This is a genomic window from Mangrovimonas spongiae (assembly GCF_003944795.1).
GTDB classification, from domain to species: domain Bacteria; phylum Bacteroidota; class Bacteroidia; order Flavobacteriales; family Flavobacteriaceae; genus Mangrovimonas; species Mangrovimonas spongiae.
The window spans coordinates 230687-461372 of sequence record NZ_RWBG01000002.1; the positions used below are offsets into that span (position 1 = coordinate 230687).

204 protein-coding genes and 2 tRNA genes (2 of these 206 cut by a window edge) are annotated in these 230686 nt (G+C 34.3%); 60 read left to right on the forward strand and 146 right to left on the reverse strand.

All coding sequences use genetic code 11. The annotated features are described in order from the left end of the window. Positions 1-578, reverse strand: partial view of a zinc-dependent metalloprotease gene (locus tag EJA19_RS05385; protein ID WP_158611356.1) — the start only. Its footprint begins 2293 nt before the window's first position; the window shows 578 of its 2871 coding nt (coding positions 1-578); its start codon is at positions 576-578; the stop codon falls past the left edge of the window. A gap of 430 nt (positions 579-1008) precedes the next feature. Then, complete coding sequence (locus EJA19_RS05390) at positions 1009-1392, reverse strand: hypothetical protein (RefSeq protein WP_125467329.1); 384 nt, start codon at positions 1390-1392, stop codon at positions 1009-1011. Positions 1393-1655: 263 nt separating this feature from the next. On the opposite strand from EJA19_RS05390, the gene EJA19_RS05395 reads away from it, so the two are divergent. After that, entirely contained in the window at positions 1656-2861 is a 1206-nt protein-coding gene (locus tag EJA19_RS05395; RefSeq protein ID WP_125467330.1) for a serine hydrolase domain-containing protein, read from the forward strand. Positions 2862-3032: 171 nt separating this feature from the next. Here EJA19_RS05395 and EJA19_RS05400 read toward each other — a convergent pair whose 3' ends face one another. The 11 genes from EJA19_RS05400 to EJA19_RS05450 all read right to left on the reverse strand — a co-directional run bounded on the left by EJA19_RS05400 (position 3033) and on the right by EJA19_RS05450 (position 12736). Continuing rightward, positions 3033-3476: a hypothetical protein gene (locus tag EJA19_RS05400; protein WP_125467331.1), complete on the reverse strand. Its 444-nt coding sequence runs from the start codon at positions 3474-3476 to the stop codon at positions 3033-3035. A gap of 66 nt (positions 3477-3542) precedes the next feature. Next, a complete protein-coding gene (locus EJA19_RS05405; protein WP_125467332.1) occupies positions 3543-3995 on the reverse strand; it encodes an Hsp20/alpha crystallin family protein in 453 nt (150 codons plus the stop codon). Between the two features lie 116 nt (positions 3996-4111). After that, positions 4112-4528, reverse strand: a complete 417-nt coding sequence (locus EJA19_RS05410) for a hypothetical protein (RefSeq protein WP_125467333.1) — start codon at positions 4526-4528, stop codon at positions 4112-4114. A 10-nt stretch (positions 4529-4538) separates the two neighbouring features. Then, positions 4539-5912: an MBL fold metallo-hydrolase RNA specificity domain-containing protein gene (locus EJA19_RS05415; protein ID WP_125467334.1), complete on the reverse strand. Its 1374-nt coding sequence runs from the start codon at positions 5910-5912 to the stop codon at positions 4539-4541. A gap of 11 nt (positions 5913-5923) precedes the next feature. After that, the gene (locus EJA19_RS05420; protein ID WP_125467335.1) at positions 5924-6766 is read right to left on the reverse strand and encodes a restriction endonuclease; all 843 of its coding nucleotides are present in this window, start codon (positions 6764-6766) and stop codon (positions 5924-5926) included. A 54-nt stretch (positions 6767-6820) separates the two neighbouring features. Next, positions 6821-7228 carry a hypothetical protein gene (locus tag EJA19_RS05425; RefSeq protein WP_125467336.1) on the reverse strand — a complete coding sequence of 136 codons (408 nt, stop codon included), beginning with the start codon at positions 7226-7228 and terminating at the stop codon, positions 6821-6823. Between the two features lie 50 nt (positions 7229-7278). After that, entirely contained in the window at positions 7279-8121 is an 843-nt protein-coding gene (locus tag EJA19_RS05430) for a universal stress protein (protein WP_125467337.1), read from the reverse strand. A 15-nt stretch (positions 8122-8136) separates the two neighbouring features. Next, positions 8137-8985 (reverse strand): universal stress protein, encoded by an 849-nt coding sequence (locus EJA19_RS05435; RefSeq protein ID WP_125467338.1) that lies wholly within the window; start codon positions 8983-8985, stop codon positions 8137-8139. A 552-nt stretch (positions 8986-9537) separates the two neighbouring features. Then, positions 9538-10383 (reverse strand): universal stress protein, encoded by an 846-nt coding sequence (locus tag EJA19_RS05440; RefSeq protein WP_125467339.1) that lies wholly within the window; start codon positions 10381-10383, stop codon positions 9538-9540. A gap of 89 nt (positions 10384-10472) precedes the next feature. Beyond that, a complete protein-coding gene (locus EJA19_RS05445; protein WP_125467340.1) occupies positions 10473-11516 on the reverse strand; it encodes a response regulator in 1044 nt (347 codons plus the stop codon). Further along, positions 11513-12736 carry a PAS domain-containing sensor histidine kinase gene (locus EJA19_RS05450; protein ID WP_125467341.1) on the reverse strand — a complete coding sequence of 408 codons (1224 nt, stop codon included), beginning with the start codon at positions 12734-12736 and terminating at the stop codon, positions 11513-11515. Before EJA19_RS05450 ends, EJA19_RS05445 begins: the two co-directional genes overlap by 4 nt. Before the next feature lie 154 nt (positions 12737-12890). Between EJA19_RS05450 and EJA19_RS05455 the strand changes: the two genes are divergently transcribed. The 6 genes from EJA19_RS05455 to EJA19_RS05480 all read left to right on the forward strand — a co-directional run bounded on the left by EJA19_RS05455 (position 12891) and on the right by EJA19_RS05480 (position 15917). Next, on the forward strand, positions 12891-13307 hold the full coding sequence (locus tag EJA19_RS05455) for a hypothetical protein (protein ID WP_125467342.1): 417 nt from the start codon (positions 12891-12893) through the stop codon (positions 13305-13307). Next, positions 13304-13699, forward strand: a complete 396-nt coding sequence (locus EJA19_RS05460) for a DUF302 domain-containing protein (protein ID WP_125467343.1) — start codon at positions 13304-13306, stop codon at positions 13697-13699. Before EJA19_RS05455 ends, EJA19_RS05460 begins: the two co-directional genes overlap by 4 nt. 60 nt (positions 13700-13759) lie before the next feature. Next, a complete protein-coding gene (locus EJA19_RS05465; protein WP_240640219.1) occupies positions 13760-14389 on the forward strand; it encodes a WG repeat-containing protein in 630 nt (209 codons plus the stop codon). 133 nt (positions 14390-14522) lie between these two features. Continuing rightward, a complete protein-coding gene (locus EJA19_RS05470; protein ID WP_125467344.1) occupies positions 14523-14735 on the forward strand; it encodes a hypothetical protein in 213 nt (70 codons plus the stop codon). Next, on the forward strand, positions 14735-15631 hold the full coding sequence (locus EJA19_RS05475; protein ID WP_125467345.1) for a DnaJ C-terminal domain-containing protein: 897 nt from the start codon (positions 14735-14737) through the stop codon (positions 15629-15631). The genes EJA19_RS05470 and EJA19_RS05475 overlap by 1 nt, the downstream gene beginning before the upstream one ends. After that, positions 15624-15917 carry a chaperone modulator CbpM gene (locus EJA19_RS05480; RefSeq protein WP_125467346.1) on the forward strand — a complete coding sequence of 98 codons (294 nt, stop codon included), beginning with the start codon at positions 15624-15626 and terminating at the stop codon, positions 15915-15917. The genes EJA19_RS05475 and EJA19_RS05480 overlap by 8 nt, the downstream gene beginning before the upstream one ends. Before the next feature lie 9 nt (positions 15918-15926). On the opposite strand, the gene EJA19_RS05485 is transcribed toward EJA19_RS05480, so the two are convergent. Genes EJA19_RS05485 through EJA19_RS05495 form a run of 3 tightly spaced genes read right to left on the reverse strand, consistent with a single transcriptional unit; the run spans position 15927 to position 18496 of the window. Beyond that, the gene (locus EJA19_RS05485) at positions 15927-16916 is read right to left on the reverse strand and encodes an MlaD family protein (protein ID WP_125467347.1); all 990 of its coding nucleotides are present in this window, start codon (positions 16914-16916) and stop codon (positions 15927-15929) included. 39 nt (positions 16917-16955) lie between these two features. Continuing rightward, on the reverse strand, positions 16956-17717 hold the full coding sequence (locus EJA19_RS05490; protein WP_206075162.1) for an ABC transporter ATP-binding protein: 762 nt from the start codon (positions 17715-17717) through the stop codon (positions 16956-16958). Then, the gene (locus EJA19_RS05495; RefSeq protein WP_125467348.1) at positions 17714-18496 is read right to left on the reverse strand and encodes an MlaE family ABC transporter permease; all 783 of its coding nucleotides are present in this window, start codon (positions 18494-18496) and stop codon (positions 17714-17716) included. Before EJA19_RS05495 ends, EJA19_RS05490 begins: the two co-directional genes overlap by 4 nt. A 155-nt stretch (positions 18497-18651) precedes the next feature. Here EJA19_RS05495 and EJA19_RS05500 point away from each other — a divergent pair, with 155 nt between their 5' ends. The 5 genes from EJA19_RS05500 (at position 18652) to EJA19_RS05520 (ending at position 35281) form a co-directional block, all read left to right on the forward strand. After that, complete coding sequence (locus EJA19_RS05500; RefSeq protein ID WP_125467349.1) at positions 18652-19107, forward strand: pyridoxamine 5'-phosphate oxidase family protein; 456 nt, start codon at positions 18652-18654, stop codon at positions 19105-19107. A gap of 396 nt (positions 19108-19503) precedes the next feature. Then, positions 19504-26586, forward strand: a complete 7083-nt coding sequence (locus EJA19_RS05505; protein ID WP_125467350.1) for a LamG-like jellyroll fold domain-containing protein — start codon at positions 19504-19506, stop codon at positions 26584-26586. 161 nt (positions 26587-26747) lie between these two features. Further along, a complete protein-coding gene (locus tag EJA19_RS05510) occupies positions 26748-27566 on the forward strand; it encodes a hypothetical protein (RefSeq protein WP_125467351.1) in 819 nt (272 codons plus the stop codon). Positions 27567-27688: 122 nt separating this feature from the next. Continuing rightward, a complete protein-coding gene (locus EJA19_RS05515; protein ID WP_125467352.1) occupies positions 27689-30187 on the forward strand; it encodes a M14 family zinc carboxypeptidase in 2499 nt (832 codons plus the stop codon). Positions 30188-30373: 186 nt separating this feature from the next. Continuing rightward, positions 30374-35281: a LamG-like jellyroll fold domain-containing protein gene (locus tag EJA19_RS05520; RefSeq protein WP_125467353.1), complete on the forward strand. Its 4908-nt coding sequence runs from the start codon at positions 30374-30376 to the stop codon at positions 35279-35281. 59 nt (positions 35282-35340) lie between these two features. Here EJA19_RS05520 and hisS read toward each other — a convergent pair whose 3' ends face one another. The 5 genes from hisS to rpsF form a co-directional block, all read right to left on the reverse strand. Beyond that, a complete protein-coding gene (hisS, locus tag EJA19_RS05525) occupies positions 35341-36711 on the reverse strand; it encodes a histidine--tRNA ligase (protein ID WP_125467354.1) in 1371 nt (456 codons plus the stop codon). 143 nt (positions 36712-36854) lie between these two features. Beyond that, complete coding sequence (locus EJA19_RS05530) at positions 36855-37322, reverse strand: DUF6495 family protein (RefSeq protein ID WP_125467355.1); 468 nt, start codon at positions 37320-37322, stop codon at positions 36855-36857. Positions 37323-37400: 78 nt separating this feature from the next. Then, complete coding sequence (gene rplI / locus EJA19_RS05535; RefSeq protein WP_125467356.1) at positions 37401-37862, reverse strand: 50S ribosomal protein L9; 462 nt, start codon at positions 37860-37862, stop codon at positions 37401-37403. Between the two features lie 12 nt (positions 37863-37874). Continuing rightward, positions 37875-38174, reverse strand: a complete 300-nt coding sequence (rpsR, locus tag EJA19_RS05540; RefSeq protein ID WP_125467357.1) for a 30S ribosomal protein S18 — start codon at positions 38172-38174, stop codon at positions 37875-37877. Positions 38175-38176: 2 nt separating this feature from the next. After that, a complete protein-coding gene (gene rpsF, locus EJA19_RS05545) occupies positions 38177-38515 on the reverse strand; it encodes a 30S ribosomal protein S6 (protein ID WP_125467358.1) in 339 nt (112 codons plus the stop codon). A gap of 197 nt (positions 38516-38712) precedes the next feature. Here rpsF and EJA19_RS05550 point away from each other — a divergent pair, with 197 nt between their 5' ends. Beyond that, the gene (locus EJA19_RS05550) at positions 38713-39408 is read left to right on the forward strand and encodes a LytR/AlgR family response regulator transcription factor (RefSeq protein WP_125467359.1); all 696 of its coding nucleotides are present in this window, start codon (positions 38713-38715) and stop codon (positions 39406-39408) included. Here EJA19_RS05550 and priA read toward each other — a convergent pair whose 3' ends face one another. Genes priA through nadC form a run of 3 tightly spaced genes read right to left on the reverse strand, consistent with a single transcriptional unit; the run spans position 39409 to position 43663 of the window. Continuing rightward, positions 39409-41862, reverse strand: a complete 2454-nt coding sequence (priA, locus tag EJA19_RS05555; RefSeq protein ID WP_125467360.1) for a replication restart helicase PriA — start codon at positions 41860-41862, stop codon at positions 39409-39411. It lies immediately after the preceding gene. 1 nt (position 41863) lies between these two features. After that, entirely contained in the window at positions 41864-42802 is a 939-nt protein-coding gene (locus EJA19_RS05560) for a YihY/virulence factor BrkB family protein (protein ID WP_125467361.1), read from the reverse strand. Positions 42803-42805: 3 nt separating this feature from the next. Next, on the reverse strand, positions 42806-43663 hold the full coding sequence (gene nadC, locus EJA19_RS05565; protein ID WP_125467362.1) for a carboxylating nicotinate-nucleotide diphosphorylase: 858 nt from the start codon (positions 43661-43663) through the stop codon (positions 42806-42808). A gap of 150 nt (positions 43664-43813) precedes the next feature. Here nadC and rlmH point away from each other — a divergent pair, with 150 nt between their 5' ends. Beyond that, positions 43814-44287 carry a 23S rRNA (pseudouridine(1915)-N(3))-methyltransferase RlmH gene (gene rlmH / locus EJA19_RS05570; RefSeq protein ID WP_125467363.1) on the forward strand — a complete coding sequence of 158 codons (474 nt, stop codon included), beginning with the start codon at positions 43814-43816 and terminating at the stop codon, positions 44285-44287. Here rlmH and EJA19_RS05575 read toward each other — a convergent pair whose 3' ends face one another. Together EJA19_RS05575 and hpf are read right to left on the reverse strand one after the other, a co-directional pair. Further along, positions 44288-46357 carry a M3 family metallopeptidase gene (locus tag EJA19_RS05575; protein ID WP_125467364.1) on the reverse strand — a complete coding sequence of 690 codons (2070 nt, stop codon included), beginning with the start codon at positions 46355-46357 and terminating at the stop codon, positions 44288-44290. A 122-nt stretch (positions 46358-46479) separates the two neighbouring features. Then, positions 46480-46779: a ribosome hibernation-promoting factor, HPF/YfiA family gene (gene hpf / locus EJA19_RS05580; RefSeq protein ID WP_125467365.1), complete on the reverse strand. Its 300-nt coding sequence runs from the start codon at positions 46777-46779 to the stop codon at positions 46480-46482. 152 nt (positions 46780-46931) lie between these two features. Here hpf and EJA19_RS05585 point away from each other — a divergent pair, with 152 nt between their 5' ends. Continuing rightward, the gene (locus tag EJA19_RS05585; RefSeq protein ID WP_125467366.1) at positions 46932-47507 is read left to right on the forward strand and encodes a non-canonical purine NTP diphosphatase; all 576 of its coding nucleotides are present in this window, start codon (positions 46932-46934) and stop codon (positions 47505-47507) included. 7 nt (positions 47508-47514) lie between these two features. Here the strand turns inward: EJA19_RS05585 and EJA19_RS05590 are convergent, their stop codons facing one another. Then, the gene (locus tag EJA19_RS05590; protein ID WP_240640221.1) at positions 47515-48525 is read right to left on the reverse strand and encodes a DUF4421 family protein; all 1011 of its coding nucleotides are present in this window, start codon (positions 48523-48525) and stop codon (positions 47515-47517) included. A 212-nt stretch (positions 48526-48737) separates the two neighbouring features. Between EJA19_RS05590 and EJA19_RS05595 the strand changes: the two genes are divergently transcribed. Continuing rightward, positions 48738-50483, forward strand: coding sequence for a DEAD/DEAH box helicase (locus EJA19_RS05595; RefSeq protein WP_125467367.1), 1746 nt, complete (start codon positions 48738-48740; stop codon positions 50481-50483). Here the strand turns inward: EJA19_RS05595 and EJA19_RS05600 are convergent, their stop codons facing one another. Then, a complete protein-coding gene (locus tag EJA19_RS05600; protein ID WP_125467368.1) occupies positions 50484-53426 on the reverse strand; it encodes a T9SS type B sorting domain-containing protein in 2943 nt (980 codons plus the stop codon). A 166-nt stretch (positions 53427-53592) separates the two neighbouring features. Here EJA19_RS05600 and EJA19_RS05605 point away from each other — a divergent pair, with 166 nt between their 5' ends. Further along, a complete protein-coding gene (locus tag EJA19_RS05605; RefSeq protein ID WP_125467369.1) occupies positions 53593-54375 on the forward strand; it encodes a carboxypeptidase-like regulatory domain-containing protein in 783 nt (260 codons plus the stop codon). 23 nt (positions 54376-54398) lie between these two features. Here EJA19_RS05605 and EJA19_RS05610 read toward each other — a convergent pair whose 3' ends face one another. Further along, positions 54399-55055 (reverse strand): TrmH family RNA methyltransferase, encoded by a 657-nt coding sequence (locus tag EJA19_RS05610; RefSeq protein WP_125467370.1) that lies wholly within the window; start codon positions 55053-55055, stop codon positions 54399-54401. 55 nt (positions 55056-55110) lie between these two features. Between EJA19_RS05610 and EJA19_RS05615 the strand changes: the two genes are divergently transcribed. Further along, a complete protein-coding gene (locus EJA19_RS05615; RefSeq protein WP_125467371.1) occupies positions 55111-55785 on the forward strand; it encodes an SIR2 family NAD-dependent protein deacylase in 675 nt (224 codons plus the stop codon). Between the two features lie 16 nt (positions 55786-55801). Here EJA19_RS05615 and EJA19_RS05620 read toward each other — a convergent pair whose 3' ends face one another. The 7 genes from EJA19_RS05620 to EJA19_RS05650 form a co-directional block, all read right to left on the reverse strand. Continuing rightward, the gene (locus tag EJA19_RS05620; RefSeq protein ID WP_125467372.1) at positions 55802-56443 is read right to left on the reverse strand and encodes a sterol desaturase family protein; all 642 of its coding nucleotides are present in this window, start codon (positions 56441-56443) and stop codon (positions 55802-55804) included. Between the two features lie 76 nt (positions 56444-56519). After that, on the reverse strand, positions 56520-57992 hold the full coding sequence (gene guaB / locus EJA19_RS05625; protein WP_125467373.1) for an IMP dehydrogenase: 1473 nt from the start codon (positions 57990-57992) through the stop codon (positions 56520-56522). Between the two features lie 72 nt (positions 57993-58064). Next, positions 58065-58781 carry an Insecticidal toxin complex protein gene (locus EJA19_RS05630; protein WP_240640222.1) on the reverse strand — a complete coding sequence of 239 codons (717 nt, stop codon included), beginning with the start codon at positions 58779-58781 and terminating at the stop codon, positions 58065-58067. A 5-nt stretch (positions 58782-58786) separates the two neighbouring features. After that, entirely contained in the window at positions 58787-60076 is a 1290-nt protein-coding gene (locus EJA19_RS05635) for a DUF3570 domain-containing protein (protein ID WP_125467374.1), read from the reverse strand. A 2-nt stretch (positions 60077-60078) separates the two neighbouring features. After that, on the reverse strand, positions 60079-60288 hold the full coding sequence (locus EJA19_RS05640; RefSeq protein ID WP_125467375.1) for a DUF4266 domain-containing protein: 210 nt from the start codon (positions 60286-60288) through the stop codon (positions 60079-60081). After that, positions 60285-61265, reverse strand: coding sequence for an FAD:protein FMN transferase (locus tag EJA19_RS05645; protein ID WP_125467376.1), 981 nt, complete (start codon positions 61263-61265; stop codon positions 60285-60287). Before EJA19_RS05645 ends, EJA19_RS05640 begins: the two co-directional genes overlap by 4 nt. Next, entirely contained in the window at positions 61266-61703 is a 438-nt protein-coding gene (locus tag EJA19_RS05650; protein WP_125467377.1) for a thioredoxin family protein, read from the reverse strand. It lies immediately after the preceding gene. Positions 61704-62085: 382 nt separating this feature from the next. Between EJA19_RS05650 and EJA19_RS05655 the strand changes: the two genes are divergently transcribed. Further along, complete coding sequence (locus tag EJA19_RS05655) at positions 62086-64305, forward strand: TonB-dependent receptor family protein (RefSeq protein ID WP_125467378.1); 2220 nt, start codon at positions 62086-62088, stop codon at positions 64303-64305. 47 nt (positions 64306-64352) lie between these two features. Here EJA19_RS05655 and EJA19_RS05660 read toward each other — a convergent pair whose 3' ends face one another. From EJA19_RS05660 to EJA19_RS05675, 4 genes are read right to left on the reverse strand one after another with little or no spacing between them, the layout of a single operon-like run. After that, entirely contained in the window at positions 64353-65216 is an 864-nt protein-coding gene (locus EJA19_RS05660; RefSeq protein WP_125467379.1) for a hydroxymethylglutaryl-CoA lyase, read from the reverse strand. Positions 65217-65272: 56 nt separating this feature from the next. Further along, positions 65273-66016 carry a hypothetical protein gene (locus EJA19_RS05665; protein ID WP_125467380.1) on the reverse strand — a complete coding sequence of 248 codons (744 nt, stop codon included), beginning with the start codon at positions 66014-66016 and terminating at the stop codon, positions 65273-65275. Positions 66017-66020: 4 nt separating this feature from the next. Continuing rightward, the gene (locus EJA19_RS05670; RefSeq protein ID WP_125467381.1) at positions 66021-66641 is read right to left on the reverse strand and encodes a LysE family translocator; all 621 of its coding nucleotides are present in this window, start codon (positions 66639-66641) and stop codon (positions 66021-66023) included. Continuing rightward, positions 66642-67661 (reverse strand): quinone-dependent dihydroorotate dehydrogenase, encoded by a 1020-nt coding sequence (locus tag EJA19_RS05675; protein WP_125467382.1) that lies wholly within the window; start codon positions 67659-67661, stop codon positions 66642-66644. A 75-nt stretch (positions 67662-67736) separates the two neighbouring features. Here EJA19_RS05675 and pepT point away from each other — a divergent pair, with 75 nt between their 5' ends. Continuing rightward, complete coding sequence (pepT, locus tag EJA19_RS05680) at positions 67737-68981, forward strand: peptidase T (protein ID WP_125467383.1); 1245 nt, start codon at positions 67737-67739, stop codon at positions 68979-68981. A 77-nt stretch (positions 68982-69058) separates the two neighbouring features. Here the strand turns inward: pepT and EJA19_RS05685 are convergent, their stop codons facing one another. Next, positions 69059-71395, reverse strand: coding sequence for a TonB-dependent receptor (locus tag EJA19_RS05685; protein WP_240640223.1), 2337 nt, complete (start codon positions 71393-71395; stop codon positions 69059-69061). A 203-nt stretch (positions 71396-71598) separates the two neighbouring features. On the opposite strand from EJA19_RS05685, the gene EJA19_RS05690 reads away from it, so the two are divergent. Further along, on the forward strand, positions 71599-72195 hold the full coding sequence (locus EJA19_RS05690) for a YdeI/OmpD-associated family protein (protein WP_125467385.1): 597 nt from the start codon (positions 71599-71601) through the stop codon (positions 72193-72195). Positions 72196-72250: 55 nt separating this feature from the next. Here EJA19_RS05690 and yajC read toward each other — a convergent pair whose 3' ends face one another. From yajC to EJA19_RS05710, 4 genes are all read right to left on the reverse strand, one after another. Then, on the reverse strand, positions 72251-72544 hold the full coding sequence (yajC, locus tag EJA19_RS05695) for a preprotein translocase subunit YajC (protein ID WP_125467386.1): 294 nt from the start codon (positions 72542-72544) through the stop codon (positions 72251-72253). 1 nt (position 72545) lies between these two features. Beyond that, positions 72546-73037: a DUF1573 domain-containing protein gene (locus EJA19_RS05700; RefSeq protein ID WP_125467387.1), complete on the reverse strand. Its 492-nt coding sequence runs from the start codon at positions 73035-73037 to the stop codon at positions 72546-72548. Between the two features lie 68 nt (positions 73038-73105). Beyond that, positions 73106-74050, reverse strand: a complete 945-nt coding sequence (gene nusB / locus EJA19_RS05705) for a transcription antitermination factor NusB (RefSeq protein ID WP_240640226.1) — start codon at positions 74048-74050, stop codon at positions 73106-73108. A gap of 79 nt (positions 74051-74129) precedes the next feature. Continuing rightward, on the reverse strand, positions 74130-75230 hold the full coding sequence (locus EJA19_RS05710; protein WP_125467388.1) for a Glu/Leu/Phe/Val family dehydrogenase: 1101 nt from the start codon (positions 75228-75230) through the stop codon (positions 74130-74132). A 148-nt stretch (positions 75231-75378) separates the two neighbouring features. On the opposite strand from EJA19_RS05710, the gene EJA19_RS05715 reads away from it, so the two are divergent. Next, complete coding sequence (locus EJA19_RS05715; protein ID WP_125467389.1) at positions 75379-77133, forward strand: ABC transporter ATP-binding protein; 1755 nt, start codon at positions 75379-75381, stop codon at positions 77131-77133. 117 nt (positions 77134-77250) lie between these two features. Further along, on the forward strand, positions 77251-77628 hold the full coding sequence (locus EJA19_RS05720; RefSeq protein ID WP_125467390.1) for a PUR family DNA/RNA-binding protein: 378 nt from the start codon (positions 77251-77253) through the stop codon (positions 77626-77628). Between the two features lie 56 nt (positions 77629-77684). On the opposite strand, the gene EJA19_RS05725 is transcribed toward EJA19_RS05720, so the two are convergent. Genes EJA19_RS05725 through EJA19_RS05735 form a run of 3 tightly spaced genes read right to left on the reverse strand, consistent with a single transcriptional unit; the run spans position 77685 to position 79980 of the window. Next, positions 77685-78725: a lysophospholipid acyltransferase family protein gene (locus EJA19_RS05725; protein ID WP_240640228.1), complete on the reverse strand. Its 1041-nt coding sequence runs from the start codon at positions 78723-78725 to the stop codon at positions 77685-77687. After that, positions 78722-79639 carry a bile acid:sodium symporter family protein gene (locus EJA19_RS05730; protein ID WP_125467391.1) on the reverse strand — a complete coding sequence of 306 codons (918 nt, stop codon included), beginning with the start codon at positions 79637-79639 and terminating at the stop codon, positions 78722-78724. Before EJA19_RS05730 ends, EJA19_RS05725 begins: the two co-directional genes overlap by 4 nt. 5 nt (positions 79640-79644) lie before the next feature. After that, positions 79645-79980 carry a tRNA-binding protein gene (locus EJA19_RS05735; protein WP_125467392.1) on the reverse strand — a complete coding sequence of 112 codons (336 nt, stop codon included), beginning with the start codon at positions 79978-79980 and terminating at the stop codon, positions 79645-79647. A gap of 48 nt (positions 79981-80028) precedes the next feature. Between EJA19_RS05735 and EJA19_RS05740 the strand changes: the two genes are divergently transcribed. Beyond that, positions 80029-80589, forward strand: a complete 561-nt coding sequence (locus tag EJA19_RS05740; protein WP_125467393.1) for a thioredoxin family protein — start codon at positions 80029-80031, stop codon at positions 80587-80589. Between the two features lie 47 nt (positions 80590-80636). Here the strand turns inward: EJA19_RS05740 and EJA19_RS05745 are convergent, their stop codons facing one another. Together EJA19_RS05745 and recQ are read right to left on the reverse strand one after the other, a co-directional pair. Next, positions 80637-81569, reverse strand: a complete 933-nt coding sequence (locus EJA19_RS05745; protein ID WP_125467394.1) for a peptidylprolyl isomerase — start codon at positions 81567-81569, stop codon at positions 80637-80639. A 75-nt stretch (positions 81570-81644) separates the two neighbouring features. Continuing rightward, on the reverse strand, positions 81645-83846 hold the full coding sequence (gene recQ, locus EJA19_RS05750) for a DNA helicase RecQ (protein WP_125467395.1): 2202 nt from the start codon (positions 83844-83846) through the stop codon (positions 81645-81647). 197 nt (positions 83847-84043) lie between these two features. Between recQ and EJA19_RS05755 the strand changes: the two genes are divergently transcribed. From EJA19_RS05755 to lptB, 4 genes are all read left to right on the forward strand, one after another. Continuing rightward, a complete protein-coding gene (locus tag EJA19_RS05755; RefSeq protein ID WP_125467396.1) occupies positions 84044-85012 on the forward strand; it encodes a KpsF/GutQ family sugar-phosphate isomerase in 969 nt (322 codons plus the stop codon). Next, complete coding sequence (tatC, locus tag EJA19_RS05760) at positions 85012-85827, forward strand: twin-arginine translocase subunit TatC (RefSeq protein WP_125467397.1); 816 nt, start codon at positions 85012-85014, stop codon at positions 85825-85827. The genes EJA19_RS05755 and tatC overlap by 1 nt, the downstream gene beginning before the upstream one ends. Position 85828: 1 nt before the next feature. Continuing rightward, on the forward strand, positions 85829-86176 hold the full coding sequence (locus EJA19_RS05765; RefSeq protein WP_125467398.1) for a carboxymuconolactone decarboxylase family protein: 348 nt from the start codon (positions 85829-85831) through the stop codon (positions 86174-86176). Positions 86177-86252: 76 nt separating this feature from the next. Beyond that, entirely contained in the window at positions 86253-86996 is a 744-nt protein-coding gene (gene lptB / locus EJA19_RS05770; RefSeq protein WP_125467399.1) for an LPS export ABC transporter ATP-binding protein, read from the forward strand. Between the two features lies 1 nt (position 86997). On the opposite strand, the gene EJA19_RS05775 is transcribed toward lptB, so the two are convergent. Together EJA19_RS05775 and EJA19_RS05780 are read right to left on the reverse strand one after the other, a co-directional pair. Continuing rightward, the gene (locus EJA19_RS05775) at positions 86998-87867 is read right to left on the reverse strand and encodes a DUF808 domain-containing protein (RefSeq protein ID WP_125467400.1); all 870 of its coding nucleotides are present in this window, start codon (positions 87865-87867) and stop codon (positions 86998-87000) included. A 24-nt stretch (positions 87868-87891) separates the two neighbouring features. Next, positions 87892-88644: a CDP-alcohol phosphatidyltransferase family protein gene (locus tag EJA19_RS05780; protein ID WP_125467401.1), complete on the reverse strand. Its 753-nt coding sequence runs from the start codon at positions 88642-88644 to the stop codon at positions 87892-87894. 129 nt (positions 88645-88773) lie between these two features. Between EJA19_RS05780 and EJA19_RS05785 the strand changes: the two genes are divergently transcribed. After that, positions 88774-89847, forward strand: coding sequence for a putative type IX sorting system protein PorV2 (locus EJA19_RS05785; RefSeq protein ID WP_449405344.1), 1074 nt, complete (start codon positions 88774-88776; stop codon positions 89845-89847). Between the two features lie 14 nt (positions 89848-89861). After that, positions 89862-91037: a lipoprotein N-acyltransferase Lnb domain-containing protein gene (locus EJA19_RS05790; protein ID WP_125467403.1), complete on the forward strand. Its 1176-nt coding sequence runs from the start codon at positions 89862-89864 to the stop codon at positions 91035-91037. Between the two features lie 4 nt (positions 91038-91041). Here the strand turns inward: EJA19_RS05790 and EJA19_RS05795 are convergent, their stop codons facing one another. The 16 genes from EJA19_RS05795 to EJA19_RS05870 all read right to left on the reverse strand — a co-directional run bounded on the left by EJA19_RS05795 (position 91042) and on the right by EJA19_RS05870 (position 109071). Beyond that, positions 91042-92430, reverse strand: a complete 1389-nt coding sequence (locus tag EJA19_RS05795) for a sugar transferase (protein ID WP_125467404.1) — start codon at positions 92428-92430, stop codon at positions 91042-91044. A gap of 55 nt (positions 92431-92485) precedes the next feature. Then, positions 92486-93502: a glycosyltransferase family 4 protein gene (locus EJA19_RS05800; RefSeq protein ID WP_170160051.1), complete on the reverse strand. Its 1017-nt coding sequence runs from the start codon at positions 93500-93502 to the stop codon at positions 92486-92488. Further along, complete coding sequence (locus tag EJA19_RS05805; RefSeq protein ID WP_240640229.1) at positions 93462-94835, reverse strand: O-antigen ligase family protein; 1374 nt, start codon at positions 94833-94835, stop codon at positions 93462-93464. Before EJA19_RS05805 ends, EJA19_RS05800 begins: the two co-directional genes overlap by 41 nt. Continuing rightward, on the reverse strand, positions 94825-95964 hold the full coding sequence (locus tag EJA19_RS05810) for a glycosyltransferase (RefSeq protein WP_125467405.1): 1140 nt from the start codon (positions 95962-95964) through the stop codon (positions 94825-94827). Before EJA19_RS05810 ends, EJA19_RS05805 begins: the two co-directional genes overlap by 11 nt. 142 nt (positions 95965-96106) lie before the next feature. Further along, on the reverse strand, positions 96107-97219 hold the full coding sequence (locus tag EJA19_RS05815) for a glycosyltransferase family 4 protein (RefSeq protein ID WP_125467406.1): 1113 nt from the start codon (positions 97217-97219) through the stop codon (positions 96107-96109). Continuing rightward, positions 97216-98490 (reverse strand): glycosyltransferase family 2 protein, encoded by a 1275-nt coding sequence (locus EJA19_RS05820; protein WP_240640230.1) that lies wholly within the window; start codon positions 98488-98490, stop codon positions 97216-97218. The genes EJA19_RS05815 and EJA19_RS05820 overlap by 4 nt, the downstream gene beginning before the upstream one ends. 44 nt (positions 98491-98534) lie before the next feature. Beyond that, complete coding sequence (locus EJA19_RS05825) at positions 98535-99275, reverse strand: class I SAM-dependent methyltransferase (protein ID WP_125467408.1); 741 nt, start codon at positions 99273-99275, stop codon at positions 98535-98537. Next, a complete protein-coding gene (locus EJA19_RS05830; protein WP_125467409.1) occupies positions 99272-100333 on the reverse strand; it encodes an exostosin domain-containing protein in 1062 nt (353 codons plus the stop codon). The genes EJA19_RS05825 and EJA19_RS05830 overlap by 4 nt, the downstream gene beginning before the upstream one ends. Continuing rightward, complete coding sequence (locus EJA19_RS05835) at positions 100333-101493, reverse strand: glycosyltransferase family 4 protein (protein ID WP_125467410.1); 1161 nt, start codon at positions 101491-101493, stop codon at positions 100333-100335. Before EJA19_RS05835 ends, EJA19_RS05830 begins: the two co-directional genes overlap by 1 nt. A 4-nt stretch (positions 101494-101497) precedes the next feature. Beyond that, the gene (locus tag EJA19_RS05840) at positions 101498-102601 is read right to left on the reverse strand and encodes a glycosyltransferase (protein WP_158611358.1); all 1104 of its coding nucleotides are present in this window, start codon (positions 102599-102601) and stop codon (positions 101498-101500) included. Beyond that, on the reverse strand, positions 102589-104424 hold the full coding sequence (gene asnB / locus EJA19_RS05845) for an asparagine synthase (glutamine-hydrolyzing) (protein WP_125467412.1): 1836 nt from the start codon (positions 104422-104424) through the stop codon (positions 102589-102591). Before asnB ends, EJA19_RS05840 begins: the two co-directional genes overlap by 13 nt. A gap of 6 nt (positions 104425-104430) precedes the next feature. Then, positions 104431-105192, reverse strand: a complete 762-nt coding sequence (locus EJA19_RS05850) for a hypothetical protein (RefSeq protein WP_125467413.1) — start codon at positions 105190-105192, stop codon at positions 104431-104433. Further along, on the reverse strand, positions 105182-106192 hold the full coding sequence (locus EJA19_RS05855; RefSeq protein ID WP_125467414.1) for a glycosyltransferase family 2 protein: 1011 nt from the start codon (positions 106190-106192) through the stop codon (positions 105182-105184). Before EJA19_RS05855 ends, EJA19_RS05850 begins: the two co-directional genes overlap by 11 nt. Position 106193: 1 nt before the next feature. Continuing rightward, on the reverse strand, positions 106194-107579 hold the full coding sequence (locus EJA19_RS05860) for an asparagine synthase-related protein (protein ID WP_125467415.1): 1386 nt from the start codon (positions 107577-107579) through the stop codon (positions 106194-106196). A gap of 228 nt (positions 107580-107807) precedes the next feature. Continuing rightward, complete coding sequence (locus EJA19_RS05865) at positions 107808-108032, reverse strand: hypothetical protein (RefSeq protein ID WP_125467416.1); 225 nt, start codon at positions 108030-108032, stop codon at positions 107808-107810. Positions 108033-108321: 289 nt separating this feature from the next. After that, positions 108322-109071 carry a hypothetical protein gene (locus EJA19_RS05870; RefSeq protein ID WP_125467417.1) on the reverse strand — a complete coding sequence of 250 codons (750 nt, stop codon included), beginning with the start codon at positions 109069-109071 and terminating at the stop codon, positions 108322-108324. A 1004-nt stretch (positions 109072-110075) separates the two neighbouring features. Here EJA19_RS05870 and EJA19_RS05875 point away from each other — a divergent pair. Continuing rightward, positions 110076-110315: a ribbon-helix-helix domain-containing protein gene (locus EJA19_RS05875; RefSeq protein WP_125467418.1), complete on the forward strand. Its 240-nt coding sequence runs from the start codon at positions 110076-110078 to the stop codon at positions 110313-110315. Then, positions 110308-110595 (forward strand): type II toxin-antitoxin system RelE/ParE family toxin, encoded by a 288-nt coding sequence (locus EJA19_RS05880; protein ID WP_125467419.1) that lies wholly within the window; start codon positions 110308-110310, stop codon positions 110593-110595. The genes EJA19_RS05875 and EJA19_RS05880 overlap by 8 nt, the downstream gene beginning before the upstream one ends. Before the next feature lie 528 nt (positions 110596-111123). On the opposite strand, the gene EJA19_RS05885 is transcribed toward EJA19_RS05880, so the two are convergent. The 19 genes from EJA19_RS05885 to EJA19_RS05975 all read right to left on the reverse strand — a co-directional run bounded on the left by EJA19_RS05885 (position 111124) and on the right by EJA19_RS05975 (position 131194). Beyond that, on the reverse strand, positions 111124-112326 hold the full coding sequence (locus tag EJA19_RS05885; RefSeq protein ID WP_125467420.1) for a glycosyltransferase family 4 protein: 1203 nt from the start codon (positions 112324-112326) through the stop codon (positions 111124-111126). Next, positions 112316-113446 (reverse strand): glycosyltransferase family 4 protein, encoded by a 1131-nt coding sequence (locus tag EJA19_RS05890; protein WP_125467421.1) that lies wholly within the window; start codon positions 113444-113446, stop codon positions 112316-112318. The genes EJA19_RS05885 and EJA19_RS05890 overlap by 11 nt, the downstream gene beginning before the upstream one ends. Before the next feature lie 12 nt (positions 113447-113458). Beyond that, positions 113459-114412, reverse strand: coding sequence for a glycosyltransferase family 2 protein (locus EJA19_RS05895; protein WP_125467422.1), 954 nt, complete (start codon positions 114410-114412; stop codon positions 113459-113461). A 226-nt stretch (positions 114413-114638) separates the two neighbouring features. After that, a complete protein-coding gene (locus EJA19_RS05900) occupies positions 114639-115550 on the reverse strand; it encodes a sulfotransferase (protein ID WP_158611360.1) in 912 nt (303 codons plus the stop codon). A 64-nt stretch (positions 115551-115614) separates the two neighbouring features. Further along, positions 115615-116547 carry a glycosyltransferase family 2 protein gene (locus tag EJA19_RS05905; protein ID WP_125467424.1) on the reverse strand — a complete coding sequence of 311 codons (933 nt, stop codon included), beginning with the start codon at positions 116545-116547 and terminating at the stop codon, positions 115615-115617. A 3-nt stretch (positions 116548-116550) separates the two neighbouring features. Next, complete coding sequence (locus EJA19_RS05910; protein ID WP_125467425.1) at positions 116551-117360, reverse strand: glycosyltransferase; 810 nt, start codon at positions 117358-117360, stop codon at positions 116551-116553. Positions 117361-117362: 2 nt separating this feature from the next. Then, positions 117363-118493, reverse strand: a complete 1131-nt coding sequence (locus EJA19_RS05915; protein ID WP_125467426.1) for a glycosyltransferase — start codon at positions 118491-118493, stop codon at positions 117363-117365. Then, positions 118490-119530 (reverse strand): glycosyltransferase family 2 protein, encoded by a 1041-nt coding sequence (locus EJA19_RS05920; protein ID WP_125467427.1) that lies wholly within the window; start codon positions 119528-119530, stop codon positions 118490-118492. The genes EJA19_RS05915 and EJA19_RS05920 overlap by 4 nt, the downstream gene beginning before the upstream one ends. Next, entirely contained in the window at positions 119523-120659 is a 1137-nt protein-coding gene (locus EJA19_RS05925; protein ID WP_125467428.1) for an acyltransferase family protein, read from the reverse strand. Before EJA19_RS05925 ends, EJA19_RS05920 begins: the two co-directional genes overlap by 8 nt. A 73-nt stretch (positions 120660-120732) precedes the next feature. Then, on the reverse strand, positions 120733-121836 hold the full coding sequence (locus tag EJA19_RS05930; RefSeq protein ID WP_125467429.1) for a glycosyltransferase: 1104 nt from the start codon (positions 121834-121836) through the stop codon (positions 120733-120735). After that, positions 121833-122561, reverse strand: coding sequence for a class I SAM-dependent methyltransferase (locus EJA19_RS05935; protein WP_125467430.1), 729 nt, complete (start codon positions 122559-122561; stop codon positions 121833-121835). Before EJA19_RS05935 ends, EJA19_RS05930 begins: the two co-directional genes overlap by 4 nt. After that, complete coding sequence (locus EJA19_RS05940; RefSeq protein WP_125467431.1) at positions 122562-123407, reverse strand: hypothetical protein; 846 nt, start codon at positions 123405-123407, stop codon at positions 122562-122564. Between the two features lie 2 nt (positions 123408-123409). Next, complete coding sequence (locus EJA19_RS05945) at positions 123410-124357, reverse strand: glycosyltransferase family 2 protein (protein ID WP_125467432.1); 948 nt, start codon at positions 124355-124357, stop codon at positions 123410-123412. After that, positions 124350-125165 carry a sulfotransferase domain-containing protein gene (locus EJA19_RS05950; protein ID WP_125467433.1) on the reverse strand — a complete coding sequence of 272 codons (816 nt, stop codon included), beginning with the start codon at positions 125163-125165 and terminating at the stop codon, positions 124350-124352. The genes EJA19_RS05945 and EJA19_RS05950 overlap by 8 nt, the downstream gene beginning before the upstream one ends. Beyond that, on the reverse strand, positions 125152-125877 hold the full coding sequence (locus EJA19_RS05955) for a class I SAM-dependent methyltransferase (protein WP_125467434.1): 726 nt from the start codon (positions 125875-125877) through the stop codon (positions 125152-125154). The genes EJA19_RS05950 and EJA19_RS05955 overlap by 14 nt, the downstream gene beginning before the upstream one ends. A gap of 9 nt (positions 125878-125886) precedes the next feature. After that, positions 125887-126597, reverse strand: coding sequence for a WbqC family protein (locus tag EJA19_RS05960; protein ID WP_125467435.1), 711 nt, complete (start codon positions 126595-126597; stop codon positions 125887-125889). After that, positions 126594-127664 carry a DegT/DnrJ/EryC1/StrS family aminotransferase gene (locus tag EJA19_RS05965; RefSeq protein ID WP_125467436.1) on the reverse strand — a complete coding sequence of 357 codons (1071 nt, stop codon included), beginning with the start codon at positions 127662-127664 and terminating at the stop codon, positions 126594-126596. The genes EJA19_RS05960 and EJA19_RS05965 overlap by 4 nt, the downstream gene beginning before the upstream one ends. Position 127665: 1 nt before the next feature. Continuing rightward, positions 127666-128886, reverse strand: coding sequence for an ABC transporter ATP-binding protein (locus EJA19_RS05970; RefSeq protein WP_125467437.1), 1221 nt, complete (start codon positions 128884-128886; stop codon positions 127666-127668). Positions 128887-130348: 1462 nt separating this feature from the next. Beyond that, entirely contained in the window at positions 130349-131194 is an 846-nt protein-coding gene (locus tag EJA19_RS05975; RefSeq protein WP_125467438.1) for an ABC transporter permease, read from the reverse strand. 359 nt (positions 131195-131553) lie between these two features. Here EJA19_RS05975 and EJA19_RS05980 point away from each other — a divergent pair, with 359 nt between their 5' ends. Then, on the forward strand, positions 131554-131859 hold the full coding sequence (locus EJA19_RS05980; RefSeq protein ID WP_125467439.1) for a GIY-YIG nuclease family protein: 306 nt from the start codon (positions 131554-131556) through the stop codon (positions 131857-131859). Between the two features lie 496 nt (positions 131860-132355). On the opposite strand, the gene EJA19_RS05985 is transcribed toward EJA19_RS05980, so the two are convergent. The 4 genes from EJA19_RS05985 to EJA19_RS06000 form a co-directional block, all read right to left on the reverse strand. Next, positions 132356-133339, reverse strand: a complete 984-nt coding sequence (locus EJA19_RS05985; RefSeq protein ID WP_125467440.1) for an SDR family oxidoreductase — start codon at positions 133337-133339, stop codon at positions 132356-132358. A 453-nt stretch (positions 133340-133792) separates the two neighbouring features. Continuing rightward, on the reverse strand, positions 133793-135082 hold the full coding sequence (locus EJA19_RS05990; RefSeq protein WP_125467441.1) for a nucleotide sugar dehydrogenase: 1290 nt from the start codon (positions 135080-135082) through the stop codon (positions 133793-133795). Positions 135083-135128: 46 nt separating this feature from the next. After that, complete coding sequence (locus EJA19_RS05995; protein WP_125467442.1) at positions 135129-137606, reverse strand: exopolysaccharide transport family protein; 2478 nt, start codon at positions 137604-137606, stop codon at positions 135129-135131. A 1-nt stretch (position 137607) separates the two neighbouring features. Then, positions 137608-138402: a polysaccharide biosynthesis/export family protein gene (locus EJA19_RS06000; RefSeq protein WP_125467443.1), complete on the reverse strand. Its 795-nt coding sequence runs from the start codon at positions 138400-138402 to the stop codon at positions 137608-137610. A gap of 108 nt (positions 138403-138510) precedes the next feature. On the opposite strand from EJA19_RS06000, the gene EJA19_RS06005 reads away from it, so the two are divergent. The 5 genes from EJA19_RS06005 (at position 138511) to secA (ending at position 145646) form a co-directional block, all read left to right on the forward strand. Further along, positions 138511-140373, forward strand: coding sequence for an ABC-F family ATP-binding cassette domain-containing protein (locus tag EJA19_RS06005; protein WP_125467444.1), 1863 nt, complete (start codon positions 138511-138513; stop codon positions 140371-140373). After that, the gene (locus tag EJA19_RS06010; protein ID WP_125467445.1) at positions 140373-141143 is read left to right on the forward strand and encodes an O-methyltransferase; all 771 of its coding nucleotides are present in this window, start codon (positions 140373-140375) and stop codon (positions 141141-141143) included. The genes EJA19_RS06005 and EJA19_RS06010 overlap by 1 nt, the downstream gene beginning before the upstream one ends. Before the next feature lie 66 nt (positions 141144-141209). Then, the gene (locus tag EJA19_RS06015; protein WP_125467446.1) at positions 141210-141782 is read left to right on the forward strand and encodes a cob(I)yrinic acid a,c-diamide adenosyltransferase; all 573 of its coding nucleotides are present in this window, start codon (positions 141210-141212) and stop codon (positions 141780-141782) included. A gap of 137 nt (positions 141783-141919) precedes the next feature. Continuing rightward, a complete protein-coding gene (locus tag EJA19_RS06020) occupies positions 141920-142141 on the forward strand; it encodes a DUF2795 domain-containing protein (RefSeq protein WP_007648604.1) in 222 nt (73 codons plus the stop codon). A 148-nt stretch (positions 142142-142289) separates the two neighbouring features. Next, the gene (secA, locus tag EJA19_RS06025) at positions 142290-145646 is read left to right on the forward strand and encodes a preprotein translocase subunit SecA (protein WP_125467447.1); all 3357 of its coding nucleotides are present in this window, start codon (positions 142290-142292) and stop codon (positions 145644-145646) included. A 7-nt stretch (positions 145647-145653) separates the two neighbouring features. Here secA and EJA19_RS06030 read toward each other — a convergent pair whose 3' ends face one another. Genes EJA19_RS06030 through EJA19_RS06045 form a run of 4 tightly spaced genes read right to left on the reverse strand, consistent with a single transcriptional unit; the run spans position 145654 to position 148993 of the window. After that, positions 145654-146343 (reverse strand): peptidoglycan DD-metalloendopeptidase family protein, encoded by a 690-nt coding sequence (locus EJA19_RS06030; protein WP_125467448.1) that lies wholly within the window; start codon positions 146341-146343, stop codon positions 145654-145656. Between the two features lie 20 nt (positions 146344-146363). Further along, a complete protein-coding gene (locus EJA19_RS06035) occupies positions 146364-147881 on the reverse strand; it encodes a cell envelope integrity protein TolA (protein WP_125467449.1) in 1518 nt (505 codons plus the stop codon). A gap of 4 nt (positions 147882-147885) precedes the next feature. Beyond that, a complete protein-coding gene (locus EJA19_RS06040; protein ID WP_125467450.1) occupies positions 147886-148458 on the reverse strand; it encodes a hypothetical protein in 573 nt (190 codons plus the stop codon). Continuing rightward, the gene (locus EJA19_RS06045) at positions 148442-148993 is read right to left on the reverse strand and encodes an RNA polymerase sigma factor (RefSeq protein ID WP_125467451.1); all 552 of its coding nucleotides are present in this window, start codon (positions 148991-148993) and stop codon (positions 148442-148444) included. The genes EJA19_RS06040 and EJA19_RS06045 overlap by 17 nt, the downstream gene beginning before the upstream one ends. Before the next feature lie 176 nt (positions 148994-149169). On the opposite strand from EJA19_RS06045, the gene EJA19_RS06050 reads away from it, so the two are divergent. Further along, positions 149170-149745, forward strand: a complete 576-nt coding sequence (locus EJA19_RS06050; RefSeq protein WP_125467452.1) for a DUF2911 domain-containing protein — start codon at positions 149170-149172, stop codon at positions 149743-149745. Next, a complete protein-coding gene (gene meaB / locus EJA19_RS06055; RefSeq protein WP_125467453.1) occupies positions 149729-150817 on the forward strand; it encodes a methylmalonyl Co-A mutase-associated GTPase MeaB in 1089 nt (362 codons plus the stop codon). The genes EJA19_RS06050 and meaB overlap by 17 nt, the downstream gene beginning before the upstream one ends. Here meaB and EJA19_RS06060 read toward each other — a convergent pair. From EJA19_RS06060 to bshC, 16 genes are all read right to left on the reverse strand, one after another. Further along, the gene (locus tag EJA19_RS06060) at positions 150812-151753 is read right to left on the reverse strand and encodes an NAD-dependent epimerase/dehydratase family protein (RefSeq protein WP_125467454.1); all 942 of its coding nucleotides are present in this window, start codon (positions 151751-151753) and stop codon (positions 150812-150814) included. The genes meaB and EJA19_RS06060 overlap by 6 nt on opposite strands. 39 nt (positions 151754-151792) lie before the next feature. Next, on the reverse strand, positions 151793-152365 hold the full coding sequence (locus tag EJA19_RS06065; protein ID WP_125467455.1) for a phosphatase PAP2 family protein: 573 nt from the start codon (positions 152363-152365) through the stop codon (positions 151793-151795). 3 nt (positions 152366-152368) lie between these two features. Continuing rightward, entirely contained in the window at positions 152369-152599 is a 231-nt protein-coding gene (locus tag EJA19_RS06070; RefSeq protein WP_125467456.1) for a hypothetical protein, read from the reverse strand. Next, a complete protein-coding gene (locus EJA19_RS06075) occupies positions 152586-153971 on the reverse strand; it encodes an MATE family efflux transporter (protein WP_125467457.1) in 1386 nt (461 codons plus the stop codon). Before EJA19_RS06075 ends, EJA19_RS06070 begins: the two co-directional genes overlap by 14 nt. A 44-nt stretch (positions 153972-154015) precedes the next feature. After that, positions 154016-154960 carry an NAD(P)H-dependent flavin oxidoreductase gene (locus EJA19_RS06080; RefSeq protein ID WP_125467458.1) on the reverse strand — a complete coding sequence of 315 codons (945 nt, stop codon included), beginning with the start codon at positions 154958-154960 and terminating at the stop codon, positions 154016-154018. A 36-nt stretch (positions 154961-154996) separates the two neighbouring features. After that, positions 154997-156193 (reverse strand): tRNA 2-thiouridine(34) synthase MnmA, encoded by a 1197-nt coding sequence (gene mnmA, locus EJA19_RS06085; protein WP_125467459.1) that lies wholly within the window; start codon positions 156191-156193, stop codon positions 154997-154999. Between the two features lie 289 nt (positions 156194-156482). Next, a complete protein-coding gene (locus EJA19_RS06090) occupies positions 156483-157196 on the reverse strand; it encodes a toxin-antitoxin system YwqK family antitoxin (RefSeq protein ID WP_125467460.1) in 714 nt (237 codons plus the stop codon). Positions 157197-157272: 76 nt separating this feature from the next. Next, positions 157273-159180 (reverse strand): membrane protein insertase YidC, encoded by a 1908-nt coding sequence (gene yidC, locus EJA19_RS06095; protein WP_125467461.1) that lies wholly within the window; start codon positions 159178-159180, stop codon positions 157273-157275. A gap of 76 nt (positions 159181-159256) precedes the next feature. Next, the gene (locus EJA19_RS06100) at positions 159257-160870 is read right to left on the reverse strand and encodes a CTP synthase (protein ID WP_125467462.1); all 1614 of its coding nucleotides are present in this window, start codon (positions 160868-160870) and stop codon (positions 159257-159259) included. 173 nt (positions 160871-161043) lie between these two features. Further along, the gene (locus EJA19_RS06105) at positions 161044-161274 is read right to left on the reverse strand and encodes a DUF3820 family protein (protein WP_125467463.1); all 231 of its coding nucleotides are present in this window, start codon (positions 161272-161274) and stop codon (positions 161044-161046) included. Positions 161275-161281: 7 nt separating this feature from the next. Further along, positions 161282-161788: a DUF922 domain-containing protein gene (locus EJA19_RS06110; RefSeq protein WP_240640232.1), complete on the reverse strand. Its 507-nt coding sequence runs from the start codon at positions 161786-161788 to the stop codon at positions 161282-161284. A 36-nt stretch (positions 161789-161824) separates the two neighbouring features. Continuing rightward, on the reverse strand, positions 161825-162223 hold the full coding sequence (locus EJA19_RS06115; RefSeq protein ID WP_125467465.1) for an OsmC family protein: 399 nt from the start codon (positions 162221-162223) through the stop codon (positions 161825-161827). Positions 162224-162225: 2 nt separating this feature from the next. Beyond that, complete coding sequence (locus EJA19_RS06120; protein WP_125467466.1) at positions 162226-164169, reverse strand: PBP1 and LysM peptidoglycan-binding domain-containing protein; 1944 nt, start codon at positions 164167-164169, stop codon at positions 162226-162228. Positions 164170-164188: 19 nt separating this feature from the next. Next, the gene (gene guaA / locus EJA19_RS06125; RefSeq protein ID WP_125467467.1) at positions 164189-165721 is read right to left on the reverse strand and encodes a glutamine-hydrolyzing GMP synthase; all 1533 of its coding nucleotides are present in this window, start codon (positions 165719-165721) and stop codon (positions 164189-164191) included. 47 nt (positions 165722-165768) lie between these two features. Beyond that, the gene (locus EJA19_RS06130; protein ID WP_125467468.1) at positions 165769-167139 is read right to left on the reverse strand and encodes a pyridoxal phosphate-dependent decarboxylase family protein; all 1371 of its coding nucleotides are present in this window, start codon (positions 167137-167139) and stop codon (positions 165769-165771) included. Between the two features lie 3 nt (positions 167140-167142). Further along, positions 167143-168747: a bacillithiol biosynthesis cysteine-adding enzyme BshC gene (bshC, locus tag EJA19_RS06135; protein WP_125467469.1), complete on the reverse strand. Its 1605-nt coding sequence runs from the start codon at positions 168745-168747 to the stop codon at positions 167143-167145. A 194-nt stretch (positions 168748-168941) separates the two neighbouring features. On the opposite strand from bshC, the gene EJA19_RS06140 reads away from it, so the two are divergent. Then, positions 168942-170219 carry a carboxypeptidase-like regulatory domain-containing protein gene (locus EJA19_RS06140; RefSeq protein ID WP_125467470.1) on the forward strand — a complete coding sequence of 426 codons (1278 nt, stop codon included), beginning with the start codon at positions 168942-168944 and terminating at the stop codon, positions 170217-170219. Positions 170220-170288: 69 nt separating this feature from the next. Here the strand turns inward: EJA19_RS06140 and katG are convergent, their stop codons facing one another. From katG to recR, 13 genes are all read right to left on the reverse strand, one after another. Then, positions 170289-172526: a catalase/peroxidase HPI gene (gene katG / locus EJA19_RS06145; protein ID WP_394342047.1), complete on the reverse strand. Its 2238-nt coding sequence runs from the start codon at positions 172524-172526 to the stop codon at positions 170289-170291. A gap of 188 nt (positions 172527-172714) precedes the next feature. Next, entirely contained in the window at positions 172715-174022 is a 1308-nt protein-coding gene (rimO, locus tag EJA19_RS06150; RefSeq protein WP_125467471.1) for a 30S ribosomal protein S12 methylthiotransferase RimO, read from the reverse strand. Between the two features lie 114 nt (positions 174023-174136). Continuing rightward, complete coding sequence (gene ftsY, locus EJA19_RS06155; protein ID WP_125467472.1) at positions 174137-175090, reverse strand: signal recognition particle-docking protein FtsY; 954 nt, start codon at positions 175088-175090, stop codon at positions 174137-174139. 157 nt (positions 175091-175247) lie between these two features. Further along, the gene (locus EJA19_RS06160) at positions 175248-175403 is read right to left on the reverse strand and encodes a DUF4295 domain-containing protein (protein WP_125467473.1); all 156 of its coding nucleotides are present in this window, start codon (positions 175401-175403) and stop codon (positions 175248-175250) included. 10 nt (positions 175404-175413) lie between these two features. Beyond that, positions 175414-175596, reverse strand: a complete 183-nt coding sequence (gene rpmG, locus EJA19_RS06165; RefSeq protein ID WP_125467474.1) for a 50S ribosomal protein L33 — start codon at positions 175594-175596, stop codon at positions 175414-175416. Between the two features lie 27 nt (positions 175597-175623). Continuing rightward, positions 175624-175860 (reverse strand): 50S ribosomal protein L28, encoded by a 237-nt coding sequence (gene rpmB / locus EJA19_RS06170; protein ID WP_125467475.1) that lies wholly within the window; start codon positions 175858-175860, stop codon positions 175624-175626. A gap of 80 nt (positions 175861-175940) precedes the next feature. Then, complete coding sequence (locus EJA19_RS06175) at positions 175941-177188, reverse strand: competence/damage-inducible protein A (RefSeq protein ID WP_125467476.1); 1248 nt, start codon at positions 177186-177188, stop codon at positions 175941-175943. Then, positions 177188-177529, reverse strand: coding sequence for an Hpt domain-containing protein (locus EJA19_RS06180; protein ID WP_125467477.1), 342 nt, complete (start codon positions 177527-177529; stop codon positions 177188-177190). The genes EJA19_RS06175 and EJA19_RS06180 overlap by 1 nt, the downstream gene beginning before the upstream one ends. Beyond that, positions 177529-178140, reverse strand: a complete 612-nt coding sequence (locus tag EJA19_RS06185; RefSeq protein WP_125467478.1) for a fumarylacetoacetate hydrolase family protein — start codon at positions 178138-178140, stop codon at positions 177529-177531. Before EJA19_RS06185 ends, EJA19_RS06180 begins: the two co-directional genes overlap by 1 nt. A 5-nt stretch (positions 178141-178145) precedes the next feature. After that, positions 178146-178922, reverse strand: a complete 777-nt coding sequence (locus EJA19_RS06190; RefSeq protein ID WP_125467479.1) for a 3'-5' exonuclease — start codon at positions 178920-178922, stop codon at positions 178146-178148. 131 nt (positions 178923-179053) lie between these two features. After that, the gene (locus EJA19_RS06195; protein WP_125467480.1) at positions 179054-180364 is read right to left on the reverse strand and encodes a dihydrolipoamide acetyltransferase family protein; all 1311 of its coding nucleotides are present in this window, start codon (positions 180362-180364) and stop codon (positions 179054-179056) included. An 80-nt stretch (positions 180365-180444) separates the two neighbouring features. Then, positions 180445-181554: a glycosyltransferase family 2 protein gene (locus tag EJA19_RS06200; protein ID WP_125467481.1), complete on the reverse strand. Its 1110-nt coding sequence runs from the start codon at positions 181552-181554 to the stop codon at positions 180445-180447. Positions 181555-181560: 6 nt separating this feature from the next. After that, on the reverse strand, positions 181561-182178 hold the full coding sequence (gene recR, locus EJA19_RS06205; RefSeq protein ID WP_125467482.1) for a recombination mediator RecR: 618 nt from the start codon (positions 182176-182178) through the stop codon (positions 181561-181563). 70 nt (positions 182179-182248) lie between these two features. Here recR and EJA19_RS06210 point away from each other — a divergent pair, with 70 nt between their 5' ends. Further along, a complete protein-coding gene (locus EJA19_RS06210) occupies positions 182249-183697 on the forward strand; it encodes a sodium:solute symporter (RefSeq protein ID WP_125467483.1) in 1449 nt (482 codons plus the stop codon). Here EJA19_RS06210 and EJA19_RS06215 read toward each other — a convergent pair. Continuing rightward, positions 183668-184030, reverse strand: a complete 363-nt coding sequence (locus EJA19_RS06215) for a CoA-binding protein (protein WP_125467484.1) — start codon at positions 184028-184030, stop codon at positions 183668-183670. The two genes, EJA19_RS06210 and EJA19_RS06215, sit on opposite strands and share 30 nt — an antisense overlap. Before the next feature lie 115 nt (positions 184031-184145). On the opposite strand from EJA19_RS06215, the gene EJA19_RS06220 reads away from it, so the two are divergent. Continuing rightward, positions 184146-186620 carry a TonB-dependent receptor domain-containing protein gene (locus tag EJA19_RS06220; protein WP_125467485.1) on the forward strand — a complete coding sequence of 825 codons (2475 nt, stop codon included), beginning with the start codon at positions 184146-184148 and terminating at the stop codon, positions 186618-186620. Positions 186621-186918: 298 nt separating this feature from the next. On the opposite strand, the gene EJA19_RS06225 is transcribed toward EJA19_RS06220, so the two are convergent. Beyond that, positions 186919-187929 carry a 3-oxoacyl-ACP synthase III family protein gene (locus EJA19_RS06225; protein WP_125467486.1) on the reverse strand — a complete coding sequence of 337 codons (1011 nt, stop codon included), beginning with the start codon at positions 187927-187929 and terminating at the stop codon, positions 186919-186921. Positions 187930-188218: 289 nt separating this feature from the next. Between EJA19_RS06225 and htpG the strand changes: the two genes are divergently transcribed. The 4 genes from htpG (at position 188219) to EJA19_RS06245 (ending at position 192444) form a co-directional block, all read left to right on the forward strand. Continuing rightward, the gene (gene htpG / locus EJA19_RS06230; protein ID WP_125467487.1) at positions 188219-190105 is read left to right on the forward strand and encodes a molecular chaperone HtpG; all 1887 of its coding nucleotides are present in this window, start codon (positions 188219-188221) and stop codon (positions 190103-190105) included. 188 nt (positions 190106-190293) lie between these two features. Continuing rightward, positions 190294-190959, forward strand: a complete 666-nt coding sequence (locus EJA19_RS06235; RefSeq protein WP_125467488.1) for a carboxypeptidase-like regulatory domain-containing protein — start codon at positions 190294-190296, stop codon at positions 190957-190959. Between the two features lie 7 nt (positions 190960-190966). After that, positions 190967-191962, forward strand: a complete 996-nt coding sequence (locus EJA19_RS06240; RefSeq protein ID WP_125467489.1) for a transglutaminase domain-containing protein — start codon at positions 190967-190969, stop codon at positions 191960-191962. Positions 191963-192039: 77 nt separating this feature from the next. Next, positions 192040-192444 (forward strand): hypothetical protein, encoded by a 405-nt coding sequence (locus EJA19_RS06245; RefSeq protein WP_125467490.1) that lies wholly within the window; start codon positions 192040-192042, stop codon positions 192442-192444. 23 nt (positions 192445-192467) lie between these two features. Here the strand turns inward: EJA19_RS06245 and EJA19_RS06250 are convergent, their stop codons facing one another. Further along, entirely contained in the window at positions 192468-194420 is a 1953-nt protein-coding gene (locus tag EJA19_RS06250; RefSeq protein ID WP_125467491.1) for an endonuclease, read from the reverse strand. Positions 194421-194969: 549 nt separating this feature from the next. Here EJA19_RS06250 and EJA19_RS06255 point away from each other — a divergent pair. Further along, the gene (locus EJA19_RS06255) at positions 194970-195122 is read left to right on the forward strand and encodes an SsrA-binding protein (protein ID WP_125467492.1); all 153 of its coding nucleotides are present in this window, start codon (positions 194970-194972) and stop codon (positions 195120-195122) included. A gap of 45 nt (positions 195123-195167) precedes the next feature. Here EJA19_RS06255 and EJA19_RS06260 read toward each other — a convergent pair. The 3 genes from EJA19_RS06260 to prmA all read right to left on the reverse strand — a co-directional run bounded on the left by EJA19_RS06260 (position 195168) and on the right by prmA (position 196425). Then, a tRNA-Arg gene (locus tag EJA19_RS06260) sits at positions 195168-195241 on the reverse strand. Between the two features lie 69 nt (positions 195242-195310). After that, positions 195311-195586 carry an ATP-dependent Clp protease adaptor ClpS gene (locus EJA19_RS06265; RefSeq protein WP_125467493.1) on the reverse strand — a complete coding sequence of 92 codons (276 nt, stop codon included), beginning with the start codon at positions 195584-195586 and terminating at the stop codon, positions 195311-195313. 2 nt (positions 195587-195588) lie between these two features. Continuing rightward, positions 195589-196425, reverse strand: coding sequence for a 50S ribosomal protein L11 methyltransferase (prmA, locus tag EJA19_RS06270; protein ID WP_125467494.1), 837 nt, complete (start codon positions 196423-196425; stop codon positions 195589-195591). Positions 196426-196491: 66 nt separating this feature from the next. Between prmA and EJA19_RS06275 the strand changes: the two genes are divergently transcribed. After that, the gene (locus EJA19_RS06275) at positions 196492-197694 is read left to right on the forward strand and encodes a porin (RefSeq protein ID WP_125467495.1); all 1203 of its coding nucleotides are present in this window, start codon (positions 196492-196494) and stop codon (positions 197692-197694) included. A gap of 49 nt (positions 197695-197743) precedes the next feature. Here the strand turns inward: EJA19_RS06275 and tpiA are convergent, their stop codons facing one another. The 5 genes from tpiA to EJA19_RS06300 all read right to left on the reverse strand — a co-directional run bounded on the left by tpiA (position 197744) and on the right by EJA19_RS06300 (position 201806). Beyond that, positions 197744-198493: a triose-phosphate isomerase gene (tpiA, locus tag EJA19_RS06280; protein WP_125467496.1), complete on the reverse strand. Its 750-nt coding sequence runs from the start codon at positions 198491-198493 to the stop codon at positions 197744-197746. Beyond that, positions 198490-198984: a TlpA family protein disulfide reductase gene (locus EJA19_RS06285; RefSeq protein ID WP_125467497.1), complete on the reverse strand. Its 495-nt coding sequence runs from the start codon at positions 198982-198984 to the stop codon at positions 198490-198492. The genes tpiA and EJA19_RS06285 overlap by 4 nt, the downstream gene beginning before the upstream one ends. Positions 198985-198998: 14 nt before the next feature. Next, positions 198999-200075, reverse strand: coding sequence for an ABC transporter permease (locus tag EJA19_RS06290; protein ID WP_125467498.1), 1077 nt, complete (start codon positions 200073-200075; stop codon positions 198999-199001). A gap of 3 nt (positions 200076-200078) precedes the next feature. Next, complete coding sequence (locus tag EJA19_RS06295; RefSeq protein WP_125467499.1) at positions 200079-201173, reverse strand: BT_3928 family protein; 1095 nt, start codon at positions 201171-201173, stop codon at positions 200079-200081. 93 nt (positions 201174-201266) lie between these two features. Then, the gene (locus tag EJA19_RS06300) at positions 201267-201806 is read right to left on the reverse strand and encodes a DUF1599 domain-containing protein (RefSeq protein ID WP_125467500.1); all 540 of its coding nucleotides are present in this window, start codon (positions 201804-201806) and stop codon (positions 201267-201269) included. 89 nt (positions 201807-201895) lie between these two features. On the opposite strand from EJA19_RS06300, the gene folP reads away from it, so the two are divergent. Together folP and cdaA are read left to right on the forward strand one after the other, a co-directional pair. Next, a complete protein-coding gene (gene folP / locus EJA19_RS06305) occupies positions 201896-202723 on the forward strand; it encodes a dihydropteroate synthase (protein ID WP_125467501.1) in 828 nt (275 codons plus the stop codon). 36 nt (positions 202724-202759) lie between these two features. Next, positions 202760-203545 (forward strand): diadenylate cyclase CdaA, encoded by a 786-nt coding sequence (gene cdaA / locus EJA19_RS06310; RefSeq protein ID WP_125467502.1) that lies wholly within the window; start codon positions 202760-202762, stop codon positions 203543-203545. Here cdaA and EJA19_RS06315 read toward each other — a convergent pair whose 3' ends face one another. Beyond that, positions 203546-205309, reverse strand: a complete 1764-nt coding sequence (locus EJA19_RS06315) for an ABC transporter ATP-binding protein (protein WP_125467503.1) — start codon at positions 205307-205309, stop codon at positions 203546-203548. Next, complete coding sequence (gene truA / locus EJA19_RS06320; protein WP_125467504.1) at positions 205302-206051, reverse strand: tRNA pseudouridine(38-40) synthase TruA; 750 nt, start codon at positions 206049-206051, stop codon at positions 205302-205304. Before truA ends, EJA19_RS06315 begins: the two co-directional genes overlap by 8 nt. Before the next feature lie 103 nt (positions 206052-206154). Between truA and EJA19_RS06325 the strand changes: the two genes are divergently transcribed. Next, positions 206155-206646: a metallophosphoesterase family protein gene (locus tag EJA19_RS06325; RefSeq protein WP_125467505.1), complete on the forward strand. Its 492-nt coding sequence runs from the start codon at positions 206155-206157 to the stop codon at positions 206644-206646. A gap of 312 nt (positions 206647-206958) precedes the next feature. Here EJA19_RS06325 and EJA19_RS06330 read toward each other — a convergent pair whose 3' ends face one another. Further along, entirely contained in the window at positions 206959-207369 is a 411-nt protein-coding gene (locus EJA19_RS06330; RefSeq protein ID WP_125467506.1) for a DUF4293 domain-containing protein, read from the reverse strand. Positions 207370-207565: 196 nt separating this feature from the next. Between EJA19_RS06330 and rho the strand changes: the two genes are divergently transcribed. Further along, positions 207566-209167, forward strand: coding sequence for a transcription termination factor Rho (gene rho / locus EJA19_RS06335; RefSeq protein WP_125467507.1), 1602 nt, complete (start codon positions 207566-207568; stop codon positions 209165-209167). 137 nt (positions 209168-209304) lie between these two features. Here rho and rpsT read toward each other — a convergent pair whose 3' ends face one another. The 3 genes from rpsT to proS all read right to left on the reverse strand — a co-directional run bounded on the left by rpsT (position 209305) and on the right by proS (position 211281). Continuing rightward, positions 209305-209556, reverse strand: a complete 252-nt coding sequence (gene rpsT, locus EJA19_RS06340; protein WP_125467508.1) for a 30S ribosomal protein S20 — start codon at positions 209554-209556, stop codon at positions 209305-209307. A 29-nt stretch (positions 209557-209585) separates the two neighbouring features. Next, positions 209586-209657 (reverse strand) — tRNA-Glu (locus tag EJA19_RS06345). A 145-nt stretch (positions 209658-209802) separates the two neighbouring features. After that, positions 209803-211281 (reverse strand): proline--tRNA ligase, encoded by a 1479-nt coding sequence (gene proS / locus EJA19_RS06350; protein ID WP_125467509.1) that lies wholly within the window; start codon positions 211279-211281, stop codon positions 209803-209805. A gap of 101 nt (positions 211282-211382) precedes the next feature. On the opposite strand from proS, the gene EJA19_RS06355 reads away from it, so the two are divergent. Both EJA19_RS06355 and EJA19_RS06360 read left to right on the forward strand, forming a co-directional pair. Continuing rightward, a complete protein-coding gene (locus tag EJA19_RS06355) occupies positions 211383-212345 on the forward strand; it encodes a hypothetical protein (protein ID WP_125467510.1) in 963 nt (320 codons plus the stop codon). Positions 212346-212392: 47 nt separating this feature from the next. Beyond that, a complete protein-coding gene (locus EJA19_RS06360) occupies positions 212393-213931 on the forward strand; it encodes an OmpP1/FadL family transporter (protein WP_125467511.1) in 1539 nt (512 codons plus the stop codon). Between the two features lie 83 nt (positions 213932-214014). On the opposite strand, the gene EJA19_RS06365 is transcribed toward EJA19_RS06360, so the two are convergent. Continuing rightward, positions 214015-221496 (reverse strand): T9SS type B sorting domain-containing protein, encoded by a 7482-nt coding sequence (locus EJA19_RS06365; RefSeq protein ID WP_158611362.1) that lies wholly within the window; start codon positions 221494-221496, stop codon positions 214015-214017. A gap of 201 nt (positions 221497-221697) precedes the next feature. Between EJA19_RS06365 and folE the strand changes: the two genes are divergently transcribed. From folE to EJA19_RS06390, 5 genes are all read left to right on the forward strand, one after another. Beyond that, a complete protein-coding gene (folE, locus tag EJA19_RS06370) occupies positions 221698-222375 on the forward strand; it encodes a GTP cyclohydrolase I FolE (RefSeq protein WP_125467513.1) in 678 nt (225 codons plus the stop codon). Positions 222376-222398: 23 nt separating this feature from the next. Then, a complete protein-coding gene (gene cysS, locus EJA19_RS06375; RefSeq protein WP_125467514.1) occupies positions 222399-223892 on the forward strand; it encodes a cysteine--tRNA ligase in 1494 nt (497 codons plus the stop codon). Between the two features lie 9 nt (positions 223893-223901). After that, positions 223902-224141, forward strand: a complete 240-nt coding sequence (gene yidD, locus EJA19_RS06380; RefSeq protein ID WP_125467515.1) for a membrane protein insertion efficiency factor YidD — start codon at positions 223902-223904, stop codon at positions 224139-224141. A 71-nt stretch (positions 224142-224212) separates the two neighbouring features. Continuing rightward, complete coding sequence (gene lgt, locus EJA19_RS06385) at positions 224213-225142, forward strand: prolipoprotein diacylglyceryl transferase (RefSeq protein WP_125467516.1); 930 nt, start codon at positions 224213-224215, stop codon at positions 225140-225142. An 8-nt stretch (positions 225143-225150) separates the two neighbouring features. Beyond that, positions 225151-225642: a DUF192 domain-containing protein gene (locus tag EJA19_RS06390; protein WP_125467517.1), complete on the forward strand. Its 492-nt coding sequence runs from the start codon at positions 225151-225153 to the stop codon at positions 225640-225642. An 82-nt stretch (positions 225643-225724) separates the two neighbouring features. Here the strand turns inward: EJA19_RS06390 and secDF are convergent, their stop codons facing one another. From secDF to EJA19_RS06410, 4 genes are all read right to left on the reverse strand, one after another. After that, entirely contained in the window at positions 225725-228724 is a 3000-nt protein-coding gene (gene secDF / locus EJA19_RS06395) for a protein translocase subunit SecDF (RefSeq protein WP_125467518.1), read from the reverse strand. Positions 228725-228885: 161 nt separating this feature from the next. After that, complete coding sequence (locus EJA19_RS06400) at positions 228886-229551, reverse strand: hypothetical protein (protein ID WP_125467519.1); 666 nt, start codon at positions 229549-229551, stop codon at positions 228886-228888. A 13-nt stretch (positions 229552-229564) separates the two neighbouring features. Beyond that, positions 229565-230491, reverse strand: coding sequence for a malate dehydrogenase (gene mdh, locus EJA19_RS06405; RefSeq protein ID WP_125467520.1), 927 nt, complete (start codon positions 230489-230491; stop codon positions 229565-229567). Between the two features lie 131 nt (positions 230492-230622). Continuing rightward, positions 230623-230686 carry the 3' end of a DUF6588 family protein gene (locus EJA19_RS06410; protein ID WP_125467521.1) on the reverse strand. The gene runs 947 nt beyond the window's last position, so the window shows 64 of its 1011 coding nt (coding positions 948-1011); its start codon lies beyond the right edge, outside the window; it ends in the stop codon at positions 230623-230625.

Consider the following 230686-nt stretch of genomic DNA (forward strand, 5'->3'; position numbering starts at 1 on the left):
TTTGCATTATATAACTGAGATTCTGTGTACTCTGGCATTTCTTTACCATCTGCACCAGTATAACACTTAAATTTAAAGAGATCATCTTTTATGTGTTGCTGCAGATTTGCAGTTTTGTAAAAAATATAACGACTATCGTTGTTTTCCAATTTAACTAGTTCATAATCATAATCACTGTCGCTGAACAACCCAACAACTTCATCTTTATACACACTCAAGGATACAAATGATTTGGACTGACCAACAATAGAGCCTTTGTAGTGTATCCCGAGATCAACATTTTGCATATTTTTTCCAGTGCTTGTTTCAACCTTAAAGCCTTTTGCAAACACCTGGATCTTTTCAAGTTTCAAGTCCATATGCTGTTCATTACTCAGTGGAATTTTTAATTGGAATTGATTAGGTTCCGCCTCACGTAACTCAGAAAGTTTTTTAAGATCAATAGTGAGGAGTTTCCCTTCTGTAACTTGTGCGTATTCTTTTTCCGCTGCCATAACCGTAGATTCAAGGAATAAATTAAACTCCGGTTGCTGTCGAGGCTGTTTTCCTTGGCCAAAAGATGTGATTGTGACCAGCATAATAGCCAGCCGTAAAATAATTGTTTTCATAATAAAAAGTGTTTTAATTGATTAAACATTTAAACTTTTAAAAAACTCATAACTATCTGATTGAGAGAACTAGTATGAAGTTTTTGTCACTTCCAAAGCTACATGACCTCAAAAAAAAAGACTTCTACATATGTTCCAAACAATACAACAAATGTCACATTTATCTGATTTTTAGAAATTTAAAACAAAAAGTTAATGAAAAAGCAAAGTAAGCATATACCTAATTTCAGGAGTATTTCTGACCTATTTCGGCCTGAAAGATGATGGTTTTGTCATTTTGTATAATGAAGTAGCGTTAATTTCAGTAATTACAGCTACAGGAGCTGATTTTACTTACATAGAATATAAAACAATAAAAAACTGTCTATAACAATGGCTATAAGTAATCACTCGCTCTCCCCTACTTCTGAAGGTGATAAATTACATACGGAGATATAGTAATCCATATTAAAAACAGAGGCCAAACACGGCCTTTTAAAATGTTATAGTCTAACAGTAACTTGTTCCAAGGGTGACCTACAACATAATGGCCAAACAAAAACTCGAAAATCACGGTCAATACCAACCAAAGCAAGCCAATTAATAGTGTTTGATTTGTAGATTCAGGCTTGAAAATTTTGAATAATACCCAAACATATATTCCGAAGAAAATAATCATGCTTAATGTTGATAACTGATGTGCTTGAAGCTCGTTAAGTTTATTAGCAATAACTTTTTCTCGGAACAAACCATTTATTATGGCTATAAGAACCATTGGAAACCATGCAAAAAAATACTTCCACATGTCTAATCTAAGTTTAGGATGACTTATCTATTAAAATTAAACAAAAAATCAATATGAAATTAACCTTTACACTAATAGTGTATAATAATGTATTGCCAACAACATTTAACGCTAAGAGTTTTCCTAACATAAATCAAAAAGCTAGCCGTACACGTATGCTGTTATTATTAAAGCAACACATACACAAATCATTAGTGTTAGCCATAATATTGCAACACTAAACAAAAGCTATCGTCTTTCAGATGCTAATGAACAAGCATATTATGAAAAACACAAAATTTAGTTTACTTGCAATTATAGTCGTTGTATTATCTTCTTGTCTTTCAAACAAAAAAGACAATAAAAACCATACAACAGCTAGAGAAATCAATTTTCAGCAAAGAGTTGAAAATAATATCTATAAGATAAATAAAAATGGGGAAGATGACTCTACAGCCACCACCATTGAGTCCAGAATGAAAGCTCTAAATGTGGCTGGGGTTAGCATTTCTGTCTTTAACAACAATAAAATCCTTTGGTCAAAAGGTTATGGTAAAAAAAATAAGGAAACTGGAGAAGATGTTAACAAGCATACGCTTTTTCAAGCAGCATCAATTTCTAAACCAATCGCAAGTGTTGCTGCATTTAAATTAATAGAGGAAAATAAACTTTCTCTAAACGAAAATGTTAACTCGAAATTAATTAGATGGCAAATTCCAGATAATGAATTCACCAAAACAGAAAAAGTGACACTACGTAGGATCATGAGTCATACTTCTGGTTTGGGCACATCAGGTTTTCAAGGCTATAACAAAAAGGATTCAATTCCAACATTATTAGAAATATTACAAGGTAGCGAAATAACAAATTCAGAGCCTGTACGTGTGGTTCAAAAACCAGGAGAGTCTGAATTATATTCTGGTGGAGGAATGCAAGTATTACAAATGTTAATAGAAGATGTTACCAAAAAGGAATTCCCGAAATTTCTAAACACTATAATACTTAAACCAACTAAAATGAATAACAGCTCTTTTGTTTACCCATTGTCTAAAAAATTGGAACGTTTGACAGCCAATGGTTACAATAAAAATAGTAACGTTATAGATGGTGGTTATCATATTTATCCTGAAAAAGCAGCAGCAGGGCTTTGGACCACCCCAACAGATTTAGCTCTTTTTATGATAGCATTAGGAAAATCATATCGTGGTGAAGATAATAATTTATTAAGTCAAGAATCTGCAAAAACAATGATGACAAGAGTGCCAAATGCTGGTGGAATAGGAATAGGCTTAGACGGAAAAGGAGAAGCTTTTCGTTTTAGACATACAGGAGGAAATGCAGGGTTTGTTTGCTATGCAGTATCTTTTGCTGACACGGGTCGAGGAGCTGTAGTTATGACCAACTCAGACAACGGGTTTCCTTTAATTCACGAAATAATAAGAGCCATTTCAAGAGCATATAATTGGCCTGCCATGTGGATGCATGAATAAATAAGAATTTGAAAATAATAAATACTTACATAAAGTGTCTTTTTGGAGTCTCACAAGCCAAAAACTTATAAAGGATAGTGACTTCATTTATAGTCAAATGGTTAAGTCGTATTATAATAAAAAAACGCTGTACAAAACAGCGTTTTTCAATCTTCTTAACTAAACCTAATACTAACTTAGTAACCTCTTCTGGTTTTGTTCTTTAATAACACGTTTTACAAGCTCGAATAAACGAGACTTTAGTTCTTTATTTTTTCTCAAAAAGTCGTGTACTTTTATAATAAGTTGTCTGTGTTCGTCTTTGTACCTCTCTTCCTCTTTAAGTTGATCTACTTTATCTACTATTATTTCAAGTTTATTACTATGCGTGTGTACTAACGTAATTAGGTTAGTCGTTTCGTCGCACATTGTGTCTAGTTTTGTTACTAGGTCTTTGCTTTCGTTAAAGTATTTAGAAGCGGTAAGTTGCAGGGTATAGTCTTTAATTAAGTTTTTAAAAAACTGTTGTTCTTCTTGTACAAATTTCAACTCTGAAAGCCACTCATTTGTATTTTTATGAATTTCTTCTGGACTTAACCACTCTACATACTTAACGTGTGTATGTGTTGCATTCATGTTTTCTTATTTTTTAATGGTGAAGCAAAAAGTAGTTTTGCTATACTACTTTTTGCTTTGCCTTTCTTAAAGTACTTCAATAACTTTTTTAGGAGGCGTTTTGGCTTCCTCTTTCTTTTGAAGGTTTAATTTTAAAATACCATCTTTATAAATGGCTTTAATGTCTTGGTCTGTATTAACAGAGTTAGGTAAACTTAAAGATCTTTTAAACGAGTTGTAACTAAACTCTTTCCTAGTATACGCTTCGTCTTGCTCTTCTTTCTCGTGCTGTTTTTCACCACATACATTAAGTACGCCTTCGTCGATAGTGACTTCAAAATCTTTTTTTGTAAAACCTGGAGCTGCAAACTCTATTTCAAAGTCGCTATCATGCTCTTTTACATTCATGGCAGGCATTAAACTATCTTCTTCAAAGAAATCGTTATTAAAAAAATCATCGCTACTTAAAAAGCTTTTTAAACCATCGTTAGTCCATGAAGGTAACAATGGACGTCTGTTGTTAAATTTAATAAGTGACATAATTATAATATTTTGGTTAAACTTATTTTACAACATTAAATTAAGTAATATGTATGTTTTTTAAAATGACCTTTATCATTTACAGTGCTGAAAAACAAATATTTAACACAAATTAATCAGACTTTTATGACACTTTTTAAATAATCAAACATAGCGCTTTTAAGAATGCTTAATTCGGTAAAAAAATCATGCGTTTTTCGTTCTAAATTGTCTTGATGTTGTAGAAAGTAATTATCACACATCACATCTTCACATTCGTTTTTTTTCGCTATTTGATTTACATGTACATTTATATCTTCTATAAGCTGTAATACTTGTCTTTCTAGTTCTTGTAGTTTTGTTTTAAACTGTTGAAGTGTTTCAAATAAATTAATAATTGAGTTTTTATACATGGGAGCGCTTAAAATAAACTCATAAAACACAATTTCTTCTTTGGTATTCTCTAGTCGTATTTTATGTTTATTTATATTGTACTGTAATTCCTCTAAGGTTTTATCAGTATTGTAACTTCTGTAAGTAATATTAGTTGTCATAATTATGGTATTAAATGATAACTTTGTCAACATCGGTTAATTTAGGAATAGTAACATGCCATTGATAGACAGTTTCTATTTTTACTCTAAAAGCATCTAATGCTGTTGGTTCGCCGTGTATGAGGTAAACATTTTCTGGAATATTTTTTATGTGACTCATCCAGTTAAGTAAATCGTCTTGGTCGGCGTGTGCTGATAAGCTTTCTATACTTTTTATCGTGGCTTTTACAGGATAATATTTTCCAAATAAGCGTATTTCGTGAGCGCCTTCTAAAAGTTGCCTGCCGCGAGTGCCTTCTGCTTGGTACCCCACAAGCAAGACGGTTGTTGTAGGAACATCTATTAATTGTTGTAAATACGTAAGTACGCGTCCTCCTGTAACCATTCCGCTTCCAGCAATGACTATTTTTGCTCTAGGGTCATCGATGGTGTCCCAGGTTTCTTTATAGGTTTGTACAATATTAATGTGATCACACATCATATTATAGGCTTCTGGTGATAGTTTATGCCATTTTGGAAAGCGCTTAAATACATCTAACACATTATTTCCCATAGGGCTGTCTACAAAAATAGGTATGTTTGGAATCTTATTTTTTTTATATAACTGCCATAAAATATACATAAGCGTTTGTAAGCGTTCTACAGCAAAACTTGGAATAACGAGCGTGCCTTTTTTGTAAAGCGTATCTGTAATTATAGTTGATAGCATATCTTCTACATCTTCTTCTGGATGTAGTTTATTACCATAAGTACTCTCTATAAATAAAAAATCTGCCCATTGGGGTGTTTTAGGATCATTTAATAAATAATCGTCACGTCTACCTATATCGCCTGAGAATACAAAACGCTTTCCATTAATATCCAATTCGATAAATGTGGCGCCAATAATATGCCCGTTATACTGAAAACGGTATAAAATATGTTCTGAAAGACTTATCCATTTACTGTCTATTTCTACTTGAAATAAAGCAATAGTTTTTTCAACATCTTCTACTGTATAAAAGGGTAATGCAGGCTGGTGTTTTGAGTAATGTTCTTTGTTTGCTTTTTTGGCTTCTTCTTCTTGAATTTTCGCACTATCTTTTAGTATAATTTCGGCTATAGCTAAGGTTGGTGCTGTTCCTATAATTTTTCCTTGAAATCCTTGTTTAACCAGTCGTGGCAAATACCCAACATGATCTAAATGACCATGTGTAAGCAAGACAACATCTATAGATGCGACATGAATAGGCAGGTTTTCCCAATTAAGTTCTCTAAGTGCTTTTAGGCCTTGAAACATACCGCAATCTATCATAATGTTTTGCTCCGATGTTTCTATAAAAAACTTAGAGCCTGTAACAACGCCAGAGGCGCCTAAAAAGTTAATTCTTGCAAAGTTTTCCATAACTAATTATTTTAAACATCACATAGTTGCATTATTTCATTTAAGATTTTGTCTTTCCTTACCTCCGAAACACCCAAATGATCTAAATAAAACTTATCGTTTATTAACTCTCTACAAAGCACTACATCGCGACTTAATAAAAATTGCTTCTCTCTATTAGTAAGCAATGTTGATACCGTTATAGGGTAAAGCCCTAAACGATCTATCCTATCTTTTAAGCTATCGTTTTTGGGGTAACTCCAACTCATTAATTGCAATCCACAACACTTGCCATACTGTAACGCATCTTCTGTAAATCGTGTGTTAGTTACCACCCAACCTTTTGTTAGCTGCGTTGTTTTTTTGGTATTCTTTTGCCAGTTTAATTTTACATCTTGATAACGAGAATTTATATATAAAGGAACTTTAACATTACAGTTTAAGCCGCGATCGCTATGAAATTTACACTCTATAATGGTTGTTTTATTGTTTTTGTAAGCAACAACATCTATTTCATGCTTTACACATTGGCCTTGTATTATTTTACCAACTTGAGTTTTATAGCCAGAATACTTTAAAATAGCACTAACAAACCGTTCAAAAGGAAATCCGGTTGGCCCTAACTCGTAAATAGCTTTCTTTAATTTGTACTTGGAAGCAAAGTGACTTTTCTCTTTTTTTAAAAGCGCAAAGGCTGTATTATAAATTTCTTTTGTTGAAATCCCTTGGTATAACTCCTCGCCTACTTTATTTAAAATATGATTTATAGTATGCGCATCGGCTCCTGTTGGCTTAAGTGAAGCTCGTAATTTATCTAATGAAAATCTAACTTTTTCACCCGATGATTTTATAATATCAAAATTTTCTAATCCCATATTGCATTAAAAAAAGAGGTTAAAACAAATAGGGGCAACGACACCTAATTTAACTTAATTAGACATAAAGTAATCTCTAACCAAAGCTTTTAACTGATTATCTGTCATGCTATCGGTCTTTTTCACCTCTTTTATTTTGGCTGTAAGAGGTTTATAGTTTTGTTGAACTTCTTTAATAAATTTATCTTTTGTTTCGGCTGGCCCAAAAACAACCAAAGCATCAGCACTATTTACATGATTAACAATAGTTTTAAAATACTGCTTTAGTTGGTGTTTCTCGCGTTCTAAATACTTACTGTCTTGCACTACATCTTGCGGACCTCCTTTAAAACGTGACCCTGACCCGCCATGAACATGAAAGTTCTCGATATTTGAAGGTACCGATTGTAAGGTTTCTTTGTCTCCCTTAACCGTTACAATAAGGGCTTTTTCTTTATCTAACCAAATGCCTACATTTTTCATAATGTCGTGTTTTTAATAATTATACAATAAACTTTCATGCTCTTATTTTGCTATACTTTTGATGGAATAACCAAAAAAGGAATGTTTAAGTGAAAGCCTATTTGATTAATTTTTGATTTAAAAAATATGTTTTCAAAAAAAGAATGTTTGTTGTTTAACATGACTAGTAAATTTATACGTGATTTTAATTGAAAATCTGAAATAGCGCTAGCCACACTTTTGTTTTTAACCTCATGAAAAAGATGGGCTACAGATGTAAAAAACGCTTCCAACTTCTTTCGATTTTGTTCCTGATACTCGGTTAAATCTTCCCCATAGCTTACGTGCAAAATATTAACTCTAGCACCATACATAGTTGCGATATCGATTATAGATTTTATATGGCTTTCTTTAAAAGCAACATCGTAATCTGATGGAAATAATATTTCATGAGGCTCTTCATAAGAAAAATCGCTTGGTATAGCCAATACGGGGCATTTTGCATTGTTTAAAACATGTACGGTATTAGAGCCAAACAAAACGCCTTTAACACCAGATGCGCCTTTTGTTCCCATAGCAACCATATCTATAGCGTTGCCCTTGTATAGCGATTCGATTTCTAGAGTTAATGTATTAAAAGCTGAAGATGTTAAAAATGTATGTTTAGGATTGTTAAACTTACCTTTTATTCTTTCAACCAAAGCTTTTAGCTGCATTTCTGAAGTGTTTTTCATGGCATCGGCTAAACCAAATTGCGCAGCACCAACACTCTCGTAATCATATTGCAAAATAACTGGTGTATACGTATGCAATAAATGAAATGTGCATGTATCGTTCTTGAAAAGCTGTAGTGTATATACTATGGCATTCCATGAGTTCTCCGAAAAATCTGTTGGTAAGAGTATTGTTTTCATGGCTTTATTTTTTAATCAATAACGTCGAATGTTTTGTAATGCTAAAAAAGGAATTTTTATTTGTAGACTTATTTCATCTATAGTAGATTTAAAGAGTATCTTTTCTAGAAACGAATGCCTTGTATTAACCATAACTAACATATCTATAGCTTCGTTTTCTACATAGTCGTATATAGCTTTTATGATATTTTTGCTTTCAATCGTTTTAAAGTTAATAGGGCTTCGACATAATTCTTCTTTTATAAAATTTTGATTGTCTTCTTGCCTAATGGAAAGTTTACGTGTTTTTGATATGTATAACATATCTATTATAGAGCGATATGGAGATGCTAATTCGCATAATAATTTTAATTCTCTTCTTTTGTATGGAATTAAATAATTGGTGGGAAATAAAATATGTTTGGGTTGCGTGTAGGTATAATTTTCGGGTATAGCTAGTACAGGACACTGTACATATTTTAACACCTGTAAAGTATGACTTCCAAAGGTTAAACGCCTATCATTAGTCTCTCCTCGTGTTCCCATTACAATAACATCTATATTTTCTTTATCTACAATAGCATCCACCTCATCTACAAGCATACCATTAACCGAAATGATATGATAAGAATGCCTAGGATTTGGCGATACATCATGAAGCTGCTTTAAGGTATCTTCCAATTTGGCTTGAGACTCGTTACTTACCATGTTTGTTATTTCGTCTAACACGTTTCTATTTACTAGAGAACTACTGTTATAAATGTCGTCTTGATATGCATGCATAATAAACACTTTACTTATATCGTATTTAAACAACTCTACAGCATATTTTATAGCATTCATGGCGTTGCTGGAAAAATCTGTTGGAATCAATATTTTTCTCATTAGAATTACCTTTTAATAGTTTGATTAACAGTTTAAAAATACAACCTAAAAAGAAGGAAAACCATGACATATATCAGATTATAACGTTTAGTTAGTTCTACACAAATACGTGTTACATCTTCTTGTTTTTAAAACAAAAAAAAACGGGAAGCTTTAACTTCCCGTTCCAGAAGATTTTAAATTGTTAAAGAACCGTAGTGCTATAACATTTAAACATCTTCATGACCTCCCTAATTACCGCAATTGGCAACTAAGGCTTGTTTTTTTTAAAAGAAACAGGAAGTTTTAACTTCCTGTTTCTCAACAAAAGTTTAATGTTGTTATCTAAATCGCTTTTTAAAACAGCTTTATAACTAAAACTATTAATAAAAAAATAGCAAAGTAAATAACAAGTTTAAACTCTAAATACGACCTATAAATTTTACAAGTTATAAATCTATATTTGTTTAAGTTTATCTGTAATTCAAGGAACGTTTTAACAGTTACTAAAGTACGATAATTAATTTACTTACAACATGATATATATCAGTTAAGGTATTTTTTGCTCTATAATTATTCGTGTATTACATAAAAAGGTAATTTGGTATGATAGCTTATTTTTGTTGTATTATTATGAAATAATATTTGTTGAAAGTAATTTAGGTTTTTAGCGACCATAACCATCATATCTATCTGTTTTGTTTCAATAAAAGATTGTATCTCGTCTTCTATATTATTACTAGTGTTTAAAAAGTGGTAACTTCGATTAACAGTGTCGAAATAATCTTCTAAAAGATCTTTACATGCTTTTTGACCAATATTTAATTGTGCTTCGTTTTGCCCAATATGAAGCAGTCTTAAATTGGCATTTTTAGTTTTTAAAATCTCAGCTATAGGTTGCAATATTCTTATATCACTAGATAAAGCAAAATCTGTGGGAAATGCTAATTCCTTTATGTTTAAATAAGTAGCTTTTTCTGGCACCACCAAGGTAGTACATTGTACTTTAGTTATAATACTGCCTGTATGACTCCCCACAATATAGTCTCGTAAATTAGAGACGCCTTGTGTACCCATAAGTATGAGGTCTATATTTTTTTCAGAAACATGTTGTCGTACAGAGGCTACAAAAAAGCCATAATCGGCAAGGGTATAAAATTTATGTTTGGTATTCTGTGGCCTTTCTTTTGCTATTCGTTTTAAAACGTTTCTTAACTGCTTTTTTACTGGTTTAATATAGAAACTTTCTATTGTCTCGTTATGAGGCTTAGTATTTGTTTCACCTTGGTTTGAAGTGTTTACGGTAGTAACATGAAGTAAGTAAAAATTACATTCGTTATTTACAAAAAAGTCTAACCCAAACGTCAAGGCATTCCATGAGTTCTCTGAAAAATCTGTTAGAAATAGAATATTTTTCATGTAAAAATTCTCTTTACACAAACAAATCTACATCTAACTAAAGTTTCAGAACATGATATTAGTCATACCCTCTTTATCAATAAGAAAAATTAGTACATATATTGCAGTTTTTGAAGATCTAGAATTTTAATATTTCTACCTTCTATTTCTATAATGCCTTCTTTTTTAAATTTTGACATAGTTCTAATTAATGTTTCGGTTGCAATACCTGCTACACTTGCTAAATCGCTTCGCGAAATACTTATAGGATCTTCTGGTTTAGCATTTAGTTTTTCAGCAAATTTTAAAATGGTGGTTGCTGTTTTTTTATGTACAGAACTGTAGGCCATTTGTAACAATTGTTCTTTTACACCTTTTAAATCGTCTGTTAATAATTGGATAAGCGCTAAGGTAACTTCATGGTTTTGTGTTAAAACATTTTTAAGGTCGTTTATAGAAATGCCTACCATTTCTAGATCTTTAACTGCTGTTGCTGTTTCTTGATAAGGTATGTTTTGGGTAAAAGATGTATAACCAAATAAATCGTCTTCTTTATATAAGGCCGTCGTTAGCTCTTTACCTTGTATATCTATTTTATGGCATTTTACAACGTCTTTTGTTATAAGGTATATAAAGTTAGAGTGATTTCCTTCTCTGTAAACAACATCGTCTTTTTTATACTTAAAAATGGTTCCGTTATCGTCTAAGAAGTTTTTTAAATCGTTTAAATCCCTTATGTCATCTGTATTAGCTTGTTTATGTATTTCATGCTCTTCTTTTAGGATAGCAGATTTAGCTATACGACTTTTAATGGTATTAATAAGCTCGTTCTCTTCAAAAGGTTTTGTTAGGTAGTCGTCGGCTCCTATATTCATGCCTTTTCTTACATCTTGCCGTTCTGTTTTTGCCGACAGAAAGATAAATGGTATATATTTCGTTGTGTTATGTTTTGTTAGTTCTTGTAATACATCATAACCATCCATTTCTGGCATAAGAATATCACAAACAATAACATCTGGCAGATGTGTTATGGCTTTTTCTAAACCTATTTTCCCATTGGGCGCTACAATTACGTTATAGTTTGAAAGCTCTAATAATTCTGATGTATTTTCTCTTAAAATTGCATCGTCTTCTATTAACAATACCGTTTTCATAACTGTATATTATTTGGCAATTCAATGGTAAAAACAGTTCCTTTGTGCTCTACACTATCAAAGTATATTTTACCTTTTAAATTTTTCATATGATCTTTAACAATATTAAGTCCAATGCCTGTTCCTTGTGTTAACAAAGCGTTTTCAGCTCTAAAATAACGGTTAAATATATTCTTCTGATCTTTTTCTGGAATGCCAATGCCATTGTCTTTTACTTTAAATACTGTTTTTTGCTTATCTTGTGTGATAGCAATATCTATTTCTGTATGTTCTGAAGAATACTTTATGGCATTATGTACCAAATTAGACAAGGCCAGTTCTAGTATTTTTTCATCTTGATGTAAAGAAAAAGTATCTATAGCTTCTGGGTAATTAATTTTTTGCCCTTCTTTTAATAACATATTGGCATTATAAACCACCTCGTTTACAACTTTACTTAATTTAAAAGTGGTTGGCGTGTATTTAAGTTTACCTTTTTCTAACTTTTCTAACGTTAAAAAGTCGTTTAAGATATTATTGAGATAATGTACTTTATCTGATATGGTTTTGATATGCTTATTGCGCTTTTCTTGTTGATCGGTTAGTTGGTATTTACTTAATAACATGGTAGAGGTTAAGATACCTGTTAAAGGGGTTTTGAACTCATGCGACACCAAAGATAAAAATTTGGTTTTCAAGTCATTAAGCTCCTTTTCTTTTTTAAGCGCTAACTTAGCTTTAGCCTCAGCTTTAATACGTTTTTCATTCTCTGCCTGCAGTTCAAGAATCATATTATTTAACTCCTGCGTTCTTTTTAAAACCTTGTCCTCTAAGTTTTCATTTAAGGTTTTAATTTTTTGTTCTTGCTCTTTACGCATCGAAATATCGATAACCAAAGCCATAACATATTTTTTTCCATAAATGGTAAAAGGATTTAACCCCGCTTCCATAGGAAATATATCACCGTTTTTACAAGCGCCATAAATATCTCTTCCCTGCCCCATTTGACGGCGTTCTTGCTGTTTCATAAAACCATCAAAATGAGATTTGTGGTCTTTATGATATTGATTAGGAATTAAAATATTAAGGGGTTGTTTTAGCAGCTCTTCTTTACTGTAGCCAAACATTTTTTCTGTGGCATCGTTAACTTCAACTATATGTTGACGGTCATCAACGATGATAACACCTTCTGAAATAGATTCCAAAAGGATTTTAAAGATGTCTTGATCTTTTTGAAGCATGTTGGGTTAATAAATATGCGTTTTTAAATTTACTTAAAATCCTTAAGAAAAGCAACCGCATAAAAACAAAGCACTAAACATTTATGCTTTGTAAATGATTTTTATCATACTCTACATCTCTTTTAAGTAGTAAATTCGTATAAACGCCTAAAACATGAAATCAGAAAAAACAATGAGTCTACGGTTTTACCAAAATTTAGGAAAACTATTTTATGCCGTTGCTGCAGTAGATAAAACTGTTCGTGAACAGGAAATTAATGAACTTAAAAAGCTTGTAAAAAAAGAATGGCTTTCTGTTGATGATTTAGAAGATGAATTTGGCACCGATGCCGCTTACCAAATTGCCATAGTTTTTGATTGGCTGATTAATAATGAACATCCAAATAGTGCAACATATTACAACGATTTTATTTCCTATAAACAAGAACAAGAACACCTTTTTACTAAAAAAGTAAAACAATTAATCTTTAAAACAGCACAGGCAATAGCCGAGAGTTTTTCGGGTAAAAACAAATCGGAATTAATGCTACTAGCAAAACTGAGTATGGATTTAAATATTAAAAAATCATGAGTTATTATTTTAACACTATTGTAAAGGGCGATTTTAATGCTGTAATCGATAAAACAACAGCTTTACTACAAGAACAAGGGTTTGGTGTTCTTACAGAAATTGATATCCAACAAACATTAAAGAAAAAGTTAGACGTCAATTTTAACAAATACAAAATTCTTGGTGCTTGTAACCCAACTTTTGCTTACAAAGCTCTCCAAGCAGAAAGCAAAATTGGCACCCTACTACCCTGCAATGTTATTATTCAGGAACTTGACAACAATTCTATTGAAGTTGCTGCTGTTAACCCTATAGTATCTATGCAATCTGTTAAAAACAAAGCTCTTGAACTTATTGCCGAAAGTGTTTCTAATAAACTACAAGCTGTTATAAAAGGATTGGAAAGTGACTAGTTTGCGCCTTAAAAGAAATCGGGCAAAACTAATTTTATATAATAATCTATAAAATAAATAATGATGAAAAATACTGTCATCCTACTTTTAACTACAATACTAAGTACTGCCCCAATATATTCACAATCTATCGAAAATATAGATTACATCTCACCTGTTCATGAAAACATGATTGCCATTAAAAAAAATAACCAATGGGCTTTTATAAATACAAAAGGCGATTTAGTTATTAATTTTAGAACAGATTTGGTTAAAACTAATACAGAGCATGGTAATTATCCTATGTTTAATAGTGAAAGGTGTTTAATTAAAAGTGCTAAAAATGGCATTACTTATTTTGGCTATATAGACAAATTGGGAAATACCATTATCGAGCCTCAGTTTTTAAATGCGACAACTTTTAAAGACGGGAAAGCCATTGTTTTAAAACTACAAAAAGAAATCGTAGGACGAAATGATATTTTAGAAAAAAATGTGGTTTATCATAAATATTTTGAAGTTGTAATTACTCCTAACGGCAAAGACATACATTATATAAACCCAGACGGTACAAATGTATCTTTAGACAAAGAGTTTTTAAGAAAACCACCCGAAATTAATTCAAAACGCATTTCTAACACCTTATATGCTATTAAAGGAGAAAACAACAAATGGATTATAACACAAATTGAAAATCAAACAAAAAATTAGTATTTTTAACTATGTAAGACATTACTAGTAAATGTGTTAACAACAAGTAAATAATTTTAATCCTTTTCAAAATTCGAGTTTACAATTATTTTTTAATGCATCTCACGCATTTACAACTATAAAATTTAGTGTCATGAAAACATTACAAAACATACAAAATCAAATTGTAAAACTTACTACAAACATAGAAACCAACTATCCAGAACTTTATAGTGTTTTAGATGAAACACCAGTATCCATTAACTACACCACACAACCAAGAATTAGTATTAAAGCTCTAGAAGATTACCTAGAGAGTTTAAAACAAATATTAAAACAGTATATAAAAACACATCATAAAAAATAATGGCTTTTATAGACTATTATAAAGTTTTAGGAATCTCTAAAAACGCTACCGAAAAAGACATTAAAAATGCCTATCGGAAATTAGCTCGTAAATATCATCCAGATTTAAACCCTAACGACAAAGATGCCGAAAAACGTTTTAAAGAAATTAACGAAGCCAATGAAGTTTTAGGCAATCCTGAAAATCGTAAAAAGTACGATGACTATGGCGAACACTGGAAACATGCAGACGATATAGAGAACGCTAAACAGCAACAACAGTACACACAACAAAACGCTTATTCGGATTTTGACAGTCGTACGCAAGGCGATTTTTCAGATTTTTTTGAATCTATGTTTGGTGGGCGTGCTTCTGGAACAAGTGGTAGACAAGTAAAATTTAGAGGACAAGATTACAATGCCGAATTGCAACTTCAACTAAAAGATGTATTTACTACACATAAACGCACCTTAACCGTTAATAACAAAAATATTCGTATTACTATTCCAGCTGGTATTGAAAATGGACAAGTTATAAAAATTAAAGGTCACGGCGGCAAAGGTATAAACGGCGGTCCTAATGGCGATTTATATATCCGTTTTACGATTATAAATAATACGCGTTTTAAGCGCGACGGCGACAATTTACACGCAACAGTAGATTTAGACTTATACAAAGCTATTTTAGGAGGCGATATAACCATAAACACTTTTGATGGGAAAGCAAAACTTAAAATAAAACCCGAAACCCAAAATGGCACAACGGTAAAACTAAAAGGAAAAGGATTCCCAAAATATAAAAAAGAAGGTGTTTTTGGTAATTTATATGTGACTTACAATATTGTAACACCAAAAAATCTTACCGATAAAGAAAAAGCCTTATTTAAAGAACTTGAAAAAATAAGACATCATGGATAAAGCAAACTTAATTTCTGTTAAGAGGTTCTGTACACTTCACCAAGTTCCCGTTACATTTATACATGAATTACATGATTATGAACTCATTGAAGTTATAAGTACTAATAACAACACCTATTTAAAAACTACGCAATTATACCATGTAGAAAAAATGATTAGGCTACATTACGATTTAGAAATAAACTTTCAAGGTATTGATGCTATTCACAACCTTTTAAAACAAATTGAAGTGTTACAAGATGAAGTACAAACTCTTAAAAACAAACTACATCGCTTTGAGGATTAGTTATGCTAATTAATTGTCTTTTTTTGCATCCCGTTTCGCCTCTCTTTCTAATTTTCTAAAATACCCACGCGTTAAAAAGTTGTGCTTTAAAGCTTCCATGTTTTGGTTAAATTTATCGGTACCTTCATTAATATTTTTTAGTGTAGACTGTAAACTATTAACCAAACTAGTATCTTTTACAATGTAATTATAGGCACCTTCACTGGTATTAAATTCGTTAACCACAGCATTTATATTTCCTAGAATAGTATCGATTTCTACACTTGAAGATTCTAAATTATAGACAATAGATTTCAATTTTTCTCCAGAAATAGAATCGTTTATAAGCATTCCTAAAACCGTATTCTCATCAGTTTTTAATGATGTAATAATAGCGTTAAGCTCATTTATAGATTTGGTAGCACCATAGCTAGCTGTTTTTAAATTCGTAATGGATTGTTTTAACTCTTGAGCCATAATGGTATCGTTTAACAAAACTCCTAAAGTGCCTTTACCTTGCGTGATGGCATCGGTAATTTTTAATAAATCGGCTGTAAGTATCGCAGCATTTTCCGAACCAACACTTAAGGTATTTAAAATATCATCGGCTCCTATTTTACTGTAAGATTCTATGATATCTCCATTATTAATGGTTGTTTCATTTCCTTTTCCTGGTACTATATTAACAATCATATTTCCCACTAACCCATCGGAACCTATAGTTGCTATAGCATCTTTTTTTATGTGCTTTATTATCTTTTCATCTATAGTCATTTCTACTTTTATGGTAGAATCGTTTATCATAACAATATCTTTTACAGTACCTATATCTATGCCAGAATACCGTACATTGTTACCTTTTTGTAAGCCATTTACATTTTGAAAATAAGCACTAACAGCAAATGTTTTTTTAAACATATCTTGCTTTTGGCCAACTAAATACACTGCGGCAATAAATAGTATAGTACCAATAATAACAAACCCGCCTAACCGTAATTTTTGTGAACTTGTATTTTTCATGGCATTAGTTTTTACTGTATCTTATTTTTATTTAGATAACTATTGTTTAAAAAAGGCTTTTATTTTAGGGTCGTTAGCGGTTGAGAGCTCTTTAAAGGTTCCTTTGGCATAATCTACCCCATCTATTAATAAAATCATTCTATCCGAAATTACTCTTGCACAATCTACATCGTGCGTTATAATAAGCGACGATGTACCATAGGTTTTTTGAATATCCTGCATTAAGATAATAATTTCTTTGGCTGTAATAGGATCTAATCCACTTGTTGGCTCATCGTATAAAATAATTTTAGGTTGTAAAATAAGTGTTCTTGCTAGTGCTACACGACGTTTCATACCTCCAGACAACTCGGCTGGCATTAAATCTATAGTGTGTTCTAGCCCAACATTTTTTAAAGCTTCGATAACGAGCTCTTCGGTATTATTATGATTTTTAAACTTTCTTTTGTGTCGTCGTAAAGGAAACTCTAAATTTTCTCTTACCGTCATAGAGTCGTAAAGAGCACTGCCTTGAAATAAAAATCCTATATCGGCTCGTAATATATCTAGCGATTTTTGATCTAGTTTTGTAATATCATTGTCCATAACAGTAATGGTGCCTTTATCGACTTCCATTAAACCCACTAAACATTTTATCATAACCGATTTTCCAGATCCCGATTTTCCCATAATCACCAAGTTTTCACCTTGATAAAGTTGCATATTAAACCCATTAAGCACATGGTTATCGCCAAAGCTTTTGTGTAAGTTTTTTATTTCAAGAACCATATTCTTGGGAGTTATGTTTGCGTTGTCATTCATAAATCGTAAAAAATATCGGTTACAAAAACAGCAATAAAATCAATAATAAATAGTAATAATGACGTAAAAACAACAGCTGAATTTGCTGCTTTTCCTACACCAGCAGTCCCTTTGGTAGAAAAATAGCCTTTAAAACACCCAACAAGACCTATGGCTAATCCAAAAAAGAACGATTTTATCGTGGCAGGAATAATGTCGCCAAACTCTAGAGCATTAAACACTTGATTAAAATATAGCGTAAAAGAAACGTTTCCTTTTACATTTTCGACTAAAAACGAGCCAAATAACGCTATAGCATCTCCAAAAATAACTAATAATGGCAACATAAATGTTACAGCCAAAACACGTGTAACAACCAAGTATTTAAAAGGGTTTGTACCCGAAACCTCCATGGCATCAATTTGTTCGGTAACCCGCATAGAACCTAACTCGGCACCAATACCAGAACTTATTTTTCCTGCACAAACCAAAGCTGTAATAATAGGCCCTATTTCTCTTACTATAGAAATACCAACCATTGACGGCATCCAAGAAACGGCTCCAAAATCCATTAATGTGGGGCGCGTTTGCAATGTTAATACTAATCCTATTATAAATCCCGTTACGCCTACTAATAACAAAGACCGATTTCCAATATTATAACATTGGTATAAAAACTCTTTAAACTCGAATGGACGTTTAAATGCTTCCTTAAAAAACCGTGTAGCAAAGTAAGACAACTCGCCTATTTCTATCAAAAAGGCGTTTAATTTTGCTCTTGAAGTGTTGAATCCTGACATATGCTTTATAACATCCAATATCAAAGTTATTGCAATAATCTAGTGGGTAAAATGATATATATCATAAAGCTATTCCAATAATTACCATTTTAAATGGCTTTATTAGAAGTAATTATTATCTTTAGTAATTCATCTTTTGTTCTAATTAAAACATAATGATTACAACATTACATAACAAAGAGCGACATATTATTCTTGAGAGAAACTGTATTGGCCATTTAGCCTACATCCATGAAAACAGGCCGTTTATTGCGCCTATAACTTATTTCTATAATAAAGAAGATAATATTATTATAGGGTACTCTAATGTAGGCCATAAAATAATGGCTATGAGGAGGCATAGCAAAGTAGCTATGGAGGTTTCAGAGATAAATGCAATTAATCACTGGAAATCTATTGTAGTCCATGGTGTTTATAATGAAATTGACCGTAGTGAAGCCAAAGCCTATCTTCATGATTTTTCATTAGGTGTTAAAAATTTAATTTCTGTAAAAGAACACAGAACATTAGACTTTATAAGTCAGTTTTCAAGCAAAGCCACACAAGAAAGCTTACCCGTTGTTTTTTTTATTAAAGTTGAAAATATTACAGGTAAAATGAGAACCGAATAGTAAACTACTCTAAACAATCTCCTTTTCCTCGTTAATACATTTTAAGTTTTCACTACAAACTCCACTATATTCCCAATTAAATTTAAGTGTTATTCGTTAACGTAAAATAGCACCAAACCTATCTAACAACTGTAATTCCCTAGTGAAATCCTTTAAATTCAAGTTAATTATATCAACTTAATATTAAACAATTATCATCAATCTTATTAACGTATTAACAACTGAAATACAAATAGTTAAAACAAGTATTTATTCACATTTAAAAGAGTAATTATACGCTTTATCGATTTTTTTATTTATCTCATTCAAGCAGTCTTATATTTGAGCACTCCCTCACAGTTAGATTAATAGCACTAAACTAATTGAAAATCTACTTATGCTTTAAAACTATTTTATATGAAAAAGTTTTACTTATACCTAATTGTGTTATTTTTTGTATCCTTTAACTTTTATGGACAATCTGGGATATTTGAAAGTTACATTGTTTTAAACTCCGGTACAGGAAATACGTATTACGATTTACAAGCTACTACTGGAAATCCAGACTTTAATAGCAATAACTTAGGTACTTTAACCCAAGGACAACAATTATTATTAAACGGCGGAGAAAATAAAACGTATAAATGTGGTACAGATAACATTTTAAACGGATGGCTAAATTATCGTGTTTACCCCATAGCCTCAGTACCTCCTGCATTTTCTTCAACTGAAATATTTTATAATTCAGATATCTCTGGAGCTGGTCCTGGTTGCCAAAATCAATTATGGCAATCAACAGCAGCTAATATAGATTTGAGAAATGGGTTACCCTCAGGTTATTATTATATTGAAGTATATACACATGCTGATATTGATTCTAATAATGATAATATTACAGACTCCACCCTTTACTCCAATAACGGTGGTGGAAATTATACAGCTACCTTTAGAGCAGATAACCCACCTGTTGCTAATTGCATTAGTACCTTAACTGTATATTTAGATGCTTCTGGAAATGCCTCAATTACAACTAGTGATATTAATAATGGCTCAAATGATGATTTTGATACACCTACGCTAAGTCTAGATATCGATACCTTTGATTGCTCCAATATTGGAACACCAGTCACAGTCACCCTAAATGCTGAAGATAGCCTTGGACAAACCGATTCTTGCACCACTATTGTAACAGTACTTGATACCACTGCGCCAACACCTGATGTAGCTTCTTTAAGCAATATCACTGCGCAATGTGAAGTTACCACGTTAACTCCGCCATCAGCTACCGATAACTGTACTGCTGTAGCGGTAACTCATAATGCATCTTTACCCATTACAACACAAGGAACTACTGTTGTAACATGGACGTATGAAGATGGTAATGGAAATACTTCAACACAGAATCAGAATGTAGTCATTACTGATACCACTGCGCCAACACCTGATGCAGCTTCTTTAAGCGATATCACTGCGCAATGTGAAGCCACCGCGTTAACTCCTCCATCAGCTACCGATAACTGTACTGCTGTAACAGTAACTCACAATGCCACTTTACCGATTACAACACAAGGAACTACTGTTGTAACATGGACGTATGAAGATGGTAATGGAAATACTTCAACACAGAATCAGAATGTAGTCATTACTGATACCACTGCGCCAACACCTGATGTAGCTTCTTTAAGCGATATCACTGCGCAATGTGAAGTCACCGCGTTAACTCCACCATCTGCTACCGATAACTGTACTGCTGTAACAATAACTCATAACGCCACTTTACCGATTACAACACAAGGAACTACTCTTGTAACATGGACGTATGAGGATGGTAATGGAAATACTTCAACGCAGAATCAGAATATAGTCATTTCAGATATTACAAATCCTACTATAACTTGTCCTAGTGATATTACGACAACTAATGATATAGGACTATGTTCTGCGGTTGTTACTTACACTACGCCTTCAGGTAATGATAATTGTGGAATTCAAAGTATTACACAAATTGCTGGTTTAGCTTCTGGCAGTACTTTTCCTGTAGGAACAACTACAAATACATTCCAAATAACCGATGTTGGAGGAAACTCCACAACATGTTCGTTTACAGTAACGGTTGATGATAATGAAAATCCTAGTATTACTTGCCCTAGTGATATTACAATAAATTCAAGTCAAGATGGTACAGGTAACTGTAGCACAACAGCTTTTATTGGGTCACTAACAGCAAATGATAATTGCAGTATTGATGATATTTATGCCGAAATTAATGGTGTTGAAATTAACCCTAACACCTATATCTATCCAGTTGGTAATACAACAATAACATGGTACGCTACTGATGTAGCTGGAAACACATCGCAGTGTGATCAAATTGTAACGGTAATTGATAATGAAGACCCTATCATAAACTGTATAGGAGACCAAAATGTATCTTATGGTGCTAATTGTAATTTTACACTACAAGATTATACAGGTTTAGTGAGTGCTTATGATAATTGCGATAATGATGTTACCATTACGCAAACACCATCTGCAGGCGATGTTATTTATGGAGCTGTTACAGTTACCATTACAGCCGTTGATGATTCTAATAGAACAAGTACTTGTACTTTTGATGTTATCCCTTCAGATAATCAAGCCCCTACAGCAGTTTGCCAAGATTATACTGCCGTGTTAAGCTCTAATGGTTCTATAACAGTTGCAGCCACTAATTTAAATAATGGCTCAACAGATAATTGTAGTATTGCTAATATGACTGTTACTCCAAACTCATTTAGTTGCGATGATGTAGGACCAAACACTGTAACATTTACTGTTTACGACAACGCAGGAAATAGTGATAGTTGTACCGCTACTATTACAGTTGTTGACGACACAGCTCCAACAATGCTGTGCAACGATTATGTAGTTGTTATTGATGCTATTACTAGAGAAGCTACTATTCAAGCTTCAGATATCGACAATGGTTCATTCGATGCCTGTGGATTAGCATCATTAACAGTGTCTCCAAGTGTTTTCCCAGAAGCTGCTAACGGCTTACTATATGTTACTACAACAACTTTAACAGCTGTTGATGTTAATGGAAATTCCAATACTTGTACAGCAAATGTAACGGTAGAACCTCCTAAAAATCTATTTACTCATTTAACAGGAGAAATTGTCAATCCAGTACCAGACAATCCGCAACCACCTAGCTCTCTAATTGAGGTAACGGCTTGTCCAGGAGACTTAAGTGATCCAAGAGATATCGAACTAACACTTCATCCTGTAGGTACTTACAATTTACAAGCATCAGATGTTTTATGGTGGGAATACTCAACCGATAACGGTGAAACATGGACACAAATTGCTAATACTGCAGGACTACTAACTTATACGTTGCAAGATGTTACTTTGGACACCTTTGTCAGACTAGTCTTGCAAGACCCTGATAACCCATCGGTTACTCAAACTTCATCAGAAGCTTATATTCGATTTTTACCACCTGATGAACCGCCTGTAATTGTAGATCATACTGAACTTAATATTTGTTTAAATGACTTTGTGGCTATTAACGCCGAAAGTTTTTTTGACCAACCAAATGGTCAATTTGGAGAAGGTGGTGAATTTAATTATGCTCAACCAGATGGATGGCGTGTAGATGGTGTAGATGGCGAATTCCCTGCAAGTGGAAACAACACTAACCAGCCTACATGGAAAGAAACCAATTCAAATGATAATAGAGCTTTTAGTGGAATAAATTACAACACAACAGATGGTACAAAATTTGCCATGGCCAATGGTGTTGGAAACTACACAACGTTAGAGACTCCTGTGTTTAGTACGATAGGGATGACTTCTAGTGAAGCTATTTTAAACTTTGATACTAGCTTTTACTTCTGTAATGATGGTCGTGGGGAAATCTGGTTATCTTTTGATTCTGGAGCTACTTATACTGTTCAATTATCGACTGTTGAAAATTATGATTTCGATTCAACTTCTGGTGGGACAACAACCTCTGGAGTAATTTTAGCTACTGGACAAGGTAATAGATGTATAGGACAAACGTCTCCAAGAATGTTACCAGCCACCATAGATTTGGGGCCTTACGCAGGACTTTCTGGTTTAAGAGTTATGTTTAAATTTTATGGTAGCAATACTGATTGTGGTACTATTACAGAATCAACTTTTCCAAACCCTAATAACGAAAACTGTAATAGTGGAAACACACTTGCTAGTGGTTGGGCTATAGATGGAGTTGGATTTGCGTATGCTCAAGTTGATGATGAATTAGAGTGGACCGATGAAGACAATAATGTAATCGCCGTAGGAACCTCTGCAACAGTAACTCCTATTACGCCAGGTATTAGAACTTTTGGTGTAACAACCTTAGTAAATGGTTGTAGAACAAATAATACTGATGGTACTAATTTTATAGACATTCATACAAGCTTAGCTTATGCTGGTCAAGATTACACACCATTAAATAGCGAGTGTGGTGAAAACGCTTTACAACTAAATGCCTACGACAATACCAAAACAGCTGTCGAGAACTATAATAAAGGGGCTTGGGTTAATAATCTTTATACAGTACCAGATATTGCTGCTGGAGACACAGACTACCCAGGGACAGGAGTAACTGGACAATGGACTGTTGAAAGTTCTAGTTTTGAATCTTGTGGTACTACAGCTTTATTTTCAAGTGCTTCCGATCCTGATGCTATTTTCACTGCTGATCCAGGTACTTATACATTAAGATGGACATTAGCAAATGGCTGTTTTGATGATATTACGGTTACCATAAAAGATTGTCCTAGAATTAATTTTGATGGAAATGATGACTTTGTCTCTTTCAAAAATAATTACAATTTAAATAATACATTTAGTATAGAAGCCTGGGTTAAACCAAACTCTATAGACAATACAAAAACTGTGTTTTCTAGAAAAGATGCTAGCAATAACAACAACGGCTACACTTTAAACATTGTTAATGGCGTTGTTGAATTTAAATGGTATAATTTGGTTGATTCTGGTCTAGTAACATCTGGAAGTCATACTATAAATACAGATAGATGGTATCATCTTGCTGTTACTTTTAACGGGGCAATTTATACATTATATGTAGACGGAATACCTCTTGATTCTACTAACGGCTCTGCACCAGAGCTGACAGATAACAGCATTAATGCTATTTTAGGAGCCACGGATGAAACCTCAGCAAGTACACCTGTAAACTACTTTCATGGTTGGATTGATGAATTAAGAATTTGGAATAAAGCCCTATCCGTAGAACATATACGTCAAATGATGAACCAAGAAATTGTTGCATTAGGTAACGATGTTGGCGGTACTGTTATACCAACTAAAATTTATGGACCAGATTTAAATAATGATGGTATTGAAGATAACCCTTTATTATGGAGTAACTTGGTTGGATATTATCGTATGAATTTACTATGTGGTGACTTATCACCTTACAAAGGTGTTAGTGGACGATTAAGAAATATTACAACTAGTCAACAACAAACCGCACCACTACCCTACACCACAAGAGTAGCTAACCAATCTTGGAGTACCGATAATACATGGACTCATTATGAGGTTTGGGACACACCAAACAGTACTGGAATTAATGGAGAACCAATAGACTGGAATATTGTAAGCGTTTCTCACAACATATCAACTCATAATCAAGACATTACATTATTAGGGTTACTCGTTAATAATGGTGAAGTAACTGTATCTAATCCAGGGTCGCCGCAAGACGAAACAAACACAGGGCAAATGTTATGGGTTACCCATTATTTGGATTTAGATGGTAAAATAGATTTAGTTGGTGAATCCCAATTAATTCAAAAACGATATTACAGTTATTATGATCATGACAATGATAACACAACGTCAGATGTTTATACAACCTACCAATTTAATGAGAGTATCTTTAACAATAGTAGTTTAGGATATTTAGAACGTGATCAACAAGGTACAACTAATCCTTTCAACTATAATTATTGGGGATCTCCTGTGGCACCTAACAATGCTACTCTAGACAGCAATAACAATACTATAAACACCTTTAGTATAGGTGATGTTTTAAGAGATGGAACTACGACTGTTGATAATCCAATAAGCAGATATATTAATTGGACAGGCAACTATACCGCTTCAGCTAGCAATCCTGCTCAAGTGAGTAGACGATGGTTATATGCTTACATTAATAATCCTGCCAGTTCGTATGCCGATTGGGAATATAAAAGTAACACAGGAAACATCCCTATTGGTTTAGGATTTACAATGAAAGGTAGTGGTAACACAGGTAATACCGAACAAAATTATGTTTTTGTAGGAAAGCCAAATAACGGTACTATTGCTTCGGGAATTACAGCTTCTCAACAATCTTTAGTTGGGAACCCTTACCCTTCTGCTATTGATAGTAGAGCATTTATATTAGATAACCAAAACAGTATTACAGGTACATTATATTTTTGGGAACATTACACATCAAACGCTACTCATGTTACAGAGCTTTACGAAGGTGGTTATGCGGCTCTTAACTTTACTGGTGGTGTAGGCGCTGTGCAGCACCCAGACCTTATTGCGAGCAATAATGGCACAAAAATCCCTGAAAGATATATTCCTGTAGCACAAGGGTTTTATGTTGAAGCAGGCGCTAATAATGGCGAAGTTGTCTTTAAAAATAGTCAACGCGTTTTTAAAACAGAAGCTCATACGACAGATTCTTACGATGGCTCTATTTTTATTAGACAAGCAAATAATAATAACACAAGTAGCACAACATCAAACATGATGTTTACCGATGATCCGGTAAAACGTGTGCGTTTAAACTTTATAAGTCCAGAAAACGGAAAAAGACCTTTATTGCTAGGCTTTGTTCCTCATAATCTTGCAACGTACAATGTAGATTATGCTTTTGATGGAAGGAATACAGACGAGTCCACTAATAGTGATATGTCTTGGTTAATTGAAAACGAAAAATATACCATTCAAGGTGTTGGCGATTTCGATGCCTCTCATCAGTTCCCAGTTTCAATATTTGTTGAACAAACGGGATTAATAAAAGTTGAATTAGAATCACTTGAAAACTTTAATCAAGAGGTTAATGTCTTTGTATATGATATTTTAACAGGCACTTATAGCAATATAAACAACATGCCTTTTGAAATACATCTAGATGCTGGAGAATATTCCAATAGATTTTACATTACATTTGAAAGTGACGCTACATTAAGCCTTATTGATGAAGCTCACCAAAATATTATGGTTAATTATTTACAATCTACCAACGAAATTTATGTAAAAACACCACAAGGTATTTTAGCAAAACAGGTGCAATTAATTAACATGCTTGGACAAACAGTTTTTACTTGGAATGCAACAAATAAAACTATTTCACAAGAACTAAAAATTCCTGTAAGAAATATATCTGAAGGTAGTTATATTATTAAAGTTTTAAGCAGCAATAATCATTCAATAAACAAAAAGGTTATTATAAAACAATAGTCATTTAATATATTCCTCAAAGAGCAGACTTAACAGGTCTGCTTTTTTTATGCTCTTGATCCTAACAATGCATTTCATCTATTTTTTATGCATTTTATAGATGTTTTGATAATATCTGCGTATATTAGCTAAAGATATTAATTCATTTATCCCCAAATAAAATGATTAAAACTACCTACTTATACGTTGTGGCGTTGTATTTATTTGCCATATTTCCTTTAGAAACATCTGCTAGAAACACCTCTTTTTCAGAATACAATCAAATTCAAAGAGTTAGAATAAATTTTACTACACCACAAGGTTATGTAAGACAATTACTACTAGGTTTTACAACCGATAATGCTGCTAGTGATGGTGTAGATTATGGTTATGATGCCTTAAATATAGATAGTTTTCCTGATGATGTAAGTTGGATGATTAATAATGAACAATATGTTATTCAAGGTGTAGGCGCTTTTGATGTTAGTAAACAATATGCATTAGGCATGTTTTTCTCTAATTCTGGATTAGTAACTATTTCACTAGATTCTTTAGAAAACTTCAACCAAACAATTAATGTTTATATATTCGATGCTCAAGAACATACATTTACACATATTAATGATTATAATTACGAAAACATCTTAGAGGAAGGAGAATATATAAATAGATTCTTTGTCACCTTTACCAATGATTTATCACAAATTAATTTTAGCAATTTAGAAGAGCTAAATGCTTTATCCATAGAAGATAGTAACCAATCTTTAGAGCAAACTCAAATAAAGTATTTAGGAAACACTAAAGAGCTTTATGTAAAATCACCTAACCGCTTAAAAAACATAACGTTATTTAGCTTACAAGGTCAACAACTTTTAAAAATTACTCCAACTCAAAATATAACAAGATTTCCTTTAAAAAGGAAATTCCACAGTGGTCCTATAGTTGTTATAGCTACAGATTTAAAATCTCATTCAACAAATAAAACAATATACTCGTATTAAAAAACCATGTGATTTTCTGACAGCATTTTTTTACAAAAATGCATTTTATCGATATTTTTTGCTTTTTATAGATTATTTTGTGTAGTTTAGCGATCTGATTTAATTAATAAACCTAACTACTCATGAAAAAAGTTACTCTAGTAATTATACTTTTGGTATCTACTTTTAGTACGTTCTCTCAAAACCTTCAACTAGAAAAAGCCAATGAATATTTACAAAACAGACATGAATTAAACTTTACATTCCAAGTTAATTCACATCAAGAGATAGATACTTATACAAAACATTTATCTATACTTAATTTTGACCCAACAACTAATACAGTTTATGCCTGGGCAAATACAGAACAGTTTAGTGCATTTCTAGATAGAAATATTCCTTTTCAAGTTTTAGACTCTGAAAACGAGCCAGGACAAGGTATAATTATGTCTAATGAAATTTCTAATGCTAATCGAGGTGTATACCCACTAACCTTTCCACTTACTGCATATCCTACTTACGCTGATTATGCATCACAAATGCAAGAGTTTGCCAATAATCATTCAGACATTTGCGAACTAGTTGATATAGGTGGAACAACAGAAGGTGCCTCTGGTGGTAACAAACGCTTGTTATTTATAAAAATATCTGATAACATTACCACCCAAGAAGCCGAGCCTAAATTAATGTACACCTCTTCCATGCATGGCGATGAAATTACAGGGTACCCATTAATGCTTGACCTAATAGACTATTTAATAACAGCATACAAAGATGTGGCACATCCAGATCATACCAGAATTAGTAACTTAATTAATAACTCTGAAGTTTGGATAAACCCCATGGCAAATCCAGATGGCACGTATTATCAAAGTGCTTCAAATACATCTGTGGCTAACTCAAGACGCGCAAATGCTAACGGCATAGATTTAAATAGAAATTATCCAGATAATGTTGCTGGGCCACATGCTAATGGGCATACTTCTTACGAATTAGAGACTCAACATTTTATGACATTAGCCGATAACAATCATTTTGTGCTATCTGCCAATTTTCATGGCGGTACAGAGGTTGTTAATTATCCTTGGGACAATACATACACAGATCATGCAGATTCCGATTGGTACTTCTTAATAAGTAAAGAATATGCCGTTAATTGTCAAGACAATAGCCCAAGCGGATATATGGACGCTACATATAACAATTATCAATGGCCTGGCGTAACAGAAGGCGCCGATTGGTATCAAGTATATGGTGGCAGACAAGATTATATGAATTTTTATCACCAATGTAAAGAAACAACCATAGAGCTGTCAAATACTAAAGTAATACCTGCCAATCAATTAGAAAACCACTGGAATTATAATAAAGAAGCTTTAATCGAATACTTAATTCAAGGTACTTATGGATTTCAAGGTTATGTAAAAGATGCTAATACAAATAATCCTATAGAAGCGACTATTACACTAGTAGGACACGATGCCTTAAACTCACATACAGTAAGCTCATTACCTCATGGCGATTTTTACCGTCCAGTGTTTGCTGGCACATACGATATTTTAATCGAAGCCGAATGCTACCAACCTATAACCTTAAGTAATCAATCTATTGCAAATTATCAAAAAATTGAATTAGGCGATATCTTTCTATCACCTATAGCATCGATAGCTCCAACAGCTTTATCGGCCTCTGGAATTACGTCCAACTCAGCTGCAATAAACTGGGATAATATGAATACGTCTTACGATATAAGGTATAGAGAGCAAGGAACATCTACATGGATTGAAATAACCGATATTGGTTCTAACACAACAAACTTAGCTAGTTTATCGGCAAATACAACTTACGAAGTTCAAATACGAAGTGTATGTGGCAACAATACTTCAGCCTATAGCTCAACTATGAGTTTTACCACAACAAACTTCACTTATTGCAGTTCTAATGGTAACGATACAAGTGATGAATATATAGGAAATGTTACGGTTAATACATTTAGTAATAATTCTGGTGCAGGAACCACAGCAACAGGATACTCAGACTTTACAAGTTTATCTATTGATATAGACAAATTACAATCGCATACCATATCTGTTACAAAATTTTGGACAGGAAATTCGCAACGAGATGGTGTTGCAGCATGGATAGACTTTAATCAAGACGGAGACTTTGATGATGTAGGTGAAAACATTTTTAATAGTGCAAGATCTCGTGTTGAAATTGTTAACACAAGCTTTACAGTCCCTACCAACGCTGTTTTAGGAGCTACTAGGCTTCGTGTGTCACTTATGTGGAACAATACGCCAACTTCGTGCGAAGTATTTAGCAATGGAGAAGTAGAAGACTACACTGTAAATATTGTAGATAATACATTAAATATAGTTGATACAGATGTTTCGAATATATCGGTATTCCCTAACCCATTCTCTAATGAGTTACAGGTTAAACTAAACAACAACAATCATGTTTCTATTTCTATTTACGACTTAAGTGGTAGGCTAATTAAAAAAATGAATAATATTAAACCTCAGCAACAAACTTTAACTATACCAGACCTATCAAACTTATCTTCAGGATCTTACTTCTTAAAACTTAAAGATACTGATAGCAACCAAATACATATAAAACAAATCATAAAAAAGTAGCTATTTACAACAGTTTAAAAAAGGCGTAAACACTCCTTTTACGTCTTTTTTAAATAAATGATTTATAGAATTTTACTACAAACAAATACATTTTATCGGATTTTTTTGCGTTTCATGGATTTTTATCTATATTTGCTAAGCTATTAATCTTTAATTAATTAGTTCCAAACTAAAATTTAACCACTTATGAAAACAATCACGTTTTTAATTAAAAGAGTATGTTTTATTCTTGCAGTTTTGTGTGTTACTTTAACTTATTCACAACAAATTGGTGTTAGTCATGTAACAAATCAAGTAACTATTAGCGATAACTCAAGTAACTCCCCTTCAACTGCAAATAATACAGATTTTGGTAATGCTAACTCAATGACGTTTTATATTGGAAACATCCAAAATGGAAATCCTCCAATACTTACAATTAGCAGTATTGATTTATCAAACCCTGATTTTATAATTAGCTCAGGATTAAATGATAATACTATAGATAAAAATCAAACTGAACCTTTCACTATTACTTATATTGGTGGGTGTGGTACAGCGACATCAACAGTAACTATAACTCACGATGGTACAAACGATAGTGATGCACCAACAAATCAATGGGTATTTACTATTTCCGCAAACAGTTCTCCAGAAATAAACATTTTAGGTAATGCAACAACCATTACAAGTGGAGATACAACACCTAGTACTATAGACAACACTATTTTTCCAACAACAGATGCAGGGTTTAGTTCAACACCTTTTATATATACCATAGAAAATAACGGGAGTTGTAACCTAGACATATCTTCAATTACTTTATCAAACACAACAAATTTCACATTAACAGACTCAACTCCAGAGACATTAACTCCTGGAAGTTCAACAACATTTTCAATTATTTTTAATCCTACAGCTAACGGCACAACAACATCTGTGGTTACTGTTAATAACACCGACTCTAATGAAACCCCATATACTTTTACAGTACAAGGAGAAGGTATTGCACCCTTAACCGAAGGACCTGGTGGTGTTGTAAACAACTTACAGCTTTGGTTAAAAGGAAATGCAGGATTAAGCTATACTGATGGGCAGCCTGTATCACTTTGGGCAGACCAAGGTCGTGGAGCAGATGCTTCAGCCCCCGTTTCCTCTGTTAGACCCACCTACAGAGACAACCCTAGCAGAAATGTCAATTTCAATCCCGTTGTAGAATTTGATAATGTATATGAATCTTTCTCTAAAGATACGGATTTTTCTTATGATGATCCTGACACAGAATTTTTATATGGTTCTAGCGGCTTATACACGCAAGATATGTTTGTGGTATTAATACCAGATGACACAGAAGTAAACAGTTCATTTGGATTTATGGATACCTTTTGTGGAGATGCCGACGTGGGCACTAACGAAACTGATGCTACTGGTATTGGCATGGGGGACTTTACAGGTCGTGTTGATGGAGAAAGCATTTGTTTTGCTTTGGGCACTTATAATGAAAGTGAATCTGGAGATGGTTATGCCGTATATGATCAAAACACAAGCTATGATAATGTAGGGATTATTAATGCTAGAAACAATATAGCTGTAACACAGCAAGAACTATATTATAATGCTAATAATATTGAATATGGTCAAAATGATATTGCAGAGTTTCTTAATGTAGAAGACTCTCGTTACTGGATTGGACGTAGTGAAGGCTGGGAAGCTACTCTAAATGCAAGGGTTGTTGAAATAATCACCTATTCAAGTAGAAAAAACGACACCGATTTAACCCAAGAACGTAACAAAATTCAATCTTACTTAGCCGTAAAATATGGTATTACACTGGGTATTAATGGAACATCTCAAGATTATGTAGATAGTGATGGAACTCTAATTTGGGACGTTAACACAGGAACACCTACCGAAGATGTATTTAATTATGATATCGCTGGTATTGGTCGTGACGATGCTTCAAACCTATTGCAAAAACAATCTAGAAGTGTTAATAACGCCACTGATGGTGATGGTAAGACACAAGGTGTTTTAACCATGGGAATCTCTAGTATTCAAAATACTAATAATTTAAACACTAACACCCAGTTAACAGATAAGCAATTTTTAATGTGGGGTAACGATGGGGCAAATTTAAATGATCCTGCTGTGGTTGTTGATGTTGATATGAGTACCAATATCTCACCTTCTTTGAGTACTGATGTACAATTTAATGGTATTGCAAGAACCTGGAAAGTTGTAGAAAAAGGCGGCGACATACCTACTGTAGAAGTGCAAATGCTAACAAGTGCAATACGTACAGCAACACCTCCAGACGGACGCTATTTAATGTTCATTTCAGACACACCAAATTTCGACCCAACAGCCGATTATCGCGTTATGACAGAAACCACCAACGAATTAGGTGAAGCTGTTGTAACTACAAATTACGATTTCGATGGCACCAAGTACATTACTTTTGGTTGGGCGCCTGAAAGACGGTTTGTACGTTCTATTTATTTCGACCCTACAGAACAGAATTATATTGATATGGAAGATGCTCTTAACCTAAATTCTTCAGAGTTTACTGTTTCTGCTTGGATTAAAAGAGATACCAACTCAGAAGACACTTCTATATTATCAAAACGAGATGCTAGTTATACCAACGGTTACGACTTAAAAATAAACAATAACGGTTATGCTGAAATGTCTTGGGGTAACTCAGGAACACAAACCATAACTTCTAATGTTATTATACCAGAAAATCAATGGCACCATATAGCCGTAATTTATAGCAGTGGTAATGCAACCATGTATATTGATGGCGTAGAATCGGCATCGCAAAGCCTATCGGCACCATCTAACACAAACCACTCATTTTATATTGGTGCTGCAGCAAAAAATACTCCTGAAGCTTTCTTTCACGGAAATATAGACGAAGTAAGAGTTTGGGATGTGGCCTTATCTCTAGATGAACTTCATTTTATCATGAACCAAGAAATTTTAGAAAACAGCAGTTTTGTTGAAGGAGCATATTTCGAATCTAGGAGTATTACACCTACTAAAAATGATGTAAACACATTACCTTGGAATAGCTTAGCTGGCTATTATCCAATGTCTACATATACTTATACCAATACTAAAGATGAATCTGGAAATGGGCATCAAGGTGCTTTAAGACATTTAAGAACTGTTGACAGACAAACGGCTCCATTACCTTACCAATCAACAGCTAATGGCGATTGGGATACCGCAACAACATGGACAAACGGAACTGTGCAAACCATGCCAGGAGCCAATTCTATAGTTGATAATTCGATTACTGTTGATTGGAATATTGTTGAAACAAATCATAATGTAACGATGGACAATAGTAGTCTTGCCTCTGGAAACAATGGCAACAGAAATGTGTTAGCTCTAATGGTTGATAGCAACGAATTAACCGTTAATGGTGATAACACCAACGAAACTGGATTTGGTATAACCATATCGCATTACCTAAACTTAGATGGAAAAATAGATTTAGAAGGTGAGTCACAACTTATTCAGACATTAAATAGCGACTTGGTTGTAGGTGCAACTGGTAACTTAGAAAAAGATCAACAAGGTACTAGAGACTTATTTACATATAACTATTGGAGTTCTCCTGTTGGTGTAACAGCAACTGCAAATCCTAACAATTACAGTTATAGTTTAAATAGTAATATTTTAAAAGACGGTACAAACTCTGCCTCTCCTACAAATATTAATTTTGTTGGTGGTTATAATGGTAGTTCTTCAAGCCCGGTTAGTATTGCTAGTTATTGGCTATGGAAATTTGGCAACCTACCAAGCGGCGACTATTCATCATGGCAACATGTAAGACATACAGGAACCATTTTAGCTGGTGAAGGTTTTACCATGAAAGGAGTTACTAACACAAATAGTAACGTATCACTTGAACAAAATTATGTTTTTGATGGTAAACCAAATAATGGCGATGTTAACCTTACATTAAACTCAGGAAACGATTATTTAGTGGGTAACCCATACCCTTCTGCTATAGATGCCGAACAATTTATTTTAGATAACGGACCAACTTTAGATTACACAGGATCTGCCCCAGAAGGCGACCCCTTAATTAGTGGAACCCTTTATTTCTGGGAACACTGGGGTGGCGGTTCACATGTACTAGCCGAATACCAAGGTGGTTACGGAACTTACAACCTCGCTGGAGGTGTTCCTGCTGCTGCTTGGGGTACACCAGACCCAGACGTTGCCCAAGTAGGTACTGGTACTAAAACGCCAGGAAGATACATTCCTGTTGGACAAGGCTTCTTTGTTACAGGCGACTCAACTGGTGATATTAATTTTAATAACGGACAACGTGTGTTTCAAAAAGAAGGCACATCAGCTTCAGTTTTTATGAGAAATGATGGCTCTAATCAGCAGCAAGCTACAGCCGTTGATAACAGAATGAAATTACGTATAGGCTTCAACTCTGTAAACACCATTCATCGTCAATTACTTGTTACTGTTGACGTACGAGCATCTCAAGGCTTTGATTGGGGATTTGACGGACTTACTAACGAAGACCAAATGGATGATATGTATTGGATGTTAGATAATAACAAATACACTGTTCAAGGAATTGATACTATTAACGAAAGCACTATACTGCCTTTAGGCATTCACACCGATGATAATGGCTTAAACAACATTACTATCGATATTCTTGAAAATGTTCCAGATCATCTTGACATTTATGCTCATGATAAAGAATTAGGTATTTATCATAACTTAAGAGAAAGTCGTTATGAGTTTTATTTAGATGCTGGTGAATACTTAGACCGATTTGAAATCACATTTGCTAGTCAATCATTAAGTACAGACGATAACTTTTCTAATACAAACAACTTACAAGTGCATTATTCAAACAATAGTCAAAGTATTGTTATTCACAATCCAAAATTAGCTGGTGTAGAATCAGTTGAAATGACTACTATTCTTGGACAAAAACTATTTACATTCAACAATGTAGAAACAGCTACTTTAACCACAATTAAAACAAAACAATTAAGCACTGGAACGTATATTATTCAAGTAAACACAAAAGATAATGCTACGATAACTAAAAAAGTGCTTGTTAATAATTAAATATGTATTAACAAAAAGCTGTTCAACAAAAAAGGTCTCGTAAAAACGAGACCTTTTTTTTATGCTAACTTAGCAATAAGTTTATCTAAACTAAGTTGTTCCTGTTCTCCAGAAACCATATGTTTTAAAGTATATTTTGAGCTTTCCATTTCCTTTTCACCCACTAGAATAGTATAAGGAATTTGCCTTTTATCGGCGTGTTTCATTTGCTTGCCCATTTTGGCAGCATCGGGGTAAAGTTCCGTATTTATGTTATGACTACGTAAGGCTTTAACAGCTTTCATAGCATAAAGTGCTTCGTTATCGCCAAAATTTATAAATAGGGCTTTAATATTTTTATTGACCGTATTTGGGAATGCATCTAACTCTTCTAAAACTAAATAAATACGATCTAATCCAAAGCTAATACCAACACCACTCATATTTTTAAGACCAAAAATACCGGTAAGATCATCGTATCTTCCGCCACCACCAATAGAGCCCATTTTCACACCTTCTGGAGCAGAAACTTCAAAAATAGCGCCTGTATAATAATTTAAACCACGTGCTAAAGTAACGTCTAACTGTAATGTGGCTGTTTGTAATCCAAGCTCGGCTATGGCCATATTAATAAATTGAAGCTCCTCAATTCCTTTTTGTCCTTCTTCTGAAACACTTAAAATATCTTGTAACTGTTGTATTTGCGTTGCAAAATTGCCTTTAAGTTCAAAAAGTGGCTGAAGTTTATTAATGCCTTCTTCCGAAATACCTTTAGCAAGCATCTCTTCTTTTACTTTCTCCTCGCCTATTTTATCAAGTTTATCTAAAGCGACTGTAAAATCGATTAACTTATCGCTAGCTCCAATAACTTCGGCTATTCCAGATAATATTTTACGGTTATTGATTTTTATGGTAACACCTTCTAATTGTAAGGCTGAAAATACAGCGTCGTATAATTGAACAAACTCTACTTCTTGCCAAAGCGATGTACTTCCAACAACATCGGCATCGCATTGATAAAACTCTCTAAAACGTCCTTTTTGTGGTCTGTCGGCACGCCAAACGGGTTGCATTTGGTAACGCTTAAATGGGAATTCTATGTCGTTTTGGTGCTGAACAACATAACGGGCAAACGGTACTGTTAAATCGTAACGAAGCGCTTTTTCAGAAATTTTAGGGGTTAACTTTGTGGCATTTTTTTCAGTATAAAGTGAATCTTCTACTTTTCTTAAAAAATCACCAGAATTTAAAATTTTAAAAATGAGTCGGTCACCTTCGTCGCCATATTTCCCCATAAGGGTATCGGAATTTTCGAAGCTTGGCGTTTCTATAGGTTGAAACCCAAAGCGCTCAAACTGGGTTTGTATGGTATTAAAGATATAGTTACGTTTAGCAACTTGTTCTGGGTTAAAATCTCTGGTGCCTTTTGGTATACTTGGTTTTTGTGCCATATTAACAACCTACAAAAGCAGGCATCTTATATTAAAATTCTTAATTTTTTTATCCTCACCATAAAGTAACTGAGGTTATGGTGCGATGCGGTAAACAAAAGTAACAGATTAATTTGTAAAAAATTCCTGCTTTAATGGGAATATTAATTAATCAAGTTATCAAAAAACTTAAATAACTCGCCTTTTGTAATACTGCCTCCTTGTTTAATAAGTTTAAACTTATCGGCATTTCTATCGCTTGAATAGTTTTTTTTGGCTTGTTGAAACTCTACCTCATCATTCATTAAGTTTTCACGCAACCAATTATACCCGTCGTTTGTTGTAATATCAATACCGTTACTCAACTTAATGGCTATTGCATGCATATGTTCTTCTGCAAAATGAAATAAATGCATTTGCTGCGACGAGATATGTTCCACATAGTTTACTTGCTTTAAAACACCTTCCCAAACTAAATCGCTAAACACATCTAGTTCTTGTTCGGCTACTTCTGGCTTGTTTGTTTTAATGTCTGCCCACTCGTCTGCAGTAATCGACTGTGTAGCTAGAAAGTTAATAAACTCTTGGTTTAGCTCTTCAAACTGCTCTTTTGTTAGTCTTGCGTATTTCATGAAATGTTGTTTTCTTGAAAATATATTAATAAAAAAAGCCCCAACTAAGGTTGAGGCTTTTTATATAGAAATTGTTGTTTAGTTTTCTGGAATAACCTCAAACTCGATATCGAAGGTTACTTCACGATGTAAACGGATAGCAGCTGAGTAAAGCCCTAAACGTTTAATGTTTCCACCTACAATACTGATAAATTTCTTATCAACAGTGTGTCCTTCTTTTTCGAATGCGCTAACAAGGTCTAATTTAGTTACAGAACCAAATAACTTGTCACCTGCAGAAGCTCCTTCAGTAGCTTTAGCTGTAATTTTAAGGTTTAATGCCTTAATAGCTTCAGCTGTTTTCTCTGCTTCTTCGATAATTTTCTTTTCTTTAAAGGCTCTTTGCTTTAAGTTTTCGGCTAACACTTTCTTTGCAGAAGATGTTGCTAAAACCGCGTGCCCTTGAGGAATTAAAAAGTTTCTACCATAACCGCTCTTAACTGTTACAATATCGTCTTTAAATCCTAAATTCTCAACGTCTTGTTTTAATATAAGTTCCATTGTTATGATATTTTATTTTAATAAATCTGTCACGTATGGCATTAACGCTAAATGACGCGCTCTTTTAATAGCAACAGAAACTTTTCTTTGATATTTTAATGATGTTCCAGTTAAACGACGTGGTAAAATTTTACCTTGCTCGTTTACGAATTGTAATAAGAATTCTGGATCTTTATAATCGATATACTTAATACCGTATTTCTTGAAACGACAGTATTTCTTCTCTTTAGAAGTTTCTATGTTAAGCGGCGTAAGATATCTAATCTCACCGTCTTTTTTTCCTTTTGCTTGTTGTTCAATAGATGTTGACATAATTAAGCTTTTTGTTTGTTTCTTTTTCTTCTTTCTTCAGCCCAAGCTACAGCGTGCTTGTCTAGTTTTACAGTTAAATAACGCATAAAACGCTCGTCACGTCTAAACTCCACCTCTAATTGAGAGATTGCTTCTCCTGGCACAGTGTACTCAAATAAGTGATAAAAACCACTTTTTTTGTTTTGAATTGGGTAAGCTAATTTTTTTAGTCCCCAATCTTCTTTCGATATCATCTTTGCACCTTTAGAAACAAGAAAATCTTCGTATTTCTTTACTGTTTCCTTTATCTGTGTTTCAGATAAAACGGGATTCAAGATGAAAACAGTTTCATAATGATTCATGTTAAAATCTATTTTATTGTTAAAATGGGTGCAAAAATAATTATTTTATTTATATCTTACAACTTTATCCTATCTTATTATCCCAAAAGTTTTATCTGTTAAAGATATGTTAAAAGCAGTATTTTAACGATGTTTTTTGGTTTTTAACCGAAATATTCGTACTATTGTCGATACCTTAACCGAAATATTATAATGTTATGACTCTAAATTGTGTAGTAGTAGACGATTCAGCTATACAGCGTCTTTCAATTGTAAAATTAATTGAAAATCACCCGTCTCTTAATTTGATTGCTGAATATAATAGCGCTCTCGAAACCAAAAATGGTTTAAACAACCATAAAGTTGATTTGATTTTTTTGGATATTGAAATGCCTGTGCTTAACGGTTTTGAACTGTTAGACGTCCTTAATAATAAACCCCAAATTATTTTTGTAACAGGCAAAACAGAATATGCTTTTAAGGCATTTAATTACGATGCCACCGATTATTTACATAAACCTATTACCAAAGAGCGTTTTAATACTGCTGTAGATAAAGCCATAGAGCAACATAAGCTTAAAATGGACTTTAACGAAACCGAAGGTGAACACATTTTTGTAAAAAGTAATTTAAAAAAGAGAAAAGTTTACATTAAAGATATTAAATGGATTGAAGCTCTTGGCGATTACGTTAAACTGGTTACAGAGGAAACAAGTTTAGTAGTGCTATCTACCATGAAAGCTTTTGAAAAAGAATTACCCGAAGGTAAATTTTTAAGAATACATAAATCTTATATTGTAAACTTAGATAAAATAGATCGTTTTAATAGTAAGAATGTTGAAGTTGGCGCTTACGAAATCCCTTTAAGTCGTAATAAGAAAACACAACTTGTTGACGCTTTAAACAATATATAATTAATAATTATCGACATTTAATATTACTCTAACCGACCTAAACGTTTTAACACTCATGAAGCTATTGTTAACCTTAACAATGGCTTCTTTAGTTTTTGCTAAAGACTGTTTTGGTGGTATTTTTAATAACACATGCTTTATATATTGGTTTCTAATTCTAGCTACAGGAGGAAATTCTGGCCCCAGAACATTATCTTTAAATACCATCCGTAACGATTTTGCATACCAACTAGCACCTTCATTTACCCAATTATAATCACGATGTTTAAATGTAATTTTAATTAATCGATATACTGGTGGATATTTAAAATTATACCTGTCATCCATCTGTTCTTTAAACATATCGGCATAAGTGTTGGTCGATACTTGCTGCAAGATATTATGATACGGATTATAAGTTTGAATTAATACTTTACCACGTTCTTTAGTTCGCCCTGCCCTACCCGATACTTGCAACATTAATTGAAAACTGCGTTCATGCGCTCTAAAATCGGGAAAATTAAGCATATTATCAGCGTTCATAATCCCCACAAGTTTTACATTTCTAAAATCCAACCCTTTAGTTAACATTTGGGTCCCCACTAAAACATCGATTTCTTGCTGTTCGAAAGCCGTAATTATCTTTTCATAACCGTATTTTCCTCTTGTGGTATCTAGATCCATGCGTCCTACTTTTGTTTCAGGAAAAATTTCTGAAACCTCTTTAGCAACTTGTTCGGTACCAAACCCTTTAGTATCTAAATCTGGACTTCCGCAAGCATCACAGGTTTTAGGCATTACAGAATAATACCCACAATAGTGACATCGCAATTGCCCTTTAAACCTATGATATGTTAAACTTACATCGCAATTGGGGCATTGTGGCGAATGTCCACAAGTGGTACATTCTACAATAGGTGAAAACCCTCTGCGATTTTGAAATAAAATAATTTGAAACCCTTCTTCTAAGGCCGCCTGCATTTCTACTATCAAACGATCACTAAAATGACCTGTCATACGTTTTCGTTTGTGCTTGTCTTTAATATCAACAAGTTCAATTTCCGGCATTAAAACATCGTTATATCTTGTCTTGAGCTCTACTAAACCGTATTTGCCTTGTTGGGCATTAAAATAACTTTCCAAACTAGGTGTAGCAGATCCTAAGAGGATTTTTGCTTGAAACTGATTGGCTAAAACAACAGCTGCATCTCTAGCATGATAGCGTGGTGCGGGATCAAATTGTTTGTAGGATTGTTCATGTTCTTCATCTACAATAATTAATCCCAAACTTTGAAACGGTAATAAAATGGACGACCTAGCACCTAATATAATTTTAGCTTTTGAAGATTGCTCTAAAACGTGATTCCAAACCTCAACCCGCTCATTGGTGGAATACTTAGAGTGAAACACCGCTACTTCTTCACCAAAATAGTCTTGTAACCTATTTACTAACTGGGTTGTTAATGCTATTTCTGGTACTAAAAATAAAACTTGTTTGCCTTGACGTATTTGCTCCTCTATTAGTTTAACATAAATTTCTGTTTTCCCAGAAGACGTTACGCCATGTAACAACACAGTATGATGATGGTTGAAACCTGCTTTTATGGCTTGCAAAGCTGTTTCTTGGGCTGTATTTAGGGCTTTTGAAGTATTGCTCTTCTCTCCCGTAAACTGCACTCTATCAATTTGTAAATAATACGCTTCTAAAACACCTTTATCAATTAACGTTTTGATAATAGCTGATGAGGATTGACTTGTTTTTATCAATTCTTTAACCTTAATAGGCTTTTTAGATTTTGCTATTAACGAAAATAACGATAAAACTACCTCTCGCTGTTTTGGTGCTCGACTTAAACTATCAAGAACATCCTTTAAAGCATCATCAGATTGATACTCCTCAGGGAACTTTACGTACCTAACTAACTTTGGTTTGTACTTTTCGTATATCTCTTCCTGAACATTAATCACCTTTTTTTCTAATAAGCGTTTTATTACTGGAAGCACATTTTTTTTATCTAAAATGTTAGAAACCTCATGAATACTAAGCGAGGTTTGATGTTGAAGCGCTTCGTAAACTAAAAACTCATCATCTTTTAATTCGGAATCCTTTAAAACAACATCATTTTTACCACTAATTACCGTTTCACTTTCCAATAAAAAAGCATTTGGCAATGCTGCTCGCATAACTTCTCCTACTGCACACATGTAATAGGACGCTATCCAATGCCAAAACTCTAATTGTTGCTTAGTTACTATTGGCGTATCATCTAAAATTTGATGTATTTCTTTGGGCTCGTAAACTTCAGGTGGCGTATTATGAATTTGATACACCAAGGCTGTATAAATTTTGGTTTTACCAAATGGTACCGATACTCTTACACCTGGTGTTAAGAATTGTGCCTCGGCTGCTGAAACCAAATACGTAAACTTGTTAGGAACCGGAATGGGCAATATGACATCGATAAAATGCGTCATATTAAAACATACTTTTTTCGTTAATTTTACGCAAGCGGTTTAAAGAAGCGTTTAGCTCGTAACCTAAAAGAAGAATATTAGAGTTTAACCATAAATAAAACAGCAGAATAAGTAAAGCGCCAATAGATCCATAGAGTTCGTTGTACTTAGAAAAGTTCTCGATATAAACACCAAACAAATACGAGGTAATAATAATTAAAACAGTCGTTAATACAGCTCCTATCGAGAAAAACTTAGAGGCTTTTCCTTCCTTAGTTCCAAAATAATATAAAGTAGCCGTTGCTAAATACACCATGAGAACAAAAAAGCCATATTTTGCAATAATCATCCAGGTTTCTACATTTTTCACAACGCCATAATTTTCTAAATTCCCTATAACATATATTTGAAAATACCCTAAAACCAACACGGTAAGAATTAAAAGAAATGCTAGAATTAACGCTACACCTAAAGCATATAAATATTGTTTAACAACGTTTCTTGATAATTGTTCATGATACGAATTTTCAAACCCAGAAAATACTGCACTAATTCCATTTGCCATTAAAAACACCGATACTAGTAATACCGACGACAACAAACCGCCTCGCTGGGTGTTATCGATATTTTCAAAAATATTATGAAAGAAAAAATCGGACGTACTTGGTGGTAAAAACGAGTTTAAAAACCGAAGGAAATCAATTTTAAAATCATCTATAGGAATATACGGAATAACAATTAACACAAATAATAAAAACGGAAACAAGGCCGTAAAAAAACTAAACGCAATAGCACTAGCACGGGTTGTTAAAGCACCTTTAGCTATACCAATAATATAAAGTTCTAATAAATCGTATAAAGACAAGCCTTCGAAACCAGGTAGTTTAATTGTTTTTAAAAATTTAACCCCAAGGTTTATTACAGGTATTTTGTCAAGTTTATCCTCTATAGGTTTGGTCATACATTACACCGCTTTTAAGCTTAAATCCATATTGTAAACCGAGTGCGTTAATGCTCCCGAAGAAATATAGTCTACACCACACTCGGCATATTGCCTAGCTGTCTTTAAAGTAATGCCGCCCGAAGATTCTGTTTGACATTTATCACCAATAAGTTGTATTGCTTTTTTAGTATCCTCAAAATTAAAGTTATCTATTAAAATACGATGAATGCCATCGTTCTTTAAAATTTCTTTTATCTCGTCTAAATCACGTGCTTCAACTATAATTTTTAAATCCTTTTGATGCTCTTTTAAATAGTTTTGAGTTTTAGTAATGGCTTTGGTAATCCCTCCTGCAAAGTCAATATGATTATCTTTTAGCATAATCATATCGTAAAGAGCGAATCTATGGTTTTCTCCTCCCCCAATTTTAACGGCCCATTTTTCTAGAGCGCGAATACCCGGTGTGGTTTTTCTTGTGTCTAAAATATTGGTTTTTGTGCCTTCTAAAACATCTACAAATTTTCTGGTTTTAGTGGCTATAGCACTCATGCGTTGCATGGCATTAAGCACTAAACGTTCTGCTTTTAATATGGATTGCGAAGAACCTTGTACATAAAATACAATATCGCCGTATTTTACGTTGCGCCCATCTTTAATAAACGTTTTCATTTTTAAGCTTTTATCCACATATTTAAAAACTTGCCTAGCAAACTCTACCCCTGCAATTATACCTTCATCTTTAACTAATAGTTTAGCTTGTCCTTCGGCATCTTTTGGAATACATGCTAACGAGCTATGATCGCCATCGCCAACATCTTCCCTAACGGCATTGGATATGATTAGCTCTATTTCTTTATCAAATTGTTCTTCGGAAATCATAAATTTTGTTTTACGCTAAATTACGAATTGATTTTGTATTAATTCTATTAGAGAGTAACAAGATTGGAGTAAAATTACCTTATACAATTTTCAATTTAATAAATAGACAAACAAATAGTTTCTATTATTTTTACATTTTAATTTAATAGTATGACTATAAAACTTCTAGCTGTTGGCAAAACAGACAACAAACAATTACAAACTTTAATTAAAGAGTACCAAAAACGCTTAGGTTTTTATGTTAAGTTCGAGTTTGAAATAATACCTGATATTAAAAACCGTAAAACTCTTTCTGAAAACCAACAAAAACAAAAAGAAGGTGAACTTATTTTAAAAAAAATAGCCTCTACCGACGCACTTGTATTATTAGATGAAAATGGCAAACAAATGACTTCTGTTGCGTTTTCAAACTATTTACAAAAACACATGAATTCTGGTATTAAACAACTTGTATTTGTTATTGGTGGACCTTTCGGGTTTTCTGAAGAATTGTATAAAAAAGCGAATAGGAAACTGTCATTAAGCAAAATGACCTTTTCCCATCAAATGATTCGCTTATTCTTTGTTGAACAACTCTATCGCGGCTTTACCATTCTACGCAACGAGCCTTATCATCATCAATAACTATTCTAATCCTAAACTCTTAATGTAAGCTTCATTGTTCATTGGTCTTCCTAAAAACTCTTCAACAGCTTCTTTTACATCTCTTTGACTTCCATTTGCTAGTATTAGTTTTCTATACTTTATACCTGTTTCTTGGTCTCGTAATCCGTTCTTTTTAAAAACCGTAAACATATCTTGTGCATACACTTCGGACCATAAATAACCATAATAATATACCGGATGTGTATTAATATGAATCCAACAAGACTGTGGATGGGTACCTTCTACATACCAATCCATTACACCTAATTGGGCATCTATATCTTTCCATAATTGATCGGTATCAAACGGATTTTCAGGATTGTATTTGTCGTACAAGTTCATATCATAAGTACATAATCTCAAAGAGCTTTGCGCTGCTAATCCAGACGATACATTTTTGGCTTTTACCATATTATCAAATAGTTCCTTAGGTAACACTTCTCCTGTTTTATAATGTTTGGCAAACGAGCTTAAAATATCATAATCCCAAATCCAGTTTTCAAATATTTGAGACATAGCTTCTGTAAAATCTGTTTTAGAATCTGACTGCAAACTAAATTCGCCCTCATAGGACATAGCGTCCATAATATGTCCAAACTCATGGAATAAGGTCTCTAATTCATTATGCGTAATAAGCGACGGTAACGCTTCGGTTGGTTTAGTAAAGTTACACAACATCATGGCAACCGGTACTTCATAACCGTTTTCCATTTGCTTACCTGTTGAAAGTGGTACAGCATAAAACCAAGATTCTTTAAATGGTCGTGGATAAAGGTCTAAATAAAAGCGTCCGCTTAGTTTTCCTTCTGCATAGACTTCATAAGCTTGAACGTCATCGTGCCACACTGATGCATCTTGAATTTTTTTAAACTCAACACCTAATAACTCTTGATACAAATCGAACATTCCCTTAAGACATGCTTCCATGGGTAAATACTCACGTATCTTCTCACTATCTACTTGATAGTTGTTTTTTAAAATTTGGTTTTTGTAATAAGACAAATCCCAAGCATTTAGCTTTTGGTCTTTAGCAATACCATCTAATTTTTCTCTGGCATTTTTTAAAACGTCAATATCGGCAATAGCTTTTTCTTTAGATTCTGCTATCAATTCGTTTATAAATTTCCAAACGGTTTCTGGGTTTTTGGCCATTTTAGGCACCAAGTTGTAGCCTGCATAAGAATCGTGTCCCATTAATTTACCTATTTGATAGCGCTTTTCTACCAATTGGTCTAAAATTTCCATATTCTTTTCGGCTCCTCTTGTAGAATATAACACCTGATAGGCTTTTCTAGTTTCAGCTTTTGTAGCATTTTCCATTACTGGTTGGCGTGTTGATGGCTGAACAGGAATTTCGTACTTTCCTTCTTCGGTTTTAAATTTATTTTTAAAACTATCTGGTAAACCTTCTGCGCCAGATTCATCTATATCTAATGTTAGGTTTGCTGTATTCATATTGGTTGAATACTGCGATGTTAAATCAGTAATCTCAGCTTTAAGGGTTTTAAACTTTTGCAAGTCTTCCTCGCTTAAGTTTACACCTGATTGCTTAAATTTATCAATAGTATCATCTACAAGTCGCTTTTTCTTATCACTTAAAGCACTATAGCCTTCTAATGAAGCTACTTTTTCAAACTGGTTGAATAACGCCTTATCTGAATAGATTACTGTGTTTAATGAATCTAGTTTTTGGGAATATTCTAATCCTTTGGCTCGAGTTAAAGAATCGGTCGACGTCCAAAATAACATAAAAGCATTTCTACCCGCTTGTCCTAATCTATTGCTTACAGAATCAAAAGGCGCCACAACATTATCAAAATTTGGAGTGGCTTCATGTTTTATACTTTCTAAAATTGCTGTGTTATCTTCAATCTCAAAAGTGATAAAATCTACTATAGATTGCCCAGTAACTTTAGCGTAATCAAAAGGCTCGTTTAGCTTTACATTAAACGGATTATCTGCTGCAAGTTCAATGTCTTTTACATCTTTTTTCTTTTCACAGTTTAACATAAGCAATAGAATGACTAGTGGAAATACTTTTTTTTTCATTGGAAACTTCAAGTTTGGTTTAACACAAATATACAATTCTCCAAACAGGTTTAATAATTTAAAAAGCCTTGCAGAGTGAATAGGCTCTACAAGGCTTTATTTTTTTAAATTAAACTTGTATATTAATGTGTATTAAATATATGCTTCCTTTTTTTAAGTTGTTTCTCTAAATCACTTATGGTTTCTTTAACCGCCATTTCAAAGTTTTTCTCTGTTGAAGTGGCAAAAATACGTGGCCCAGGTAAACTCAATTCCATATTACAAATGTGTCCTTGTTCTTTTTGGTTATTATCCAACTTAAAAGCTACATCGCAACCTATTATAAAATCATGTTTTTTAGCTAAAGGTTGTAGCTTTTTTTCGGTGTAACTAGAAAGTGCCTCACTTGCATCCATGTTTACGTATCTAATGTTGATTGTCATATCTTATAAGATTATAGGGTTATTTATATCATCAAATGTAGCCCTTAAAATAGGAATAAAACATGAGAATTATCACATTAAAAATTATTTTTTATGCAAGCTATTTTTTTGATGTTTTCTTTAATATTTTTAGCGTCTAATTTACTCTTATCATGAAAATTGTTTTTGCTACCAATAACCTAAATAAACTGAAAGAAGTACAAGCACTAGTTCCTAATCATATTACATTATTAAGTTTAAAAGATATAGGTTGTAACGAAGATATTCCAGAAACACAACATACCATAAAAGGTAATGCTTTACAAAAAGTAGAATATATTAAACAGCATTATGGATACGATTGTTTTGCTGATGATACTGGTTTAGAAGTTAACGCACTAAATGGCGATCCTGGTGTTTTCTCGGCTCGGTATGCAGGGCCACAACGTAATGATAACGACAACATGAATAAGTTACTAAAAAACCTTAAAACAAATACAAATAGAGCAGCGCAGTTTAAAACCGTTATCGCTTTAATTTTAAATGGAAATACGTACACTTTTACAGGTATTTGTAAAGGAGAAATCACCCTTGAAAAGCAAGGTAACAAAGGGTTTGGCTACGACCCTATTTTTAAAGCTGAAGGTTACAACAAGACCTTTGCAGAAATGTCTTTGGAAGAAAAAAACCATATTGGCCATCGTGGAAAAGCAGTTACTAAATTAGTTGACTTTTTAAACAGTATATAAACCTACACTAACGTTTAACACGCTTCTTTTTAAGCTTGTAACCAACAGCTAATTTTGCGTTAGAAATATTAGATTGATATTTATTACCATAACCTAATTTTGTAAAGTAGGTTGCCCCGCCATAACTTAAATTAACATAAAAACGTTTAAAGTTATATCCTAAAGAAAGTGTAAAGTCTAGTTTGTAAAGCATAGGTTTTTTGGGGCGATAATCATCATCATTTAAAACCACTTGATTATTAATAAGTGCTACCCCTGGCATGAGGTTACAGGAAGCTATTATATTTTTGGGTAACACAAAAACAGACAAAAGTCCGCCTAAAAGACCAACTCCCATACCTTTATACCGTTTTATTTGTGCCTGCTCACTATAATATTGGTAATACTGTTGTGGTAAAATAGCTCCGTTTGCCGAGAAATAATCAAAAAAAGCAAAAACACCCAAGCCACCAGTTATATAAACATTTTTATGTTTCCTTGCTAACCCTGCTTTTAAAAGCGAATACGAAAACTCTATTTCAGATAATGTATATAAATAATTAAACCCAGCTGTTAACGATTTTATATCACTTCTAAAAATCGAAGGTTCGCCAAAATCATTTTTTGCTAAAAAGCCTTTGTAAGACTGTAAATAAAAATTCACATAATTATGTTTGCCAAGTATAGTAGCGCCTTGCATATCAAACCGCTTCGTTGCATTTTTCTTTTTAGTTTTTAGGTTAAAAGCAATATCTAAAACCATCTTACTATTAGCCACACCAATTCCTATACCATGCCTATTATTGGGCACAAAGCGCGATTTAGAATTATCATCTTTCAGTTTTAAAGTTCTCCCTTTATAATTTGTAAAAACCCGTAATGAATAATTAGAAAAATCACGATCTACAAAAAGCGTATCTACTGTTTCAAGTATATTTAGGGAGTCTTTTATTATTTGCGCATTAATTTGTTGTATGCCACAAAAACATACTACAAAGATCTTTATAATAAATGCTACTCTTAATTTTCGGGAAGTCATTTACACACCTTTTCTTAAGGCATAAATAACAAGAATTAAGCTATGAAAAACAAAAAAAAGTCGTCAAAAAAAGATATTCACAATAAAAGCGTATCTTTGCCGCTTTAAATTCCTCAGGGTGAGGATGTGTTACAAGAAGTTTTAAGGTTAAGTATGTCGATTCGCTTCTAGGTAACACCACAACATACAATCGAATACTTATTTAAAACAAAATGAACACATTTCAAGATTTAGGTCTTAATAATGACCTATTACAAGCTATTTCTGATTTAGGATTTGAAACCCCAAGTGAAGTCCAAGAAAAAGCGATCCCAACTCTTTTAAACAAAGAAAACGAAGAACAAGACTTAGTTGCCTTAGCACAAACAGGAACAGGAAAAACTGCTGCTTTTGGTTTTCCTATGCTACAAAAAATTAATGTAGATAGTCGTACAACTCAAGGGCTTATACTGTCACCTACAAGAGAACTTTGTTTACAAATTACCAACGAGCTTAAATTGTATGGTAAATATTGTAAAGGTTTAAATGTAGTTGCTATTTACGGTGGAGCAAGTATAAACGAGCAAGCCAAAGATATTAAAAGAGGCGCCCAAATTGTGGTGGCTACACCAGGTAGAATGAAAGATATGATTGGCCGAAAGCTAGTCGATATTTCTAAAATAGAATACGCTGTTTTAGACGAAGCTGATGAAATGCTTAACATGGGCTTTTATGAAGACATAACAAGCATATTATCGCATACTCCAAAAGACAAAAGTACTTGGTTATTTTCGGCAACTATGCCCAAAGAAGTTGCCAGTATTGCCAAAGAATTCATGCATAGCCCAATGGAAATTACCGTAGGCGCCAAAAATGTAGGAAGCGAACAAGTAAGTCATGAATACTACGTTGTTAATGGTAGACAACGCTATTTAGCGTTAAAACGCTTGGCCGATATGAACCCAGATATTTTCTCGGTTGTATTTTGTAGAACTAAGCGTGACACGCAAAAAGTTGCCGAAAAACTTATTGAAGATGGCTACAACGCTGGCGCTTTACATGGCGATTTAAGTCAGAACCAACGAGATTTGGTAATGAAAGCCTTTAGAAACAAGCAAATTCAAATGCTTGTAGCTACCGATGTAGCTGCCAGAGGAATCGATGTAGACGACATTACACACGTAATAAACTACCAATTACCAGATGAAATTGAAACTTACACCCACCGAAGTGGTCGTACTGGCCGTGCTGGTAAAACAGGCGTTTCTATGGTTATTGTTACTAAAAGCGAATTACGACGCATTAAATCTATAGAACGAAAAATTCAAAAAGAGTTTGTAAAGAAAGATATTCCTAGTGGTATAGAAATTTGCGAAGTTCAATTAATGTCGCTAGCTAATAAAATTCATAACACAGAGATTAACCATAAAATTGATGGATATTTAGATAGTATTAATCAGTTATTTGAAGACACCTCTAAAGATGAGTTAATTAAAAAGTTCTTTTCAGTAGAATTTACGCGTTTTCACAATTATTACAAAGATTCTAAAGACCTTAATTTAGAAGCGAAACACAGTAGCGAGCGTGATACTAGTAACGAAAACTCAACTCGTTTCTTTATTAATGTTGGTAAAAAGGATGGCTTTAACTGGATGGAGCTTAAAGATATGCTTCGCGATGTTCTTCAGCTTGGTAAAGAAGATGTGTTTAAAGTTGATGTTATGGGAACATTTTCATTTTTCAACACCGAATCTTCTCAAGAGAAAAAAGTTTTGGAAACCTTTAACAATATCGAGTATAATGGTCGTAAAGTAAAAGTTGAAATCACCGAAGACAAAGGCAAAGGAAAAGGTCGTAAACGCGGTGGTGGCGGAAAGCGTCGCCGTAATAATAGCAGCAATAAAAGTTTTGATCGTTCTTCTAAAGGGAGACGATCTAGTTCTAGAGCATCAAGACCAAGACGCTCAAGACGTAAATAATTAGCGTTTTAATGTAAAGTGCCCTTTATAGGTTTTGCCATTACTTGGGCGCTTTACTACAAACCAATAATCATTTGTAGGCATTAACTCGCCATTAAATGTTCCATCCCAACCAACTGAGTTGGGATTTATTTTTGTTAATAGTTTTCCAAATCTATCATGAATAAATATTTCTAAGCCTGGTTCGTGACTTGCCATTTTTATTTGCCAAAAATCATTGTAACCATCGGCATTTGGCGTAAAAAATTTAGGGTAATGCATTAAGTAAATGTCTTCGTAAATAACACCACAACCATTCTTATCTCTTATAAAGACACTATATTCTCCAGGTTCTAAGTTGTAAAAAACTGGTGTGTCTTGATATGTAATATCATCTAAAGAATATTCATAATTACCAAGTCCTGTTACAAAAACAGCAATACTGTTACTATCTTCTGTCCAATCTTGAATTTCAAACGTTTCAAAAATGGCTTCATCAGATTCTATAACGTGAATTGTTTTACTGGATTCACATTCGGTAACAGGGTTTGTATTAAATACTTTTGTAACTGTTACCGTGTAATCTCCAGGTTGTGTTACAGTAATATCTTTTGTTGTTTCTCCTGTAGACCACAAATAAGTATTAAATCCTAATGGGGCATGTAAAGCAACTGTTTCATTGGTACAGATATTATAGGAGTCTGGCATTATTATCTCAGGATACTCTAAAACTGCTATTTCAAAAGAAGTAACATCAAAACAGTTAGGATTGGAATCTTTTTCTATCCTTGCATAAATGGTTTCAGAAGGACTTGTGTTTTGGTAGTTGTTTGATATGGCATTATCCCCTAAAATAGCATCTGTTTCATTTAAATAATAAGATATCTCATAATCCCCACTTTGTCCATTTATTATAGCATTTTCTTGATTGGTTAAATCAAACGTTTCAACACTATCATTAGAAACATCGTCACACGCAAACATATTTTCTGGTGTGTAGGCTATAATTTGATCTTCTACAAAAATGTTAAAAGAGGTGATGTCATAACAGTTCTGATTTTCTGTATTTTCTATTCTTATAAAAATTTCTTGAGGGTTGTTAATTGTTGTATAAACAGTTGGTAAACTACCATCGTTATTTATGGCATCGGTTTGATTTAAATAATAACTAACGTTAAACAAACTCGCCTCCTGATTTCCTAAAACTATTGGTGTAATAGTATTAAAAGCTATTGTTTCGCTTCCATCTAAAATCTCATTATCACAAGTTGTAATATCTTGTACTGCTTGCGCTTCTGGTTGTTGACTAAGTATTAAGTTAAAACTAGAAATATCATAACAATTTGGTGCTTGTGCGTTGTATATTCTAGCAAAAATCTCTTGGTCGTTCCCTGTATATAGTATTGGTAAGTCATTTTCTCTGTTTTCGGCGTCTTCTATTGAGGCATAATACATGACATCAAAATCGGTTGCTGATTGAGTTCCTAAAATTTCGGTTGTTTTCGTATTAAGATCAAAGCTTTCTTCGCCATCATTTCCAATATCGCAAAGTATATAATCGCTCGCTTGGTTTGCTACTGGAACGGAATAAATAGAAATATCTCTTTCAAATGTTTTAGTTTCATCGGTTGTAGATACCGTAACCGATACCACATAATCGCCTGGGGTTTGGTAAATATGTGTTGGGATCTCTTCTGTTGATGTATTACCATCTCCAAAATCCCAAGAAATAGATTCTATCTCATCTGTTGCTTCTATAAAGAATTCGGTCTCACTACCTAAACAAACATTCTCCACATTAATAGCTACCGAAAAAAATGATTGAATAAACGGTGGTAACCCATAAATAGCTATTCCAGGTGATAAATTTACCACATTACTAACATAATTGCAGTTTGTACCTAGTTCGTTAGGGCTTTCAATAGCATCTAAGTTCCCTGTGGAGGTATTCGAAATATAAATTTTACCGTTTATGGCTAATTGTAAAGCGCCAGGAATTTCAGTTCCCTCGTTTAATATTGTCTGTGAATTAATAATTGCATTGGCAGTGGGTTGAGTTACATCAAATTGATGCACTCTACCTTGAGAGGTGCTAAAATTTGTATCGCCTACATACAACAAACTACTATCTGGTGAAAACTCTATACCATAAGCTCCATTAGACACACCTAAATAAAACAAACCATTTATAGTTACTGGATTAGAAACCGTTCCTGTAGTATTATCAAAATCTAAAATTTCTACAAAAGAATTATTAGACCATTTAGCTACTGCTAATTTTTGGCCATCTGGAGAAAATTTTAAATAGCCTATAGTATTGGCTGTGTTTCCTCCATGAACCTCGCCTACATTAGAAATTACAGGAGTAACATTTACTCCAGAGGGAGTTACTCTATAAGCTAAAAAACTATTGTTATCCCATCCATGTCCTATAACCCAAATATCGGTATCATTTTCATGCATTACGGCCGATATTTTTTCTGTTGAAGGCGATAAAAGTTCGACATTTTTTATTGAAGTTACATCGCCATTTCCACCATTTAAATTCATATCAACTTCAGAGTAACATAAGCCTTCTGCATTTGCTTCATTTACTACAGTAAAAATATAATAAACATCGGGATTATTAGGTTTGGGCACTATTATGCCTGATTGCGTACTTGAAGGATCTCCTCTAAGTCCCGTACCATTAGGCATAACATTATGCATTTTATCCCAAACGGTTATACCGTCACTATAAAAAAGCAAATTTCCATTAGAGTCTGAAATGGTAGAACACCCTTCTTCTGTAGATAATTGACCGTCGTTTAAAACGATAGGATCTGGTGATTCAGCATTAAATTGAACACCAGCATTAGACCCAAAGTACCAAATGGAGGCTTCTTCTTGCGAATAACCTGCCGAAATAAAACATAAAAAAAGGCCATAAATTAACCTAACAGAAATAACATCTATTTTAAACAAGTTCCTAAAAATTAAGTTCGACTAATAGCTTACAATAGAAATAAATATTTATCCTATCTCTTGTAAATGTACATAATTTTAGATTAAAAACTTTATGAAAATATTAAATTACAAATAATCATATTTTCTTTTTAAGTTTCCTATTTTTACAATTCATATCATTCTTATGAAGTTTTATTTCTTATTTATAACGTGTTTATTGTTTAGTGCTGTTACTTTCGCCCAAGACGAGGAGACTTTTGTTAAAGGTAAAGTAATCAACTCGGCCAATGGTGCGCCTTTAGAAAATGTAAATATTGTAAACTTAACGCAAGTTGTTGGAACCTCAACTAGTCAAGAAGGACAATTTGAATTAAGAGCACAAGCCAACGACACACTCCATTTTTCTTATCTAGGGTTTAAATCTATTAAAGTACGTGTTACTAACGACTGGATAAAATTTGGAGAATCTACAATAGAGCTTACTGAGTTGGCACTTGCATTAGAAGAAGTGGTTGTACATCAATTTAAACTTACGGGACATTTAAAAGTAGATATTAATCAAATTCCCATTAACACAAATTATCGCTATAGCATATCTGGCTTACCTTCTACTGGTTACGAAGCAGGTAATCATAAAAACGGTGTCACAAAAGTATTAGGGGCTATTTTTAATCCCGCCGATTTTTTACATCGTATGTTTGGCAAGCAGCCCAACGAAATGCGTAAGTTAAAGAAAATGAAGCAAGATGATGAAATTAGAAATATTTTAGCAAATCGTTTTGATAGAGAAATGCTTATGGCATTATTGCAAGTAGAAAAAGTTAATTTAGATGAAATTGTACGTCAGTGTAACTACTCTAAAGGCTTTATAAGAGAAGCCAACGATCTTCAAATACTCGATGCTATTAGCGAGTGTTATGAAGAATACAAAGTATTAAGTCGTAGCAGAAAATCTGGCCGACTTTAATAATTTATCGCAATGTATTCACACTATTGATTGTTGTAAAAATGCTTAAGCAACGTATCGTAATTTTTTAAAGACTTTTTAGTCCAATCCAATCGCTTTTCTAATAATTCGTCTTCTGTTAACATCCATGGTAATGATGTTTGCTTTAGTTGAGATGTTACATACTGCAAAATAATAGCTGCCGAAACCGATATATTTAAACTTTCGGTAAACCCAACCATAGGAATTTTTAAAAAACCATCAGCTTGTTCCATAACGGTATCAGATAACCCATTAACTTCCTTCCCAAAAAAGAAACAAGATTTCTTTGTTATATCAAAATCTTGCAACACACAATCTTTAGTATGCGGTGTTGTGGCTACTATTTGATAACCTTTATCTCTTAAACTATCAATACAGTTATCAGTCGATTTATGTCTGTGAATGTCTACCCATTTTTGGGCACCTAACGCAATTTCACTTTCTATGCGCTTGGTTCGTTTTTCTTCAATAACATGAACATCTTGTATGCCAAATACATCACAGCTTCGTATAACAGCACTTGTGTTGTGTAAATGGTAGACATCTTCGGTAGCTACTGTAAAATGCCTTGTTCGCTCTTTAAGAACATCAGAAAATCGCTGTTTTCTATTATCTGTTAAGTAACTTTCTAAATACTCAAGAAGTTTAATATCTATCATTTTTCAAAGATAATTTAAAATCCTAATTTGCACCTACTTCTAAAGTAGAATAAACATGAAACATTTAGTGGTTCTTACAGGTGCTGGTATGAGTGCCGAAAGTGGTATAAAAACATTTAGAGATGAAAATGGATTATGGGAAGGTCATGATGTGATGACAGTTGCCTCCCCAGATGGTTTTAAAAAACATCCTGAACTTGTTTTAGACTTTTACAACCAACGTAGAAAACAATTACTTGAAGTATCACCTAATCAAGCGCATTACTTATTAGCAAGTCTTGAAAAAGATATAAAAACAACCATCATCACACAAAATGTGGACGATTTACATGAACGTGCCGGTAGTAGCAATGTTATTCATTTACATGGCGAACTTTTAAAAGCAAGAAGTACTGGCAATGCAACCAATGTGTTTCCTTGGAAAAAAGATATTATGTTAGGTGATATTTGCAAAGAAGGCCATCAAATACGCCCTCATATTGTTTGGTTTGGCGAAGCTGTTCCTATGATAGAAAACGCTATTAAAATTTGTCAAACAGCCGATGTATTATTAATAATTGGCACCTCTATGCAAGTTTATCCTGCTGCTAGTTTAGTAGATTATGTACCACAAAACACAAGTATTTATTATATAGATCCTAAACCTGCTTTAAGCGCTACACATCAGGTTAATGTTATCTCGGAAAAAGCGACAACAGGTTTGCAAAAATTTATTAATTACTACCTATAAAAAGTACTAAAAACTGTTAATTAAATTTCTGTTTAGGCGGCATTGTACCAAAAACTTTATCCCAAAATGTATTAGATACTCCAAAAGCTTTATCTGGATATTGAAAATGATGAAGGTTATGATGATGCCATAAATGCTTAAAACGTTTGGGGGGTTTACGTACATGAATAGCACGATGTACAAAAGAATACATTAAATAGCCTAAAAAGAACCCAGGATAAAACCCAAAGACTAAATGTGGAACTCCTAAAACCCAGAAAACGATATAGAAGCCACCAAACAATAACGAGGCTAATAGTATTCCTGGAACTGGTGGCATTAACAAACGCTGTTTATCTTTTGGATATTCATGATGAGAGCCATGCATAATAAAATGAAACCGTTGTACCACTTTATGTTCTGTTACCCAATGAAAAAGAAATCTATGTAGAACATATTCTGCTAATGTCCAAAAGATTATGCCACAAACAAAGAGGCTTAAAAAAATCATAAAAGACAAACCTACAATCTTAAAAGCATAATATATTAATGCAACCACAATTAGTCCATAAATAAAGACATTCGTGATTGCATTAGTTTTTGTTAAACGCTCTAAAAATTGGCTTTTAAAAATTTGAGCCTCTCCTAATTTATAATCAGTTTTGACTTTAGATTTCATAATGCCTTTTGTTACTACTTAAAAATAACAAAAAACAATAACTAAAACAATTTAATCAACTGAAAATCAAAATGTTTTACCTAGAATAATTAGGAGCTTCTTTGGTTATTGTTACATCGTGTGGGTGACTTTCATGAATACCACTAGACGTGATTTTAACAAATTGACCATTCTCTTTAAGTGCTTCTATATTGTTAGCACCACAATATCCCATTCCAGCACGTAAACCACCTATAAACTGGTGAATACTTTCTACCAACTCCCCTTTATATGGTACACGACCAACAATCCCTTCTGGTACTAATTTTTTAATATCATCTTCTACATCTTGGAAATATCGGTCTTTACTACCTTTTTTCATGGCTTCTACCGATCCCATACCACGGTAAGATTTAAACTTTCTACCTTCGTAAATAATAGTCTCACCAGGTGATTCTTTAGTCCCCGCTAGTAAGGATCCTAACATCACACAATCGGCACCTGCAGCAATGGCTTTTGGAATATCTCCTGTATAACGAATTCCACCATCAGCAATAACTGGTACACCTGTTCCTTTAATGGCTGCTGCAACCTCTAATACTGCTGAAAACTGTGGGAATCCAACACCTGCAACAACACGTGTGGTACAAATAGATCCTGGTCCAATACCTACTTTAACAGCATCGGCTCCAGCATCTACCAAATATTTGGCTGCTGCCGGTGTAGCTATGTTTCCAACAACTACTTCTAATTTTGGAAATTTCTTTTTTACTTCTTTTAAAACCGCAACAACACCTTTGGTATGGCCATGTGCTGTATCTATAATTACGGCATCTACTCCTGCATTTACCAAAGCTTCAGCACGTTCTAGAGCATCGGCAGTTACTCCTATGGCAGCTGCTACTCGTAGCCTTCCGTATTCATCTTTATTAGCATTTGGTTTTTGAGTAAGCTTGGTGATATCTCTAAACGTAATAAGACCGATTAACTTATTATTTTCACCAACTACAGGAAGTTTTTCAATTTTATTGTCTTGTAAAATGACCTCGGCGTCCATTAAAGAGGTACCTTCACCAGCTGTTACAAGGTTTTCTGAAGTCATAACTTCAACGATAGGACGATTGTTGTTTTTTTCAAATCGTAAATCACGATTAGTTACAATACCTTTTAAAATACCTTCGTCATCAACAATTGGTATTCCTCCAATGCTATGTTCAGCCATATTTTGTTTTGCATCAATCACTTTAGCTGTTAATGGTAACGTTACCGGATCGATAATCATACCACTTTCTGCACGTTTAACACGTCTAACTTTTACAGCTTGTTGCTCTATAGTCATGTTTTTATGTAACACTCCTATACCACCTTCGCGGGCTATAGCAATAGCCATACGACTTTCGGTAACGGTATCCATAGCTGCTGATACTATAGGTACGTTTAATGTTATGTTTCTTGTGAATTTAGTTTGAATACTTACTTCGCGTGGTAAAACTTCTGAAAAAGCTGGAACTAAAAGGACGTCATCGTAGGTTAATCCTTCACCTAGAATCTTGTTTTGATGTGCTGTCATGATGCAATTACGGTTATAATTGCATGCAAATATACGATATTATGGTTGAATACTTTTTAAGTTGGCGTTAAATTATTTATAATGTATTTTACAATACTCTCGTAAATCATTTAAAGCGTAATTATAACGTTCTGTTGTACTGGAAAGATCGCCTTTAAAACGAATTGGTTTTGGCACTAAAAACCCATAAAAACAGTGTCCTTTAGCAATGTTGGTGATTGTTTTTTTGGTTTTTTCGTCAACCGTTTTATAAACAGGTACGAGCCACTCGAATTGTTCTTTTTTTAAAATAGCTTTATCCCAATTTAAAGCAAGTGTTCCTGTTAAAACATTTTCGGAATACAATAACCGTTTCATTTCTAAAAAGGCGTTATCAAAAACTGTTTTACTTCCTTTTTTACTATATGCTTTTACAGACTTCCTTAAAAAAACCTTGTAAGGAAACGCCATGGTTAACCGTAATTTTTTTGAAATAAAATGTGCCATTTTTGGCCAAACAACCTCATGACCTTTGGCATCTATTTCTTTGTAATACCACAAGTAAAAATCGCGACGTTCTCTTATGGTTTGGTACTCGTTGTATAAATTATGTGTTAAATTATGAGCATTGGCCTCTTGCCAAACTACCGTATTTTTTACGCGATCTTTTTTTAACCAATCTGAAAGCGACAACTCAATCTCTCCTGTTTCTTTTTGGTACTGATGAAGTGATTTCCACTCTTTAGCAAAAAACGGCGTTACAAAAAACAGAGAGATTACGAATATAGTACATCTAAAAAAATAAGGCATCAAACTTAGTCCATTATAAACTTAAATCCTGCAGAAAAAATATTAGCACTTAGGCCATCGCTTCTGTCGTAATAACCATAACGGAAGTCTATACTTTTTAAACCAAATTTCCATAAGTGCATAGAAGCAAAAATATCGGTGTAATTAAACCCAAAGCCATATTGATTGCTATGGAATTTGGATAAATCGTAATCTGAGGTATAGTATTCTTCTGTTGAAAGATGTGCCTCATACGGTGCAAAATAATCTGCTGCTGTTTGTGTATAATAACGATAAACTGGATATACTGTAAATTTATCTGAAATTTTAAAAGGCAATTCTATACTTGCCGTATGTGAGTTTATACCCCAGTCATCATTGTAAAAACGATAGTACGTTCTAACGGTTAAACGTTCGTTTACAAAATAGTTTAAACGTGCACCAACAGGAATTTTAAAACGTGTATCTGGTAAGCGCTCTACATCATCGGCTAATTGAAAATCATCTATAAAAAAGTCTGGCTGATCTTTAAAATACACACGTTGATGCGGTGTTGACAACAATCCTTCTTGCTGTACCAAATCGATAAAAACAGACGCTTGTAGTTTTTTAGATAATATTTGTGAAAAACTTATAGACAAACTGTACGAATTACGGTTTTCATCGTTAAAAGCCTGATATTTAAAGGGATTATATGTCCCTGTTCCTGTAATATTATTATTTGAAAAATCTGGGCGTAATTCTATAGGATATTGTGGATTCCAAGTGTCTAAAAACACATTAGCTTTTGCGCTTATTTCGGTGTTTTTTTCGTTAAATAAACGGGTGTAACTTCCTCCAAATCCCAAAGAGAAATAATCGTATTCTGTCGCGACGCTTAGGTGCCCCTCAATAATATTATTTCTGTCATCTGAACTATGGGAGTATCCAATATTTGCGCCTACCCAAACATCGGAAGCTGATGCTCCAGATGAGTCGGAATATGGACTTGCTGGTTTGGATGAATCGAATGGATTAATATTACTTGATGATGCCGACGAGTATGCCGAAATACCAGCATCGACTGTTAAAACGTCGTCACTATTTAAAGGAACAGCGACAACAAAAGTTGGGGTAAGATCGGTTAATTCTTCTGTACCTTGTCCTCCTGAAACTGCGGCGTGATTACCATCTTGTGTGTAGTAGCTCATTAAAAAATCAACCTCTGTTGACTCTAGAACTTTCTTTTTGTACGATGTTGCATCGTCTTCATTGACTTCTTGACCATAAGAAATCAAGCTTAGAAGACCTATTATTATGCTTACTGCTTTTTTCATAATTAATTACAACCACAGCCTCCTCCTGTTTTTCCTCCGTTTGCTCCAGAAGAGGCTTCACGGTATAATTGAAAATTGGTTTCAAAACGTTCTATTTTCTTCGCAGACAACACCATCTCTGGGTCGTTTATATTAACTTTGTCGTATTCTTTTACCGTGACACACGAACTTAAAAACAAAGCTAATACACTTAACATTATAAGCTTTTTCATTTTTTTGGTTTTATGTTATTTGAATAGAAAACGGTTCCATTCTCATCTATTATTATACAATCAATTTGTTCTAATTGGTTAACAAAATCTAATCCAATATCCTTTCCCATTACAAAGATAGATGTTGCTAAAGCATCGGCTAATTCGGCTTTTGGTGCTAGTACGCTTACGCTAATTACACCTGTACTTGGATATCCTGTTCTTGGATCTATAATATGTGTATACCTTGTATTATTAAACTTTACATACTTTTCGTAATTACCAGAGGTTACAATAGCACGATCATCAACTGGAAGCATAGCAAAAACATGGTCTTTATTCAACGGATTGGTTATAGCTATTTGCCATGGTTTTCCGTTGGTTTGATAGCCCCAAGTGTTCATATCGCCCGAGGCATTTATAATACCTCCTTGTACACCTTTTTCTTTTAAAAGCGCTTTGGCTTGATCTGCAGCATAGCCTTTTCCTATCGCTCCAAAACCAATTTTCATACCCTTCAGTTTTAAAAACACACTATGGTTTGCTTCATCTAGAATAATATTTTTATACCCAACTTTAGATACAGATTGTTTTATTGTGGAAGCTTCTGGCATTTTGGTCATACTGCCATCAAAATGCCAAATTTTATCCATAGAGGCGTACGATATATCAAAAGCCCCTTGAGTGAGTTTTGAAATACCAATAGCTCGTTTTATTAAGGTAAACAATTCTAAATCAACAACCACAGGTTTAATACCTGCTTGACTATTTATTAATGATGTTTGGGAGTTTGGATCCCAAGAGGATATTAAACGTTCTATACGTTGTATTTCTTCAACAGCATCGTTTATAAAACCATTGGCTTGTTCTTGGGAATCGGCAATAACTGTAATATCAAACCGACTTCCCATTAACTTTAAGGTCTTCTTATAAGTGCTTTGAGCTAAGGTTACTTGAGATACTATAAGAAAACAATATAGCGGTACCAGAAATTTCATTTACTTTACAAATGATTGGAGTTTGTTTATATAAGTTTCAGGTTTCACTTTTTCATACCCCATTTTACCTAATATATCTCCTTTTTCGTTTAGGACTAATACATAAGGAAAGAAACCATTGGGATTATACTTTTCAGCTAAACCTCTGTTTTGTTTTTGTTGTTCATCAGATAAGGCATTTTGTTTTTTACGCGGAAAATCAGCCCTCATTAAAACGACATTTTCATTGGCATAGTTTTTAAAAGCATCACTTTGGAAGACTTGCTTATCCAACTTAATACAAGGGGCACACCAATCTGATCCAGAAAACACTAAAATTATAGGCTTATGAGACTCTTGTGCTTTTGATTGTGCTTCTTTAAAATTATCATGCCAATCTTGAGAAAACATCGTATTAGAAACTAATACAACAGCTAATAACCATATTAATTTTTTCATTATATATAGACTTAATATTACTTATACTACCACTTTAAATTAAAAGTAACGCTAATTAATAACTTATATTTCAGTTTATGTGTTATAAATGTTACACAAAAAAAATGCTACACCTAATTTTACCTAAAAAAAAGAGATAATCCTATTAACAACAACATACTTAAATTATTGATTTAAAATTAATTAAACAGAATTAAATTGCATATCCTCCATGTTATTTAGACATGAAACAAATTAATTCTACGTCCAAATCCCTAGGCTTTGAGTGCTAGGAAACTAGCTTTTTTATATTTATTTATTCTAAATAAACTTGTAAATAGTGTTTTTTGATTTTACATTTGCAGACCAAAAACAAGATTATTTGAAATAAGTCTAAATAAACATGAAAAACTACCTACCAATTGCATTATTATTACTAAGCATATCTTTATCTGCTCAAAACAAAAAAACATTAGATTCTGTTCAAGATTTAGGAGAAGTTATTATCTCTACAAATGTTATTTTTGGTAATAAATACGTCGCAAAAAACAGAACAGGTTCTGCTTATTATGTTTCTCCAGAAGAATTAAGTAGATTTAATTATACCGATATTAACCGAGTTTTAAGAGCTGTACCTGGGGTTAATATTTATGAAGAAGATGGTTTTGGTTTACGTCCTAACATTAGTTTACGAGGCACATCACCAGAACGTAGCTCAAAAATTTCTATCATGGAAGATGGCGTTTTAATTGCTCCTGCTCCTTATAGTGCTCCTGCTGCTTATTATTTTCCGTCAATAGCCAGAATGGAGGCTGTAGAAATTTTAAAAGGAAGTAGCCAAGTACAATATGGGCCTTTTACAACAGGTGGTGCAATTAATATGGTTTCTACACAAATACCAGATTCTTTTCACGCTAGTATTTTTGGTAGCTACGGAACATTTAATACAGGGCAATTCCGAGCTAAAGTTGGAGACAGCAAAGAGAACATAGGTTATATGGTCGAGTATCTCAATTATAACTCTGATGGATTTAAAAACTTACTTAATAACAGAAATACTGGTTTTGATAAAAATGATGTTGTTGCTAAGTTTAGAATAAACTCAAATAAAGAAGCTGACTTAAAACAAGCTTTAGAGTTTAAATTTCAGTTTTCTGATGAAGTATCTCATGAAACCTACTTAGGACTAACGGATGATGATTTTAATGAGAATCCATTTGACAGATATGCAGCATCACAAAAAGATAAAATGGTGGCCGAACATTTGCAATTTTCAGCAACACATAAGTTGGATTTCTCTTCAAATGCTAGACTAACAACCGTAGGATATTATAACAGGTTTCAACGAAACTGGTATAAATTAAACAACATTACTCTAAATGGAAATAAATTAGGTATCGCAGATATTATTAGCCAACCTAATAGCTACCCAGAATACATGCAAATAGTTAGAGGCCAAATAAACTCATTGGACGATGCTTTACAAGTAAAAGCAAATAACAGATTATATCACGCCAAAGGCGTTCAAACAAAATTAGATTATCATTTTAAAATCAATAAAGCGTTTCATGATATAGAAGTAGGATTACGTTATCATTATGACGAAGAAGATCGTTTTCAATGGGTTGATAATTACAACATAAATAATCAAGGGATAATGGCTTTAACCCAAGCAGGTGAGCCAGGAACAGATGCCAACAGAGTTAGCTCTGCCAAAGCTTTTGCAGCTTATGCCATGTATAAATTTAAGTACAAAAAACTAACTGTTACTCCTGGATTACGTTATGAAAACATTGTACTACATCGTGATGATTATGGTAGAAATGATGTGAATCGTACTGGTACAGATTTATCTAGCCGAGAAAATAAAGTAGATATTGTTATTCCTGGCGTTGGTTTTAGTTATAAGTTTAATAATATGACTTCAATTTTTGGGGGTGTTCACAAAGGGTTTTCTCCACCAAGTAACACAACCGGACAAAAACCAGAAGAAAGTATAAACTACGAATTAGGCTCTAGATTTTCTATGTTGAATTTAAAAGGTGAAGTTGTTGCGTTTTACAATGACTATAGCAATCTTTTAGGTAGTGATTTGGCAGCAACAGGAGGAACAGGATCGTTAGAACAGTTTAATGCAGGCGAAGTCAACGTTGTTGGTTTAGAAGCGCTTTTTAATTACAATCTTCTAGCAAAAAACGCTAAATGGAACTTACCAATATCATTAGGTTATACGTACACGCATACCGAGTTTCAAAATTCATTTGGTAGCGATGACGACCTTTGGGGAGAAGTAGAAAAAGGTGATCAATTACCTTACATACCAGAGCATCAAATAAACTTAATGATATCGTTAGAGCATAATCAATTTGAAATTAATGCTAGCGGACGTTATTTAGGAGAATTTAGAACGTTAGCTGGTTCTGGGTCTATACCTAAAAATGAAAAAGTAGATTCTAATTTTGTGTTAGATTTTTCAGCAAAATATCACTTTAACACGCACTTAAGCTTAACAGGGAATGTTATCAATGCTTTAGATAGTGTTTATGCCGTTTCAAGAGTGCCTGCTGGATTAAGACCAGGAATGCCTTTTGCAGCAAACCTTGGTTTAGAGTTCAAACTATAATAAACCCTTAACATTAATAGATTTAAAAGCCACTTTTGTGGCTTTTTTTAATGATATATACTAAAAATTTTAGTGGCTTCGTTATAGGCACTTTCAAAACTCATAGCATTTAAGTCGCTAGATTTTTTTGAGGTGAAATAAGACAATAGTTTTTCGGTAGGCATATTTCCTGTGAGTTCGTCTTTAGCCATGGGGCAACCGCCAAAACCTTGAATAGCACCATCAAACCGTCTACATCCAGCTTTATAAGCGGCATCTACTTTCTCAAACCAAGTGGTTGGTGTAGTATGCAAATGTGCCCCAAACTCTACGTGAGGATATTTGGGTATTAGGTTGGAAAATAGATAATCAATATTTTCTGGGTTTGATGTGCCAACAGTATCGCTTAACGATAATATTTTCACTCCCATATCGGCTAACTTTTCGGTCCACTCTCCTACTATATCAACATTCCAAGGGTCGCCATAAGGGTTTCCAAATCCCATAGAAATATACACAACAACCTCTTTATTAGAATTGTTTGCAATGTCTAGTATCTCCTTTAAAATATCTACAGATTGCGAAATGGTTTTATGTGTATTACGCATTTGAAAGTTTTCGGATATAGAAAATGGATACCCTAAATATTGTATGGGCTCATGTTTTGAGGCATCGTTTGCGCCACGTACATTAGCAATAATGGCTAATAGTTTACTTTGGGTTTTAGATAAATCTAGCTGCGATAACACTTCTGCAGTATCTACCATTTGTGGAATGGCTTTGGGCGATACAAAACTTCCAAAATCTATGGTGTCGAATCCAACACGTAATAAGGACTGAATGTATTGCACCTTCTTTTGGGTAGGGATAAATGCTTTAATGCCTTGCATGGCATCTCTAGGGCATTCAATGATTTTTACGTGGTTGTTCATAGAAATTCAAAGATAAGAAAGATTGTGTTCTACGAAAACGTTTTCTTGAAAACTCATTATAATGAAAACAAAAAATTCCCTAAAAAGCCAAACCATACACTATATCCTAAAACACCTCCTATAAATCCTGCTATAATAAAACTTAACCTATATTGTTTGGGAAGAATTTTAAAAATAACTCCTATTGAGATTAACAAACCTATTCCTGCTGTTATAACAGGAATAACCCATGGATTATATCCTAAATAACGTGATATTTTAAATTCATCACCATTAAAACTACTTTTTATTCCTAAGGCAGTTTCTACTAGAGCCATAACTGTATTAAAAACCTCTCTTAAAATAAAAAGACTCAAAAAAATGGCTAGCCAATCCCATAACTTAAAAGTTTCTTTTTTAAACGATTTCCTAAAATATAAAATTATAAAACCTAAAAACGATGTTAGTATAGTTTGTATTGGACCTCCTAGGGTAACCCAAATAGTATTTTTCCACTCAAACTTTGTTTCAATTCTATTTATTACATTTTCAAATTCTTTTTTTACGCTGTCATCTAATGCTTCGTATGGTGTGTTAAAATAAGTTTCGTTAAGTTTTATTAACCTTTTGGTATCTTCATCTTCCATATAACCTTTAGGATAATAATTCATGCTACCATAACTTAACGTTGTATCGTAACCAAAATATTTTGCCACAACAATATGTCCCATTTCATGTGATAACGTGCCAATAATTGTAAACAAAATAAACCCTAGAACAATATAAAAGGTTAGTTTAAAAGAGAAATTAGAATAATTCATTGTTCTAAATTACGATTAAAATCGCAATCAGAACAAATACTACAATTTGAAGCCATTTTAAGTACACACCTATATTAGCATGTTGCTTAATGTAATTAGATATTGCTCCAGAAAGTATGGCAATAGCAGAAAAAATAATAAGAGATACTAACATAAACAACAAGCCCAACACGTAAAACTGTGTGACTTTACTTAGTGTATTACTAAACAAAAAGCCTGGGAATAAAGCCAGAAAAAACAACGACACTTTAGGGTTAAGCACATTCATAACAACGCCTTGTTTAAAAAGCTGAGTTAAACTTTTCTTGGGAACGGCATTATCTCCATCTAAATGTAATTTCGAGCTACTTTTATACACTTTATAAGCTAAATAAAGTAAGTAACAAGCGCCAAAAATTTTAATGATTAAAAACAGGTCTTCATTATTTTTTATTATAGCTGAAACACCAAAAGCAACAAGTGTGGTATGCACCAAGCAGCCAGAAATTAATCCAGCTACAGTTGCCAAACCAGACGCTTTTCCATGAGCAATGCTTTGCAAAAGCACATAAATATTATCTGGCCCAGGTGATATAGCTAAAGCCGATGTTGCTAACACAAACGATATGAGAATATCGTAATTCAACTACAAGCGTTTTAATATAGCTTTATTAATAGCTTTTATAAGTTTTGGCCCTTCATAAATAAAGCCTGTATATAACTGCACTAAATCGGCGCCAGCATCTAATTTGTCTAAAGCATCTTTTGCAGAATGAATCCCGCCTACACCAATAATAGGAAATGCTTTATTACTCTTTTCTGATAAGAATTTAATTACTTCGGTTGAGCGTTGCGTTAAAGGTTTTCCGCTTAACCCACCAACTTCAGTTTTATTATCAGATTGTAAACCTTCCCTAGATATTGTTGTATTAGTCGCTATAACGCCATCTATTTTTGTGGTTTTTACAATATCGATAATATCCAATAACTGTTCGTTAGTTAAATCTGGTGCAATTTTAAGTAAAATAGGCTTCGGATTCGACTTTTCGGCATTTAAGTCTTTTAACGTTTGTAGTAATTGTGTCAAGGGTTCTTTATCTTGTAACGCTCTTAAATTAGGGGTGTTAGGAGAACTTACATTTACCACGAAATAATCTACATAATCAAATAAAGCTTTAAAACAATACACATAATCATCGGTAGCTTGTTCGTTTGGAGTAACTTTGTTCTTTCCTATATTCCCACCAATTAATACACCTTTATTTTCTTTTAAGCGCTCAACGGCTTCATCTACACCTCCATTATTAAACCCCATACGATTAATTATAGCGCTGTCTTCTTTTAACCTAAACAACCGTTTTTTAGGATTTCCAGGCTGCCCTTTTGGCGTTAATGTTCCAATTTCTACAAAACCAAACCCTAAATTTCCCAATTCATTATACAGTTTAGCATCTTTATCAAAACCAGCAGCTAAACCTACAGGGTTTTTAAAGGTTAAACCAAATAAATGTTTCTCTAACCGTTTATCATTCACTAGATATGAGCTTCTAAATATTGAAGACACAAAAGGAAGCTTATTTAAAAAACGGATAAATGAAAACGTGAAATGATGAATATTTTCTGGATCGAACAAGAAAAAAATGGGACGAACGAAAGCTTTGTACATAATACTAATTTGTGCTGCAAAAATAGTATTTTTGGCTATGTTTTAACGTAATAACACTTCAAAAAAAATATCATAATGATAGATAAACAACATATTATAGATCGATTTGTAAGCTATGTTACAATCGATACCGAGTCCGACCCAAAATCTGACACCACGCCAAGCACCGAAAAACAATGGGATTTAGCTAATAAATTAGTTGAAGAACTTAAAGCAATTGGATTATCCGATGTAACTATCGATGAGAATGCTTACATCATGGCAACCCTACCAAGTAATATAGATCATGATGTTCCTGCCATTGGTTTTGTATCGCATTTCGACACCTCTCCAGACTTTACAGGTGCTAATGTAAGTCCTAAAATAATTCCAAATTACGATGGAAACGACATTCTTTTAAATAAAGAAGAAGGTATCGTACTATCGCCCGATTATTTTGAAGACTTAAAACTTTACATTGGGCAAACACTAATCACTACAGACGGCACGACACTTCTTGGCGCCGATGATAAAGCTGGGATTTGCGAAATTGTTTCGGCTATGGAATATTTAATTCAACACCCAGAAATAAAACACGGCGATATAAAAGTTGGGTTTACTCCAGATGAAGAAATAGGTCGTGGCGCACACAAGTTTGATGTTGAAAAATTTGGAGCAGAATGGGCTTATACCATGGATGGTAGCCAAGTAGGCGAATTGGAGTACGAAAACTTTAATGCTGCTGGCGCTGTGGTTACTGTAAAAGGTAAAATTGTACATCCTGGCTATGCCAAAGGGAAATTGGTAAACTCCATGTACATTGCCACTGAGTTTATAAATTCGCTACCTAGGCTAGAAACCCCGGAACATACCGAAGGGTATCAGGGCTTTTTTCATTTGCATAATATGAAAGGTGCTGTTGAAGAAACGACTTTAGAATATATTATTCGCGATCATGATAAAAACCACTTCGAAGCTCGTAAAGAAGTCATGCTAAAACTGGCCGAAGAATTAAATACCCAGTACGAAAAAGAAGTAATTAATATCGATATTAAAGATCAATACTTTAATATGAAAGAAAAAGTAGAACCTGTAATGCATATTGTAGATATTGCAGAAGAAGCTATGAAACAACTGGACATTGAGCCTATCATTAAGCCTATTCGTGGTGGTACCGATGGCTCTCAGTTAAGCTACATGGGATTACCTTGCCCTAACATTTTTGCTGGCGGGCACAATTTCCATGGACGCTACGAGTATGTTCCCGTAGAAAGTATTATAAAAGCGACACAAGTAATTTGTAAAATTGCCGAACTAACTGCTGAGAAATATAGTAATTAAAGTTATTCATATTATTTAAAAAGTAAAAAAGCACAACAGTAATTGTTGTGCTTTTTTACTATACTTACAATTCTATTCTAGAATCTATAGCTTAAAACAGCTGCAAAATTTCTAGGATCGGTTTGGTTTATATAGCGTGTTCTGTAAGCATTATAGCCTATCTCATTAAATACATTATTTAGCAACACTCTAAAATTCCAGTGATTATTAAATTGGTATGCTGCCTGTATATTAGTTAACATATACGCCTCAACATTAAAGGGCTTTTGATTTGGCACAATACCTTCGTGAGTAACAGCACCAGCACTCCAATCGTTTATTGGTCGCTCGCCTGTATAATATACACCAGCTCCTAGAGATAAACCTTCTAGCTTTTGTTTAAAGCTATAATTAGCGTAAGCATTAAACGTATGTCTTGGTGTATTTAATGGTGCCGAACCGTAAACAAACGAGGTGTGTTCTTTATATTGCGCGTCTATATAAGAGTATCCTGTAATAACTTCAAGGTTATTTAAAATACGACCACTTAATTCAACCTCGATTCCCTTGCGTTCATCATTTCCTCCTTTTTGGTAAAATCCTGTTGCCACCCAGTTTTCATCGTAAACAGGTAAGTTAATATCCTTGTTATTAATTTTAAATAAGGTAAAGTTAAAACGTAATCTATTATCTAACCAATTGGTTTTTATACCAGCTTCTATTTGATCGAAACGTTCATTACCTAATTCATTTCCATTTTCATCTAATCGCGTAGCCGATCTTGGATTTGAACTATTAGTGTAAGATGCAAAAACGTTAATATTTTTATATGGTGTTACAATAACTCCTGCTAATGGATTAAATGCATCGCTTTCGGTAGTTTCTGTCTCGGCATCGGTTTGGGTTTTACTGTAGCGAATCCCAACAAACGATTTTAGCCAGTTATTAAACGTAATCACATCTTGTGCTACAAAACCTAAAGCTCTAGACTCGGCTCCGCCAGCTCTTGGGGATGAAAAATTTAAGTTACCTGGCAAATTGTTTGTGTTTGGTGTAAATACATTAATCGTATCAACTGTCGATATTCTATCGGAATGAGTGCTGTACTTGGTTGTTCTATAATCAAATCCTACTTGAAAGGTATGTGATATAGAGCCGGTTTTTACTTCATCACCTATAATATCTACTTGTAAAACAGCATTGTCGTCTTGTCTGGTAGAGGTTGAATACCCACGGCTACGTAAATTGTAAATAGGGTCTCCTGTTATTTCATCTTCTACAACATTTCCTAAACTTGCGCCTTTATCATCTAAATCTAGATTGGACTTATAATAAGCAGTTTTTAAAGTTAACTTGTCATTTAGCTCTCTATTAAAACGTACTGAAAATGTTGTGTTTTTTGTTAGTGATTTATCATTTTTAAATCCTAAAAACTGGTCGTAAGGTAAATCGTAAATAGCATTAACGTTATTTTCATTTAAGTTTACAGTTCCTACATCTGGTGTTCTACTATCATCAAAATAGTCCATTTCTAATGTTAAAGTCGATTTATCATCAATACGCCATTCTAACGACGGATTAATATAAAAACGCTCTGAAGAAATTCCAGAACGGAAGCCATCGGCACGTTCTAAAGCTCCATTAATTCTAAAGGCAAAATTTTTGCTCTTTGTTAAAGGTCCGTAAACATCATAAGCGGTTCTTACCTGTCCAAAACTTCCTGCTCGCAACGATACATTTCCTCCAAAATTATATTTTGGTGTTTTAGTTACAATATTTACAACACCTCCTGGACTTCCAAGATCGGTAGCAACACCTTGAGTGATAGCCGAAGACCCTTTTAATACTTGAATATTATCGACCCCTTGCATATCGGTTAAAATTCCGGTTCCTCTAAAATCGGAATGTACGCGAACGCCATTTTTTAAAATTGGAATACCGCGAAAACCACGAGACGACATACTTTCTCTTTTATTACCATAAGTTGCAAAGGTATATACACCAGGTACATTTCGTGTAGCTTCTGATATGGTAAGATTTCCTTGCTGTTCAATTAATTTTTCTGAAACAATAGAAATACTTTGAATTTGCTCATAAGGCGCTAAAGGTAATCTGGTGATTGCTTCTATTTTATCTGGGTGTTTGTAGCGATTTCCAAAAAGTTCGACCGTATTTAGATTATTATCCATTTCTAAAGTAAAATTCAAAGTCATATTGTCCTTTAATGTAATTGCTTTTGAGGTAGGTTTAAAACCAATCGCTTGCACTTTTACAAGAATATCTCCTTGAACTAAGTTTTTAAGTGTAAACGCTCCAGAGTCGTTTGTCATAGTACCTGTATTAAGTTCTGCAACAAGCACAGTTGCTCCAGAAACGGCAGAGCCATTCGTATCTACCACAGTTCCTGTTATGGTTTGGGCGGTTATATTTTGCATAAAACATAAGAGACAAAATAGTGTTAGTTTTCGTATCATTATTAAATTATTTTTATTTAGATTTATTATAAATACTGTGCAAATATACTATCCAAAACCGCATTAAAAAAGCTTATTTAGATTAAATTTAAATAGAAACATATAACTCTTTTGTTATAAGAAATTTAGAAATTGTATTTTTATAAAAAAGTCATGGAAACATTATGAAAAAAGCCAGCTCTGTTGAGGAATACATTGAAAAACACGATAAGTTTTCAGAAGCATTAAGCCTTCTTAGGGATCTTATTCTTTCTACTGAAGTTAATGAAACATTAAAATGGAATGCTCCTGTTTATACCGTAAATGGTAAAAATGTTATCGGGCTTGGCGCCTTTAAAAACCACTTTGGAATCTGGTTTTTTAATGGTGTATTTTTAAAGGATGAGAAAAAAGTGTTAGAACAAGCCCAAGAAAAAACCAAAGCATTACGCCAAATGCGATTTGAATCGATTAACGATATCGACAAAACCATTGTTTTAAGTTATGTTAGAGAAGCTATCGAAAATCAAAAATTAGGGAAAGAGCTTAAACCCGAAAGAAAAGGAAAAGACGTTATTATTCCTAAAGAACTAGCACATGCTTTAAAGAGTAATAATACTATGGAAAAGGCTTTTAAAGCCCTTACCCCTGGAAAACAACGAGAATACTGCGAACATATTGCAAGTGCTAAACGTGAGAAAACAAAGCTATCTAGACTAGAAAAAATAACACCTTTAATTTTAAAAGGTGTTGGATTACACGATAAATATAAAAACTGTTAAATAAAAAAGCCACTCAAAAAAAATGAGTGGCTTTTTTTATAATAGTAATTTATAATTACTTCTTTTTTTCTGGGGCGTTAAGCTTTTGGCTCAATTCCATAGAAATGGCTGAGCGTTCATACTTAATTTTTCCCGCAAGGGTTTCAATCACGCAAGTGTGGTCTTTATCGTTTAATTCCACTACTTTTCCGTGTACGCCACTTTTTGTGATTACTTTATCACCTTTTTTTAATTCGGCAGCAAACTTTTTTTCTTTTTTCTGCTTTTTCATTTGTGGGGCTATCATAAAAAAATAGATAACCACAAACATTAAAACAAAAGGCAATAAACTACTTAATCCTTCTCCCATATTATTTTACTTGAGGTACTTGTGCTTTTGCCGGTTGTACAGCGTTTGGATCTGGTTTAACGAAAGCTGTAATTTTAACAGTTTCTTTACCCGTTTTTGTATTAGCTGTTACTGTTATGGTTTTGTTTACTTTGTTTCTTCCAGAACCGTTAAACTTTACAGTAAATTGTCCTGAATCGCCTGGTTGTAAAGGCTCTTTACTCCAATCTTTAGGTACTGTACACCCACAAGTACTTTTAATATCTGTTACTACTAATGGCGCTTCACCAGTGTTTGTATATTTAAATACAGTTTCTACATTTGTTTTGCTTTCAATTTCACCAAAATCATGTACTTGCTTATCAAAACTCATGATTGGAAATTTAGAAGCGTTTGCATCTCTTTCGGCAGCTTCAGCTACATTATTTTCATCAATTTTTTTAGAAGCATCTTCTTTACATGATGTAAAAGCGATCATACATAAAGCTGCTAGTCCTAATACTACTTTTTTCATTGTGCTATTTTTAAAGATTATTTAATAGATTTTTAATTTCAGCGGATAAATGTACTAATTTATTCGTTCTACATCAACCCTCGTCCCGTTTTATTTAATTCGTTTTTTTCTTGTAACTCTTTAACGTACTTATCTAAAATACCGTTTATAAAGATACTACTCTTAGGCGTAGAGTACTCTTTGGCTATTTCTAAATACTCGTTTATAGTTACTTTAATAGGTATTGAAGGAAATTTTATAATTTCGCAAATAGCCATGATTAGTAGAACATAATCGATATCTGCAATTCGGTCTGAATCCCAGTTTTTAGTACGGTCTTCTACTATTTTTCTAAAGGTTGTTTGATTTAAAATTGTTTTTTTAAACAAATCTATAGCAAACATTTCATCGTCTTCGTCTTTATATAAATCTGGCGTTACAACCTGTGTATTGGCTGTTGGTTTTAACTTACGTAGCATTTTTAAAATGGTGGTGTTCACCAACGGAAAATCGTCTACCCAAGTCATGTTATGATCTTCTAAATAATCGAAAAGTTTATCGTTTGGCGCTATAATTTCGCGATAAATATCAATTACAAAAAACTTGTCTTCCTTAAAATCGGAAACTTTCGTTTTCATATAATCGGCATAAAGTTCGCTAGCTAGAATGTCTTTATAAATAATATCGACATACTCATCGTCCAAATCCCAATGCTTTACTTTGTTAGTATCTAAGGCATCTTGTAAGGCTTCGTTATGTAGCAAAAATTGAAGCACTTCGTTATTAACAAACTTTCTATTTGGGTTTTTATCTTCCTCTGTCGCTAGATGTTTTTTCATACTTTTTGACAGATGATCTTCAGATTTTTTTTGAAGTTCAACAAGCAAGGAGAGCATTAATAAATAAAGGTTATAAGCTTTATCTAAGCTTTGCATTAAGAATTTTTGGTCTTTATTTAGGGCATCGCTTTCGCTACCTTTAAAAGCGTAAACCGATTGCATGACCTTGATTCGAATATGTCTTCTATTTAACATTTAAAAGAACTTTATAAAATTAAATAAGGCAAAACCCGATTAGGATTTTGCCTTGCAAAAATACTGTTTTTTAAAAAAACTAGCTGTTATTTTCTAGCTTTCTTGCATCAATACGTTTTTGTGCTAAAGCTAACGCTGCTTGATTGGAAGTCATGTGATTAACATCGGCATGATTTAAAATCTCTAGCGTTGTATTGTATATATTTTCTGTTTTACGCATAATTTCAGCTTTATTATAGCCTTCTAATTCTGCATAAACGTTAATAATTCCTCCAGCATTAATTAAGAAATCTGGGGCGTAAACAATACCTTTTTCTTGAAGTAATTGACCGTGTTTTACTTCGTTTGCTAATTGGTTATTAGCAGCTCCTGCAATAACTTTTGCTTGGAGTTTATTAATGGTATCGTCGTTAATTGTAGCACCTAAAGCACATGGGGCGTAAATATCCATCTGTTCAGAATAAATATCATTTCCACCATAAATTGTAACGCCATATTTACTTTTAACGGCTTCTAAGCGTTCTTGGTTAATATCGGCTATAGTAACAATGGCTCCTTCTTCTACAAGGTTTTCTACTAAAGCTTCGCCAACATGGCCAATACCTTGTACAAATACCTGTTTCCCTTCTAATAAGTCTGTTCCAAATTTGTATTTAGCGGCTGCTTTCATGCCCATAAAAACACCATAAGCTGTTACAGGCGAAGGATTTCCTGAACCACCTTTTTCTTCTGAAATTCCCGTTACGTATGGCGTTACCTCGCGCACTAAATCCATATCGCTAGTTTCCATACCAACATCTTCTGCTGTAATGTAACGACCACTTAAAGAATGAACATATTCGCCAAACTTTTTCATTAACTCTGGTGTTTTTTGGGTTTTGGCATCACCTATTATTACGGCTTTACCACCACCTAAATTTAAACCAGTAATTGCTGATTTGTAGGTCATTCCTCTTGATAATCGAAGAACATCGTTTAAAGCTTCCCATTCATTTTGATAAGCCCACATTCTAGTTCCTCCTAAAGCAGGTCCTAAAGTTGTGTTATGAATTCCTATTATTGCTTTTAAACCTGTATCTTTGTCGCTGCAAAAAACGACTTGTTCGTGATCATCAAATGAAAGCTGCCCAAACACTGGATCAGCTTTAAGTTCTTTGTTAGTTTTTACCTCTGTTAACATAATTATTATGTATAAGTATTTGTTTAATGCTTTTAAAATATTTTTAAAACACGGCGCAAAATTAAACCAATATTATAATTTATGCAATAGAAGGTGTTCTAAAATGAAAATTTAACAAAAGAATTAACTTATATTGTTAATACTTAAAATGAAAGAATTACAACATCTTAATAAATATTTCCTAAAATATAAATACCAACTTATCCTTGGTGTTATTATAACGGCTATTGCTCGTGTATTTTTACTTTTTACACCTAGATTAGTACGAGAAATTTTTACTGTTGTAGAAAACTGGAATAATGGTATAATTACAGATAAAAGTGTATTTAAAGCTGAATTGCTTGAAAACATTCTTTTAATTGTTGGGGCATCTATTGTAGCGGGAGTTCTTACATTTTTAATGCGACAAACCATTATTAATGTATCGCGTTATGTTGAATACGACCTAAAAAACGAAGTCTATCAACAATATCAAAAACTATCTCTTAACTTTTACAAAAAGAACCGAACAGGCGATTTAATGAACCGGATTACCGAAGATGTAAGCCGTGTAAGAATGTATGCTGGACCAGCCATAATGTATAGTATAAACACAATAACGTTATTTGTTATTGCATTAATTTATATGTTTAATCAAGCGCCAAAATTAACCTTATATACTATTTTGCCGTTACCTATACTATCGGTAGCTATTTATAAACTTAGTAAAGAAATCCATAAACGTAGTACTATTGTACAAGAGTACTTATCTAAATTATCCTCTTCTACACAAGAAACTTTTAGCGGTATTTCTATTATTAAAGCTTACGGACTAGAATTACAAACCTCTGCTAATTTTAATCAACTATCTGAAGAAAGCCGACAAAAACAACTCGACCTTGTTAGAATACGATCGTTTTTCTTCCCTATGATGATTTTACTTATTGGTATAAGTAATTTAATGGTTATTTACATAGGCGGTAAACAATATATAGACGGTGAAATTGAAAGTTTAGGAACCATTGCAGAGTTTATTATATATGTTAACATGCTTACTTGGCCAGTAGCCACAGTGGGTTGGGTAACATCTATAGTACAACAAGCCGAAGCCTCGCAAAAACGTATCAACGAATTTTTAAAGAAAAAACCTGAAATTTCTAATACGGTTACAGAACCTACAACAATTAAAGGTGATATTACTTTTAAAAATGTATATTTCACTTACGACGATACAAATATTCAAGCCTTAAATGATGTATCGTTTACATTAAATAAAGGAAAAACACTCGCTATTATAGGAAAAACAGGTTCTGGAAAATCGACTATTTTAGATTTGATTGGTCGTCTTTACGATATTGATAAAGGTGAGATTTTAATTGATGGAAAACCTATTAAAAGCATTAATCTTACTAGCTTAAGAAATGCTATTGGTTATGTCCCGCAAGATGCTTTTCTATTTTCCGATACTATTAAAAACAACATTACATTTGGAAAAGAAGACGCCTCTGATGAAGATGTTATAACAGCAGCCAAGCAAGCCCAAGTACACAAAAACATCGTAAAGTTTAATAAAGGTTACGATACCGTACTTGGCGAACGTGGTATCACCCTTTCTGGTGGTCAAAAACAACGTGTTTCTATAGCAAGAGCTATTGTTAAAGATCCTAAAATACTCCTGTTTGACGACTCCTTATCGGCTGTAGATACAGAAACCGAAGAAAAAATTCTACATCATTTAAATACCGTATCTAAAGATAAAACTACCATTATTGTAAGTCACAGAGTCTCATCAGTTAAAAATGCAGATCATATTATCGTTTTAGATAACGGAAAAATCATCCAAGATGGTAACCATAATAGCCTTATTAACAAAGTTGGTTATTATAAAGAACTCTACGAAAAACAACTTAGCGAAGCCTATTAACCCTAAGAATTCGTAAAAAGAAATACATGAATTTGTTGGTTGCTATGATTTTTTTTTAGATTTTTGGACAACTTAATTTTTATACGTTTTTTAAAAACAACACGAACTTAAATGACTATGATGGAGAAAGAAGAGATTTTTTCAAAAGTATTGAGAGCAGGTAGAAGAACCTATTTCTTTGATGTAAGATCTACCAAAGCTGGTGATTATTATTTAACCATTACAGAAAGTAAGAAGTTTACAAACGACGATGGTTCTTTCCACTACAAAAAACACAAAATTTATCTTTACAAAGAAGATTTTAACGAGTTTAATAGTATTCTTCAAGAAATGACCGATTACATTATTAATGAAAAAGGTGAAGAGGTTATTAGCGAAAGACACCAAAAAGACTTTAAAAAAGACTATCACAACGAAGAAAGTGGCTCTGAAAATCAGGAAACAGTAACAGCTACTACCGAGAAATTTACCGATGTAGATTTCGATGATATTTAAAAATCATCTTTATTAAAATATTATAAAAACTGCTTCTTTAAGCAGTTTTTTTTATGCTATAATTTAACAGCTAAAAGTGTTATAATTAAAGATATTAGCAAATAAATTCCCCCAAAGGCCCAACTAAAAACACCTCCAATAATACAAGTTACTAGCAACAACCATACAGGCACTAAAGTTATGGCTAAAGCAAATCTAAACGTGGCAACAAACTCTACCTCTTTAATTTTTGGTAATGCATAATAACGCCAAACTAAAAAAGGTAACCACAAATTAAGTTTAAGTAACCATTTAAAAAGAGTAGACACTACAGTTGACTTAGCCTTGTATTTTGGTCCATTATAATTTTTAAAACCAGATGTTATAAAAGCATTTACCTTTTCAGGATAAAGAAAGTTCACGCCTTGTTTTTGTAACCGTTGTAAACTTTTTTCATAATTATTAGGCGGAATATGCGTTGTTAATGTTTTTAATTCATCTTGGACTTTTTTCTTTAATACTAATGAAGCCGATTGGTCATCTTCACAATCTTTAATAAGTGTTTTTACATTAATAGGAACACCATAATGCAGAGAGACTTCATCTGGAAAAATAACGCCATCTTGATAATTCAATCCAATAGGAACTAATTTTAAATTTAAATCTGGAGTTACTTTTAAAGTTTCTAAAACAATTCTAGTAAACCCTTTACTTAAAGGTCTTACTGTACGATTTATATGATGATTCCCTTCTGGAAATAATGATACTGTTTCGTTATTGCTAAGTAATTTCGTACATCGATTAAATGTCCCGTGATTGTTTTTAATAGTTTGCCAACCATCTCTAACACGAAATACAGGCAACATTTGGACACTTTTTAAAAACTTAGCCACCAAAGGTTTTTTAAACACACTGGCTCGTGTTAAAAAATAAGTAAACCGACCACTAGTTGTGGCTATTAAAAGGGCGTCAACTAACGCATTTTGATGATTACTTAAAAAGAGTAAAGGACTATCTTTTGGAATAGAAGCCTGTTTAACAACCTGTATTTTTTTATAGTAAAAAAATAAGCCTAAACGCAAATAGCACCTTACTGTATGTAGCCAAAGTTGTTTCAATGAATTACAGTTTGTGCTTTTGCTGTTTTAAACGACCAAAAATAGGCTAATACTAAGCCCGAAACAATATGCCAAATCCCCAAAAAAGCAGCCATAATAGCCATGCCTCCTAGCCCATTAAAAAATGTAAAAATTAAAAGTAATCCTAATCCAGAGTTTTGTATGCCCGTTTCTATGGCTATAGTTTTTTTATCTCTTAAAGAAACCTTTAAACTCTTGGCTAAAAACCACCCTAACAAAACAGCTAAAAAGTTATGTGTTATCCCTAGCAGCAACACATGATCTATATAACCTGTAAAAACATCTAAGTTTTTAGAAAATGCTATAATAACTATGGCTACAAATACAATAATTGAAAAAGGTTTTAGCCATTTAGATAAACGCTGCGCCAACTCTGGAAATGATTTTCTAACAAACATACCTAATAATAATGGTATACCTAAAATCATTCCAACAACTTCTAACACGTCAAATGGATTTAAAGCCACATCTCTTAACAAGCCTGCCGTTGGTTGATACAAACTCCCATAAAACTGGAAATTAAATGGCGTCATAACAATAGCTATAAGAGTCGCAAAGGCTGTTAAACTAACAGATAAAGCTGAATTCCCTTTAGCTAAGTGCGTCATAAAATTTGAAATATTCCCACCAGGACAAGCAGCTACCATAAACATTCCTAAAGCAATACTTGGCTGCGGCCTTACCACATAAACAAATAAAAAAGTAACTAAAGGCAACATAATAAACTGTGAGGCGATACCTAAAAACAACAACTTTGGCTTATGTAATAAACGCTTAAAATCATCTAAGGTAATGCCTAAAGCCACACCAAACATAACAATAGCCAAAGCTATGTTTAAAATCCATAACCCTTGACTATCAAAATTTATTTTTACCTGATCTAATTCTTGCATAAATACTACGACACACAACTTCCGTTAGGAACGCGATGCTCGGCACTAAGCAAATACACGTTATTTTCTTTTACAGCACCAACCACTAAACACTCGCTCATAATATTAGCAATTTGTTTTTTGGGAAAGTTTACAACAGCTACAATTTGTTTATTTAACAAATCATCTTTTGTATATAATGTTGTTATTTGGGCTGAAGATTTTTTAATTCCTAAATCGCCAAAATCTATGGTTAATAAATAAGCGGGTTTTCTTGCCTTTGGGAAATCATCTACAGACACTATTGTTCCAACACGAAGATCTACTTTAACAAAATCTTCAAAATTTATCGTCTCATTCATTTTTTAAAAGTACAAATATTTACGAAATTTGAAGGAAACAAAAATACTATGGCACGTACACCTTCTAACATGATTCCTCTAGGAAGTCCCGCTCCAAACTTCACGCTGCAAGATACAGTTTCTGGTGAAAAACTCTCATTAAATACTGAAAAAGGGACAAAAGGTACCCTAATTGTTTTTATTTGTAACCACTGCCCTTTTGTAAAACACATTAACCAAGAATTAAGTCAACTAGCTAAGGATTATAAAAGTAAAGGCATTAATACCATTGCTATTTCTAGTAATGATGTTGATAATTATCCCGATGACGCCCCAGATAAAATGAAGCAAAATGCCATTGAACAAGATTTTATTTTCCCTTACCTCTACGACGACACCCAAGAAGTTGCTAAAGCCTACGATGCTGCTTGTACACCAGATTTTTATGTTTTTGATAAAGATTTAAAGTTAGTTTATCGCGGACAACTAGATGACTCCAGACCAGGAAACGATATGCCTGTAACGGGTGAAGATATTAGGCACGCACTAAATTGCCTGTTAGACAATAAAGCCAATACAAAACCTCAAAAACCTAGTATTGGCTGTAACATAAAATGGAAACCAGCATAAAAAAAGCCGCTAAATAGCGGCTTTTTAAATATATTTTTAGGCTGTAATTACTTAACGTCCATAAGCTCAACATCGAAAATTAAGGTTGCATTTGGAGGGATTACACCACCAGCACCACGACTGCCGTAACCTAAATCACTTGGCACAACTAATCGGGCTTTACTTCCTACATTTAATAAGCCAATACCTTCATCCCAACCTGGAATAACTTGACCTACGCCTACAGCAAACTCTAAAGGTTGATTTCTTTTATAAGAGGAATCGAAAACAGTTCCATCTGCTAATTGACCTTTATAATGTACTTTTACAGTACTTCCTTTTTCAGGTTGCTTCCCATCACCTTCTTGAATAATTTGGTAACGCAACCCACTATCTGTTTTCTTAAATCCAGCGGCTAGTTTATCTAACTCAGCTTCTCGTGCAGCTTGTTCTTCAGCAATGCGTTTTTCTCTAGCGCCTTCAAATGTTCTAAAAGCTTCAATAGCATGAAAGTTTTCTGCGGCCTCACCGACTCTTATAATTTCTAAGGTTTCAATTTTATCGCCTTGCGCAATTGCATCAACTACGTCTTGTCCTTCAGCAACTTTACCAAAGACCGTATGGTTACCATCTAACCAAGGGGTTTCTACATGTGTGATAAAAAACTGACTCCCATTTGTACCTGGTCCAGCATTGGCCATGGAAAGGATACCTGGCGCATCGTGCTTTAAATCTGGATGAAACTCATCATCAAATTGGTACCCTGGATTTCCTGTTCCAGTACCTTGTGGACAACCACCTTGAATCATAAAATCTGGAATAACACGATGAAAAGTTAACCCATCGTAATAAGGATTGCCTTGCTTTTTTGCCGAGTTTTCCATGTTTCCTTCAGCTAAAGCAACAAAGTTACCTACCGTTCCTGGTGTCTTTTCGTATTCTAAAGCGACTAAAATAGCGCCTTTTGTTGTATTAAATTTTGCGTATAATCCGTCTTGCATGTGCTTTATTTTTAATGAGCTGCAAAGATAACAAATACCTGTATAAGACGGAAGTTTTTAAAAGATAGAATATGTTTAATTGGCTACCTCGCTTATAAATTTAATACGATAGAGACGTAATTCTTCATCGTCATAATCGCCATCAAACTCATCAATAGCAACATCTATTTTATCGGTTTCAGCCTCCATAAAATACTCATGGATTTCTTCTTGTTGGTCTTCATCTAGCAAATCATCTACCCAATAATCTATATTTAGCTTGGTTCCAGAATAGACTATGGCTTCCATTTCTTTTATAAAATCGGGCATTTCCATACCTTTTGCTGAAGCAATATCTTCTAAGGGTAACTTTCTATCTATATTTTGTATGATATATAATTTTAATGAGGAGTTGCTACCGGTAGATTTTACAACCATATCGTCTGGACGACTGATGTCGTTTTCGTCTACATAGTTTGAAATTAACTTTATAAAGTCTTTACCGTATTTTTTTGCCTTTCCATCGCCTACGCCATGCACATTACTTAATTCTTCTAGTGAAATAGGATATTTTAAAGCCATATCTTCTAACGAAGGGTCTTGAAAAATAACAAACGGTGGAACGCCTAGTTTTTTAGCATTCTTTTTGCGTAAGTCTTTAAGCATACGCATTAAGGTTTCATCGGCTACGGCACCACCACCTTTTGAGGCTGTAATAATTTGACCATCTGAAGTTTCACTAAAATCGTGGTCTTCGGTCATCATAAACGATTGTGGTGTCTTAATAAAATCCTGCCCTTTTTGGGTTAACTTAATAACGCCATAGGTTTCGATATCTTTTTTAAGATAGCCAGCCACTAGAACTTGCCTAACAAGCGCCATCCAATACGATTTTTCTTTATAATTGCCTTTTCCAAAGAACGGCTGGTCATCGGTTTTATGAGATTTAATTAAGGCGTTGCCTTTACCTACTAATACATTTACCAAATCTTTAGCTTTATACTTTTGATTGGTTTTTGCAACAACATCCAATAATAATTGTACATCGTTTTGGGCCTCGTGTTGTTTTTTAGGATGTCTTACATTATCATCCATATCGCCACCTTCACCTGTTTCTGTATCAAATGCCTCGCCAAAATAATGTAAAATAAATTTACGTCTAGACATAGAGGTCTCGGCATAGGCAACTACTTCTTGTAATAAAGCATGACCTATTTCTTGCTCGGCCACAGGTTTGCCAGACATAAACTTCTCTAATTTCTCAATATCTTTATAAGCGTAGAAAGCTAAACAATGGCCTTCGCCACCATCGCGTCCTGCACGACCTGTTTCTTGATAATAACTTTCTATACTTTTGGGTATATCGTGATGAATAACAAAACGCACATCGGGTTTATCTATCCCCATACCAAACGCTATGGTTGCCACAACAACATCAATCTCTTCCATTAAAAACATATCCTGATGTCTGGCTCGTGTTTTGGCATCTAATCCAGCATGATAAGGAACAGCGTTAATGCCATTTACTTGAAGTACTTGCGCTAATTCTTCAACACGCTTTCGACTTAAACAATATACAATCCCCGATTTTCCTTCGTTTTGTTTTATAAAGCGAATAATATCGGCATCAACTTGTTTTGTTTTTGGACGAACTTCGTAATATAGATTAGGTCTATTAAACGATGCTTTAAAAGTTTTGGCATCGGTTATTCCTAAGTTTTTTAAAATATCTTCTTGTACTTTGGGTGTTGCTGTAGCTGTTAATCCAATAATAGGAATATTATCGCCTATACGTTTAATAATATGCCTTAAGTTACGGTACTCTGGACGAAAATCGTGCCCCCATTCGCTAATACAATGCGCCTCATCAACAGCCATAAAGGAAATAGTTTGCGACCTTAAAAAGTCGACATGTTCCTCTTTGGTTAAAGATTCTGGAGCCACATACAATAGTTTAGTAACGCCATTAGCAATATCTTCTTTAACACGTTTGGTCTCGGTTTTTGTTAACGAAGAGTTTAATACATGTGCAACACCTTCGTGATCTGAAACGCCACGAATAGCATCAACTTGGTTTTTCATTAAAGCAATTAAGGGCGATACAACTATGGCTGTACCTTCTTGCATGAGTGCGGGTAATTGGTAACAGAGCGACTTTCCGCCACCTGTAGGCATAATAACAAAAGTGTTTTGCCCCGATAAAATACTTCTTACAACATCTTCCTGTAATCCTTTAAACTTACTAAAGCCAAAATACTTTTTTAAAGCTGCATGTAAGTCTGTTTCAACTAACGCCATGAATCAATTTTAATATTTTTATTTAAAAAACGTTAAAAACACATGGCAAGTTCATGAATTAGCCAAGCATTTTTAAAACACTCTTGATTTTTTATTTAGCTTTGCATCAAGGGAGAACAAACTAACTTTTCAAGAGTTTGAGCTACTTTAAAGATAATAAAATCTTTAAAAGTGTCAACTTAAAAAAATAATAAATTTTGAATAATAAAAATTCCATCATTAAAACGGCACAAAACACAATTATTGAAGAAAGTAATGCCGTACGCCATTTATCAAGTTTAATTGATGATGACTTTGTAAACACAGTCGAATTAATTTACAATTCCAAAGGTAGAGTTGTTATTACAGGAATTGGAAAAAGCGCCATTATTGCTACAAAAATTGTGGCCACACTAAACTCTACAGGAACGCCAGCCGTATTCATGCATGCTGCCGATGCGATTCATGGTGATTTGGGATTAATCTTAGAAGATGATGTGGTAATTTGTATTTCTAAAAGCGGAAATACACCTGAAATTAAAGTATTAGTGCCTCTTATTAAAAACGCTAAAAACAACATGATTGCTTTAACAGGCAATAAAGACTCTTTTCTTGGGCAACAAGCCGATTATATTTTAAACGCTTACGTAGAGAAAGAAGTTTGCCCCAATAATTTAGCGCCTACCACAAGTACAACAGCACAATTAGTTATGGGCGATGCACTAGCAGTTTGCTTATTAGAACTTAGAGGATTTTCTAGTAAAGACTTTGCAAAATACCATCCTGGAGGTGCCTTAGGCAAGAAATTATATTTACGCGTTAGCGATTTATCTGATGTAAACCAAAAACCAAAAGTAACCCCAGAAACATCCTTAAAAGATGTTATTATAGAAATTTCTGAAAAGATGTTAGGCGTTACAGCTGTTGTGGAAAACAATAAAATTACGGGTATTATTACCGATGGTGATTTAAGACGTATGCTTAGTAAAACCGATGATTTTTTAGCCTTAAAAGCTAGTAATATTATGGGTACCAACCCCAAACGTATTCATGCCGATGCTTTAGCGGTAGACGCCATGGAACTTATGGAGGAAAACGGGATTTCGCAATTACTTGTAGAAGATAATAACGGAAATTATGCTGGTGTGGTACATGTACACGATTTAATAAAAGAAGGCATTTTATAATGGCAAAAAAGCAGGTAGACGACATGTCGTTTTTAGACCATCTAGAGGATTTAAGATGGCATCTTATAAGAGCGACATTAGCAATATTATTAACGGCAACAGTAGCCTTTATTTTTAGTAGAGCTATTTTTAAGCATATCATTTTTGCGCCTCTAGATATGGGGTTTCCTACTTATAATATGCTATGCCAAATAGCAAAATTAATTAATGTAGACACCACATTTTGTAACGACTCCTTACCGTTAATTATTCAAAACCGCACCATGGCTGGGCAATTTTCTGCCGATATTTGGACGGCTATTTTTAGCGGATTGGTTATTGCTTTCCCTTATGTTGTTTACCAATTTTGGCGCTTTTTAAGCCCTGGTTTACACCCCAACGAACGTAAACACTCTAGAGGATTTATCATTATTTCTTCTTTATTGTTTTTTATAGGTGTTTTATTTGGGTATTACATTGTAACGCCGTTATCTATAAATTTCTTAGTCAATTACAATATTTCTGAAATGGTAGATAACCAAATCGATATTAGCTCTTACATTTCGTTAGTACGCTCCTCGGTATTGGCCTCTGGAATTATTTTCGAGCTCCCTATCATTATCTATTTTTTAACAAAAATAGGTTTGGTAACACCTCAAGGCATGAAAAAGTATAGAAAATTTGCCCTAGTTATTGTACTTGTTCTATCGGCTATTATTACACCACCAGATATTGCCAGTCAAGTTATTGTAGCCATTCCTATATTAGTGCTATATCAAGTAAGTATTTACATTTCAAAAATAGTGGTTAAACGCGACCAAAAACAACGCAAATAACATGTCCGATTTAATAAACGAATTTAATGCCTATCGCTCAAAAATGAATGAGCACATATTAGAGGATAACAATAAAGTACTTAAGCGCATTTTTAATCTAGACACCAATGCCTTTAACGAAGGGGCTTTAGATAAAAAAACGAAAGAGCTACTTGGTTTAGTAGCTTCAACTGTTTTAAGATGCGACGATTGTGTTAAATATCATCTAGAAGGCTGTGTAAAAGCAGGAGCCTCTAAAGCTCAAATTGTAGAAACATTAAGTATTGCCACTCTCGTTGGGGGAACTATTGTAATTCCACACCTAAGAAGGGCTTACGAATACTTAGAAGCTTTAGAAGACCAACGTTAAACTTATAATAAACCTTAAGCGTTAAAAAGCAATCTCTTTTGTTTTTACTATTTTAGCGATTATACATGAATACACTATGAAGCTAAAAGCCGAAAATTTAATGAAGTCCTATAGCGGACGTAAAGTGGTAAAAAATGTCTCTTTAGAAGTTAATCAAGGAGAAATCGTAGGGTTATTAGGCCCTAATGGTGCAGGAAAAACTACGTCTTTTTATATGATTGTAGGCTTAGTAAAACCTAATGGTGGAAACATCTTTTTAGACCAAACCAACATTACTAATTACCCCATGTACAAACGGGCACAAAGTGGTATTGGGTATTTGGCGCAAGAAGCTTCGGTATTTAGAAAGTTGAGTATTGAAGACAATATTTTAAGTGTGCTACAACTTACCAAACTAAGTAAAAAGGAACAGCACATGAAAATGGAAGCTTTGATTGAAGAGTTTGGTTTAGGTCACATACGAAAAAATCGTGGCGACTTATTGTCTGGTGGTGAGCGTCGTCGTACCGAAATTGCGCGAGCTCTCGCTACAAACCCTAGTTTTATTTTATTAGATGAGCCTTTTGCTGGTGTAGACCCTGTAGCCGTTGAGGACATTCAGCGTATTGTCGCACAACTAACCGAAAAAAATATTGGGATTCTTATTACCGACCATAATGTACAAGAGACTTTAGCTATTACCGATAGGACCTACTTAATGTTTGAAGGACGTATTTTAAAAGCTGGAAAACCCGAAGAATTGGCTAACGATGAAATGGTTCGTAAGGTGTATTTAGGTCAGAATTTTGAGTTACGTAAAAAGAAAATTAGAAATAATTAATTTATCTTTTAAACACCTTAATAAGGTACTTAACGCCACTTACAACAAGTAATACAAGTACGCCAACACCTAATCCCATTAAAAAATCTCTTAATAGTTCTGGCCATGACGCCATGATATCATGTAACGCCTCTATATTGTGCACAAAAATACCGCCTGCAACCAACAATAATGCTATCGTTCCTATAACCGATAAACTTTTTACAATTAACGGCAATGCTTTTATTAAGCCTTGACCAATATGATAACCTATTGTTTTTTGTCCGTTACTAGACGTGACTAATTTTAACCCTAAATCGTCCATTCTAACAATAAGTGCCACTATACCATAAACACCAACAGTAGCAATTAAAGCCACAATAGAAACCACTAAAATTTGCACTGTTAAAGTTTGATCCATAACAGTTCCTAACGCAATAATGACAATCTCCACCGAAAGAATAAAGTCGGTAAAAATAGCCGATTTCACTTTCTTTTTTTCAAGATCGTTAGAATCCTCTAGTGTATGCGCCGTTTCATGTACGTCATCTTTTGGATGCGGCACAAGGTATTCGTAAATCTTCTCTGCACCTTCATAAGCCAAATATAACCCACCTAAAACTAAAATAACTGTCACCATCCAAGGCACATAAGCACTAAGCAAAAAAGCGATAGGCAGAATAATTATTTTATTTAAAAACGAGCCTTTTGTAATGGCCCATAAAACAGGTAGTTCTCTAGAAGAGACAAACCCTGAAGCTTTTTCGGCATTTACGGCTAAATCATCACCTAAAATACCTGCCGTCTTTTTGGTTGTTACTTTACTCATAACCGCCACATCATCCATAAGGGCAGCAATGTCATCTAAAAGGGCAAAAAAACCTGATGCCATAAATAAACGTTCTTTTTAGGGGAATTAAACCTGTTTTGAATTAGCCATAAGAGACATGGCAATATAACTTAAAATGATTAGTGGAATACCAGCAAATTGAAAAACAATTAAAAAGACCACACTTAATATGATAAAAATATACCTAATACCATTGGCCTTAAACGACCAGTCTTTAAACTTTAATGCAAACAAACGAATAGGACTTACCAACAAATAACTACTTAACAACGTTAGTCCTAATAAAAACCAAACATTTACAATAATGTTATTCATGGCATCGCTTTTTTGAAATTCAATAATTAAGGGCAACGACAAAATTAATAAGGCATTAGCTGGTGTTGGTAACCCTTTAAAGGCTGTTTGTTGTTCTTCATCTACATTAAATTTAGCTAGTCTGTAAGCAGAAGCTAACGTTACTAAAAACCCTATTAAGGCTATAGGTGCAAATGTAAAATCGTGCCAATGTATAGCGTCTCCCCAATCGTTCGATAAAGTTGCTAGAGCTGTTTGGTCGCTTGCTAAGGTTAATAATCGAAACATAATTATTCCTGGCACCAAGCCGCTAGTTACCAAATCGGCTAAAGAATCTAATTGTATACCCAAATTACTTTGCACACCTAATAGTCTTGCCGCAAAACCATCAAAAAAATCAAAGAAAATACCTGCAAAAACAAAAAAGCTTGCTGCAACAAAATTATTATTCACAGCTAATACTACAGCTATACAACCGCAAAAAAGATTTAGCAATGTAATAATATTAGGAATATGTTTTTTCATAAAACAACGTTTAAGTATGTAAAAATAACAAACTATTTACGTCTAAAACAAAAACCAAACAATATCTATTGACATTTCAAGTTTAATATGTTGAAAAATAATATCATATTTGCAAAAAAGAATTGTCTTTTGAAAACCTTACTAACCTTACTAACGTGTTTTGTAATCACATGTTCTGCTCTGGGACAAACGGTTAGAAAATATTCTAACGAATTTATGAATATTGGTGTCGATGCAGCTGCTCTAGGTATGGCTAACGCTGTTACTGCTCATACGGCCGATGTAAATTCTGGATACTGGAATCCCGCTGGTTTACTACATTTAGAAGACAAAGAGTTAGCGCTTATGCACTCTAGTTATTTTGCTAATATTGCCAATTACGACTACATTGGCTTTGCCATGCCTATTGACGACCGTAGTAGTATTGGGCTCTCTGTTATTAGATTTGCGGTTGACGATATTTTAAACACCACACAGCTTATCGACGATCAAGGTAATATTAACTACGACCGAATTAGCACCTTCTCTACTGCCGATTATGGTGTCACATTCTCCTATGCCAGACAACTCCCTTTAGATGGATTACGATACGGTATTAATGCTAAGGTTATCCGCCGCATCATTGGCGATTTTGCCTCGTCTTGGGGGTTTGGCTTAGATGCCGCTGTTCAATTTGAAACAAAAAACGATTGGAAGTTTGGTATTATGGCTAGAGATATTACAACTACTTATAATGCTTGGAGTATTGATGAAGATGAGTTTTCTACTATACAAGATGCTGTAGAAGGCGAAAACCAAGAACTTCCAGAAACTACCGAAATTACCATCCCTAAATTGCAGCTTGGAGTCTCGAAAAAATTCATCATTAATTACGACTATTCTATTTTAACCGAACTGGATTTAAATGTACGATTTGAAGAAAACAACGATATTATTTCAACATCTTTTGCAAGTATTAATCCAGCCTTAGGATTAGAGTTTGGCTATATTGATATGATTTTTCTTCGTGGTGGTTTAGGTAACTTTCAAAATGAACTTGAATACGACAATAGCGAACGTTTAAGTTTTCAACCAAGTATGGGTGTTGGGTTTAGGTATAAAGGTATTCAAGTAGATTATGCCTTTACCGATATTGGTGACCAAAGTGTCGCCTTATATTCCAATGTATTTTCTCTAAAATTAGATTTTAGTATCTTCCGCTAGCGAAAAATTAAATCATGAAACACCGTTACGCCTTTATTCTAATACTATTACTAACAACGCCATTAGTATTAGCACAAACGCTATCACCAAAAGCCGAAATAAGTGTCTTAACTATTGGTCCTGGACAAGCTTTAAACGATGCGTTTGGACATAATGCCTTTAGAATTAAAGACCCCGCAAACGGCCTAGATGTCACGTACGATTATGGTCGCTTTGATTTTAACACCCCTAATTTTTATTTAAAGTTTGCCTCTGGAAAATTAAATTATGCCATAGGAAAATCGAAATATAGTGATATTTATGGCTTTTATACATGGCAAAACCGTCGTGTAGAAGAACAAAAGCTTAACTTAACACAACCACAAAAACAAGCTATTTACAACTATTTAGTAACGAACTACAAACCTGAAAACCGTTACTATTTATACGATTTCTTTTACGATAATTGCGCCACTAAAATTAAAGATGTCGTTGCCGAAACGTTAAACCATAACTTACAATTTCACGCCCCAAAAGACTTTAAGCTGAAAACCTTTCGTACACTTATTCAAGAAAACTTACCTTGGAACTCTTGGGGAAGCCTTGGTATTGATATTGCTTTAGGTGCTGTTATTGATAAAACAGCTACGCTAGAAGAACACATGTTTTTACCACAGTATATTAATTCCTTATTTGGTTTAGCAACTATTAATGCAGATAGCACCGCTTTAGTCACTTCTAAACAAACACTTTATACCCCTAAAAAAACAAAATCATCAAGCTTCTGGTTTATTATAATAAGTCCTATAGTTATATTTAGTTTACTAGCCCTTATTATAAGTTATATAACTTATCAAGATGCTAAAAAACAACGCCGCAGTAAAGGTTTAGATGGTGTTATTTTTGGTATTACAGGTAGTATTGGCATCCTACTTTTATTACTTTGGTTTGCTACCAATCATCACGCTACTGCCAACAACTATAATTTGTTATGGGCTAGCCCTTTAAGTCTTATCGCATTAAAACCACTACTAAGTCAGACACCTAAAGCCTGGGTAAGGAAATACCTTAAGTTTTTACTGATTTGCTTAGCACTTTTAGCATTTCATTGGCTTACTGGTGTTCAACAATTTGCGCTAGCTTTATTACCTTTATTTGTAGCATTGGCATATCGTTACATCTACCTAATACATACATTAAAAACACAATAAGCGTTTACTGTCCTCTAAAAAATATAACTGCACTTAATGTTTTTAATAACACATTAGCGTCTAACATAAAACTTCGATGCTTAATATAATACAAGTCGTACTGTAGTTTAACTAAACTATCTTGTACAGAAGCCCCATAACGTACTTTTACTTGTGCCCAACCGGTTAAACCGGGTTTAATAATGTGGCGTGTTTCATAAAAAGGAATAACCTCAGCCAGTTCCTTAATAAATTGTGGACGCTCTGGTCGTGGCCCAATAACACTCATATCCCCTTTTAAAATATTGATAAACTGCGGAAACTCGTCTATTCTTGTATTTCTTAAAAAACGTCCAAATAAGGTGACTCTTGTGTCATTTTTTGTGGCCCAAACAGCACCATTCTTTTCAGCATCTTTAACCATAGTTCTAAACTTGATAATCTTAAATGTTTCTCCATTTTTCCCTACACGCTCTTGACGGTAAAATAAAGGGCCTCGATTAGCAAGTACATTTCCCAATAGGATTAACGGAATAAAACAACAGCCCACTAAAGTCCCCATCAAAGCAATTAGCATATCTAGAATTCTATGAATGAATAAATAAAATTTGTTTTTATTGCTACGGCTAAAAGGGAAGTATTTATAAAAATCTTTACCTACAAACTGCACGGGAACACGGTGTGTCATGTCTTCATACACTTGTGTGTATTCTTTAATAGGAAAACCATGCTCTAATAAAGTAATAAGCTCGTTATAAATATCAGACGTAATAGCTTCAGCATTATAGGTAGCCACAACAATTTCTGATACTTTTTCTTCTTGTATAATACGATGTAAATCTTCAGGAGGATATTCGGTAACACCTTTATATTTTATAGAAGATACTTGGCGTTCTTCACAATTAATAAACCCTATAATTTTATAGTTAGGATCGGCTTTCTTAAATGCTTCAACAATGGTTTCTATGTTTGATGTTTCTCCTACAATAAGCACTTTTTTAAAAAACCGTGGTTTCGAAATAAAGTTTATATAAACTAAGCGCCATGCAATTAAAGCAAATAAAATAGCGAGATAAAAATAAACAACCTGTAATCTATTGCTTGGTAAAAAGGGAGTAAAATAGGGTGTAAATAAATAAAATAAAACCACCGTTGATGTGGTTAAAATAATATTGGGGAGTGTTTTTTCTGTGCGACTTGCTTTTTGCAAATCGTAAAGCTCGAAAACAGTACCAAAAACACTTAAATAAATAATTAAAACAAGTACCCACGACCAATTTTCTTTCGTTATGGTAAAGTAATCAAACGAAAAATAATTACTTATTAGGCATAGCATACCTAAAACAGACAGTATATCAATAATTCTTAAGAGAATTTTACGCTCAGAAATATTAAAATGAATGTCTACAGGCATATGTTAAAAAAGGTTAAAGCTAAGATACTAAGTTCCAACAATTATACAAGTTATGTTACTGTAAAAGCTGCAACCAATCTTGTTTTACATGATTCCAATCAAAATTTTCGGCTTTAATGCGTGCGTTCTGCGTCAATTGTTTCGTGCTTTCTGTATTTGCTTTTAAACCTATAATCGCTTCTACCATCGCCTCTACATTTTCTACTGGCACTAAAACAGCCTCTTTTAAGTGTTCTAAAAAATAAGGAATACCACCCACGCGTGTAGAGACTACAGGTAATCCTAAAGCCATAGCTTCTATAACACTTACGGGCATGTTATCATAATTTGTGGTATTTATAAATATATTATGTGAGTCTGCCAAAGCAATCCATTCTGGTTTTGATAGCTTGCCAGTATAAGTCACGGTAACTCCTAAGGTTTTAGCAAGGGCTTTTGTGGCTTGTAAAGAACCATCGCCTGTATCTGGTCCTACCATAGTTAAGGAAGCTTGATATCCTTTATCTAAAAGTGTTTTTAAAACTTTAATTGCCATTGTTGGATTATAAATATATGAGAACGAGCGCACCCATAATAAATCTAATTGTTCATAACTATAATTATGAAACGTATAATTGGCTAACGTAATACTATTAGGAATATAGGTGACAGGTTTAAATCCTGCGGTTTCAAACGCTTCTTTTAAATAGATTGAAGGCGATACTAACTTGTAAGCTGGTTTAAAAATCATCCGACAAAATACGGGGTTTTGCTGTAATCGCATAGGAAGATTTCCGCCATTTAAGCTAGGTATATAACGCAATCTTAACAAACGGCATAATTGCGAAATTATTAAGGCGTAATAAAAATTCCAAGTACTATACGTATCTATTAATACTATGGAAACCCGATGCCTATTTCTTAACACCTGCCATATCATATCCAACAGCCGGTAAAGCTTATTTGTTTTCGATGACGCATAATATACCGTCATTCCTTCTGCTTCTAACATAGGGCCTAAAACACCAATAGACGATATATTGCTTCGTGTACTATTTAAGTTGTTTCCTATATACAGGAGGCTTCTTTTCATAAGTAACATTTAATAACGCTAACGCATAAATAAAGGAAGGTGCTGCTATGCGCATACCCGAATGATTAATCGTTGCAAACCAAAATGCTAGAAAAGCATAGAAAAAAATATTTTTCTTATTGGTACTCCTATAACTTAAAGGCGCAAAAATTAATATAAGTAAGGTTATGATCCCCATAATACCGTGTTCCGATAGTAAACGCCCAATTTCATTGTGTGATGGCAAATGCCCTATTCCCGCTTCTACACGCATATTTTTTGTTCGGCTAGCGCCTAAACCAAAAAAAGGATGCTCTACAAATCCTTCCATTTCTTCCATAAATAAGTCTAAACGGCCTGTGGCCACATCTTCTTTTTCACGTCCTAAGGCATCTTCATTAGCATAACGTTTATCTAATAAGCCACCTGTTTGCTGCGAACTAATCACCCAGGTAAATAAAGCCGCTATCACAAATAAGAAAAAAGATACTAAAATTTGGTTTTTTTGATGATAATTTGACTTCCAAAACAACACCCATAAAAATGCAGCAATAACAATTACTGCTGCAATAACACCACCACGACTAAACGTAACAAAAGCTCTAAACGTCATAGCACCAAATAATATAAGGTTAATAACTTTTAATACTGTACCAGGTGAACGTAAAAATAGTCTAACAACCAAGGTAAACATCCCTAGTCCTAACACCGTAGCCACTTGATTTGGTCCAAATCCACCTGAAGTTGCAGAATTTGATGCTGTACTTGTTAAAACATCTTTTATACTAGGCGTGTATAAAAACAAATAACATGTGGTTGTAATAATAGGCAACATCATATAGTTTAAAACCTCTAACACAGTTTTTTGCGGCACTTTCCTATCGTAACAAAACAAAGCTGCAATTCCTAAACAAACAGGACCACTTAATACAAACGCTATGTTGGTTCTAAAGCTGGCATCAAAAGTTAACGTAATTGAAGCAACAACAATAGCTGGCACTAATAAAATAAGGTAAATAAAATAAGGATATCCTTTTCCAGATACGCCGCGATAAAAAATCCCCATAAGGGTAAATAAAATCACTAAATACTTTGAAGCTTCATAAGATAGTCCCGATTTTGTCATTCTAAACAGCACTTCGGCACCAACAAAATACGCACACCCTAATAACACCATTCTCACCTTTTCTTGATTTGGAACCAAAATAATTTTTAAAAAAAAGTAAAGAAAAACACCTATAAAAATAAGTTTTCCTATAGGGCGAAAAAAATGCAATGCAAAAGCCATCCCTATATGTATTAAAATTAGGGTGAGGTAATTATCGGCATTATAATTTCTAAACTTAACTCTCAAGTTGTTTTAAAATATGATTTTGAATGCGGTTGTTATAATACGTAAACCCAAAACGATTTACTACGGAACGTTGATTAGCCAATATAGTGGCAAAAAGTGAAACATCCAATTTGAAAATAGTTTGTAAGCATGTTAACAACGCTTCTGCTGTGGCCACTGACATACAAACCCCTGTTTTTTTATGAATGATATATTGTCCAATAGAGGATACTTGAGAAACTATAGGAATACACCCAAAGTTCATGGCTTCTGCTATCACTTTAGGAAACCCTTCAGAGGCTGTTGTGGGCATTAAAAAGAGGTGAGATGTCTTGTAAATATCAAACACCTGATCTCTTGGCAAAAATCCATGAAATGTAATATTCAAATCACTTTTTAAGGCTAACGTTTCAAACGTATGGCGCTCTGGTCCATCTCCAACAAAATGTACTGTTCCTATTCGCTGTTTTAAATCCTCTGGTAACTGTAAAAGGGCTTCAATAATACGCCTAACACCTTTTGGTGTTTCTAATCTTCCTACATAGCATAGGTTTAAATGGTTAGAAAACGTCTTGGTTTTAGAAATGTGTTCGCCTAAAAGCAATTCATCATCTGTTAAACACGGATTTTCGAATGTTATACAGTGTTTAGGTTGGTTTGGCCATTGCCCATTAATGGTTACCGGGCGTTGTTGCTGCTTTAACATCCAACGTTGAAAGCGATATCCTAATGGTGGATGCTTTTGATTCCAGTTGCCGGCATATTTAAACCAACCTTTTGTTTTAGAAAACCAGATTAAATACGGTATCACATAAACGCCAATACCTGTTGGTGCGCGAAATTGAAAATAATCGGCTTGCTTTAACTCTTTAGAAACAGTACGCAATACTTTTGGCGCCTGTGTAAGCAATTGCATTTTTGCACTTAAACTTTGCCCACCTAATGGCGGGAGCGCTACAAATTTAATGTTAGGATTCGTATATGGCAATGCACTAGGTGGCGCCTCTCCTTGATGTAACATTGCCACATGATAAACCTCATCAAACACTGTTGTTAGATGGTTAATTTCTGTTACGGTTGGTCCCCAACCTACAATCTGACCTTGGGTATTGGTATAGTGTTCTGTATGCGAAATAATAGCTAGTGTCACACAATAGGTGTTTGCCCAAATATAAAACCTGCTTTGGAGTAATCATAACGTTACGTTGGTTATTTTTTTGATTTCTAAGGTTCTTACATAGTATTAAAAAACCACATGTAGATAGCTAAAACGACGTTTGAAAAGACAGCTATTAACTTTTATCCACAATTATCTTAACATAGCGTTTAACAATTTTAGGCCACTCATGCTGTTTTGCCCAGGCTAAAGCGTCTTTAGAAAAATCAGGTTTACGTTTAAGTATGGTGTTAATGGCTTCAATAAACTTGGTTGTATCATTAGGGTTGACAAGAATTCCTGATCGCTGAGGATTAATCGCATCTTCAATACCACAACCTGTCGCCCCAATGGCGGGAACACCAAAGGCATTAGCTTCTAAAATAGCGATACCGAAACCTTCAACATCGCCAGAAGGGGTTGGCATGCTTAACATTACAAAAATATCGGCTTGTGTATAATAAAACGATAACTGTTCATGTAAAACATGCCCGTGAAACGTCACATAATCACTTACGCCTAAACGTTCTGCTTCTTTAATAAAAGCTTCGGTTTTTGTATTAAACCCCACACAATGATAATGCACCTCTGGATAATATTTAATTAGTTCGGGCAAATGAGTTATCACATTTAATTGCCCTTTACGTTCGGTTACATTTCCAACCGTTAATAAAGCTGGTTGTCCTTTTAAGGCAGTTTGTTCTGATAACGATGCATTTTCAAGCCCATCATAGCCATTAGGAATAACGGTGATATTAGGGTGGCGCAAATGTTTAACTAATGATTTTGTATAATTAGAAACAGCCACTATTTTATCAAATTGTTTTAGCGATAAATTAATGCTTTGTTTTAGCCACCACGTTTTATAATTAACTTCACTACCATGAATGATAGCCATGTTTTTTATTCTTGAAAATACACCACAAAAGGCTACCACCCATAACGAAAACTTACCTGTTGCTATTACTAAATCGGCAGACTTTTGTGTTTTTAATAGCAGCTGAAACCGTTTGACATACATCAATACCCTAGGCGATGTTAATGGTACGCGTTTTATTGTAAATGCTTGTTTTGCATCAAATTTTTGGGTTATAGAAGCATCCTCAGAACGCTGATCGGCTAAAACAGTAACCTCATACCCTTCTATTTGCAGATGTTTTGCCAGATTGTATGCATGATTACCTATACCGCCCGGTAAAGGTGGAAACTCCGATGTAACTATAACTATATATTTAATGACTTTCTTCAATCTAATGGAGCAATTAATGGCCCTTGTTTTATTTTTTTGCTAGACAAACGCCATGACTTTATTAGCTGAAATAAGATTAACGGCGTCATAAAAATCATAAGAAACATTCCCAGTAGGGTTAAGTATTTATGGTTTTTAAAACGATACGGCATGATTGATAAAGGGGTGTTTTTAATTAGTGCTAAAATAGCGGCGTTCTTTCCAAAATAGCGACGGTAAAAATACAACACACTTGGCACAGGACGCGCATCTAACCATCGTTTTGTTCTAAACGCATCCCAACTCCCCATATCTCGTAACCCTCCGGAATTTACCTTTAAATGCAAACGTTTAGCTTTAGGGTTAGAGACATTTAAACACCCATTTATATGAACACGTGCGCCAAACTCCCCATCGCCCATACGTTGTTTTTCAAATTGTCTATCGAACAATCCTATGCGTCGAAACACGTCTTTTTTAATCATAGCATTTCCCGTATCTAATTGGTCACTCACGCGAAAAAAACTGTAGTGTTTTGGCACTTTAGCCCCAACTTTTGATATAGACACACCCGAGGAGACATCGGCGTTATAATGTTGTAAGCACTTTATATGATTCGTTATCCAATCTGTCTCTACGCGACTATCATCATCAAATAATAAAATATACTCGCCTTGACTCTGTTTTATAGCGGTATTTCTGGCCAACCATAAGGCTTTTTCTTTTTGATATATAACTTGTAAATTAAGGTTCCATCCGTTATAAAAAGCTTCTTGAAAAGACTCGGTTTGATCGACCACAATCACTTCAAAATTTGGGTAATCTTGTAACTCTAAATCGGTTAAAACATCTTTTAAATATGGGTATCTATTTAAAGTAGGAATAACGACCGTCACTAAAGGTGGTTGTTCTAAAAGTTTATATTTCCCCAAATTAGGTTGTGCTATAATGGGTGAAAAAAGCGATGCTTTTGGTGTATGGCGACTTTTAAAAAATGCTGATAATTCGGTAAAGGGGTTTTTAAAAGATAGCAATCGGATGCCCAAAACATACCATACCCAAGGGGCGTTAAAATAAGCACGAATAAATTGGTAATTGTCCTGTATTGATAACGGCTCTATATGAGTTAATTTATCTTCTACTTCAATCCAGCCTTTTTGTATGGCTTGCCAAGACAAATCATACGATTGCGCTAAGGGTGTTTTATATGGTACGGCTGGTAGTTGCTCTAATATGTCTTTTGGTAATGCTTCAGGATTTGGAAACACGGTCGCTCCTTTTTGCTTTAGCAAAAAATAATGCGTGGGTTGTATGTATTTGTAGAATGTAAAGAGCATTATTTTCGCTTTGTGAAACACCAAACAACATGATTAACACTTAACCCATAATAATTTATTTCAGATTGAGGGGCATCTTTAACTTGCAGTGTTTCTGTCTTAAAGCCTACTGTTTCAAAGCGCTTAAAGTAATCTAAACCACAGCTTCTACAATGATCGTCATGTCCATGTACTTTTTCATAATCTTTATAGGGTATAGATGGGTCTTCATATGTTTTAGAGTTATTGACTGGATAAATAGGCACACTCACTAATAGTTTCCCTCCCGGTTTTAGTACACGATATACTTCAGAAATCGCTTTAGTATCTTCAACAATATGTTCAAAAACATGCCAAATAATGGCCCGATCGTAAAGAGCATCGGCTAAGGTTAATTGGGTTAAATCCTGAACGAGATTAACATGAGCAACTTGACGTACATCTAACTTATCGTAGGTTTTTATGTCACCCAAAGTCCGTTTTGCACTTAAATATTCGTTCCGATTTGGAGCTACATGCAAAACATTTAACCGCTCTCCCGATAACTTAAAATAAGTTATGCTATATGGAATAAGTCTGGTTCTTGCTAGAGAACTGCATTTAGGGCAACGCCCTTTTAAAAAATTTTTACCTTGCCAATTACAAACGGGACAATTAACAGCCGTACCTTTCTTTAAAATACGCCAATAATGCCTGTAAAAAACCTTTTTAAGTTTTATAATATAAGGCTTAGGTGATTTAATGAGTCTTGCTAAATTCATTTTAAAAACGTTTCAATCGCCTTATTAAAAAAACCTTTTAACTGTAATATATTTTTCCAAAGCATACGGTTTTCTTGGCACAATTTATCAAATTGATTTGGATTTAAGTTAGCATGAAAATCAAATACTTTTTGTCCAATCATATCTAATTCATCTTCCTCTACCCAAACCATGTGTTTTTTCCAGTCGATAGTGTCTTGTAAAGGTAATAATCCATCGGTATTAATATACACAGGAATACGCCCCATGGCTAAGGTTTCGTACAAACGTACGGAAAAATTACCAGCACCACGCGCACAAATGATGTAATCGGACGTTTTCATATTATCATAAAAAGCCACACTGCTCGCATGTCGTTCTGCTACTGTTTTCGCTCCCGCGCGATATTGGTTTCTTACAATAAAGTTAGTCCTTACCAATGTTGATTGCTGACACGCGCGTAAACTTTGGCCTCTAAAAAAAGAACTCGATGTTAATTTTTCTGGCTTATAGGGACGTTGTTTGATATAATATGCCAGGTTTCTTCCCGCTATGTTAACCAATTCTTTTGCTCGGGTTATTGCAGACGTACTAGCTTGCCCACAAAACCCTATTGTTGGTTTTTTATGGTATGGTCGCTTAAAAATATGAGATTGTGAATAATAGGTTTGTAACGGATCGTTTATAAATACAGGCATGCCCTGGTGGCTATTTGATAGCTTACTTTGATAGCCACTAGCTCTAAATACGACGCTATTAGAATAATCTGGAATTGGTAAGCCAAAATCCCCCAACATAGCTATCCAGATTGGTTTATTGTACTTTTGGGTGTCTTCAATAAAGTCTTTGGCAACAGACAACTGATTGGTGCTATAATAATAATTCCACGACATGGGTAATATAGCAACCTTAGCGTCCTGTATGGTGTTTACAAACTTATAATCCTGATCCGACACACCATATAACGCCATTCGTTCCGCATCGGTAAACGTTTCTGGTTTTAAAAATGGTTTTAGTAAGGGGAAAATATCCCTTCTAAATTGATTATTAATATGTTTTTTGGGATAATATAGTGTCATTATTCGTTATAAAATTTCACAAACTGCGCTTGTTGTTGTCCTAAGGTAAAATGGGTTTCTACGCGCTCCCCAGCTTGTTGCTGTATTACTTGTTGACGATCTTGAGGTAAAGCAACAACTTCTAGCAGCTTTTCTGCTAACAGTTTGGGCTGTTGTTTTGGCACGACCCAACCTGTCTTGCCGTCTATCACATTTTCGGGAAGCGCACCGCCATCAGACACCACACATAAACATCCTACAGCTTGCGCTTCTAATACGGCATTACAAAAGCCTTCGGATAAACTATATTGAATATATATATCTGAGTTATGAAGTTGCTCGATAACTGCTTTTGGTGCTAACTTTCCTAATAAAACAACTTCCTTATGCAAGTCTAATTGATGTATTGCAAACAGAAGTTCTTCACGCATTTTCCCCTCGCCTATTATTTTATATGTAAATTCAACACCTTGTGCTTTAAGTCGTACTAGAGCTTCTAAGGTTTCTAGCAATCCTTTTATCCAATGTAATCGAGCTACCGTTATTATTTGTAATGGTTTATCTGTATAACTTGTCTGTTGCCTGTTAAACAAATTTGTGTTAATAGCAGGTGTAATAATCGCGTGTGATGTTTTTTCTGATACCCCTAAACCATAGGCTTTTCCCAGTAAGTAATTAGAAATAGCGTGCACTTTATCAACATACTTCCATAGTTCAGTATAGCAATTGTTATGCTTTAAGGGATAAACATCTATATCATACCCTCGTAAACTTACTGCCATTTTAGCCCCAATAGCTTTAGCTAGTGTTTCGCGTTGTAATGCCATAGTTGCAAACCCAAAGTGTAGCCAATCTAAATTGGATTTTAAAATGGGCGCATTTATATAGACTTGCTTGAGAAATTGCTTTAAATTATCTGGTTTTTCTATTGTATACCATCTTTTTACACGACGCCCATACGGCAACAACCCTAAAAACACTCTAAATACATTAATAGCTTGAAGTACAGAATATCTTGTCACCTTTGAAAATAGTTTCACCTCGCACCCGTCAAACCCTGTTTTGTTATCTTGACAAAATAAAACCACTTGAAACCCACTTTTTTGTAAGCCTTCAATTTTTGACTTAAAAAAGGTTTCGGAATATGCGGGTGCTTGCGATAAAACGAGGCCTATTTTCATTTAACTAATTAACTACACTTTTGTAAAGCTTTTCATGCTTGTGTACTTCTTGAGTCATTTCAAAGCATTTTTCAACCAAAACTCTATAATCTAATCCTTTTTTCTGTAAATCTTGTTTTGACAAACTTAACAAGCTATCTAACTTAAGTGTTAAACTAGTAACATCTCCAGCCTTGAAAAGGGCTTCTGGAAACTCGATTAACTGATCTTTTATTCCTGGAATATTAGATCCTAAAACTACTTTTCCACACGCCATAGCTTCTAATAACGCGACTGGCGACCCTTCACGTCTACCTTCATTTTTTGTTGGTAATACAAATACTTCGGCTTGGTGTATATATGGACGAACATCTAAGACCTTTCCTGTGAAAGTCACTATATCTTCTAGTTGTAATATACGCACCTGCTCCTTTAACATATTTCCATAGGGGTTAGATACATCTCCAACCAAAAGTAAATGCCAATTGGAATATTTACCTTTTAGAGTATTAAAGGCTTCTATTAGCAACTCAATGCCTTTTACAGGCACCATATTGGCGACACAAATTATATATCTAAACGCGTTACTTTCTTTTGAATTTTCTAAATTAAGAGAGAAATGATTAACATCAACTCCTCTAGGGATAAGATATACTTTTTTTGATTTTGGATAAAATTGCTTAATCATATCGGTGTTTTGAACCACAATTTTTGTGGCCAACCAGCTTCGTAACAACCATGCGTTTTTTGAAGCGCCTCCCCAACCCATATTCTTCTTAGTAAATACCCATGGTATTCCTGCTAATTTTGCTGCAAGTCCTTCGGAATAATCGGCACTATAATTAAAACTATGAATAATATCTGGCTTAATAGACTTAAATTTTCTAGACACCCGCCAGCATCCCGATAACAAGGTTGTTATAGGGCGCGCTTTATTTAAATAATGATACACATGAATGGGGTAACCAGAAGCTTCAACAGTTTTAAAAAAATCACCTCTAGTGTGTAAACACATAATATGCGGCTCGTAAAGATTATTATCTAACCCTTTTACTAGGTTAAGTAATGCCTTCCCACTTCCTGCCGTATCAAAATTAGGTATGGTAAATAAAATCTTTACTTTCGCCATGTCATTAAAGCATACAGGGTAAATATAGGCCATTTATAATCAGCTTGCTTATTATAATGGATATTAATCATATCTTCTATAGCCGAACGGCTAAAGCCAAACGTTGCAACATCGTTGTCTAATAAACGTTCTGTAATAATAGGGTTTAAATCCTCTCGTAACCATTTTCCTAAGGGTACGGAAAATCCTTTTTTAGTTTTTTCTTTTGGTATAGAAGGGAACCGTTGGCGCATCATCTGTTTTAAAAGGTGTTTTCGTTTATGGGCTCCATAACTTAACATGGGGTCTAACTGTAAACTCGCTTCAATTAATTGCTTATCTAAAAAAGGCACCCGTACTTCCAAGCTATTTTGCATACTTGCCAAGTCTACTTTTCGCAAAGTTTTTTGCATCATCCCATAAAACTCAGCATGTCTCATATTTGTTAATAATGTTCTAGTATCTTTAGTATTGGTATAGTTATACACCGTATACTGTTCGGGTAAAGCGACTGTGCTTAGTTCTGGTGCTACCGCTTGTAATAACGTTGTTCTAAACCGAGAGTGTAAGCCTTGGTGCGCTACGTTTTGAGACGGTGCTAGCAACACCGCATTTAAGCGTTTATTTCCTGTGGTGTATTTATCAAAACCATATAGTGCCTGACGTATTATTTTGGGGTAGTGTTGATATTGAATGTTTTTACCAATACTCCAAAAGCGTTCGTACCCAAAAAACAACTCATCGCCACCATCACCACTCAAGGCTACGGTAACATGCTTTTTAGCTAATTTGGACACCATATAAGTGGGTAAAATACTAAAATCGGCTAAGGGTTCATGTAGAGATTTCATGGCGCTGTCCCAATAACGTAACATTTCAGCACTTGACAAATGCCAAATATGTTGTTGACACTCTAAAGCTTGAGCAAACTGTTTAGCACGTTCTGTTTCGTCGTGTACCTGACTATCAGATCCTATAGTAAATACTTGACCGTTTTGTTGCTGTTTTTTTATTGATGAACACACTAAAGAGGAGTCTACGCCGCCAGATAAAAATGCTCCTAAAGGAACATCGGAACGTAATTGCCGTGCCACACTATCATCTAGTACATCACTTATATACGTCATTCCTTCTTCTATATTAAAAATAGATGGCGATACTGTTTTAGGCAGTTCCCAATAGCGATGATGTGTTTTTCGTCCTTCTTTTGAAATAGAAACGATTTCTCCAGGCAGCACTTGATATGTGTCTTCGTACAATCCAAAGGGTGCTGGCATAACATGCTGTTCTAAATACAACTTTAATACAGCTGTATCGATACTTTTATGAGAAAAACGTGGATGTGCTATAACCTGATCGTACTGGCTGGCAGCTATTAGTGTACCTCCATCCCAACCATAAAACAATGGCTTAATTCCAGCAAAATCACGAACCAAACTTATGGCTTGTGTGTCTGTATCGTAAATGATCATTGCAAACATCCCGTTTAGAGCTTCAACCGTTTTTTTAATTCCCCAAGCTTCTAAACACACCACTATAGTTTCGGAATCACTATGACCTTTGTAAGGTGTTTCTGATAATTGCTTTCGTAACTCTAAATGGTTGTATATTTCACCATTAAATACTAGAATGTACCGACCTTGTGGACTGCGCATAGGTTGTTGTCCTGCATCGCTAACATCTAAAATACTTAATCGGTTAAACCCTAATTGTATGTCTTTTTGATTACTCCAATACTGCTGGTCGTCTGGACCACGATGATTGGACATCGCTAATATACTAGTAAATAAAGATTTAGACTGCAGCGTATGTGTTCTATTATATTCAGCTAGAAATCCGCACATTTAAGGTTAGTATTCTAATTTTAGGTTGGTCTTTTGACCAAGATAAGGCAAAATTTTTGCTTTGGCGTATAAATGTTCCAATTTGAAAGTTTGAATTATTTTTTCAACCCCTTCTATAGTATTAAGTCCATCTAAGTCAACAGTTATATAAGTTATATTTGGGTATTGTGCTTTGTATTTTTCAGCTAAAGCATAGGTTTCATCGTAATACCACTCTAAAAGTTTTTTTGAGTATTTAACAATACATTTAGGATATGTTTTTTCTATCTGGTTTCGTTCGCCTCGCACAAATTCATACCCCTTAAAAAGTGCTCTATAAAACATATATGTTAAAAATGACAAAGGTGGTTTTATAATAGCTAAACGGTAGGGTGTTATAATCCACTTACGTCCTGTATACGTAAAAGGTCCCGAATGTACCCGTTGTGTACTCTCTACCACTTGTTCTTTATCTCGTTTTAAAATAACAACTCCTATCTCATCTTCTGGAATATATTTAGGCAGCTCCCAACCAAAGCTTTTAATAAATATATGGGACGTGTCTACATATAACGATTCTGAATGTTTTTTAATATGTTTCACTTTATTAGGCATAACATGCTTAAGAGGCGCTGTTTTTCCTGCCAAATATGAACGCATAATACCATGATGCAAAATGGGTTTTTGTTCATGGAAAGCTTGGCATTTTTCTAAAGCCCCTAACAACTTACATAAATACGCTGTACCTGAGCGCCCTGTGGATATGCAGAAAATGTATTTAACTCCCATTTTTTATAGTTTTCATGTAAACATTTAGGATATAGAAAAAGTAAAATTTATAAAAGTTTAAGCTACCTGTTAAAGCGGTAATCCAGATGAAAGGTTGTAAAAGCCAAGGAAGATGCAATGGTAATATCTCTCTCTTTAGTTTTTTCTTTAATTTAAATCGGTTTTTCACCCCATGTGTTAAAGCTAACATCTTAGGCAAATAACCATATACTCTTTTAAAAACTTCAGTTTTAAATTGAAGTGGTACCTGATTTAACAAAAGAAAAGGCAAATGCTCTTTAACCAATGGTTCCCAATAAGTAAACTCTTTAGGTTGCAATCTATTCTGCTTAGATACTGTAGATGCGCTATGTCTAAAGTATAATAATACATGCTTATCAATACATCCAATATCACACATCATTCCTAATTTAACATGAAATGCAGCATCTTCACCTAAAAGCAATTCCGTATTGAATTTGCCCACCTTTTTAAAAACATTTTTCCTATGTAAAAAACTAGAAATCCCCGGTAACATGCTATAATTCATCCACCTAACACCATAGTATGGTGCTTTATGCACTACAAAATTTAACGTTTCTTGCTCACTAATTTGTGTATTTTTTAGATTAGATGTAGACTTTATAGTATTACCAAAAACACTATCTAGTAAAGGGTTTGATTCTAATAAAGAATATAATGTTTTTAACGCATTATTAAATAGCTCATCATCCACATCAAAAAAATATATATAGTCTCCTTTAGCATATTTTAGTCCTGTATTTCTTGCTGCTGCAGCTCCTTGAACCGCTTCATGATATAAAAAGACCCGGCTATCTTGTTCTTGAATAGATTGAATTATGACTTCACTGTCATCTGTTGAATTATTATTTACAAAAATAAGTTCGAAATGTTCTATCTTTTGATTAATTATAACACTGTAAGCTGTTTTAATAAAAGAAGCTCCATTATATATAGGGATAATTATACTTATTAAACTTGTTTTAGCCCCTTCTTTCATCTTATGTCGATTTAGAATACCACTTCGCCAAGGTTAACAACATATTTACCCCATGGGCATAGTGTAATTGATTTTCAGATTTGAATCCGTTATAAGTTGTTTCTGTGACTTCAATGGGTACCAAGGTTTTAAACTCGTCAGAAAACAAAGCCTGTTGCAAGTGGTTATCGTTATCTTTGCCTAGAAATTGCAACTCCCAATTTCGTTGAATAGTTGGTTTACCAAAAAGTCGTTTTACACGATATTGCAAAGAATGCTGTAATCGCCCCGGAAGTCCTTTATAGGTATAATACCTCTTGTAATTATACAGGTTACACGGATGATATAACTCCCACGTTAATTTTGCCAAGTCAGGGGCTTTTTGCTTGATATAAGCAATTTGTATTTGGCGTGCCGATAGATACCGTTCGGGTATTTCACAAATAAACTTACACATCCTATCGTCATAATAGGGTAAGGTAATGGGGTGTGCTGCTTCAAACACACTCAAATTTATACTTGTCCATTGTGGCGCCCAATACAAACTTTTAAAGGCTCGTAAACGGGCATTAGCACTATGCGGAATGTCTATTTGCTGTAATAAGGATTGTATTCGGGCGTAAAAATAGTCGTAAAAATTGCCTTCTAGTTGCCAGGCTTGCCATAATGTTTGTGCCAATTTCAAACCGCCACGTTTTACAATTTTTTTAATCAGCTGCTGGGTTTGCTCGTCAATGGTGCTATCCTCAGCTACACCCATATCGTCAAACAACACATCGCCCCAATGGCCTAACGAAAAGACCCCTTGATATGATTTTAATTGGTTAAGAATGGCCAGTTGCCGCGGACTACAAAAATCGGAATAGCCTTGATTCATTGCTAACATAGCATCAATCTTATCCCATAAATAGCCCTTAGGAATTGTAAACGCATCGAACGAAAACCCACACTGATTTGCTACTTGTTTGGCAATTCGTGTTTCGTTATAGCCTTGTTCAAACTGATAGCTATACGCCTGTACGTTGGCTTGAAGCTCTTTAAGAACAATCGCTTGTGTCCGGCTATCTAATCCACCAGATAATGGTAAAATAACGGAGCGCTCTGCTATTTGTTCGGAAACAATCGTTTTAAATAATTCGGAAAACTCCTCAACGACCTCTTGAAACGGACGTTCTTTTGGGGCGTTATACCACTGAAACCAAGGTTTAGACTCTAATAAAAAACCATTATCATCTAGCTTATTGATTGCTGCTGCTGGCAAAACCACTTGATCTTTCCAATAGGTATCGGTATCTAAAAAAAAACCTGTTGCAGCAAATACACAAATGGCTTTTTGGTTCACCTCATGAGGGGCTTGCACCTTAGCAAAGGTTTGTTTTTGGGGTATAATGGGCGTTTTTATAGTCATAGCTCACACGAGAGCTCTAATATAGCTATAAGCGTGAAGAATACAAATAGTGGTTAGGAATTAGTAGTAAGTTGTGAGTTGTCAGTTGGAGGTTGTCAGTTGGGGGTTGTCGGTTATGGGTTATGAGCCAAGGCGGAAGACGTGAAGCGTGAGTTGTGAGTTGTGGGTTGTCGGTTGGAAGTTGGGAATTGGGAGTTGTGAGTTTTGTTAAAAGCAATTTTTATATGGTTAAGCTGATTGCTTATCATTGTTTGTTTTTATATTATTTATCATGTTAAACACTTCTTGATAGTCTAACCCCATATAATCACAAAACTCCCGTATAGTGAGTGCTTGATGTTTTTCTTTTTCGTGAATATCTTTAATGGTGCGCACTAATGTTTGTGCTGTTGTTTGTGATTTACCTATAATTATGGCAACCTCTTTTGGGTATATGCATAGCCTTTTCATCATCTTCCCTTAAATAACTTTATTTTAACTACTATGTTGATTTTCTAACTTTTAGCAAGTTAATTTAAAAAATAGAGTACTAGATTTATTTAAACCAATAGTTCTCAACGGATTTACCAACATTCTAAAGAAAATTCTTACAATTATATGTTTAATCTTCTTTTTTTATAGTTTCAAATCGCTATTTCAACTTTTTTGATAGAATCTATTATGTTTGAGTTATATTTTTTTTGCTTAAAAAAAACACCAGACAGATAGCTTTTTACTTGTCTGGTGTTAAAACATGACATAATTATAACACCTCTAAAATTTGTAAGGCATTAAAGGTTCCGTTTTTAAGCGGATACTGCATGTTGTTTACTTCTTGGAAGAAAGCCACTTTAAGCAAATAAAACGCCTGTCCGCTTCCTGTAGCTGGTGCTACGGGTGTTAGGGTTACGGTTGATGCCGTGCCATTAATAGGCAGGTTTTCTATGTTACTTAATTGCATGTCCTTAGCTTCAGTTTCGAAATCTAGATTTAGAAATCCGCAACTAAACTCGACATGTGTTGCCCCGTCAGGGATGTTTAATTTTTGATCTGGTATCATATCATCAATTATCACTTCTCCTGTTGTGGTGTTTAACGTCCAATCGCTTAACAACACTTCTGATAGGCTTGATTTTCTGTTAAAATCGAACCCTTTTAAAGGTAGTTTTCCTTCTGGTGTTTGAATGCCTACAGCTACATTTCGCTTTCCACGAGGTGAGGTGAGGTCTGCATTTTTTACTTGCGACATCACTTGCGTTAATCGGGATGCTAACTTACTGTCTTTAGCATTAGACACCATATCGATAATTGCTCGTCTTAATAGCTTCCCACTGGAAGCGCTAGCTCCGAACTCGTTATTGTTTTCACGAGTTCTTTGAAACGCTGGGTCGCTTTTAATACGGTCTTTACTTACACCGCCTTTGGTTCTCATGCGGTATCCGTCTTCGGTCTTGTAGAAGTTTACATCGTCTAACGATCCTTCTACTTTAAAAAGGCTTTTGTATTTAGCCATGATGTTATCTCTTTTTATGTATACTTACAAAAGCATACTGATTATTAAAAAATTAAATGACATTGCGTTATTAGATCTTTTAATTGGTGCACGTATGTATGAGCTCCTACATATAAATTTCAACTGCAAGACCTATTAACGACAATGCTTGGGACAAATATATTTTATACTCCAAAGACTCCTTTTTGTTTTTCAGGTGTTTAGGCTGTAGTTGTTTTTATTTTATGTTTTATCATTTTTTTGGTGCTTTGATATGTGATTCTTTGTTTTAGAAACTTTTGGTTATAAATGATTCTTATTTTGATTTTTGCTGTTTTTTGGTGTTTTTGATGTGTTTTACTGCTTTTCGTGGTGTAATTTTTCTGGAACTTTGTACGGACTATGTACGGGGTATCTACGGGATATCTACGGCGAATGTGTGTGGTGAATACAAATATTAGTAGTAAATTGTGAGTAGTGAGTAGTGAGTAGTGAGTAGTGAAGACTACAAAAAATAAAATCACCCTAAACTCCTGTCTCACGCCAGATAAGCATTTTAGGGGCTAACAACTCAATACCACACTAAACCACCTCCATTCTGGCAACGCCAGAAAGCAAACGATTGTCTGCAGTGATAACGAACAACGATGCGGAAGTGCGTTCCGATACCATCGGAAAAGAGCATGAAGCATCGAGCGTGAGTGATCCAAAGGAAGTACCTCAGACAGGCTTGATCTTTTGGTTCGTTTTGCATCAAGGCAGAATGAATGAAGAACATAAATAATAATATCTTGAAACTATTTATAAAAAAGAGATGCTGAACCAAGTTCAGCATGACAAACAATTATTAACAAGAAAGTGCTGAAATATCTACCTGTCAGTTCACCTGCCGTAGGCATGGCAAATAAGGAGCATGACAGGGATTTATGACAGCTGATAATGCGACAATAAGCAATTTATACGGAGTTGGTAACAACTTGCAATAGATTCAAATTTGGTGTATATTTACATCAAATAATAACATTATGGCAAGACAAAGTATATCTTTTACAAAACCTAACGATGAGTGGCTAAAAGCTCAAGTGGAAAATAACGAATACTCAAGCAAAAGTGAGCTTGTTAATGACTTGATTAGACAAGCCCGAAAACAACAAGTTCAAATAGATTGGATTAGAGTCAAACTTGAAAAAGCCGAAAATAGCGGATTTTCAAATGATAGTAAGGAAAGTATTCTAGCACAATCCAAGTCTTTGCTTAATGGTTAAATATAGATTGACCAACGAAGCAAAAAGTGACTTGATTCGGATTCACCATTACGGCGTTGAAAAATTCGGTATGACTCAAGCTGACAACTATTTCGAATCGTTTTTTAAATATTTTGACAGTATTGCAGAAAGCCCTTTTTCCTTTGAGTCTGTGGATTACATAAAAGAAGGCTATAGACGCTGCGTATGTGGCGTTGACAGCATTTATTTTAGAGTCAATGACAACATTGTCGAGATAATGGCAATAGTTGGAAAACAAGATGTAAACACAAAACTTTAACTGAATTAATAAAAGCCTGCATAACCGCCGTTACGGGGTACTGACTCTGAACGGCAACATACTCGGAATTTCTAAAAACTTTCTATAATGAGATGTAGAACCATCTACCTGTTAGTAGACAGAAGCATGACAGAATATAATTAAGCTCTGTCACCCTGGACTCCTGTATAACGACAGGCTAGCGTTTCAGGGACTAACAACTCAAACCACACTAAACCAACCTCATTCTGGCAACGCCAGAAAGCAAACGGCTGTCTGCAGTGATAACGAACAAAGATGCGGAAGTGCGTTCCGATACCATCGGAAAAGAGCATGAAGCATCGAGCGTGAGTGATCCAAAGGAAGCACCTCAGACAGGCTTGATCTTTTGGTTCGTTTTGCATCAAGGCAAAATGAATGAAGAACATAAATAATAATATCTTGAAACTATTTATAAAAAAGAGATGCTGAACCAAGTTCAGCATGACAAAAAGTTGTGAACAGGAAAGTGCTGAACTATCTACCTGTCGATAGACAGGAGCATGACAGTTATTTATAATTCCTAACAACCGTGTCATACAACGCCAAAAACTGTTGTATATTATCCTTAGCATTAAACTGCGTTTTTACAAAATCGTGTGCTTGTCGGGTTATCATTTGTAATTGCTCCTTAGGTGTTTGATGGACTTCTATTATGGCCTTGGCCATAGCTTCGGGGTCGCGAATAGGCACCAACCAACCTGTTTGGTTAGGTGTCACCACTTCGGGCATACCACCACAATTGGTAGACACTACTGGAAGGCCTATAGCCATAGCTTCCAAAACGACATTCGCAATACCTTCACTTAAACTTGGCAGTAAAAACACATCAAATGTTTTTAAATACGGGAACAATGCATCTTGAGGCACATGATCTTTAAAGACCACAACATCTTCTAGAGATAAATCATTAATCATAAACAGCATATCTTCTGGTACTGGCTTTGAGGCAATAATGGTATACGTTACTTGAATCCCTTGTGCTTTTAACAACTTAATAGCTCTAAGCGCATAATCATATCCTTTTACCCAATGGTAACGTCCTACAGAAACTATATTTAGAGTTTCATTAACTGCTTTGGCAGGTGTAAAATGGTTAAATACAGCATCTGGTAATATTGTGTAAATGGTTTTAACGTTGTCTGCTGTTGCTCCATAAGACAAAGCCTCGGTTTTCATATCTTGCGACACGGCATGAAAGGTATCGACTTTTGGAAAGTAATCGTAGTAACTTTGTGCTAGAGCAACATCGGCTTTAGGAGAAATATGAATATGCGTCCCTCGTAAACTCAACACGAGTTTACACCCATAAGCGTCTTGCAAAAATAGCCAACGCGACAGTTTTTTGGCCCATTGTAAATGAAACACATGGGGTTGGTGTAATAACACCGGAACAAAACGCGAAAACCGCATCCACTGTTCGTAACGAGTTTTATAAGTTAAGGCTTCTCGAAAAGCGACATTTAATAATTTTGGTGATTTAAAAAACAGTTTCAAACTTCTAATTCCTGTTACCCCTATATTCCTTAACTGCTTAGTTGGGGTTTCAACAATGGTTATGTTAGGATGGTTATACTGCGTTGCTTTTTTTATGGTACCAAACAGTAAAACGTGATGGTGTTTAGCTACACCCTCTATAAGATGCTCGATAAAGATGGACGAGGGTATGGTGCCTGAATAAATGGCTATTTTTAAAGATGCATTAGCTTTCACAACTCAAATTAATATATAAGTTTGTTAAACGTTCCACCTCTTGTGCTACTGAAAACTGTTCTTGTACATGATCTATAGCTGCCTTTGAAAATGTTTTATATTTTTCAGAGTTCTTAAAAAGACCTATAATTAAACGGGCTGCTAGCTCTGAATTATATGATGGCACAGAAAACCCACTTTTATCAACACCTATAACTTCTGGCATCCCACCAGCATCTGAAACAATAGCGGGAAGCCCTAGTGATTGAGCTTCCAAAACACTTGTCGGAAAAGCCTCAGAATGACTTAACTGTAAAAAGATATCATAATCTTTAAGTTTTAGTTTTAATTGCTCGTTTGGAATACGTCCATGATAAGTAATATAGCTTTGTAAGTTGTATTTATCAATAAGATAAAACACTTGACCGCTATCTGGACCATCACCATATATATGATAATGAACAGGGATGTTTTGCTCAACCAAATGTTTTACTACACGTATATTCCCTTCAATATTTTTTTCCCAACACATTCTAAAGGCACTTACTAATGTTAAACACTCACCTTGTAACTGTTTTGGGGGTATTTTTTCAGAAACACCATAAGAAATAGGAATCACATGAATACGCGCCAAATCGACTTTCCATCGAGTATGTAAATATTGCTTTTGGTGATTACTCATCACAATAAACGCATCAACTAAATTACCATAAGTCTTGTAAAACGTTGTCCATTTAGGTTGCACCCATGGTTTTACATACGTATCACCGCCTCGTAAAGTTAATACTATTTTAGGGCGTTTTGTGGCAGTTTGTTGCAACAAACCATATACTTTAGGATTCAAATACGAATCCATAACATGAATCACATCTACTTGTTGCTGTAAGGCTTTAAGCTCTAAATAATTCAGTCCTTTATATTGTGGCTTTACTACTGCTGAAAATGTTTCGTAGAGACGTCTATAGTAATAAGCAGGTAATTGCTCGATATCTTCTCCTGTGCCTTTTTTAAAAGTTTTCACCTTGACTTTTAAAGACGTTTCTTGAGATAAAGCACTGATTACTGGCGGAATATAGGGTTGATAAAATGTGGGATACCCCTGAAAAATATAGTTGATACAAATTGGCTGTTTTTTTTTCATAGCACTCACAAGTTAACGATATAATTTATAGCATGCTTTGTAATGCCAATTTCCTATGGGAAACACTTGTACAAAACCATACAATACACCCAAATAAGCACACAACAATAATCCTTTAAAAACATGAAACTTAAGGAGTTTAAAAAGGTATTTATAAAACGTCTCTGTCATTCGGTTTGTAAAAGCCATATATAATGTTTTCAAATATAATATGGTTAGCTTTTTTCTAACATACTCTGGGCTATCTTTTGGCAATTCTGAGTATGTTATTAACAAGGCCTCTAAAGCGGAAGCTATTTTTTTGGACGTGTGCTTCTCAGTAATCGAGTTTTGGTGCCTTACTACTTTAAGTAATGACATGTTCAATAACACACCTGTTTTTTCATAGGCTCTAAAAAACCGTTGTAAAAATTCATACTCTTGCGATTTAAGTAGTTTTTCGTTTAAAGAAATGCCGAGTAAACATGATTTTTTAAATAATAGTGTTGGCAAGTTTGCTGCAAGTATTCTGGTAATATAATCGTAATAAAACCCATGACGTAATACTTGTGGTTCACCTGTTTTTATGGTACTCGTGATTTCGTTTTGTAAATCGTACAAACACAATGAAAAATTGGCTTGGTGGGTTTGAATATGTTTAAGTTGTCTTTCCAAATAATTAGGATACATGACATCATCACTATCAAACCACTGTATATAGTCCCCTTTACTTAGCTTAAATCCATAATTTCGCGCCCCATTGCCGCCTGATAAATGTGTTTCTGGACGTTTATGGTATTGTATGCGCAAGTCTTTATTTATGTATGTTTTTAAAACGTCTTCGGTATTATCGGTACTGCCATCATCAATCACAAGACATTCCCAGTTGGTATAGGTTTGTGCCAACACACTATTTAAAGTCTCGCCAATTAAGTGTGTCCGATTGTAGGTTGGGATAATTATAGATACAAGTGGGTGTTTTGGCATGCTTTACAATTAGACCGCTAATATAATGAACCCTTATGAGTTTTTGTTTATTGGTTGCCTGTTTTGTATTATGAATAGTGAGATATGAATCGGTAATAAAACTTTATATTAAATAAAGATACTTCGTAATGCTTAGCATGATAAATGAAGAACTAAAGTATATCAAAACGTATTTCCTCAACTCATTTTAGGAGTAACCATTAATGAAACAATGACTCCTGGCATATTAATTAAACACATGGCTTTTTTTATTAGAATCTGCTTTAAACGCTGTATAAATTTTCAACTCAAAATAATCAAAAATAGTTTGAATACGGGTTAACTCCTCCTTAGAGAGTAATTTTAAAAAGTTTGATAATTGCGCTAACGGGTCTTGTTTTAAATTGCCATGATAATTAGAGCTACTTGCTCGTCTGTAAGGAATGGAATTTAATATAGATGTCGGCACCTTTACTCCCATAGCTTGCAACAACTTCTCAAAAGTAGCTTGTGGGGCTACAACTAAATCTTCATAACATACCGTTACCCATAACGTTTTATTAGGGTGGTTAATCACCATCATATTGTTTAAGCACCATAACGCTACTTCTATCTCTAATCGTGTTTGTAATCCTTTAATAAAAGACGCATGCTCTATATAGCGGTCATTATTTAAACACTCTGGTATGGTATAATAGTCAGCCCCTTTTAAAGGTTCTCGAATGCTTTCTAAATCTAAACGATTAAATGTTTTTAACCGAGATAAGGCTACAGCAATAGGGTGTCGTAATAAAAAAACAGGCTTATAGCTTAATTCTGGAAATTGCTCTACTATCCAAGGTAAACACATATTGGCGCGAACAAACTTGGTAACCACATGCTTAGAGGTAAACACTTCTTTCCAATACACATAACGTGTCGTCCATGGCGTGAAACGTTTTAATAACAAAATATTCTCAAATAGCTTTTTATGTTCTAAAGTGGCATTATTCTTAGTAAGATAGGGCCGCCATCCTAAATTCATTTCTTTAGGCACAACACCTTTTTCAACATGTAAAGGCTCCCAATTTAAGATAGTTTTTGGCACATGATGCAAAAGCTCCATTAACCAGGTGCTCCCCCCTCTAGCCTCACTAAAAATGAGTATAGCATTTTGCATACGATAAGGCTTTAAACGCAGGCCATAATGGATAATACATAACTTAAGCGTATTTTTCAAATATTTAATAATCATTGGTTGTCTTTACAGTTAAATAATGAGTGTCTGGAATCGTATTTCTAGTTTTACTAACTAAAATGACTTTCCTATGCTTTACTATAACACATAATTCCTTTAATAAAAGGGTGCTTCGCTTACAATCTAACTTTATTACAGATGCGACAAACGATTTTAAACGTTTTATAAATAGCTTGTTTATGGAACCATAGGTGTTATTTACATCGGCATAACGTTTTTTTAAACGACGCATATACCACGTCCAATAAGTATGGCTTCCCTCTTTATAAACTGGTTTGGGACGATGCTCTCTATCATGTTTAATAAAACTCGTCGTTATTACTCCTACTTTAAACCCATGGTATAATACCCGTTGGCAATAATTATTATCTTCTCCGTAATGAAAAAACAGAGGATCAAACCCACCCACCTTTACTAAACAAGATTTAGACACCAACCACCCTGCTGCATTTACAAAAGATATGCTTATTGGCTTTGCTTTTGGAGTAATATCGGGTAGGTTTTTGGGGAGCCATTCATGATGTTCGTTTATAACGTTATAAAACTGCCTATCGTACATTTTACCATCACCTGTAAGATGAATAGGACTTATAACGCCAAACTCTGAGTGTTGTTTTTGTGTCGCGATCAAGGCTTTTAAACTCCCTTTTTCAAGATAAGCGTCTTGATTAAGCAAAAACACCTGCTTTGCACCGTGGTTTAACGCATAGCTAATCCCTAGATTATTGGCTTGCCCAAAGCCTAAATTAGTGTCTTGCTTTAATAGTATGACGTTTGGAAACTGCTGTTCTATAAAACCTACCGTACCATCGGTTGACGCATTGTCAACGACCACCACAGGGTAATCGCCACAACTTTCCAAACAACGCTTTATCCAGCGAAGGCCATTGTATGTTACTATAATTATTGCTGTTTGCATAGACTATCGTAATAACACATAGGTTACATAAAAGTAAACTCTTGACATAAAAGCATATTTAAACCGTTTTAAGCGCCTTTTAAAACTTATTATCGCTTGCTGTTCCAATTGTGTTTGTTCCAATTTAGATAAATTATGAATGCAATGTACAGGTAGTTTTTTTCTCCACTTATCATTAACCTTCATAGCGGCCTGCATCCAAATTTTATCTGGATTTCCTTCTGAGAAATGTTCAATTAAAATATCAAATACAACATATAATTTGTGAGTTTGATTTACTTGCATTGAAAAATCCATGTCGTACCCATGATAACCTTTTAATAGCTTATCATCGAAGCGACATTGTTGCCAAATGCTTTTTTTTGTTGCTATAAACACGCCATCTAAAGATACGACTTCGGCTTTTAAAGGATTACTGGTATAATTATAATTATCTAATCGTTTTATCCCTTTTATGGTATGTTGGTTTAAACTATATGCAACATAAGGCTTGTACACAGACCACGTAGATGGTATTTTACTTTTATAAGCACTTCCTGCCAGCCCAACAGCACCAACCTTATTACCCTTAAAATGGGCTATAATACGTTGCCCCCAATTTAAGGTATTAAACAATATATCTTCATGTACAAAGCATAGGCATTCGTATTGCGCTTGTTCGGCTCCTTTGTTGTAGGCTTCGCAAATGCCAAATTTGCCAAGGTTTTTCACCGCTATTACCTCATAAGTAATATGCCCAATTGTTTTGGCTATATTGGTTTCTAATTGTGATAAATAGTCTGGACGATATGTTGATACAATAATAGAAATCAAAACTAATCAAGCATTGCATTAAGGGCTTCTAATAATTTAGGCACCTGATTTTCAACTGTAAAACGCTTAAATAAAGCCTTAGCCTCCTCTCCATCAGTGGCACACAGTTCTGGTTGGTCTTTATAATTTGCAACTGCACTTGCCATAGCCTCTACATCTAAATACGGTACCACTACACCGCCTCCCCCTTGAAGGATTTCTGCGGTTCCAACAGCACCCTTAAAGCATATTATGGGTTTTCCTAACTGCCCGAGTTCTATACATACCAACGGAAACGGGTCTTCTCTTGAAGGCATTAAAAACACGTCGAAACTGTTAAAGTAAGGATATGGATTGGCTTGTTCTCCTACAAAACGGACTTTATCTTGCAAATTCATTTTAAGGCTATCTGTTTCCAAAATTAACCGTTCGGGTTTTGGCACTTTACCAACCCATACAAAATCAACATCGGCTTCTGGGTATTGTTTAAAAAAACATCTGGCCACTTGCAAAAACACATCGGCTCCTTTACGCCAATCGACATATCCGGAAGCTCCTACTCTAAACTGTGGTTTCCTAAGTTTATCTCCATCAGGCTTATCTAAAATTGTATTTGTATTTAAAGTAACGTTTGAAAATTCATATATTACCTCAATTTTTTCAGACGTCACTTTATACTCATATACTAATCCCTGTTTTACCAATTTAGAAACAGCTATCACCTTATTTATTTCATGTATATACTTTGAGATATCGGGTAATAATAATTTTATAGTTACAGGTAATTCGTGTATGTGAACAAATAATTTGGGGATAGACAGCCTTTGTTTAAACAATACACCATAAGGAATTGTTTTTACCGTATTAGCATATACCAAATGATAAGACGTTTTACTTAACGTGCTTATAAGTTGGTCTTCAGCTTTTTTTTGTTTTTTAAAAACTTTGGAAAATACGTTTGCCTTGGGTTTACACTCAGATAAAACAATATACTTATTAGCTACTGCTTTAAAATCGTTTTGCAGTGATCCTGCTGCCATATCTACAACCGTAATATGGTGTTTTGTATGTTTTTTTAGCCATTGCAAAAATAATAACAATACTTTTGGTGCTCCAGCACGCTTACTGTTATGTGTTATAAAAAGTATGTTCAATTCTGTTGTATTTTATACCAAGTTCGTGTGCTCAAATCATCTATAGCCAAGTGTTTACTAAAATACACTTTTTTACACCAATCCATCACCTTTCTTAAACGATAATATCCGCGACGGTGTTGTTTTCTATATGTATGTAAATACATACTCCAAAACCAAAGATCTATTTTGGATAGATTAGGGTAAAAACACCAAAAACGTTTCCAAAGTGGGCGAACATTTATAGTTTTTGGCAGCAAGCTAAGATTAAAATATACCACCTTTGCAAGCTGTTTCTGGTGTAGTTTTGTTAGCCTCTCTGCTTGTGTAAACTGTGTTGCTAAACGATAAATAGTATCTAACCTATTATAAACCACTTGTGTATCTTGCCATTTATTAATAGCATCTCCATCGTGAAAACGCTGATAACTAAAGGCCTGTACGTCTATAAACTTTTTATACTTAGGTTGCAGTAGTAATACCCGTATATGAAACTCCCAGTCTTGCCAACTCATCACACCTTCTGTAAAGTACAAGTTATTTTTTACAAGAAATTCTCGTTTCCATTGTGGCCCAGAAGTATGCCACACAGGGTTTATACCCATAAAATCGTTTAGATCGGCTGCATTGTGCTTGGTTAAATCGTTCCAAACCATGGCGTCGTCTCCAGGGGTTTTAAAGAATCGTTGGGTTTGAAATACCCAAAAATCTAAATCTGGAAACATTTTAACAAAAGCCATTCTATTACTTAGCGTGTAAGGTAACATCATGTCATCCGAATCGAAAAACCAAATTAAATCGCCTGTAGCTTGATCCAATCCATAATTCCGACAGCTGGACGCACCTTTGGGTTTAGTATCTGGGCGATAAAATACTCGTATTCTTGCGTCTTTTGTAGTATACTCTTTAATAACCGTAAGCGTATTATCGGTACTACCATCGTCTACTACCAAACATTCCCAATGGGTATAAGTTTGTGCTAATATACTATCTAGGGTTTCCCGTACTAAATGCACGCGATTATATAGTGGAATTATTATGGATATTAATTTAGTCAACCTGTTTTGATTTTACTCGATCTCTTAAATTCATTATAGGTATCTCAAAATATTTATAAAGAATAAAAGATATTGAAATAGTAAAAAACCAATATAAAAAATACTTGAGTAATAAATAGACCTTCCAAGACAGTCCTAAATAAGATAAGTTTAACCTTCCCAATATCCAGCCTTGCACTATAGATAAATGTACTAAATACATTGAATAAGAAATTAAACTAACAAAAGTTAAGCACTTAAAAATAATCCCTTTACCATTCTTTATAGAGCTTAAAAAAGGTAATAAAAACAATGTTGCAATCGACACTATGGTAAGTGAAAATACCGAATAAAAAACAGAATATCCTCCTACACTAAACACACCTATTTTTAGGAAGATAAAAATGCTCATTCCTAATCCAAATAGCACAATTTTATATTTATACCAAAATGCCCTATAATAATAATACAAATAAGCTCCAAAAACACCATACATTAAGCTATCTAACCTAGTAACAACTTGTTTTCTGATTAAAAAATCAAACTCTTTAAAATTTGTAATGGTTAACTCAGAAAACTTTAAATAGCGTATTAAAGTTGATATTATAATTAAAAGTATAATGACTATTACTACAACTTGTTTGACTTTTAATTTAGATAATTTTAAAAAGTAAAATATTAAAATTGGTGTTAATAAATAAAACCATTCCTCAACACTCAAACTCCAAGCTTCAGGAAAAAAACTTGGATGACTATAAAATAGATTTTGCGAAAAAATATAGTAGTTTAAATAATCGTAAGGATTAAAACTATCATTATACCATGTTTTAAGGAAAAGTAATACTGTTAAAATAAGAAAATAGTTTGGTAATGTTCTAAACCAACGCCTTATCCAAAAAACAAATAGCATTTGTCTGTGTAATGGTTTCTTTTCAAATGCTTTTATTAAAATACCTCCTATTAAAAACCCACTTAACACAAAAAAAATACTAACTCCATCCAATATAAAATAATATATTTTTGAAAAAAACCATTCAGGAAGTATTGTATCACTATGAACTAAAACAACAAAAATGATAGCAAAAGCTCGCAAAACATCTAACCCATAAATACGACTCTCATTTATTTTTAAAGAGAAAATCTTTTTCATATCCTTTTATTAATTTCAACAAATCTTTTTTAAAAGCTTCTTTATAGTTTTTTAACTTTATAATATTAAAACTTCACTCTTTACAACTAAACTCTAAGGTTTTTTGAACCACACTAATATGCTTTTCTAAACTAAATTGACTAGCAACAAATTGTTTTCCTTGCTTACCTAATGTTTCAGCATAATTACTGTTGTTAGCTAAATGTATCATATGTTTAGCCATAGTATCCACATCAAATTCATCGCATAACAAGCCTGTTTGTTTATGAATAACCACATCAGGAATACCAGCATGCTTAGTAGCTACAACAGGTAATCCTGACAAACTCGCTTCCAAAACAGCGACAGGAGTGCCTTCGCTATCGCCATTTTCTGCAACTACCGAATGTTGTACAAAAGCGATAGCTTGACTAAAAATTTTACTAATCTCGTCTCGACTTAAAACTCCTAAAAAAAGCACACTTTGCTCAATATTTAAGGCTTTAACTAAAATTTTACATGAACTCAACAATATCCCGTCACCTACCATGCAAAGCGTGGCTTCTGGATAACTATTTAAAACCTGCTTAAAAGCTAAAATAGTTAAATGGGGCGCTTTTTTATTGGTAAAACGCCCTACAGAAACAAATTGTTGATTGTTAAAACTTGGTGTTATTGCCTTAAACCCACTATGTGGCCCGCAAGGGGTTACCACTAATTTATCTTCTGGGCAACCTAATGCCATAAGCTGTCGCCTCATAACTTGAGACACGGCAATAATTTTTCGGGCTATTTGAAACACCTCTTGATATTGATTACATTGCTCTACCACATCATATACATGTGCATCAAAACCATGAAAATGTACCACAACAGGTAATTTAGACGCTTTTAACAAGTCGATATGCTTAAAAGCATGATGGCCAAATTCCACAAGAACTACAGAAACGCCTTCTTTAGTAAAACTATCCAACACAGGTTGGTACCAAGGTGTATATTGCCTAACTCTTAACTTGTTTTTTAAGCGGTTCAAAACGGTCTTCTTAATAGCCCATAAGCTCTTACTCCCTTCTAAAAGTATGTGGTGTTTAGCTCCATGATAATGCAATACCTTATCCTTTAAATAGGTTTTATGTGCCTGTATAAAGGTTTCGGAATAGTTTTGCTGATGTGGTGATAGTAACGCTATAGTCATCATGCCGTCAGTGGTTTATAAGCAACACCTTGAAGTCCAGTAATCATCTGTCCCTCTTTAAACTGCACGTGCTCTGGTTTATCGTATGCTATTAAACGTTTAATAATGGGTTTTAACACAGCAGATAACAGCTTTCGTTTATTAGTCCCCATATAGCTACGGCGCACCCATAACCCTAACATTTGTGCCATGGCCGCATGCCAACCGCCTGTTGCCTGTAATGTTACATTGGTAAACCCACAATTATTAAGATGACGTTCTAGCGAAAACGGTGTGTACCTATATTCGTCATGAGGCACCTCGTGAAGATTCCATAAAAAGGGGACTGTAAAAAAGAAGATACCTCCTGGCTTTAATATGCGATATACTTCATTTAACACAACTTCGGGATCTGGGCAATGCTCCAACACCTCTGTTGCCATTGCACAATTAAAACTATTATCTTTAAATGGCATGGTATTACCGTCCCAAATAATATCTGGTTTTACTTCTTCATCATACTCTAAGGCGGTTTCTATATCTAAGCCTGTGTAATCTTCAACATCACTATGCTTTAAAATATGCTCTTTATAGGGCTTTTGCCCACAACCTACATCCAAAAGTGTTCCCGATAACTTTGGCAAAACTTCCTCTAAGGCTTTAAAAATAGAGTGCCGGATATAATACCTATCTAATGTTTTAGTGGTTAAAGGAATTGTTATAAATAAATCATTTGGAAGGGAAGACATCTAGTTGTAATTAGGATTATGTTGTAATAACTTTGTTTGATAATCTTTTAAATACGACGTTAGCTTAGGGTCAATATTTTCTTGTATTAACTTTATGGTTAAACTTGTAAAATGGATAAAAACAACAGGGTATTTACCATTTATAAGCACTTCTTTATCAAAAAGTTGTCGCTTGCACTCTATACGATTCCAAGCAGCCACATTACACCCACGATGTTTAAGTACATAAACACCCTCAAAATAAATAGGCATCAGGTTTAAATAACTTTGATCAACAAAAAAGCCATCACCCTTTGTCATTTTATAAGCACAGGCTTGCAACCACCAATCTAAAATAGGGATTGCTTTTTTATTACATCCAAAAAAACCAGCATTATACAAACCGCCATTAAACAACCAATCAAAATTAACAGGGTCTAAATTAGGGTTTTTAGAACGCCAATGTGGTGTAAGCAATACCCGATGCTTTTTTAAGGCTTGAAATAAAAACTTAGGCGATTTAAAAAAATATATATCCGGATCCACCAAAATAACACGTTCCATCGCTTTGGCTTTTAATATATATTTTAAAAATAAGGGTTTTAAAGCCCAACGTAACACACTGGCTTTATCATTTTCATAATGTGCTATGGTTTGATAGTCTTTTGGGTAAGCTGTTTTTAATTCTTGAAGCGAAACAGAGTTAATTCCTTTATAAGATAAGTTTTTAGTCTCATAATCATCAACCACCAAAACATAAAAATAAGTTTTTGCATCATGCGCCATCACAGAATCGTATATCGCCTGGGCATAAAAAAAATAATCGGCTGTTATTATTGTGCAGATGGCTTGATTGTTTTTTATCATAATTATTTCACATCCTTTTTTAAATCTCTTTTAATAGACTTAAATATCCATTTTATATTTACGACATTTGAAGTAAAATACAACTTTAATAAAAATAGATACTCCTTAAAACTCACATATTTTAAATCGTTTAAAATATAGGATTTTGCAGACCTCTTTATTTCTACAATATACTGGTTATTAAAATAATTATTTAAATACTTTAAACTAAGTAAACGATTTAATATTATTGAATTGCCTTTGTGATACTCTGTTACGCCACCTATATGCTTTCTATAAACCGACATACTTTCTGACAAATATTTAATTTTATTTCCAGCGGTTACTAAAGCACTTAAAACTATATCCCCACTTTGTACTTCAACAAACCAATTTGGTATACTAAAATTTTTTGGTACTCTAAATACAACACTAGCTGTTGCCATAAAAGGGCCATGAAAAACTTTATCTACATTATATACTGTCTTATTTTCATCTAAAACATTCCATTTAAAATCTTTGTAATACGTTACACGATATGGCCAGGGCTTTTCAAAAAGTACTTTAGCTTCATGAAAACAAATCGCATAATCAGAATTAGCCTCCAAAAAATCCACTTGTTTTTGCAGTTTTAAGGGGTCTGTCCAATAGTCATCACCTTCGCATAACGCAATGTATTTACCTTTACAAGCTTTTAAGTTCTCAATCATATTATAACGCCCTGTTGGGTTACCGTTGATGTAAATCACATCTTTGCGTGAGCGTAAAAACAGTTTTATTTTATCAGGGTATTTATTAGCATAATCTATACAAATCTCACGGGTACCGTCATGACTCTCATCTTCACCTAAGATAATTTCAAATGGGAAGGTGGTTTCTTGCATTAAAATACCATTAAGACATTGCTCAATATAATCTTTGTGATTATAAGTAACTACGGAAACACTTACTAATGGAGTTTCTTTATTCATCTAAATATTTTTCTAAATCCGTCCCTATTAAATCGTTATCAATTTTTTTGATTATTTCACTTGGTAAATTACCTTTCCATTTATCATCTTTTTGATTTATTCTAAAAACAGAATAAGCATGTCTAGATAAATCTTTTTTTTGTCCTTTTCTAATAAAATCTAAAGTTTGAAAACCTAAATCTAAATTACAGAATAAAAACATTTTTTTAATTTCTTGCTCTGTATCTTTCAATAAAGCTCTATAATCTAAAATGTAAAATCTATCTGGATACTTTTCTTTAAGTTTTAAAAAATTTATTGCCACTTCTTTCCATTTTTCATAACCATAAAATTCTTCTATAGCTCCTTTATTTTTTTTATCTGCTTTTTCCCATTCGTTTAGAATATCCCATTCATCTTTTTTAAATTCTTTAGGAGCATTCATCCATGAATAAATAACACTCTTAGGATTTCTTATGATACCTATAACTTTAACTTCATCATCCTTTTCTAACATATTGCTTAAAATATGATGATATCTGGCCTCTTTATATATAATATGAGTAATATCTCCTTTATCAAAAACAGGTATTAATCCTTTTTCTTTTTCACTCTTTTGAGTTATAAAATCATCATGACTTAATGATACTTTTTCAAAAAAATCATTAATATCTTCAGCTGAAGATGAGTCATTTAAAAAAGATTTAAATGCATAAGAAAATAAAGGTTGATGTCTATAAATTACCTTATTAGATGAATCAAAAATAGCCCCAACCCAAGAAGTACCTGACCTTGGGACACCATGTATTGCTATTTTAAATGTTTTCATTTTTCTCTATTAGTACATCGAATCGATAATCAGAATTAATTTGGTAATCTGGCTGCTTTAATATTATAAAAGAAGTTTTAGGAAAACAAGAATTCATAGCTTTAAAAAAATCCTTTTGATACCAATAACCAATCATTGGCTTATCTTCTTGAATTCTTTTAAAGTAATCAACTTGGTAAGTAGGTTTATCTATATACGCCCATTTCTTGTCTAAATCTGGTATATCACCTAATAAAATCTTTCCATTTACCTTTAGTGATTTTAAACATTTTGAAATTAGTTCATATGATTCTTTTTCGTTAAAATGCTGAAGTGAAAAATATATTATAATTGCATCAAATTTATTTTTTGAGATTTTATAGTCTTTAATATCTGAATTTATAATTTCTAAATTTTCAGAATCAAAGTTTTCCATTAGTTGATTTAGTAATATTTCTGAATAATCTACTCCAAGGGCAAGCTTACACTTTTTGGCTATTTCCCCAATAATTAATCCATTACCACAGCATAGCTCTAAAACACTTGAATCTTGATTGATTGAAAGTAATTCTATAATATAATTTACGGTTTTCATCCAAACTACATCACCTACTTTTAAACCACCTCTTGTTCTAGAAACATTAATCTGTAAATCTCTATTTCTATTAACAACTTTCTTATCGTTGTAATAATTTTTCCAATATTCATTATTTTTTTTGTCTACTTTATCCATAACAAGATGTTAATCAATTAAAACAAATGAATTTATCATATCTTTAGCTTTTTCTTTTTTATTAAACATTAAGACATCAATTATTGATAAATAAGGTGTAAAATCATTTTCAAATTGCTTGTATGGTTCTACTGATATTTCTAAAAATTTTAAATCAATCCCTGCCTTGGTATATTTTTCATTATCGAAAAATGAACGTCCACCAGGCGGATTAAAATAACTAGTTGCCTTCAAAGCCTTACTAATATGAAGCGCCCACTCATCTGGTGCAGTAACAGGTTCAATATCCAAATTCATTTCAGACCAAATAGACATGGGTGTTTTTATATCTAAATAGTTACAAAGGGTTAATAATGACTTATAATTCAAATCTACAATGCTCGTGTATTCATTTTCAAAAACAGTCTCCAAAAGTCCTATTACATTGTTGTAGTAAGGTGCTTTTTTTTTGTAATGTACCAATTGTGCAAGAATTTTCTGCTTCCAATCTATACTGTTATTGATACCTATACTACAAATTGGAGTGTTCTGATGATGTTTTAATAAAGGTACTTTAATATACAGAGGCGTGCCGTTTAGCTTTAATACCCTATTACGTTCTATCCAACCATGCCTTATATATTGAGGAGTATCAAACAGTATAAATTGATCGACATGGTTTATCAATGCTAAATAACCTAAATAAGGCATAAAATAAGGTTGCATAATGCCTAGTTTCATAAACTCTTGTTTATAAGTTTACATATACGATCAACCGTTTCAATAGACAAACTATCATATAAAGGCAAACACAATATGCGTTTTGAAATATCTTCAGAAATTAGCTTACTATTTTTTTCAATATAAGGTAAGGTATTTAAACTTGGATAAAAGTAGCGTCTAGGAAATATATTATTTTCGTTAAGCTTTATTTTAGCCTTGAGCAACTGTGTTTCATTTTCAAAAATCACCGGGTAATAACTGTAATTCCACTGGGTGCCTTCCCGTAATTTTAATGGTTTTAAAGGCAAACCAGCCAAAGCCTCATTATAAGATGCCACTATTTGTTTTCGTTGTTCCAAAATGATTCGCATATACGGCAATACCGCCAAGCCCATAGCCGCTTGGGGTTCGCTCATCTTGGCATTAATCCCCAACCCTTGAAAACTCTCTTGACCCTTATGCCCAAAGTTGTGATGATAAAACATCCTATCGTAATGCTCCGATTTGCAAAACAAGGCACCACCTTCCCCAGTATGAAAGAGTTTAGTGGCATGAAAACTACAGGTACTCACATCGCCATAATTAAAAATAGATTGGCCTTTATAGGTGACCCCAAAACAGTGAGCGGCATCGTAAATAACCTTTAACCCATATTTATCTGCAATGGCCTGTATAGTTTCCACATCACAGGGGTTTCCAAAGACGTGGGTCGCCAATATGGCTGTAGTATTTGGGGTTATCGCGGCTTCTATTTTAGTTTCGTCTATGGTCAAATACTCCGGATGGATATCTACAAACACAGGCGTACAGCCTTCCCATACAATAATGCTGGTGGTGGCCACATAACTAAAGGGTGTGGTAATGATTTCCCCTGTTAACCCTAAGGCTTTTATAGCTATTTGTAAAGGCAAAGTTCCATTGGTCATGGCTATGATGTTACCAGCATCTAAATAATCTTTTAGTTTAGCTTCAAGTTCTTGCACCAAAACGCCTCGATTAGTCATCCAACCTGTATCCCAAGCCCGTTTTAAAATAGCTTGGTACTCATCCTGTGGTGGTAAAAAGGTTTTGGTTACGTTTATCATATCATTTAAGTTCTACAGCTACATCTGTTTGTAGTTCAAAGGGCACCCACATACTCTTATCTCCTACAGCCGAAAATTTTATAAAATTGTTCACCCTCAAAATAGGGCTGTTACTTTCAGCATCTTTTACAATAATATCAATACCATAAGCCCCTAGTGTAAACATTGAGTTTTTAATGGTAAAATAATACTTTAAATACTTGGCGTCTTTAACCTCAGTAGATTCTTGGCCGCTCTGCACTCCTGCCACAGGTCTTAAATCTTTATCCTTTATTTCCATATATACGGTAGGCAACACTTTAAAATTTCCTTTCTTTATAGCAAAACAAAGGCTTATTCCTATATCTTGCCCTCTCAACACTTGGCCTTGTTCTAAATCGCAATTGTGGGACAAAAACTCTAAACTCCCATCATCAAACACCACATTGCTTTCATTATTAGCAAACCGTGTATAATACAAATCTATGCCTTTGGCTACATCAGTCCCTTGAAATTTAGGCTTACCATGCTCCATTAATATAATATGGTTACAAATACGGGATATCATAGGCATACTATGGCTTACAAATACGATAGCCGTGTTGGGCAAAATAGTATCAATTTGCTTAAAACACTTTAATACAAATCCTAAATCCCCAACTGCTAAGACCTCATCAATAATCAACACATCGGGTTCCATTTGGGCAGCTACGGCAAAGCCCAGTCGTACTTTCATCCCGCTACTGTAATGTTGCACGGGCATATCAATAAAGTCTTCCAGTTCGGCAAAAGCAATAATGTCGTCCAACTTGCGGGTAATCTCTTGTCTTGTAAACCCTAACACCGCCCCATTGTTATAAATGTTTTCGCGCCCCGTGAGTATGGGATTAAAGCCAGCACCCAGCTCAATTAAAGCGCCTACACGTCCTTTTATAGTCACTTTACCAGCATCGGGGTTAATCAAGCCGTTTAGTATTTTAAGCAGGGTACTTTTACCAGCACCATTATGGCCAATAAGCCCCAAACACTCGCCACGGCGTAGCTCGAAACTCACATCTTTTACCGCCCAAAATTCTTTGGGGCGCAGTTCGCGGTTATGCTTGTTACCCCGAACCCCGCTAACCAAATCCTTTACGCCATACCATAAGCTGGTCTTGAGGTCTTTGCAAAACTTTTTACTGAGGCCTTCTACCTTTACAAGGACGTCGTTGGTGTTTGATATGTCTTGTGTTTGATTCGTCATATATTCTAGATTCTTCACTTCGCTACGCTAGTTCTGAATGACAATTTACTGCTTTTTTTGCTTAGGTCTTCTACCTTTACAAGAACGTCGTTATTGGGTGGTATGTCTTGATTTTGTTTACTCATGTATGTTTTATTCGGGAATCGTGAATCGGGAAACGGGAATCGAAAATGTTTTTTTCAACTATTCACTTCTCATTATTCACTTCTCACTACTCAATACTCAATACTCACTTCTCATTATTCACTTCCCACTACTTTTTCAAAGATTCTTCGCTAACGCTCTGAATGACAAACACCATGTCATGCAGAAGGAGGTTATGCAATAACCGACTGAAGCATCTCTATTTTAATTCTACTTATAATGTTTTAGATTCATCACTTCGCTACGCTAGTTCTGAATGACAATTTACTGCTTTTTTTGCTTAGGTCTTCTACCTTTACAAGGCCGTCGTTGTTGGGTGGTATGTTATGTTCATCGTTGTTCAATTGTTTGTTATTCTAAATTACATGTGTTTATTGAGATGCTTCGACAGGCTCAGCATGACAATATGCTTTTTTTATTCAAAAAATGTGAATCCACTCACGCCTCACTACTTATCACTAATCGCTCATTACTCACTATTCGCTATTAACTTCTCACTACTCAATACTCACATCTCACTTCCCACTACATTTTCAAAGATTCTTCGCTAACGCCCTGAATGACAAACACCATGTCATGCAGAAGGAGGTTATGCAATAACCGACTGAAGCATCTCTATTTTAATTCTACTTATAATGTTTTAGATTCATCACTTCGCTATGCTCGTTCTGAATGACAATTTACTGCTTCTTTTACTTAGGTCTTCTACCTTTACGAGGCCGTCGTTGTTGGGTGGTATGTTATGTTCATCGTTGTTCAATTGTTTGTTATTCTAAATTACATGTGTTTATTGAGATGCTTCGACAGGCTCAGCATGACAATATGCTTTTTTTATTCAAAAAATGTGAATCCACTCACGCCTCACTACTTATCACTAATCGCTCATTACTCACTATTCGCTATTAACTTCTCACTACTCACTACTCAATACTCACTTCTCATTATTCACTTCCCACTACATTTTCAAAGATTCTTCGCTAACGCTCTGAATGACAAACACCATGTCATGCAGAAGGAGGTTATGCAATAACCGACTGAAGCATCTCTATTTTAATTCTACTTATTATGTTTTAGATTCATCACTTCGCTATGCTCGTTCTGAATGACATTTTGCCTTTCTATTTTACTGTTTCTTTTATTAGGTTTTCCACCTTTACGAGGCCGTTGTTGTTGGGTGGTATGTTTTTATTTTGTTTACTCATCTTTTATTCGGGAATCGTGAATTGGAAATCGACTCACTTTTCACTACTCACGGCTCACTACTCACTTCTCACTACTCACTTCTCACTACTCATTACTAACATCTCACTACTCGCCCCTACGCACTCATCCGTTCTACAATAATAGGAATAGATAATCTATAAAACACTAATCCTAAACATAATAGTGGCACACAAACCAATAATAATCCGATATAATAGGGTAAAAACTGTAATGGTTGCCCTAAAGCCATATCTCTAGCGGTGACAATAATAGGTGTAAACGGATTCCATAGCATAATGCTTCTCATAATACCCTCTTTAGGAATGGCATATACTACAGGTGTGACGTACATCACAAATCCTAATCCGAAACTAATCAACCGGCTAACATCTTTATACAACATGCCAATAGGTGTTATAAACAAGCCTATGGTAATCCCAAAAAACACCGCTGCCAATAACGCAAACGGTAACAACAATAAGCTCCAATGGAATCCAACACCAAACACAAAAATAAATACGACTAACAAGAGTACTTTTATCGCACTATTAAACAGTAACTTAAAAATCCCCGACACCACTAAAGCTTCTTTAGGAAAATTAATCTTAGTTAAAATAGATTTAGCCGCATTGGTGCTAGACATTGGCGTGTTAATAGACTCTTTAATAATAGACCACAACAAGGTTCCTGAAAAAGCATACACAGGATACGGCACTCCGGTATCGGTTAGCCTAATGGTCCCCGTACTGTTAAGGAATATCCAAACAAAAGCGGTGGTTAATGGTGTAATAAAGGCCCATAAAATCCCAAAATACGACTGACGGTATTGTGCTTTGATATCGCGAACCGCTAACTGTGTTGCCAAAAAACGAGACGATATAATATCGGTTAACGAAGCGCGCAACAGCCTACCAAACCGCAGGTTGTTTTCTTTCTGATACACGCGTGTTTCTAAACTCATTTAATTGGTAACGTTATTCCTAAGGGCTAAGATAACAATTGCTACAACAAACCAAAACTTACTATTAAAAAATCAAGATTTCGTAACAAGTGGATAATTTGTAAGAGATGCTGAAATGAATTCAGCATGACAAGGAGCTTAAATACAAAGAGATACTGAACTATCTACCTGCCGTAGGCATGGCTAACAGGCCTGCCTGCCGTTAGGAAGGAGCATAACAAAAAGAATGTCATTTAAAGTAAGTAGAGTACCACAAAGAATCCCATTGTCATTCAGAGTGAGCGCAGAGACACGAAGAATCTACCCTGTCATTCAGAACGTAACGTAGTGAAGTGAAGAATCTTTTATAAATTTAAAACATGAAAACCAAAGGCACCCATAACTATTATGTTTATATCCTAACCAATAAAAACAAAACTGTACTCTATACTGGTGTTACAAACAACCTAAAAGATAGATTATATCATCACAAAAACCCATTACCCTTCTCAAAAGCATTTACTGCTAAGTACAAGTGTTTTTACCTGATACACTACGAGCATTTTACAGAAATTGAACAAGCCATTAAAAGGGAAAAACAAATTAAAGGTATGAGCAGAGCAAAAAAAGAAACTCTAATTTCTAATTCCAATAAAGACTGGATATTTTTAAATGAAAGTATTTAAAACCTTAGATTCTTCAGTCGGTCAATACTTGACCTCCTTCTGAATGACAATCGCCTCTTCTATTCAGATACTCACTGTCATTCAGAGTGAGCGACAGCGACACGAAGAATCTACCCTGTCAGTCAGAACGCACCCCAGTGAAGTGAAGAATCTTTATATTAAACCTCCCTTCTAAACTCCTTCTTCCTGCGAAGCAGGAAAACCACTTGTCGTAAGGATACATCTCAAAAGCTTCGAAATCCAGTCATACCATGACGCGAAGTTTTGAGAGGGGTTTACCGCAGGTAAAATCCCTACCGACAAGGCGTCGTTTCTTTTGTTTCGTTTTCTTTAGACGAGTAAAGAAAATGAAAAAATATAAATAAGGTCATTTTAAAACAAAAGGAGATGCTGAAACAAGTTCAGCATGACAAACAATTATTAACAAGAAAGTGCTGAAATATCTACCTGTGACTAATAGAAGCACAATTAAAGACTAAATGACATCAAACACATATCACCTCTGAAACGCATCCCAAGTAATCTTTAACCCGTCCTTTACTGAAAATTCGGGAGTGTACCCTAACAAACGTTTCGCCTTAGAAATATCAGCTAACGAATTGCGTACATCGCCTTGACGTGAAGGCCCATGAATGGCAGGTAAATTACTATCGGCTGCCGCTTGCAAGCTGTTCCATAAATAATTGACACTAATACGTTCACCACAAGCTACATTATACACCTCATTAGCTGCTTCTTCAGAGGCAAAAAAGGCTTTCACATTAGCTTGTACAGCATTGGCTACAAACGTAAAGTCACGAGTTTGCTCACCATCACCATGAATTGTGGGTGATTCCTGTGCTTTCAACGCTTGCATAAACAACGGAATTACCGCAGCATAAGCACCTTTAGGACTTTGCTTAGGGCCAAATACATTAAAATACCGTAAACCAATGCAGTCTGTTTGATACGTTGTACCAAACACCTCGGCATAAAGCTCATTCACATATTTTGTTACCGCATAAGGCGATAAGGGCTTCCCAATAGTATCCTCTATTTTTGGCAAAGATTTACTATCGCCATAGGTAGAACTAGATGCGGCATACACCATACGTTTTACAGTAGTACTATCTTTTAAAGCAATAAGCATATTTAAAAACCCTGAAATATTAACGGCATTTGTAATCGCAGGGTCGTTAATAGAACGCGGCACCGATCCCAACGCTGCTTGATGAGACACATAATCGACACCGTCCATAGCTTGCTTGCAAGTCTCCAAATCTCTTATATCACCTTCTAATAGATCAAAATTAGGGTGATTTGTAAACGCGGTGAGATTCTCACGATAGCCGTTAGAAAAGTTATCTAGCACACGTACCTGCTTTGCGCCATGGTTTAAAAGGTATTCCACAAGATTACTCCCTATAAAGCCACCGCCACCGGTAACTAAAAATGACAACGTCGATAAATCTTGAGTATGATAAGCCTTGTTGTACAACATAATTGCAATAGATTTTACGGTTTAAAAATACGACTAATCCGTAAACCGCAAAATGATTGTTAAGCTTATTAATAAATAGTGTTCTACTTCGCAACAGTAAGTAAAATGATGACTCTTGATATTAAGATGCTGAACCAAGTTCAGCATGACAAGGTGATGTTGAACTAAATTCAATATAATAAAACATGATTGTTTATTCATTTTTGATGGACCAAAAACGAACCAAAAAGTCCTTTGCTGTCGAGAGGTATTTTAAAGCCTTGACGCCTTTAAACCCAAAACAAATCCCTAGATTTCCTCCAAGGCTTCAAAAATCTTTTACGGGATTTATTTTGATATACTGCCGACAGCGTGTTCCTGCTTTGCAGGAATAGGGCTATATCTAAACAGTTTACGTGGAGATGCTGAACCATCTACCTGTTGGCAGACAGAAGCATGACAATAGGTTTAAAATTATAACCTAGCATCTACTTGATGTGGTGGCAACAACGATTTCACATCAAAAACGACACCATGTTCTGATTTTAAAGCCGCAATATCGAGTTCTAAAAATTCTTTATGAGATACCGCTACGACAACACTTTCGTATTGTGCTTGTAATTGCGAGGCACAACAGATTAAATCTAAACCATATTCGTGTTTGACTTCTTCGGCCGATGCCCATGGGTCGTAGACATCTACATTAATATCGTACGTTTTAAACTCCCTGATAATATCAATAACGCGTGAGTTACGTATATCTGGGCAATTTTCTTTAAATGTTATACCCAATACCAATACTTTAGCCTCTTGAATACGTGCCCCTTTTTTAATCATCATTTTTACAGTTTCTTGAGCGACATAACTTCCCATACTATCGTTCATTTTACGTCCTGCTAAAATTATTTCGGGATCATATCCCATTTCTATGGCTTTTTGTGCTAAGTAATATGGGTCGACTCCAATGCAATGGCCACCAACTAAACCTGGTGTAAAATTAATGAAGTTCCATTTGGTTCCTGCAGCTTCTAAAACGGCCTTTGTATCAATATCTAGCAAACGAAATATTTTTGACAACTCGTTTACAAATGCAATATTGATATCGCGTTGAGAGTTTTCAATCACTTTCGCTGCTTCGGCAACTTTAATAGAAGGAGCTAAATGTGTACCAGCCGTAATAACCGAACGGTATAAATCATCTATTTCTTTGGCAATTTCTGGTGTAGATCCAGACGTAACTTTCAATATTTTAGTTACGGTATGTGTTTTGTCTCCTGGATTAATACGCTCTGGTGAGTAGCCTGCAAAAAAATCGGTATTAAATACTAATCCTGATTGTTTTTCTAAAATAGGGACACAAATATCTTCTGTTACCCCTGGATAAACCGTAGATTCGTAAATAACAATATCTTGAGGTTTTAATAGTTCCCCAACGGTTTCACTAGCTTTAATAAGTGGCGTAAGAATAGGCTTATTAAGGTCGTCTGTTGGGGTTGGCACCGTGACAATATAAATTTGCGCTTCTGCCATAGCTTGAGAATTATGGGTCACCCAAAGTCCCGTTTTTTCATTTGGTGACGAGGCTAAAATAGCCTTTAAGTCGGTATCTGAAACCTCAAGCGTTTTATCGGTTCCAGATTGTAACTCGTTAATTCGTTTTGAATTGATATCGAACCCTACAACAGCATATTGCTTAGCAAATTCTACAGCTAATGGCAGTCCTACATAACCTAACCCAATAATGGCGATTTTTTTTTGATCCATAAGAGAGGTTTAAATTGGTCGAAATAATTATTGTTTACTATTAAATCTACAAGCGTTTTAAAAACGCTTTAGTTTTTTGTAAAAGGGTTTTAGGTTTATCGGTATGATACGCATTTCCATACACACCATAGCCATAACCGTAACCATAGCCGTAACCATAGCCATAATTATTATTGGTTTTATGTTTATAAAAATTCAACACAAAATTGATATTTTTAATTTCTCCAGCGCGATGTTTAGCATTAATAAGTTGTAACATGCCTTTTTTGGTATAGTCTAAACGTACCATAAAGATAGAGGTATCGGCATATTTAACTAGTTCTAAGGCATCGGTTACTAAGCCTAATGGCGGCGTATCTAAAATAATCATATCATAAGTATCGCGTAGCTCTGTTATAAGTTGCGACATACGATCACTCATTAATAATTCGGAGGGGTTTGGTGGAATGGGTCCAGAAGTTACCACATCTAAATTGTCGATATGGGTGTGATTGATCACCTCATCAAACGTATTATCTCCAATAAAATAATTAACTATACCGCGATCGTTTGTTAAGTTAAAATCATCAAAAATCTTTGGTTTACGTAAATCTAATCCTAATAAAATCGTTTTTTTACCCGACAGCGCATAGACTGTTGCAATATTAATAGAACAGAAGGTTTTCCCTTCCCCACTTACCGATGAGGTTATCATAATAGTGCGTCCACGATTGGTATTGGCTTGTTTATTTAAAATAAACTGCAAACTAGAGCGAATAGCTCTAAACGACTCTGAAACAGCTGATTTTGGCTTTTCATAAACCACTAAATTATTGTGATAACGGTACTTCCCTAACAATCCAATAATTGGAATAGACGACAAACGCTCCACCTCATCCGAGCCATGTATGGTATTATCCAAGAGATAGATAATAAAAATAAGCAATAAAGGTGTTAAAAAGCCTATCATTAAAGCCATCATATAGTTTAATGACTTGTTTGGCCCTATTAAACCACCTCCTATATCTTTAGCTTCGTCTATAGTAACGATGTCCGACACATTCGCAGCTTTAACAATAGCGGCTTCGCTGCGTTTATTCATATACACATTATACGCTTCTTGACTAATGCTTAGCTTACGTTGTATTTTTAAGAATTTTTGTTCGTTTTCTGGCAACTCACTTAATTGACTTTCTAATTGGGCTATGTTACGATTTATAGAATTTAAATAAACATTTAGTGTTTTTCTGGTCGCATTAATGGTTTCTAACAACACGTTTTTCTCTGAATCGATACGACGGTCTAAGTCTTTAAATAAAGGCGAGTCTGGTTTGGTTGTATACTCCAAGTTTTGACGCTCGATGGCCAATTGTGTAATTTTAGTTACACTACTTTGTATGTTGCCTTCGTTAATACCAACAGATGAAGGTGCCGCAATATTGGTATAATTAGTTTTGGTATTTAAGTAATCTTCTAGAGCATCTAAATAATGTAATTTATTATACTCTTCGTCTTTTTGTTGCTCGTACGTTTTTAATTTAGCGCTTGTCTCTGTCATTTCCTCGCTAATATTAAACACTTTACTTTGCTTTCTAAAGTTGTTCATCTCATCGTTTACATCTTTTAAACGGGCGCTTTCAATAGCCAAACTACTATCGATGAACTTAATGGTATTAGAAGCATATAGATTTTTTCGTTCTAGCTCGGCACGACTTAAAATATCGGATGTCGCATTAAGATAGTCTACTATTTTAGCTTTATTAGTACCCGATAACGACAACTGTAATACCGAAGATGAGTTTTTGCTAAATGGGGCTACTTTCACCCTGTTTTTATACCTGTTTACAACCGAATCGAAGTTTAAAAACTGAATATAAAACACGGTTCCAGGCTTTATGTCTCTTGGGGTTCTTAACTGCAAAGTGGCGTTAAAAAAGGGTAATGCAATAGGCGCACCTAAATTGTATTTTTGGTTAAAAGCCCCTTGCGGTGTAGATACGCTAAGCTTTTCTTTGGTTGAATAAATTTGTGCCGTTGCTGATGACGAAGGAAATTCGGCAAACAGCTCAAACGTATTAGAGTCGAGAAACCGAATACCTAAATGGCGGTTTAACACTTGGGGTTTATCATGGTTTAGCTTAACCACGAAGGGGGCATTTTTATAAATATCTTCCTTTCGGTACTCACCTTCAACTAAGTAGGTCATGTAATATTCTAACGAATCGACAACTCTTTCGTTATGACTACGTGTTTGAAGCGTGGTAATGGTTTTTCCCATTTTTCCCGAAACACCGCCCCAATTAAAAGAAATGCTTGTATTGGCTGTAAAAAACGGGTTTTGCTCGTTTTCAACAGAGATTAAAGAACTTAACCGATAGACATTTTGCTTTCGTACATTAATAAAATAAGCTACTATTAAAGCCACACCTACACAAAGCAACACCCATTTCCATAGGTTTAGAAGTTTTAATAGGAAGCCCTTAAAGTCAAAGGTTATCCCGCCTCTATCCTGAAAATCTTGGTCGTCAAATTCAGTGTAAGCCATATTATAATCGGTTAATCAGTAAAATGGATGTGGTTACTAACGACAATAGTGTAGCTACAGTCGCTACATTTTGCATTAAAGTTTCCCCTGTTCCTAACGACTTTTGCTTTAATGGCGGCACGTAAATAATATCATTAGGCTGAATGTAATAATACGGCGATTGCATAACAGCCACATCGTTTAAATCGATATGATGTATTTTTTGTCCTTGAGGATATTGCCGTATTATAAGGACTTCTTTTTTGTTTCCAGTTACAGGAATTTCGCCAGAGTTTGCAATAGCTTCAAACACATTTACCTGCTCCTGAAATAAGGTTTTAGTACCCGGACTGCCCACTTCTCCCATAACAGTAAAACGCATCCCCGCTAATTTAACAGTAACAAAAATATTGGCCGTTTCTTTAAACTGCTCTTCTAAGAGTTTTTCTTCTAATAATTTTTCTACTTCTTCGGTGGTGTATCCTAATACATTAATATACCCTAAAGTGGGCATACGTATATTCCCGTGAGCATCTACCGTAAATCCATCGTAATAGGATTTTTCACCACTAGTCATATTTAAATTAGGACTATCAATAGGATTTAAAATACGAACATTGTCTTGGTCTAAAGCTTTAACACGAATCGTTAAGATATCATTAATTTGCACGCGATAAGGCTTTTGCATTTCCTTAATTGTCTGTAAAGAATCTAATGCATTTGCTTTGTTTACAAAATACAAAGTATCCTTATGAGGAATACATGAGGTAGAAAAAATTCCTAGTATCAGCAGGAACAGGAAGCCTAATTTCTTCATGTGGGATTACGAGTGTTTAAACACAAATATAACTTTTAACAAGGAATAACAAAACTTATATCCTTAATTTTGGCATTTATCCGTTTATTTGCAAAAAGCTTGATTTAAGTGAATTATTTAACCGTTGAAAACATATCTAAGTCTTATGGCGAACGCACCTTGTTTCAAGACATTTCTTTTAGTCTACACAAGGATCAAAAAGTAGCGTTAGTCGCCAAAAATGGTACTGGAAAAACCTCTATTTTAAATATGCTTGCCGGTAGAGATGTCCCCGATACAGGACAGATTATCTATAGAAACAACTTGCAAGTAGCGTTCCTGCCACAGGAACCCGAATTAGATGAAACACTAACTATAGAAGCCAGTATTTTTAATACTAATAATCCGACGCTTAAAATTATTAAGCAATACGAACACGCTTTAAACCACCCTGAAGACACCAAAGCATACCAAAAGGCTTTTGATTTAATGGATGCTAACAATGCTTGGGATTTTGAAACGCAATACCGCCAAATTTTATCACAACTACAGCTAAACGATATTACCCAAACGGTTAGTAAACTCTCTGGTGGACAAAAACGACGGTTAGCTTTGGCCTTGGCGTTATTAAAAAAACCCGATATTCTTATTTTAGATGAGCCTACCAACCATTTGGACTTAGAGATGATTGAATGGTTAGAAAGTTTTTTTGCTAAAACTCCCATGACCTTGTTTATGGTTACTCACGATCGTTATTTTTTAGAGCGTGTTTGCAACGAAATTCTTGAATTAGATCATGGCCAATTGTATAGCTACAAAGGCAACTATAGTTATTATCTTGAGCAACGCGATGCTAGAATAGAGCGTGAGACCATAGAAACGGGCAAAGCCCAACAACTATACAAAAAAGAACTTGATTGGATGCGTCGTCAACCTAAAGCGCGAACCACCAAATCCAAATCACGAATAGACGACTTTAAAAGCATCAAACAACAAGCTAAAAAACGTCGCAACGATCATGAAGTGCAGTTAGAACTTAACATGGAACGCTTGGGCAATAAGGTGGTCGAATTTCATAATGTCTCGTTACGTTATGGTGAGAATGTACTTTTAGATCAGTTTAATTACAACTTTCAAAATGGCGAACGTCTAGGTATTATTGGTAAAAATGGCTCAGGAAAGTCAACCTTTTTAAACCTGCTTACACAAACCGCCACGCCCGACTCAGGAAAAATTATTATTGGAGAAACCGTAAAATTTGGCTACTACACCCAAAAAGGCATCCCCATTAAACCGCAGCAAAAGGTAATAGATGTTATTAAAGCCTTTGGGGATTACATTCCGCTAAAAAAAGGAAAACAAATTAGCGCCCAACAACTTCTAGAACGGTTTTTATTTGACCGTAAAAAGCAATATGATTTTGTGGAAAAACTTAGTGGCGGCGAGCGTAAACGTTTATATTTATGCACTGTTTTAATTCAAAACCCTAATGTGCTTATCTTAGATGAGCCCACTAACGATTTAGACATTGTAACGCTTAATGTGCTTGAAAGCTTCCTTTTAGATTTTCCTGGATGCTTAATTGTGGTATCGCACGATCGTTATTTTATGGATAAAATTACCGACCACTTATTTGTATTTAAAGGCCAAGGTGTGGTTGAAGATTTTCCTGGCAATTATAGTGACTATCGCACTTATGAAAGCAGTCAACCACAAACAGATACTTCTAGCACCTCCAACAAGGAGAAAAAAAATTGGCGAGAAGATAGTGGCAGCAAACTCTCTTACAACGAACAAAAAGAACTTAAAGCCATAGAAAGTAAGCTAAAAGATCTTGAACATGATAAGAAGACTTTAGAAACTCAATTTCACGATACTAGCTTATCGCAAGAGGCTATCACCGAACTCTCGCAAAAGTTACAGAATATCATGGATACTATTGATACCAAAGAAGCGCGTTGGCTAGAACTGGTTGAAAAACTAGAAGACTAATGTGGTATCGCATAAAAACATATCTCCGTTTTTTATGGCAATCTACCAATCAGCATGGGGTACATTCACCTTTTGTGTATCAACTAGTTACAACGTGTTTTTATGACACCAAATCCTATACTGCTTATAAAGCATTAAAAGCTTACAAAAAGCAACTTTTAAAAAACAATACTATTATTTCGGTCACCGACTTAGGACCAGGATCGCAACAAAGTAATACACCAAAACGCCACGTAGCTACTATAGCCAAACACTCAGGGTCTACCCTAGCAAGAACCAAATTTTTATATCGGTTAACCCAATACTTTGCGTGTAAAACCTCCTTAGAACTTGGTACGTCTTTAGGATTGGCCACTCAAGCCCTTTGCTTAGGACATAAAAACAACCATATTACCACTATTGAGGGCTGTCCAAAATTATCGGAAATAGCACAAAAAAACCTCCTTCAATACCATAAGCAACTCACTTTTATAACAGGTGATTTTTATAAAACACTCAAACAAATATCGCATCCCACCTATGATATAATTTTTTTTGATGGTAACCATACTAAAAAAGCCACCTTATCGTATTTCGAAATCTTATTAAACCACACTCACAACGATACCCTATTTATTTTTGATGATATTTATTGGAGCAAAGACATGACCGAAGCTTGGGAAACCATTAAACAACACCCTAAAGTTACTGTAACCATCGACACCTATTTTTGGGGGCTTGTCTTTTTTAGAACAGAACAAGCGAAACAGCATTTTAAAATTAGGTTATAAAACACTTTCAATTCGCTATATTACTTGTTACCTTTAGCCTGTTGTAAAAACGTTATTTAACATATCATGAAGGTATACACAAAAACAGGCGACAAGGGTACCACAGCATTATTTGGTGGCACGCGTGTTCCTAAACATCATATTCGCATAGAAAGTTACGGTACGGTTGACGAACTTAACTCCTACATTGGACTTATTAGAGATCAGGACATTGCCCCAAGATATAAAGACTTACTTACCCAAATTCAAGATCGCTTATTTACATTAGGCGCTATTTTGGCTACCGACCCTGAAAAAGCCACCTTGAAAAACGGTAAAGAACGTTTAAATATTCCTAAAATTTCTGAGGCTGATATTACTTTGTTAGAAACCGAAATGGATACCATGAACGATGCCTTACCTCCTATGACGCATTTTGTGCTACCAGGAGGTCATCAAACGGTGTCATTCTGTCACATTACACGTTGTGTTTGTAGACGTGCCGAACGTTTAGCCACAGCATTACACGAATTGGAACCCATTGATACGCATGTTTTAATGTACTTAAACCGTCTTTCTGACTACCTTTTTGTATTGGCACGAAAGTTGACACATGACTTAAACGCCGAGGAAATTAAGTGGATTCCTGAGAAATCATAATCCATTAAAAATCAAATTATTTCCAAAAAATTCCTTGGAAACGACACGTTCTTTGTATTATTGAGTAAATAATTCAATTTTTTCTTGACTTTTTAACGTAAAAATTTATTTTTGCAAAAATTTAAAACGAATTACAAATGTATTGGACATTAGAATTAGCATCCTACTTAAGTGATGCTCCTTGGCCAGCTACTAAAGATGAGCTGATTGATTATTCTATCAGGACTGGAGCCCCACTTGAAGTAGTAGAAAACCTTCAATCTATAGAAGATGAAGGTGATCAATACGAATCGATCCAGGAAATCTGGCCGGACTATCCAACAGATGAAGATTACCTCTGGAACGAGGACGAATATTAAATATGAAAACAACAAAAAAGTCTCTCTAAGGAGACTTTTTTTGTTGCACAGTATATCAACAAAAAATTGTTTCTTTTTTAACTACAAAAAGAAGCATATAACATATGGGCATTAACCAATAGGGAACCTGCCTTAAAACATAACACACATGAGTTTTTTAGATTCAGTATTAAAACTGTTTGTCGGAGACAAATCCAAACAAGACGTTAAGGCTATTATGCCTATCGTAACTAAAATAAAATCTTTCGAAAGCGCTATGGAAGGCTTATCTCACGATGAGTTAAGAGCCAAAACCGAGTACTTTAAAACAAAAATTACCGAAGCCAGGCAACCATTTAACGAGACTATAGACAGTCTTCTAAAAGATATAGAAGCGACTGAAGATATAGATAAACGCGATGAGATTTATCAAGAAATCGACAAAGTTAAAGATGATATTTATACTGCTACGGAAGCCGTTTTAAACGACATCCTTCCTGAAGCTTTTGCTGTAGTTAAAGAAACTGCTAAGCGTTTTGCTAATAACACGTCTTTAACCGTATCGGCTACAGCTTTCGACAGAGAATTATCGGGCGATAAAACATACGTTGCTCTAGAAGATGATAAAGCCATTTGGGCCAACTCTTGGGATGCTGCTGGAAAACCTATTACTTGGGACATGGTTCATTACGATGTTCAGTTAATAGGCGGTGTGGCGATGCACCAAGGTAAAATTGCCGAAATGCAAACTGGTGAAGGTAAAACTTTAGTGGCCACATTACCTGTTTATCTTAATGCTTTAGCGGGCAAAGGCGTGCACTTAGTTACCGTAAACGATTACTTAGCAAAACGTGATAGCGCGTGGATGGCACCTATTTTTGAGTTTCATGGATTAACTGTAGATTGTATAGATTACCATAAACCTAACTCGGCAGCACGTAAAAAAGCTTATAACGCCGATATTACCTACGGAACAAATAACGAGTTTGGATTTGATTACCTACGCGATAACATGTCGCACTCACCAGACGATTTAGTACAACGTCCACATCACTTTGCTATTGTGGATGAGGTGGATTCGGTATTAATTGATGATGCACGTACACCGTTAATTATCTCTGGCCCTATACCAAAAGGCGATCGCCATGAATTTAATGAGCTTAAACCTAAAGTAGATGATATTGTTACCGTACAACGCAAGTATTTAACAGGAGTTCTTGCAGAAGCCAAAAAACTTATTGCCGAAGGCGATACCAAAGAAGGAGGTTTCCAATTGTTACGTGTTTACCGAGGTATCCCAAAAAATAAAGCGTTAATTAAGTTTTTAAGTGAAGAAGGTGTGAAGCAACTCCTTCAAAAAACCGAAAACTTTTACATGCAGGACAACAACCGCGAAATGCCAAAAGTTGATGAAGCCCTGTATTATGTTATTGACGAAAAGAATAATCAAATTGAATTAACCGATAAAGGTGTCGATTACCTTTCTGGCGCAGACGATCCTAACTTCTTTGTAATGCCAGAAATAGGTATGGAAATCTCTCGAATAGAAAGTCAAAACTTATCTAAAGAAGAAGAAGCCGAAGCTAAAGAAGATTTATTCCGCGATTTTGGAGTAAAATCTGAACGTATTCACACCCTTAATCAATTGCTTAAAGCCTATGCCCTATTTGAAAAAGACATTCAATACGTGGTTATGGACAACAAGGTTATGATTGTTGATGAGCAAACGGGTCGTATTATGGATGGGCGTCGTTATAGCGATGGGTTGCACCAAGCTATCGAAGCCAAAGAAAATGTAAAAATTGAAGCCGCTACCCAAACATTTGCCACAGTAACCTTACAGAATTACTTTAGAATGTATCGCAAACTATCTGGTATGACTGGTACAGCCGTTACCGAAGCTGGCGAATTCTGGGAAATCTACGAATTAGATGTGGTAGAAATTCCTACCAACAAACCTATTGCTCGTGATGATCGTGAGGATTTAGTATATAAAACCAAACGCGAAAAATACAATGCCGTGATAGAAGAAGTTACCGCATTGTCGCAAGCAGGTCGTCCTGTATTAATAGGAACAACCTCTGTAGAAATTAGTGAGTTACTAGGTAAAATGTTAAGCATAAGAAAAGTTCCTCACAACGTATTAAACGCCAAATTACATAAAAAAGAGGCCGATATTGTTGCCGAAGCTGGTCGCCCAGGACAGGTAACTATTGCGACCAATATGGCGGGACGTGGTACCGATATTAAATTAAGCGACGAGGTAAAAGCCGCTGGTGGTTTAGCCATTATAGGTACCGAGCGTCACGATTCTAGACGTGTAGATAGACAGTTACGTGGTCGTGCAGGACGTCAAGGAGATCCAGGGAGTTCGCAATTCTATGTGTCTTTAGAAGACAACCTAATGCGTTTATTTGGTAGTGAGCGTATTGCCAAAATGATGGACCGCATGGGACTTGAAGAAGGCGAAGTCATTCAACATTCTATGATTTCAAAATCTATAGAACGTGCCCAAAAGAAAGTTGAAGAAAACAACTTTGGTGTTCGTAAACGTTTACTAGAATATGATGATGTCATGAACTCGCAACGTGAAGTGGTTTACAAACGTCGTTACCATGCCTTATTTGGTGAGCGCTTACGTGTGGATTTAGCCAATATGATTTACGATACTTCCGAAGCTCTGGCAGAAGGTAATAAAGCGGTTAACGACTTTAAGAATTTCGAGTTTGAATTAATTCGTTATTTCTCAATGAGTTCTCCAATTACCGAAGCCGAATTTGCTAAAAAATCACCTCAAGAAATTGCTGGTATTATTTATAAAGCTGCTTTTGAACACTATCGTACCAAAATGACACGCAATGCTGAATTAGCATTCCCGGTGATTAAAAATGTATATGAAAACCAAAGTGATAAATTTAAGCGTATTGTTGTACCATTTACCGATGGTGTAAAAACGCTACAAGTAGTTACCGATTTAGAAAAAGCTTACGAAACCGAAGGTAAACAACTTATTACCGATTTTGAAAAGAATATTACACTAGCGATTATAGACGATTCTTGGAAAACGCATTTACGTAAAATGGACGAATTAAAGCAATCTGTTCAGTTAGCGGTGCATGAGCAAAAAGATCCGCTTTTAATCTATAAGTTTGAAGCTTTTGAATTGTTTAAGAGTATGATTGATCAAGTAAACAAAGATGTAATTTCATTCTTATTTAAAGGTGAGCTTCCAACCGAAGACACCAATGCTATTAGCGAAGCCAAGCAAACACGTAAAAAAGAGCAATTAGAAACTTCTAAAGAAGACATTCCTAATATGGATGAACGCGCTGCTCAAAATCGTGCTGCTGGAAATACCCAACAGCAAACAGAACCAGTAGAAACTATTATTCGTGACAAACCAAAAATTGGAAGAAACGATCGTGTAACCATTAAACACGTTATGAGTGGCGAAAATAAAACCCTAAAATACAAGCAAGCCATTCCTTTAATAGAAAAAGGCGATTGGGTTTTAATAGAAGAATAAACCTATATTATAAGTTTAATAACACATTAGGATCTGGACAGTTACTTTTAAACTTGTCCAGATTTTTTTTGCTACAAACGCCTGGATAATCACCTTTATAGTCTGCAATATCTCGAATAATTTGAAAATGGAGATGTGGCGCATAATCGCCATTAACCTCTGCGGTTCCTAAGGAAGCAAAAGCTTCCCCTTGTTGAATAATATCGCCTTGTTTAATACCTTTAATAGACTCTAAGCTTAAGTGACCATAGAGAGTAAAAAACACCTGATTTTCTATAGTATGTTTTAAAATTATGGTTGGTCCATAATCGCCATAATTCGTATTATTATTAAAACTATGTATCGTGGCGTCTAATGGTGCATAAATAGCTTCTCCGGCATCTAGCCAAAAATCGACACCAAGATGTATGTTGCGCTCCATATTATTACTAGAAGGGTTAAAATAACCGCTTCGTTTATAAATATTTCGTTGCTCTAAATAACCGCCGTAAGCTACTTTAGCTTGATGTGATTTTAAATATGATTGTATAAATTTTTCCCAATCTGAAGATGACGCTATATTAAAGGTATTTAGCTGAGGATTGGTTTGGGAAAGGTTAATTGGAACATACGCACTTGGCTTTATGTTAGGGCTTAAAACAGAATGCGTTTTCCAACTTAATTGCTTTAAAAATGTGTTGAATGTAGATGGATTCATACATTCAAAAGTAAGAAAAACTATTGCATAATCACCTCGCTAAATTTAGCATTTACAACAATAGTTTTGTAGCTACTTAAATTACCTGTAGAAAAACTTGCCACATTGTCATTATTACTATTTTGAGGGTGTAGTAATCTTGAGTGCATGCCTTTATATTGTAAATTGAAGTCTGTTTCAGGTAAACGCAATAAGGCATCACTATTTTCTAAAGTAATATTAATGTTATTAAAGCCACTATCTATATTCCCTATATTTAAATCGCCAAAACTACCATCAATAATAGCATTTCCTTTAATAGTTCCTAAATCTATATTTGAGGAGTTTGCACTTAACACCAACCTATTGGCTTGATTAATACTTGCTTGCTCTACAAAATTTAGAAATAATTCGCCTGCTTCCCAAGTTGTAATGTCTACCGGGGCATAAGAAACATTGATGGAAGTGTTACTTCCATCAATGCTACTTGCTAATAAGGCTGTATGCGATAAATTAGCCTTTACGTTATTTATGTTGGCTGCAAATTTTAGTTCGCCATGCCTAACATTTATATTTAACTTTGCTTTTTTAGGCATTTTTATTTTAATGGTTTTCTTTATACCATCGTTTGTCCCATTAAATTGTTGTATTCTTGCTTTTCTTCTAGCTTCGTTTGCTTTTTGTCTAGCTTTCATTCTTACCTCAGCATGCTCTTGGCGTTCTTTTATAGCTTGTTCTCTAGCTTTGTGTCGCTTTTCAAAAGCTGCTTGACGCTCTTCTATACGCTTTGCTTTTTGTTCCATTTGCTTTTCAAAACGTTCTCCCCAAGCTGCCATTTCTTTTTCAAATTTCTCACCAAATTCTTCGCCAAATTTTTCACCCCAAGCTTCCATTTTTTTCTCAAACTCTTTCATTTTAGGACTATTCTCCCATTCTTTAGCCCAAGCTTCCATTTTTCTAGCGTATTCTTCGCCGTATTTTTCGCCATACTCTTCACCCCATTTTTCTAGGTAAGCTTCGCCTTCTTTTTGGTATTTATCATAATCGAAACCTTTTCCTGCCATACCTTCTGGAAGTTCTGGTAATGGCGGTACCGATGGTATTTCTGGCATATCGGGTACTGGTGGCATTTCTGATAAAAGTAACGACTCTAACAAGGGTTCTACTATAGGAATTTCGGCCAACTCCATTTCCATAACACGAAGCGCATCTGTATAGGAATCATCAAATAAAACTAAACTCTCGTCCCAAGACCCTAATTCACCTAATGTAACAATACTTACTTTAGATTTTGAGGCATCGATATCCAGCCCCCAAGACTCTAGAAATTTACGTAATTCGGTTTCTGAAAGTTTATCGCTTTCAATATAGGCTTCAATTTCTATAATATCTCTATTCCATGTGTCTATTTCTAGATTGGTATAACTAGTGTTTAAATCAATAACCACATCATCATTAACATTAATAGATTGGGAGACTTTCTCCAGTTTTTGTTGCGCCATGGCACTTGATATAAAAAGTACCAAGCTATATGTTATTATTTTAGTTAAAAATTGCATGATTTTAAATTGTTTTTTGACTGTTGTTTGAAAGTGTTTCTAATTGATCTTTTAAACGATATAACAGATTAAGACGCATTTTAAGATTATTAATCAAGGCATTTACAGTAAACTCATTGGGACCATTTTTAGTTAACTCCTCGGACAGTTTTTTGTATTCTTGATTAAGTGCTTCTAAGCGTACGATATAGCCATCAAATAATGCTTTATTTTCTGATGTTACTTTAACCTTAGACAGCTCATAATTTATACTTGCTAAATAGTAATCTTCTATTTTTTTTAGGTCTGGCGATACATCGCCTAGTGTTTTTTCTGTTTGTAACTCCTTATTAGTCGTCTCTGCTACAGTATTCTCAATAGGCTTATCAGATGAAAAAATCATGGTATAACCAATTCCTAAAACAACAACTATACTAGCCGCTATAGACAACCAATACCAACGTTTTGATATTGGTGCATCTGCCTCAGGAAATGTGTTGTCTAAACGGGTTAAAAAACGCTTTTCATGACCTTTAGGCATTGTTTCCTGTTCGTTATTTTGATTGTTTTTTAAAAGTTCTTTAATATCCTGTGCCATGTGTTTTAAGTTTTAAACTGTTTTGCAACTTTTTCTTACCTCGCGATAACTGTGTTCTTGATGTGACTTCCGAAATATTTAATATACTAGCAATCTCTTGATGATCGTACCCCTCTATTAAATACAACATAACCACAAACCTATACTTATCGGGTAAATCTTCTATTGCGTGTTTAACATCCTGTACTGTTATATCGTCATTTACTAACCATTTGTCATCTATTTCGGTATCGACCACTTTAAGGTGCCCTTCATCCAACTGTAATAGTTGGTGCTTTTTAGCTTTTAGGGCATCGATACAAGTATTAATGACAATACGTTTTAACCAAGCACCAAAAGTGACTTCTGCTTCGAATTGATGTAATCTTGAAAACGCTTTTATAAACGCTTCTTGGACAGCATCTTCTGCTTCTGCTTCATGTTTTAAAAACCTACACGCCACAATATACATACCATTGCAGTACTGGTTGTATAACTGCATTTGTGCCATACGGTTATTTTGTTTGCATTTTGCTATAAGCTGCTCTTGAAGCATGCGCTACTTTTTGGTTTCTTGATTAGTTCACTTTAAAGACGACACAAAAACCTTTGTGTTGCAAAAAATGTAAAAGTTTTTTAAGTTATTAAAATAATACTAAAGATTTAGACGTTTCCTTTTTACGAGTAGGAGTTTTCTATTTATCTTTGATTGCTTTAATTAATCCAATATTTATGAATAGGTTTTTGAAATGGGTTTTATGGGTATTGCTCCTTGTTGCTGTTGGGGTTTTCCTATATTCTTATTTTATTGATGATAGTTTATTAAGCAAACGTTTAAGTCCTAAAGACACCGTTTCTTTTGCAAAAAATGATTTAAAGTTACAAGTGTTTTATAACCGTCCTTCCAAACGTGGGCGTGATATTTTTGGCGGTTTAGTCCCTTATAAAAAAGTATGGCGTACAGGCGCAAACGAAGCGACAACTTTCGAAACCAATCAAGCGTTAAATATAAAAGGGGATTCGCTTCCAGTTGGGAAATATACGTTATGGACTATTCCTAACGACTCCACTTGGCATGTGATGTTTAACTCCAAACAATATCCTTGGGGTGTTGATATGGAGATGAACCCAATGCGCAACCCTAATTTCGATCTTATTAATATTGAAGTTCCTGTTGAAAAAATTAATACTACTGTAGAACAATTTACTATAGGTTTTGATAATGCATTAGACGATTTATCTTTAACGATGGTTTGGGATAATGTAAAAATAGCTGTTCCTTTATCTAAGTTTGGCGAAGAAAAATAAACATACCTCGGCGTTACATGAAAAAAAAGGTGTCTCAGATCCAGAGATAACCAACATCTCTCATATTAATAAATTTAAAAAGAAACGTAAAGCGCAGCCTGATGCGCAATCGCTAACTCAAGATATTATTTCAGGCGATATAACAGCATTAAGTCGTGCTATAACTTTAGTTGAAAGCACAAACCCTACGCATTATAAAAAAGCTTCAGAGATTATTAAACAATGTTTAGAGCATGCCAATAACTCCACTAGAATTGGTATTACAGGCGTTCCTGGTGTTGGAAAAAGCACATTTATCGAAGCTTTTGGTGAGTATTTAACCTCGCAAGGAAAAAAAGTAGCAGTCTTAGCTGTAGACCCTAGTAGCTCTGTAACAAAAGGCAGTATTTTAGGTGACAAAACCCGTATGGAAGCTTTGGTAAACAACCCTAATGCTTTTATTAGGCCGTCGGCTTCAGGTAACTCGCTTGGAGGTGTTGCTAGAAAAACACGCGAAGCCATTATTTTATGCGAGGCCGCTGGGTTTGACACTATTATTATAGAAACCGTTGGTGTGGGACAAAGTGAAACAGCGGTTCATAGTATGGTTGATTTCTTTCTATTATTGAAATTAGCTCGTGCTGGCGATGAATTACAAGGTATAAAACGCGGTATTATTGAAATGGCTGATGCTATAGCTATAAATAAAGCCGATGGCGATAATATAAAAGCTGCAAAACTAGCTAAGGTAGAATTTAATCGTGCTTTGCATCTATATCCAGAAAAAGCATCGGGATGGACTCCTAAAGTAACGCTTTGTAGCGCTTTACAAAAAGAAGGAATAGATGATATTTGGAAGATTATTTCGGAATATCTCACCAAAACAAAAACCAATGGTTATTTTGAACACAACCGTTTAGAACAAAATAAGTTTTGGTTAACACAGACTATAGAAGAACAATTAAAGCAACGCTTTTTTAATCATGAAGTCATTAAAAAAGCCTTAGCTACACAACTTCAGCTTATAGAAGATAATAAAACCACACCTTTCGCTGCAGCCGAATATTTATTAAATCTGGAAAAAGATTTATAAAAAATACGCTTTATACCAAGCAACTTGCTTTTCTACTGCCTCTAATAAAGTTGTTTGCGGATTATAACCTAGTAATTGTTTGGCCTTATCTATATTTGCTTTAGTACGTAGTTGGTCACCAGGGCGTTTAGGCTTAACATCTATTTTTATTTGCTTTCCTAAAACCTTTTCTACAGCTTCAATGCCTTCTTGTGTAGTATGCTCTACCTCGGTTCCCAAGTTAATGATTTCGCCATTAACGAGATCTTCTTTTCCTATTACCGACACCACACCATCGACAATATCACCTACATACGTAAAACTTCGCAGATGCTTATCGCTACCTTTAAATAACGGAAAAGCTTCATCCTTTAAACCTAAAGCAATCAGCTTGGTGTACATTTTCTCTGGGCGTTCTCTTGGCCCAATAACCGAATACAATCGTAACGAACAAGAGGCCATTTGCTTTTCTCTAGACTTTTGAAGCACCAACTGTTCGGCTGCTAGTTTTGTTACACCATAATGCGATGCTGGTTTTGGTGCTTTATCCTCTGGATAAGTAGCTTCTAACCCATAAATTGATGATGTTCCTATATTGACAAATAGTTTTAAATCTGATAAAGTCAATGCATAATCAATAAGGTTTTTTGTAGCAATAATATTGTTGCTAAAATAATCTTCAAAAGAAGAGGTAGAAGAAATTCCCGGCTGCGCAGCAAAATGAAAAATATAGTTAACATCTTTAGGTAAAACAGCTGCTAGGTTATCTTCTCTTAAATCGTAATCTAAAACAGTTATTCCTGCGTTGGATAATGCCTTTTTATTTAAGTTTTTTAACTCTTTACTATAATAAGGTGAAAAATTATCTACTCCTATTACTTCATGACCTAAACGTTGTAATCTTTCTGCTGTATGCGAACCAATAAAACCTACGGCTCCTGTAACTAAAATTTTCATAAATTAATAATCGTGGTATTTCTTACAAAGTAACATTTTTTATACAAGATTATATCGTCTTTTAAAATATTCATTCAACTTATAAAACATAAATCCTGATAAGGCTCCAAAGGTTAATCCGCTTAATACATCTAATGGATAATGAACACCTATATAAATCCGGCTATATCCCATAGCTATTGACCATATAACCATAATCCAAATTAGGTTTTTAAAGCGTCGTCGAAGTAGTAAACTACTAAATACCGCTACGGCCATAGAGTTTGATGCGTGTCCTGAAAAATACCCATATTTTCCTCCACAATATGGTTTTACCAAACGCATTAAACTTTGCAACGCTTCTTCATGGCAAGGTCTTGGGCGCATTAAGCCATGCTTAAACACATTGGTAATTTGGTCGGTAAAAGTTACCATAGCCACAATAAGAACCAACGTTAATAAGAACATTTTTTTGTTTTCTTCTTTAAAAATAAAAAAGAGTAACACCGCATAAAGTGGTATCCAGTAGAACTTGGTGGTATAAAACATCCAAAAAGCATCCCAACTTTTTGTTCCTAGAGTATTTAAGTAAATAAATAACTCGGTATCTAAATGTAAAATTTGCTCTAACATAGTTTAATCGTCTTCGTAACGTGCTACTTCCCTATCGTAAAACTCTAAAGCTTGTTGAATAAGGTTCTCGGTTTCGGTTTCTAATTCTTTTTGATCATGTTGATCAAAATCTTCTAACCATTCAATATCGTCATTTTCTAGATTAAGAATAAACCTAGGAAAATCGGTATGCACAACAAATGCGGTATCTGGAAAATCGGTATTATCACCCAGTAAAAATTTAGGAAGTTCCATGCTTAGAGATAATTAATTTTTTGGTTAATATATGAAATCTAATATACAATAAAATTGCGGCTATTGTTAAGCCTGCTAATAACCCTAACCAAATACCAAAACTTCCATAAACATGTTCATTCCCTAAAAAATAACTAATTGGAAATCCTACTATCCAGTAAGAAATAAAAGTAATTACTGTGGGTACTTTTACATCTTGTAAACCTCTTAAAGCACCTAACATAATTACTTGAATACTATCACTAATTTGAAAAATGGCTGCGGCTATTAATAAAGTTGCTGCTATAGATACCACTTCGGTATTGTCAGTTAGATTAGCGACATCATCATAATCCACATATAATTTAGGCAACACATTATGCATAATTAAGAAGAAAACAGCAAATATGCTCGCTAAAATAATACCTAATAAAAATATGGATACGGCAATGCGACGAAGCTCTAAATAGTTATGTAATCCTTTTTGATTTCCTACTCGAATCATGGCTGCCACACTTAAACCTGTTGCTACCATAAACGTCATAGATGATAAGTTTAGTGCAATTTGATTGGCTGCTTGTGGATTTTTACCCAACAAACCACTTAACCAAATAGCTGCCGTAAAAATACCGACTTCGAAAAACATTTGCATGGCGCTTGGCGTCCCCAAGTTAAACAGTTTTTTAAGCATTAATTTATCTAACACAAACAACTTAATATGCGTTACAAAGTCTTGCGATTTTTTGTGTTTCATAAGTAACCACCATAAAAAAGCCACCATTATAAAACGTGACAATAACGTACCATAGGCTGCACCTACAATTCCTAGTTGTGGAAATCCTAACTTACCAAAAATGAGTACATAGTTTAAAATAACATTTACAACATTGGCTAACAAAGTTGCATACATAGGGTATTTAGTCATAGACAACCCATCGCTAAACTGTTTAAACGCCTGAAAAACAACCAATGGGATTAACGAAAAAGCTACCAAATCTAAATACGGCATTGCCAATTCTACAACCTCGGTTGGTTGTTTCATAAGATACATTAAGGGTTTGGCAAAAAACAATAATGCAAATAATGCTATTCCTAATACAAGACATAAAAATAGCCCGTGTTTGAAAGCCGATTTTCCTTGTTGAAAGTTTTTAGCACCATCGGCTTCGGCTACTAAAGGTGTTATGGCTGTTGAAAAACCAATTCCTAACGACATGGCTACAAACATAAAACTGTTTCCTAAGGATACAGCAGCTAGTTCGGCTGTTCCTAATTGCCCCACCATAATATTATCGATAAAGCTCACAAACGTGTGCCCTAACATACCTAGCATAACTGGTGCTGCCAATTTCCAGTTGTAACGAAATTCTTTTGTGTAGTTACCTAAAACCATGGCGTAAAAGTACTGTTTAGGTTTAAGCTAAACGAATATATAATCTACAATTTTGCGACTTTGTTTTTAGCTATTTCAAACTCTTCTACCATGTCTTTTACGATTTGCGACACTGGCTTAACCTCATGAATTAGTCCCGAAATTTGACCGATTTCTAATTCACCTTCCTCTAAGTCGCCTTCAAACATCCCTTTTTTTGCACGTGCGCGTCCTAGAAGCGTTTTAAGATCTTCCACGGAAGGGTTATTCTTATAAAGGTTTTGAATATCTTGATAGAACTTGTTTTTTATTAACCTTACCGGGGCTAACTCTTTTAATGTTAATTGGGTATCGCCTTCTTTGGCGTTAACAACCACTTGTTTAAACGCTTGATGTGCCGAGCTTTCTTTACTAGCTACAAAGCGACTTCCTACTTGCACACCATCGGCTCCTAAAATCATACAAGCTAGCATAGCTTGCCCATTAGCAATGCCTCCTGCTGCAATTAATGGAATTTCCAATTGCTCTTTTACCATAGGAATTAAGGTAAGCGTTGTCGTTTCATCGCGACCATTATGACCTCCTGCTTCAAAGCCTTCGGCTACCACAGCATCGACGCCTGATTCTTGTGCTTTTAGTGCAAACTTGACACTACTTACTACATGAACCACGGTTATACCTTTTTCTTGTAACCATTTAGTCCATGTTTTTGGATTTCCTGCTGAAGTGAATACAATTTTAACCCCTTCTTCAACAATAATATCCATGATTTTTTCAATATCAGGATATAACATAGGTACATTTACGCCAAACGGTTTATCGGTAGCCTTTTTACATTTTTGTATGTGTTCCCTAAGAACTTCTGGATACATACTACCGGCACCAATTAGTCCTAAAATACCCGAATTACTAGCAGCTGATGCTAAACGCCAACCACTATTCCAAATCATTCCTGCTTGGATAATAGGGTGCTCAATATTAAAAAGTTCTGTGATTTTATTGTTTTTCATGATATTGATTTAGGAATAAAAAAATAGTTTTACTTATTACGAAATAACACCAGAGCCTACAAGCTCGTCTTTTATATACCAAGCCACAAATTGCCCTTCGGTTATGGCAGATTGTGGTTGCTCGAACACAACATACAATCCGTTATCCACTTTATGCAATTTGGCCTTTTGTAGTGGTTGTCTATATCGAATTCGTGCCATAACATCCATGGTTTCATCTAAGCTTAAAGACAAATCTTCTCTTACCCAATGTAACTCCTCGTTAGTAATAAAAAGGGCACTCCTATATAACCCTGGATGTGATTTACCTTGACCTGTATAGATCACATTTTCGTTTACATCGGTTTCTATAACAAATAATGGTTCTGCTGTTCCTCCAACGGCTAATCCTTTACGTTGCCCTTTGGTAAAGAAATGCGCGCCTTGGTGTTTCCCAACAACCTTACCATCTACTTGCTGATAACTCACTTTTTCTGATAAATATTTTAATTCCTCTTCTTTGGAGTTAAATTCAGGCAATTCCTTATTATACTTATCATGATTATTAGCTACTTCAACAATAACACCTTCTTTAGGTTTTAATTGCTGTTGTAAAAAATCTGGTAATCTTACTTTACCAATAAAACAAAGTCCTTGCGAATCTTTTTTATCGGCTGTAATAAGGTTTTGCTCTGCGGCTATTTGTCGTACTTCAGGTTTGGTTAATTCACCTATTGGAAATAATGCTTTTGCTAATTGTGCTTGTGATAATTGACATAAGAAATAGGATTGGTCTTTGTTGTCATCTACTCCTGCCAATAATTGATATACTTCTTCTCCATCTTTAGTAATAGTCCCTTTACGGCAATAATGTCCTGTTGCGACATAATCTGCTCCTAAGTCTAAGGCTATTTTCATAAACACATCAAACTTAATTTCACGATTACATAACACATCTGGGTTTGGGGTTCGTCCTTTTTCGTATTCGTTAAACATATAATCTACAATACGTTCTTTATATTGTTCGCTTAAATCGACGGTTTGAAAAGGAATTCCTAATCTATCTGCTACTAACATAGCATCGTTGCTATCTTCTAACCATGGACATTCGTTAGATATAGTTACCGAGTCGTCATGCCAATTTTTCATAAACAACCCTATAACCTCATACCCTTGTTCTTTTAAAAGGTATGCTGTTACACTGGAATCTACACCTCCAGAAAGTCCAACTATTACACGTTTTTTCTTATTCATAATTGTTTGCAAAGATACATTAATTTGCTCTGTTTTATAATTCGGTTTTTGGGATTGATTTCACTACGCTTACATAAGGCATTATTTTACAAATAGTTACAAAAAACAACAACCATTTAATGTTGTTTTATTATGAAATAGTATGATTTTTATATATATTGCGTTCACTTATGTTTAGGTAGCTTTCCCCACTTGGATTGATTAATAGCTTACTCAACATGTGAAATACCTAAATAAAACAAAAAGCTCCTTTCTAAGAAAGGAGCTTTTATATTTTTATTATCTCAACTTAATGTTGTTTATATGGGTTTTTGCTCCTTCTGGTAAAATCCTCCTCTTTTTCTATTTCTCCATTTTTCTTGTAATACGTCCATACACCATCTCTTCTATTATTTTTGTATTGCCCTTTAAGCTTTAACTTACCTTCTGGCCCGTAAAAATTGGCTTTGCCATATAATTCGTCATTAATATAATTATACTCTTTAATTAGCGTACCATCTTCGTCGTACCATAAGGATTGCCCATGAAGTTTTCCATCTTTAAAATGACTTTTTTCAGCAATTTGGCCATTTAAGTAGTAAACAATACTTTCTCCTTCAAGCTTTCCATCGTTATTATAGTTTTCAATCGTCATAACTTGGTTAGAATTATTATGAAAGTATTTCCAGATTCCTATGTACTTCTTACCAAGCATGTTGCCTTGACTTATAATTTTACCATTTGAAGCAAAAAACGTCACCTCTGCTATATTATTATTTTCATTAAATGTTCTAGTGGCTGTTAAACTTGGTTTGTTATTTACATTTTTGTAAAACTTAAATGTTCCTGTTTCTTTACCATGGTTAAACTCACCTTCATAACGTAGTACATTGGTGTTTTTATAGTTCTTTTTCCAAACACCGTGGCGTTTTCCATTAGTATCGAATTGATTTACTTTTTCTTGAGCTATTAATGATGCTATTGATAGCAAGAATACACCTATAATAGTTAATGTTTTGAACATAAATTGTTTTTCTTTTAAAAACGGTTACACTCTTAAAATATTATAACAAAAAAGCTGCCAAAAGGCAGCTTTACATTTATTTTTTTCGTTGTTGCGCTTTCTTTTGTTGTTCAGCCTGTTCCATCATTTCTTTCATTTTCTTTTGGAAACGATTTTCTTTTTTAGGCTTTTTCTTATTCTGCTGAATTTTAGCATGTATTTTATCTTCGTCAATAATATAATTTTTAATGACTAGCATAATTCCAATAGTAATTAAATTAGATACAAAATAATACAAACTTAATCCTGAAGCATAGTTATTAAAGAAGAACAACATCATTAATGGGGAGAAGTAAATCATGTACTTCATCATTTTACCCATATCTGGCATACCTTCTTGCGTTGGTTGCGAAGCCATTTGTTGTCCTGTAGTCATTTTCATATAAATAAATATAGCTATAGATGCTAGAATAGGGAATAAACTTACATGATCGCCATAAAACGGTATAGAAAAACCTGGTGGAAAGTGATAAATCGTATCGTACGAAGATAAATCTTCTGCCCAAAGAAACGGTTTTTGTCTTAACACAAACGCCGATGGGAAAAACATAAACAAGGCATAAAACACTGGTAATTGCATTAACGCTGGTAAGCATCCAGCCATTGGACTTGCTCCTGCTTTACTGTATAACGCCATGGTTTCCTGCTGCTTTTTCATGGCATTATCTTTATACTTCTCGTTTATTTCGTTAATCTCTGGCTTTAATATTCTCATTTTTGCCTGAGACACATACGATTTGTACGTTACAGGAGACATAGCTATTCTTACTAAAACTGTCATAACAATAATGGCAATTCCATAAGGAAAAACACCACTTAAAAAGCCAAATAATGGAATAAACACATAACGGTTTATCCATCCAAAAATCCCCCAACCTAATGGCATAATTTCATCAAGATTACGATTATAGCTACTTAACACTTTGTAATCGCTTGGCCCAAAGTATAAATCCATTGTTTTATTAATTTCGCCACCTTTAACTTCTAAAGGTAATTTAGAAGAAAATGCTTTGGTGTATAAAGTATCTATTTCTTCGTCTTGCACTAAGTTTTTAGACACCATGTTGGCTGTTGCAAACGGCTCGTCTGCTAATAAAACTGATGTAAAGAAATGTTGCTTATAAGCCACATAAGTTACCGATTCTTCGGTATCGTCACTTAATTCGCTTTGCCCTAAATAGCTATCTTTTCCACCATCATATTCGTAAACCAATTCGGTATAACGATTTTCGTAAGATATACTTTTAGCATGACGATAGGTTTTTAAATCCCAGTTTAAATCTATAGGTTGAGACCCGTTAATTACATTGCTCATGCCTTGCGATCTGATGGTAAAATCCATCATATAATCGTCTGGTTTAAGCTCGTAACGGTATTCTAAAAACTTATCTGGCCCAGCTTTAAGCTTCATTGAAACCACTGTATTATCACCATTTTTAGTTACCGATGGCTCAAAATAAAGGTCTCTAGTATTTAAAGTTCTATTATCTGATGTTCCAAAATTGATATTAAAATCGGCATTGCCATCTTTAATTATATAAATAGGAATGGAATCGTAATTAACAAATTCTTTCAGCTTAACTTCTGATAAGTAGCCGCCTTTATTACTAAACTTTAATTCAAACAAATCGGTTTCAACCAATGTTGTTTCGTCTTTTGCAGATGGTAAGGTGGAAGAATATGCCAAGGCACCTAACTTTCCTTTTAAGGCTTCAAGTTTTAAGGAGTCTGTAGGCGAAGGCACGGTAAAATCTTCTGAAGAGACAACTTTTGTATCGGTTGCTTCTGCAGCCTTCTTCTCGGCTTCTACTTGTTCTTGTTTTGCTTGCTCTTCTGCTTCTAACTCTTCTGGAGTTGGCTGATTGGTGTACATAATGTACACAAGTATTCCAAAGATTAGGATAAACCCAATAATAGAATTAATGTCTAGTTTTTTTTCTTCCATACTACTTCTTAAATCTAGACGGGTTTAAATCAAAAACCTGTCCCAAACTATATTTTGTGCCATACTGACACGTATTTTATTTTGTTTTATGCTCTGTGGCTGCTTTTACAAATGCCACAAATAATGGATGCGGATTGGCAACCGTACTTTTATATTCTGGATGATATTGCACACCTACAAACCAAGGGTGAGATGGTATTTCTACTACTTCTACCAAGCCAGTATCTGGATTAACCCCAGTTGGTATCATGCCTGCTGCTTCAATTTGTTCGCGGTAGGCGTTATTAAATTCAAATCTATGACGGTGTCTTTCTGTTATTACATCCTGTTTATATACAGCTTTAACTATCGAGTTCTCTTTTAATTGACATGCCCATGCACCTAAACGCATGGTTCCTCCTTTGTCTTCTATATGTTTTTGCTCTTCCATTAAATTAATGACAGGATGAGATGTATTAGGATCCATTTCGGTTGAATTGGCATCTTGTAATTTTAATACATTTCTAGCGTATTCTATAACTGCCATTTGCATACCAAGACAAATACCAAAAAACGGAATATTATTTTCACGCACATATCGTACAGCTTCTATTTTACCTTCAATACCACGCTCTCCAAAACCTGGTGCAACTAAAACACCGTTTAAATGTGCTAGTTTTTCCTTTACACTTTTGGTATCGAGATGCTCTGAATGAATAGCCTCTACATTTACTTTTACTTCATTTTCTGCCCCTGCGTGAATAAAAGCTTCTAAAATAGATTTATAAGAATCTTGAAGCTCGACATATTTTCCTATTAAACCAATGGTTATTTCTGCTTTAGGGTTTTTATGACGTTGTAAAAACTGATTCCATTGTGTTAAATCTGGTTTAGAGCTATTTAATGCTAATTTTTTTAAAACAACTTTATCAAGACCTTGATTAAGCATTAAATTAGGAACATCATAAATAGTAGAAGCGTCTATAGATTGTATTACCGCTTCTTCACGCACATTACAGAACAAGGCTAGTTTTGTGCGTAAATCTTCTGGTAGTTCATGCTCGGTACGACATACTAAAACATCTGCTTGAACACCACTTTCCATCAAGGTTTTTACACTATGTTGTGTTGGTTTTGTTTTTAGTTCGCCTGCGGCGGATAAAAAAGGCACTAATGTTAAATGAATAACAATACCATTGTTGTCTCCTAAATCCCATTTTAACTGGCGTACAGCTTCTATATATGGTAGTGACTCAATATCGCCCACTGTTCCTCCAATTTCGGTAATAACAATATCGTAATCTCCAGAGTTTCCAAGAATTTGGATACGTTCTTTAATTTCATCTGTAATGTGTGGTACAACTTGAACGGTTTTTCCTAAAAATTCGCCACGACGTTCTTTTTCTATAACGCTTTGGTAAATTCTACCTGTTGTTACATTATTTGCCTGACTTGTATTGACGTTTAAAAAACGTTCGTAATGTCCTAAATCAAGATCGGTTTCTGCACCATCTTCTGTAACATAACATTCACCATGTTCATATGGATTTAATGTCCCTGGATCGACATTAATATAAGGATCTAATTTTTGAATGGTTGTACGGTATCCTTGAGCTTGAAGTAATTTTGCTAAAGAGGCGGCAATGATTCCTTTTCCTAATGAAGAGGTTACTCCTCCTGTAACAAAAATGTATTTAGTTGTTGTTGTCATGTTGCGTTTTTAAACGCAGGCAAATTTACAAAATTAAAACTGTTATTAAAGTATTGTTTTACTAAATAACTGTTATAATTAAACAAGCTCGATAATTTTGACGTAAATTGATATTACTTATCCTACATTTTACAATACACACGCAGACTAATATATTGATGCTGTTTTTATTGTTATGGTTTAGGATATTGCTTTTGAATATTCCTAATTAAGTGTTCTAAACCATTTACCTTTAATTCGTATACGGTTTGCAACATATCGCCAAGCTTTCCTTTAGGAAACCCTTTACTGTGGTACCATACTACGTAATACTCGGGGAGATCTATTAAATATCTACCTTCATATTTTCCGAAAGGCATTTTTGTATGTGCTAATTTTATTAAAAACGTTTTATCAGGCTGCAAAGGATTATTATTGTAATTTAAACTGAGATAATTTTTTTAATTCATCACGTACTCTTTTTTGCCACACTAACTGCTTGTCTTTATTTCTAGAATAGTCTGTTTCATTATCGTATTGATTCTGGAAATTAGCTAACTCTTTAAGAATCCTTTCGTGAATAGCATTTAAACGATCTCTAACTTTATTTGAGATTTTTACTTGAGAAATACGCTTTCTAAATTTTCTAGCAAACAACTCGGTAATATCAAAATGCAATTGTTCGTGCGCTAAAACATGAGCATCAATTTGATCTTTTTTGTACCATGATTTATTAGGGTAAAATTGCGATTTTACTTCTGTTTTAAAACCAACTACAGTATCATTATTGGTATTAACAGAAACTGAAAACACAATTCCAGAAGCAGTAACTGCTACCGCACCTGAAGTGCTATCTGGTTTTGCTTTAAAGTTAGTCCAAGATAAGTTTACTGTATCTGCCCATAGGATAACAGGATCTTTATGTTGCGAGAACCCCATAAAGAAACAACATAACAGTAAAACCCTAACCATAAACTACCAATTAAAGGTGATGTTTTTCTTAATATCTGGGTGTAAACTATAATAAACTGGACATGTTACTGCCGTTTTTTCAAGAGTACTTTTAAACTTATCGTCTAAGGTATTTGGAAATGAAAGTACTACATCAATCCTAGAAATACGTCTTGGGTTACTTACCATAGTTTTAGTCACTTCGGCTGTTGCTCCAGATATATCAATATTTAAGTCTCTAGCTTTAATTCCCATAACGGTTAACATACAATTTGCTAAACCTGTTGCAACAGTATCTGTTGGAGAAAACGCTTCGCCTTTACCATTATTATCTAGTGGTGCATCTGTTATATATGTTTCACCAGACTTTATATGGGTATTTTTTGTTCTTAAACCGCCTAAATATGTTACTTTAGATGTCATTATTATTGTACCTCAACAACTTTTAAATCGTCGTACTTTACCAAGTAAACAGTATCGTTATAATAGCCGCCAAAAAGCTTCTTTTTATACGCAAATTTATTTTCGACATACTCTGTTAAAGGTGCTTTATTAACCGATTTGTATAAATCATCATAGGATGCTAATCGTAATACAACATCCATTGTAATATCAAAACCACGTACGGCTATTTTATTAGGAGTAATACCAAATCTTTTTTCATAAGCTTTTACAAAGCTATTGTGGTTTTCTGAGTCGTAAGATTTTGCTAAAGCAGGAAAATGAAAGTTAAGATTTGATAAATGATAATTAGAAACATTATCATTTTCAAAAGCACTATTCATGCTTGTTGTTGCCAATACAATTGTTTTTCCATCTACATTTGTATAAGCATTTAATTTACTAGTAACATTGGAGACTAACCCAGGATTATCCGATTCTAAAAACACGATATTTTTTCCTGGTTTAAGTTTATCTGTAATATCGGCATCGTACACAAAGTAAGCTTCTTCTCCTTTTTTATTTTTTCTTGAAAAAACTTGCGATGCTCTAGGAAAGGTAGCCTTCAAATCATTATTTACTTTAGTATGTTTCGCATCGGAAATAATAATTATGTTTGTGTATGTGGTGTCTTTTTGAAAATAGCTCACGACTTTGTCTCTCAACAGATCTTCTGAAGGACGCGATTGAAAAACATTTTCATAAAGTTGCACATTTTTAGTTATTGGTGAAATAACAGGTGTATTGCTACTTTTTAATTCTGAAGCTACTTTATTTAAGTTATTTGGCATTAATGGCCCAATTACAGCATCGGTATTTTCTAAATCTTCAGAACGCAGAATCTGCATCACTTCACTTAACTGATTTTTGGTATCATAAACATTAACATCTAACGAAATACCCATTGTTTTTAACGAATCTAAGGCAACTAATGCGCCTTCATAAAAGTCTAAAGACGTTTTTAAAAAGGGATTTTTGGTTAGCTGTTGCTTATTATCTTGTATAGAATCTGAAGCAATTTTATTTAACTGAAAAGGTAACATAAAAGCTAAGCGCTTTGTGCCAAAAGAAATACTATCGGTTAAATTTACCTGATTTTCAACAGAACTATTTTCACCATCTTGCAAACTAGCTTGGTATGGTACTTTTAAAACCATGCCATTTTTTAAGCCACTTTCTTTTAATTCTGGGTTTAGTTTTTCTAACTCTTCTTGAGAAAGCCCTAGTTTAACTTTTAACCTATAAAAGCCTTCTTTAGGTTGTACGGTGTAATAGGAATAACGATGATCTATTTCTTTTTCATCTTCTAGAGCTAGATTAGGAACTTGTATAATTTGTCCTTCATCTAAAACGGATCCCATTTTGGGATTTAAAGCTTCTAACTCTTCAATAGTAATCCCAAATTTATATGCTATACGCCACTTCCCTTCTTTAGGCAACACTTTATAATCTCTTGTTTTAGAGTTATTGGTTGCCACCTCTTTTGGTGTTGTAGTATTATCCTTTACAGTTTTATAAACAGGGATTTTTAACTTATCGCCTTTTCTTAAATTATTAGCATATAAAAATGTATTATGCTTTTTAATGTCATCTATTTCAAGATTATACGCTTTAGAAATACTATAGAGTGTTTCTTTTCGTCTTGTTTTATGTTCTTTAAAACCAATTAATTCTTTGGTAGCTCCGGTATTATTCCCAGTTGAAATTCTAGAGTTTGGAATAATTAAAACACTATTTACCTCGAGGCCTTTTTTGGCATCAGGATTTAAGGAATAAATATCAAATGGTGTGACATTATATGTTTTCGCAATCTCCTCGATGGTTTCTCCTTGTTGTACTTTATGTGTTTTATAATTTTGAGCTTGTGTAGTTGATACACCACAGCTTAATAATAAAAAGAAAGTCAATAGATAAAGAAATTGTCTCATATAATAATACTTGTTTTAATTATTCCCATTCGATAGTTGCTGGCGGTTTAGAGCTAATATCGTACACTACTCTATTAACGCCTTTAACTTTATTTATTATCTCGTTTGAAGTTTTTTGTAAAAACTCGTAAGGTAAATTTACCCAATCTGCTGTCATACCATCGGTACTTTCTACGGCACGTAATGCTACGCATTTTTCGTAAGTACGTTCATCGCCCATAACACCAACACTATTTACAGGTAGCAACATAGCACCGGCTTGCCATACTTGATCGTAAAGTTCCCAAGATTTCAAATTATTAATAAAAATGGCATCAACCTCTTGTAATATACGAACTTTCTCCCTGGTTAGATCTCCTAAAATACGAATAGCTAATCCAGGACCAGGAAATGGGTGACGTCCTAAAAGGTTTTTATCCATTCCCATTGAAGCACCTACACGTCTCACCTCATCTTTAAATAAAAGTTTTAAAGGCTCGACAATTTTCAATTTCATAAAATCTGGCAAACCACCAACATTATGATGGCTTTTTATTGTAGCACTTGGTCCTCCTGTTGCAGATACACTTTCTATCACGTCAGGGTAAATGGTTCCTTGTGCTAACCATTTTACATCTTTAATGGCATGTGCTTCATCATCAAAAACTTCAATAAATACGCGACCAATAATTTTTCTTTTCTTCTCTGGATCGCTTACACCTTCAAGAGCATCCAAAAAGCGTGCCGAAGCATCAACACCTTTTACATTTAAGCCCATTCCTTCATATTGTTTTAATACGTCGGTAAACTCATTTTTACGTAACAAGCCATTATTTACAAAAATACAGTATAGGTTTTCACCTATTGCTTTATGTAACAGCATAGCTGCTACCGAAGAATCTACTCCTCCTGATAATCCTAAAACTACTTTATCGTTACCTAATTTAGATTTTAGCTCATCTACGGTTTCTTCTACAAACGATTGCGGTGTCCAATCTTGTTTTACACCAGCAATATTTACTAAAAAGTTTTCTAGTAATTGTTTCCCATCTGTAGAGTGATACACTTCTGGGTGAAATTGTAACGCGTAAGTTGTTTCGCCATTAATTTTATAAGCCGCATTTTCTACATCGTGTGTACTTGCTAAAAGCTCGCCATTAGTTGGTAAAGCTTTAATGGTATCGCTATGACTCATCCAAACCTGACTTCCTTTTGAGATACCATTGAATAAATCATCTTCTTTTACAAACGATAAATTGGCACGACCATATTCTCTTGTATTGGAAGGTGCTACTTCACCTCCAGAGAAATGTGCTAAATATTGTGCTCCGTAACATACGGCAAGCATAGGTTTTTTACCACGAATGTTACTTAAATCTGGATGTGGCGCATTTTCGGCTCTTACCGAAAAAGGACTACCCGATAAAATAACGGCGTGATAGTTTTCTAAATGATTAGGAATCTTGTTGTAAGGATGAATTTCGCAATAAATGTTTAATTCTCTTACACGGCGCGCAATAAGCTGTGTGTACTGCGAACCGAAATCTAAAATAAGTACGTTGTTGTGTTGCATGTGCAAAATTAACAATTGATTTTTATAATCTATTGATGATTGTATTTTTATTTCATGGAATCCAAAATCATTTGGATATCGTGTTCTGTTGTATCTGGATTAATAAAGCAAAAACGAGAAACGGTCTCGAAGGTGTCGCCATTTTTCCATTTTGTTGGTGTTACCAAAGCGAAACCAGACTTATGGTTTTTGTATGTCCACTCGGTGTAATCTTCAGGTTGCCATCCTTTTCTTCTAAATAATACACAAGATAAACTTGGGTCTCTTACCAATTCTACATCTGGGTGTTGGGTAATCATTTTACCTGCAATTTGCGCCAATTCTAAACCACGTTCTACAGCTTCTTTATATCTATCTGTTCCATGAGTGGCTAAAGAAAACCATAAAGGTAATCCTCGAACACGTCTTGTAAGTTGTATTTGATAATCGGTTGGGTTAAAGCCATGTGCCCCTTCATCTTTAAATATATCAAGGTACGAGCCTTGTTGCGAATGTGCTGCTTTAGCTAATTCGGGGTCTTTATAAATAACAGCACCACAGTCGTATGGTGAAAACATCCATTTATGTGGATCGATGGTTATACTATCGGCTCTTTCTATACCGTTAAAAAGGTGTCTTACCGAATCGGCTGCTAGTGCGCCACCGCCATATGCTGCATCTACATGAAACCAAAGCTTTTCATCTTCGCAAACTTGAGCGATGCCTTGTAAATCATCTATAATACCTGCATTGGTAGTTCCGCCTGTAGCTACAACAGCAAACAATCGTTTACGTTGATGGAAGTTTAAATTATCTATTGTTTTACGCAAGGCGTCTCCTGATAGTTCTTCTTCAGAATCGACTAACAGAATATCAACATCAGCCACTTTTGCCATGGCTTTTATTGAAGAATGCGCTCCTATAGAGGTTATAATTAACCCTTTTTCACGTTTATAAGTTTCATCTTCTCGCCAATGTTCACGCGCAGTAACTATTGCAGATAAATTGGCTGCTGTACCTCCGCTTGTAAACACTCCAAACGCTCCTTCTGGCAACCCTGTTAAGGATACAATCCAGCTCATGGCCTCATTTTCACAAAAAATACCTCCCGCACCTTCCATCCAATAAGCACCATGAATACTTGATGCAGATGTTACCAAATCAAACATAATGGCTGCTCGAGTTGGTGAGGCTGGTACAAAGGCCAAATTTCTAGGATGATCTACAGGAACATTTGCTTTTGAAAGATGTTGCCTCCAAAGGTTAAAAGCATATTCTCCACCAATACCTTTTGGTGTTACAGTATCGCCAACAATATTTTTAAGTTCTTCGGCTTTTTTAGGTTTTCCTATAGGATGTTCTGTAGCAGAAATTCTATCAATGGCATATTTCATGACATCTAAGGTCATTTCTACCAAATCGATATCTATTTTATGCATGGGTTATTCTAACTTTAGTATTAAAAACTCACTCTTTAGAGGTTGCAAATTTAATACTAACTGCTGAATTAATTGGTCTCCATACTCTAAATAAAACTCAGAAAAATTAACTTGACGTTCTTGCAGGCTTTGGTTTGGGAATAACTCGTTTTGTATAACCTCAACGCGATTTAATATGTCACTTAATTTTCGTTTTTGAGCCTTTAGTAATCGTTTCTCTAAATGTTCTAATCCTTTTATTTGTTTACGTTCTTGTGCTCCAACAGCTCCGAGAAAAGATTTATCGGTTTGTTCGGCCAATTTATATAGGGCTTTAAATTGCTGTTCTAAATGTTTTTTTTGTGCAGAAAAGTCTATGTCGATTTTTGAAACTTGCTTGGTTACTTTTGTTATTAAATCAGATTGCTTTAAAAACAAGTCCTCAATAGATATATTTAGTTTTTTAAGTTTCTCTTCTTGTTTACCTGTGATTAGCAACGCCGAATTTCTTAATAAAAGCATTGGAAAAACAACGTTTTGCGTTTCAAAATTAGATTTTAATTGTAACCAATAAGCTAATTCTCCACCACCTCCAATATAGCAAAGGTTTGGCAAAATAGCTTCTTGATACAAGGGTCTTAAAATAACATTTGGACTAAACCGTTCTGGATAAGACTCTACCTCTTTAAGCAACGCTTCTTTAGTCCAACGTATGGCAGTTTCTAAAACAGCATATTCACCATCTACTTCTACAATACGTTCTCTAATGTGGTCTTTAATGTAAAACAGGTTTATCTCTCTTGGGGTAACTTGTATCTTATAGTCTTCTGAAAGTTTATTTAATGCATCACTTGTTTGATTGACTTCTTTAAATGCCTTTTGATGTAATAGTTCATCTTTTACAAACGGCACAAATAATTGCTTAAGGTCTCTGTCATCACCATCTACAATTACCAAACCATACTCTTTAAACAAGCTGTTTGCCAGAAATCTAGTTGCTTGGGTTAAATTATCGTGATTTAAATAAGCCTTCTCAAATACATCGAGAATGTATTTTGCGTTATTACTTTTGTTTAGTTGATTTGAAAATACGTTAAACACATCATCTAAGCCATCTAAATTTAACTTTCCTACAGCGCCAGAACTTTCTCTATTCCATTGAATTTTCTTGCCTTCAAAATTGAAATAGTTGATTTCATCAAAATCATGATCTTCGGTTGCCATCCAATATATTGGCACAAAATTGTAGTCTGGATAGTTGTTTTTAAGCTCTTTACACAGGTTTATTGTTGAAATAATTTTATATAAAAAATATAACGGCCCTGTAAACAAATTAAGTTGGTGTCCTGTTGTAACTGTAAAGGTTTTCTCGTCTTCTAATAGTTTAATATTAGTCTCTGTTTTAGCCGATATATCAATGTTAGCATACTGATTTTTTATAGTACTTACTAAAACACGTCTTGTATGGTTATCATAGTTACTTTTCTTTAATTCTATTTGTTTTTTAAAGTTAGGTATTGAAGGGTATTCGCCGTAAAATACCTTTAATTCTTTTTTTTCTTCTAGGTAATCACAAATAAGTTTTGAAAAGTAATTAGTGTCCTTAAACGGTATACAGTCTGCTGGCATATAAAGTAAGTTATCGAGTTACAAATATACAGTCTTTTATACACTAAGTTCCAAACAAAACGTTAAGAGTACGCCTTCGTTTTATAGTTGAAAAATTGTTAAACAAATCCCAAGATTATTAAGAAATTGAAAAATAATACGTATCTTCTATACAAGAAAATTAGGTAGACACAACTAATAATCTATCAAGTGTCATGAAAAATTCACACTTACACACCAAAACCCCTTATTTTTTGACCTTTATAGCGGTTATATTTTTATCAACCTGCTATTTCTTTACCGCCCATGCTTTTCAAGAGCAAACTTATACCGAGTTTAAAGGAACTGTTTACGATGTTTCCAATAAAGATCCACTCACTTTTGCTGATATTATTTTGGAAGACACTAACATTAGTACCATCTCCAACACCGAAGGAGAATTTATTTTAAAAGTTCCTAATGTATATTTAGACAAATCATTATCTATTTCTTTTTTAGGATATTCTAAAAAAATAATCGCCTTAAAAGAACTCGCTAAAAACAGTAAAGTATATTTAATACCTTCTGCATCAAAACTTTCCGAAGTTACAATTAATGCACCAAAAGATGCTCTTTCTTTAGTAAAAGCCACTCTAAACCGAAAAGGCGAAAATTACATTAATGAGCAAAACATTATGACGGCATTTTATAGAGAAACCATAAAAAAACGTCGTAGAAATGCCTCTCTAGCTGAAGCTGTTGTCGAGGTTTACAAACAACCATACAAATCCAATAAAAGAGATAAAATAAAGCTTATTAAAGCTAGAAAAAGTGTTGATTACTCTAGATTAGACACCTTAGCCTTAAAGCTACAAGGCGGACCTTTTAGTGCACTTTATGTAGATATGATTAAATACAATGAATTTATTTTTTCTTTTGATGATTTAAACAACTACGATTTTACTTTTGGAAAATCTACACAAATAGACGACCAGCAAGTATATGTCGTTAATTTTAAACAAAAACCAAACATACTAGATCCTTTATACTACGGCAAACTCTACATAGATACAGATAATTACGCTCTAGTAAGTGCAGTATTTAATTTAAATGTAGAAAATGCCGAAAAAGCCAGTAAACTATTTATACGAAAAAAACCTTATCGTGTAAAAGTACTTCCAACAGAAGCTGCTTATAGGGTTGATTATCGTACACACAAAGGCAAATGGCACTACAGGTATAGTAATATACAATTAGCCTTTAAAGTTAATTGGAAAGACAAATTATTTAATAGCAAATACACTTTAAATAGCGAAATGGCTATAACAGACTGGGAAGAAAACAATAGTAAATTTATTACTCCTAAAGAACGTTTTAGACCAAGTATGATTTTAAGTGAAAAAGCCTCTGGGTTTTCCGATCCCAATTTTTGGGGAGAATACAATATTATAGAACCTGAAAAATCAATTAAATCCGCTATTAAAAAAATTAGTAAACAATTGGCAAAATCTTAATTAAGATAATAACTACAATAAAAAAGCAAGCTAATTTAGCTTGCTTTTTTATTTATAGGTGTTTTAATTTCACTTTAAATCAAAACGATCTAATTCCATAACTTTTTCCCATGCTGAGACAAAATCGTGAACAAATTTCTCTTTAGAGTTATTAGACGCATAAACTTCTGCCAATGCTCTTAACTCTGAGTTAGAACCAAAAACAAGATCAGCTCGTGTTCCTGTCCATTTTACCGCTCCTGACTTTCGGTCACGTCCTTCAAACGTTTCTTCATCATCAGAAGTTGATTTCCATTCTGTCCCCATATCTAATAAATTTACAAAAAAATCATTCGTAAGCGCTCCAGGAGTGTTTGTAAACACGCCATTCTTAGAGTTATTATAATTTGTATCCATAACTCGCATGCCACCAACTAAAACCGTCATTTCTGGTGCTGTTAATGTTAACAAACTAGCTTTGTCTATTAATAATTCTTCAGTAGAGACAGGGAATTTAGTTTTACGATAATTTCTAAAGCCATCGGCAGCTGGTTCTAAATATTCAAAAGCTTCAACATCTGTTTCCTCAAGAGAAGCATCCATTCTACCTGGTGTAAACGATACATTCACATTAAATCCTGCTTTTTTTGCTGCAGTTTCAACACCTACATTACCTGCTAAAACAATTAAATCGGCTAAGGATACTTTTTTTGCATCATTTTCGGCATTAAACGTATTTTGAATATCTTCTAAAGCCGATAATACTTTTGATAATCTTTCTGGATTATTTACTTCCCAATCTTTTTGTGGTGCAAGTCTTACTCTAGCGCCATTGGCACCTCCTCGTTTATCTGAACCACGAAATGTAGACGCCGAAGCCCAAGCCACAGAAACCAAATCTGACACTGACAACCCTACATTATTAATCTTTTCTTTCAGGTTTGTAATATCTTCATTAGATACTAATTCATGTTGTACTTCTGGAATAGGGTCTTGCCAAATTAATGTTTCTTTTGGCACTTCTGGACCTAAATACCTAGATGTTGGCCCCATATCACGATGTGTTAACTTATACCACGCTTTTGCAAAAGCATCGGCAAATTCATCTTGGTTTTCGTAAAAACGCCTAGAGATTTTTTCATATTCAGGGTCAAAACGTAGTGACAAGTCTGTGGTCAACATGGTTGGCCTATGTTTTTTAGAGCCATCAAAAGCATCAGGAATGCTAGCTTCTGCATCTTTTGCTACCCATTGTATGGCTCCGGCAGGACTTTTTGTTTTTTCCCATTCATATTCAAATAGATTTTTAAAAAATAAATTACTCCATTGCGTTGGTGTTTGTGTCCAAGTTACTTCTGGCCCACCAGTTATGGCATCTTTACCTTTTCCTGAATTGTAACTACTTAGCCAACCAAATCCTTGTGTTTCCATTGGAGCTGCTTCTGGTTCGGGACCTACATATTTACTAGGGTCTGCCATACCATGTGTTTTTCCAAAGGAATGTCCTCCAGCGATTAATGCTACAGTTTCTTCGTCATTCATAGCCATGCGCTTAAAGGTCTCCCGAATATCTACAGCTGCAGAAACAGGGTCACCATTACCGTTTGGTCCTTCGGGATCTACATAAATTAGCCCCATAACAACCGCCGCCAAGGGGTCTTCTAAATCTCTTTCTCCAGAATATCTATTATCAGCTAACCACTCTGTTTCCGAGCCCCAATACACATCTTCTTCAGGTTCCCAAACATCTTCTCTTCCTCCTCCAAATCCAAAGGTTTTAAAGCCCATGGATTCTAAAGCTACATTACCTGCTAAAACCATAAGATCTGCCCAAGAAATATGCTCTCCGTATTTTTGTTTTATAGGCCATAATAGCCTTCTTGCTTTATCTAAATTAGCATTATCTGGCCAACTATTTAATGGAGCAAAACGCTGCTGTCCTGCTCCTGCGCCTCCACGACCGTCGCCAATACGATAGGTTCCGGCACTGTGCCAAGCCATACGAATAAACAACCCGCCATAATGACCAAAATCTGCTGGCCACCATTCTTGAGAGTCGGTCATTAAATCGTTTAAATCTTTTTTTAATGCTTGGTAATCTAGTTTTTGAAAAGCTTCGGCATAATTAAAATCTTTATCCATAGGATTGGATAATGCTGAATTTTGACGGAGTATGTTTACCTTTAATTGATTGGGCCACCAATCTTTATTTTTTGTTCCGCCTACGGCATGTTTTGGTGCTGCTCCAGAAAAGGGGCATTTTCCTTCGCCATTTGAATGATGATTGTTTCCTCCCATATCTTTTAAATTTAATTTGTTATTAGACATTTAAATTTACAATAAAACAAAACTATTTTTTTGCTTTATCTATAAATTAAACTTATACAACTATAATATGTTGTTGCCTTTTAAATTTAATAAAATATAAGATGAAATACAATTGCGTGACAGATTAACTTTTAAGTTTACAAAAACATAAACTTATAGAGCAAATTAAGTTAAAATACTGCTTTTAATTAACGGCTTAAAACCTCAGCATATAAATCGAAATCTGAAGCATCTGTAATTTTTACCTTAGCAAATTCCCCTGTTTTAAGGTAGGTTTTTGAAGCATCTATTAACACTTCATTATCAACATCTGGTGAATCAAATTCGGTACGTCCAATAAAGTAATTACCTTCTTTTCTATCGATAACAATTGTTAATTCTTGACCTATTTTTTCTTGGTTTAGCTCCCACGAAATTTGGGATTGAACCTCCATAATCTCGTTAGCACGTTGTTGTTTAACTTCCTCTGGAACATCATCTTCCAAAGTATAAGCATGTGTGTTTTCTTCGTGAGAATATGTAAAACACCCTAAACGTTCAAAACGCATTTCTTGTACCCATTGTTTCAGCTCTTGAAAATCTTCTTCAGTTTCTCCTGGGTAACCAACAATTAATGTGGTACGAATGGTCATTTCGGGAACTGTTTTTCTAAAATCTTGTAGCAATTGTGTGGTTTTCTCTTTTGTAGTACCTCTACGCATACTTTTTAAGACGTGGTTTGAAATATGCTGTAATGGAATATCTATATAATTACAGACTTTAGGCTCACGTTTCATAACATCTAAAACGTCCATTGGAAACCCTGTTGGAAATGCATAATGCAGTCTAACCCATTCAATTCCTTCTACTTTTACAAGATTTTCTAACAACTCTGCAAGATTTCTCTTCTTGTATAAATCCAAGCCATAATAGGTTAAGTCTTGTGCGATAAGAATTAACTCTTTAACACCGTTTGCCGCTAGTTTCTCTGCTTCTGATACAAGATCTTCAATTGGAGTACTTTTGTGTTTTCCTCTCATTAAAGGAATGGCACAAAAACTACACGGTCTATCACAGCCTTCGGCAATTTTTAAATACGCATAGTTTTTTGGCGTTGTTGTTAAACGTTCGCCAATAAGTTCATGCTTATAATCGGCACCAAGAGCTTTTAATAAATGTGGTAATTCTGTAGTACCAAAATACTGATCTACATTGGGTATTTCTTTTTCTAAATCTGGCTTATAGCGCTCACTTAAGCACCCCGTTACAAAGACCTTATCAACATCGCCTGCTTCTTTTTTTTGCATGAACTCTAGAATAGTGTTCACACTTTCTTCTTTGGCATTATTAATAAATCCGCAAGTATTTATAACAACAACATTTCCTTCTTCTTCATGAACAACTTCCTTACCATTAGCTTTAAGTTGCCCCATTAACACTTCGCTATCATAAACATTTTTACTACAGCCAAGTGTAACTACATTAATCTTATTCTTCTTGCGTGATTTTGTTCTCATTCTACAGAAATTAGAGGGCAAAGATACGTAATGATTATTGATACAGTATAATCAACTTTCATAAAAAAAGCCCTGTAATTATTACAAGGCTTTTTTTGCTATTTTTTATAAATGTTATTTGAAGAAAGAGTCGACAAACTCAAACTTATTAAACACTTGTAAGTCTTCAATACCTTCTCCTACACCAATATACTTAACTGGGATTTTAAATTGGTCTGATATACCTATTACCACACCACCCTTTGCTGTGCCATCAAGCTTAGTCACGGCTAAAGAAGTCACTTCTGTAGCTGCTGTAAATTGTTTGGCTTGCTCGAAGGCATTTTGCCCTGTTGAGCCATCTAATACCAACAACACATCGTGTGGTGCATCGCCAACTACTTTTTGCATAACGCGCTTTACCTTAGTTAACTCGTTCATTAAATTAACTTTATTGTGTAACCTACCTGCTGTATCTATAATAACCACATCGGCATTTTGGTTTACAGCGCTTTGTAGCGTATCAAAAGCGACAGAGGCTGGATCACTTCCCATAGATTGTTTTACAATTGGCACTTCTACTCTATCTGCCCAAACTTGTAATTGATCTATGGCTGCAGCTCTAAAGGTATCGGCAGCACCTAAAACTACTTTTAAGCCTTTCTTTTTAAATTGGTAGGCTAATTTTCCTATAGTGGTTGTTTTCCCTACACCATTTACACCAACTACCATAATAACGTGTGGTGTTTTGCCTTGAGGAATGGAAAACTCGGTAGCCTCACCAATATTAGTTTCACTTAGTAAACCAGCAATCTCTTCACGAAGAATAGCGTTAAGTTCATCGGTTCCTAAGTATTTATCTCGTGAAACACGTGCTTCTATACGCTTGATAACCTTTAATGTGGTTTCTACACCAACATCGCTAGTTACTAAAACTTCTTCTAAATTATCAAGTACATCATCATCTACCTTAGATTTACCAGCAACAGCTTTGCTTAATTTATTAAAAAAAGATGTTTTAGATTTCTCTAACCCTTTATCTAAGGTTTCTTTTTTTTCTGAAGAAAATATTTTTTTAAAAAAACTCATTATATCCTTATTAATATGAAAAAGTCTATGTCAAAATTCTTGCCCAAAAAGGAAATGTGAAATTTTGTCATAAAATTTAAAGCAAATATAAAATAAAAGCAGCTTTCAAATTATTGAAAGCTGCTTAAATATTTTTATGGTAATTGATTAACGAGGTTTACCCTTGTTTTTTTAACCAATCGTTAACTTCATCTGGAGCCATGATAGACTCAACAAACATATAAGCTCCAGTTTTAGGTGACTTTACCATTTTAATAGCTTTGCTCAACCTTTTAGATCCTGTCTGTAATGATGCTACTGATTTCTTTGCCATGACTCTTTACTTATTTAATTTCTTTATGAATTGTCATACGCTTAAGAATAGGATTGTATTTTTTAATCTCCATTCTATCTGGCGTATTCTTTTTATTCTTTGTTGTAATGTAACGAGACGTTCCTGGTTGTCCAGACTCTTTGTGCTCTGTACATTCTAATATTACTTGTATTCTATTACCTTTCTTTGCCATTTTTCGTAATCTTTATACGTTCTGCAATTATTTTATAAACCCTTTGGCTTTAGCTTGTTTCAGTGCTGCAGAGATACCAATTTTATTAATGGTTTTTAATGCAGATGTAGAAACTTTTAAAGTTACCCATTTATCTTCTTCAGGAATGTAAAAACGCTTTTTAACTAAATTTGCATCAAATTTACGTTTAGTTTTATTCATTGCGTGAGATACGTTGTTTCCAACCATCGCTTTTTTCCCAGTAAGTTCACAAACTCTTGACATCTTTTCTAACTTTATTGTGTGTTATTTCAAAACAGGCTGCAAATTTAAGAAATCTTTACAATATCAACAAACTAAAATTGTTACTTTTTTAAAATTTCTTTCTGAAGCATTTCAAATGCCTTATTTACGGCTTTATTTATAACCTTTATTCTATGGTTTCCAAAATTAAATTTTTCAGAATACACATTGTTTTTTGTTGCAATTGCAATAAACACCGTTCCTATTTCGGCATTTGAATCGCCTTTTGTTGGCCCTGCATTTCCTGTTGTAGCTATAGCATAGTCTACATTAAATTTCTTTAAAGTACTTGTTGCCATAGCTTCGACTACTTCAGCACTAACTACCGAATAGTTATCGATAACATGTTTGTTAATACCTAAAATATTAATTTTAGTTTCGGTGGCGTAACTTACAATACCTCCTTTAAAATATGCTGATGCTCCGGCAACCGATGTTATGCTTTCGGCTATTTTTCCTCCTGTACAACTTTCTGCTATCGCTATGGTTTTTTCTTCTTTAGCTAATAATTTACCAACAATAGCCTCGATGTTTCCATCTTCTTCATACCCAAAAAACACATCTTCTATTTGAGGAAGCAGTTGTTGAATTTGCTGCTCCATTTCGGTTTCAAGTAATGTCCTGTCGGTATGTTTTCCTGAAAGTCTTAACCTTACTTTACCCAAATTAGGTAAATAAGCTAATTTAATGTAGCTAGGTAAGTTATCTTCCCATACCTCTATTCGGTCTGCTAAAGAACTCTCTCCTAAACCGTAGGTTAATAAGGTTTTATGCTTGATGAATGGAAAATTGAATTTACTTCGTAGTCTTGGAACAACTTCGTTATCGATTAGGGCTTTCATCTCAAACGGCACACCTGGTAACGAAACAAATACTTTATTATTTTTTTCTAACCACATTCCTGGCGCACTTCCATAAATATTCATTAAGGCTTGCGCTTTAGACGGCATCAAAGCTTGATCTTTATTAACTTGTAATAATGGTTTCTTAATGTGGTTTTCCCATAGTTGCTCTATATTTTTTAAAACGGCTTCGTCAACAACTAATTTATCATTAAAATATTCGGCAATGGTATTTTTGGTAATGTCGTCTTTAGTAGGCCCTAAACCTCCAGTAATGATTATAATGTTTGCATTACTTTCGGCCTCTTGTAAAGCTTTTAAAATATGATCTTTATCGTCTTGAACCGATGTTATTTGATACACAGAAACCCCTATTTTATTAAGGGTTTTACTTATAAAAGCTGAATTTGTATCGACAACCTGACCAATGAGAATTTCATCACCTATGGTTATGATTTCTGCTTGCATTACAAATTATAATCTGACTTTAATTCTTGAGTTGCATTGTCTACAGCCTCTAGAACGACATGTAACTTGTCGGTGATATCTAAATCTGTTTTTTCAAATTTACCCCAATCTTGTACTTCTATTAAATCTGCTAAAACACCTAGTTCAAACAAATCAACTGTTGGTTTCATTTTATGGGCTGCTTGATATGCTGTATGATAATCTTTTTCAGCAACGGCTTTCTTAAGTCGATCGGCATCTTCTGGCACTTCTTCTAAAAAGGCTCCAACTAGTGCTTTTATAAAATCCTCATCGTTATCTGCCAGTTCTCTTACTCTAAATAGTTTGTAATTTTCTTCCATTATTTTACTGTTATTGAAAACATTTCTCTTCCCTCTAAGAAGCCTTTCAATTTATCATTAGCAATTACTTTGCCTACTCCTGCAGGTGTTCCTGTAAAGATAATATCTCCTATCTTTAAAGTGAAATATTTTGATACATATTCTATAATCTCATCAATTTTCCAGAGCATATGACTGGTATTACCTTCTTGTACGGTGTTACCATTCTTTTCTAATGAAAAGTTTAAACTATCTAAGTTCTGAACCTCAGATTTCGCTATCCATTTACCTACAACCGCAGCGCCATCAAAAGCTTTTGCTTTTTCCCAAGGCAAGCCTTTTTCTTTTAATTGCTTTTGAAGATCGCGAGCCGTAAAATCGATTCCCAAGCCTATTTCGCTGTAATATTTGTGCGCAAATTTTTTATCGATGTATTTCCCTACACGGTTTATTTTTACCAAAACCTCAACTTCATGATGCACATCGTTAGAAAAATCTGGAATAAAAAACGGTTGTTTTTTTAATAAAATTGCGGTGTCAGGTTTTTGAAACACCACTGGCTCGCTTGGTTTTTCGTTTTCCAGTTCGGCAATATGTTCGGTATAATTTCGGCCAATACAAATAAGCTTCATAAAATCTAGCTTAATTTATTATTAAAACTTCTTAGCTTAATAGCGGTTAATACTTTTTTGGTATACAACGGAAAATCGGCATTTAGCAACCACCCAAAATAGCCTGGTTCTTGTTCTAATACATCAACCACACGTTTCCCTTTATGTTTTCCGAAGGAAAAACATTCCTCACCTTTTTTATTGTAATTAATAAATCCTGCAAAATCAGCAAATTTTTTACGTGAACTAAACTCGGCTAAAAACTTGGTGTCATTCTCTAACTCCTCATAACGTTGTATTTGCGCTTTTAGCACTTCGTATGTTGCAAAGGTATCGGCTTCTGCACTGTGAGCATCTTCTAAGGTTTTATCGCAATAAAATTTATAGGCTGCACTTAATGTACGTTGTTCCATTTTATGAAAAATAGTTTGCACATCGACAGATACGCGATTTTTCATATCAAAATCTACTTCGGCACGTAACATTTCTTCAGCCAATAACGGAATATCAAACCTATTAGAGTTAAAACCTCCTAAATCTGAATCCTTAATCATATTATTAACCTCTTTGGCAATTTCGTTAAAGGTTGGCTTATCGGCAACATCTTCATCTGAAATACCATGCACTTTTGTTGTTTCTGGTGGAATAGGAATGGTTGGATTCACCAGTTGTGTATAACGCTCTTCTTTTCCGTCTGGATGGACTTTTAAAATGGAAATCTCGACAATACGATCTTTGGAAATGTTTATTCCTGTGGTTTCCAAATCGAAAAAACAGATAGGTTTATTAAGGTTTAAGCTCATTTTTGCATCAATTTTAAGCAAAGATAATTAGAATTGTGAAGAATATCCTTTTAGTTGAACAAAAGCTTAAATAAACAAAAAAGCACGGTTTTTAATCGTGCTTTTTTTATTTCGTTTCTTTTTAGAGAACTCTAGATTTCTCTATTAGAATCCCAAGCTTCTAAATAATCTTTAACAGCTTTCACAAACTGTCCACCTAGAGCGCCATTTACCACTCTATGGTCGTAAGAATGCGATAGGAACATACGGTAACGAATACCAATAAAGTCGCCTTCTGGCGTTTCAACAACAGCTGGTACTTTTCTAATAGCGCCAAGCGCTAAAATACCTACTTGCGGTTGGTTGATAATTGGTGTTCCCATAACACTACCAAAGGTTCCTACATTGGTAACTGTATAAGTTCCGCCTTGTATTTCGTCTGGTTTTAACTTATTCTGTCTAGCGCGGTTGGCTAAATCGTTTACTTTTTTAGTTAACCCAACCAAATTAAGCTGATCGGCATCTTTAATAACTGGCACAATTAAATTACCGTCTGGTAATGCAGCAGCCATACCTAAGTTAACGTGTTTCTTTTTAATAATGGTATCGCCTTGCATGGAGATATTCATCATTGGAAAATCACGTAACGCTTTGGCTACAGCTTCCATAAATATTGGTGTAAACGTTAGGTTTTCGCCTTCACGCTTTTTAAAGTCGTCTTTTACTTTTTTACGCCAGTTCCAAATTTTAGTTACATCGGCTTCAATAAAACTTTGTACGTGCGCTGAAGTTTGCACAGATTCTACCATGTGATGCGCAATAAGCTTGCCCATACGTGTCATTTCTATCACTTCATCATCTCCTGTTGGAATTACTGGAGCACTTTCTGTTTTTGGCGCTGTTGCTTTTGGTTGTGCTTGAGTAGCTTGCGGTTTAGCTGGTTGCGCTGAACGATTATCTAGATAAGCTAGAATATCATTTTTAGTGACACGACCATCTTTTCCAGAACCTGGCATGGCATCTAACTCGGCTTGTGTTATATTTTCCTTTTTGGCAATATTTTTTACTAAGGGCGAATAAAAGCGCTCTCCTGAAGATATTATTGGCTCGACAGTTTCCTTAGCAACTTCTACTGTTTTTGATACTTCGGCAACGGCAGGTTCTTTAGCTGTTTCCTCTTTAGGTTCTTCTTTTGGTGTATTGGTAGCTGCTGGCGCATCGCCATCGGTTTCTATAATTGCTATAGTTTGCCCCACTTGTACAACATCATCTACATTAAATAGTTTTTCAACTAGTGTTCCATCGACTTCGCTAGGCACTTCGCTATCTACTTTATCGGTAGCAATTTCCAATACTGCTTCATCGGCTTCGATAGTATCGCCTACTTCTTTTAGCCATGATGTAATTGTTGCCTCGGCAACACTTTCTCCCATTTTGGGTAATTTCAATTCAAATTTTGCCATATCTTTAATGAAAAGGTCGTTTTTAAATTTTCGATTGCAAAATTAACGAAAAAACGTTGATTTTTTTGTGTTTTATTTAATTAATTATTTGTTAAGGCGATAATTTCTCCTCTAAACTTTGAGCTATCGCTTCCTAGGATAAAGGTAGCGTTTTTAGGTAAAATTTTAAATGATATCGCTTTTTTATCGGAAAACACCATCATTTCTTGAATGATTGATTTGAATGTCATGGTATTACCATCAAAAATAACTTCTGTATCATTTTCTATTGTATTAAGATGCCGTCCTAACAAAACATTTCTTTTTATAATTTGCTCAACTTTTTCCACGTTATCAGATTGAGAAATAAACACCACGTTTTTTTTCTGCGTTTTTACCTGCTCAGGTGTTTTCCGTAATAGGTAAGCTAACTTAATACCTAACCAAACAAAAACATCAAAGAGCATATGACGCTTAAAATGTTTTTTATAAAAGATTTGCATAGCCCCATAAAAACGTTTTGCATAGTTAACGTCTTTTAACGTGCTTTCGCCTTTATAATGGATAACAGTTGTTGTACCATTATAGAAGTTTTTATATCCCGATTTTAGAACTTTATACGATAAATCTACATCTTCGCCATACATAAAATAATCTTCATCAAACCCGCCAACTTCTTTATAAATAGATGTTTTTAGTAGCATAAAAGCGCCTACTAAAATGGGCACTTCACCTATTTTACTTTGGTTTATTTGATTAGCGTAATACTGTTTTGAAAACCCTAACATTTTGTACAATGCCACTTTTGGCGTAGGTATATTACGTTTGCTTTCGGGTAAAAATGTTCCTGTACCATCTATGAGTTTACAGCCTACAATCCCTAATTTTTCTTGAGTGTCACTAAACTGTAATAGGGTTTTAAATGTGTCTTCTGTAACAACAGTATCTGGATTTAAAACGCATACATACTCACCTTTTGCTTTTGAAACACCTATATTATTGCCTTTAGAAAAGCCGAGATTTTCTTTATTTTCTATTAAAATAACTTCTGGGAAGTTGTTTTTTATCATTTGGCAACTATCGTCTGGCGAATGGTTATCGACGACTATAATTTCGGCATCTATATCTTTTATAGCTTCACGAACACTTGTTAAGCAAAGCTCTAAAAAGTAGCGCACATTATAGTTTAGTATAACAACAGAAAGTTTCAATAGTTTTTACGATTTTAAAGATGTTTCGAAAGGAATTCTATTTACAATACTTCGTCCTAGTGTAATTTCGTCTGTATATTCTAATTCGTTTCCTACGGAGATTCCTCTGGCTATTGTTGACGTCTCCACATCGTAATCTTGAATTTGCTTGTAAATGTAAAAATTTGTGGTATCGCCTTCCATAGTCGATCCTAATGCAAAAATGAGTTCTTTTACTTGGCCATTTTTTACTTTTTCGACTAAAGACTGAATATTTAAATCGGTAGGACCAATACCATCCATTGGTGAGATTTTACCTCCTAACACATGATACAGTCCTTTAAATGAACTTGTGTTTTCTATAGCCATAACATCTCGTATGTCTTCAACAACACAAATAATTTCGGTTGTTCTTCTTGGGTTTGAGCAAATCTCACAAAGCTCTGTATCACTAATATTATGGCAACTTTTGCAAAAATTAATGTCTGTTCTAAGCTGACTTAAAGCATTGGCTAATTGTATGGATTGTTCTTCTGGTTGGTTTAACAAATGTAATACCAAACGTAGTGCTGTACGCTTTCCTATGCCTGGAAGTTGAGACATTTCGTTAACTGCTTTTTCTAATAATTTTGAAGAAAATTCCATAGCTGCGAATTTACGATTTTACATTAAAGAAATACTCCTACATTTGTAATTTATAATTAACAACTAAATTATGTCTCCTTTTTTTATAGCTGCTTTAATTCTTGCTTATTTTATTGTACTAATAATCATTTCTTATTTTACTGGGAAGGAAGACACTAACGAGGCTTTTTTTAAAGCAAATAAATCGGCGCCATGGTATTTGGTTGCCTTTGGTATGCTAGGCGCTTCTTTATCTGGAGTCACTTTTATTTCGGTTCCTGGTGCTGTAGAGGGCAAACAATTTGGTTACCTACAAGTCGTTTTTGGTTATTTATTAGGCTATTTGGTTATTGCGTATGTGCTATTACCATTATATTACAAGCTTAATTTAACCTCTATTTACACGTATTTTAGAGACAGATTTGGGAATTATTCGTACAAAACAGGCTCTGTCGCTTTTTTAGTTTCCAGAACAGTTGGTGCCGCTTTTAGGCTTTTTTTAGTGGCAAAAGTATTGCAACTACTTATCTTCGATCAATTTGGTATTCCTTTCTTTATAACGGTTATCACAACTATTTTATTAATTTGGCTTTACACGTTTAGAGGCGGTATAAAAACGATTATTTTCACCGATACTTTACAAACATTGTTCATGTTGGTTTCTGTTGTTATTACGATTATTTTTATAGCCAACGCTATGGACTTACATAGTTTTGGAGCAATATATGATAATGTAGCTTCCAGCTCTATGAGCAAGGTTTTCTTTTTAGACAATGTTAACGACCCTCAATATTTTATAAAAAGTATTTTATCAGGTATGTTTATTACCATTACCATGACTGGAATGGACCAAGATATGATGCAGAAAAACTTAACCTGTAAAACCTTGAAAGACGCCCAGAAGAATATGATTTCTTTTAGCGTGGTTTTAATTTTTGTAAATATCTTGTTTTTAGTACTTGGACTTTTATTAACGCAGTACGCTGCCGAGAATGGTATTTCAGCAAAAAAAGACAATTTATTTCCTACAATTGCTATGCTTCCTGAAATTGGTATTGCCACCTCATCATTTTTTATATTAGGACTTATTGCTGCTGCTTACTCTAGTGCCGATTCGGCTTTAACATCTTTAACAACAGCTTTTTGCATTGATATTATTGAACTAGACAAAAAACCTAAAAAGGAGCAGAAAAGAACTCGAAAAGTGGTTCATGTATTAACAAGTCTTGTTTTAATTGTTGTCATCCTTCTTTTCGATCTTATTTTTAAAGATGTATCGGTAATCTGGGAATTATTTAAAGCTGCAGGATATACTTATGGGCCATTACTTGGTTTATTTGCTTTTGGAATTTTAACCAAATCTGACATTAAAGATAAATACGTATGGATAATTGCTATAGTAGCTCCAATAGTATCGTACTTTATTAATGAATATTCGCCAAAGCTATTTAATGGCTACCAAATAGGGTTTGAAATCTTAATTATTAACGGGCTTTTAATGTTTCTTGGTTTAATATTGATTCGTAGAAAGCAACACTAACGTACAAGCTTCTTCAAAAAAGATATTGTTCTTTTCTAATATCTTATAAAACTCAGGATTTTCGGTACCTGGATTAAAAATAACTCGTTTAGGCTGTAACGATACAATGTAGTTGTAATAATCCTTTTGGTGCGTTGGATTGACATATAATGTTACCGTATGCACATTGTTATAATCGAGCAACGCTGTTTGTATATCAACACCTGCTACTTCTCCTTTTTTCAATCCATAAGCCACAACCTCTACATTATTATTTACCAATTTATTAATGGCATAATTAGAATATCTATTGGGTTTAAGCGACGCCCCAAAAACTAATGTTTTTTTCTCCATACTGTTAAAATGTTGTTAAGTAGTGTTAAATACGGTAACAGCAACTTGTATTAAGCGTCTATGATAATAGAACAAAAAGTTCATCAATCAAAATAAATTAACTAAAACCAATTAAATGAAACATGTATTATTATTTTGTGCATTTATCATCACGATAGCTTCATCTGCACAAAACTCAGTCAATGCCTTATTTAAAGACGGCACCATTACAGGAAAAGTTATCGATGCTACTTTAAAAGAACCTATGCCGTATGTTACTATTGTTGTAAAAAATAAATCGGGAGAAACTATTACTGGAACAATTACCGATGATGATGGTAACTTTAAAATTTCTTCTATTCCAGAAGGTGACATTATAGTTAACATTCAGTTTATTGGCTTTAAAACAATAACTAAAAACATCACCATTAATAAAAATAATTACAGGGTTAATTTAGGTGATATTTATCTTGAAGAAGAAGCTGCAGCTCTAGACGAAGTTACCGTTGTTGCCGAAGTATCTACTATTCAACAAAAAGTAGATAGGAAAGTGATTACTATTGGTAAAGATTTAACTACAGCTGGTGCTACAGCATCGGATATTATGACCAACTTACCTTCTGTAAACGTCGATCAACAAACAGGTAACATTAGCTTACGTGGCAACGAAAATGTACGTGTTATGGTAGACGGCAAATTAAGTAATGTTCCTGTGGCACAATTACTTCGTCAAATTCCATCGACTTCTATTAAAAAGATTGAATTAATTACAAACCCTTCTGCCAAATACAATCCAGAAGGCATGAGTGGTATTATAAATATCATTCTTCATAAAAACACCAAACTAGGCTTTAACGGAAATGTAAACCTAGGACTAACTAAAGAAATTTACGCCAAGTTTAATAGTTCTATAGATATGAATTATCGTAACGGAAAGTTCAATTTCTATGGTAACTACGGCAACAACATAGGAAAATATGACAATTTTGGCGAGATAAACCGATTAGACGACAACTCTAAGCAAAACCTTGATTTTTATAACAATAACAAATCGCATTTATTTAAGGTTGGTGTAGACTATTACCTAAACGACAACAATACGGTTTCCTTTTTTACCAATCAAAACTATTTTAATGGTAACGGTGTTGGAAATACATTATTAACCGATGCTGACGCCACAACAAGACAACAAATTTTTGGCGATGAAACCGATAATATTTCTGGCCAATACAATCTAGCCTATAAACACAAGTTTAAAAAGGAAAATGAAACCTTAGATGTTGAAATTGATTACAACGATTTTAGCCAAGATCAAATTGCAGATTTTAACTACATTAACTTTAGTTTTCCAGACGATTACATGGATTTTGTTGATACAAAACGCGACCAAACAACCATAAATGTAGATTATGTAAACCCATTAAGTGACAAAGCAAAACTAGAAGTTGGTGGTGAGGTTAGGCTTTTTAACTCTAATATAGATTACGAATCAACAGGTGTTACTTTTAACGACAATGGAATTATTATTCCAACGCCATCGACAAATTTTGATTATAACAGAAATATCTATTCACTTTACGCTACTTATGGTAAAACACTAGAAAAGTGGAGCTATCAAATAGGCGCACGTTTTGAACAAGTTAATGTAGATGCCGAACCGTTAAGAACCTTTAGTGATAACACAACCGAGTTTTTACCTTTTGAAAACGATTATTTTCAAGTTTATCCATCGGCATTTTTAACATATACCGCATCAGATAAAAACTCATACCAATTAAGCTATAGTCGTCGTGTAGACCGTCCCGGATTACGACAAGTAAACCCTATTCGTGAATGGAGTACACCACGTATATCGTCTTACGGAAATCCAGAATTAAAACCGCAATTCACTAATTCAATAGAATTAAACTACACAAGAAATTTAGCTAACGGAAGTTTAACAGGCGGTGTGTTTTACAGAATTATTGAAGACCAAATTAGCCGATTAGTTAATATAGATCGTACAAACGTTCCAGAGGCCAACTCTATTTTATCTTACGGAAATTTCGACAACACATCGGCATATGGTATAGAGCTATCAGGTAACTATAGACCCACAAAATGGTGGAACTTAAACGGTAGTTTTGATTTGTATTCGCAAACTCAAACAGGAATCACAGAATTTATCGATTCTAACGATTTACCAAATGCCACTGTTAACGACATTGTAACAGTTAATAGCGAGGTTGAAAACGTGGTTTGGAATTTTAGAGTATTCAATAATTTTAAAGCAACCAAAAAACTAAACCTATCGCTTTTTGCTATGTATCGTGGTAAAGAAGAAGGCGTACAATTTAAAAGAGATCCTATGTATTTTGTAAACACAGGATTGCGTTACAGCTTCTTAGAAGATAATCGTGCTACGTTTAGCTTTAACTATAACGACATTTTTAACACCATGCAGTTTGCCTTTAAAAATGACACGCCATACCCTGCAAATGGAGAGTTTAATTGGGAGAGTAACACATGGAACATTGCCTTATCTTACCGTTTTGGTGGCGGCAAATATAGAGCGCTTAAACGTAAACAAAGAGATAATGATGTAAAATCTGGCGGCGGCGGATTTATGTAAACATACAATTTAGTGGTTATAACATAATAATTGATGGTTAGTGTTAATGTTTGACCACTAAACCAGAAAACCCAAGTTATTTTAACTTGGGTTTTCGTTTTTATGTTAAATGATAGTTAAAACCTCTCTCTAATGAAATATTCTAAACAGTTTTACGTCTATATTATTGAGTGATAAGTTAATCAGCAAGATTTAAATTTCATTTAGTGTTAGTTAAGTTGGTTAATAGTGAAAAACCCGAAGCATCTTCTTAAAGCTTCGGGTTTTTCTATTTTTTAAATTATAATTATTTATTTGACTACCATTTAATAATAGTACTTCCCCAAGTAAACCCACTACCAAAGGCTGCCAATACAACAGTGTCGCCCTCCTTTACTTTTCCTTGTTCCCAAGCTTCTGTCAAGGCTATCGGTATGGAAGCCGCTGTGGTATTTCCATATTTTTGAATGTTATTGAACACTTGGTCGTCTTTCAATTGAAACTTCTTTTGAATAAACTGTGCGATACGTAAATTAGCTTGATGCGGAATTAACATATCTATATCTTCTGGCGTTAAATTATTTTTATTTAAGCCTTCCATAATCACTTCGCTAAAGCGCACTACGGCATTTTTAAACACAAACTGTCCGTTCATATATGGATAGTAACTCTCATCATTAGGGTCGTTATCGGCTATAATATCATTTACCCAACGCTTGCCCATTCCTGGAGCAATTAAGCTTAATTCTTCGGCATGCTCACCTTGGGAATGTAAATGTGTTGATAAAATACCTTTACTGTTATCTTCTTCTCTTGTTAAAACTGCCGCACCAGCACCATCACCAAAAATTACAGACACACCTCTACCGCGAGTTGTTTTGTCCAATCCATGAGAGTGCAATTCACTACCAATAACCAGAACATTTTTATACATACCTGTTTTAATAAAATTATCTGCAACAGATAAGGCATATACAAACCCTGAACATTGATTACGAACATCAAGCGCTCCAACAGTTTTTATATCTAATTCTTTTTGAACGGTAACTCCTGGTCCAGGAAAATAATAATCAGGACTTAAAGTGGCAAAAACAATAAAATCAATATCGTCTTTATCAATCCCTGCACGTTCTATTGCTACTTTAGCAGCCTTTACACCCATTGCAGATGTGGTATCGCCACTTCCTGGTTTTACCCAACGACGCTCTTTAATACCCGTTCGCTCTTGAATCCACTCGTCACTAGTATCCATGAGTTTTGTTAAATCATCATTGGTAACCACATTGTCAGGCACATAGTAACCTAAACCTATTATTTTCGAATTATACATATCTTAAAAATTAGCCTGCGCAATTTAAATATTTCCAATAAAACCCAGTTAAAAAAACACATCCTATCGTTATGCATGCATAATAAACTGCCTCAAATTTGGGTAAATAATACATTCCAAGAAACAAAAGTTTAAATACAATGCATGTCGTGGCATAACTTAATCCTGATAATTCCGTGTCAGTTTGTCACTTTTTTGGCATTGGTATTTTTTTTGTCAAATAGAAAACAGAAAATAAATGTTTAAATCCTCCTATTAATCAGTAGGAATAATTAATAAAATTTAAATTATGGCAAAAGGAAACATTAATGTATCGGTAGAAAACATCTTCCCGCTCATTAAAAAATTCTTGTACAGTGATCACGAAATTTTTCTTCGTGAATTAATAAGTAATGCTACAGATGCTACTTTAAAGCTAAAACACTTAGCTAGTATTGGTGAAGCTAAAGTAGAATATGGCAATCCGCAGATTGAAGTTAAAATTGATAAAGAAGGCAAAAAACTTCACATTATAGACCAAGGAATTGGTATGACAGCCGAAGAGGTTGAGAAGTATATTAATGAAGTAGCGTTTTCTGGTGCTGAAGAATTTTTAGACAAGTACAAAGATTCAGCTAAGGACTCTGGTATTATTGGGCATTTTGGTCTTGGGTTTTACTCGGCTTTTATGGTTGCCAACAAGGTAGAAATCATTACCAAATCTCACAAAGATGAGCCAGCTGCACATTGGACTTGCGATGGCTCGCCTGAATTTACTTTAGAACCTCACGACAAAACCGAAAGAGGTACCGAGATTATTCTTCATATTAATGAAGACGATAACGAGTTCCTAGAAGAGTCTCGTATTCGTGAGCTTTTAGTGAAATACAACAAGTTTATGCCAATCCCTATTAAATTTGGCACCAAAACTGAAACGCTACCAAAACCTGAAGACGCAAAAGAAGACGATCCTGCTCCAACAAAAGAAGTAGATGATATTATTAATAACCCAAACCCTGCTTGGACCAAACAACCAACCGATTTAGAAGAGGAAGACTACAAAAACTTCTATCGCGAGTTGTACCCAATGCAGTTTGAGGAACCATTATTCCACATTCACTTAAACGTGGATTATCCGTTTAACTTAACGGGAATTTTATATTTCCCAAAAATGACAAACGATTTAAACGTACAAAAAGATCGTATTCAATTATACCAAAATCAAGTTTTTGTAACCGATAATGTAGAAGGTATTGTTCCTGAATTTTTAACCATGCTACGCGGTGTGATAGATTCCCCAGACATTCCGTTAAATGTATCGCGTTCGTACTTACAAGCCGACGGTGCTGTTAAGAAAATTTCGTCATACATCACACGTAAAGTTGCCGATAAGTTAAAGTCGCTTTTCAACAATAACCGTGAAGATTTTGAAAAGAAATGGGACGATATTAAAATCGTTATTGAATATGGTATGCTTTCTGAAGAAAAATTCTTTGATAAGGCCGATGCATTTGCTCTTTACCCAACAGTTGATGGCAAGTATTACACTTACGATGAACTTTACAATGCCATTAAAGCCAAACAAACCGATAAGGACGACAAATTGGTTATTCTTTACGCATCGAATAAAGATGAACAACACAGTTATATTGAAGCTGCAAAAGCCAAAGGCTACGAAGTGTTGTTGTTAGATTCGCCAATCGTATCGCACTTAATGCAAAAGCTAGAAACCTCTAAAGAAAATATTTCGTTTGCACGTGTAGATGCCGATCATATTGACAACTTAATTAAGAAAGACGACAACAAAATTTCCAAATTAAGTGATGATGAAAAAACCAAGCTAGACGAATTACTTAAAGAAGTGATTCCTGCTGATAAATTTACCGTACAATTAGAAACTATGGATAGCGATGCTGCACCATTTATGATTACGCAACCCGAATTTATGCGTCGTATGAAAGAAATGCAAGCTACTGGCGGCGGCGGTATGTTTGGCATGGGCAATATGCCAGATATGTATAATTTGGTTGTAAACACAAATTCTGAGTTGGTAGGTGACATTTTAAACACCAAAACAAAGAAGAAACAAGAACGCTTAATCAATCAAAGCTTGGACTTGGCACGATTAAGCCAAGGACTGCTTAAAGGTGAAGAACTCACCAACTTTATTAAACGTAGCTACGATATGATTAAATAAGAAGCAAGAGCGTTTGGCTACTGCAGCAATATTAGAATTTAGAAAAAACCACTTCCTAATCGAAGTGGTTTTTTTGTGCCTAAACGAAATATGGCTCACACTCACCAAAACATCACTTTCACCAATTCCTAATTTCATGGTAAGTTATGCTTGCTTAGGTTTGAACCATAACTTTAACATTTTGTATTATGAAAAAAGCATTCAACCTCAATATCAAGTCCCCATGCCAAGAAAACTTTGAGGATTTTACCACAACGCCACAAGGCGGGTTTTGTAACTCGTGTAGCCAAGAGGTTATCGATTTTACTCAAATGAGTCCAGAAGAAATTTCAGCCTATTTTAAAAATAACAATGCTAAAAATATTTGCGGGCGTTTTAAAAACAAGCAATTAAAAACCTTTTCTACACCTAAAAAAAGACATCAGCTTAACTTTTTAAGTGGTATTAGCATGGCTTGTTTAGCATTATTCTCGTTTGGAAAAACTCAGGCTCAAGAAACAGAAATTATAAAAACCAAGCAACCTAAAATACAAACACAAGGTGAAGAAGCTAATATTGTTGTAAAAGGTACTGTGCAAGAAAGCAATCTTCCTCTACCAGGTGTAAACATTATTTTAGAAGGTACAACTATTGGCACTTCTACAGATTTTGATGGTAATTTTGAGTTTCCTCAAAAACTACAAAAAGGCGATATACTTGTATTTAGCTATTTAGGTTATGAATCTAAAAAGATAACTATCACAAATAAGGAGTCTGCTCAAAGCATAGAACTAAATATAGATATGACAACAGCCTCGTGTATTATTATGGGGAAAGTGGTTAAAAAAAGTGTGTATAAATCTAAAAGAAAATAAAATTTATATGAAACATTTATTTTTTGTTTTTTTTGCCATTTTAGTTAGTTGGACTCATGCGCAAGTATCTGACTTTAAAGATATAGATTTTGCTAAAGCCGACAATACTGCAAAACTGTATGAAGGTTATAGTTTAGATAACCTACCAGTACTAGTACATAAGTTAACTTATAAACTTCATACCGATGTAGAAAAGTTTCGAGCCATTTACTATTGGGTGTGCCACAACATAAAAAACGATATTCGTCAGGGTAATAGAGTTATTAGAAAACGAACTAAACTAGATAGTTTAGAATATTTAAAATGGAATTCAACATATAAAAAAAACGTATTTAAAACCTTACTAAGGCGTAAAAAAACAATGTGCACAGGTTATGCCTATTTAATTAAAGAATTATGTTTTTTAGCTAATATTGAATGTAAGATTATTGATGGTTATGGGCGCTCCTCTCAAAGTAATGCTGAGAGTCTTGATATGCCTAATCACTCATGGAACGCAGTTAAACTTAACAACAAATGGTATTTGTGCGATGCCACGTGGTCTAGCGGCTATAGTTTGAACAATATTTTTGTTGCCGATTATAATGACGGCTACTTTTTAACTGATCCCGTTTTGTTTGCTCAAAACCACTATCCATTACACAAAAAATGGTTACTCAATGAAAACTTAATTAATGCCAAATTTATCGCCTCTCCTCTAGTTTATGGTGAAACTTTCGAGTATAATGTTCTCCCTATTAGTCCAAATAAAATGGCTATAACTACTAAAAAAAACACCCCTATAGAATTTAAAGTAAAATCGGATAAGCTAATTTCTGAAGACCAAATTTCAATGGTTCAGTTTGTTGGAACAAAAGAAATTACCTTTAAAATTTCTAATATTAAAACCGAGAATGGACTAACATCCTTCACATGCCAATACCCATATAAAGGCTATTACGATGCACATTTAAAAATTAACGAGGATATTGTAGCAACCTATATTGTTCGGGTTTCTAAATAGAGGTTTATATTGTTTACAATAATACTAACAAAAAATCCTTAAATTTTAGTATCTTTAGTAGACGTAATTCGTTTAATATGAAATCGTTGATTAAAAGGTTAAAACTAAAAAACCACGATCATATTTTGGTTCTTAATAAGCCAAATGATTTTGAGAGTGATTTAAAAGCTCTAGGATTAGATAGCATACATATTTCCGAGTCGCTTATCCAAACCTCTTGTGTGGGGTTTGCTTTGCTTTTCATTACCTCGCAACAGCAACTTATTGACCAAATGCTTACTTTATTACCAAAGCTTCATGAAGACTGTGTTTTATGGGTTGCTTTTCCAAGTAAAACCTCAAAAGCCAATATTGTTGAACTATATCATGACCATGTTTGGAATGACCTAATGGATTTTTGGTTAAAACCCATTAGGCAAATAGAAATAAACCCCGATTGGAATGCGATTCGGTTTCGAAAAATTGAATACGTAGCTTCTTAAGAAAAGTAGACTATTCTCACCTCTTAATTAATAATTATTTTTTTGGTTACCGTTTCTTTTAATGTGGTTATTTGCATTAAATACACGCCTTTTGAGAGTTGTAAATTCAGCTTTGAGTGATTGACGGTTATGTTGTTAGAATACACTTTTTTTCCTTCAATTGAAAACACCTCGATTTGCGCATCTTCGTTTAGGCCCTTAATAAAAACCTGTCCTTGTGTTGGGTTTGGATATACCACTACAGTATTCTGATTATTTTCAGGAATACTCATTGTAGCACTCCATGTTTCACCTACCATATTTCCCCAGATATACTCGATTAAATCTGGTTCATCAATAAAAGGGTTTCTATTAAATTGCCAATTGTAAACAACATTGTTTCTATTCATTTCAAAATCGTCTGGCGGATCGTTTCTGTGCCAATCTAACAAGGTTGCTAAATCGCCAAACTCACCAAGGTTTCCATCGGGAAAACCATTTACAATCTCTAATCCATTGTAACGTACTGCCATATAAAACACACTACGTGCTACATCTCCTTTAAATCCGCCTAAAGTTCCAGAAGGACCAGTATACTCACCATAAAACTGGTTTCCTCTAGTACTATTCTCTATACCATCGGCAGCTCTTAAGGCATGCGCATCGGAGTTTCCATGACGTAAAGAATCGGCATTGGTATTCCAAAATACATCTACACCATCAAAAACCTCATCGTCTTCAATACTATAAAACCCTCCTCTAGATCGTGGAAAAGTATGTTCTCTATTCCACTTTCCAGAATTATTAGATCCTGTCTGTAAATCTAATTTGGCGCGGCCTTCCTCTAAATATACTAACCATACTTGATTGCTATTTAGAGGGTTTTCATCAGCTTCTTTTAAAATATCAATCACTTCATTATAAGTTTGTGCTCTAACAACACCTTCTTCTGCAATAATATCTTGAAGTGCTTGTCTTAAATTAGCATCACTTAACCCATCTAAACTATTGTAATACCCATTAGGTTGCGTGCTTTCAACAACATTATAAGTTGGGTTAATAGGTGTCCCAAAAGGTGCTACAGTATAATCGTTATCTACAACTCGTAATTTTAAGTAATTGTTAAACGGAATGAATGGCGATTCTAATTCTGAAAATACAATTAGTGGTTCTTCATCGCCTTCATCAAACGTATCATCAACCAAAGTGATGGTTGTTGTAACAGAATTTTGTCCGGCTGGTATAGTTACTGTTGTATTTCCTGTAAAATCGGACGTGTTAAATCCATAGTTATTTAGTGTAAAACTAAAGGTATAATCAGCATTAGCATTTTCCTCGGCAGTAAAAATAATATCAAAAGATTCACCTTCGTTATAATGTGTTTGTGAGGTAGAAATTGTAATCGCATTAAAATTAATACCGCTACCGTCGTTTAAGGCTCTTGGTGTTGGTGTTGCTACGGTATAAGTTCCGTCGTTATTTCTTTGTATGGAATTAGTGTTCCCACTAGAGCCTTCATTAATCTGTTCTGTAACACCTAATAATGCCATTAATTCGGTATCATCTGAATCTGATGTATCGTAAACCAACGCATCAATTAAATTGGTTTGGGTAGCTTGCGTACCTTCTGGAAAGTCGTAATCGTGTCCTTGATAGATAGCAACGGCATCAGCCCCATTTTGGATAGTGTTTGCCGAAATAATTAACTGAGGAAAAGGTGTCATTGTATCGCTAGCTATTAACAATAAACCATTTACATCGGTTGTATAACCGTCTAAATCTATGGCCATGTAGCTAGAATCGTTCCCAGAACTAGAACCATTAAAAAACACTAAAACATATCCGTCTAGTGAAAAATTTGGTGTATCGGATTTTAATTCGACAAACTCCTGCTCATCAACACCAGGATTATCACAATCTAATTCATTAATAACAACTTGGGCTTGTATGCTTAACGATAATAAAAAAGTTAAACTAAAGAGTACTATTTTATTCATATAAAGGGGATTTACGCAAATGTATTAATATAAGCTATTTTTTAAGCGTTTTTTAAGATTATTAAATCTTAAAATTATTTTTTGATAGGGTTAAAAAAAGATAAAAACTACCAAAAGCCCCTTTTACAAGCTATTTTCTGCCTAGCATTTTTAAAACACTTCAAAAAACGCCCTTTAAAAGTTACATTTAAAAACAAAAAAATATAAATAAGCTTTAATTTAAAACATCAATTAAGAAAAAGTTGTTTTTATTTAAAATACAAACCATTAAAAAACCTACAAATAAGAAGTTAATTTCACGGATTTTATATCATTTTTTTGGACATAATTTACCTGAAAATATATATTGACAACTCAAATTAAAAACAACTAAACTATTAACCTTAAATTTTACCTAGTATGATAACACTTGCTATTGCGATAATTGAGTTTATCGTTTCTTTATTTTAAGTAATTTTAATGTAAAACTTAGTTCTAGAATGAGTTTTACTTTTTAAATAAAGAACCTATAGTTGAAGAGTTAATTTAAGGTCTGTATATTTGTAAGATATGACAAAAGTATTTTTTAAATTTCTTGCAAAAGTTAATAAGGTTGTGTTACCTAGCTACACTAAAAAGCAATTGGATTTAAGTAGAGCATCTAAATTGCAGTTGGCGCTTATTGGCTGGAGATATTTTGTTACCAAAAATGCCTTGGATTAAAAACAAATAAAGACTTCCAAATGAATGAAAGTCTTTATTTTCTTGTGACCTCGGCAGGATTCAAACCTGCAACCTCTTGAGCCGTAATCAAGTGCACTATTCAGTTATGCTACGAGGCCTTTTTTAAGTGGGTGCAAATATAACCCAATTATTTATTTCATGAAAGAGATTTAAAAAAAATATTCTATTTAAATAATTTCTGCACTTAAACCTGCCTCTAGTAGCATACTGCATCTAGGTTTTAAATCGTTAAAAGCACCTGTTTTAACAGTACATTTCCCTTTGTAGTGTACAATAATAGAACATTGTTCGGCTTGTTCAGGAGTATGATCACAAGCATAAATTAACGTATCAATAACGTGATCGAACGTATTGACATCATCATTGTAAAGTACAATTTCATTTTCCTTTTTTACTGCTTCATCGAGAAGAACCTCCTCGAGTGTTTTTTCTTGCGTACTCATTATTATGCTTTTTTAAATTTTAAGGCTACCCAATGGTTTTTCTCCAAACTATCAACGAGCATTAGGTTATGTTTATTACACGCATTTTCAATTATTGGAATGTCTTCTTTATAAAAACCACTTAAAAATAATAAACCATTGTTATTTAAGCAAGTGGCATACGTTTTCATATCGTTAAGTAAAATATTTCTATTAATATTGGCTATAATAACGTCGTATAACTTTCCTTCTAACAAACTAGCATCACCTTCATAAACCGAAATATTTTTACTGTTATTACGTTCAATATTTTCAAGGCTATTTAAATAGCACCAATTATCAATATCTATTGCATCAACAGCTTTGGCTCCTTTCATTTCTGCCAATATGGCTAAGACACCTGTTCCACACCCCATATCTAAAACCGACTTTCCTTCAACATTGTTTTTTAAGATATGTTGAATCATCATATGGGTGGTTTCATGATGCCCAGTACCAAAACTCATCTTAGGCTCTATAACAATTTCAAATTCGGTATTAAAAGTGTCATGAAACGGCGCTCTTACGGCACAAATATCATCTACTACAATAGGGTTAAAGTTTTTTTCCCATTCTTCATTCCAATTTACTTGTTCAATCTCTTCAAAGGTATGAGTGATATTAAATTCTTCCGAATTCATGATGTGAATCCCCTCTAAGATATTGTCATGCCATTCGTTTTTTTGAATGTAAGCTGTTACGCCATCTTCGTTTTCTACAAAACTTTCAAAACCTAATTCGCCTAATTCGGCAATTAAAATATCGGTTCCTGGTTGCTTGGGCGACACTTTAAAGGTGTAGCCTAAATATATTTCGTTCATTTTTTTTGACAAATTTACTAAGGAATATAAAGATACTATTACTTTTGCAGCAAATTTGAATAAATTATGACTAGATTTCTTCTTACGCTATTATTAATTTCATGCTTTACATCTCTTAAAGCACAAGAAACCAACGATATAAAACTTTCTGCCTTACCTTATTACAGCTATGGTAAAGGATTAGGAATTACATCGCCAGACAGTATTTTTAAATTAAACATTAGGTTTAGAATGCAAAATCGTGTTACTGCATTTCTTCCAGAAGATGATGACACCGCCTATGAAGCCATGATAAGACGTCTCCGTTTAAGGCTTGATGGTTATGTTGGCGATCCAAGGTTACTGTATGTTATTCAATTATCATTTTCTCCAAGAGATGTTGGTCCACTAGAAGATCATGGTAACATTAACATTATTCGTGATGCGATTGTTTTTTACCGACCTAACAACCATTGGAATTTTGGTTTTGGACAAACTAAGCTACCAGGAAACCGCCAACGTATTAACTCTTCTGGTGCGTTACAACTTACCGATAGATCGATTAACAACGCACGATTTAATATAGATAGAGATTTTGGTCTTCATGCTTATTATTTAAATGAATATACCGACAAGTTTTCTTATAACATAAAGACAGCTATTAGTACAGGAGAAGGGCGAAATTGGACAAAAAATCCCGATAACGGACTCGCATTTACTGGTCGATTAGAGCTCTATCCTTTTGGAGCTTTTAAAGGCAATGGGGCGTTTTTTGAAGGTGATGTAAAACGTGAAGAAACACCAAAATTAATGCTTTCTGGTGTTTACCATTACAACGAAAAAGGAAGACGCACAAGAGGTACTATAGGCGACGAACTATTTGAACAACGTGATATGAGTTCGTTACTTTTAGACGCCGTTTTAAAGTACAATGGTTGGGCGTTTCAAACTGCTTATTTAAGCCGTTTTGCAGACAACCCAATAACCGTTAATCCAGACGATATAAATGACACAAAATACGTGTTTACGGGACATGGTTTTGACACACAATTAAGTTACATTTTTAACAATGATTATGAAGTTATTGGAAGATTCTCTTATCAAGAACCTCATAGCGATATTGAAGCACTAACACCGCAAGAAAACCAGTACAGTTTGGGGGTTACCAAATACATTTGGGAACACGCTTTAAAACTTCAAGCCGAAGTTACCAGAACAGACTCTAATTTTATTAATAATACAACAAGAGAAGATTGGTATGTAAGGTTTCAAATAGAAATAGGTATTTAATAAAAAAGGCTCGCTTTTGGCGAGCCTTTTTTATTGTGTTTATTCCAGATTAAAACGCATTAACAATAGCATAGAAATCTTGTGCTTTTAACGAAGCGCCGCCAATTAATCCGCCATCTACATCTGGCTTAGAAAAAATTTCTTTAGCGTTATTAGGCTTCACACTTCCGCCATATAAAATAGATACCGCATTTGCAACCTCTTTACCATAGTTAGTAGCAAGTGTTTTTCTAATAAAGGCATGCATATCTTGTGCTTGTTGTGGCGTTGCAGTTTCACCAGTACCAATAGCCCAAACTGGTTCGTAGGCTAAAATAATCTTTTTAAATGCCGAAGCTTCTAAATGGAATAACGCCTTTTTTATTTGAGCTTCTACTACCTTTTCTTCATTCCCAGATTTTCTGTCTTGCAACTCTTCGCCAAAGCAAAAAATAACTTCCATGTTATTAGCCATGGCAGTGTCTACTTTTTTTGCTAAATCGGCATCGGTTTCGTTAAAATAAGCACGTCTTTCACTATGGCCTAAAATAACCGTTTTCACACCTATACTTTTTAACATAGACGCACTAATTTCTCCTGTGTAAGCACCATTTTCTGCAAAATGCATATTCTGCGCAACAACTTCTATATCATCTTCTCTTGTAGCTTGAAAAGCCGACCAAAGACTAGTAAATGTTGGTGCTATTTTAACTTCAGCATGAGATGTTTTTGTTTGCTTTTTTAAGTCGTTTATTAACGTTTCGGTTTCTACCAAATCGTTATTCATTTTCCAGTTTCCTGCTACAATTTGTCTTCTCATTTTATTAAAGCGTTTTTAAGGTTTTTATCTGTTGCTTTTACAGCTTTATACAATTTTATATTTTGATTTTTATCGACCACTAAATATCTAGGAATCCAATCTAAATTTAAGAAATCTCCAAAATCGCCTTTCCATCCAGATTGCATGTAAAAATGTTGACCTTGAACGTTGTATTTTTTTATACCTCTTTTCCAAGCATCGACACTTTTATCTAGTGAAAGAAATAAGTAAACAACATCGTTATATTCCTTTTGAAGCTCTTTTAGATTTGGCATACTTTTTATGCAATCGCTACACCAAGATGCCCAAACATCTATTAAAATGGTTTTTCCTTCGTATTTATTTAAAATAGATGAAAATGTTAAAGATTCACCTTCTAATGTTACAAAAGTATCGTTAAGTGCTTTCTCTGAAAATTGCTTTGGTGCTTCTTGCGCCTCGCAATTAAATAATACAACACTGGCTAAAAAGGTAATAAGTAGTTTTTTCATTTTTTAACGTTTAATTATTCAAGTTTTACTTTTGGATCTAACCACGTGTAAATTATGTCGACAAATATATTAATACTTACAAATACCGTTGCAATTACCAAAACGGCTCCCATAATAACTGGCAAATCTAACGTATTTAAAGCATTTACAATTTCTTTTCCTAAGCCATTCCAACCAAAAATATATTCAACAAAAACAGCTCCTGCTAACATAGAGGCAAACCAACCAGAAATTGCTGTAACTACAGGGTTCATAGCATTTTTAAGCGCATGTTTTCTTATAATTTGATATTCGGACAAGCCTTTTGCCCTTGCCGTTCTAATATAGTCTTGGTTAAAAACTTCTAATAACGAATTTCGCATTAATTGAATAACTACAGCTAATGGACGAATACCTAAAACTATGGCTGGTAATAGTAAGTTTTTCCATTGAATATGCATGGCCTCGCCAAAATCGTCTAATTCGTACAAACTCCCAGTCATTTCTAAATTGGTGTATTTATGTAGTACAAATCCAAATAACCAAGCAAATAAAATAGCACTAAAAAACGATGGTACACTCATACCAAATGTGCTAAATACTTGTATTACTCTATCTAACCATTGGTCTTTAAATAAAGCTGAAACTATTCCTAAAACAATACCAAGCACAATAGCAATAATAATTGCCGAAACTGCCAAGACAAAGGTATTTGGCAGAGTTTCTGCTATAACTGAAGTCACTTTTTTTCCTTGTTTGGTAAACGATTCTCGTAAATAAGGAAACTTTAACGCTAGTGTATTATTCCCTATTGAAAAAAGTGACACAGCACTATATTTTTCTTCAGAAAGAAATGTATAATCGTTTGTGTTTTTTGAATGAAATGATAATGGTGATAAATCGTTTAAATAATATAAATATTGAGTTGAAATAGGCTTGTCAAAACCATATTTTGCTTTAACGGTAGCTAATTGCTTACTGTCTTCATTTTGCCCTAGCATCATTTGTGCTGGGTCTCCTGGCAGTACATTAAACAAAAAGAAGATAACCGTTACCACACCAAACAATGTTAGTGCAGCATAAAAAGCTTTATTTATAAAATAGTTTAGCAAATATTAAAACTCTAAATCGTCTATATCGTTCCAATGAACTTTTTGTGTAATGGTTCCTTTTTCAAGAACAACTATACCTGGATTAGCCCTAACAATGGTTTTTAGCACTTTTTCATCACATAAATAAAAATCGAAATCTAAACTATAATCGGATTTTATTTTTTGCTTAACATCATCTCCAGAGGCCGACAACCCTATTACTGTATAACCATTTTTTTGAGCTTCTTGAGCCATAGCTTTTACCTTTGCCATGCCTTCTGCTTCAGTTGATTCAAGATTATAACTAACAACCATAACGAGTTTGTCTTTTTCTAAAAACTTATCGGTCATATTTTCCTCTGTGGTTTCAATAGAAAAATCTAATATTTTAGGTTCGTAACCAGGCTCAATAATTTCGGTTTCATAACTAATTAACTCACCATCTACCGTAGGATAAGAACCATCTGTTATAATTTCTTTTTCTTCGCCGTTTACGTTAAATACCCACGTCCATTCCATGACTGGTTTTTTGGCGTCTTCGGGAATACTCATATTCTCTTTAATGTTGCTTCCTATCTTATAGGCTCTAAAATCTATCGACGGCAAATGCATTAATACATGATACGCAAACCATAAACACGCAATAAATCCTAACAAAGCAACAATAGTGGTATTAAGCCTGTTAAAAATTGGTTTTATATAACGAACACCAAAAAACAGAACCAAAATTAACACCAGTAAAATAACATCTTTTGTAAACGATTCCCATGGGGTTAGTTTTATGGCATCGCCAAAACAACCACAATCTTTTACTTTATCGAAATATGCTGAATAGAAAGTTAAAAAGGTGAAAAACACGATCATTCCTAACAAACTCCAAACAGTAAACTTTGGTTTGTAACCTATTAACAAGAAAATGCCTAGAACAACTTCAAACACCACAACTAATACCGAAATAATAAGCGCATAAGGCTCTAAAAACGGTAAATTAAGTACATCGTAACTAAAATATTCTTGTAATTTATATGAAAACCCTAATGGATCGTTTAGTTTAATAAATCCTGAAAAAATAAATAATGCACCGACTAATATTCGGCATATATTAACAACTATTCTCATGTGCTTACTGTTTTGTGACTGTCTTTTTTCTTTTTACTGTAATTAATGTTGCGCTAACTAAGGTATGTAAAATATGCATTATACCTTTTCATCTTATTTTTCGTTTAAATGAATCATGGCAAAAACAGCATAATTAATCATATCTTGATAATTAGCATCTATTCCTTCGCTAACAAGTGTTTTTCCTGCGTTGTCTTCTATTTGTTTAACGCGTAATAACTTTTGAAGAATTAAATCGGTTAGGGAACTAACACGCATATCTCGCCAGGCTTCACCATAATCATGGTTTTTATCCATCATGAGTTGCTTAGTTTCGGCTACTTTTTCATCATATAGTTTTGTGGCTTCTTTAACATCTAAATCGGGTTGTTCTACAACACCTTTATCTAATTGAATTAGTGCCATTGTAGCATAATTAATAATACCGATAAATTCACTTATTTCATCTTCATCTACCTTTCTCACATCGTTCTCCTGCAAGCCTCTTATACGCTGGGCTTTTATAAAAATTTGATCGGTTAACGATGGTAATCTTAATATGCGCCAAGCACTACCATAATCTGACATTTTTTTTACAAAAAGATCGCGACAAACCGCTATAACATCATCGTATTGTTTTGAAGTATTTTGCATTAATACAGTATAATTTTGCGTAAATTTCGCTTAAATAGTTTAAAGTTTCAAGTTTAAAGTATTAAAGTTGCACATCAATTAATAAACCCATGACCATAAACTGCAAAGGACAACTTATAAACCTTAGTCAGCCCAAAGTAATGGGCATTTTAAACGTTACACCAGATTCGTTTTTTGATGGTGGAAAATACAATGCTCCAGAAAAACTACTCGCACAAGCTGAAAAAATGTTAAGTCAAGGCGCTACTTTTATCGATGTTGGCGCATACAGTTCTAGACCAAATGCCAACTTTGTAAGTGAAGATGAAGAGTTAAAAAGACTTATTCCTATTGTAGAGTTATTACTAAAAGAATTCCCGCACAGCTTACTATCTATCGATACTTTTAGAAGCAAGGTTGCAAAACAATGTGTCGACGCTGGAGCGGCTATTATAAATGATATTTCTGCAGGATTTTTAGATAGCGAAATGCTAAAAACAATTGGTAAACTTAACGTTCCATATATTATGATGCATATGCGTGGTACGCCACAAACCATGCAACAACTAACCAATTATAACGATTTATTTAAAGACATTGCTTACTATTTTTCTGAACGTATTACTCAAGCAAAAGCACATGGTATTCATGACATTATTATCGATCCAGGATTTGGGTTTGCAAAAACCATGAAGCAAAACTACGAACTCATGAGTAAGCTAGACCTTTTTAAAATTATTGATCGCCCTATGTTAATAGGTATCTCTAGAAAATCGATGATTTATAAACTTTTAGAAACCACTCCAGATCAAGCCTTAAACGGCACAACCATTTTAAACACCATTGCTCTACAAAAAGGCGCCAATATACTTCGTGTTCACGATGTAAAAGAAGCCATGGAATGTGTTAAATTAATTACAGAAATAACCCCTAAGTAAGGTTTAAATTTTTAAATTTACGAAAACAGTTAGCCTTTGGAAATTTTTGACGAACTTTTAAAATTCACCATAATAGACATTATTGATGTTATTTTAGTAGCCCTTCTACTCTACTACATCTATAAATTGGTTAAAGGTACAGTTGCCATCAATATTTTTATTGGAATTGTAATTATTTACTTCACCTACCTAATCACTGCTGCCTTACAAATGAAAATGCTAAGCAAAATTTTAGGCGGTTTTATGAGTGTTGGTTTAATTGCTTTAATTGTAGTGTTTCAACCCGAAATAAGAAAGTTTTTACTCATGGTTGGTTCGACTAACTTTGGTAAAAAGAAAAACTTTTTCAAAGCCTTTAAATTTTTAAAAACCGAAGCTAGTAACACTACAAACATCGACGCTATTGTTCTTGCTTGTAATAAAATGGGAAGTACAAAAACAGGCGCTTTAATTGTTTTTGAAAACAATAATAGTTTAGACTTTTTAGTAAATACAGGCGACGAAATGAATATAAAAGTAACGCAACCTATTATTGAAAGTATCTTTTTTAAAAATAGTCCGTTACACGATGGTGCCATTATTATTGAAAACAATACCGTAAAAGCCACACGAGTTATTTTGCCTGTTAGTAACGATAATTCTATCCCACAGCGTTTTGGATTAAGACACCGAGCTGCTGTTGGTATTACCGAGAAAACAGATGCGCTTGCACTTGTTGTTAGTGAAGAAACAGGACAAGTTTCCTACTTTAAAGATGGTGAGTTTGTTATGTTTAACGACACGCAAGACCTTATTGAAATGATAAAAAAAGATTTATCATAACTAAGCCGTTTCTTTTTTTAAAAACTGCACCTCGTAAAGGTTTTTATAATAGCCATTTTTCTTTTTTAGAAGCTCGTAATGCGATCCTTCTTCAACAATTTTACCATCATCCATAACAATAATTTTATCGGCTTTAATTACCGTAGCCAATCTATGAGCAATAACAATAGAGGTGCGTCCTTTTGTAATTTTATCTGTAGCATTTTGAATTAACTGTTCGGAATACGAATCGACAGACGATGTGGCTTCGTCTAACACTAAAATACTAGGATTAGTCACATAAGCTCTTAAAAACGAGATTAACTGTCGTTGTCCAGAAGATAGCATGGCGCCTCGTTCTTTTACATTATAATGATAATTATTGGGTAAACTCATAATAAACTCATGAATACCAATATCTTTAGCGGCTTGCACGACTTCGGCTTCAGTAATTTCTGGGTGATTTAATGTGATATTACTAAAAATGGTATCGGCAAATAAGAACACATCTTGTAAAACAACCGCTATTTGCTGACGTAACGATGACAAGGTTACATCTTTTACGTTTAAATGATCTATAGTTATAACACCACTGTCTATCTCATAAAAACGGTTTAATAAATTAATAATAGTCGATTTTCCAGCTCCAGTAGCTCCAACAATAGCAACGGTTTCTCCTGGTTTTACTTTAAAAGAAATACCTTTTAATACTTCTTCGCCTTCAACATAGCTAAACCTTACTTGATTAAATTGTATGTGACCTCTTAATTGATTTACTTCGGTTGTTCCATTATCATCTATTTGCGAGGTTGTATCTAGCACTTTAAACACACGATTTGCAGCAACCATACCCATTTGTAACGTGTTAAACTTATCGGCTATTTGCCTTAAGGGACGAAATAGCATAGGAATCATCATGATAAAAGCCGTTAAATCGCCTAAAGTTGCTGTTTCTGATAATACAATATTTAAACCGCCGTACCAGGACACTAGTCCAATTGTTATAGATGACGACAACTCGGCAATTGGAAAGAAAATAGAATTATACCACACGGTTTTTAACCACGCTTTTTTATGGCGTTCGTTTATGGCTTTAAATCGTTTATATTCGGTATCTTCTCTAGTAAAAAGTTGCAAGATTTTCATACCAACCAAACGTTCTTGAACAAAAGAGTTTAGATTGGAAATTTCGGTTCTTACTTCTTCAAAAGCTTTTTTCATATACTTTTGAAAAACGCGTGTTGCATATAATAATACGGGCAACATTAAAAACACAATTAAGCTTAATTCCCAGTTCATAAAAAGCATAACAGCAGATACAACCAACATGGTTAGTAAATCTCTAAAAATCATAAAGAGACCTTCTCCAAAAACATCGGCAATACGTTCCATATCGGTTACAGCACGCGTAATTAACACACCAACCGAAGAATTATCGAAATACTTCATTTTAAACCTAATCATATGGTCAAAAAGCTTGACACGAATATCTTTTACCACGGTTTGACCCAGCCATCCAGAGTAGAAAATAAATAATAGCTGGCAAACAACTTCTCCTAACAATAAACCACCCATTATTAAGATGTAGGGTAAAAATCCTTCAAAGGTTTTTGTTGCGATGTTATTATCTATTGCTTGCTGTAAAATATAAGGTCTTGCAGCTCCAAAAAGCGCTAAAAGTATAACCGCTAATAAAACGCCTAAAAACACTTTTTGATAGGGTTTTATAAACTTAAATAGTCTTTTAAAAAGCTTTAAATCAAATATTTTGTTTGTTTTAGTCAAGTTTTTTTATGTTTTCTGGATATGTTACTTCTTTTAAATACAAACCGTGTGCTGGCACAGAATACCCTGCTTCGCTTCTATTTTTAGAACGAATTATAGCATGTACATCATGAACTGCAATTTTGCCTAACCCCACATTTATTAAAGTTCCCATGATGGCGCGCACCATATTTCTTAAAAACCTATCGGCTTTTATATAAAAATGAAGTTCATCTTCTTTAATGGTAAAATTGGCTGCTTCAATAGCACAATTATAGGTTTTTACATCGGTATTACTTTTAGAAAAGCATTGAAAATCTTTATACTCCAATAAAATGGTTGCCGCTTGTTTCATTTTATCAACATCTAATGGCGTTTTTAAATAATAAGCCATCTCGGAATTAAATGCATTTTTTTTCAAAGCTATTCTATAAATATACGATCTGCTTGTGGCATCAAACCTAGCATGTGCGGTGCTGTTAACTTTAAACAAATCGTGTATGGCTATATCTTTTGGTAAAAAAGAGTTGAGCTTATATATTAAATCTTTTTCCAAAAAGTCTTTTCCAGTGTCAAAGTGCGCAAACATTTGTAAAGCGTGTACACCAGCATCTGTTCTACCGGCTCCAACAATGGCAATATCATCACTTAACAATCGTGATAATGCTTTCTCTAATACTTCTTGCACCGAAATAGCATTAGGTTGGTTTTGCCAGCCATGATACTTTTTTCCATTGTATGACAATTCTAAAAAATAGCGCAATTAAAAATGTATTTTTGTATTATGAAGCTACAAAGATAACTTTATTCCTGCGAAGCTGAGAATTTCAACTATTAAAAAAAATGCAATATTTATACTTAAGTAAATGACAAAAATCTTATTGCTTTCAGACACACATAGTCATATTGATGCGACCATTTTAAAGTATGTTAAAGAGGCTGATGAAGTGTGGCACGCAGGTGATATTGGCGACTTAAAAGTAACCGATGCCATAAAAAAACTAAAACCACTTCGTGCTGTTTATGGTAATATAGACGACCATAAGGCTAGAAAAGAATTCCCTAAAAACAATAGGTTTTTTTGTGAAGATGTTGATGTTTGGATAACACATATTGGCGGTTATCCAGGAAAATATAACCCCAACTTAAAAAATGAAATTAACAGCAATCCTCCCGACATCTTTATTTGTGGACATTCGCATATTCTAAAGGTGATGCCTGACAAAAAATTGAATTTATTGCACATGAATCCTGGTGCTATTGGAAACCATGGGTTTCATAAAGTAAAAACTATGTTGCGCTTTACCATCGATGGCAGAAAAATTGACAATCTGGAAGTGATTGAGTTCAAAAAATAAAACGAGGTTGATTTAGTATTAATATCAACCTCGAGATAGTATCTACTTTGTTTTTTTATAATCCAAGCTAATATAGGATGTTACTCCTGTAAATATCCCTACAAATATTGACGTTAGCAAAGAAAAATTAGCTAATGTATAAAGAACAATTGAAAGCACTACACCTCCTATCAAATGTTTTATGAGCATTTTTATAAGATTTAGGTTAGGCTCAAAGAAGAAAAAAAAACTAAAAAACCAATTTATCTTAATAAAAAAACCCAAAGCTTTCGCTTTGGGTTTTAACGCACTAATACTACTAAGATGTTAGGCCTATCGTAACCTATCGACTGATTTTACAAGATCTTCATCCTTTTTAATGGCTTTGTTGGCCAAGGCCAAAAACACGATAGAAATAATAGGAAGAAAAATCCCAATACCTTTCTCAGAAACAACTGTTTCTCCAGATAAATTTAGTGATCGGTACACGAATAATCCTAGTAAAATAAAGTTTAATATCATATTAAGTCGCCCTAAAACAAATTGCGACTGTCTGTTTTTAAATCTAAATATTGAAATTAGCGACAACAATGCAGAGCCTACAAACAATAAAAAGTATACCATATTATCTATAGCAAATATTTTCACCCCATCGTTAGTTACCCATAAATGGAATACAAAAATGAGCCCTGCAGATACTATAGCAGAAACTAAAAGGTATAAAGTTTGAATTCTTTGTAACACGCTTTTCAATTATTGAGGCACAAAAATAATGGATTATTTTAAAAAATACACCCAAATAATTAAAATAAAAGTTGTATTATTGCAGTAACAAGCCCAACTACCACGTTAGTAACTTGTTAATTCTTCAGATTAAAATCTTTTTTTTCAGAAAAATTCAAATTCATTATTTAACTGAAACATTCTTTAATTAACATCAATGTTTGAAATATCACAATTAAAAGCTAAAAAGCTTCCTGAATTACAGGAAATTGCTAAACAATTAAACGTTTCTAAGTACCGTTCTTTAAAAAAACTAGACTTAGTTTATAAAATTTTAGACTACCAAGCAGCAAACCCACAAGAGGTTTCTAGTGTAGCTAAACAAGATACTAAAGAACAAGAAACGTCTACCCCAAAAAAGCAACCTAGAAAACGTGTGCAAAAAAGTACTAATACGACAAAAAGCACACCGTCTAAAAAAGCTCCAGAGTCTAAGCCAAAATCATCGAATACTAACGATAAGAGCACTAATGACAAAGGGCGTCAAAACAATAAAACACAAAACAAAGAGCAGTCTTCTAGCAAGAATACTCCTAAAAAAGAGTCGAACAAAAGCAAACAGGACAACTCTAAAAAGGAACACAAAAACCAAAATAACGGTAATAAAGATACTAGAAACAGATACAGAGAGCCCGATTACGAATTTGACGCTATTATAGAAAGCGAAGGTGTTTTAGATATTATGCAAGATGGTTACGGTTTTTTAAGATCGTCTGACTACAACTACCTATCATCACCTGACGATATTTATGTATCGCAATCGCAAATTCGCTTATTTGGCCTTAAAACAGGAGATACTGTTCTTGGAAATGTACGCCCACCAAAAGAAGGTGAAAAATACTTTCCGCTAATAAAAGTGAATAAAATTAATGGTTTAGATCCACAAGTTGTGAGAGATCGTGTTTCTTTCGAACATTTAACCCCACTTTTCCCTAAAGAAAAATTTAATATTGCCGAAAGGCAAAGTACCATATCTACTAGAATTATGGATTTGTTCTCTCCTATTGGAAAAGGACAACGTGGTATGATTGTATCGCAACCAAAAACAGGTAAAACCATGTTACTTAAGGATATTGCCAATGCTATTGCAGCAAATCATCCTGAGGTATACCAAATTATCCTTTTAATTGATGAGCGTCCAGAAGAAGTTACCGATATGCAACGTAATGTTCGTGGTGAAGTGGTATCATCAACTTTCGATAAAGAAGCTCACGAACACGTTCGCATTGCCAACATCGTATTAGAAAAAGCAAAACGTTTAGTGGAATGCGGTCATGATGTAGTTATTCTTCTAGATTCTATTACAAGGTTAGCGAGAGCCTACAACACTGTACAACCAGCCTCTGGTAAAATTTTAAGTGGTGGTGTTGATGCCAATGCGCTACATAAACCAAAACGTTTCTTTGGTGCCGCACGTAATATTGAAAATGGTGGATCGTTATCGATTATTGCTACAGCACTTACAGAAACAGGCTCAAAAATGGATGAAGTGATTTTTGAAGAATTTAAAGGAACTGGCAATATGGAACTTCAATTAGACAGACGTATTGCTAATAGACGTATTTTCCCTGCTATCGATTTAATTTCTTCTAGTACACGAAGAGACGATTTACTACTTGATGAAACTACTATACAGCGCATGTGGGTATTAAGAAAATATCTTGCCGATATGAACCCTGTTGAAGCCATGGAGTTTATTAACGATAAAGTAAAACAAACACGAAATAACGAAGAGTTTTTAATCTCTATGAATGGTTAAAAACATCTTATATAATTAGTATAAAAAAATCCCATTGAAAATTCAATGGGATTTTTTATGAACAAATCAGATTAACAAATAAAAAAAAGCTTCTCTAAAAGAGAAGCCTTATACTATTATATAACTTTTATCTCTACTTATAGTGAAGCAACATGCTTAGCTAAACTTGACTTTAAGTTTGCTGCTTTATTAGCGTGAATAATATTATTCTTTGCTAACTTATCTACCATAGACACTACTGAAGGAAATAATTTTTCAGCATCAGACTTGCTAGTCATGTCACGTAATTTCTTAATAGCATTACGTGTTGTTCTATGCTGATATCTATTTCTTAAGCGCTTAGCTTCGTTACTTCTAATTCTTTTTAACGCTGACTTATGATTTGCCATTTGTTTTTACTTCTATTCGTTATAAAAAGTAGCCCGTAGGGGAATCGAACCCCTCTTACCAGGATGAAAACCTGGCGTCCTAGCCGATAGACGAACGGGCCATTTTGGTTTTTGAGAGTGCAAATATAAATTAATTTTTAATACTTGCAAAACTTTTTTCAAAGCCTCAATGTTTCCATTGCGGGTGCAAATATAATTCTATTTTTATATTCTGCAACAACAAAATTTATTTTTTTACAAAAAAAGTTAATACGCCTTGGCAAAAAGCACTCTCCCTTTAGATGGCGCTCCAGTAAAAACACATTTATCTTCCTCATTACCTGTATCTAAAGGAATACACCTTATTGTTGCTTTGGTAAGCTCTTTTATTTTCTCTTCGGTTTCGGCGGTACCATCCCAATGTGCCGATATAAACCCGCCTTTATTTTTTAAAACCTCTTTAAATTCGTCGAAAGTATCAACTTCTGTTGTATGCTCACTTCTATAATCTAAAGCTTTTTTGTACAACGAACTTTGTATTTCCTCCATTAGGTTTTCAATTTTAGGTGTTAAGCTATCTAATGGTACAATTTCTTTGGTTAACGTGTCTCTTCTTGCTAACTCAACAGTTCCGTTTTCCAAGTCTTTAGGTCCTATAGCTATTCGTAAAGGAACTCCTTGTAACTCATGCTGTGCAAACTTAGCTCCTGGCCTATGTGTTGTTCTGTCATCAAACTTCACCGAAACATTCTTGGCGCGTAAATCGCCCATTATTAAGTTAGCGATTTTAGAAATTTCTTCTAATTGCTCATCGGATCTATATATAGGTACAATTACAACTTGATCTGGAGCTAAATTAGGCGGTAACACCAAACCATGATCGTCGCTATGTGTCATTATTAAAGCACCCATTAATCTAGTAGAAACACCCCAAGATGTTGCCCAAACATAGTCTTGTTTCCCTTCTTTTGAAGTAAACTTAACATCAAAAGCTTTGGCGAAATTTTGTCCAAGAAAATGCGAGGTTCCTGCTTGTAACGCTTTACCATCTTGCATTAATGCTTCAATACAATACGTTTCTACAGCACCTGCGAAACGTTCGCTTTCGGTTTTTAACCCTTTTACAACGGGTATTGCCATAAAGTTCTCGGCAAAATTGGCATATATATTATTCATTAACTCGGCTTCCTTTATGGCTTCTTCTTTAGTCTCGTGAGCTGTATGTCCTTCTTGCCATAAAAATTCTGCTGTTCTTAAAAATAATCGTGTACGCATTTCCCAACGCACAACATTTGCCCATTGATTAACTAGAATAGGTAAATCTCTGTAAGATTGAATCCACCCTTTATAGGTATTCCAAATAATGGCCTCACTTGTAGGTCTTACCACTAATTCTTCTTCTAATTTTGCTTCTGGATCTACACGAAGCTTTCCTTCATTATCTGGGTCGTTCTGTAATCTATAATGCGTTACTACAGCACATTCTTTGGCAAACCCTTCGGCATTTTTCTCTTCAGCTTCAAATAAGCTTTTTGGAACAAATAGAGGGAAATAGGCATTTTGATGCCCCGTTTCTTTAAACATTCTATCTAATTCGGCTTGCATTTTTTCCCAAATGGCGTAACCATAAGGTTTTATTACCATACAACCTCTAACAGCTGAATTCTCAGCTAAATCTGCTTTTACAACAAGTTCGTTATACCATTTAGAATAATCTTCTGCTCTACTTGTAAGTTTCTTGCTCATATATAGGAATTTGGCACAAAGTTTGTGATTATGTTAAATATAGAAAATAGTTGCACAAAACTAACTATTTTTGTTATGTTCAACAATAAAATTCAAGAGATATGCGATTTAATTACTACATGAAAAAGAAAATACTTTTCACTGGTGCTTTTGCGCTTCTCTTGATCTTGTCATCTTGTGGATCATCTCAGTATGCTACATACGATAATGATGGAATCTACAACCCAAACCCAGAGATTGAATACGAAGAAGAAGTTGTACAAGCTCAAGAAAGCAATTCTAACAGTGATTTCTACAGAAATTATTTTAAAGAGAAATCTGAGGACTATCAAATTCCTGAAGACGACGAATATTTTACAGATATTGATGCTTACAAAGAAGGCGACTCTACAGATGTTTATAATTCTGGTTATGCCGGATGGGGACAAGAAAGTAATGACAATGTAACTGTAAATGTTTACAATAACTCCTGGGGTTATAACAGCTGGTGGTACAGACCTTATAATTATTGGGGCGGTTATTACGGTTGGGGGTATTATTCTCCTGGCTGGAGTATAGGCTGGGGATACTATGGCTACGATCCTTATTTTTATGGTGGTGGCTATTATGGCTGGAATTGGGGATGGTCTTACCCTTATTACGGATACCCACACCACAATAATTATTATAGAAGAAGCTATGCTTATAGCAACTCTAGACGTGGAAGCTATCTAAATTATAATAGTAGATTAACTTCTAGAAACAACACCTCTAGAGTTACTAGAGACAGAAGTAGAGCCACAAATAATTCTAGAACTAGAGCTACTAGAACTAGAACAACATCACCACGTGTAAGAAACAATAACTCTACGCCTAGAACAAGAACACGAGTAAAAACTAGAAATAATACATCTAATAATACGCCAAGAACAAGGACTAGAACAACAACTCCTAGAAGAAATAACTCTTCTATAAACACGAGAACAAGAACTAGCTCTCCAACAATGAGATCTAGTAGGAGTTCATCTGGAAGAAGTTTTTCTAGAGGTGGTGGCGGTTCTAGAAGAGGCGGCGGAATAAGATAATAGGAAACCCTCTAAAAAAAAATAAACACACTCTTAATTATATTGATATGAAAAAGTTAATAATATTAACCTTAGGTCTTTTTATTGTCCAGACTTCGCATTCTCAAGACATAACAGACGCCTTAAGATACTCGCAAGACGAAATTCAAGGAACAGCAAGATTTCGCGCTTTAAGTGGTGCATTTGGAGCATTAGGAGGCGACATGAGTGCTGTAAGCATCAACCCTGCTGGATCAGCAGTATTTACGTCTAGTCATGTTTCTTTGTCACTTGCAAACAATAACATAAAAAACGAAACACGATATTTTAATGGTTCTAGTAGTGCTAGAGACTCTAATTTTGATTTAAATCAAACTGGCGCAGCTTTTGTTTTTTATAATAGAAATGAAAATTCAAATTGGAAAAAGTTTTCACTAGGAGTTGCCTACGATAAAACGAACGATTTTGACAATGATTGGTTAGCAGTAGGTACAAGCAACACATCTATAGATAGGTATTTTTTAGATAGAACAGAAGCTGGCGAATTTGAATTTGGTGTCCTTAAACTATTACCCGGCGAGTATATTGAAGAAGCTTATGCTGATATAGGTTCTAACTACGGATATGATTACCAACAGGTATTTTTAGGGTATTGGGCTGGTATTATCGATCCTGTAAATATGGATAACGACACAAACGATAATAATATAGATTACATTTCAAATACAGCTCCTGCAACAGCGTTTAATCAAGAATACTTTTACGCTTCTACAGGTTACAATGGTAAGTTTGCATTTAACTTTGCAACGCAATTTAAAGATAAGTTATACTTAGGCCTTAATTTAAACTCCCATTTTATAAACTATGATAAAACAACTCATTTTTATGAAACTAATTCCGACCCTAACTCTTTAGCAAATGACGTTTTCTTTGAAAACAGACTATCTACAACTGGTTCTGGATTTTCATTTCAATTAGGAGCTATTGCCAATATAACAGAAAACTTTAGAGCCGGATTGGCTTATAATTCGCCTACATGGTATAGAATTGACGAAGAACTTAGTCAAAATATAAATTCTAATATTGCTGATCCTGAAATTAATTATATAAGCACAGTTATTAATGTATATCCATCATACAAACTGCAAACACCAGGAAAATTTACAGGAAGCCTTGCTTATATTTTTGGAAAACATGGTCTTATAAGTTTCGACTATTCTATTAAAGACTATGGAAATACAAAATACAGACCAACTTCTGACACGTATTTTTCACGCTTAAATCAAGACATTAGCAATAGGTTAACAACAGCATCTACATATCGATTTGGTGGTGAATATCGTATTAAACAGTTAAGTTTAAGAGCTGGTTATCGCCTAGAAGAAAGTCCTTATAAAGAGGATAGAAATGATAGTAATTATGTTGGAGACTTAGATGGTTATTCTCTTGGTTTAGGATATAATTTTGGAAAATTCAATATAGATTTGTCCTTTGATCATGCTGAAAGAGACTATAAGAATCAATTATATAGTGTTGGATTGACTAATAGAGCCAGTATTAATAACTCCAATAACAATGTTATTTTAACTGTTGGTTTTAGTTTATAATAAAATAATATTTATTATTTCTTATAAAAAAGCCTGAGCAAATTGCTCAGGCTTTTTTTATTATTAATCGTTCTCTTATTGTATTATCTTTTTAAAGAGAAGTGAGCCCTAAACTCTTTTGCTGGACCATTTACCTCTCCTGGTTCTCTATACTCTATTGTAAACCAGTAATCACTAGATGGTAATACCTCGCCATTAAACGTTCCATCCCAACCTGGCCCTGATGGACTAAGTTGTTTTAATAATTTACCATAACGGTCGAAAATATAAATCTTTGCATCTAACTGATCTTGAATTCCAACAATCTGCCAAGTATCATTAAAGCCATCATCATTTGGAGTAAAATATAATGGGTAATCTACCACAAATACATCATCATAGCTTATACCACATCCGTTGATATCACGTGCTCTTACGGTATACTCTCCAAAGGCTACATCGGTAAAGGTATACGTGTTTGTACCATTGCTTACCCAAGGACCATTGTCTAAACTAAATTCATACTCGCCTTCTCCAGTAACAGTAGCTACTACAGCATGTGGGTCTGCAAAGGCTTCCGTTGTTACTGTTGCTGTTAATGCTGGTGGACCACTCTCTATTACAGTTGTTGTTACCGTACTAGTACATTGGGTGGCAATATCTTCTACATACACCGTATAAACACCGCCTATTACAGGTTCGTAACTAGAGCCAGTTCCTAATACGGTACTTGGGTCTCCAGCCTCTGTCCATTCAAACGTATATAGTGTGTCGCTCAAGCCTGTGTCTAATATTGGGGTGTTTATCACCTCTGTACCATTAGCATCAACACAAAGTGTATATTCGTTATCTAATGTAAATGATGGGATTGGATTGACTTGTAATTCAAATGACGTGATATCGTAACAATCATTATCTGCTGTCATATCATTATCTACTCTTACCCATATAGTTTGTGGGTTTGAGATGTTTGTATATGGACTTGATAGGGCATTCATCATATCTAATGCATCTGCTTCAGATTCATAATAAGTTACTGTAAAGTCTGTAGGACTTTGTGTTGTACCTAATACTGTTGCATCTTGTATTGTTAAATCGAATGCCACAGTATCATTTGATGGATCACCATCAAATTCCATATTATCGTCGCACATTTCAAATGTTGGCACTATATTAGCCATAGCGCCTTCTTGTACTTCTATAAAGAAGCTTACTGTAGCTACACTACATCCTGTAATTGTATTTGTGATACTCACATAAATCTCTTGCGGGTTTAATGGTGTTCCTGCATTTGCTGGGTCTTCTATATTTGTATATGCTGTATCATTCGTTATCCAGCCAGTTCCTGATTCTGCCGCAGCTAAGGTTTCATAATAATGTACCTCATAATCTGGTTGTGGCTGACCATTTAAAATATCATCTGTTCTAATTGTTAAATCAAACGTATAATAACCATCTGTATTTACTTCACAAGCAATAATATCTTCAACTGCTGTGGTTTCTGGTAATGGGTTTACAATTAAATTAAAAGTAACAATTGTGTAACAGCCTGTTCCTGTATCTGAAGGATCTGCTGGATCTCCTGTATTGGTTACTCGCACATAAATAGTTTGCGCTGCACTTTGATAAGCATCTGGTGTGGCTATTGCATTTACACCTGCTTCGGCATCTTCTAAACTAGTATAGTATGTTGCTGTTTCATCAAACGCATTTAACATTAATGGCTCATTTTCTGTTAAATCGAAAACCTCTTCTAAGTCTCCTGGATTGTTATCATCACATGCCTCTAAATCTGGTAAATTATCATTAGGGGTTGGTAACGTATTAACAACCAATGTTAATGTGGTTACCGCATAACAATTATTACCACTTGACGTTTCTGTTACTGTTACAAAAATGGTTTGTGGGTTATGTGGTAAGCCTCCTACTGATATGTTAGTATAGTCTGTATAATCTGGTATTGAATTACCTGACTCTACATCGGCCATCGTCTCATAATAATCTACAACTAATGTACTGTCGTTTCCTGTTATCTCGCCATTCATTGTTGTTAAATCAAAACTAGCGTATCCATCATTGTCTATAGAGTCGTCACAAATTTCAAATAATCCGTCTTGTAACGCTATTGTTGGCGGTAAGTTTACAATGATATCGAATTGACCTGTTGCTATACATCCATTTGCTCCTTCTAAGCGCACATAAATTGTTGCGTCGGAACTCATGTAATTTGATAATTGCGGTTCTACTATAGGATCTACTCCTGGAATAGCTTCTGCATCTGCTAGTGTCTCATGATAGGTTAATGTATAATCTGCTGGGTTTTGACCATTGTATATGGTAGCATCCATTGTTGTTAAATCAAAAGATGTTATACCATCATAATCATCATCACATTCTGAATACGGTGCTATATCTGTTAACACTTCTGGTGTTGGTAAAGCTATTAATTGCAACTCAACTACTGTATAACATAATGTCACAGGGTCTGTCGCTCTTACATAAACAATATCGGTTCCTGCATCGTTATTTGTATAAAGATCTGGTAATTCGTTAACGCCGTCTTCCGCATTTTCATAGGTTCCATGGTACGTTATATCATTGCCTTCTCCATTATCTATCTCAATAGTTGCTGATTGTAAATCAAATTCTGCATAACCATCATTATCCTCATCACACGCTTCTAAAGGAGTTATATTAGCTGATGGGGTTGGGGTTGGTACATCTAACACTTCTATAGTTAGTGTTGATGTTGCTGAACATCCTGTGGCGCCAATAGTTACCAACACAAATAAGGTTTGTGGATTATGTGGCAGTCCATTTATAGAGGTGTTTGCATAAGCTGTATAATCTGATATGGTATTCCCTGCTTGTAGGTCTGCCATGGTTTCATAATAATCTACTGACCAGTTGGTGTTTCCTCCGGTAATTATATCATCTTGTTGTGTTAAATCAAAAATACCATAACCATCGTTGTCCACTGTATCATCACAAATTGTTAAAAACAAGGCTTCATTTGTTGTTTCTGGAACGGGTAATGGATTAACAATTAAATCTAGTGTTGTAGCCGTATAACAACCTGTAGTGTTATTTTCTACACGAACACCTATGGTTTGCATGTCTGGTGTAGTGTTTGTGTATGCTGCTGGTGTGGCTATGTAAGTTGCTGCTGTTGTTCCTATATCGGCATCGGCAGGATCTTCATAATAAGTAACGGTATAATCTGTATTACTTAAGCCATTTAAAACATCTACATTTCTAATGGTTAAATCAAACTCTGTTAAACCATCTGCGGTACCATCATCATCACACATTACTATAGGATCTAAATCCTCTTCTATCTCAGGGGTTGGATCTACAATTAAGTTTAACTCGACTATAGTTGGACAGTCTGTACTTGTTCCAGCATAGTCCACTCTTACATAAATAATTTGCCCCATTACATTAGACAATACATTGCCCTGTGGTAAGACATCGTCTATAGCATTTTGCTCTGTTAAGTGAAAGGTTACCTCTAAGGCTGGGTCAGTTGTAACTTCTGCGGCAACTGCTGATAAATCAAAAACACCTAAACCGTCGTTATCCGGATCGCAATAATGTAAATCGCTTGGTGTATTAGCTGCTGGTGCACTGACTACATTTAATGTTAATGTCGTGAAATTAACGCATCCTGTTGTAGCATCTTCTACTCTTACATGAACAACTTCTCCATCTGACCCGATATAAGCCATGGATGATGGAGCTACTTCTGGGGTACCTGCTTGTGCTTCTGCTAAACTATTGTAATACGTTACATTATAACTACTGTTTCCAGCTGTTATCTCATTGTCCTTAACTGTTAAATCCATCTCTGTCATGCCGTCTGAAATATTATCATCACAGACTATTAATGCTGTTGGATCTACTACTGTTGGTAGTGGGTTAACAACTACTGTAGCTTCTTCTGTTAATACTGTACTACAGGTTGTTGTTGGATTAACAACTTGCTCTAAAGTTAATACTTGATCTACTGTTGCGCCTGGCAATGTTATAAGTGCTTCTCCTGCTGCGTCAAGGGTTACTTGTTGAGTTGCACCACCATTAACGTTGTAATCAACAACATTATCAGGATCTCCTGTTATAGTAAAAGATGCATCTTCATTAAAACAAATATCGCCATTAGAGGTTACTGTAGCTGTTGGATTTTCTATAACAGTAACTATGTCTGTGTTTGTTAATACTGTACTACAGGTTGTTGTTGGATTAGTAACCAACTCTAACGTTATTGTTTGATCTGTAGTAGCACCTACAATCGTTACAAGCCCTTCTCCTGTCGTAGCATCTAATGTGACCTGTTCTGTAGCTCCTCCGTTTACATTATAATCTACAATATCTCCTGGTGTTCCTGTTATCGTAAAGATAGCATCGTCTCCACTACATATATCACTGTTCGTGCTTAATGAGGTTATTGTAGGAGGTGTTAAAATAGTAACCGTTTCTGTATTTGCTAATGTTGTACTACATGTTGTTGTTGGATTAGCAACCAACTCTAATGTTATCGTTTGATCTGTAGTGGCTCCAGCGACAGTTACAATACCTTGACCTGAAGCATCTATAGTAACTTGTTGGGTTGCACCACCATTTAGATTATAATCTACTATATCTCCTGGCGAGCCTGTTATGGTAAATTCGGCATCATCATTAGGACAAATACTACCATTACTAGATAACGTAACTGTTGGATTAGGATTTACTATTACTGTTTCTGTATCTGTTAAAGTACCATTACATCCCGTAGAAGGGTTATTAACTAACTCAAGGTTAATCGTCTCATCTGAAGTAGCTGCTGGCACAGTAATAACTCCTTGACCAGAAGCATCTAAAGTAATTTGCTGAGTTGTACCACCATTTAAATTATAATCCACAATATCTCCTGGCGAGCCTGTTATGGTAAATATGGCATCTTCTCCAGAACAAATATCACTATTGGTTGTCAAACCAACAGATGGTGTACTCTCTATTACCACAGTTTCAGTATCAGTTAAAACAGTATTACACGATGTAGATGGCGTAGTTACTAATTCTAAAACAATAACTTGATCAACCGTAACACCACTTATTAATACAATCCCTTGTCCAGAAGCATCAAGTGTTATTTGTTGTGTTGCTCCTCCATTAATGGTATAATCTACAATATCTCCTGAATTTCCTGTTATAGTAAATACGGCATCACTTCCAGAACATGTACTACCATTACTAGTTAATGTTACAGATGGATTTGGATTTACGAGAATAACTGCGGTGTCAGTTAAAACAGAACTACATCCAGTTCCAGGGTTATTAATTGCTTGTAACTCTATATTTTGATCAACCGTTGCTCCAACTGTAGTTACTGTTGCTTGTCCAGAAGCATCTAGTGTTACCTGTTGTGTTGCTCCAGAATTAAGTGAATAATCTACAATATCACCTGCTGAACCTACTAATGTAAAAATGGCATCATCGCCAGAGCAAATATCTGTATTTGTCGATAATGTTACCGTTGGATTAGCAATTACAGTAACTGTTTCAGTATCATTTAATGTTACAGAACAACTAGTAACTGGATCGGTTACCAATTGTAAATTAATTATTTGATCTGTTGTTACTCCTGTTACTGTTACAACACCTTGTCCAGAAGCATCTAAAGTAATTTGTTGTGTTGTACCGCCATTAATATTATAATCCACTATATCTCCAGCAGTCCCTGTTATAGTAAATATAGCATCATCACCAGAACATATATCTGTGTTTGTTGATAATGTAACGGCAGGTTCTCTATTTATTACAACAGTCTCCGTATTAGATAGTGTATCTCCACACCCAGAGGTAGGGTTATTTACTTCTAATAAGTTTATTGTTTGGTCGGTTGTTGCCCCTGTTACAGTAACATTCCCTTGACCAGCAGCATCAAGCGTAACTTGTTGTGTAGCTCCACCATTAATATTATAGTCTACTACATCTCCTGGAGAACCTACAATAGTAAAAATAGCATCGTCTCCAGAGCATATGTCTGTATTTGTTGATAAAGTTACTGTTGGGTTTGCAGTAATAGTAACCGTTGCTGTGTCTGATAACGTATCGCTACAAGTTGTTGTTGGGTTATTTACAGCTAATAAATTTATTGTTTGATCTGTTGTTACTCCTGTTACAGTTACAATACCTTCTCCTGAAGCATCTAAAGTAACTTGTTGAGTTGCACCACCATTTAAACTATAGTCAACTATATCACCTGGTGTACCCGTTATAGTAAACACAGCATCACCTCCAGAACATGTACTATTATTACTTGTAAGCGTTACAGTTGGTGTGGCTGTAATAGTTACTGTATTCGTATCTGTTAATGTTGCACTACAACCATTGCCAGGGTTATTAACCGCTAATAAGTTTATTGTTTGATCTGCGGTAATACCAGAAATAGTAACGACACCTTCTCCAGAAGCATCTAACGTAATTTGTTGGGTTGCTCCGCCATTAATATTATAATCTACAATATCTCCTGGGGTTCCTGTTATAGTAAATACAGCATCGCCACCTGTACAAACACTCCCGTTACTTGTTAATGTAACTGTAGGAGGGGTTCCACCAAAAGTAACATTAACTATATCTGAGTCAGAAAATACATCTCCATTACAATTTGTATATTCTACTTCTGCTGTATAAAATGTATCTGTGGTAGGACAAACGTTTATTGTTGGATCATTTCCTAAAGGAGTTCCACCTTCATCGTACCATGTTAATTGGTAGTTAGGTGTACCATTAGGGGTAAAACGCCATCCTTCTACACGAATACCTGTTCCAGGTATTAATTCTGGTGGCTGCCATGCTCCTGTATTACGTCCAGGTGGCACATAAGCAACCGTTCCTGCGTTATTTTGAATACCTATTACAGCATTACCGTCATTCCAACCATCACATATTGGTTTATTTTCAATATAAACTTCAATAGCATTAGTCCCTTCATAAAGCACCATCATTTGTGTGGTTAACAAATCTGTACAACTAAACTGTGCTTGATGATAAAAACTTATTACAAATGTTCTACAAGGGTATGTACCCCTTACCTCCCATGCTATTTCAGCTTCTGGAGGACTTACCGGTGGATAAATATCATGACAAGCCCCAAAGATGTTACCATTAGATAGAGGGTCATCGGTGTTTGATGGTAATTGGTCATCAAAAGCCCAAGCATTAAAACCTCCTGCTAGACTTGTATCAAAACTAATTAATCCATTAGCACCTAATACTAATTGATCATAAACATCTCCAAAAAAACAGAATTCGAATGGTAAATCTACAACATCACTCCATATATCATCTGAACCAACAAAAATAGGATTGGACAGCCCTTGGTAAGCTGTTGGTGGATTATAAGGTATTGAAGATACCTCATAACTGGTGGTTTCTCCAGTTTCTAAAAAGGTTGCTGATAAATCGACACAAGAATCTCCACAATCTAATACAACGTCTCCTCCAGTACTCACACCTCCGGCTTGAACATTAGGACAACCTGGTCCCTGACCATAAGACAATACTGAAAACAAGAGGATAAATAGGGCAATTATCTTTTTCATAATTAGCATTAAGTTATTAACTGAGTGAAGCAACTCACCCATATACAATTAAATTTTTTGTTAAAAAAGTGACGAAATTTAAGAAATTTTTAGGGAAATGTTAGTTAAATTTTAATCAATTTGAAATACAGCTGTTATACAAATCATTAATACTCGGAATTTCTTATCTTTGCAGATTAATTCCACTTTTAGAATATTGCTATGAAGCTTGATAAAAATATAGAAGAATTTGATGCCTTAGGAGACGACCATATCGGTACTTCGTTTGACACCCCTTTACGTAAAGATGCCTTTAATCTTTCTAACGAAGAAAAGATTGACATTATTAAAGATGATGTTAGGCATATTATGGAAACTCTAGGTCTTGATTTAACCGATGACAGTCTTAACGGAACTCCCATGCGAGTGGCAAAAATGTTTGTAAAAGAACTTTTTGGAGGCTTAAACCCTGAAAACAAACCAAAGGCTTCTACGTTTGATAATAAATACAAGTATGGCGAAATGCTTGTTGAAAAAAACATTACAGTTTACTCCACTTGCGAGCACCACTTACTACCAATCGTTGGTAAAGCACACGTCGCTTACATTTCTAGTGGTAACGTTGTTGGTTTATCTAAAATGAATCGTATTGTAGACTATTTTGCAAAACGTCCTCAAGTACAAGAGCGACTAACTATTCAAATTGTACGTGAACTTCAAAAAGTATTAAATACTGAAGACGTTGCTTGTGTTATCGACGCGAAACACCTTTGCGTAAACTCTAGAGGTATCCGTGATATTGAAAGCAGCACAGTAACTTCAGAGTTTGGCGGAAAGTTTAAAGACATTGCCACTAGAAAAGAGTTTTTAGACTACATAAAATTAGACACCGCATTTTAAATATTTAAAAGACATTTCTAACTATGCCACTATACCAATCTCAAGACATAAAAATATACAATTCAATATCTGGGGAAAAAGAAACCTTTAAACCAATAAACGAAGGTCACATAGGTATGTATGTTTGCGGCCCAACAGTTTACAGCAATGTACATTTGGGTAATGTAAGAACATTTATGTCGTTTGATATGATTTTTCGTTACTTAAAGCATTTAGGTTATAAAGTGCGCTATGTTAGAAACATTACCGATGCTGGTCACTTAGAAAACGATGCCGACACGGGTGAAGATAAAATCACAAAAAAAGCGCGTTTAGAACAAATAGAACCCATGGAAGTTGTACAGCGTTATACGGTCGATTTTCATAACATTTTAAACACCTTTAACTTTCTACCGCCAAGTATAGAGCCAACTGCAACAGGACATATTATAGAGCAAATTGAACTTATTAAAGATATTATCGATAATGGATTTGCTTATGAAATTAATGGCTCGGTATATTTCGATGTTCATAAATTTAATGAAACCAACGAATACGGTAAGTTAAGTAAACGTAAACTAGAAGATTTAATTCACAATACACGTGAATTAGATGGTCAAAGTGATAAGAAAAACCCACAAGATTTTGCACTTTGGAAAAAAGCCGAACCGCAACATATTATGCGTTGGCCATCTCCTTGGGGTGATGGATTTCCTGGTTGGCATTTAGAATGTACAGCCATGAGTACTAAATATTTAGGTGATCGTTTTGATATTCACGGTGGCGGAATGGATTTAAAATTCCCACATCATGAATGTGAAATTGCTCAAAATGAAGCTGCTAAAGGCGAATCGCCTGTCAACTATTGGATGCATGCCAATATGCTCGAGTTAAACGGACAACGCATGTCTAAAACAACAGGTAATATTGTCAATCCGCAAGAACTGCTTTCTGGTGATAATACCTTTTTTAGTAAAGCCTTTGCGCCTAGTGTTATTCGTTTTTTTATTGCACAAGCCCATTACAGAAGCGTGCTCGACTTAACTAACGACGGCTTATTAGCTAGCGAAAAAGGTTTTAACAGACTTATGGAAGCTATTAATTTATTAGATGGATTAAAAACGTCTGACGCCTCTTCTATAAATGTTAACAATTGGAAGCAAAAGTGCTACGATGCGATGAATGACGATTTTAACTCTCCTGTGTTAATTGCTCATCTGTTTGAAGCCGTAAAATACATTAATCAAATTAAAGACGAATCGGCTACCATAACGACTCAAGATTTAGAAGTATTAAAAACCACTATTCATAATTTTGTTTTTGATGTGTTAGGGTTACAATCGCAATCTTCCACCACGAATAATTCCAATAAGTCTGAAGATAAGCTCTCTAATATTGTTGAATTACTTATTAATATGCGCCAGGAAGCGAGAGCCAATAAAGACTTTAAATTATCAGATCAAATTAGAGACGAACTAGCCGAAATAGGCATTCAGCTTAAAGATGGTAAAGATGGCACAACATTTACCGTAAATTAAACTTATAAGATGAAGCGTTTTGTTATTGCTCCTTTTATTTTTTTAGTGAAGTTTTACCAAAACGCTATTTCTCCTTTTTTTCCTGCCACTTGTAGATACCAACCTACATGCTCGCACTACACTATAGAAGCCCTAGAGAAACATGGCTTATGGCATGGCGGTAAGTTAGCCTTAAAACGTATTTTTAGTTGTCATCCTTGGGGTGGTTCTGGATACGACCCTGTTCCAGATAAAGCAGATAAGAATTAACGTTTGTTATTATTTATTTACTTTTTATAACGTAAGCATTTATCTATATTTACATACAGAAAAATATAACTATGCACCTTCTTAAATTCGATTGGAACCCAATTACTGGTATTGATATTGTAGGAAACTTCAAGCTTCATTTTTATAGCATGATGTGGATTACCGCCTTCTTAATAGGCTGGTATATTATGAAGTATATTTTTACCCGTGAAAAAGTAAAATTAGAATATTTAGATCCGCTTTTTATATACACGGTGTTAGCCACCATGATTGGTGCTAGATTAGGACATGTGCTATTTTACCAATCGGAATTAATAAGCCAAGATTTCTTTAGTATTTTTCTACCATTTAGATTTAAACCAGAATTTGAATTCACCGGTTTTCAAGGCCTAGCAAGCCATGGCGCTGCCATTGGTATTATTATAGGCATGTATTTATATCGAAAAAAGTACACTTACAAATCGTTAATGTGGATTTTAGATCGTGTTGTAATACCTGTGGCCTCTGGGGCAATTTTTATACGAATTGGAAACTTTATAAACTCCGAAATTATTGGTAAAATAACCGATTCTGCTTTTGGCGTACGCTTTATTCAAGAGGAATATAACAAGTACGAAGCTGTTCAATTAACCAATATTCAACCTGCTAAAAAAGCTTACGACGCCATTGCTAACAACCCTGAATTCAGCAATTTATTGGATGCTGTTCCTTACAGACATCCAGCACAACTTTACGAATCGTTTTGTTACATTTTTGTATTTCTTATTTTATGGTATATCTACAAAAAAACATCAAAAGCCAATCAACTAGGGTTTTTGTTTGGATTATTTCTTGTTATGCTATGGACAGTTCGTTTCTTTATCGAGTTTGTAAAAGAGCCTCAAGGCGATGAATACATTAATTCGTTTGGACTTAACACAGGACAATGGTTAAGCATTCCTTTTATTCTTATTGGACTGTATTTTATGTTCTTCTATAAGAAAACATCTAAAAAAGTTTAATCATAAATATGAAAAAATACCTTTTACCAGCTATTATTGTTGGCACAATGTTTAGTTATTCCTGCAAAGAAGAGGACGCTAAAAACATAAAACCTACCGAAGTGTCGTTTAAAAAAGAAGGTGAATTAACCATTTTTAAAGCCACATCGGATTCTATTATTACACAATTAGATATAGAAATTGCTAAAACTAGCTACGAAACACAAACAGGTTTAATGTATCGTTCTTCAATGAAGAAAAACCGTGGTATGCTATTTATTTTTGATGATGTGTCCCCAAGGTATTTCTACATGAAAAACACGCGTATTCCTTTAGATATTATCTATTTAAATGAAAACCTTTCTATTGTTAGTATTCAAAAGAACGCCAAACCTTTAGATGAAAGTTCATTACCATCTAAAGTACCTGCTAAATATGTTTTAGAAGTTAACGCAGGACTTTCTGATGTGTGGCAATTAACCGAAGGCGATAAAATAACATTCTCAGAATTATCTGAATAAAAAGCAAACGTTCTTGTTACCCATAAAAAAACCCTTTCAGATATTGAAAGGGTTTTTATTTATATATCACATTTAAAAAGCATTAAGCCTCTTGCTCTTCCTCTTCTTTAGGATCTTCTTTCTTTCTTAATCCTTCTTTTGCATCTCCCCTCTTCACGGTGTCGTACATAATTGGCGTTGCAATAAATAACGATGAATACGTACCTACAATAACACCAATTATTAATGCAAACATGAATCCTCTAATAGAATCGCCTCCAAAAATAAAGATAGAAAGCAATACTACTAATGTTGTTAACGAGGTATTTAATGTTCTACTTAATGTACTGCTTAACGATGAGTTAATAACTTTATCGAAATCCCAGCTTGTGTGCTCGTTAAAGAACTCACGAATTCTATCGAACACAACCACGGTATCGTTTAACGAATATCCAATTACTGTAAGAATTGCCGCAATAAATGCCTGATCTATCTCCATAGTAAATGGCATAAACTTATAGGTTAGAGAGAAAATCCCTAATACAATTAACACATCGTGGAATACAGCTGCTACTGCACCTAGAGAGAATTGCCAACGCTTAAATCTAAATAAGATATAAAGGAATACAACGATTAACGATCCTAAAATAGCCCAGAAAGAAGCTTTCTTAATGTCATCGGCAATTGTAGGGCTTACTTTGTAATACTTCATTAAGCCAACTGTTTTGTGTTCATTATCGCTAATAAACTCTTCGTAGCTTAAACCATTAAAGTAAGGTTGTAAAGCGTTGTATAAGTCTTGTCTTATTTCTTCATCAACCTCTGTTCCTACTTCGTTTACTTTATATTTAGTAGTAATTTTTAATTGATTAGCGCTACCAAAGGTTTTAGCATCGGCACTACCAAATACATCTGTTAGTGTAGATGTAATTTCAGAAGCACTAATATCATCGGCAAAACGCACTTGATATGTTCTACCTCCAACAAAATCAACACCTTGATCTAATCCATTTGTAAATAACGATCCTAAACTTACAACGATTAAAGCGGCTGATATAATATAAGCTGCCTTACGCTTTTTAAGGAATTCGATATTTATGTTTCTGAAAAGGTTTTTAGTAATTCCTGTAGAGAATTCTAATTTTCCACCTCTACCTACATACCAATCTACGATTAATCGTGTAATAAAGATGGCCGTAAATAATGATGTACCAATACCTATAAGTAAAGTTGTAGCAAATCCTTTAATTGGTCCTGTACCAAAAATAAATAGGATTAATGCTGTTAAACCTGTTGTAATATTGGCATCTAAAATAGAGGATAAAGCATTTGCAAAACCATCTTGAATAGCTTCTTTTTGCTCTTTACCTTTATAAAGTTCTTCTCGTATACGCTCAAAAATAAGTACGTTCGCATCAACCGACATACCAATAGTTAATACAATACCTGCAATACCTGGTAACGTTAACACAGCACCTAATCCTGATAATACACCAAAGATTAATAAAATATTGAATAGCATAGCGATATCGGCAAAAAGGCCAGCTTTTCCGTAGTAAAATAACATCCATACTAATACTAATCCTAAAGCTATTAAGAATGATAATTTACCACTATCTATCGCTTCTTGACCTAATGATGGTCCTACCACTTCACCTTGAATAATATCGGCAGAAGCAGGTAATTTACCGGCACGTAGTACGTTAGCAAGGTCGGTAGCTTCGTTTAAAGTAAACTCTCCAGAAATTTGAGAATTACCTCCAGAAATAGCTCCTGTAGTTACTCCTGGTGCAGAATACACAACGTTGTCAAGTACAATAGCAATTTGACTTTGTTGCTGATACGCTTTTCCTGTTAATTCTTCCCAGATTTTAGCACCTTTAGTGTTCATTTGCATAGACACTACAGGTTTACCTGTTGGCCCAAATTCTTGTCTAGCATCTGTTACAACAGCTCCACTTAATGGTGGCACATTATCTCTATTGCCTATTAAAGCGTATAAATCTATTATTTCGCTATCGGTAGCTGGTTTCCCAAAAAGGAATTTTACTTCGCGCATTTCTGCTGGCAATAAAGCTCTTACTTGAGGCATGTTTAAGTACTCCTCTACTAAGTCTTTGTCTTTAACAGCAAATTGCGCTACAATTGGACCACCTTGGTAACCAAATCCTCTAATTAATTTTCCTAATGGATTATTTTCTACAGCAGATGAGTCTGGATCTTCACCTAAAAGATCGGCAATTTTATCGTCTTCTGTTTGCTCTGTATCATCAGTAGGTTTTTCTTCTTCTGTATTTTCTGCTACTGCATCTTCTTGCTCCGCTTCCATGTCTTTTAACAACTCATTGGCTTGATTTAAAAAGCCCATAAATTGCTCACCTTTGTAAGCTTCCCAAAATTCTAATTGTGCTGTACTTTGTAAAAGCTTAATAGCACGTTCTTTATCTTTTACCCCTGGTAATTCTACTAAAATACGTCCAGAATCTCCTAAACGTTGAATGCTAGGTGAAACAACACCAAACTCATCGATACGTTTACGTAATACTTCGAATGCAGAAACGATAGATTCGTCTATTTTTGTTTCAATGATAGGTTTTACCTGATCATCAGACATATCGAAAGTGATTTCCTCACTTAATGTTCTGTTAGCAAAAATTTCTGGTGAGGCTAATTTTTTGTCGCCTTTAATCGCATCAAAAGCCACAAAAAAGTCTTCTAAATACGTGTTCTGACTGTTTTTTTGTAGCTCGGTTGCATCGTTTAATGCTTTATTAAATACAGGATCTTTACTGTAATTAGCTAATCCTTTTAAGATGTCTTTTACAGAAACTTGCAATATAACACTTACACCACCTTTTAAATCTAAACCAAGATTCATGGCGTTTTCTTTTACTTCGTTGTAAGTGTAATCGGCAAATCCTAAATCAAAAACTTTTTCACTTGAAAGAGAATCTAAATAAATTCTTTCTTCTTCAAAATTTCCGTTGGAAATGGTTTGTGCTTCATCTTCAACACTATTCGCTTTGAATGTGAATGATAATTGATAAATACTCACCAAACCAAACAAAATCGCAAACAGCTTTACTAATCCTTTATTCTGCATTATTGATGTAATTAATTAGTTTATTTTGTTGTTATTTTTAAAAACGAGCAAATATATATTTTATATAGTGATTACGCAAAAGGTTTTACGAGTTTATGGCTTATATAAAACAAAAAAGCAGCCTTTTTGTAGGCTGCTTTAGAATATCTTAAGGGTTTTTATTAAATACCATTTAAATTATTGGTTTTTGTATACCCTTCTGGTGGCGTCATATTAAACTTGTCTTCGGCTACAGTTTCTTGTTTTATTTCTGTAACTTCTGTTGTCATAATCATATCCATGCCGTTGTTTTGGGCTTCCATTTTAAGGTATAATGGGTAACCTTTTACTTTACCACCTAAAACAGCTGTTTTATCTGAAACGGCTGGTAATTTATCGGTTGTATAAAGTTCCATATTTACGGTTGCTCCATCTTCTTTTAAATTAGCAAAGTATTGCTGACATGTGTACCCAAGAATTGTTTTGGTTTCTGTACCTTTTTCTACAGTAACGTTTTTTAATTCGTCTTCTGAAGGTTGAATACTATCTTGCATATACTTTTTACCCATTGCCGCATTATTTACATAAGCTAGCATTTTCTTGGTAGCATTATCAATAATCACGGTAGAAGTCCCTGTCATTGGGTTTGCCGCTTCTGTTCTTGTTTTGTTTCCTTTAAAATAAGTGACAGATGAAATATCGCCTATCATAGCAAACTGACTGTTCATTTGCGAATTTGAACTTGACAGTTTTATTGTTGAAGACATCACACCTTCTGTTATTTTTTCTTGCGCTACTAACGATGCACAAAAAACAGAAACAAATAAATATAACGCTAATCTTTTCATTTAAAATATTTGTTTATAGCTCTAAAAGACCATTGGTTTTCTTAACGCCTTCGGCACTCTCTGTTAAATGTGCTTTTTCGGCATCACTCAACTCTATCTCAACGATTTTTTCAATTCCGTTGCGTCCTAAGATTACTGGGACACCAATAGAAAGATCATTTAATCCAAATTCACCTTCTAATAAAGCAGAACAAGGGAACATTTTCTTTTGGTCGCAAGCAATGGCTTGTACTAAACCACTTACTGCAGCTCCTGGCGCATACCATGCCGAAGTACCTAATAATTTTGTAAGTGTTGCTCCACCTACTTTAGTATCTTCTTTTACCTGATTTAAACGTTCTTCTGATAAAAACTCAGTTACTTTCACACTATTTCTTGTAGCGTGTGCTGTTAATGGTACCATACCTTTATCGCTATGTCCACCAATCACCATTCCGTCTACATCGCTAATTGGTGCTTCTAAAGCTTCTGCTAGTCTATACTTAAAACGTGCAGAGTCTAAGGCACCACCCATTCCTATAATTCTATTCTTTGGTAAATCGGTAGTTTTGTGTACCAAATACGTCATAGTATCCATTGGGTTACTTACCACAATAATAATAGTGTTTGGAGATTGCTCGATTAAACTTGAAGATACAGATTTAACAATTCCTGCGTTGATTCCTATTAATTCTTCGCGAGTCATTCCTGGCTTACGTGGAATCCCAGATGTTATTACACAAATATCGCTACCTGCTGTTTTAGTATAATCGTTAGTTACACCGGTTATTTTAGTATCGAAACCATTTAATGAAGCGGTTTGCATTAAATCCATAGCTTTACCTTCTGCAAAGCCTTCTTTAATATCTAATAAAACGACTTCTGATGCAAAATTTTTAATGGCAATATATTCGGCACAACTAGCACCTACTGCTCCTGCTCCAACTACTGTTACTTTCATTTGTTTATTAAAATTTAATTGTTTTGTGTTGTGATTTTTAAGACAGCGAAAATACAAATTATTATGCTGTAAATGAAAAAAGTGTAGGACTAAATCCTACACTTTTACGGTTTTAACTTAACCTTATATTTTTAGAATGAAAAATTAAGTCCTAAAGCTGCACTATTAAACTCTGCCAACGTATAATCAATATTT

Excerpts from the sequence above, each read along its gene's own strand:
- guaA (WP_125467467.1), bottom strand. The coding sequence starts at position 165,721 with ATGCAACACAACAACGTACTTATTTTAGATTTCGGTTCGCAGTACACA.
- EJA19_RS06030 (WP_125467448.1), bottom strand. The coding sequence starts at position 146,343 with ATGAATCCATCTACATTCAACACATTTTTAAAGCAATTAAGTTGGAAA.
- EJA19_RS06195 (WP_125467480.1), bottom strand. The coding sequence starts at position 180,364 with ATGGCAAAATTTGAATTGAAATTACCCAAAATGGGAGAAAGTGTTGCC.
- EJA19_RS06235 (WP_125467488.1), top strand. The coding sequence starts at position 190,294 with ATGAAAAAAGCATTCAACCTCAATATCAAGTCCCCATGCCAAGAAAAC.
- yajC (WP_125467386.1), bottom strand. The coding sequence starts at position 72,544 with ATGGGAGAAGGATTAAGTAGTTTATTGCCTTTTGTTTTAATGTTTGTG.
- EJA19_RS05520 (WP_125467353.1), top strand. The coding sequence starts at position 30,374 with ATGAAAACAATCACGTTTTTAATTAAAAGAGTATGTTTTATTCTTGCA.
- EJA19_RS05995 (WP_125467442.1), bottom strand. The coding sequence starts at position 137,606 with ATGGCTTACACTGAATTTGACGACCAAGATTTTCAGGATAGAGGCGGG.
- EJA19_RS06185 (WP_125467478.1), bottom strand. The coding sequence starts at position 178,140 with ATGAAGCTTATTTGTATTGGCCGAAATTATACCGAACATATTGCCGAA.
- EJA19_RS05960 (WP_125467435.1), bottom strand. The coding sequence starts at position 126,597 with ATGAAACTAGGCATTATGCAACCTTATTTTATGCCTTATTTAGGTTAT.
- EJA19_RS05470 (WP_125467344.1), top strand. The coding sequence starts at position 14,523 with ATGAAAACATTACAAAACATACAAAATCAAATTGTAAAACTTACTACA.
- rplI (WP_125467356.1), bottom strand. The coding sequence starts at position 37,862 with ATGGAACTTATATTAAAACAAGACGTTGAGAATTTAGGATTTAAAGAC.
- EJA19_RS05870 (WP_125467417.1), bottom strand. The coding sequence starts at position 109,071 with ATGGCTAAATACAAAAGCCTTTTTAAAGTAGAAGGATCGTTAGACGAT.
- EJA19_RS05660 (WP_125467379.1), bottom strand. The coding sequence starts at position 65,216 with ATGAACAACCACGTAAAAATCATTGAATGCCCTAGAGATGCCATGCAA.
- EJA19_RS05605 (WP_125467369.1), top strand. The coding sequence starts at position 53,593 with ATGAAGTTTTATTTCTTATTTATAACGTGTTTATTGTTTAGTGCTGTT.
- rho (WP_125467507.1), top strand. The coding sequence starts at position 207,566 with ATGTTTGAAATATCACAATTAAAAGCTAAAAAGCTTCCTGAATTACAG.
- EJA19_RS05715 (WP_125467389.1), top strand. The coding sequence starts at position 75,379 with ATGAAAGAATTACAACATCTTAATAAATATTTCCTAAAATATAAATAC.
- EJA19_RS05495 (WP_125467348.1), bottom strand. The coding sequence starts at position 18,496 with ATGTCAGGATTCAACACTTCAAGAGCAAAATTAAACGCCTTTTTGATA.
- pepT (WP_125467383.1), top strand. The coding sequence starts at position 67,737 with ATGATAGATAAACAACATATTATAGATCGATTTGTAAGCTATGTTACA.
- EJA19_RS06285 (WP_125467497.1), bottom strand. The coding sequence starts at position 198,984 with ATGAAAAAACTACTTATTACCTTTTTAGCCAGTGTTGTATTATTTAAT.
- rpmG (WP_125467474.1), bottom strand. The coding sequence starts at position 175,596 with ATGGCAAAGAAAGGTAATAGAATACAAGTAATATTAGAATGTACAGAG.
- nusB (WP_240640226.1), bottom strand. The coding sequence starts at position 74,050 with ATGTTAAATAGAAGACATATTCGAATCAAGGTCATGCAATCGGTTTAC.
- EJA19_RS05905 (WP_125467424.1), bottom strand. The coding sequence starts at position 116,547 with ATGCAAACAGCAATAATTATAGTAACATACAATGGCCTTCGCTGGATA.
- asnB (WP_125467412.1), bottom strand. The coding sequence starts at position 104,424 with ATGTGCGGATTTCTAGCTGAATATAATAGAACACATACGCTGCAGTCT.
- EJA19_RS06115 (WP_125467465.1), bottom strand. The coding sequence starts at position 162,223 with ATGACATCTAAAGTAACATATTTAGGCGGTTTAAGAACAAAAAATACC.
- EJA19_RS05875 (WP_125467418.1), top strand. The coding sequence starts at position 110,076 with ATGGCAAGACAAAGTATATCTTTTACAAAACCTAACGATGAGTGGCTA.
- EJA19_RS06050 (WP_125467452.1), top strand. The coding sequence starts at position 149,170 with ATGAATAGGTTTTTGAAATGGGTTTTATGGGTATTGCTCCTTGTTGCT.
- proS (WP_125467509.1), bottom strand. The coding sequence starts at position 211,281 with ATGAGCAAGAAACTTACAAGTAGAGCAGAAGATTATTCTAAATGGTAT.
- EJA19_RS05860 (WP_125467415.1), bottom strand. The coding sequence starts at position 107,579 with ATGACTATAAAAACGCCCATTATACCCCAAAAACAAACCTTTGCTAAG.
- EJA19_RS05985 (WP_125467440.1), bottom strand. The coding sequence starts at position 133,339 with ATGTTGTACAACAAGGCTTATCATACTCAAGATTTATCGACGTTGTCA.
- EJA19_RS05930 (WP_125467429.1), bottom strand. The coding sequence starts at position 121,836 with ATGATGACTATAGCGTTACTATCACCACATCAGCAAAACTATTCCGAA.
- EJA19_RS05735 (WP_125467392.1), bottom strand. The coding sequence starts at position 79,980 with ATGAATGAGACGATAAATTTTGAAGATTTTGTTAAAGTAGATCTTCGT.
- EJA19_RS06000 (WP_125467443.1), bottom strand. The coding sequence starts at position 138,402 with ATGAAGAAATTAGGCTTCCTGTTCCTGCTGATACTAGGAATTTTTTCT.
- EJA19_RS06100 (WP_125467462.1), bottom strand. The coding sequence starts at position 160,870 with ATGACAACAACAACTAAATACATTTTTGTTACAGGAGGAGTAACCTCT.
- EJA19_RS05510 (WP_125467351.1), top strand. The coding sequence starts at position 26,748 with ATGATTAAAACTACCTACTTATACGTTGTGGCGTTGTATTTATTTGCC.
- EJA19_RS05890 (WP_125467421.1), bottom strand. The coding sequence starts at position 113,446 with ATGAAAAAAAAACAGCCAATTTGTATCAACTATATTTTTCAGGGGTAT.
- secDF (WP_125467518.1), bottom strand. The coding sequence starts at position 228,724 with ATGCAGAATAAAGGATTAGTAAAGCTGTTTGCGATTTTGTTTGGTTTG.
- EJA19_RS05980 (WP_125467439.1), top strand. The coding sequence starts at position 131,554 with ATGAAAACCAAAGGCACCCATAACTATTATGTTTATATCCTAACCAAT.
- secA (WP_125467447.1), top strand. The coding sequence starts at position 142,290 with ATGAGTTTTTTAGATTCAGTATTAAAACTGTTTGTCGGAGACAAATCC.
- EJA19_RS05740 (WP_125467393.1), top strand. The coding sequence starts at position 80,029 with ATGGCACGTACACCTTCTAACATGATTCCTCTAGGAAGTCCCGCTCCA.
- EJA19_RS06190 (WP_125467479.1), bottom strand. The coding sequence starts at position 178,922 with ATGAGCTTAAACCTTAATAAACCTATCTGTTTTTTCGATTTGGAAACC.
- EJA19_RS06010 (WP_125467445.1), top strand. The coding sequence starts at position 140,373 with ATGTGGTATCGCATAAAAACATATCTCCGTTTTTTATGGCAATCTACC.
- EJA19_RS05840 (WP_158611358.1), bottom strand. The coding sequence starts at position 102,601 with ATGGCGAAAGTAAAGATTTTATTTACCATACCTAATTTTGATACGGCA.
- EJA19_RS05675 (WP_125467382.1), bottom strand. The coding sequence starts at position 67,661 with ATGTACAAAGCTTTCGTTCGTCCCATTTTTTTCTTGTTCGATCCAGAA.
- EJA19_RS05460 (WP_125467343.1), top strand. The coding sequence starts at position 13,304 with ATGAGTTATTATTTTAACACTATTGTAAAGGGCGATTTTAATGCTGTA.
- bshC (WP_125467469.1), bottom strand. The coding sequence starts at position 168,747 with ATGCCAGCAGACTGTATACCGTTTAAGGACACTAATTACTTTTCAAAA.
- cysS (WP_125467514.1), top strand. The coding sequence starts at position 222,399 with ATGCCACTATACCAATCTCAAGACATAAAAATATACAATTCAATATCT.
- tpiA (WP_125467496.1), bottom strand. The coding sequence starts at position 198,493 with ATGAGAAGACAAATTGTAGCAGGAAACTGGAAAATGAATAACGATTTG.
- EJA19_RS05800 (WP_170160051.1), bottom strand. The coding sequence starts at position 93,502 with ATGAAAAGAAGCCTCCTGTATATAGGAAACAACTTAAATAGTACACGA.
- recQ (WP_125467395.1), bottom strand. The coding sequence starts at position 83,846 with ATGGCGTTAGTTGAAACAGACTTACATGCAGCTTTAAAAAAGTATTTT.
- EJA19_RS05630 (WP_240640222.1), bottom strand. The coding sequence starts at position 58,781 with ATGCCTTATTTTTTTAGATGTACTATATTCGTAATCTCTCTGTTTTTT.
- EJA19_RS05445 (WP_125467340.1), bottom strand. The coding sequence starts at position 11,516 with ATGAAAACGGTATTGTTAATAGAAGACGATGCAATTTTAAGAGAAAAT.
- EJA19_RS06160 (WP_125467473.1), bottom strand. The coding sequence starts at position 175,403 with ATGGCAAAGAAATCAGTAGCATCATTACAGACAGGATCTAAAAGGTTG.
- hisS (WP_125467354.1), bottom strand. The coding sequence starts at position 36,711 with ATGGCACAAAAACCAAGTATACCAAAAGGCACCAGAGATTTTAACCCA.
- yidC (WP_125467461.1), bottom strand. The coding sequence starts at position 159,180 with ATGGAAGAAAAAAAACTAGACATTAATTCTATTATTGGGTTTATCCTA.
- EJA19_RS05965 (WP_125467436.1), bottom strand. The coding sequence starts at position 127,664 with ATGATAAACGTAACCAAAACCTTTTTACCACCACAGGATGAGTACCAA.
- htpG (WP_125467487.1), top strand. The coding sequence starts at position 188,219 with ATGGCAAAAGGAAACATTAATGTATCGGTAGAAAACATCTTCCCGCTC.
- priA (WP_125467360.1), bottom strand. The coding sequence starts at position 41,862 with ATGACGCATTTTATCGATGTCATATTGCCCATTCCGGTTCCTAACAAG.
- EJA19_RS06275 (WP_125467495.1), top strand. The coding sequence starts at position 196,492 with ATGACTAGATTTCTTCTTACGCTATTATTAATTTCATGCTTTACATCT.
- EJA19_RS05720 (WP_125467390.1), top strand. The coding sequence starts at position 77,251 with ATGATGGAGAAAGAAGAGATTTTTTCAAAAGTATTGAGAGCAGGTAGA.
- EJA19_RS05825 (WP_125467408.1), bottom strand. The coding sequence starts at position 99,275 with ATGAATTTAGCAAGACTCATTAAATCACCTAAGCCTTATATTATAAAA.
- EJA19_RS05775 (WP_125467400.1), bottom strand. The coding sequence starts at position 87,867 with ATGGCATCAGGTTTTTTTGCCCTTTTAGATGACATTGCTGCCCTTATG.
- lptB (WP_125467399.1), top strand. The coding sequence starts at position 86,253 with ATGAAGCTAAAAGCCGAAAATTTAATGAAGTCCTATAGCGGACGTAAA.
- EJA19_RS05465 (WP_240640219.1), top strand. The coding sequence starts at position 13,760 with ATGATGAAAAATACTGTCATCCTACTTTTAACTACAATACTAAGTACT.
- EJA19_RS06325 (WP_125467505.1), top strand. The coding sequence starts at position 206,155 with ATGACAAAAATCTTATTGCTTTCAGACACACATAGTCATATTGATGCG.
- EJA19_RS06020 (WP_007648604.1), top strand. The coding sequence starts at position 141,920 with ATGTATTGGACATTAGAATTAGCATCCTACTTAAGTGATGCTCCTTGG.
- EJA19_RS05850 (WP_125467413.1), bottom strand. The coding sequence starts at position 105,192 with ATGGGAGTTAAATACATTTTCTGCATATCCACAGGGCGCTCAGGTACA.
- EJA19_RS06110 (WP_240640232.1), bottom strand. The coding sequence starts at position 161,788 with ATGGGGTTCTCGCAACATAAAGATCCTGTTATCCTATGGGCAGATACA.
- EJA19_RS06065 (WP_125467455.1), bottom strand. The coding sequence starts at position 152,365 with ATGTTAGAGCAAATTTTACATTTAGATACCGAGTTATTTATTTACTTA.
- rpmB (WP_125467475.1), bottom strand. The coding sequence starts at position 175,860 with ATGTCAAGAGTTTGTGAACTTACTGGGAAAAAAGCGATGGTTGGAAAC.
- EJA19_RS05950 (WP_125467433.1), bottom strand. The coding sequence starts at position 125,165 with ATGAAAACATTTAAAATAGCAATACATGGTGTCCCAAGGTCAGGTACT.
- EJA19_RS06300 (WP_125467500.1), bottom strand. The coding sequence starts at position 201,806 with ATGCAAAATACTTCAAAACAATACGATGATGTTATAGCGGTTTGTCGC.
- EJA19_RS05970 (WP_125467437.1), bottom strand. The coding sequence starts at position 128,886 with ATGACGAATCAAACACAAGACATATCAAACACCAACGACGTCCTTGTA.
- EJA19_RS05900 (WP_158611360.1), bottom strand. The coding sequence starts at position 115,550 with ATGCAAAATGCTATACTCATTTTTAGTGAGGCTAGAGGGGGGAGCACC.
- EJA19_RS05435 (WP_125467338.1), bottom strand. The coding sequence starts at position 8,985 with ATGAGAAAAATATTGATTCCAACAGATTTTTCCAGCAACGCCATGAAT.
- EJA19_RS06355 (WP_125467510.1), top strand. The coding sequence starts at position 211,383 with ATGCGATTTAATTACTACATGAAAAAGAAAATACTTTTCACTGGTGCT.
- EJA19_RS05485 (WP_125467347.1), bottom strand. The coding sequence starts at position 16,916 with ATGAAAAATACAAGTTCACAAAAATTACGGTTAGGCGGGTTTGTTATT.
- EJA19_RS05780 (WP_125467401.1), bottom strand. The coding sequence starts at position 88,644 with ATGAAAAAACATATTCCTAATATTATTACATTGCTAAATCTTTTTTGC.
- EJA19_RS06090 (WP_125467460.1), bottom strand. The coding sequence starts at position 157,196 with ATGTTCAAAACATTAACTATTATAGGTGTATTCTTGCTATCAATAGCA.
- EJA19_RS05710 (WP_125467388.1), bottom strand. The coding sequence starts at position 75,230 with ATGTTAACAGAGGTAAAAACTAACAAAGAACTTAAAGCTGATCCAGTG.
- EJA19_RS05480 (WP_125467346.1), top strand. The coding sequence starts at position 15,624 with ATGGATAAAGCAAACTTAATTTCTGTTAAGAGGTTCTGTACACTTCAC.
- EJA19_RS05635 (WP_125467374.1), bottom strand. The coding sequence starts at position 60,076 with ATGAAAAAAGCAGTAAGCATAATAATAGGTCTTCTAAGCTTGATTTCT.
- EJA19_RS06140 (WP_125467470.1), top strand. The coding sequence starts at position 168,942 with ATGAAAAATTCACACTTACACACCAAAACCCCTTATTTTTTGACCTTT.
- EJA19_RS05615 (WP_125467371.1), top strand. The coding sequence starts at position 55,111 with ATGAAACATTTAGTGGTTCTTACAGGTGCTGGTATGAGTGCCGAAAGT.
- EJA19_RS06015 (WP_125467446.1), top strand. The coding sequence starts at position 141,210 with ATGAAGGTATACACAAAAACAGGCGACAAGGGTACCACAGCATTATTT.
- EJA19_RS05395 (WP_125467330.1), top strand. The coding sequence starts at position 1,656 with ATGAAAAACACAAAATTTAGTTTACTTGCAATTATAGTCGTTGTATTA.
- nadC (WP_125467362.1), bottom strand. The coding sequence starts at position 43,663 with ATGATTTCCGAAGAACAATTTGATAAAGAAATAGAGCTAATCATATCC.
- folP (WP_125467501.1), top strand. The coding sequence starts at position 201,896 with ATGACCATAAACTGCAAAGGACAACTTATAAACCTTAGTCAGCCCAAA.
- EJA19_RS06175 (WP_125467476.1), bottom strand. The coding sequence starts at position 177,188 with ATGCAAGCAGAAATCATAACCATAGGTGATGAAATTCTCATTGGTCAG.
- rpsR (WP_125467357.1), bottom strand. The coding sequence starts at position 38,174 with ATGTCAACATCTATTGAACAACAAGCAAAAGGAAAAAAAGACGGTGAG.
- EJA19_RS06075 (WP_125467457.1), bottom strand. The coding sequence starts at position 153,971 with ATGGTTTTAGGTAACTACACAAAAGAATTTCGTTACAACTGGAAATTG.
- EJA19_RS06120 (WP_125467466.1), bottom strand. The coding sequence starts at position 164,169 with ATGAGACAATTTCTTTATCTATTGACTTTCTTTTTATTATTAAGCTGT.
- EJA19_RS05830 (WP_125467409.1), bottom strand. The coding sequence starts at position 100,333 with ATGACACTATATTATCCCAAAAAACATATTAATAATCAATTTAGAAGG.
- EJA19_RS05655 (WP_125467378.1), top strand. The coding sequence starts at position 62,086 with ATGAAAAACTACCTACCAATTGCATTATTATTACTAAGCATATCTTTA.
- EJA19_RS05590 (WP_240640221.1), bottom strand. The coding sequence starts at position 48,525 with ATGACTTCCCGAAAATTAAGAGTAGCATTTATTATAAAGATCTTTGTA.
- EJA19_RS06220 (WP_125467485.1), top strand. The coding sequence starts at position 184,146 with ATGAAACATGTATTATTATTTTGTGCATTTATCATCACGATAGCTTCA.
- EJA19_RS06040 (WP_125467450.1), bottom strand. The coding sequence starts at position 148,458 with ATGGCACAGGATATTAAAGAACTTTTAAAAAACAATCAAAATAACGAA.
- EJA19_RS05560 (WP_125467361.1), bottom strand. The coding sequence starts at position 42,802 with ATGACCAAACCTATAGAGGATAAACTTGACAAAATACCTGTAATAAAC.
- EJA19_RS05585 (WP_125467366.1), top strand. The coding sequence starts at position 46,932 with ATGAAAATTGTTTTTGCTACCAATAACCTAAATAAACTGAAAGAAGTA.
- EJA19_RS05490 (WP_206075162.1), bottom strand. The coding sequence starts at position 17,717 with ATGAATGACAACGCAAACATAACTCCCAAGAATATGGTTCTTGAAATA.
- ftsY (WP_125467472.1), bottom strand. The coding sequence starts at position 175,090 with ATGAGTTTTTTTAAAAAAATATTTTCTTCAGAAAAAAAAGAAACCTTA.
- EJA19_RS05410 (WP_125467333.1), bottom strand. The coding sequence starts at position 4,528 with ATGACAACTAATATTACTTACAGAAGTTACAATACTGATAAAACCTTA.
- EJA19_RS05690 (WP_125467385.1), top strand. The coding sequence starts at position 71,599 with ATGAAAAAAGCCAGCTCTGTTGAGGAATACATTGAAAAACACGATAAG.
- EJA19_RS05795 (WP_125467404.1), bottom strand. The coding sequence starts at position 92,430 with ATGCCTGTAGACATTCATTTTAATATTTCTGAGCGTAAAATTCTCTTA.
- EJA19_RS06295 (WP_125467499.1), bottom strand. The coding sequence starts at position 201,173 with ATGAGAATAGTTGTTAATATATGCCGAATATTAGTCGGTGCATTATTT.
- EJA19_RS05925 (WP_125467428.1), bottom strand. The coding sequence starts at position 120,659 with ATGAAAAAGATTTTCTCTTTAAAAATAAATGAGAGTCGTATTTATGGG.
- EJA19_RS05990 (WP_125467441.1), bottom strand. The coding sequence starts at position 135,082 with ATGGATCAAAAAAAAATCGCCATTATTGGGTTAGGTTATGTAGGACTG.
- EJA19_RS06245 (WP_125467490.1), top strand. The coding sequence starts at position 192,040 with ATGAAATCGTTGATTAAAAGGTTAAAACTAAAAAACCACGATCATATT.
- prmA (WP_125467494.1), bottom strand. The coding sequence starts at position 196,425 with ATGAACGAAATATATTTAGGCTACACCTTTAAAGTGTCGCCCAAGCAA.
- EJA19_RS06250 (WP_125467491.1), bottom strand. The coding sequence starts at position 194,420 with ATGAATAAAATAGTACTCTTTAGTTTAACTTTTTTATTATCGTTAAGC.
- EJA19_RS06390 (WP_125467517.1), top strand. The coding sequence starts at position 225,151 with ATGAAAAAATACCTTTTACCAGCTATTATTGTTGGCACAATGTTTAGT.
- EJA19_RS05415 (WP_125467334.1), bottom strand. The coding sequence starts at position 5,912 with ATGGAAAACTTTGCAAGAATTAACTTTTTAGGCGCCTCTGGCGTTGTT.
- EJA19_RS05405 (WP_125467332.1), bottom strand. The coding sequence starts at position 3,995 with ATGTCACTTATTAAATTTAACAACAGACGTCCATTGTTACCTTCATGG.
- tatC (WP_125467397.1), top strand. The coding sequence starts at position 85,012 with ATGGCAAAAAAGCAGGTAGACGACATGTCGTTTTTAGACCATCTAGAG.
- EJA19_RS05505 (WP_125467350.1), top strand. The coding sequence starts at position 19,504 with ATGAAAAAGTTTTACTTATACCTAATTGTGTTATTTTTTGTATCCTTT.
- EJA19_RS06045 (WP_125467451.1), bottom strand. The coding sequence starts at position 148,993 with ATGCTTCAAGAGCAGCTTATAGCAAAATGCAAACAAAATAACCGTATG.
- EJA19_RS05455 (WP_125467342.1), top strand. The coding sequence starts at position 12,891 with ATGAAATCAGAAAAAACAATGAGTCTACGGTTTTACCAAAATTTAGGA.
- EJA19_RS05865 (WP_125467416.1), bottom strand. The coding sequence starts at position 108,032 with ATGATGAAAAGGCTATGCATATACCCAAAAGAGGTTGCCATAATTATA.
- EJA19_RS05440 (WP_125467339.1), bottom strand. The coding sequence starts at position 10,383 with ATGAAAAATATTCTATTTCTAACAGATTTTTCAGAGAACTCATGGAAT.
- EJA19_RS06035 (WP_125467449.1), bottom strand. The coding sequence starts at position 147,881 with ATGCAATTTTTAACTAAAATAATAACATATAGCTTGGTACTTTTTATA.
- lgt (WP_125467516.1), top strand. The coding sequence starts at position 224,213 with ATGCACCTTCTTAAATTCGATTGGAACCCAATTACTGGTATTGATATT.
- EJA19_RS05400 (WP_125467331.1), bottom strand. The coding sequence starts at position 3,476 with ATGAATGCAACACATACACACGTTAAGTATGTAGAGTGGTTAAGTCCA.
- EJA19_RS05790 (WP_125467403.1), top strand. The coding sequence starts at position 89,862 with ATGAAACACCGTTACGCCTTTATTCTAATACTATTACTAACAACGCCA.
- EJA19_RS05530 (WP_125467355.1), bottom strand. The coding sequence starts at position 37,322 with ATGAAATACGCAAGACTAACAAAAGAGCAGTTTGAAGAGCTAAACCAA.
- EJA19_RS05730 (WP_125467391.1), bottom strand. The coding sequence starts at position 79,639 with ATGCAAGAATTAGATCAGGTAAAAATAAATTTTGATAGTCAAGGGTTA.
- EJA19_RS06080 (WP_125467458.1), bottom strand. The coding sequence starts at position 154,960 with ATGAAAAACAATAAAATCACAGAACTTTTTAATATTGAGCACCCTATT.
- rlmH (WP_125467363.1), top strand. The coding sequence starts at position 43,814 with ATGACTATAAAACTTCTAGCTGTTGGCAAAACAGACAACAAACAATTA.
- EJA19_RS05685 (WP_240640223.1), bottom strand. The coding sequence starts at position 71,395 with ATGCAAAATATAACCGCCCAAACCATAACAGGAACTGTGGTAGATACG.
- EJA19_RS06210 (WP_125467483.1), top strand. The coding sequence starts at position 182,249 with ATGTCTCCTTTTTTTATAGCTGCTTTAATTCTTGCTTATTTTATTGTA.
- katG (WP_394342047.1), bottom strand. The coding sequence starts at position 172,526 with ATGTCTAATAACAAATTAAATTTAAAAGATATGGGAGGAAACAATCAT.
- EJA19_RS06360 (WP_125467511.1), top strand. The coding sequence starts at position 212,393 with ATGAAAAAGTTAATAATATTAACCTTAGGTCTTTTTATTGTCCAGACT.
- EJA19_RS05515 (WP_125467352.1), top strand. The coding sequence starts at position 27,689 with ATGAAAAAAGTTACTCTAGTAATTATACTTTTGGTATCTACTTTTAGT.
- EJA19_RS06225 (WP_125467486.1), bottom strand. The coding sequence starts at position 187,929 with ATGTATAATTCGAAAATAATAGGTTTAGGTTACTATGTGCCTGACAAT.
- mnmA (WP_125467459.1), bottom strand. The coding sequence starts at position 156,193 with ATGAATAAGAAAAAACGTGTAATAGTTGGACTTTCTGGAGGTGTAGAT.
- EJA19_RS05550 (WP_125467359.1), top strand. The coding sequence starts at position 38,713 with ATGACTCTAAATTGTGTAGTAGTAGACGATTCAGCTATACAGCGTCTT.
- folE (WP_125467513.1), top strand. The coding sequence starts at position 221,698 with ATGAAGCTTGATAAAAATATAGAAGAATTTGATGCCTTAGGAGACGAC.
- EJA19_RS05955 (WP_125467434.1), bottom strand. The coding sequence starts at position 125,877 with ATGGATAAAGTAGACAAAAAAAATAATGAATATTGGAAAAATTATTAC.
- EJA19_RS05450 (WP_125467341.1), bottom strand. The coding sequence starts at position 12,736 with ATGCTTCAAAAAGATCAAGACATCTTTAAAATCCTTTTGGAATCTATT.
- EJA19_RS06130 (WP_125467468.1), bottom strand. The coding sequence starts at position 167,139 with ATGCATAAAATAGATATCGATTTGGTAGAAATGACCTTAGATGTCATG.
- EJA19_RS05420 (WP_125467335.1), bottom strand. The coding sequence starts at position 6,766 with ATGGGATTAGAAAATTTTGATATTATAAAATCATCGGGTGAAAAAGTT.
- EJA19_RS05620 (WP_125467372.1), bottom strand. The coding sequence starts at position 56,443 with ATGAAATCTAAAGTCAAAACTGATTATAAATTAGGAGAGGCTCAAATT.
- hpf (WP_125467365.1), bottom strand. The coding sequence starts at position 46,779 with ATGACAATCAACATTAGATACGTAAACATGGATGCAAGTGAGGCACTT.
- EJA19_RS06255 (WP_125467492.1), top strand. The coding sequence starts at position 194,970 with ATGACAAAAGTATTTTTTAAATTTCTTGCAAAAGTTAATAAGGTTGTG.
- EJA19_RS06060 (WP_125467454.1), bottom strand. The coding sequence starts at position 151,753 with ATGAAAATTTTAGTTACAGGAGCCGTAGGTTTTATTGGTTCGCATACA.
- EJA19_RS05895 (WP_125467422.1), bottom strand. The coding sequence starts at position 114,412 with ATGCCAAAACACCCACTTGTATCTATAATTATCCCAACCTACAATCGG.
- EJA19_RS05475 (WP_125467345.1), top strand. The coding sequence starts at position 14,735 with ATGGCTTTTATAGACTATTATAAAGTTTTAGGAATCTCTAAAAACGCT.
- recR (WP_125467482.1), bottom strand. The coding sequence starts at position 182,178 with ATGGAATTTTCTTCAAAATTATTAGAAAAAGCAGTTAACGAAATGTCT.
- EJA19_RS05935 (WP_125467430.1), bottom strand. The coding sequence starts at position 122,561 with ATGTCTTCCCTTCCAAATGATTTATTTATAACAATTCCTTTAACCACT.
- EJA19_RS05945 (WP_125467432.1), bottom strand. The coding sequence starts at position 124,357 with ATGAATAAAGAAACTCCATTAGTAAGTGTTTCCGTAGTTACTTATAAT.
- EJA19_RS05880 (WP_125467419.1), top strand. The coding sequence starts at position 110,308 with ATGGTTAAATATAGATTGACCAACGAAGCAAAAAGTGACTTGATTCGG.
- EJA19_RS05855 (WP_125467414.1), bottom strand. The coding sequence starts at position 106,192 with ATGAAAGAAGGGGCTAAAACAAGTTTAATAAGTATAATTATCCCTATA.
- EJA19_RS05940 (WP_125467431.1), bottom strand. The coding sequence starts at position 123,407 with ATGATAAAAAACAATCAAGCCATCTGCACAATAATAACAGCCGATTAT.
- EJA19_RS06265 (WP_125467493.1), bottom strand. The coding sequence starts at position 195,586 with ATGAGTACGCAAGAAAAAACACTCGAGGAGGTTCTTCTCGATGAAGCA.
- EJA19_RS05745 (WP_125467394.1), bottom strand. The coding sequence starts at position 81,569 with ATGCAAGACGGATTATACGCAAAATTTAATACAACAAAAGGCGCTATT.
- EJA19_RS05765 (WP_125467398.1), top strand. The coding sequence starts at position 85,829 with ATGTCCGATTTAATAAACGAATTTAATGCCTATCGCTCAAAAATGAAT.
- EJA19_RS05645 (WP_125467376.1), bottom strand. The coding sequence starts at position 61,265 with ATGAAATTTCTGGTACCGCTATATTGTTTTCTTATAGTATCTCAAGTA.
- EJA19_RS06240 (WP_125467489.1), top strand. The coding sequence starts at position 190,967 with ATGAAACATTTATTTTTTGTTTTTTTTGCCATTTTAGTTAGTTGGACT.
- EJA19_RS05975 (WP_125467438.1), bottom strand. The coding sequence starts at position 131,194 with ATGAGTTTAGAAACACGCGTGTATCAGAAAGAAAACAACCTGCGGTTT.
- EJA19_RS06215 (WP_125467484.1), bottom strand. The coding sequence starts at position 184,030 with ATGGAGAAAAAAACATTAGTTTTTGGGGCGTCGCTTAAACCCAATAGA.
- EJA19_RS05610 (WP_125467370.1), bottom strand. The coding sequence starts at position 55,055 with ATGATAGATATTAAACTTCTTGAGTATTTAGAAAGTTACTTAACAGAT.
- EJA19_RS05650 (WP_125467377.1), bottom strand. The coding sequence starts at position 61,703 with ATGAAAAAATTAATATGGTTATTAGCTGTTGTATTAGTTTCTAATACG.
- EJA19_RS06365 (WP_158611362.1), bottom strand. The coding sequence starts at position 221,496 with ATGAAAAAGATAATTGCCCTATTTATCCTCTTGTTTTCAGTATTGTCT.
- EJA19_RS05425 (WP_125467336.1), bottom strand. The coding sequence starts at position 7,228 with ATGAAAAATGTAGGCATTTGGTTAGATAAAGAAAAAGCCCTTATTGTA.
- EJA19_RS05500 (WP_125467349.1), top strand. The coding sequence starts at position 18,652 with ATGATTACAACATTACATAACAAAGAGCGACATATTATTCTTGAGAGA.
- EJA19_RS05835 (WP_125467410.1), bottom strand. The coding sequence starts at position 101,493 with ATGAAAATAGGCCTCGTTTTATCGCAAGCACCCGCATATTCCGAAACC.
- EJA19_RS05640 (WP_125467375.1), bottom strand. The coding sequence starts at position 60,288 with ATGAAAAAGCTTATAATGTTAAGTGTATTAGCTTTGTTTTTAAGTTCG.
- rpsT (WP_125467508.1), bottom strand. The coding sequence starts at position 209,556 with ATGGCAAATCATAAGTCAGCGTTAAAAAGAATTAGAAGTAACGAAGCT.
- guaB (WP_125467373.1), bottom strand. The coding sequence starts at position 57,992 with ATGACAGCACATCAAAACAAGATTCTAGGTGAAGGATTAACCTACGAT.
- EJA19_RS05430 (WP_125467337.1), bottom strand. The coding sequence starts at position 8,121 with ATGAAAACAATACTCTTACCAACAGATTTTTCGGAGAACTCATGGAAT.
- yidD (WP_125467515.1), top strand. The coding sequence starts at position 223,902 with ATGAAGCGTTTTGTTATTGCTCCTTTTATTTTTTTAGTGAAGTTTTAC.
- EJA19_RS06180 (WP_125467477.1), bottom strand. The coding sequence starts at position 177,529 with ATGGAAGAAAATTACAAACTATTTAGAGTAAGAGAACTGGCAGATAAC.
- EJA19_RS05665 (WP_125467380.1), bottom strand. The coding sequence starts at position 66,016 with ATGAATTATTCTAATTTCTCTTTTAAACTAACCTTTTATATTGTTCTA.
- mdh (WP_125467520.1), bottom strand. The coding sequence starts at position 230,491 with ATGAAAGTAACAGTAGTTGGAGCAGGAGCAGTAGGTGCTAGTTGTGCC.
- EJA19_RS06400 (WP_125467519.1), bottom strand. The coding sequence starts at position 229,551 with ATGAAAAGATTAGCGTTATATTTATTTGTTTCTGTTTTTTGTGCATCG.
- rimO (WP_125467471.1), bottom strand. The coding sequence starts at position 174,022 with ATGAGAACAAAATCACGCAAGAAGAATAAGATTAATGTAGTTACACTT.
- rpsF (WP_125467358.1), bottom strand. The coding sequence starts at position 38,515 with ATGAATCATTATGAAACTGTTTTCATCTTGAATCCCGTTTTATCTGAA.
- EJA19_RS05595 (WP_125467367.1), top strand. The coding sequence starts at position 48,738 with ATGAACACATTTCAAGATTTAGGTCTTAATAATGACCTATTACAAGCT.
- EJA19_RS05700 (WP_125467387.1), bottom strand. The coding sequence starts at position 73,037 with ATGAAAAAAGTAGTATTAGGACTAGCAGCTTTATGTATGATCGCTTTT.
- EJA19_RS05575 (WP_125467364.1), bottom strand. The coding sequence starts at position 46,357 with ATGAAAAAAAAAGTATTTCCACTAGTCATTCTATTGCTTATGTTAAAC.
- EJA19_RS06070 (WP_125467456.1), bottom strand. The coding sequence starts at position 152,599 with ATGGAACTTCCTAAATTTTTACTGGGTGATAATACCGATTTTCCAGAT.
- EJA19_RS05390 (WP_125467329.1), bottom strand. The coding sequence starts at position 1,392 with ATGTGGAAGTATTTTTTTGCATGGTTTCCAATGGTTCTTATAGCCATA.